This window comes from Vibrio sp. H11, from assembly GCF_004804295.1.
Taxonomy (GTDB): Bacteria; Pseudomonadota; Gammaproteobacteria; order Enterobacterales; family Vibrionaceae; genus Vibrio; species Vibrio ostreae.
In genome coordinates, this window is sequence record NZ_SSHN01000003.1 from 1 (window position 1) to 230686 (window position 230686).

Annotated in this window: 196 protein-coding genes and 1 riboswitch (1 of these 197 cut by a window edge); of the genes, 100 read left to right on the forward strand and 96 right to left on the reverse strand. The window is 50.1% G+C overall.

Features of this window, described 5'->3' with window-relative positions; all coding sequences use genetic code 11:
• Nucleotides 1-494: 494 nt before the first annotated feature.
• Both E6C74_RS05015 and E6C74_RS05020 read right to left on the reverse strand, forming a co-directional pair.
• Nucleotides 495-2468, reverse strand: coding sequence for an AIPR family protein (locus tag E6C74_RS05015; RefSeq protein WP_136483606.1), 1974 nt, complete (start codon nt 2466-2468; stop codon nt 495-497).
• Between the two features lie 616 nt (nt 2469-3084).
• Nucleotides 3085-3720, reverse strand: a complete 636-nt coding sequence (locus tag E6C74_RS05020; protein ID WP_136483607.1) for an NAD(P)-dependent oxidoreductase — start codon at nt 3718-3720, stop codon at nt 3085-3087.
• A 129-nt stretch (nt 3721-3849) separates the two neighbouring features.
• Between E6C74_RS05020 and E6C74_RS05025 the strand changes: the two genes are divergently transcribed.
• Nucleotides 3850-4743, forward strand: coding sequence for a LysR family transcriptional regulator (locus E6C74_RS05025; RefSeq protein ID WP_136483608.1), 894 nt, complete (start codon nt 3850-3852; stop codon nt 4741-4743).
• A 77-nt stretch (nt 4744-4820) separates the two neighbouring features.
• Here E6C74_RS05025 and solA read toward each other — a convergent pair whose 3' ends face one another.
• Together solA and E6C74_RS05035 are read right to left on the reverse strand one after the other, a co-directional pair.
• Nucleotides 4821-5945: an N-methyl-L-tryptophan oxidase gene (solA, locus tag E6C74_RS05030; protein ID WP_136483609.1), complete on the reverse strand. Its 1125-nt coding sequence runs from the start codon at nt 5943-5945 to the stop codon at nt 4821-4823.
• Nucleotides 5946-6157: 212 nt separating this feature from the next.
• The gene (locus E6C74_RS05035) at nt 6158-6949 is read right to left on the reverse strand and encodes a DeoR/GlpR family DNA-binding transcription regulator (protein WP_136483610.1); all 792 of its coding nucleotides are present in this window, start codon (nt 6947-6949) and stop codon (nt 6158-6160) included.
• A gap of 265 nt (nt 6950-7214) precedes the next feature.
• On the opposite strand from E6C74_RS05035, the gene ltnD reads away from it, so the two are divergent.
• The 5 genes from ltnD (at nt 7215) to E6C74_RS05060 (ending at nt 12330) form a co-directional block, all read left to right on the forward strand.
• Nucleotides 7215-8120 (forward strand): L-threonate dehydrogenase, encoded by a 906-nt coding sequence (gene ltnD / locus E6C74_RS05040; RefSeq protein ID WP_136483611.1) that lies wholly within the window; start codon nt 7215-7217, stop codon nt 8118-8120.
• Between the two features lie 2 nt (nt 8121-8122).
• On the forward strand, nt 8123-9379 hold the full coding sequence (gene otnK / locus E6C74_RS05045; RefSeq protein WP_136483986.1) for a 3-oxo-tetronate kinase: 1257 nt from the start codon (nt 8123-8125) through the stop codon (nt 9377-9379).
• Nucleotides 9376-10008 carry an aldolase gene (locus tag E6C74_RS05050; protein ID WP_136483612.1) on the forward strand — a complete coding sequence of 211 codons (633 nt, stop codon included), beginning with the start codon at nt 9376-9378 and terminating at the stop codon, nt 10006-10008. Before otnK ends, E6C74_RS05050 begins: the two co-directional genes overlap by 4 nt.
• Entirely contained in the window at nt 10008-10784 is a 777-nt protein-coding gene (gene otnI, locus E6C74_RS05055) for a 2-oxo-tetronate isomerase (RefSeq protein ID WP_136483613.1), read from the forward strand. Before E6C74_RS05050 ends, otnI begins: the two co-directional genes overlap by 1 nt.
• Nucleotides 10785-10878: 94 nt before the next feature.
• The gene (locus E6C74_RS05060) at nt 10879-12330 is read left to right on the forward strand and encodes an SLC13 family permease (protein WP_136483614.1); all 1452 of its coding nucleotides are present in this window, start codon (nt 10879-10881) and stop codon (nt 12328-12330) included.
• A gap of 29 nt (nt 12331-12359) precedes the next feature.
• Here E6C74_RS05060 and E6C74_RS05065 read toward each other — a convergent pair whose 3' ends face one another.
• Nucleotides 12360-12836, reverse strand: a complete 477-nt coding sequence (locus E6C74_RS05065) for an Lrp/AsnC family transcriptional regulator (RefSeq protein WP_136483615.1) — start codon at nt 12834-12836, stop codon at nt 12360-12362.
• 175 nt (nt 12837-13011) lie between these two features.
• On the opposite strand from E6C74_RS05065, the gene E6C74_RS05070 reads away from it, so the two are divergent.
• Together E6C74_RS05070 and E6C74_RS05075 are read left to right on the forward strand one after the other, a co-directional pair.
• Entirely contained in the window at nt 13012-14253 is a 1242-nt protein-coding gene (locus tag E6C74_RS05070; protein WP_136483616.1) for an aminotransferase class V-fold PLP-dependent enzyme, read from the forward strand.
• Between the two features lie 156 nt (nt 14254-14409).
• Nucleotides 14410-14649, forward strand: coding sequence for an RNA-binding protein (locus tag E6C74_RS05075; RefSeq protein WP_136483617.1), 240 nt, complete (start codon nt 14410-14412; stop codon nt 14647-14649).
• 46 nt (nt 14650-14695) lie between these two features.
• Here E6C74_RS05075 and E6C74_RS05080 read toward each other — a convergent pair whose 3' ends face one another.
• Both E6C74_RS05080 and E6C74_RS05085 read right to left on the reverse strand, forming a co-directional pair.
• Nucleotides 14696-14944, reverse strand: coding sequence for a hypothetical protein (locus E6C74_RS05080; protein WP_136483618.1), 249 nt, complete (start codon nt 14942-14944; stop codon nt 14696-14698).
• Between the two features lie 393 nt (nt 14945-15337).
• A complete protein-coding gene (locus tag E6C74_RS05085) occupies nt 15338-16531 on the reverse strand; it encodes a DEAD/DEAH box helicase (RefSeq protein WP_136483619.1) in 1194 nt (397 codons plus the stop codon).
• Between the two features lie 330 nt (nt 16532-16861).
• On the opposite strand from E6C74_RS05085, the gene E6C74_RS05090 reads away from it, so the two are divergent.
• Together E6C74_RS05090 and E6C74_RS05095 are read left to right on the forward strand one after the other, a co-directional pair.
• Nucleotides 16862-17395 carry a YbhB/YbcL family Raf kinase inhibitor-like protein gene (locus tag E6C74_RS05090; RefSeq protein WP_136483620.1) on the forward strand — a complete coding sequence of 178 codons (534 nt, stop codon included), beginning with the start codon at nt 16862-16864 and terminating at the stop codon, nt 17393-17395.
• A 56-nt stretch (nt 17396-17451) separates the two neighbouring features.
• Nucleotides 17452-18237 carry a helix-turn-helix transcriptional regulator gene (locus E6C74_RS05095; protein WP_136483621.1) on the forward strand — a complete coding sequence of 262 codons (786 nt, stop codon included), beginning with the start codon at nt 17452-17454 and terminating at the stop codon, nt 18235-18237.
• A 149-nt stretch (nt 18238-18386) separates the two neighbouring features.
• On the opposite strand, the gene E6C74_RS05100 is transcribed toward E6C74_RS05095, so the two are convergent.
• The 5 genes from E6C74_RS05100 to E6C74_RS05125 form a co-directional block, all read right to left on the reverse strand.
• The gene (locus tag E6C74_RS05100; RefSeq protein ID WP_136483622.1) at nt 18387-18695 is read right to left on the reverse strand and encodes a hypothetical protein; all 309 of its coding nucleotides are present in this window, start codon (nt 18693-18695) and stop codon (nt 18387-18389) included.
• A gap of 685 nt (nt 18696-19380) precedes the next feature.
• Nucleotides 19381-20052: a GAD-like domain-containing protein gene (locus E6C74_RS05110; RefSeq protein WP_136483623.1), complete on the reverse strand. Its 672-nt coding sequence runs from the start codon at nt 20050-20052 to the stop codon at nt 19381-19383.
• Between the two features lie 541 nt (nt 20053-20593).
• On the reverse strand, nt 20594-21181 hold the full coding sequence (locus E6C74_RS05115; protein WP_136483624.1) for a hypothetical protein: 588 nt from the start codon (nt 21179-21181) through the stop codon (nt 20594-20596).
• A 5-nt stretch (nt 21182-21186) separates the two neighbouring features.
• A complete protein-coding gene (locus E6C74_RS05120) occupies nt 21187-22140 on the reverse strand; it encodes a hypothetical protein (protein ID WP_136483625.1) in 954 nt (317 codons plus the stop codon).
• Nucleotides 22133-23701 carry a vWA domain-containing protein gene (locus tag E6C74_RS05125; protein WP_168796963.1) on the reverse strand — a complete coding sequence of 523 codons (1569 nt, stop codon included), beginning with the start codon at nt 23699-23701 and terminating at the stop codon, nt 22133-22135. Before E6C74_RS05125 ends, E6C74_RS05120 begins: the two co-directional genes overlap by 8 nt.
• Before the next feature lie 368 nt (nt 23702-24069).
• On the opposite strand from E6C74_RS05125, the gene E6C74_RS20970 reads away from it, so the two are divergent.
• Nucleotides 24070-24222, forward strand: coding sequence for a hypothetical protein (locus E6C74_RS20970; RefSeq protein WP_168796964.1), 153 nt, complete (start codon nt 24070-24072; stop codon nt 24220-24222).
• Nucleotides 24223-24255: 33 nt separating this feature from the next.
• Entirely contained in the window at nt 24256-25413 is a 1158-nt protein-coding gene (locus E6C74_RS05130; protein WP_136483627.1) for a hypothetical protein, read from the forward strand.
• A gap of 64 nt (nt 25414-25477) precedes the next feature.
• Here the strand turns inward: E6C74_RS05130 and E6C74_RS05135 are convergent, their stop codons facing one another.
• On the reverse strand, nt 25478-26347 hold the full coding sequence (locus E6C74_RS05135; RefSeq protein WP_136483628.1) for a LysR family transcriptional regulator: 870 nt from the start codon (nt 26345-26347) through the stop codon (nt 25478-25480).
• Between the two features lie 100 nt (nt 26348-26447).
• Between E6C74_RS05135 and E6C74_RS05140 the strand changes: the two genes are divergently transcribed.
• Together E6C74_RS05140 and E6C74_RS05145 are read left to right on the forward strand one after the other, a co-directional pair.
• Nucleotides 26448-27059 carry a LysE family translocator gene (locus E6C74_RS05140; RefSeq protein ID WP_136483629.1) on the forward strand — a complete coding sequence of 204 codons (612 nt, stop codon included), beginning with the start codon at nt 26448-26450 and terminating at the stop codon, nt 27057-27059.
• A gap of 239 nt (nt 27060-27298) precedes the next feature.
• Entirely contained in the window at nt 27299-27670 is a 372-nt protein-coding gene (locus E6C74_RS05145; protein WP_136483630.1) for a glutathione S-transferase N-terminal domain-containing protein, read from the forward strand.
• Between the two features lie 225 nt (nt 27671-27895).
• On the opposite strand, the gene ribB is transcribed toward E6C74_RS05145, so the two are convergent.
• From ribB to E6C74_RS05180, 7 genes are all read right to left on the reverse strand, one after another.
• Nucleotides 27896-28552: a 3,4-dihydroxy-2-butanone-4-phosphate synthase gene (gene ribB, locus E6C74_RS05150; RefSeq protein ID WP_136483631.1), complete on the reverse strand. Its 657-nt coding sequence runs from the start codon at nt 28550-28552 to the stop codon at nt 27896-27898.
• A 113-nt stretch (nt 28553-28665) separates the two neighbouring features.
• Nucleotides 28666-28805: riboswitch (FMN riboswitch) on the reverse strand.
• A gap of 297 nt (nt 28806-29102) precedes the next feature.
• Entirely contained in the window at nt 29103-30992 is a 1890-nt protein-coding gene (locus E6C74_RS05155; protein WP_136483632.1) for a methyl-accepting chemotaxis protein, read from the reverse strand.
• 200 nt (nt 30993-31192) lie between these two features.
• Nucleotides 31193-31420 carry a hypothetical protein gene (locus E6C74_RS21110; RefSeq protein WP_136483633.1) on the reverse strand — a complete coding sequence of 76 codons (228 nt, stop codon included), beginning with the start codon at nt 31418-31420 and terminating at the stop codon, nt 31193-31195.
• 216 nt (nt 31421-31636) lie between these two features.
• Complete coding sequence (putP, locus tag E6C74_RS05165) at nt 31637-33127, reverse strand: sodium/proline symporter PutP (RefSeq protein ID WP_136483634.1); 1491 nt, start codon at nt 33125-33127, stop codon at nt 31637-31639.
• 70 nt (nt 33128-33197) lie between these two features.
• Complete coding sequence (locus tag E6C74_RS05170) at nt 33198-33896, reverse strand: aldehyde dehydrogenase family protein (protein WP_136483635.1); 699 nt, start codon at nt 33894-33896, stop codon at nt 33198-33200.
• 24 nt (nt 33897-33920) lie between these two features.
• Nucleotides 33921-37040 carry a bifunctional proline dehydrogenase/L-glutamate gamma-semialdehyde dehydrogenase PutA gene (gene putA / locus E6C74_RS05175; RefSeq protein WP_136483636.1) on the reverse strand — a complete coding sequence of 1040 codons (3120 nt, stop codon included), beginning with the start codon at nt 37038-37040 and terminating at the stop codon, nt 33921-33923.
• Between the two features lie 272 nt (nt 37041-37312).
• Entirely contained in the window at nt 37313-38137 is an 825-nt protein-coding gene (locus E6C74_RS05180) for an AraC family transcriptional regulator (protein WP_136483637.1), read from the reverse strand.
• Nucleotides 38138-38573: 436 nt separating this feature from the next.
• Here E6C74_RS05180 and E6C74_RS05185 point away from each other — a divergent pair, with 436 nt between their 5' ends.
• From E6C74_RS05185 to E6C74_RS05195, 3 genes are all read left to right on the forward strand, one after another.
• Nucleotides 38574-39677, forward strand: coding sequence for a PEGA domain-containing protein (locus E6C74_RS05185; RefSeq protein WP_168796965.1), 1104 nt, complete (start codon nt 38574-38576; stop codon nt 39675-39677).
• Between the two features lie 152 nt (nt 39678-39829).
• A complete protein-coding gene (locus E6C74_RS05190) occupies nt 39830-41722 on the forward strand; it encodes a formylglycine-generating enzyme family protein (RefSeq protein ID WP_136483639.1) in 1893 nt (630 codons plus the stop codon).
• A 318-nt stretch (nt 41723-42040) separates the two neighbouring features.
• Nucleotides 42041-42757: a helix-turn-helix transcriptional regulator gene (locus E6C74_RS05195; protein ID WP_136483640.1), complete on the forward strand. Its 717-nt coding sequence runs from the start codon at nt 42041-42043 to the stop codon at nt 42755-42757.
• A gap of 41 nt (nt 42758-42798) precedes the next feature.
• Here E6C74_RS05195 and pdxH read toward each other — a convergent pair whose 3' ends face one another.
• On the reverse strand, nt 42799-43434 hold the full coding sequence (pdxH, locus tag E6C74_RS05200) for a pyridoxamine 5'-phosphate oxidase (protein ID WP_136483641.1): 636 nt from the start codon (nt 43432-43434) through the stop codon (nt 42799-42801).
• Nucleotides 43435-43738: 304 nt separating this feature from the next.
• Between pdxH and E6C74_RS05205 the strand changes: the two genes are divergently transcribed.
• Nucleotides 43739-44116: an EAL domain-containing protein gene (locus tag E6C74_RS05205; RefSeq protein WP_136483642.1), complete on the forward strand. Its 378-nt coding sequence runs from the start codon at nt 43739-43741 to the stop codon at nt 44114-44116.
• Between the two features lie 101 nt (nt 44117-44217).
• On the opposite strand, the gene E6C74_RS05210 is transcribed toward E6C74_RS05205, so the two are convergent.
• The 14 genes from E6C74_RS05210 to E6C74_RS05275 form a co-directional block, all read right to left on the reverse strand.
• A complete protein-coding gene (locus E6C74_RS05210; RefSeq protein ID WP_136483643.1) occupies nt 44218-45891 on the reverse strand; it encodes a FapA family protein in 1674 nt (557 codons plus the stop codon).
• Between the two features lie 315 nt (nt 45892-46206).
• The gene (locus E6C74_RS05215; RefSeq protein ID WP_136483644.1) at nt 46207-47907 is read right to left on the reverse strand and encodes a fused response regulator/phosphatase; all 1701 of its coding nucleotides are present in this window, start codon (nt 47905-47907) and stop codon (nt 46207-46209) included.
• 39 nt (nt 47908-47946) lie between these two features.
• Nucleotides 47947-48246, reverse strand: coding sequence for an STAS domain-containing protein (locus E6C74_RS05220; protein WP_136483645.1), 300 nt, complete (start codon nt 48244-48246; stop codon nt 47947-47949).
• Between the two features lie 39 nt (nt 48247-48285).
• Entirely contained in the window at nt 48286-49497 is a 1212-nt protein-coding gene (locus E6C74_RS05225) for a methyl-accepting chemotaxis protein (protein ID WP_136483646.1), read from the reverse strand.
• A gap of 18 nt (nt 49498-49515) precedes the next feature.
• Entirely contained in the window at nt 49516-50568 is a 1053-nt protein-coding gene (locus E6C74_RS05230) for a chemotaxis response regulator protein-glutamate methylesterase (protein WP_136483647.1), read from the reverse strand.
• Nucleotides 50565-51209, reverse strand: coding sequence for a chemotaxis protein CheD (locus E6C74_RS05235; protein WP_136483648.1), 645 nt, complete (start codon nt 51207-51209; stop codon nt 50565-50567). The genes E6C74_RS05230 and E6C74_RS05235 overlap by 4 nt, the downstream gene beginning before the upstream one ends.
• An 8-nt stretch (nt 51210-51217) precedes the next feature.
• On the reverse strand, nt 51218-52048 hold the full coding sequence (locus E6C74_RS05240) for a protein-glutamate O-methyltransferase CheR (RefSeq protein WP_136483649.1): 831 nt from the start codon (nt 52046-52048) through the stop codon (nt 51218-51220).
• A 15-nt stretch (nt 52049-52063) separates the two neighbouring features.
• Nucleotides 52064-54478, reverse strand: coding sequence for an aerotaxis transducer Aer2 (gene aer2 / locus E6C74_RS05245; RefSeq protein WP_136483650.1), 2415 nt, complete (start codon nt 54476-54478; stop codon nt 52064-52066).
• A gap of 10 nt (nt 54479-54488) precedes the next feature.
• A complete protein-coding gene (locus E6C74_RS05250; protein WP_136483651.1) occupies nt 54489-54953 on the reverse strand; it encodes a chemotaxis protein CheW in 465 nt (154 codons plus the stop codon).
• The gene (locus tag E6C74_RS05255) at nt 54953-55432 is read right to left on the reverse strand and encodes a chemotaxis protein CheW (RefSeq protein WP_240798142.1); all 480 of its coding nucleotides are present in this window, start codon (nt 55430-55432) and stop codon (nt 54953-54955) included. The genes E6C74_RS05250 and E6C74_RS05255 overlap by 1 nt, the downstream gene beginning before the upstream one ends.
• A 75-nt stretch (nt 55433-55507) precedes the next feature.
• On the reverse strand, nt 55508-57691 hold the full coding sequence (locus E6C74_RS05260) for a chemotaxis protein CheA (RefSeq protein WP_136483653.1): 2184 nt from the start codon (nt 57689-57691) through the stop codon (nt 55508-55510).
• Nucleotides 57692-57838: 147 nt separating this feature from the next.
• A complete protein-coding gene (locus tag E6C74_RS05265; protein WP_136483654.1) occupies nt 57839-58198 on the reverse strand; it encodes a response regulator in 360 nt (119 codons plus the stop codon).
• Nucleotides 58199-58214: 16 nt separating this feature from the next.
• Nucleotides 58215-58487, reverse strand: a complete 273-nt coding sequence (locus tag E6C74_RS05270) for an STAS domain-containing protein (protein WP_136483655.1) — start codon at nt 58485-58487, stop codon at nt 58215-58217.
• 291 nt (nt 58488-58778) lie between these two features.
• A complete protein-coding gene (locus E6C74_RS05275) occupies nt 58779-60839 on the reverse strand; it encodes a GNAT family N-acetyltransferase (RefSeq protein WP_136483656.1) in 2061 nt (686 codons plus the stop codon).
• Nucleotides 60840-61046: 207 nt separating this feature from the next.
• Here E6C74_RS05275 and E6C74_RS05280 point away from each other — a divergent pair, with 207 nt between their 5' ends.
• Nucleotides 61047-62078: a spermidine/putrescine ABC transporter substrate-binding protein gene (locus E6C74_RS05280; RefSeq protein WP_136483657.1), complete on the forward strand. Its 1032-nt coding sequence runs from the start codon at nt 61047-61049 to the stop codon at nt 62076-62078.
• A 77-nt stretch (nt 62079-62155) separates the two neighbouring features.
• On the opposite strand, the gene E6C74_RS05285 is transcribed toward E6C74_RS05280, so the two are convergent.
• Together E6C74_RS05285 and E6C74_RS05290 are read right to left on the reverse strand one after the other, a co-directional pair.
• A complete protein-coding gene (locus tag E6C74_RS05285; protein ID WP_136483658.1) occupies nt 62156-63127 on the reverse strand; it encodes a ParB/RepB/Spo0J family partition protein in 972 nt (323 codons plus the stop codon).
• 7 nt (nt 63128-63134) lie between these two features.
• On the reverse strand, nt 63135-64352 hold the full coding sequence (locus tag E6C74_RS05290) for an AAA family ATPase (RefSeq protein ID WP_136483659.1): 1218 nt from the start codon (nt 64350-64352) through the stop codon (nt 63135-63137).
• A gap of 1273 nt (nt 64353-65625) precedes the next feature.
• Here E6C74_RS05290 and E6C74_RS05295 point away from each other — a divergent pair.
• From E6C74_RS05295 to E6C74_RS05315, 5 genes are all read left to right on the forward strand, one after another.
• The gene (locus E6C74_RS05295; RefSeq protein ID WP_136483660.1) at nt 65626-67602 is read left to right on the forward strand and encodes a replication initiator protein RctB domain-containing protein; all 1977 of its coding nucleotides are present in this window, start codon (nt 65626-65628) and stop codon (nt 67600-67602) included.
• Between the two features lie 865 nt (nt 67603-68467).
• Complete coding sequence (locus E6C74_RS05300; protein ID WP_136483661.1) at nt 68468-68665, forward strand: hypothetical protein; 198 nt, start codon at nt 68468-68470, stop codon at nt 68663-68665.
• 161 nt (nt 68666-68826) lie between these two features.
• Nucleotides 68827-69036: a DUF3283 family protein gene (locus tag E6C74_RS05305; protein ID WP_168796966.1), complete on the forward strand. Its 210-nt coding sequence runs from the start codon at nt 68827-68829 to the stop codon at nt 69034-69036.
• Nucleotides 69037-69112: 76 nt separating this feature from the next.
• A complete protein-coding gene (locus tag E6C74_RS05310; protein WP_136483663.1) occupies nt 69113-69829 on the forward strand; it encodes a YebC/PmpR family DNA-binding transcriptional regulator in 717 nt (238 codons plus the stop codon).
• Between the two features lie 92 nt (nt 69830-69921).
• On the forward strand, nt 69922-70803 hold the full coding sequence (locus E6C74_RS05315; RefSeq protein WP_136483664.1) for an NAD(P)-dependent oxidoreductase: 882 nt from the start codon (nt 69922-69924) through the stop codon (nt 70801-70803).
• Between the two features lie 166 nt (nt 70804-70969).
• Here E6C74_RS05315 and E6C74_RS05320 read toward each other — a convergent pair whose 3' ends face one another.
• Nucleotides 70970-71356: a DUF393 domain-containing protein gene (locus E6C74_RS05320; RefSeq protein WP_136483665.1), complete on the reverse strand. Its 387-nt coding sequence runs from the start codon at nt 71354-71356 to the stop codon at nt 70970-70972.
• 427 nt (nt 71357-71783) lie between these two features.
• On the opposite strand from E6C74_RS05320, the gene cyoA reads away from it, so the two are divergent.
• The 6 genes from cyoA to E6C74_RS05350 all read left to right on the forward strand — a co-directional run bounded on the left by cyoA (nt 71784) and on the right by E6C74_RS05350 (nt 76990).
• The gene (gene cyoA, locus E6C74_RS05325) at nt 71784-72698 is read left to right on the forward strand and encodes a ubiquinol oxidase subunit II (RefSeq protein WP_136483666.1); all 915 of its coding nucleotides are present in this window, start codon (nt 71784-71786) and stop codon (nt 72696-72698) included.
• A 6-nt stretch (nt 72699-72704) separates the two neighbouring features.
• Nucleotides 72705-74732, forward strand: coding sequence for a cytochrome o ubiquinol oxidase subunit I (gene cyoB, locus E6C74_RS05330; protein WP_136483667.1), 2028 nt, complete (start codon nt 72705-72707; stop codon nt 74730-74732).
• Nucleotides 74722-75324, forward strand: coding sequence for a cytochrome o ubiquinol oxidase subunit III (gene cyoC / locus E6C74_RS05335; RefSeq protein WP_136483668.1), 603 nt, complete (start codon nt 74722-74724; stop codon nt 75322-75324). Before cyoB ends, cyoC begins: the two co-directional genes overlap by 11 nt.
• Nucleotides 75324-75638, forward strand: coding sequence for a cytochrome o ubiquinol oxidase subunit IV (gene cyoD, locus E6C74_RS05340; protein ID WP_136483669.1), 315 nt, complete (start codon nt 75324-75326; stop codon nt 75636-75638). Before cyoC ends, cyoD begins: the two co-directional genes overlap by 1 nt.
• A gap of 7 nt (nt 75639-75645) precedes the next feature.
• Nucleotides 75646-76512, forward strand: coding sequence for a heme o synthase (gene cyoE / locus E6C74_RS05345; RefSeq protein ID WP_136483670.1), 867 nt, complete (start codon nt 75646-75648; stop codon nt 76510-76512).
• Nucleotides 76513-76633: 121 nt separating this feature from the next.
• Nucleotides 76634-76990 (forward strand): YibL family ribosome-associated protein, encoded by a 357-nt coding sequence (locus E6C74_RS05350; RefSeq protein WP_136483671.1) that lies wholly within the window; start codon nt 76634-76636, stop codon nt 76988-76990.
• 101 nt (nt 76991-77091) lie between these two features.
• On the opposite strand, the gene malT is transcribed toward E6C74_RS05350, so the two are convergent.
• On the reverse strand, nt 77092-79800 hold the full coding sequence (gene malT, locus E6C74_RS05355) for an HTH-type transcriptional regulator MalT (RefSeq protein ID WP_136483672.1): 2709 nt from the start codon (nt 79798-79800) through the stop codon (nt 77092-77094).
• A 528-nt stretch (nt 79801-80328) separates the two neighbouring features.
• On the opposite strand from malT, the gene E6C74_RS05360 reads away from it, so the two are divergent.
• The 10 genes from E6C74_RS05360 to E6C74_RS05405 all read left to right on the forward strand — a co-directional run bounded on the left by E6C74_RS05360 (nt 80329) and on the right by E6C74_RS05405 (nt 96334).
• A complete protein-coding gene (locus tag E6C74_RS05360) occupies nt 80329-82782 on the forward strand; it encodes a glycogen/starch/alpha-glucan phosphorylase (RefSeq protein ID WP_136483673.1) in 2454 nt (817 codons plus the stop codon).
• 109 nt (nt 82783-82891) lie between these two features.
• Nucleotides 82892-85072, forward strand: coding sequence for a 4-alpha-glucanotransferase (gene malQ, locus E6C74_RS05365; RefSeq protein WP_136483674.1), 2181 nt, complete (start codon nt 82892-82894; stop codon nt 85070-85072).
• Between the two features lie 163 nt (nt 85073-85235).
• A complete protein-coding gene (gene glgB / locus E6C74_RS05370; protein WP_136483675.1) occupies nt 85236-87425 on the forward strand; it encodes a 1,4-alpha-glucan branching protein GlgB in 2190 nt (729 codons plus the stop codon).
• A 299-nt stretch (nt 87426-87724) separates the two neighbouring features.
• A complete protein-coding gene (hcp-2, locus tag E6C74_RS05375) occupies nt 87725-88243 on the forward strand; it encodes a type VI secretion system effector Hcp-2 (protein ID WP_136483676.1) in 519 nt (172 codons plus the stop codon).
• 206 nt (nt 88244-88449) lie between these two features.
• Nucleotides 88450-90537, forward strand: a complete 2088-nt coding sequence (locus E6C74_RS05380; RefSeq protein ID WP_136483677.1) for a type VI secretion system tip protein VgrG — start codon at nt 88450-88452, stop codon at nt 90535-90537.
• Nucleotides 90534-91394 (forward strand): DUF4123 domain-containing protein, encoded by an 861-nt coding sequence (locus E6C74_RS05385; RefSeq protein WP_136483678.1) that lies wholly within the window; start codon nt 90534-90536, stop codon nt 91392-91394. The genes E6C74_RS05380 and E6C74_RS05385 overlap by 4 nt, the downstream gene beginning before the upstream one ends.
• Nucleotides 91391-94669, forward strand: a complete 3279-nt coding sequence (locus tag E6C74_RS05390; protein ID WP_136483679.1) for a T6SS effector BTH_I2691 family protein — start codon at nt 91391-91393, stop codon at nt 94667-94669. Before E6C74_RS05385 ends, E6C74_RS05390 begins: the two co-directional genes overlap by 4 nt.
• The gene (locus E6C74_RS05395) at nt 94659-95384 is read left to right on the forward strand and encodes a hypothetical protein (protein ID WP_136483680.1); all 726 of its coding nucleotides are present in this window, start codon (nt 94659-94661) and stop codon (nt 95382-95384) included. The genes E6C74_RS05390 and E6C74_RS05395 overlap by 11 nt, the downstream gene beginning before the upstream one ends.
• 279 nt (nt 95385-95663) lie before the next feature.
• Nucleotides 95664-95846: a hypothetical protein gene (locus tag E6C74_RS05400; RefSeq protein WP_136483681.1), complete on the forward strand. Its 183-nt coding sequence runs from the start codon at nt 95664-95666 to the stop codon at nt 95844-95846.
• A gap of 101 nt (nt 95847-95947) precedes the next feature.
• Nucleotides 95948-96334, forward strand: coding sequence for an MAPEG family protein (locus tag E6C74_RS05405; protein WP_136483682.1), 387 nt, complete (start codon nt 95948-95950; stop codon nt 96332-96334).
• Here E6C74_RS05405 and E6C74_RS05410 read toward each other — a convergent pair whose 3' ends face one another.
• Together E6C74_RS05410 and E6C74_RS05415 are read right to left on the reverse strand one after the other, a co-directional pair.
• Nucleotides 96335-96967, reverse strand: coding sequence for an START domain-containing protein (locus tag E6C74_RS05410; RefSeq protein WP_136483683.1), 633 nt, complete (start codon nt 96965-96967; stop codon nt 96335-96337).
• 105 nt (nt 96968-97072) lie between these two features.
• Nucleotides 97073-98029, reverse strand: coding sequence for an AEC family transporter (locus E6C74_RS05415; protein WP_136483684.1), 957 nt, complete (start codon nt 98027-98029; stop codon nt 97073-97075).
• 124 nt (nt 98030-98153) lie between these two features.
• Here E6C74_RS05415 and E6C74_RS05420 point away from each other — a divergent pair, with 124 nt between their 5' ends.
• From E6C74_RS05420 to E6C74_RS05430, 3 genes are all read left to right on the forward strand, one after another.
• Complete coding sequence (locus E6C74_RS05420; RefSeq protein WP_136483685.1) at nt 98154-98744, forward strand: TetR/AcrR family transcriptional regulator; 591 nt, start codon at nt 98154-98156, stop codon at nt 98742-98744.
• Between the two features lie 112 nt (nt 98745-98856).
• A complete protein-coding gene (locus E6C74_RS05425; RefSeq protein WP_136483686.1) occupies nt 98857-99714 on the forward strand; it encodes an alpha/beta fold hydrolase in 858 nt (285 codons plus the stop codon).
• A 197-nt stretch (nt 99715-99911) separates the two neighbouring features.
• A complete protein-coding gene (locus tag E6C74_RS05430) occupies nt 99912-101300 on the forward strand; it encodes a DASS family sodium-coupled anion symporter (RefSeq protein WP_136483687.1) in 1389 nt (462 codons plus the stop codon).
• 70 nt (nt 101301-101370) lie between these two features.
• Here E6C74_RS05430 and E6C74_RS05435 read toward each other — a convergent pair whose 3' ends face one another.
• The gene (locus tag E6C74_RS05435; RefSeq protein WP_136483688.1) at nt 101371-101907 is read right to left on the reverse strand and encodes a GNAT family N-acetyltransferase; all 537 of its coding nucleotides are present in this window, start codon (nt 101905-101907) and stop codon (nt 101371-101373) included.
• 211 nt (nt 101908-102118) lie between these two features.
• On the opposite strand from E6C74_RS05435, the gene E6C74_RS05440 reads away from it, so the two are divergent.
• On the forward strand, nt 102119-103399 hold the full coding sequence (locus E6C74_RS05440; protein WP_136483689.1) for an HD domain-containing phosphohydrolase: 1281 nt from the start codon (nt 102119-102121) through the stop codon (nt 103397-103399).
• 80 nt (nt 103400-103479) lie between these two features.
• On the opposite strand, the gene E6C74_RS05445 is transcribed toward E6C74_RS05440, so the two are convergent.
• Nucleotides 103480-104094 carry a DUF2057 family protein gene (locus E6C74_RS05445; RefSeq protein WP_206208386.1) on the reverse strand — a complete coding sequence of 205 codons (615 nt, stop codon included), beginning with the start codon at nt 104092-104094 and terminating at the stop codon, nt 103480-103482.
• Nucleotides 104095-104539: 445 nt separating this feature from the next.
• Here E6C74_RS05445 and E6C74_RS05450 point away from each other — a divergent pair, with 445 nt between their 5' ends.
• The 8 genes from E6C74_RS05450 (at nt 104540) to E6C74_RS05485 (ending at nt 115493) form a co-directional block, all read left to right on the forward strand.
• Nucleotides 104540-107086: a glycosyl hydrolase family 18 protein gene (locus tag E6C74_RS05450; RefSeq protein ID WP_240798126.1), complete on the forward strand. Its 2547-nt coding sequence runs from the start codon at nt 104540-104542 to the stop codon at nt 107084-107086.
• A gap of 137 nt (nt 107087-107223) precedes the next feature.
• On the forward strand, nt 107224-107595 hold the full coding sequence (locus E6C74_RS05455; protein ID WP_136483691.1) for a GntR family transcriptional regulator: 372 nt from the start codon (nt 107224-107226) through the stop codon (nt 107593-107595).
• On the forward strand, nt 107592-108455 hold the full coding sequence (locus E6C74_RS05460; RefSeq protein WP_136483692.1) for an ABC transporter ATP-binding protein: 864 nt from the start codon (nt 107592-107594) through the stop codon (nt 108453-108455). Before E6C74_RS05455 ends, E6C74_RS05460 begins: the two co-directional genes overlap by 4 nt.
• Nucleotides 108455-109309, forward strand: a complete 855-nt coding sequence (locus tag E6C74_RS05465; protein WP_136483693.1) for a hypothetical protein — start codon at nt 108455-108457, stop codon at nt 109307-109309. The genes E6C74_RS05460 and E6C74_RS05465 overlap by 1 nt, the downstream gene beginning before the upstream one ends.
• A 259-nt stretch (nt 109310-109568) precedes the next feature.
• Nucleotides 109569-111455, forward strand: coding sequence for a methyl-accepting chemotaxis protein (locus E6C74_RS05470; RefSeq protein ID WP_136483694.1), 1887 nt, complete (start codon nt 109569-109571; stop codon nt 111453-111455).
• 284 nt (nt 111456-111739) lie between these two features.
• Entirely contained in the window at nt 111740-112474 is a 735-nt protein-coding gene (locus E6C74_RS05475; protein WP_136483695.1) for an IclR family transcriptional regulator, read from the forward strand.
• 6 nt (nt 112475-112480) lie between these two features.
• Nucleotides 112481-113317 carry an arginase gene (locus E6C74_RS05480; RefSeq protein WP_136483696.1) on the forward strand — a complete coding sequence of 279 codons (837 nt, stop codon included), beginning with the start codon at nt 112481-112483 and terminating at the stop codon, nt 113315-113317.
• 298 nt (nt 113318-113615) lie between these two features.
• Nucleotides 113616-115493: a PhoX family phosphatase gene (locus E6C74_RS05485; protein ID WP_136483697.1), complete on the forward strand. Its 1878-nt coding sequence runs from the start codon at nt 113616-113618 to the stop codon at nt 115491-115493.
• Nucleotides 115494-115613: 120 nt separating this feature from the next.
• Here the strand turns inward: E6C74_RS05485 and E6C74_RS05490 are convergent, their stop codons facing one another.
• The 3 genes from E6C74_RS05490 to glgX form a co-directional block, all read right to left on the reverse strand.
• Complete coding sequence (locus E6C74_RS05490; RefSeq protein ID WP_136483698.1) at nt 115614-116318, reverse strand: DUF445 domain-containing protein; 705 nt, start codon at nt 116316-116318, stop codon at nt 115614-115616.
• Between the two features lie 119 nt (nt 116319-116437).
• Nucleotides 116438-118288 carry an ABC transporter ATP-binding protein gene (locus E6C74_RS05495; RefSeq protein WP_136483699.1) on the reverse strand — a complete coding sequence of 617 codons (1851 nt, stop codon included), beginning with the start codon at nt 118286-118288 and terminating at the stop codon, nt 116438-116440.
• Nucleotides 118289-118561: 273 nt separating this feature from the next.
• Nucleotides 118562-120562, reverse strand: coding sequence for a glycogen debranching protein GlgX (gene glgX, locus E6C74_RS05500; protein WP_136483988.1), 2001 nt, complete (start codon nt 120560-120562; stop codon nt 118562-118564).
• Between the two features lie 454 nt (nt 120563-121016).
• Here glgX and E6C74_RS05505 point away from each other — a divergent pair, with 454 nt between their 5' ends.
• From E6C74_RS05505 to E6C74_RS05515, 3 genes are all read left to right on the forward strand, one after another.
• Complete coding sequence (locus E6C74_RS05505; protein WP_136483989.1) at nt 121017-122327, forward strand: maltoporin; 1311 nt, start codon at nt 121017-121019, stop codon at nt 122325-122327.
• 98 nt (nt 122328-122425) lie between these two features.
• On the forward strand, nt 122426-123244 hold the full coding sequence (locus E6C74_RS05510) for a MalM family protein (RefSeq protein WP_136483700.1): 819 nt from the start codon (nt 122426-122428) through the stop codon (nt 123242-123244).
• A gap of 283 nt (nt 123245-123527) precedes the next feature.
• Nucleotides 123528-124694 (forward strand): tetratricopeptide repeat protein, encoded by a 1167-nt coding sequence (locus tag E6C74_RS05515; RefSeq protein WP_136483701.1) that lies wholly within the window; start codon nt 123528-123530, stop codon nt 124692-124694.
• Between the two features lie 264 nt (nt 124695-124958).
• Here E6C74_RS05515 and sstT read toward each other — a convergent pair whose 3' ends face one another.
• The 6 genes from sstT to E6C74_RS05545 all read right to left on the reverse strand — a co-directional run bounded on the left by sstT (nt 124959) and on the right by E6C74_RS05545 (nt 130383).
• Nucleotides 124959-126176: a serine/threonine transporter SstT gene (gene sstT, locus E6C74_RS05520; protein ID WP_136483702.1), complete on the reverse strand. Its 1218-nt coding sequence runs from the start codon at nt 126174-126176 to the stop codon at nt 124959-124961.
• A gap of 485 nt (nt 126177-126661) precedes the next feature.
• A complete protein-coding gene (locus E6C74_RS05525; RefSeq protein ID WP_136483990.1) occupies nt 126662-127102 on the reverse strand; it encodes a copper chaperone PCu(A)C in 441 nt (146 codons plus the stop codon).
• Nucleotides 127103-127106: 4 nt separating this feature from the next.
• Complete coding sequence (locus E6C74_RS05530; protein ID WP_136483703.1) at nt 127107-127739, reverse strand: SCO family protein; 633 nt, start codon at nt 127737-127739, stop codon at nt 127107-127109.
• A complete protein-coding gene (locus tag E6C74_RS05535; RefSeq protein WP_136483704.1) occupies nt 127736-128164 on the reverse strand; it encodes a hypothetical protein in 429 nt (142 codons plus the stop codon). The genes E6C74_RS05530 and E6C74_RS05535 overlap by 4 nt, the downstream gene beginning before the upstream one ends.
• A gap of 240 nt (nt 128165-128404) precedes the next feature.
• Nucleotides 128405-129325 carry a DUF368 domain-containing protein gene (locus E6C74_RS05540; RefSeq protein ID WP_136483705.1) on the reverse strand — a complete coding sequence of 307 codons (921 nt, stop codon included), beginning with the start codon at nt 129323-129325 and terminating at the stop codon, nt 128405-128407.
• A gap of 410 nt (nt 129326-129735) precedes the next feature.
• Nucleotides 129736-130383 carry a flagellar brake protein gene (locus E6C74_RS05545; protein ID WP_240798143.1) on the reverse strand — a complete coding sequence of 216 codons (648 nt, stop codon included), beginning with the start codon at nt 130381-130383 and terminating at the stop codon, nt 129736-129738.
• Between the two features lie 288 nt (nt 130384-130671).
• Here E6C74_RS05545 and E6C74_RS05550 point away from each other — a divergent pair, with 288 nt between their 5' ends.
• The gene (locus tag E6C74_RS05550) at nt 130672-130950 is read left to right on the forward strand and encodes a GNAT family N-acetyltransferase (RefSeq protein WP_240798144.1); all 279 of its coding nucleotides are present in this window, start codon (nt 130672-130674) and stop codon (nt 130948-130950) included.
• Between the two features lie 79 nt (nt 130951-131029).
• Here E6C74_RS05550 and E6C74_RS05555 read toward each other — a convergent pair whose 3' ends face one another.
• A complete protein-coding gene (locus E6C74_RS05555; RefSeq protein ID WP_136483707.1) occupies nt 131030-132010 on the reverse strand; it encodes an endonuclease/exonuclease/phosphatase family protein in 981 nt (326 codons plus the stop codon).
• Between the two features lie 140 nt (nt 132011-132150).
• Between E6C74_RS05555 and E6C74_RS05560 the strand changes: the two genes are divergently transcribed.
• The gene (locus E6C74_RS05560; protein ID WP_136483708.1) at nt 132151-133326 is read left to right on the forward strand and encodes an MFS transporter; all 1176 of its coding nucleotides are present in this window, start codon (nt 132151-132153) and stop codon (nt 133324-133326) included.
• Nucleotides 133327-133430: 104 nt separating this feature from the next.
• Here the strand turns inward: E6C74_RS05560 and E6C74_RS05565 are convergent, their stop codons facing one another.
• From E6C74_RS05565 to deoD, 4 genes are all read right to left on the reverse strand, one after another.
• Nucleotides 133431-135014, reverse strand: a complete 1584-nt coding sequence (locus tag E6C74_RS05565; protein ID WP_136483709.1) for a GGDEF domain-containing protein — start codon at nt 135012-135014, stop codon at nt 133431-133433.
• The gene (locus E6C74_RS05570; RefSeq protein WP_136483710.1) at nt 134995-136482 is read right to left on the reverse strand and encodes a hypothetical protein; all 1488 of its coding nucleotides are present in this window, start codon (nt 136480-136482) and stop codon (nt 134995-134997) included. The genes E6C74_RS05565 and E6C74_RS05570 overlap by 20 nt, the downstream gene beginning before the upstream one ends.
• Before the next feature lie 167 nt (nt 136483-136649).
• On the reverse strand, nt 136650-138119 hold the full coding sequence (locus E6C74_RS05575; RefSeq protein WP_136483711.1) for an IS1 family transposase: 1470 nt from the start codon (nt 138117-138119) through the stop codon (nt 136650-136652).
• Between the two features lie 69 nt (nt 138120-138188).
• A complete protein-coding gene (gene deoD, locus E6C74_RS05580) occupies nt 138189-138899 on the reverse strand; it encodes a purine-nucleoside phosphorylase (RefSeq protein ID WP_136483712.1) in 711 nt (236 codons plus the stop codon).
• Between the two features lie 437 nt (nt 138900-139336).
• Here deoD and E6C74_RS05585 point away from each other — a divergent pair, with 437 nt between their 5' ends.
• From E6C74_RS05585 to E6C74_RS05600, 4 genes are read left to right on the forward strand one after another with little or no spacing between them, the layout of a single operon-like run.
• Nucleotides 139337-140290, forward strand: a complete 954-nt coding sequence (locus E6C74_RS05585; RefSeq protein ID WP_136483713.1) for a DUF523 and DUF1722 domain-containing protein — start codon at nt 139337-139339, stop codon at nt 140288-140290.
• A complete protein-coding gene (locus E6C74_RS05590) occupies nt 140280-141080 on the forward strand; it encodes a MerR family transcriptional regulator (RefSeq protein ID WP_136483714.1) in 801 nt (266 codons plus the stop codon). The genes E6C74_RS05585 and E6C74_RS05590 overlap by 11 nt, the downstream gene beginning before the upstream one ends.
• 23 nt (nt 141081-141103) lie before the next feature.
• Complete coding sequence (phrB, locus tag E6C74_RS05595) at nt 141104-142531, forward strand: deoxyribodipyrimidine photo-lyase (RefSeq protein WP_136483715.1); 1428 nt, start codon at nt 141104-141106, stop codon at nt 142529-142531.
• Nucleotides 142521-143453: a L,D-transpeptidase family protein gene (locus E6C74_RS05600; protein WP_136483716.1), complete on the forward strand. Its 933-nt coding sequence runs from the start codon at nt 142521-142523 to the stop codon at nt 143451-143453. Before phrB ends, E6C74_RS05600 begins: the two co-directional genes overlap by 11 nt.
• A 155-nt stretch (nt 143454-143608) precedes the next feature.
• Here E6C74_RS05600 and E6C74_RS05605 read toward each other — a convergent pair whose 3' ends face one another.
• A complete protein-coding gene (locus E6C74_RS05605) occupies nt 143609-143878 on the reverse strand; it encodes an Lpp/OprI family alanine-zipper lipoprotein (RefSeq protein WP_136483717.1) in 270 nt (89 codons plus the stop codon).
• Between the two features lie 446 nt (nt 143879-144324).
• On the opposite strand from E6C74_RS05605, the gene E6C74_RS05610 reads away from it, so the two are divergent.
• Nucleotides 144325-145659 (forward strand): DEAD/DEAH box helicase, encoded by a 1335-nt coding sequence (locus E6C74_RS05610; protein ID WP_136483718.1) that lies wholly within the window; start codon nt 144325-144327, stop codon nt 145657-145659.
• A gap of 111 nt (nt 145660-145770) precedes the next feature.
• Here E6C74_RS05610 and E6C74_RS05615 read toward each other — a convergent pair whose 3' ends face one another.
• Nucleotides 145771-147411 (reverse strand): methyl-accepting chemotaxis protein, encoded by a 1641-nt coding sequence (locus E6C74_RS05615; RefSeq protein ID WP_136483719.1) that lies wholly within the window; start codon nt 147409-147411, stop codon nt 145771-145773.
• A 404-nt stretch (nt 147412-147815) separates the two neighbouring features.
• Here E6C74_RS05615 and E6C74_RS05620 point away from each other — a divergent pair, with 404 nt between their 5' ends.
• The 4 genes from E6C74_RS05620 (at nt 147816) to pstB (ending at nt 151336) form a co-directional block, all read left to right on the forward strand.
• A complete protein-coding gene (locus E6C74_RS05620) occupies nt 147816-148637 on the forward strand; it encodes a phosphate ABC transporter substrate-binding protein (RefSeq protein ID WP_136483720.1) in 822 nt (273 codons plus the stop codon).
• Between the two features lie 97 nt (nt 148638-148734).
• Nucleotides 148735-149667 (forward strand): phosphate ABC transporter permease subunit PstC, encoded by a 933-nt coding sequence (pstC, locus tag E6C74_RS05625; RefSeq protein ID WP_136483721.1) that lies wholly within the window; start codon nt 148735-148737, stop codon nt 149665-149667.
• A gap of 5 nt (nt 149668-149672) precedes the next feature.
• A complete protein-coding gene (pstA, locus tag E6C74_RS05630) occupies nt 149673-150536 on the forward strand; it encodes a phosphate ABC transporter permease PstA (protein ID WP_136483722.1) in 864 nt (287 codons plus the stop codon).
• A 50-nt stretch (nt 150537-150586) separates the two neighbouring features.
• Nucleotides 150587-151336, forward strand: a complete 750-nt coding sequence (gene pstB / locus E6C74_RS05635) for a phosphate ABC transporter ATP-binding protein PstB (RefSeq protein WP_136483723.1) — start codon at nt 150587-150589, stop codon at nt 151334-151336.
• A gap of 354 nt (nt 151337-151690) precedes the next feature.
• On the opposite strand, the gene E6C74_RS05640 is transcribed toward pstB, so the two are convergent.
• Both E6C74_RS05640 and E6C74_RS05645 read right to left on the reverse strand, forming a co-directional pair.
• On the reverse strand, nt 151691-153070 hold the full coding sequence (locus E6C74_RS05640; protein WP_136483724.1) for a YjiH family protein: 1380 nt from the start codon (nt 153068-153070) through the stop codon (nt 151691-151693).
• A gap of 378 nt (nt 153071-153448) precedes the next feature.
• Nucleotides 153449-155125: a SulP family inorganic anion transporter gene (locus E6C74_RS05645; RefSeq protein WP_136483725.1), complete on the reverse strand. Its 1677-nt coding sequence runs from the start codon at nt 155123-155125 to the stop codon at nt 153449-153451.
• Between the two features lie 177 nt (nt 155126-155302).
• On the opposite strand from E6C74_RS05645, the gene E6C74_RS05650 reads away from it, so the two are divergent.
• The 3 genes from E6C74_RS05650 to E6C74_RS05660 all read left to right on the forward strand — a co-directional run bounded on the left by E6C74_RS05650 (nt 155303) and on the right by E6C74_RS05660 (nt 158098).
• Nucleotides 155303-156004 carry a hypothetical protein gene (locus E6C74_RS05650; RefSeq protein ID WP_240798127.1) on the forward strand — a complete coding sequence of 234 codons (702 nt, stop codon included), beginning with the start codon at nt 155303-155305 and terminating at the stop codon, nt 156002-156004.
• Between the two features lie 227 nt (nt 156005-156231).
• Complete coding sequence (locus E6C74_RS05655; protein WP_136483726.1) at nt 156232-156531, forward strand: isoamylase early set domain-containing protein; 300 nt, start codon at nt 156232-156234, stop codon at nt 156529-156531.
• 214 nt (nt 156532-156745) lie between these two features.
• Complete coding sequence (locus E6C74_RS05660) at nt 156746-158098, forward strand: peptidoglycan DD-metalloendopeptidase family protein (protein ID WP_168796967.1); 1353 nt, start codon at nt 156746-156748, stop codon at nt 158096-158098.
• Nucleotides 158099-158249: 151 nt separating this feature from the next.
• Here E6C74_RS05660 and E6C74_RS05665 read toward each other — a convergent pair whose 3' ends face one another.
• Nucleotides 158250-160157 carry a GGDEF domain-containing phosphodiesterase gene (locus E6C74_RS05665; protein WP_136483728.1) on the reverse strand — a complete coding sequence of 636 codons (1908 nt, stop codon included), beginning with the start codon at nt 160155-160157 and terminating at the stop codon, nt 158250-158252.
• A 199-nt stretch (nt 160158-160356) separates the two neighbouring features.
• Nucleotides 160357-161259 (reverse strand): LysR family transcriptional regulator, encoded by a 903-nt coding sequence (locus tag E6C74_RS05670; RefSeq protein WP_136483729.1) that lies wholly within the window; start codon nt 161257-161259, stop codon nt 160357-160359.
• Nucleotides 161260-161448: 189 nt separating this feature from the next.
• On the opposite strand from E6C74_RS05670, the gene uraH reads away from it, so the two are divergent.
• The 3 genes from uraH (at nt 161449) to E6C74_RS21195 (ending at nt 162631) form a co-directional block, all read left to right on the forward strand.
• Nucleotides 161449-161856 (forward strand): hydroxyisourate hydrolase, encoded by a 408-nt coding sequence (gene uraH / locus E6C74_RS05675; protein WP_240798128.1) that lies wholly within the window; start codon nt 161449-161451, stop codon nt 161854-161856.
• A 159-nt stretch (nt 161857-162015) separates the two neighbouring features.
• Nucleotides 162016-162366, forward strand: coding sequence for a hypothetical protein (locus E6C74_RS05680; protein ID WP_136483730.1), 351 nt, complete (start codon nt 162016-162018; stop codon nt 162364-162366).
• A 130-nt stretch (nt 162367-162496) separates the two neighbouring features.
• Entirely contained in the window at nt 162497-162631 is a 135-nt protein-coding gene (locus E6C74_RS21195; RefSeq protein WP_256611436.1) for a hypothetical protein, read from the forward strand.
• A 150-nt stretch (nt 162632-162781) separates the two neighbouring features.
• Here E6C74_RS21195 and E6C74_RS05685 read toward each other — a convergent pair whose 3' ends face one another.
• From E6C74_RS05685 to E6C74_RS05700, 4 genes are all read right to left on the reverse strand, one after another.
• Nucleotides 162782-163393: a glutaredoxin gene (locus E6C74_RS05685; protein ID WP_136483731.1), complete on the reverse strand. Its 612-nt coding sequence runs from the start codon at nt 163391-163393 to the stop codon at nt 162782-162784.
• Nucleotides 163394-163869: 476 nt separating this feature from the next.
• The gene (locus E6C74_RS05690; RefSeq protein WP_136483732.1) at nt 163870-164079 is read right to left on the reverse strand and encodes a hypothetical protein; all 210 of its coding nucleotides are present in this window, start codon (nt 164077-164079) and stop codon (nt 163870-163872) included.
• 402 nt (nt 164080-164481) lie between these two features.
• Complete coding sequence (locus tag E6C74_RS05695; protein WP_136483733.1) at nt 164482-165471, reverse strand: porin; 990 nt, start codon at nt 165469-165471, stop codon at nt 164482-164484.
• 176 nt (nt 165472-165647) lie between these two features.
• Nucleotides 165648-166073, reverse strand: a complete 426-nt coding sequence (locus tag E6C74_RS05700) for an organic hydroperoxide resistance protein (RefSeq protein ID WP_136483734.1) — start codon at nt 166071-166073, stop codon at nt 165648-165650.
• A gap of 116 nt (nt 166074-166189) precedes the next feature.
• Between E6C74_RS05700 and E6C74_RS05705 the strand changes: the two genes are divergently transcribed.
• Both E6C74_RS05705 and E6C74_RS05710 read left to right on the forward strand, forming a co-directional pair.
• Nucleotides 166190-166660, forward strand: a complete 471-nt coding sequence (locus E6C74_RS05705) for a MarR family transcriptional regulator (RefSeq protein ID WP_136483735.1) — start codon at nt 166190-166192, stop codon at nt 166658-166660.
• Between the two features lie 105 nt (nt 166661-166765).
• The gene (locus tag E6C74_RS05710) at nt 166766-167380 is read left to right on the forward strand and encodes a fumarylacetoacetate hydrolase family protein (RefSeq protein ID WP_136483736.1); all 615 of its coding nucleotides are present in this window, start codon (nt 166766-166768) and stop codon (nt 167378-167380) included.
• A gap of 162 nt (nt 167381-167542) precedes the next feature.
• Here E6C74_RS05710 and E6C74_RS05715 read toward each other — a convergent pair whose 3' ends face one another.
• The 3 genes from E6C74_RS05715 to E6C74_RS05725 all read right to left on the reverse strand — a co-directional run bounded on the left by E6C74_RS05715 (nt 167543) and on the right by E6C74_RS05725 (nt 169556).
• Entirely contained in the window at nt 167543-167863 is a 321-nt protein-coding gene (locus tag E6C74_RS05715) for an AzlD domain-containing protein (RefSeq protein WP_136483737.1), read from the reverse strand.
• Nucleotides 167864-167876: 13 nt separating this feature from the next.
• Nucleotides 167877-168599 carry an AzlC family ABC transporter permease gene (locus E6C74_RS05720; protein WP_136483738.1) on the reverse strand — a complete coding sequence of 241 codons (723 nt, stop codon included), beginning with the start codon at nt 168597-168599 and terminating at the stop codon, nt 167877-167879.
• Between the two features lie 120 nt (nt 168600-168719).
• Nucleotides 168720-169556: an AraC family transcriptional regulator gene (locus E6C74_RS05725; RefSeq protein WP_136483739.1), complete on the reverse strand. Its 837-nt coding sequence runs from the start codon at nt 169554-169556 to the stop codon at nt 168720-168722.
• Nucleotides 169557-169745: 189 nt separating this feature from the next.
• Here E6C74_RS05725 and E6C74_RS05730 point away from each other — a divergent pair, with 189 nt between their 5' ends.
• Nucleotides 169746-170378, forward strand: a complete 633-nt coding sequence (locus E6C74_RS05730; RefSeq protein WP_136483740.1) for a LysE family translocator — start codon at nt 169746-169748, stop codon at nt 170376-170378.
• Nucleotides 170379-170453: 75 nt separating this feature from the next.
• On the opposite strand, the gene E6C74_RS05735 is transcribed toward E6C74_RS05730, so the two are convergent.
• Nucleotides 170454-171035, reverse strand: coding sequence for a TetR/AcrR family transcriptional regulator (locus tag E6C74_RS05735; RefSeq protein ID WP_206208380.1), 582 nt, complete (start codon nt 171033-171035; stop codon nt 170454-170456).
• Between the two features lie 163 nt (nt 171036-171198).
• On the opposite strand from E6C74_RS05735, the gene E6C74_RS05740 reads away from it, so the two are divergent.
• Nucleotides 171199-172242 carry an alkene reductase gene (locus E6C74_RS05740; protein ID WP_136483741.1) on the forward strand — a complete coding sequence of 348 codons (1044 nt, stop codon included), beginning with the start codon at nt 171199-171201 and terminating at the stop codon, nt 172240-172242.
• Nucleotides 172243-172307: 65 nt separating this feature from the next.
• Here the strand turns inward: E6C74_RS05740 and E6C74_RS05745 are convergent, their stop codons facing one another.
• A complete protein-coding gene (locus E6C74_RS05745; RefSeq protein WP_136483742.1) occupies nt 172308-174014 on the reverse strand; it encodes a phospho-sugar mutase in 1707 nt (568 codons plus the stop codon).
• 322 nt (nt 174015-174336) lie between these two features.
• Between E6C74_RS05745 and coxB the strand changes: the two genes are divergently transcribed.
• From coxB to E6C74_RS05765, 4 genes are read left to right on the forward strand one after another with little or no spacing between them, the layout of a single operon-like run.
• Nucleotides 174337-175506: a cytochrome c oxidase subunit II gene (gene coxB / locus E6C74_RS05750; RefSeq protein ID WP_168796968.1), complete on the forward strand. Its 1170-nt coding sequence runs from the start codon at nt 174337-174339 to the stop codon at nt 175504-175506.
• The gene (gene ctaD / locus E6C74_RS05755) at nt 175503-177146 is read left to right on the forward strand and encodes a cytochrome c oxidase subunit I (RefSeq protein WP_136483743.1); all 1644 of its coding nucleotides are present in this window, start codon (nt 175503-175505) and stop codon (nt 177144-177146) included. The genes coxB and ctaD overlap by 4 nt, the downstream gene beginning before the upstream one ends.
• An 11-nt stretch (nt 177147-177157) precedes the next feature.
• Nucleotides 177158-177757 (forward strand): cytochrome c oxidase assembly protein, encoded by a 600-nt coding sequence (locus tag E6C74_RS05760; protein ID WP_136483744.1) that lies wholly within the window; start codon nt 177158-177160, stop codon nt 177755-177757.
• Nucleotides 177750-178634: a cytochrome c oxidase subunit 3 gene (locus tag E6C74_RS05765; protein ID WP_136483745.1), complete on the forward strand. Its 885-nt coding sequence runs from the start codon at nt 177750-177752 to the stop codon at nt 178632-178634. The genes E6C74_RS05760 and E6C74_RS05765 overlap by 8 nt, the downstream gene beginning before the upstream one ends.
• 40 nt (nt 178635-178674) lie before the next feature.
• Here E6C74_RS05765 and E6C74_RS05770 read toward each other — a convergent pair whose 3' ends face one another.
• Nucleotides 178675-178902: a DUF2909 family protein gene (locus E6C74_RS05770; protein ID WP_136483746.1), complete on the reverse strand. Its 228-nt coding sequence runs from the start codon at nt 178900-178902 to the stop codon at nt 178675-178677.
• Between the two features lie 52 nt (nt 178903-178954).
• Here E6C74_RS05770 and E6C74_RS05775 point away from each other — a divergent pair, with 52 nt between their 5' ends.
• From E6C74_RS05775 to E6C74_RS05785, 3 genes are all read left to right on the forward strand, one after another.
• Nucleotides 178955-179704 carry an SURF1 family protein gene (locus tag E6C74_RS05775; protein ID WP_240798129.1) on the forward strand — a complete coding sequence of 250 codons (750 nt, stop codon included), beginning with the start codon at nt 178955-178957 and terminating at the stop codon, nt 179702-179704.
• A 64-nt stretch (nt 179705-179768) separates the two neighbouring features.
• Entirely contained in the window at nt 179769-180308 is a 540-nt protein-coding gene (locus E6C74_RS05780; RefSeq protein WP_136483747.1) for a hypothetical protein, read from the forward strand.
• Nucleotides 180309-180326: 18 nt separating this feature from the next.
• A complete protein-coding gene (locus tag E6C74_RS05785; protein ID WP_136483748.1) occupies nt 180327-181400 on the forward strand; it encodes a COX15/CtaA family protein in 1074 nt (357 codons plus the stop codon).
• Between the two features lie 47 nt (nt 181401-181447).
• Here the strand turns inward: E6C74_RS05785 and E6C74_RS05790 are convergent, their stop codons facing one another.
• Nucleotides 181448-182509, reverse strand: a complete 1062-nt coding sequence (locus E6C74_RS05790) for an MBL fold metallo-hydrolase (protein WP_136483749.1) — start codon at nt 182507-182509, stop codon at nt 181448-181450.
• 253 nt (nt 182510-182762) lie between these two features.
• Here E6C74_RS05790 and E6C74_RS05795 point away from each other — a divergent pair, with 253 nt between their 5' ends.
• A complete protein-coding gene (locus tag E6C74_RS05795; protein WP_240798130.1) occupies nt 182763-183407 on the forward strand; it encodes a TetR/AcrR family transcriptional regulator in 645 nt (214 codons plus the stop codon).
• 178 nt (nt 183408-183585) lie between these two features.
• Nucleotides 183586-184638, forward strand: coding sequence for a 3-deoxy-7-phosphoheptulonate synthase AroG (gene aroG / locus E6C74_RS05800; protein ID WP_136483750.1), 1053 nt, complete (start codon nt 183586-183588; stop codon nt 184636-184638).
• Nucleotides 184639-184733: 95 nt separating this feature from the next.
• Here the strand turns inward: aroG and E6C74_RS05805 are convergent, their stop codons facing one another.
• Complete coding sequence (locus tag E6C74_RS05805) at nt 184734-186071, reverse strand: MATE family efflux transporter (protein ID WP_136483751.1); 1338 nt, start codon at nt 186069-186071, stop codon at nt 184734-184736.
• A 408-nt stretch (nt 186072-186479) separates the two neighbouring features.
• Between E6C74_RS05805 and E6C74_RS05810 the strand changes: the two genes are divergently transcribed.
• On the forward strand, nt 186480-189311 hold the full coding sequence (locus E6C74_RS05810) for an alkaline phosphatase family protein (protein WP_240798131.1): 2832 nt from the start codon (nt 186480-186482) through the stop codon (nt 189309-189311).
• Here the strand turns inward: E6C74_RS05810 and E6C74_RS05815 are convergent.
• The gene (locus E6C74_RS05815) at nt 189299-190261 is read right to left on the reverse strand and encodes a DMT family transporter (RefSeq protein WP_240798132.1); all 963 of its coding nucleotides are present in this window, start codon (nt 190259-190261) and stop codon (nt 189299-189301) included. The genes E6C74_RS05810 and E6C74_RS05815 overlap by 13 nt on opposite strands.
• A gap of 115 nt (nt 190262-190376) precedes the next feature.
• Complete coding sequence (locus tag E6C74_RS05820; protein ID WP_136483753.1) at nt 190377-191099, reverse strand: helix-turn-helix domain-containing protein; 723 nt, start codon at nt 191097-191099, stop codon at nt 190377-190379.
• 420 nt (nt 191100-191519) lie between these two features.
• On the opposite strand from E6C74_RS05820, the gene E6C74_RS05825 reads away from it, so the two are divergent.
• Genes E6C74_RS05825 through E6C74_RS05835 form a run of 3 tightly spaced genes read left to right on the forward strand, consistent with a single transcriptional unit; the run spans nt 191520 to nt 195400 of the window.
• Complete coding sequence (locus E6C74_RS05825; RefSeq protein WP_136483754.1) at nt 191520-192278, forward strand: gluconate 2-dehydrogenase subunit 3 family protein; 759 nt, start codon at nt 191520-191522, stop codon at nt 192276-192278.
• Nucleotides 192279-192281: 3 nt separating this feature from the next.
• On the forward strand, nt 192282-194066 hold the full coding sequence (locus E6C74_RS05830; RefSeq protein ID WP_136483755.1) for a GMC family oxidoreductase: 1785 nt from the start codon (nt 192282-192284) through the stop codon (nt 194064-194066).
• A gap of 8 nt (nt 194067-194074) precedes the next feature.
• Nucleotides 194075-195400 (forward strand): cytochrome c, encoded by a 1326-nt coding sequence (locus tag E6C74_RS05835; protein WP_206208381.1) that lies wholly within the window; start codon nt 194075-194077, stop codon nt 195398-195400.
• A gap of 199 nt (nt 195401-195599) precedes the next feature.
• Here the strand turns inward: E6C74_RS05835 and E6C74_RS05840 are convergent, their stop codons facing one another.
• From E6C74_RS05840 to E6C74_RS05855, 4 genes are all read right to left on the reverse strand, one after another.
• The gene (locus E6C74_RS05840) at nt 195600-196394 is read right to left on the reverse strand and encodes a PhzF family phenazine biosynthesis protein (RefSeq protein ID WP_136483756.1); all 795 of its coding nucleotides are present in this window, start codon (nt 196392-196394) and stop codon (nt 195600-195602) included.
• A 308-nt stretch (nt 196395-196702) separates the two neighbouring features.
• Complete coding sequence (locus tag E6C74_RS05845; protein ID WP_136483757.1) at nt 196703-197662, reverse strand: transposase; 960 nt, start codon at nt 197660-197662, stop codon at nt 196703-196705.
• 293 nt (nt 197663-197955) lie between these two features.
• Nucleotides 197956-199185: an aldose 1-epimerase family protein gene (locus E6C74_RS05850; protein ID WP_136483758.1), complete on the reverse strand. Its 1230-nt coding sequence runs from the start codon at nt 199183-199185 to the stop codon at nt 197956-197958.
• A 251-nt stretch (nt 199186-199436) separates the two neighbouring features.
• Entirely contained in the window at nt 199437-200810 is a 1374-nt protein-coding gene (locus E6C74_RS05855; protein WP_136483759.1) for a PLP-dependent aminotransferase family protein, read from the reverse strand.
• Nucleotides 200811-200918: 108 nt separating this feature from the next.
• Between E6C74_RS05855 and E6C74_RS05860 the strand changes: the two genes are divergently transcribed.
• The gene (locus tag E6C74_RS05860) at nt 200919-201821 is read left to right on the forward strand and encodes an EamA family transporter (protein WP_136483760.1); all 903 of its coding nucleotides are present in this window, start codon (nt 200919-200921) and stop codon (nt 201819-201821) included.
• Nucleotides 201822-202110: 289 nt separating this feature from the next.
• On the opposite strand, the gene rarD is transcribed toward E6C74_RS05860, so the two are convergent.
• Nucleotides 202111-203031, reverse strand: coding sequence for an EamA family transporter RarD (gene rarD / locus E6C74_RS05865; protein WP_136483761.1), 921 nt, complete (start codon nt 203029-203031; stop codon nt 202111-202113).
• 112 nt (nt 203032-203143) lie between these two features.
• Between rarD and E6C74_RS05870 the strand changes: the two genes are divergently transcribed.
• A complete protein-coding gene (locus E6C74_RS05870; RefSeq protein WP_136483762.1) occupies nt 203144-203611 on the forward strand; it encodes an Lrp/AsnC family transcriptional regulator in 468 nt (155 codons plus the stop codon).
• A gap of 158 nt (nt 203612-203769) precedes the next feature.
• On the opposite strand, the gene mqo is transcribed toward E6C74_RS05870, so the two are convergent.
• Together mqo and E6C74_RS05880 are read right to left on the reverse strand one after the other, a co-directional pair.
• Nucleotides 203770-205374: a malate dehydrogenase (quinone) gene (gene mqo, locus E6C74_RS05875; RefSeq protein WP_136483763.1), complete on the reverse strand. Its 1605-nt coding sequence runs from the start codon at nt 205372-205374 to the stop codon at nt 203770-203772.
• 672 nt (nt 205375-206046) lie between these two features.
• Nucleotides 206047-207078: an AraC family transcriptional regulator gene (locus E6C74_RS05880; RefSeq protein WP_136483764.1), complete on the reverse strand. Its 1032-nt coding sequence runs from the start codon at nt 207076-207078 to the stop codon at nt 206047-206049.
• A gap of 223 nt (nt 207079-207301) precedes the next feature.
• Between E6C74_RS05880 and E6C74_RS05885 the strand changes: the two genes are divergently transcribed.
• Both E6C74_RS05885 and E6C74_RS05890 read left to right on the forward strand, forming a co-directional pair.
• Nucleotides 207302-207658, forward strand: coding sequence for a DUF805 domain-containing protein (locus tag E6C74_RS05885; protein WP_136483765.1), 357 nt, complete (start codon nt 207302-207304; stop codon nt 207656-207658).
• A complete protein-coding gene (locus E6C74_RS05890; protein ID WP_136483766.1) occupies nt 207655-208200 on the forward strand; it encodes a hypothetical protein in 546 nt (181 codons plus the stop codon). The genes E6C74_RS05885 and E6C74_RS05890 overlap by 4 nt, the downstream gene beginning before the upstream one ends.
• Nucleotides 208201-208296: 96 nt before the next feature.
• On the opposite strand, the gene E6C74_RS20975 is transcribed toward E6C74_RS05890, so the two are convergent.
• From E6C74_RS20975 to ppsA, 3 genes are all read right to left on the reverse strand, one after another.
• Entirely contained in the window at nt 208297-208464 is a 168-nt protein-coding gene (locus tag E6C74_RS20975; RefSeq protein WP_168796969.1) for a hypothetical protein, read from the reverse strand.
• 44 nt (nt 208465-208508) lie between these two features.
• Nucleotides 208509-208631, reverse strand: a complete 123-nt coding sequence (locus E6C74_RS21200) for a hypothetical protein (protein WP_276605441.1) — start codon at nt 208629-208631, stop codon at nt 208509-208511.
• A gap of 173 nt (nt 208632-208804) precedes the next feature.
• Nucleotides 208805-211177, reverse strand: a complete 2373-nt coding sequence (gene ppsA, locus E6C74_RS05895; RefSeq protein ID WP_136483767.1) for a phosphoenolpyruvate synthase — start codon at nt 211175-211177, stop codon at nt 208805-208807.
• Between the two features lie 171 nt (nt 211178-211348).
• On the opposite strand from ppsA, the gene E6C74_RS05900 reads away from it, so the two are divergent.
• A complete protein-coding gene (locus E6C74_RS05900; RefSeq protein ID WP_136483768.1) occupies nt 211349-212182 on the forward strand; it encodes a pyruvate, water dikinase regulatory protein in 834 nt (277 codons plus the stop codon).
• Between the two features lie 92 nt (nt 212183-212274).
• Here E6C74_RS05900 and E6C74_RS05905 read toward each other — a convergent pair whose 3' ends face one another.
• The 3 genes from E6C74_RS05905 to E6C74_RS05915 all read right to left on the reverse strand — a co-directional run bounded on the left by E6C74_RS05905 (nt 212275) and on the right by E6C74_RS05915 (nt 218165).
• Nucleotides 212275-215118 (reverse strand): FAD-binding and (Fe-S)-binding domain-containing protein, encoded by a 2844-nt coding sequence (locus E6C74_RS05905; protein ID WP_136483769.1) that lies wholly within the window; start codon nt 215116-215118, stop codon nt 212275-212277.
• A gap of 110 nt (nt 215119-215228) precedes the next feature.
• Complete coding sequence (gene lldD, locus E6C74_RS05910) at nt 215229-216368, reverse strand: FMN-dependent L-lactate dehydrogenase LldD (RefSeq protein WP_136483770.1); 1140 nt, start codon at nt 216366-216368, stop codon at nt 215229-215231.
• Between the two features lie 102 nt (nt 216369-216470).
• Nucleotides 216471-218165, reverse strand: coding sequence for an L-lactate permease (locus E6C74_RS05915; RefSeq protein WP_136483771.1), 1695 nt, complete (start codon nt 218163-218165; stop codon nt 216471-216473).
• A gap of 271 nt (nt 218166-218436) precedes the next feature.
• Between E6C74_RS05915 and E6C74_RS05920 the strand changes: the two genes are divergently transcribed.
• On the forward strand, nt 218437-219336 hold the full coding sequence (locus E6C74_RS05920; RefSeq protein WP_136483772.1) for a LysR family transcriptional regulator: 900 nt from the start codon (nt 218437-218439) through the stop codon (nt 219334-219336).
• 51 nt (nt 219337-219387) lie between these two features.
• Here E6C74_RS05920 and E6C74_RS05925 read toward each other — a convergent pair whose 3' ends face one another.
• The gene (locus tag E6C74_RS05925; RefSeq protein WP_136484000.1) at nt 219388-219882 is read right to left on the reverse strand and encodes a hypothetical protein; all 495 of its coding nucleotides are present in this window, start codon (nt 219880-219882) and stop codon (nt 219388-219390) included.
• 204 nt (nt 219883-220086) lie between these two features.
• Between E6C74_RS05925 and E6C74_RS05930 the strand changes: the two genes are divergently transcribed.
• Entirely contained in the window at nt 220087-222447 is a 2361-nt protein-coding gene (locus E6C74_RS05930; RefSeq protein ID WP_136483773.1) for an ATP-binding protein, read from the forward strand.
• 82 nt (nt 222448-222529) lie between these two features.
• Here E6C74_RS05930 and E6C74_RS05935 read toward each other — a convergent pair whose 3' ends face one another.
• The gene (locus E6C74_RS05935; RefSeq protein WP_136483774.1) at nt 222530-223648 is read right to left on the reverse strand and encodes a mechanosensitive ion channel family protein; all 1119 of its coding nucleotides are present in this window, start codon (nt 223646-223648) and stop codon (nt 222530-222532) included.
• 219 nt (nt 223649-223867) lie between these two features.
• Here E6C74_RS05935 and E6C74_RS05940 point away from each other — a divergent pair, with 219 nt between their 5' ends.
• Nucleotides 223868-224530 (forward strand): TrkA family potassium uptake protein, encoded by a 663-nt coding sequence (locus E6C74_RS05940; protein WP_136483775.1) that lies wholly within the window; start codon nt 223868-223870, stop codon nt 224528-224530.
• Nucleotides 224527-225894: a TrkH family potassium uptake protein gene (locus tag E6C74_RS05945; RefSeq protein ID WP_136483776.1), complete on the forward strand. Its 1368-nt coding sequence runs from the start codon at nt 224527-224529 to the stop codon at nt 225892-225894. The genes E6C74_RS05940 and E6C74_RS05945 overlap by 4 nt, the downstream gene beginning before the upstream one ends.
• Before the next feature lie 39 nt (nt 225895-225933).
• Here the strand turns inward: E6C74_RS05945 and E6C74_RS05950 are convergent, their stop codons facing one another.
• On the reverse strand, nt 225934-226320 hold the full coding sequence (locus E6C74_RS05950) for a DUF2850 domain-containing protein (protein WP_136484001.1): 387 nt from the start codon (nt 226318-226320) through the stop codon (nt 225934-225936).
• Nucleotides 226321-226756: 436 nt separating this feature from the next.
• Between E6C74_RS05950 and E6C74_RS05955 the strand changes: the two genes are divergently transcribed.
• The gene (locus tag E6C74_RS05955; protein WP_136483777.1) at nt 226757-227038 is read left to right on the forward strand and encodes a pyrimidine/purine nucleoside phosphorylase; all 282 of its coding nucleotides are present in this window, start codon (nt 226757-226759) and stop codon (nt 227036-227038) included.
• A 288-nt stretch (nt 227039-227326) separates the two neighbouring features.
• On the opposite strand, the gene E6C74_RS05960 is transcribed toward E6C74_RS05955, so the two are convergent.
• Nucleotides 227327-228175: a pirin family protein gene (locus E6C74_RS05960; protein WP_136483778.1), complete on the reverse strand. Its 849-nt coding sequence runs from the start codon at nt 228173-228175 to the stop codon at nt 227327-227329.
• 382 nt (nt 228176-228557) lie between these two features.
• On the opposite strand from E6C74_RS05960, the gene E6C74_RS05965 reads away from it, so the two are divergent.
• Nucleotides 228558-228851, forward strand: a complete 294-nt coding sequence (locus tag E6C74_RS05965; RefSeq protein ID WP_136483779.1) for a hypothetical protein — start codon at nt 228558-228560, stop codon at nt 228849-228851.
• Here E6C74_RS05965 and E6C74_RS05970 read toward each other — a convergent pair.
• The gene (locus tag E6C74_RS05970) at nt 228817-229971 is read right to left on the reverse strand and encodes a GGDEF domain-containing protein (RefSeq protein ID WP_168796970.1); all 1155 of its coding nucleotides are present in this window, start codon (nt 229969-229971) and stop codon (nt 228817-228819) included. The two genes, E6C74_RS05965 and E6C74_RS05970, sit on opposite strands and share 35 nt — an antisense overlap.
• A gap of 251 nt (nt 229972-230222) precedes the next feature.
• A protein-coding gene (locus E6C74_RS05975; RefSeq protein ID WP_136483781.1) for a LysR substrate-binding domain-containing protein crosses the window boundary here: on the reverse strand, nt 230223-230686 show its 3' portion. It continues 433 nt past the right edge of the window; the window shows 464 of its 897 coding nt (coding positions 434-897); its start codon lies off the right edge, out of view — the gene reads right to left on this strand; its stop codon occupies nt 230223-230225.

Below are 230686 nucleotides of genomic sequence, written 5' to 3' on the forward strand. Positions count from 1 at the left end.
TTTATTTGATTACTTTAAAAGGTACGCTAATGAGTCCCGTCAATTTCCCTCGGTAGTTATTGTAATGACAAAGTCGCTTGGTAATTAAGGTACGACAGAATCGCTTGGTGATCACACACAGGCCTCAGAAAGATCTGAAATATTGGTGGACATAAACGATTTAGAGTCTAAGCACTAAGCTGCGTAGTTCGGATTAGCTAGGCTTGGGAAAAGAGTAGACTAAAGCAAGTAGTCGTCGATAATCTATAGCCCTTTGAATGACGAGACGGCAACGCTATAAGCCACCTATTGCTACTACAGTGTTTCTATTGTTTGTGTCGTGCTTCAACAAGAAGTAACGGACGCAAACTATCAAAAAACATCCCTTCAAATATTTCTACGCCTATAAATACATGTAGCTCACTCAGATTTAATTATACCTACCACTCGTCTCAGGTGCGCCCAAGACGTCACCTGAAACCATTTTAAGCGTACAGAAAAAATGAGAACGCCTCCTATTCAACCTGAAGGCGAACTTCTGATGCTTGCATACCTTTTCTTCCATCTAAAACTGAATATTCCACAGGTGTTCCTTTTATTCTCTTGCTCCAAGGTACTTCTAAAAGACCTGTAGCATGGACAAATATATCTCCACCAACGTCCCGATCAATAAAACCATATCCTTTGACATCATCAAACCAACGTAGTTTACCTTTCTCTACATTACCAACAATTAGTTCAGGTTCTTTCTCTACGTGATTTCCAGCGCTATTGTTGGGTCTCTTAAGTAAAACTTCAGTGAAAGATTTAAGTCGGTCAGGGGTATTTCCATCCACAGACGCTCCCGAAATTTTCAAGCTATCTCTAAGATCGTTAACAATTTTCTCACAAGCTTTTGTTAGTTGCTTTTCATCTCTTATTTTTTCGATTAAATCTTCGCAATAGCTTGAGATCTTATGGCTATTCATTTTTGGGAAAGAATCTCCTACGAGGTGAATTCTTAATAACATAAGTATATGGTAAGTGTACTTTCTCATATCCCTAGGAATTATATTTTGATTCATCATTCTATGAACTAAAACAAAGGCTAAACCTGAGGCAAAATATGGTGCTGGCTTGTGGTCAGCCACAAAAAGTTTACTCTCATATGCTTTGAGAAGCTCTCCATAGTAACGAGGGTGACTATGTGGTTCATTTAAAAACATCGCGACAAATGCTTTAGTTTGAGTTGTTAGCGAGACTATATTATTCGCTGGTATAGGGTCAAAATAATACTGCTTTGATCTTCTTTCATAATAGACCCTATCCTCTCTTGGTCTCGAAGATTCATGAGAATTATAAAAATCCTCAATATCTTTATGAAATGGTGATAATGACTCTAAAGCTTCGGGCATAACTGCTGTTTGCCAGTTGGTTGCTTTAATAACTTCAGTTATTATTTCACTATCATTTGTTGCAACCAGCTTTATTGGGATAAATGTTTCTGAAGTTATTGACTCTTTATGTTCGAAGAGAACATGTGTTGTTTGACAACCGTTTACAATCTGAAAGTCGGAGATCCTAAAATTGTCTCCAGTGCGTACTATGTTTCTTGCTACGATTGTAACCCCGTTGTTAAGCAGTGGAAACCTACTAATATTTCCCCCACCAAGCGTTGTAGCAATATCTCTATTTACAGGGTTATTCCCTTGAAAATCCCTTACGTTATCGTAAAATAAAGTTCGATTCAAACTACCATCGTCGGTTGATATTAAATTTATATACTCATGACCGCTAAGCAATCCGAGATATGCCTCATCTACTCCACCTATTGATGGAAATGTGGCGGTCTTATCTAGTCTTACTTCTCTAGTCACTCCACGCTCTAATTCTCTATATATCTCTTTAAGTATTTTTGCATCGATAGGTTGGGCTGAAACATGGGAAAAAAGATTCGATTTTTCAAGATCTCCTACACCATAAGATAATCGCGCTGATGGTTCAGGATCGTTATTCCAAACACCCGCAGTTGAATAATATGCGTAGCATCTTGGATTTTCATCCATATGGATACTTAAATCATATACTTTGTTTTTAAGACTTCTTATTATTTCAATATCATCATTAAATCGTATCTCTGGTTCATCGGCAAAAAATTGAGATACACCATAGAGGAATGTTCCAATTCCACCTGCATCAAATGCGGCAGAAGTCTTTGCTTGAATAAATACAAATTCAAAATTCAAACGTCTTAAACGACTATGGAAAAAGTCTAAGTCTTCCTCACTTCTCACTGGGCGGCCATTTACAAGAATAGCGATTCCATCAATACCACCATCTATTCCACCACCTGTTTTGAACTCCTCAATATTTGAAATTTCACAAGCATGATATTTTTTTAGGATAACTGACGATGAAAATGCTTCAAATGCATCAGAACTATTTCCACTTGGTATACCAGCAGATTCTGCGAAACTTTTCACAAATCCATTAAGGACTAAATCTTTCATTTAACATATTCCTTTGTCAACTAGCTTGCTTTGGTTTGTTGGCCGAAGACATAGAATGCGAACTGCCATTACCATAAATACATGTTTTAAATAGACTATCATCAACATCACAATGGCATAAAGTGGGACGAATCGACAAAATTTGTTATTTCTACATACCTCACAACTTTCCATTAGAAAGCCTATTGATAACTGTACAAGAAAGGCTAATAAGATTTGTTTTCACAAACTTGAAATGGGGCAATTTCGATTTAGGAATGGTAGCGTATCGACTGTGAACGCTGCCATTTTAGTATGAGACTTTATTACTCTCTCACACCACCAGTGGAATTATCGCCCCCTGCTCTATCTTCCGTTTATGGCAAACGTGATGGCAGCCCTATCTGACACACGACGCCAGATTTTAAGGCGCGGACAAAAAGTAAGCACTTACTTCTTTGATTGCAACTCAAGTTGAGCAGATACGAAAAAGCCAGCCTTGCGGCTGGCTGCGTCTCACCCGGTTGGCAAATCGGGTTACCAAACAGGCGGACGAACCTGTGGTGACGAACTCTTTGCGTTCGACGTAGCTTACGATCGACGTGACTTGCTAACCAATTATTAAGCAACACCAATCCTAGTAAGCAAAACCAATCCGCTGACGAGGATGGTCGCCACTGTCGAGTTCATCCACCAGCGCCGCCGCGTAATCTGCAACAGAAATGCGGCTATTGCCTTCTGCGTCCGTCATAAACTGATCGACAGTCACGCGGTAAGCGCCTTGTTTATCGCCAGGGAAGATCTCTGCAGCCGGACAGATGAACGTCCATTGCACGGCACTGTCGCTGTTTTTGAATACTTGCAAAGCGTCACCCTGAGCCAGAGATTCAGGCTTATATTCAGCCGGGAAGTCAGGTACGGTGAACAGTTGTACACCTGGTGCCACTTCCAGTGAACCGGCGCCGCCAACCCAAAGCAGACGCTCAATACCGGCTGCAGGCAGTTGCTCAAGCATGTTCTTGGCTGTGTTGGCAACGATTTCGTGGTTACCCGCCGCTCGGCCGCCGATAGAAGCAATCACCGCATCCACGCCTTCCAGCACCGAAGCCAGTTTCGCATCACCGCTCAAATCAAATTGGCATACTTCGACGCCTTCAGCGGTCACTTTAGACGGGTCACGGGCAATGGCGACCACGTCATGACCATGTGCTTTCACTTCTTCAACGATGTGGCTGCCAATCCAACCTGTTGCACCGAATACTGCTACTTTCATCTTGATACTCCTCAATGGAATCGAATTAGATTTAATCAACGCAAACCAGTATAGTCGCTCGAGATCTGGTGATAAATACGCATAAATGATGTAGATTGTATCTATCTAAGTTACTAATCAGGCACCACTATGGATCGACTGACCGCGATGCGCAGCTTTGTTGAAGTGGCCAATACCAACAGTTTCACCAAAGCCGCCGATAATCTGAATTTGAGCCGTTTACAGGTCTCACGCCATGTACAGGAAGTGGAAGACTGGCTGCAACAACGCCTTTTACATCGCACCACACGTAAGGTCAGCCTGACCGCTGCTGGTGAAGAAGCATTGAGACACTGTGAACAGATCCTCGACCAGACAGCAGAACTGGAGATTCGCGCGCTGGAACAGGCGCAGTCACTGAACGGCAGCATCCGCATCTCAGCGCCGATAGGTCTCGCCCAGCACCTGCTGCTCGAAACCGTGCAGGCATTTACCGAACTGCACCCTCAGGTAAGGATTGATATTCTGGCCTCAGATCGCCTGTCACAACTGGTCGATGACCGGATCGATGTTGCGCTGCGCTTTACCCAGCAACCGGATGCCAGCCTGATTGCCCGCCGCTTAATCATCGTTGATACCGTGGTCTGTGCCAGTCCGCAATATCTCGCAAGCCATAATCCAATTGTTGAGCCGAGCGATCTGGCGCGGCATAACTGCTTCGTCCATCTCACCGGGCATGAATGGGATTTTGTCAGGGATAACCAACATTTTTCCGTCAAAGTGAGCGGAACGATCAGTGCCAACGATATGGCGATTTTGCGCCGCGCCGCACTCAGCCACAACGGCATTGTCTGGTTACCCTGTGATTTGGCTAACCCCTATCTGGAAAGCGGCGAACTGATGCGGGTGCTGCCTGAGTTTCATTCCCCGAGCAGCGGCTTATGGGCAGTGTATCTGTCACGCAGTTATCAGACTCCGCTGGTGCGTCAGTTTATCGATTTTCTCGCCCAGAGCTGGCAGCACGATATAAAAGTCGCCGGATAACACACAGTCAGAGATGAAAAAAGGAAGCGCTCGCTTCCTTTCTACACAATTCCTGCGCTGTCGTATGTCATTCAGCCTCAGCGAAAACGCTGCAATGAAAACAGCGAGATATCGTGCTCGGTTGCCCCTTTGGCAGCCAAGTCACTCAAAATCTCACCAATCACGCTGGCAAACTTGAAACCGTGACCAGAGAAACCAGCCGCAATAATCACATTGTCATGTTGCGGGTGGGTATCAATAATGAAGTGTTCATCGGCCGTCATGCTGTACATACAAGTTTTGCCATACATCAGACCCTGCGTTTGCGGCATTACAGTCGCTAAAAATCGTTCCAAATCCACACTGTCAGTCAACGTATCATACTCGGCAATCTCCTGATCCGGATCCTGACGTTCACCACCGTCATGACGCCCCATCTTCAGCCCCGCGCCGTCAATGCTCGGAAAGCCGTAGTAGATCCCTTGTGGGGAATCGAACGAGAAAGCAGGAAATACAGTTTGTCCGTAAATCTCTTCATCGGCTTCAAACCAGGCAAACGTTTTGCGGTTGGGTTGCATCGGCAGGGCAAAATCAAGCTTGGACATCAGTTTGGTCGCCCAGGCCCCGGCTGAAATAATCACTTTATCGGCGCGAATGATTTTATCTTCGCTGTATAAGGTTACGCCTTGGTCATCGGCTTTAATATCCTGCAGCGGATGATAAGTCAGCAGCTCTGCACCGTGCGCCAGAGCGAGATCGCGATAGGCGGCGATGCAATCTTCGCAGCGCAACACACCCGATGTCGATTCAAAACAGCCGATGTAGTTTTCTGGTAACGTAATGCCCGGAAAACGCGCATGCACTTGTTCGGCATTGAGAATTTCCAGCGGCAGTTGGTATTTTTCAGCGCTGGCAATCAGAGTCTGAATGAAGCGCGAGCTCTCTTCGCCCATATTGAGCACACCGGTCTGCAGGAACAGCGATTGGCCACTGTGCAGTTCCAGTTCTTCCCATAACGCCTTTGCCCGCAATGCCAGCGGAACATATTCTTTGCCTTCGCCGTAAGCGTAACGAATGATGCGGGTTTCACCATGGTGACTGGCATGATGGTGAGGCGGATCAAACGCATCCATCAGCAGTACTTTTTTACCTTGTCTGGCCAGGAAATAACCTGCTGCCATTCCCATCGAACCGGCCCCGACTACCACGACATCGTATTTCAAATCCCTCTCCTTTGACGCTGAGACAATAAAGCGACAACCAGTATGCCGCCAGTCCTTATACTTTATCGTGCAGAGAGGAAGATGAATAATGAAAATTATACTGCATGCGTTATATATCAGCGAAAAACCGCAAGTTGTGCATAACTTAAACGATTTACCGCAACACTGTTTATCCGCTCACTGGCCTCAAGTGGCTTGTCATCGGTTGCTTCTCACGCAGAACGGATCTGAGGCACGTCGTCCCCCGTAGTCATCAGAACCTGAATGCCTTTCTCTTCGAGATCTTGACGAACACTGTCCGGGAATGCGCTATCGGTAATAATGGCATCGAAAGTTTGAATATCGAGTGCATGGAACGTGGCTACTTTGCCATATTTAGAAGAGTCAGACACCAGAATCACTTTTTGCCCCGCAGCCGCCACGGATTTTTTCACAATCACTTTCGGCTCACTCGGAGTGGAAATACCGCGCAGGTTCCAGGAAGAAGTCGAGACAAACGACACATCCACATTCATACCGGCCAGAAAATCCGCCACTTTGCTTCCCACACAGGATTGGTTCTCGCGGTCGATTCGTCCGCCAGTGTGATACAGATCGCTGTCGCTGTTATGCATTAAATAAGCTGCAATCACAAAATCGTTGGTGATGAACAGCAGATCATCCCGCGCCGCTAAATGATGTGCGATCTCCAGCGTCGTGGTACCGGCATCTAAATAGACGGTCGCATTGCGTGGCACCAGCCGACTGGCTATCTGGCCAATCTGGGCTTTTTCATCGGCGTGCTGGGTCGCCTTAGCATCATGGGAAGGTTCGTGATGTAACACACTACTCAGTTGCACTCCTCCCGACACAGACAGCACCTTGCCCTGCTTTTCCAGCTTGGCGATATCACGCCGAATCGTCATGTGTGATACAGCCAACTGCTCAACCAGCTCATTGATGCTGATGACTTCTTGCTGTGAAAGGAGGGACAAAATGGTTTTGTGGCGTTCTGCTGGAATCATAGTGGCTTACGTGACAAGTAATGATAACCCCATCTTATCAGCCAAGCTGACATCTGTGAAGTTGTGTTAACTATTGTGAAACAGTCCCTCAAAACATGCTCTACTCTGCTCATATCACTGTGATTCAGGGGCTATTTTTCACATTATTGTTACTGGATGGTAATTTTTGTGAGTAACACCACAGGAAAACGCGCACAAATTCACATATAATCACACCAAAGAACACAAATTAACATCTTTAACACGATTAGAGCGAGATATTCACATGGATAATCAAACAGTTAAATCAGTTGCTGTTATCGGCTTAGGCTCGATGGGAATGGGTGCAGCGAAATCCTGTGTGCGCGCCGGACTCGATGTATACGGTATCGACCTCAACCCGACCGCACTGGAAACGTTAGGTAACTACGGCGCTAAAGCGGTCGCCAATGATGCCAAGCCGTTCGCTCAGGCATTAGATGCGGTACTGCTGCTGGTCATCAACGCCAAACAGGTCAAAGCGGTGCTGTTTGATTCCGGCCTGGCGGCCAGCCTGAAACCGAAAACTGCGGTGATGGTATCAGCGACCATCTCAGCCCAGGATGCAAAAGAGATTGAAGCCGGCCTGAATGCCTATGATCTGTTGATGCTGGATGCGCCGGTATCCGGCGGTGCGGTCAAGGCCGAAGCCGGTGACATGACCATCATGGCGTCAGGCTCAGAGCAGGCGTTTGCCAAACTGGCACCGGTACTGGAAGCCACCGCGGGCAAAGTTTACAACATCGGCACTGAAATAGGCCTGGGTGCCACCGTGAAGATCATTCATCAACTGCTGGCGGGCGTGCACATTGCCGCCGGTGCTGAAGCGATGGCACTGGCCGCACGTGCCAATATTCCACTCGATCTGATGTACGACGTGGTAACCAATGCCGCCGGTAACTCCTGGATGTTTGAGAACCGCATGAAACACGTCGTCGACGGCGACTACTCACCAAAATCCATGGTCGATATTTTCGTCAAAGATCTCAACCTGGTTGCCGACACGGCGCAAGATCTGCGCTTTCCTCTACCGCTGGCCAGTACCGCACTCAACATGTTTACTTCGGCCAGCAACGCAGGTTACGGCCAGCAAGATGACAGTGCCGTGATCAAAATCTTTGATGGTATCAACCTACCTGGCACGGAGAAATAATGATGTTACTCGGAGTCATCGCAGACGATTTTACCGGCGCTACTGATATCGCAGGCTTTCTGGTTGAAAACGGTATGCGCACCGTACAGCTGAATGGCGTGCCGGACGCACAAACTCAAGTGGATGCTGACGCAGTCGTGATCAGCCTTAAATCACGCTCATGCCCGGCCGAACAGGCGGTCAGCCAGTCACTGGCGGCATTGCACTGGCTCAAAGATCAGGGCTGCCAGCAGTTCTATTTCAAGTATTGTTCGACGTTCGACAGCACCGAGCAAGGCAACATTGGTCCTGTGACCGATGCCCTGCTCGACGCCCTCAATGAATCTTTCACCATTGTGTGCCCTGCTCTGCCGGTCAATGGCCGCACGGTATTTAATGGTCATCTGTTTGTCTTGGGCGAACCACTCAATGAATCCGGCATGCGTCATCATCCGGTGACCCCAATGACTGATTCCAGTGTGATTCGCCTGATGAATCGCCAGTCCAAAGGTGAAACCGGTCTGGTCAACTATCAAGTGATCGAGCAAGGCGCGCAGGAGGTAGTCGAACAGTTCGCAACGCTGCAGCAAAGCGGTAAGCGCTACGCGGTGGTGGATGCTTTCAACAGTGCACACCTGACCACTCTGGGTCAGGCAGCCAAATCACTCAAACTGATTACCGGAGGCTCTGGCCTCGCGGCAGGCATTGCTCACAACTGGGCGCAGCATCTGGCCGATCAGAGCGATGCCAAAGCGGCAGGCCTGCCACAGGCCGCATCCAGTGTCGTGCTGTCCGGCTCCTGCTCACTGATGACCAACAAGCAGGTCAAGCATTACCAAGCATTAGCCCCATCACTCGCGGTTGACGTCGAGGCTTGTCTGAACGATGACAATTACGTTCAGCACGTGTTTGAGTGGGTTACCGCCAACCTGAACAACGCTCGCGCTCCTATGGTGTACGCCACTGCAGACGCAGACAAACTGCAACAAATTCAGTCTCGTTATGGTTCAGCCGTATCCAGCCAAGCGGTTGAGCTGTTCTTCAGCCGTCTGGCTCATCAGCTGCAGGAATTCGGCGTACGCAATTTTATTGTCGCGGGCGGAGAAACCTCCGGCACCGTCACCCAAAGCCTGGGTGTCAAAGGTTTCCATATCGGGCCGCAAATCGCCCCGGGCGTGCCTTGGGTGAAATCTATCGATGGCTCACTGTCTCTGGCACTGAAGTCAGGCAATTTTGGCGATGAGCCGTTCTTTACCACTGCGCAGGATTTTTATTCATGACCGAACAACAACTGAGAGAACAAATGGTGCGTCTTGCGCGTTCTATGTTTGAACGCGGCTACGCAACCGGCGGGGCGGGAAACCTGTCTCTGAAACTACCGGATGGCAATTTTCTTGCGACACCAACCGGCTCATCGTTTGGCCGTCTGGTGGCTGAAGAGCTGTCGGTGGTCGATATTGAAGGCAATCTGATATCCGGCAGACGCGCATCGAAAGAGGTCGCGTTTCACCTGGCAATTTACCGCAATAATCCGAACTGCAATGCGATTGTGCACCTGCATTCTACTTATCTGACCGCACTGTCGTGCCTCGATAACCTGGATTCAGATAATGCTATTCGTCCGTTCACCCCGTACTACGTGATGCGCATCGGTCAGCTGCCGGTGATCCCTTATCTGCGTCCCGGCGAACCACGCATCGCCGAGGAACTGGCTAAACGCGCCGCCGATTACCGTGCGTTTCTGCTCGCCAACCACGGACCGGTGGTAACTGGCTCCGACCTGGAAGATGCGGTCGATAACGCCGAAGAACTGGAAGAGACCGCACGTCTGATGTTCCTGCTTGATAAACATCCGATCCGCTACCTGACTGACGCAGAAGTGGAAGACCTGAAAGGGAGAGGCAAATAATGGCTAAATTTGCAGCAAACCTCACCATGCTATTTACCGAAGTTCCGTTCCTGGAGCGTTTTGCCAAAGCGCATCAGGCTGGCTTCAAAGCGGTTGAATTTCTGTTTCCGTATGCGTTTGAGCCACAAGTGCTGGCCGATGAACTGGCTAAATATGGTTTCGAACAAGCGCTGTTTAACATGCCCCCGGGTGACTGGGATAACGGCGAGAAAGGTCTGGCTGTCCTGCCTGGCCGCGAAGAGGAATTTAAGCAAAGCGTAGCCACGGCGGTTATGTACGCCAAAGCGCTGCGGTGTAAGAAAGTGCATGCCATGTCCGGCATCATTGATCCGGCCTACAGCCGGCAGCAACATGTCGAGACCTTTATCGCCAACATCCGCTATGCCGCTGACATCTTAGCCGAACATGGTATTGAACTGATGATAGAACCACTCAACAGCCGTGATGTGCCGAACTATTTCGTTGCCCATCAGCGCGAGGCGGTGGAACTCATCAAGCAGGTTGACCGCGCAAACGTCAAACTGCAACTGGATCTCTACCATGCCCAGATCATGGACGGGGACTTAGACATCTTGATCCGCGATTTGGCACCGTTTACCGGTCATATCCAGATTGCTTCCGTGCCACACCGCAATGAACCGTGTGATGGCGAAACCAATTACCCATACCTGTTCGGTGTGCTCGACGACTCCGGCTACGACGGCTGGATCGGTTGTGAGTACAAACCGAAAACCACCACAGAGCAAGGTTTGGATTGGGTTAAACCTTACCTGTAACTCATGAGCAACTCCCCTGCGAATGCCTGCCCTGGCGGCATTCGCAGGGCCCTATACAACCGTAAGACGGACAAATTATAAAAAGGACAGAAAGATGGACGCTGCTTTAATTGGTATTATCCTTGGGATCCTGGCCATGATGGTTATGATCATCAAGACTCGTATCCCGGTAGCACTGGCAATGATCATCGCCAGTATTATCATGGGCTTATTTGCTGGCATGGCGCCGACTGATTTGGTGAATGCGATCAAATCCGGCTTCGGAGGAGTGCTCGGTGGTATTGGTCTGATCATTGCCTTTGGGGTGATCATGGGCGCCTGTTTTGAACGCTCCGGCGCGGCGGTACGCATGGCCAAAACCTTTGTGAAACTGTGCGGTAAAGGACGTGAGGACGTTGCTCTCGGGTTTACCGGCGTGCTGGTTGCTATACCGGTTTTCTGTGACTCTGCCTACATCATTCTTCATTCCCTTGTTCGCGCTATTTCGCGCAATACAGGCAAGTCTGCCGTTGGCCTTGGTGTAACACTGGCTCTGGGCCTGCTGATCACCCATGCTATGGTCCCGCCAACTCCGGGCCCGGTCGCTGTTGCGGGTATCCTTAATGTGGATCTGGGTGTGTACATGCTGTGGGGCCTGATTGTGTCAGTACCTATGATGCTGTTGTCCCTAATCTACATCCGTAAAGTAGGCAAAGAATACTACCGTGTCCCGAATGGTGAAAACTGGATTACCAGCCAGGCCGACTGGGCGAACCTGGAAAAAGTTCAGGAAACCGACGACCGTCATCTGCCAGGTAATTTCCTGTCATTTGGCCCGATTCTGCTGCCTATCGTTCTGATTTTGGTAAATACACTGGTAACTAAAGATGATTCACTGTTCTATGCCATAATCTCTTTGTTGGGTAACCCGGTCGTTGCGGTCGGTATTGGTGTACTGCTTGCTCTGTATGGCCTCACCCGCAATATCGATCGCAAAGATATGGTCGGTTCGATGGACGATGCTTTGTCGACCACAGGCCTGATTCTGGTCGTGACCGGCTGTGGCGGCGCGATGGGCGCGGTACTGAAAGCGTCTGGTGCCGGCCCTCAGGTTGCAGAGGCGATTGCCAGCAGTGGTATTCCGCCCCTGTTAGTACCGCTGGCGATTGCATCCATGCTGCGCCTTATCCAGGGGTCTGCAACCGCCTCTATGATGGTCGCCGCCACTATGACGCTGCCACTGGTGGAAACATTAGGTTTGGATCCGGTCTTTGTCGCTCTGGCATGTGCGGTAGGTCCGGTAGGTTTTTCTCACCTTAATGACTCCTACTTCCACATTATCAGCCGTACGCTGGGGATTACCGAGCTGTCGGATCAACTGAAAATCTGGTCGGTATCCTCAACCATTGCCTGGGCAATTGGTGCCAGCATCGTGATGATCCTGAACCTGATCTTCGGTAAACAGGGCACACTGCTCGATCCTGTCGTGCCATTTGTGGTACTCGCTGCTCTGATGTTGTGGATGAAAAGCAAAGAGCCGAAAAAAATACTAAAAGAAGCTCGTTAATCAACACGCTGAAGCCCCGCAAGGGGCTTTTATTTTGTCACTGTTTGCGGCAACGCCACCTGATGCTTAAAGCACTCCAGTAGCATGTAAGAGTGCATGCCGGAAATAAAACGGGTTTGCAGAGTTTCATTAATCAGGCGGTTAAATTCGCTCATGGTAGTGCAACTGACCTTGAGGGCAAAATCGTTGTCGCCGGTGATGGAATAGCACTCATGAATGATCGGCGTCTGCGCTATTAAATCGAGTAACTGCCGGCGCGCATCCGGTTCAGATTTACGATACTGCACCATCACCAGTGCGTTGATATCAAAGCCCGCTTTAGCACTGTTCAACACCACGGAATAGCGTTCAATAATCCCCGATTCTTCCAGCCGTTTCAGACGGCGAAAGCACTGCGATGCCGAAAGGTTAACCGCTTCCGCCAGTTCAAGCCGCGCAATACGGCTGTCCTGCAACAACAATTCCAGAATGCGAACATCCTGGCGGTCTAGTGCGATAGATTGCACGATATTTCCCTTTAAAGTCCGTTTTATGACTGATTTATCGCATTCAGCCTTGTATTTCAAGTTCAGGTTGCCAAGAAAGCGGCATATATCAAAGCGTATACTGAAAGCTAAGTTACCGCTTGCTCTCATGACCACCAGCAAGCCTTTCACCCTTTCAGCTCCAAGGATAGAAACCATGACTACACTCGATATGGATTTTGTACGCCAGCAATTTCCGGCGTTTGCCGAACCTTCTCTGCACGATAAAGCCTTCTTTGAAAACGCCGGCGGCTCTTATTTATGCCGTCAGGTACTGGAGAAATTTGACCAATACTTCCACCAGCTCAAAGTGCAGCCTTATTACCCCAACCCGGTTTCGGCTAAGGCAGGTGAATGGATGGATGCCAGCTACCAGGCGCTTGCACCGTGGTTAAACTCAGCGCCAGACGAGATCTATTTTGGCCCGTCAACCTCGCAAAACACGTATGTACTGGCCAATGCGGTCATGGGATGGCTGCAACCCGGCGATGAAATCGTAGTCACTAACCAAGATCACGAGGCCAACAGCGGCGTTTGGCGCCGACTGGCAGAGCGCGGTATTGTGGTCAAAGAGTGGAACGTCAATCCTGTGAATGGCATGCTTGAGCTAGACACCTTGCAGCCCTTGTTGACTAAAGCAACTAAGTTACTCACATTTCCGCACTGCTCCAATATCCTGGGTCATATCAATCCGGTCGCGGATATCTGCGCGCTGGCCCGTCGACATGATGTGCGCACGATAGTGGATGGCGTCTCTTTTGCAGGACATGGTCTGCCGGATGTCAAAGCACTGGGCTGCGACATCTATCTGTTTTCCCTTTACAAGGTATTCGGCCCCCATCTGGGCGTGATGGTCATTCAGTCAGACATGGCGTCCAAGCTGGCTAATCAGGGCCACTATTTCAATGGTGAATTTCGTGAAAAACGTCTTTATCCGGCCGGACCAGATCACGCGCAAGTGGCAGCCGCCAAAGGGGTCGCCGATTATTTTGCCGCTATTTACCAACATCACTTTCCCGACCAGCCAGAGGCCAGTGCCACGCAAAAAGCTGAGGCGGTACGCGAGCTGCTGCATCAGGCCGAACTGACCACTCTGCAGCCGCTGCTTGAGTTTCTCAATCAGCATCCGGCTATCCGTATTATCGGCCCGGCCTCTGCAGCGCAGCGTGCCCCAACAGTATCCATCACGGTTAATGGCGTACTGCCGGCTGACCTGGCTAAACAGTTGGGTGAAGAAGGCCTCTTGTGCGGTGCCGGCCACTTTTACTCCTGCCGCCTGCTCGAGGCGATGGATATCAATCCGGCAGTCGGTGTCGTACGCTTTTCTATGGTTCACAACAGTTCGCCAGCCGAAGTCGAGCGCCTGATCGCGACATTAGCGCGTCTGTTACCAGCGTAATCAGCGCTGCAGAGCAAGGTCAGCTTATGGTTCCTTGCTCTGCGTAGCCGCCGGTTATTACGCATGATTATTTTCACTGAAATGACAACATTCACTTGGTCCGTCGGGCGATTACTGCGACAATGGAGGCCGTTTTTACCCAATTAATGGTTCAACATGAAACTTCTAGTCCGCAACCTGGCTCGCACCACAACCGAGCACGAAATTCGTCAGCTTTTCTCTGTTCACGGTACTGTAAAAGAATGCACTCTGGTGCTTGATCAGGAAACGGGTCAGTCGAAGGGCTTTGCGTTCGTTGAAATGCCTGAACTGGCAGAAGCCAAAGCAGCAATCGCCGCACTGAATATGACCAGTGTTGCCAAGAGCACCATTCGCGTCAAAGCAGCACAAAACTGATTCAGAAGCCAGCCCTGAACGCTGGCTTTTTTGTTTCTCCACCACCTCACGGCTCGCCTTCTTGCGCTTCCAATGCGCGCAGGATTTTTCTCACATTCACATCCTGCCCCACCTCACAATGATAATCAGGCAAAACTTTCTGCAGCAGATCTTTTTCGATGTAACCCGCCGAGATCTGAGCGCGTAACCGCCTGATCAATACTTCACGCGACGAGCGTGAGGAGTGCAAAACATTCTGTGATGGTTTCACATGCTTTGTAAACAGATACTCAAAAATGCGTTGTTGCCAGTCCATGCGATGAGTCCTCGCAGTTTATTGTCTTAATCCTGCTGCCGGCGCAGCGTATCAACCTCGGGCATGTGTATAAACGGGTACAGTCAACGTTTAATCACGATTTACGACTATTTCGCCTCTTTTAGAGTAAAGTTACCAATTTTTTACGGCGAAATTCCTGCAAGTATTGAACATGAACAGCAGAGAATCAAACCGGTTAATTCAATCCATTCGCCAATTATTACCTTGCCAACGGACTGCTTTGAGTACTCGGTAATACAGGATCCTATCGCCAGCTCCCTGAACAGATGATTAAGCAGATCCTGATAAAATATTGAAACAAAAAGGGCCGCGCAAGTTTTGCCTGCGCGGCCCGATGTAAACCGTTACTAGCTGGTCAGCAGCGAAAGCCGCTTATGCCTTCGGCTCTCGTTTACTTTTTGGAACATAATTGAGAATGGAAATCGGCACCGGCTTTTTCGGTTCAAAGCCTTCCACGACTCTGCGCTCGATCAAATGACCAAGACGGCTTTCAATCATGCACAGATTTTTAAAATTGTCTTTGGAGACAAACGAGATCGCTTCACCACTGGCATTCGCCCGTCCGGTACGACCAATACGGTGCACGTATTCATCGGCCGGGAATGGCAAATCGTAGTTCACCACGCGCGACAATTCGTGGATGTCGATACCGCGCGCACCAACGCCGGTTGCGATCATATATTTAATCTTGCCGGCTTTAAAATCTTCCAGTAACTGAACACGCACCGCCTGGCTGCGGCCGCTGTGAAACGCTTCAGCATGAATACCACGTTTTTCCAGCTGCGATGCCAACTTGGCTGCACCATGCTTGGTTTCAATAAAGATCAGCGCCTGATCCCAGTCGTTTTCCTGAATCAGATGGCTCAGCAGAGCGGATTTCTTGTCTTTATCCACCGTGACCAGCCACTGTTCAATATTCGCTTTAGACGCCTGATTAGCAGCAATACTAATCTCATACGGATCATTCACAGCCGTCTTAGCCAGATCACGCACTTTGTGCGACAAAGTGGCCGAAAATAGCAGGAACTGTACCTCAGTTGGCAGACGATCGATGATTTTATTGATCGGCTCAATAAACCCCATGTCCAGCATGCGGTCGGCTTCATCCAGCACCACCATTTCGATCTCTTCAAAATAGACCGCACGCTGACCATACATATCCAGCAGACGACCCGGCGTCGCCACCAGCACATCCACCCCTTCAATCAGGCGTTGTTTTTGCGCTTTTTCATCCACGCCACCAAACATCGCCATCGACGTTAAACCGGTGTGTTGGCCGTATTGGGCTACTTTTTCCGCCACCTGAATCGCCAGTTCCCGAGTCGGAACCAGAATTAAAGCGCGTACGCGTTTCTTGCGCTCAGTCTGACGGCCCTGCAGTTTGTGCAGGATCGGCAAAACAAAGCCTGCGGTTTTACCAGTACCGGTCTGCGCCGCCGCGATCAGATCCTGACCTTGCAGAATGACCGGAATGGCTTTGGTTTGAATGGTGGTAGGTTTTTGATAACCAAGTGCTGCCACAGCTTGTGTCAGGGCATCACTTAACCCCAGTTTGGAAAATGACATGGACGAACTCTGAATTAGTAACCGAAATTGTAGAGCCAAGCTCTACCTTAGCGTGCGATTCTAACATGAAGGCGGCGATTTCCTGAATGATTTACCAAAACAGAATCAGCATTAGAGCCTAAAGAGGACACGCTTTCATCTGGCTGGTGCATTAAAACGGGACACACATCAGAGTCAGCAGCTCAACGTTGCGCGCCATCCATTTTCTTTCGTTACTCTAAATCCAGTAAGTATCAAACTGAATCTGAAATACATTAAATATGATACTTTAAGAGATGAAGAGCATTCACTTCGCCCCTAAACTGATCCCAAATCAAAAGGAGCATTATCATGAATTCATTCGCTACATCCATTTTCGTTGCAGGCCTGATGGCAACCGCTTCCGCTCAGGCGTTGCAAATCACCAGTCAGGATATTAAAGAAGGTCATCCGATGGCCAAAACATTTGAATTCTCAGGCTGGGGCTGCGACGGTGATAATCTGTCACCGCAATTAAGCTGGACAAACGTTCCTGCCGGCACTAAAAGTTTTGCTATCACGGCTTATGACCCCGATGCGCCTACCGGCAGCGGTTTCTGGCACTGGATAGCTTATGACCTGAACGCCTCTGTCACCTCGCTGCCACGCGGCGTCGATATTGCCAAATTAGGTGGTCAGGAAGCCCGAGTTGATTATGGGAAAGCAGGCTTTGGCGGCGCATGCCCACCAGCCGGTGATGGCATGCACCGTTACCAATTCACCGTCTGGGCCCTGCCAACAGATAAACTGGACGTGACCACCACCACGCCGCCAGCAGCGATTGGTTTCACGCTCAATAAAATCGCGCTGGACAAGGCAACACTCACCGCGACGTACACTAAATAGCTGCCAGTCCCAACACAAGACGTTTACGGCAGGCAACATTCCTTGCAGGGGGATCGATGAATCATCATTATCAAGTGACGCCGTTTAGCGCCCGGCAATCACAAAAACTGCGTAATGTGCGTATTCACTCTCCCTGCCTGGTGCAGATCCTGACCGGTAGCAAGCGGCTTTACTGGCGTGAAACGGCGGTTGAGTTGTCAGCGGCGCAGTTATTGATTTGTGAGCCGGGAGCATCGCTGAGTTTTGAAAACCTGCCGCACAAAGGCGCGTTTTCATCACGCATGTTCAGTTTTCACTGCCTGCCTGAGCGCAGTATGCTGGAACTGAGCAGACAGCGAGCTGACACCGGGCGTTCAGAGGTTGTCGGGTTAGATAGCGCACTACGGGAGACCTTGCACGCTCTGGCCGGGTTTAATCTGGACGAGATGAGCCTCGCAACCCAGACCTATTGGTTGATGGGGCTCTATCAGCAACTGGCGGAAAGAGGAGCGCTACATCGTCTGATCCCAGATTCTGAGTTGTCATTCAGCCAGAAGTTAAGTCGATATCTGGCTCTGACGCCAAGTCAGGATCATCCACTGGAAAATGTGGCCGAGCGGTTTGCTGTCAGCCGGGCGACCCTGATACGCAAACTAAAGCAGGAAGGTACACAGTATCGGGAAATTCTGGCTGAAGTGCGCCTTAATCATGCGCTGGGGTTAATGCAGAAAGGGGATCACAACGTGGCCCTGCTGGCGCAGTTATGCGGTTATCAATCGGAGGGACGCTTCAGTCAGCGCTTTAAAGCCAAATTTGGTTTAACGCCGCGCGAATATATTAAAACACTGCACTGCGCGAATTAGTTAGCAGATACAAAAAACGGACGCTTCAGAAGAAGGGTCCGTTATTACCATGCGACAGAATAAGGTAGCCGCGATACATCCCGGGCGGCTACCCAAACGCTTCCATCTTGTTCAACTTCATTGAATATCATCCTGATAAAGCACGCAGATTAGTTATCAGTAGTCAGATAACGACGATGCTCAATCAGATTACCTTGTGAGTCTTTGGCGACGAATTTATACACGTGTGGCACGCTGTCATGGTTAACGATACTCACGGTACCATTCTCAGAAGTGAGGTACTGCTGACCTTGAATAACAACCGGATAATTTGCCACACCCTGGCCGTTCGAAGTCAATGTGACTGTGGCTTCGTTGTCCAGAGTGAAGATATTCATATCCAGATCAGCAGCCATAGCACCAGCGGCGAAAGTAGTAGAAAGGGTTGTGGCAATCAGTGCAGAAACGAACTTAGTCATGCTATTTTCCTCTTAGTTTTGTTTATCGATGCGCCTTAGCGCTTGAGATAAATATTACGACTAGATCACATTTTGTTCGATAGGATAGATTTGATTGGATTGTTCATTAATTTTGAACAAATAAATAGCAGTTATGCATTTTATTGCCAATAATTCACCACTACTAAGACATACATCGGCAACTAATACCAATTAACGTTCTTAAACCGGTTGTGTAGTTGCCCCCACTAAAACGGCCAGCGGGAAGACAACGCGGGACACCAGGCAAGTCGAAGTCATTATTGATACCGCCTAAATATTCAATCAATTGCAATAATCACCTAGATAAACTTTTTTAGCTTGAATACGACCACAGGGGCAATTACGCCTCAGACCGCATCCGCAGCGATCTTTCCTATCACTTCTCCGCCTGCGCAAAAGAGACGGTTAAGACGTTGAAATGTAAATAAATACCGGAGCAGATTTTGTCAGTGTTCAGCCTGAACATTGACAAACTTCTTCCCACGTCATCATGCGAAAAATCAGCGCAACCAGAAACAAAAACGCCTGAAAACCCTGTAATCACGGGGCTTCAGGCGTTTTATGGCAAAAGGAAATTTTCATCTATTTGGGCGAAATCAGCCGAAATCGGTGACAAAGTTTTTATGCCGATTTTTCCAGGTGCCCGTCACCGTCAGTCACTGTATTACTCTCCGAAATGCTTGACCGTGTTACTGACCATTGATGCCATATCGATGACTTCATCCCCGCCCAGGTCCGCGATGATCTGCAGGAAAGAATGCAGGTTTTCTTTGCTCATCTTATCAGCAGATTTTTCGCCCCCCATAAACAGGTACGGAGTAAACACCATGACTTCATCTTGGTTAACTGGCCCATGTTTTTTCACAACGGACGGGAAATAGGGTTTTGAATTAGCTTCAATATCGACATTCTTCGGCTCCCGGAAACCGAAGAATCTTTGCATGGAAATATTAGCTTCCCCTTTGGAAATTCTTGCCTCATCCCCTTTGACTGTCACAATCCAATTCAGGTGCGGCATGATCTCGAGTGAATATCCTGTCCGTTCGCCCCATAAGTAAAGCCCGCCATAAACGTTACGCGCAATAACATGATAATTATCGTATGCCGCGAAGTCTGTTTCACCGAGAAAACTGTCAAGCACATCATCAAAATCGGCAGGATTGGTGATCCAAAAAAGTCCGTTCTGAAAGCCGGAAAATCCTACAGCCTTCCAGTACTCCAACAGCTGATCTGGCAGTATCCCACGATAAGCTTCTACTTGTTTCTCTGTCGCCTGAATGGATTCAGTGGGCAGACCAAACTCATCCAAAAACATTTCAAAATATTCATCAATCATCGTTTATTTCTTTCCGTTTAACGGGCAACGCTCCAATGCAACATTCATCTTCACATCAGGTCCGAGAGTATCCAGGGCAGCTTGTGCGTGCATTTGGGCGCTTCAGGAATATCTATTTGCCGGGCTACGGGGACAGAGGTGCCTCCATGCCCATGTTGTGTGCTTATTCAGTATTAAGTGCCGCTCTCGATTTTGCCCAGTCTCCGGCCATATGACAGTTGGAGCACCTGCATGTTTCAGGGTTCGGATTGGAGAACGGGCATCGATGAGGCTTGCTCTCATCAAATACGTCATAAAGCATTCAATTGTTCCGTTTGATTAAGAATAAACAGGAGAATACCTCAATAAAATCAGGGGCCAAAACCTGCCCGTGCCGGGCAGGTTTTCGTCTACTCTCAGGAAAAAAATGGCCTGAATTCCTTTTGGATAGCCAAACTGTATTACAAACAGATATAACAAAGCGGCCAGCAAAAGCTGGCCGTTACCTAGGTAGCTAAACGAAGGCATGTATACCCTCTTTCTCTCCCGCCTGAGACTTCGGCTAAGGAAGTTTGACGTCAGCGATATCGAAATCAGCCGGTAACTGGTTATTCTCAAAGCGCCAGACGCCAGGTTCAACAAAGCGACCACTTAACGGTTTATTTTTGTAAGTCACTGTCGGGCCAACAGATTGCTGCAAACGATAATAATGTGCGTACTGACCGGTCGCGTAACTGCGGCTCCATGATGGATACGGATCAGTATCTATCACCTGAGACCAGCAGGAAGTATTCGACGTCCCGAACTGTGCGGTCCACATTAATGTGTCAATGGCCCACAGTAAGCCAAACGTGCTGACCGTAAACAGGATACAGTCGTCCGGATTACTGCCACTGTAGCTATAATTCATCACACCTTGTTGTTCCATGACTTTGGCAGAGACACTCTCGGCGATCCCCAGATGAGAGTAGTACCGGCCCTGCTGACGAAATACGATTTCCCATCCCTGCTTATTGACATGATACTGATCCAGTGACTGCTGGAACTTCCCTTCAACCGGTTCCTCTACACGACGATACTGACTACTACAACCAACAACGCTGGCCAGTGTCAGACTGATCACTGACGTTTTAATAACGGATGTTTTCATACTGCTTAGCCCTGGTTACAGTTATCACGGATGGTGGTACGTAAACGAGTCGTCCCGTTCGCATCGTCAATGCCATATTGCTCAAATGCCTTCAATTGGGACTTGGCGCTAAAGCACGCCATTTTGCTCCGCAGGCTGCGAGCCTCCTGCTGAGCCGCTTTATCAATATCGGCCTTTTGAGTGAAAGCACGTTTGGTTTCAGCACCGAGCTGCTGTTTTTCCACAGAATAAAGAGCGTCAAAACGCTCAAAATCCAGCGCGCGGAACCAGCGCTGCAATTTATCCAACTGCGCGCGATGAGCATCAATAGTGGTTTGCTCAATCAGATTAAAGCGCAACAACTGGGTCACGCTGGCCAGGTCATGCTCCAGCCGGTACAAGTTCTCTGAACGCGAGATCAGAGCACCGGAATAGCGTTCCAGCCGGGCTTTGCCCTCTTGTGCCCGCGCCTGCGCGGCATCAAACTGCTGGCTTTTGATCATCTGCTGCATGACCGTACTTTGCTGCGCCGCCCATGCCGACACCTCTTGGTTAGTCAGGCGTTGCTTTTTCTCGTGTTTAAGCCAGTCACTGCGACTGGATTCAAATTTTTCCAGCGCGGCTTTGGCTGCTTTCGAGACCTGAGGCTCTAACTTCTGATGCAATTCGAGGGCTTTTTGATAGTAAGCACCGCTGCGCCCGGTCAATGCGAGGTAACGGTTTATCTCGCTCCAGGCCTTGCTGTACTGATTGCTGTGATAACCCGACATGGCATAAAAGAAGTGAAAACTGTCGTCCAGAGCCAAACCGACCTGTTCAACTGTGGCAAATTCCTCAAAGGCTTTACCATAACGCCCGTCTTTATAAAAGGTCTGAGCCGCCAGTAAAGACTGATCAACCTGCTGCTCTTTGGTTAATGCCCATGCACTACTGCCGGAGCAAAGCATTGCCACCAGCAGCCAAGTTCTGATTTTATTCACCAAATCCATCCCATATTGTGTGTTGCAAATTCGAGCTCGCCGACGGAGCGGACGGCGTTGCATCATACGAACCGATTAACGACAGAATGCCCATCGCGATCGCCGCGTTTTCAAAAGTCTGTGACAGTTGGCTGGCCTTCGCTGCCGCTGCGTAATCACCGCCACTTTGCTCTGCCAACTGTTTGAGGTCACGCGCCGCGCCGGAGCCACTGTTCAGCTCCAACCCAACCGTCTGATGACGAAACAAAATGCCGCGGCTTTTCAGCTCATCCACCACAGGAGACAAGATCTTGCAGCCATCATCACCATCGGCGAGCAACAGAATCATTTCGCTGCCCGATTGCCGGCTGCGGTTATTGGCCAGATAAACATTGGCATATTCCACCGCAGCGCTCATCGGTGTGCCCCCGTCCGCCTGCAGACTGGCGACAAAAGTGCTGAGTGACGCGCTGTCCACACTAAACGGGTGATGGTTGGTTATTGGTGCATCACAGGTGCCGCTGAATGCCAGAACAGAGACTTCGGTATTACTGCGCACTGACTTTTTAATTAATTCGATGGCGGCGTGTTTAGCCTCTTTCAGTCTCGTACCACCCATGCTGCCAGAAGTATCTATCAGCAGTAACATGCTGGCAGCCGCTTGCGCGCTGCTTGGCTCTGACGGAACAGACGCACCACTGATAGTGGCCTGATGGGTTACACGCCCGGGTGAAGCAGAAGAGAACGGGTTGAAAGCAGAAGATTGCGATGCATTATTGCCTGCACTAGAAGAGTGAGAGCTCACTTTATCAGAGCCGGATGCAGGCTGACTTTGCCTCTTCTCGCTGCCTGGCACGGCCGCTTGCAATGTTGGCATGCTTGGCGATTTGGATTGCTTTTTCTCAGCCCGCTGTTTAGCTCCGGCCAGAAACCAGCGTTTGATTCCGCTGATATCCAGCTGTGCATCGACCAGCTTAACGTCCCAAAACGTCAGGTTTCTGCTCTGCCCCATCAGGCTCTTAAATAACGGTTTGGCCTGCGATTCGTCCAGATAGCTGCGACCATCACGCTGCTCGGTGCCAATCAGTGCAGAGGAAAGAAAAAACTGGTTCCAATTCGGTGAACCCGGGCTATTAAAGCTCGCTGGAGCCGGGATTATTTCTGTACCTAACAGACCGCGTAGGCCAGGTTTGCCTACTGCACCGCCATCACAACGCACCTTATTAACGCTATCGATACTGACCTCAATATCACGAAAATGCAGGCGAACTTTCATCAGCACATCGCGCGGCGGGGCAACGGTTTCAATCTGCTTAGTATACGGATTATACAAGTTGAAACGTGCAGACTCGCTCAGAGACCATTTCAAAATGCAATGCTCGACCGGCTCCCCCATCAATGACCAGGCTTTATAAGCATACTGCAGCCAGATACGGCTTGAATCTGCGTCGCTGTACAAAATGTCTTTGTGCCATTCGCCTGTAGCCCGGAAACTGCGCTCCTGCTTGCTTGGCTCATCGGCATACCCCACAGCATGTAACGCCAGCAATAAAGACAACAAACCAAAGCGAATGCTTTTCAAACCGCGCACCATACCCAGATAAATGACATAATTATTAATAAATAGGCGGCGATATTATTTACCTGGTGAATAATTGTCAATTATTGAGCTGTCACGTTAATAAGAATATCCGAGAGTTAAGCGCGCATAACTGTTAACGGTCAGCCGAATTTATTTGCGACACACGCCTAAAAATGTGACTGACATAAACGTGTGTCCCGCTCAGCCATTACGCTGAAACACAGACAAGCGTCGAAAATCCCATCGATACATCAAAAATATGATAAATGGATGATCAATCATCTCAAAAATGAGAGACTCGCAGACTCAGAAATGAATCAAATAATAATGACTATCCCGATAAACTTAACAATAATAGAGCTATTCATATGAAGTTATTCAAAACAGCAGCAGTGGCTGGCGTGATTGTTTCAGCGCTGACAGGCTGTCAAAGCACAGGTAATACGCAGAATTCGGCGCCGGATACGACGAACCCTCAGCAAGTTGCCACTCAAACCGATGCGTTCACGCTGTTCGAGTAAATCAAAGCCGAACAAAGTCAGTGGCACGAGACTATGGCCGACCTAGAGTCATTTAAGCTTTACTCACCTGGAAAAGTTCGTGATCTGCAGGATGCCTGGGAAGAGACCACTGAGGTTTACAACGATATTGTTGAGGATCCGAGTGAAACCACCGAAGACTATTCCATCTTCAGTTCTGCGACTTATGCTGAAAAGTACATGGAGCTGTTAGGGGAAACGAAAGCTCTGTACCAGCAATTAACTCAGCTGAAAGCACAAGCCGATGAGTTACTTGCCGATTCCATCTCGCAAATGGATTATCTCGACCAGTTGGATACCAAAACAGCGTACGCCTCAGATTACAGCCAAATCCACGCCAGCTACCTGAAACTATTCAGATATATCGACAAAAATGAGCTCAACGACGCTCAGTTTGCTCAGGTGAAATTTCTGGATAAGGCCAAGCAGCTGGAAATCAAAGTCGTCCTGAAAAAATACGTCACCCCGTTAAAAGCAAAGCTGCTGGAGTTTCGCACCACTAAGCTGAATTTCCAGGCGCCGCTGACCTATCAACAGGCAGAAGCGGAAGTCGCCAAAGTTGAATTGGCCATTAAAACCGATTCGCGTGATTTCAAAGCCATCGAACAAGCAGTGAAAACAGCAGAATTCGAATTGAATCATACGGTGAACGTGGCGAACGAAGTCACTAAACTTTCTCTGGTAAAAAACCGTAATTTTGAACCGGTCGTGCTGAACTATGAGAAGTCTTTACTGGAGATTTCCCAGCAAATCGACGGAGCAGACTACCGCGACCAGTCATTCGGCAAGCAAGCAAAAGCGATCCTCGCTTCACTGCAGGCAAATAACAGTGAGGTTTCCGGCCAAAACGATGAATTGGCACAGCAACTGAGCAGTCGTACTCAAGAGCTCAATGTGGTCCAAGCGAAACTGCAAGCAACGCAAGCCGAACTGGCGGCCAGCCAAACCGCACTGCAGCATGAAAAAGCACTGAGCGAGCGCTTGTCGAAACTGCTGGAGTCATACAGCAAAACGGTACAAACCGTGATTACCGCAAACTCTGCGCCACCAAAGCCAACAGCGACTGGTGAGGCCGGTAATACCGCACCCGCCACGCTCCGTGAGGCCGTTTCGCCAACGACCGGCAGCATTGAGCCACAGTCATTGAATCCGGTGCCAACCACCACAAACTAACCTCAGACAGTTAGCTTAATTCCAGATAGTGCGCGCAGTCGGGCGTACTATCTGGTCAGCGTCCCTAGACGACGCGGTCTGGCTGACACATCACCATTTTCTTTTGCAGCCACTGCAAAAATTGCTGCTGGCTCTGAGTGAGCAGCATGGAACTGCTGAGCAGGATATAGCGATGTCCTGAAGGGCTAAATCCCCAAGGCGCCACCAAACGGCCACTGTGTAAATCATCAGCCACCAGCGGGTATGATCCTATCGCCGCACCTAATCCATCAGCGGCAGCTTGTAAGCAGAAATAAAAGTGACCGAAGGATTTAGCATTGCGCAGTGAAATCGCCTGCGCACGTCCCTTCAGCCATTCTTCCCAGGCTGCAGGCCGGGTTTCACTATGCAACAACACCATATCGTCCAGATTATGTCGCACTCGATTCCAGTATTGAGGTGAAAAAACCGGCCCAACCCACTCGGGTACTAAATCATGAATGCCATTATCACCATCGATGGCAAAATCATCACGCTGAATCGCCAGATCAAGGCCGGACTGTTCAAGATTCACCGGCCCGCCGGCAGTAGACAGCCGCACATCAATGCCAGAATGCTGATAAAAGTCCGCCAGTCTGGGCATCAACCAACGCATGGTCAGAGTCGGCTCACAGGAAACTTCCAGTGAACGATGACTCGCGCGAGCCAGTTTTTTCACTCCGGTATCCAGTGCACTAAAGGCAGTATCTGTATACTGCTTAAGTAGTTTGCCTTCCGTACTAAGGCGCATGCCGCGCCCCTGCTTATAGAACAGCATGTGACCTAAGTGGTTTTCCAACAGCTTAATCTGCTTGCTCACCGCACCGTGGGTAATGTGCAGTTTTTCCGCGGCCTGGCTGTGATTCGCTGACTCCGCAGCAACATGAAAAACATAGAAAGCTTTCAGATGTCTCATGTGTGAATTTTCCTCACATATTAGCAGCGTTTAATTCGATTATAACCTGACGCCAAACCGATACAATTCATCCGTCTGATTTAATCGTTAAGGAGAAAACATGGAATGGTTCAGTCTTGCCATTTTCGGGCTATTAATCGTTATCAGCCCTGGTGCTGACTTTATTTTGGTGTTTAAGAACAGTAGCCGCTATGGCAGGAAAGCAGGCCTACTCACCGCATTGGGCATCGGATTAGGGGTATGTATTCATGTCACCTATTCGGTGATAGGTATCAGTCACTTGGTCTCACAGAATGAGTGGCTGCTCAACATAGTAAGATACACAGGCGCAGCCTACCTGATTTACCTTGGTGTCAGCAGTTTGCTCAGTGCAAAATTCAGCCTACCTGGCGGGCAAGAACCGGGCTCGCAAAGTCGAACTGGCGGCTGTTTGTTACAAGGCTTGCTGTGTAATACTCTGAATCCCAAAACCATGCTGTTCTTCCTTAGTGTATTTAGCCAGCTCATTTCTACCGCCCCAGACACCCCGTCCATGGCGGTGGTTTACGGCGCATACCTGGCTCTGCTACATATAATTTGGTTCGGTTTAATGACTTACCTCATCACCTCTGCCCGTATTCTTGTCTGGCTGCAACACTTTGGCCACCGGATTAATCAGGCCTGCGGGTTTGGCTTGATAACGTTTGGCATAGTCCTGTCCACATCCGTCTGATGTGCAGAGAGAATAAAGGCGTACAGATAACGCTGTACGCCTTTATTTCCTCTCGCTGCCGCTGAGACGCACCTAACAGCAGCTTAGCTTAAGCGCCGATGGACGTTACAACGCCAGTATCAATGATGGGCTTGCGGATTATTCATATCTGATAACGTCGTGCCTCTTATAACTCAGCAGTTTTGCCGATAGAATAACGCCGAGTTTATCCACGCATTCAAGCACGAGAGTACCCCTCAATGAAAATTTTAGTTAGTTTAATCCGCAACCTACTCGGTGGCATCATCATCGCTGGTGACTTGCTGACTCGTGGCAGTAAGAAAAAACGTCCTGCCCAGCAGCAGCAAGAAGTAAATCAGCAAACACAGAACCTCAGTTTATACCAATTTACGGCATGTCCTTTTTGCACCAAGACTCGCAGAGCTATGTATAAATTAAATTTACCGATTGAGAAACGTAATGCGTCTCAGGGTTCGAAGCACCGTCAGGAACTGCTCGAAGGTGGTGGCAAAGTCAAAGTGCCTTGCCTGCGCATTGAACAAGATGGCAAAGTGGAATGGATGTACGAGTCTTCTGAAATCATACGCTACCTGGAAACGCGATTTGCGTAACTTAGATAAAACGGTGCTTTAGGTACCGTTTTTACTTCTGTCCCGGGTTGCTGAGCATTTTTCAGTTCAGAGTGTATGCCCTCACTAATTCCTCAGATCTGCTGTGGGAGTCCCGTAAACGGGGGACTGATTGACAGGACTGTCCTGATTATAATCCTGTGTGTCCCCGAAACAGCGGGATCAAAAAGAGCGCGTCGATGCGCGCTCTTTACAGTGTAAAACGACTTAAGCCAGCTTAAGGTCGTATTGCATGCGGTACATGACCATGTCTTCGATGGTCAGCACCGGCATGTTGTGCAGTTTACCAAATGCAACGATCTCCGGCGTTTTAGCCATAGTGCCGTCCGGGTTAGTCACTTCACACAGCACACCTGATGGCAGCAAACCAGCCATTTGCATTAGATCCACCGTGCCTTCGGTATGACCACGACGAGCCAGAACACCGCCTTTACGTGCGCGCAGCGGGAACACGTGACCAGGACGGGCCAAATCTTCCGGCTGGGCAGTCGGGTTGGCCGCCGTTTTGACTGTGGTCACGCGGTCTTTGGCAGACACACCTGTTGTCACGCCGTGACGTGCTTCAATCGAAACGGTAAACGCGGTCTGGTTTTTGCTATCGTTGACACTGACCATAGGTGGCAGCTGGAGTTTATCCGCTTGCTCATCAGTCAGACACAAACACACAATACCGCTGCCTTCGCGAATCATCAGCGCCATTTGCTCTGTCGTCAGAGTTTCTGCTGCGCAGATGATGTCACCTTCGTTCTCGCGATCTTCATCATCAAGCAACAGGACACCGCGTCCTTCACGTAAAGCTTGCAGCGCATTTTCAACACGGGTAATTGGGTCGCCGAATTCGGCAAGTAGAGATAGCTGATTCATGGTTACTCCTAAATAATGACCAGAATCAGGGCTGTTTATGAGGGATCAAAAGGCAAAAACTAAGTCACCAAATCCAAGGCGCAGGAATCCCGACGCAGGATGGCTGGTGTATTTGTCATTCTCTCTCATCCGGACTATGACCGTCGGCTCTGGCGTCTCACCAGATCTGCTGACCTCGATTGCTCGAGCGCTCGTGGGCTCACCCTTAGGGTATACCACCGGTGGGGAATTTCGCCCCGCCCTGAGAATAATATTCAAATTAAACTGTGTACAACTTCAGCCGAGTATTTCAACCTGAAGCTGACGGCTATGGTAGTGCTTTCATAGCCGATTGAAAAGTAGTGCAGCAGTGAAATTTAGCAAAAAGTAATAGAAGCTATTACTGGCTACCATTATTGCCACAACTTGATATTGGCCAAGTTAATCAGTGCGACTTATTTTGATATTTTCGCGACCTTTGCTTTTAATCACACCACTGTGAACGATTACTCACGACGAAAAAAGGGCACCGATAGTGCCCTGATTCGTCCATGGTGGTGAAGACTTCGCGTTAAAGTCGGAAACGGGAAATCTCCTGATCCAGCTCCTGAGCCAAATTGTGCAGCGATTTGGCCTGCTGCACCGCATCGGTTGCTTCACTGGCCAGTTGGTCACTCACTTCACGAACAGATTCGGTATTGCCGTTGATATCTGCAGTAACCAGAGATTGCTCTTCTGCAGCTGAAGCTATCTGCGTGGCCATATCGCTGATCAGTTGAATCGCTTCACTGATCGCCTGCAGGCTGTCGCCCGTCAGATTGACGTCCTCCACACTGGTTTCGACCAGACGATGACTGTCCGTCATCACACTTACAGCCTTGGCGGTCGCTTTTTGCAGCCCTTCAATCTTGGTCTGAATTTCTTCCGTCGACGAGTGGGTGCGCTGTGATAACACCCGTACTTCGTCGGCAACCACAGCGAAACCACGGCCCTGATCGCCAGCCCGGGCCGCTTCGATTGCCGCGTTCAGCGCCAGCAGGTTGGTCTGCTCAGCAATAGAACGAATCGTCGACAAGATGGTGGAGATCTCATTCGCCTGCGCTTCCAGGTCGCCGATAATATTGACCGCACCATTAAGCTCTTGCGCTAGCTGATCGATAGACTGTTTGCTTTGCTGCATCTGTTGGTAACCACGCGCACCAAGATCGACCGATTCATTGGCCTGCTTAGCGGTATTGTCAGCATTACCGGCAATTTCTGCTGTGGCAGAGGCCATCTCAGTCACCGCGGTCGCCACCATGGTAATTTCATCCTGCTGGGTGCGGATGCGCTCTCCGCGCTGCCCTGCCGAACGCGCTGCATGATTGGCACCCTCATTCAGAGCCACGGAAACAGAGTGAACGTTTTTCACCATCACGTGCAGACGGTCAACAAACTTGTTGAACTTGTCAGCCAGAATACCAACTTCGTCTTCGCTTTTAACGTCGAGGCGACGAGTCAGATCACCGTCGCCCTCGGCAATATCGCTCAATGCCGCCGTAATATTACCGAGTTCATTCAACTGGCGCGCTACAAACCAGGAAGTAATTAGCGCCATCACCAGCAAAATGCCCAGCCCAATCAGCAACTGAGTCGTCAGCAAGCTATTCAGCGGCTGCGCCAACACAGCTTTATCCATCACCATGACCAGGGTCCAGTCGGTATTATCAATACTCTGGGCCATCAGCAGCTTCTCACGGCCATCAATGGTCAGATCGAGGGGAGTGTTTTGCTTAGCGGCCTCGTTCAATGCCGACGCACTAAATCCCGTCGCCATATCCTGAGTGGGTTTAAGGATCAGCTCTTTATTCGGGTGCGCGACGATATTACCTTTCTGATTGACCAGAATGGCATAACCTTTACCCGGAACCGGAATGGCCAACACGTCCTCAATCAGTTTGTTCAAGGCGAGGTTGGATGCCGCAACACCGGCGAACTGACCATTAATGCGCACAGGATCAGCCAGAGTCACAACCAGGGTCTGCATGGTGACACTGACATAAGGATCGGTAGTAATAGGCTGGCCGGCTTGTTTGGCTTGTTGGTACCAGCCGCGCTCACGGGGATCGTAACCGGCTTTGTTGAGTGACGGGTCCTGGCGATACATTTCGCCCTGTTCATTGCCGTAATAGCTCAGACCAAATGAACCGGACTGCAAAGTCTGGCGTAAATGCGGAACCAGATCGAGTTGCGGATTAGCTTCAATTTCCTCACGCAAGCCTTGCAATGCGTGTTGCTTATCAGCAAACCAATCGCCGATACCTTTAGCGTGGGCACGCAGGGTGTTGCGACTTTCACTTTCAATCGCACGCCAACTGTCCTGCTGAAACATATGATAACTGGCGATCACCAGAGCGATTGCCGTCAAGCCAATCGCAACCACCACAGAGAAAACCATTTTTCTCTTCAAACTTAACCGCATTGCTCTACCTCTATTTGTTATTTCACTGCGTGAATAACATACAGATTAGCGGAAAGGCCCGGGTTTACGTAGCGAAACATGCGGCCAGAGCAGGCAGGACACGCACCGGTATTCAATAAGGTGATCCTGCTCGAAGTATCAACAGATAAATTAACAGAACGCAGTTAATTGACCGCAATAGCCGTCAATTTTTCACATTGTCAAATAACCCGTGCGCGGGAAAAATCCGCTTCGGACAGCTCAGACGGTTGATTACACACTCGGCAGAAACCGCGTTTCTCCATCTTGTAATAATGCTCACCATTAACGAGCGCAGACATGAATTGCTGGAACCCCTGCCATCCTGACGACACTTCCGTCTGACAACGCCTCATTACAACTTTGTGCGGTGTGGTTTTTCGACAACAGCTGCAATACGCTTCTGGCATGGGAATTCCTCCTGTTAATTTACTCAATTAATTACAATTGACGCAGTTTGAATCGATTGGTTCCATTGTCCCAAACTTTCCTTTTTAAATTGTGAGCCAAGTACAAAAATTAACGCCCCAAGTACGAACTGTTTCTGCTATGACCGCTCGCTGACACAGGTACAAAAAAGCCTCACATCGGTGAGGCTTTGTTCAGTCATGTCAACTTAAGGTTGCTTAGTCGAGCTCAATCAAGTGCTTTTTGAATGTCTTGTGCTGCTCTTGAACCGTGACTTCCGGCTCACCAGTTGTCAGGCTGACAACCACAATGGCAAGCACAGAGAAGATGATTCCCGGAACGATTTCGTACACATCAAACCAACCGCCCGAAAGCTGCTTCCAAACCACGATAGTGATACCACCCACCAGAATACCGGCCAATGCACCGTTACGGTTCATACGAGACCAGTAAAGGCTCAGTACCAGTGCCGGGCCAAACGCGGCACCGAAACCTGCCCAGGCGTAAGAAACCAGACCCAGTACCGAACTGTCCGGCGTCATCGCCAGAACCAGAGCAATCACAGAAATCAGGATAACTGCCAGGCGACCAACACGAACAATCTCTTCTGATGTCGCATCTGTTTTGAATACTTGCTTGTAGAAGTCTTCTGCCAGTGCTGATGATGACACCAGCAGTTGTGAGTCCGCTGTACTCATGATTGCCGCCAGAATCGCCGCCAGCAGGATACCCGCAACAACCGGATGGAATATCGCGTTCACCAGCAGCATGAAGATTTTTTCGCCGTCATCCAGTTGCAGACCACCAGTATTAGTGACGTAAATCAGACCAACCAGACCCACCAGCATAGCGCCAACCATTGACAGGCCCGTCCACAGAACCGCAATACGGCGCGCTGTGGTCAGATCTTTGTTGGAACGGGTGGCTTTAAAACGTGCCAGAATGTGTGGCTGACCGAAATAGCCAAGACCCCAGGCAACCAGAGAAATAATGGCGATACCGCTCAGTGGTTCGCCTTTTACGTCGTTCCACATGGTCAGCAGTTGCGGGTTGATTGCCACAAGATCGTGGTCAAGTTTCATCAGACCGCCATCCATCGCCGCAATCGGCACGATCAGCAGTGCGGCAGACATCAGCAGACCTTGTACCAGGTCAGTCCAGGATACCGCCAGGAAACCACCGAACAGCGTATAAGACACCACACAGATGGTACCAATGATGACCGCTGTGGTGTAATCCAGACCGAATACCGTTTCAAACAGTTTGCCGCCTGCAACCAGGCCTGAACTGGTGTAGAAAAGGAAAAACAAAAGGATGAAAAACGCTGAAATAGTTTGAATCAGTTTCGATTTGTCATTAAAACGACGTGACAGAAACTCTGGCAAAGTAAGGGCATCGGTGGTGATACTGTAAGTACGCAGACGCTTCGCCGTCACCAGCCAGTTCAACCAGGTACCGGCCAGCAGACCACCCGCTAGCCAGAAGGCTTCAATACCCGCCGCGTAAGCATAACCCGGCAGACCCAGCAGCAACCAGCCACTCATATCAGATGCACCCGCTGAAAGTGCAGCAGGCCACGGACCTAAAGAGCGGCCACCCAAAAAGTAATCAGACGAGTTTTTCGTTCGCTGATACGCATATACCCCAATCGCCAACATCAAAATGAGGTAGACGATAAAGGTGCTCGTAATGGCAAAACCATTTTCCATTGATATGTCCTCTTGTATAAGATCGCCTTCCATGTCCCCCACCAAGAGTGGGGGAGTACTTCAGAAAGGTTTAGTGGGCCTCGTTTCCAAGCTCGAGCAAGGTCGCGTTACCACCCACTGCTGTTATATTTATTGTGCGCGTGCGTTCGGTAATAAAACGCAGCACTAAATGTGGATCGTTCGCCACCGGCAGGTGGGCCAAATCCGTTTCAGACACCAGGCTGACAATCGCCCCCTGGCGTTTGGCTAACTGACGGTTGAGGTTACGCTCAACCGACGTTGTTCCGACATAGCCCATGCAACGGATATCTGAATCCATCAATTGCTGATAAGCATCCAGAGTAGCAAATTGCAGCAGGTTGGCCGGAATTGTTGACTGCTGGTAAGCAGCCTTCAATGCGGCTGTCAGCTCAGTGTCGTCACTGCAAAGCACGACGCTGTTGCCTGCGATTAACGCAGCACATAACTGGGCAGCGACAGCCAGTCTTGCTTCATTACTGCTGTCGTCGTGAACGACCAGGGCAACACCGCGCCCTGCAGTATAAAGTTCGTTGGTTTCTCCGGTCGGACCATTAAGCAGATGCGGTTGCGCCAGCATAGTGGCCGCCTGACGAAGATGAAAAGCAAACACACCCGCCACTGCCGGCATCGTGCGTTGCAAATTATTTTTCAATGACTGCAATGACTCATTTTTTGAGTCAAAACCGGTCAGATTCCAGTTTTCCCAAGCCGAAAAAGCGTCAGAAAAACGAGTTACTTGATGCACCATGGTCTATCTCCTTCGCTGATTCGATTAGCTGTACTGAACTTGAGTAAAACGGAACAGGTAGTGCGGGCCACCTGCTTTTGGTCCGGTGCCGGACAAACCCTGGCCACCAAACGGCTGTACGCCAACCACAGCCCCCACCTGGTCGCGGTTGATGTAGCAGTTACCCACGCGAGCATGTTTTTCAATCCAGCGATAGGTGGTTTCATTACGGCTATGGATACCCATAGTCAAACCAAAACCGGTATCGTTGATTTGTTGTACCACCTGCGTCAGCTCATTCGCTTTAAAGCGAACAATGTGCAGGACAGGGCCAAACTGCTCTTCAGTCAGACAATCAATCCCTGAGATCTCAAACGCGCTTGGCGCAACAAAATCACCATGGGCACAAGCCTCACCCAGCTCAAGCTGAGCCACTTTTTTCTGGCTCTGACTCATACGTTCAATGTGTGCCAGCAACCCTTGTTTCGCTTTGCCGTCAATCACAGGGCCCACATCCGTGCTGTGCAGGTAAGGAGTGCCCACAGACAGCTCCTGCATCGCCCCTTTAATCAGACCGATGATACGGTCAGCCACGTCCTGCTGAACAAACAGCACACGCAGCGCCGAACAGCGCTGACCGGCAGAGGCAAAGGCAGAGCGCAGCACATCACGCACCACTTGCTCCGGCAAGGCGGTACTGTCGACAATCATCGCGTTCTGGCCACCGGTTTCGGCGATAAACGGCACCGGATCCGCATCACGTTCCGCCAGAGTCTGGTTGATCCTCTGCGCTGTCGCAGTTGAGCCGGTAAAGGCCACGCCAGCGATCGCGCTGTGCGAGGTCAGCGCACCACCGATAGCAGCGCCACGTCCCGTCAGCAGTTGAATCACCCCGCCCGGGAAACCGGCTTCCAGCATCAGTTCAACCGCGCGAGCCGCAATCAGACTGGTTTGCTCGGCAGGTTTCGCCACCACCGTATTACCCGCGACCAAAGCGGCAGTGATCTGGCCAAGGAAAATGGCCAGCGGGAAGTTCCACGGACTGATACAGACAAACACGCCGCGCCCTGCACGGGTCACCTGGCGGCTCTGGCCGTCGAATCCTTGCAGCGTAAACGCCGCCAGATCATCAATTCGTTGGGCATAGTAACGGCAGAAATCCACCGCTTCACGCACTTCATCAATCCCGTCATGAACGGTTTTACCGGCTTCCTGATGACACAGTGCCACCAGCTCGGCCAGATTGGCTTCCAGCAGATCCGCCAGTTTGTCCAGTTTCTCGGCGCGCTGACTAGTCGGAGCTTGACTCCATTGCGCAAACGCGGCCTGAGCAATCTCGATCGCTTCGGAAACATGATCAAGGTTGGCATGCATTACCTGACCCACGTCGATCCGGCGATCATACGGTGCCGTCACGATCTCGGGCTGCTCTTCAGCCTTGATCATGCTTTCGAACTGAGACTGACCATTAATGATCGGCGCCGCCTGCCACTGCTTGCTCAAAAACGCATTGACCTGATCTTCGAACGGCTTAGCTTCACTTTCAATATCAATATTGACGCCGTAAGAGTTCGCTCGCTGGTTAAAGATTTGCGGCGGTAACGGGATCTGGCGGTTATCCAATGACTCATACTCAAGCAACATATCAACCGGGTGCTGAGTCAAGGTGTTGATCGGGCAACGAGCATCAACCAGACGATGAACGAATGAGCTGTTGGCACCGTTTTCCAACAGACGGCGCACCAGATACGGCAGCAGATCTTTGTGACTGCCCACCGGCGCATAGATACGGACCGATTGCTTGTAGGTCGCCATGACATGGTTATACAAAGCATCACCCATGCCGTGCAGACGCTGGAACTCAAAATCTTTATGCTGAGCCATCACTGCAATCGCGGTAACGGTCTGCGCGTTATGACTAGCAAACTGCGGAAACAGATTACCGCGCACCTGCTCGCTGAGCAAAAAACGCGCACAAGCCAGATAAGAGACATCGGTCGCTTCTTTACGGGTATAAACCGGATAACCGGTATAGCCGCTCTGCTGTGACCATTTGATCTCGCTATCCCAGTATGCTCCTTTCACCAGACGCACCGGGATAAGATCGCCCTGCTCTTTTGCCAGTGCAGTCAGCCACACCAGTACAGGCAACGCACGTTTGGAATACGCTTGTACCACCAGGCCAAACTTACCCCAACCCTTAACTTTGTCGCTGCGATACACTTTCTCAAACAGTTCCAGTGACAACTCAAGACGATCTGCTTCTTCGGCATCAATGGTGATCGCCACATCCAGTTCAATCGCTTTGTCCAGCAGCTGGATCAAGGTGTTATACAACTCACTCATCACCCGGCTGTGGTTTGCCACTTCATAACGCGGGTGCAGAGCAGAAAGTTTGATCGATACCGATGGCGCCGGGCTGGTCTCCAGTCCGTACTTGTCGCGGCCCACCGCTTCAATCGCCATCAGGTAATCCTGAAAATATTTATCCGCATCCGCCGTCGTCAGCGCCGCTTCACCCAGCATATCAAATGAGTAGGTGAAACCTTTATCACGCATCACGCGGCCGTTTTTCTGCGCTTCTTTGATGTTACGCCCCAGAACAAACTGATGGCCCATCACCTTCATCGCCTGATGCATCGCTTTGCGGATCACCGGCTCACTGAGTTTATTGACCAGGCGATTCACTGCCTGAACCGGGCTGGTGCTCTGGCTATCAGACAGGCCGACCACTTTCCCGGTCAGCATCAGCCCCCAGGTTGATGCGTTGACAAACACAGAATCAGAATTCTTCAAATGAGATTTCCAGTCCGCCACACCCAGACGATCTTTGATGAACGCGTCCGCGGTCTCAGTATCCGGAATGCGCATCAGCGCTTCCGCCAGACACATCAGCAGAATACCTTCCTGGGTATCCAGGCTATATTCCAGCAGCAACGCATCAATCATCTGAATCGCTTTTTTGTCTTTACGAATCGCTTCGATCAATTGCGTCGTTTTGACCGCCATCGAGGTTTTTTCGTCCTCACTTGGCGTCGCCAAAGGCAGAAGCTGTTTGAGCCATTGGGTTTCGTCCACCATGTAAAGTGGCGAGATCTGTGACCAAAGTTGGTTAAGCGGCTGCTCAACAAACTCAGCGTTCAACACATCAGTTGCAGTAAACATGCGTTTTCCTCAATCTCATACCCGATATCCGTTGAGTCGGGTTTTCCTACAATGGCTCGCAGTGTATTTTGAGCGCGTCGAGAATACTTGTCAAAAACTCCGAGCTTTTTGCCAAAAACTTGGCTTTTTAACAAAACAAAAACAGAATCACAGCATTATTTATAAAATAAAATGCTGCTCATTTAGCTTATTACGCAAATAAATAACCCGGCGTTGATGGATTCACGCCGGGTTATAGAATAATTCTCATTAAAACTGGAGTTTTGTAGTGATTAGTTGCGGCACGTCTTCTTGTAGCGCGACGGAGAAATGCCCTGCAGACGGGAAAAAGTATGGGTAAAGGTGCTCTGGTTGGAAAAACCGCTTAACTCAGCAACCTGACCAAGTGTTAAATTTCCATTTTCTATCAATGACTTGGCCATATCCACGCGTTTTCCGAGCACATACTGATGCGGCGTGATGCCCATCTGTTCTTTAAACAGCATATGAAACTGACTTTCGCCGAGAAACACGCTGCCAGCCAGTTGCGCCACCGAAATGCGTCGGCTGATATGCTGTTCGATGTAGCGATCGATGGCATCAAGATCAAAGCGCGACTCTTTCCGCTGGGCATCAAATGCCGAAATATGGCGCTGCAGAAGTGCCAGCACCGTATCACTGCATGCCCGGCTGAGCAGCATATCATCTGGACTGCTTTGCATTTCCTGCACCAGCATCTGAACCAGTTTCTGAATCTGGTTATCGAGCTTAAAATAGGTATCCTTACCTGTCAGCTCATTGAGCTTGTGCAATGTGAGCGGATCATCGTCGCACGGCTGAGGCATATTGAGCACCAGAATGTCGGATTGCCCGACTATGCCACCAAACGCATGGCCGGTGCCAGAAGTCACCACACAGCCCTGACCAGGATTAACAATATTCCCCATCCCGCCGACTTCGAATTCGGCCTGGCCTTTAAGGCCGATGACTATCTGGGTGTAGCTGTGATCATGACAGTGCATGTAAGAAGGCAAAGTGATCAATTGCGCCGGACGCGGCGACAAAAGTTTGGCTCTTTGCTCGCTGATGAGCGAATTGGCTGAAGATAACGTACTCATGATCATTCTACCCGACGAAACAGACATGCATTTTATTACAATTTTATCATAAGCGACAATCAGTGCTGCGTCAGCACACTTATAAGCAATCTGGCGCACATTTAAATTTTGCCGTAAAGCCGGCGTGGGTTTTGTCGCACAACCGGAACAATGATCAAGTGCACATAAATTACGGTCAATGTGTGTTCAATCAGGAAAACGGTAAACCAGATCGGAAATCGGTGCTTGCATATTTCGATAATCTGCTCAAAATGGAGTTTGCAGAGTTATAAGATTCACAAAATCAGCGACCTAATGTCAGATGAATGTGACTTTTCCGCCAGAGAGCTGGCAATTTGCATGGCCAGAGCCAGGGTATTAAGCCATTTAATACCGCTGTCAAAAGTTTGTCTTTCCCACTGCTTGCAGTGGATTCATATAAATGTTGCAGGGACCTATGATCAAACATCGCCTCCCAGCGCTACTGCTTGCGCTAAGCCCAGTTTGGGTATCTGCATCGGTGTACGCGGATGAAGTTACACAGGTCGATCCTGTGACCGCCATCGATGAAAAAATCAGTACAAAACAGAGCGAAATTGATGCTATCGCATCTGAGTTCGACACTGAAAGTTCAATGCTTCAACAGCTTAAAAACGACCAGGCTCGCCTGAAGCGTAATGGCGACGAGCTGGATGCCAAGCGTAACCGCGCGAAGTCGGCTCTGGATAAACAGTACAGCCGCTTGCTGGAAGACCCGGAGACCGATCTGATTACTTTCCAGAAGCAGTATCAGGAGGCCTGGGCAGCAGTCAAACAGAATCAGTCAGAACAGCTGTCTAACCAGCAGGCCATCGCCGAAAGTGAAATGCGCCTCTCTCAGCTTAAGCAGAAACAAGCGCGCCTGAAAACCGAATACACCAACCTCGAAGAGAGCAAGATCGAGGCACGGGTAAAACGCCTTGAAGCCGAACTGCGCGAAAGTGCTGTCGTGGAAACCAGCTATAAAACCACCTGTTCCACCACGATGACACTGGGTGAATGTTCCAGCCAGGGCCTGCACCTGACCAAACAAAAAGCGGTCAAAACCTTCCGTGCCCAGTTGCTCGACAGTCTGAGTGAGTCAGTGATCGCTAAGCAAAATCTCAGTGGTGTCGAGCTTAACATTCACGTTCAGGACAGCCAGATTCAGCGGGCCGGATTTGAAGGCAACAGCGAGTACTTTACTCAGATGCAGGCACAGTTGCAGGCCAAACCGGAAGCAGTCGCAGCGTGTAAAATGCTTAATGTTTCCAGCCGTTACTGTCTGCAGGGCGCCGCTGAAAGCAAAAGCAGCAAGCAGAGCAAGGCGTGGGCCAACGTCACGGTACGCTCAGATCAATACAATGATTCCGTCACCATCAATGGCATCAACTATGGCAGCACGCCGGTTGAAATCGTTCTGCCGGCAGGTCGCCACCAGGTGACCGTAGCCAAAGACGGTTTCGAAAGTTACAACCGCGTGATCACCGTCAACGGTAATGACACGGTGTGGGTTAAACTCAGACCCAATAAAGACAGCTGATAAAACGGACTGACTGCCTTGGCTGCGCCATTACCGCCTGTCGCGATAACGCCATTTTGTCATCAGGTTACTGAAAGCTAATTGATGACAAGATGGCGTTTACATTTAGAATAGCGTCAGGATTTGTTCAATTTTAACTGAAGTAGACACTCATGCGACAAGGTTTACCCGCTCTGTTATTTGCACTTTCGCCATACATGCTCGCAACACCTTTGATGGCAGAACAAGCTTCGGCATCCGACGTTGTCAATGTATCCAACGTGGCCAATAGTTCCAACGTGGCCAACAGTTCCAACGTGGCGAGTAGCTCCGGCGTAGTCGCCATCGACGATGCGCTGTTCAGCCAGCACAGCGCATTGCGTGAGGCCCAAAAGAGCACTCAGGCTCAGCAAACGGCTGCAGACAATCAGCTCAGTGAGGTCAACCGCCTGACGCAGCAGGCTGCCAAGCTCGACAAAGCGCTGCAGCAGGCCAAAGCCACTCTGGCGAAGCAGTATCAGGCGATGATCAATGAGCCGGATCTGGATATCTCTGCGGCTCAGAATGCCTATCAGGAAGCCTGGGCTGAGGTGAAACAGAATCAACAGGCACGTCTGCAAGCAGAGCAGCAACTTCAGGAACAGCAATCCGCGCTGAGCGAGGCCAAAGCCGCACAGCAATTAATTGAGCAGAAAATCGCCCGGCTTGCTGAAGACAAAGTACGCGCCCGGGTTGAACAGCTGAGAAACGAACTGAAACGTGAAGGCAAGCAGACGGTCAGTTTCACCAACGCCTGCCAGGCCGACATGACCCTGGCCCAGTGTGCCCAACAGACCACGGATCTGGCGCTGCAAAAAGCAGTCACCCAGTATCAAAGCTGGCTGCTCGATCAAACCACAGAATCCAAACAGGTCAAACAGCATCTGGGGGATGTCGCGCTCAATATTCACGTGCTGAGCCATAAAGTCAGCGATGCCGGTTTCTTTGACGGCAGTCGATTCAGAACCGTGATCGCCGCGCAGCTGAATGCCCGTCCGGCGGAAAATACCCCATGTAAACTGCTGGACGTCGAATCACAGTACTGTTTTGCACCCGGAGATAGCGCACAGCCCCAACCACAACAAGAAGTCGCCTGGGTCAATTTGCTGATACGCTCGAACCAGTACCAGGATTCCGTTTCAGTGGATGGCGTCAGCTACGGCAGCACACCCGTCGATATTATGCTGCCGGTCGGCAGTCACATGATTACGGTGGCCAAAGAGGGCTACCGTGCCTTCCATCAGGAACTGAGTATCAACTCGGACCATACGCTGCGTGCTGTGCTGCGCGAGCAGGCTAACCCGCTTAAAGCGGGACATACTTTTGCCGACTTGCTGAAAGGCGATGTCAAAGCGCCGCAAATGGTCACATTACTGAGCGGCGAATACCTGCTGGGTGAGAATGCATCGCGTCAGGTTCACCTTGATCATGCTTTCGCAGTCAGCGCCACACCGGTAACCGTGGCTCAGTTTGAAACCTTCGTTAACCAGACCGGCTATCAGACCGATGCCGAATTGCAAAAACTCTGCATTACGGTCGATAAGGCGGAAGTCGCACCGATGCCGGGCAGTTACTGGCGCAATCCGGGCTTTAAGCAGTCAGGGCAATCCCCGGTGGTATGTATCAGCCAGAACGATGCCAAGGCTTATACTCAATGGCTGTCACAACAAACCGGCTTCCATTATCGCCTGCCAAGTGAAGATGAATGGGAAGCAGCTGCCCGCGCTGGCAGTAAAACAGCGTACTGGTGGGGTGAGCGTTTTGGCAGCGGAAAAGCCAATACTGGCTGGGGCGGTACACCGTGGTCAAACAAGAGCACTTCTCCGGTCGGCGCTTTTGCTGCTAACCCACTGGGGCTCTATGATGTCGTCGGTAACGTCTGGCAATGGACCACAGATACACGTGGCCTGGCGAAAGGCGGCGCCTGGAGCTTCTCTCCGGAGATGGCTAAAGCGGACAGTCAGCTGTTTATTGCCCCTTCCGCGGCCGCTAATTACGTTGGCTTCCGGGTTTTACGTGAACTGTAACGCAACTATTTGCGCAAAATAGCCAAAAGGGGGGGATTTCCCCCCTTTTGCGTTGCTGGCAGCTTTAATATAGTTGTCGCCAGGCGTTAAGGGTCCCTTGACGCCGGGTATCTTATTGATGCCTCTGTGTTTTCGGCAGACCCTCGCTGAATTCATGGAACCTCTTCTACACGTCGACAAGATATGTTTCTTGTATTTGTGCCAGCCCGTCTTCAGGCTGGCTTTTTTTATGTTTTCGTCCCGTAAACCCGCACTGAGTACTTACTTTAACCCACCACCTTGGTATCATAATCCGGTTGCATACAAGGGAATTATGTTGTGTCAAATCCACTCACCGCAGAACAGTTATCACTGTTTCAACAGTTACCCGGTTACTGGGGCTGTAAAGATCTGAACTCTGTTTTTGTTTATGCCAATGAGGCCTATTCTGCGCTGATCGGTGTGGAGAGCATGCAGCACTGTGTTGGTCTGACCGATTTTGATATGCCAAGTCCGACCGTGGCCTGCGCCGCTGATTTTCAGGAGCAGGATCGCTACGTGATCAAAACCGGCCGTTCACTGAAAGTGCTCGACATCCACCCATACCCGGATGGTCGCTGGCATGCTCACATCTTTACCAAAAGCCCATGGCGCGATGCACAGGGTCAAGTCCGCGGCACCATTTTTTACGGCCAGGAGCTGACAGATACCGCTATTCTTGAAGTCGGACACTGGGTATGTCGCGTAACAGGTTTAAGCTCAGCGCTCAAAAGTGCCAATCATGATGACTTGCAACTGCCCAAGCTCACAACCCGTGAATCGGAAACTCTGTTTCTGTTGCTATACGGCAAAAAACCGCAACACATCGCGCGCGTGATGGGAATTTCAATCAAAACCGTGGAAGGCTACGAGGCACGCCTGCGCACCAAATTCGGTGTCCCCAGTAAAGAGAGCCTGCTCGACCGGGCTCTGGACCTCGGTTTTGGCTCGGTGATCCCGCAAACCCTACTTAAAACCCAGCTTTCCGTGGTGCTGAACAACGAACACGCCGCATAAAGCGGCGTGTGAAAACGGTATGACCAAGCAAAGCGTGTCGGCTACGGTGCGAGACGATCCACGTCCCAACCGTTCTCCTGGCGGGTGTAAATGAAACGGTCGTGCAGGCGATGTTCGCCACCCTGCCAGAACTCAATGCTGTGCGGACGAATCCGGAAGCCGCCCCAGAAACTCGGTACCGGGATCTCACCTTTAGCAAACTTCTGTTTCAGCTCAAGGTACTTGCCTTCCAATACGCCACGGGCAGAAATACGGCTGCTCTGATGGCTGGCGATCGCCGCAATCTGGCTCTCTTTCGGACGTGAGGTAAAATACTTGATATTTTCCAGCGCGCTGAGTTTTTCTGCCCTACCCGTAATATGGACCTGGCGCTCAAGCGGGTGCCACGGGAAATGCAGGCTGATTTTGTTATTGTGCTGGATATGTTGCGCTTTGCGGCTGGCCAGGTTGGTATAAAACACGAAACCGTCAGTTTCGACATTTTTCAGCAGCACAATACGTTGAAATGGCTGACCCTGTTCATCCACTGTGGCAACTGTCATCGCGGTCGGATCGGTTAACTTCGCGTCGATCGCCTGCTGCAGCCATAAATTAAACTGTTGCACCGGATCGGCCAGCAAATCTTTGCGGCGCAAACCGCCTTGAATGTATTCACGGCGAATGTCTGAAAGTTCCATTTCTACTCCTCGTTATTTTTTGCCGATTGTGCGCCTATACGACGTATAACTCAAGCCACGACAAGTGAAAGCCTGTATCGATCACTTCACACTCTGTGACAGTTGCACGGCTCTTAACGTATTCCCCGCTTAAACGACAAGAAACGGTCGAAACTTTAACCACGCGCAATAATCTTGAGCAGCAGCGCTCCGAAGTCAGCAATAGCATCAATACGATCGGACTGGCATTGGCTCCTTATCTGGAAAATAAAGATAGCGTAGCCGCTGAATCGGTGATCCGCTACCACGCCCGGACAAGACCGCAGTGGCCGCCTCTAACGCCAACCCTGAACTTGATTATGGTTTTATCGCCAGCTCCGATAATCAGTTAGTGCTGGGTAAGCAACAGTGGAAAGCTTTGGTCGAAGAAGCTATTCAGCACGACTGGTTTACGTTCCGTTTCCAGGCCGCCAACGACGAATCACAACACACGTTTCACCGTGAAGTGTTTTCTGCGCTTGAAAAAGATCATGTCCGATACAGCGCGAACCAGTATCTTTTCGCGCTGGAGCAACTGCACGCCACTCACCTGTTTGATGAATATGTGTTGCAGACCATGGTCGATAAACTGCAATCCGCTGAGCGGCTCTTTCATACACCTGCCTACAGCAACTCAGGCCCGAAAATGATTGGGGGAAAATGACAAAAGGGAGCCGGGCTCCCTTTTATGCAGTCAGATGGGTTGGAGGTCATGACCGATTTCTCTGCTCATAAGCACCGAGTTCTGCGTTGCTCCAGTTGCGACTAAACCCCGATATCTTCCTCATCGAGTTTAGACGACAGCTGAATTTCATATTGATTGTAGCTGAAAATGGAAGGCCCATGGACCCGCTTTGTCGTCACTCGTTCATCGCCAAATTGTACGGTAACATGGGTAAATACCTTACCCTTCACGTCAACCACGTTATTTTCCAGTGCGATTTGAAATTCATCGTTAAGAACATCCAGCGCCGATTTGACTTTTTCCAGCCTGGCGTTGGCTTGATCCTTGGCATTATCAATCTCAAGTTCTTCTTCATCACTACGTTCAGCTTTAGGGCGTTTTTTGAATTCCAGCTCGCGACGAATAATGTCCATGGTCTCTTCCTGAGCCAGTTTGTACTGCTCCTTGTGCTTAACCATCCGGTCTTTGTACCAGGCAAAGCGTGCAAACGCTTCAACGTTCATCGCGGTATCTCCCTCAACGCCTAAGTTAAGGCAGGTCACTTTACCCCCCACTTTAGTCACACCACCGCTTAACGTGCCCTGCTTTTCTCCATCGTCCAGGACCAGCAAATCTCCCCCACAGCGCACATCCGCGCCCATACAGTGGACAGCGATCTGAATATTTTCCGCCGCCTGCAATTCACAGAACTGAGCGTAGTTTGCTTTAATACTGACACCGGATTTCACCACACAGCTTTTCTCTTCACCTTCGGAGACGGTATGACCTATGATGCCTTTGCCAACTTCGATGTCTCCCTGAGCTTGCACATCAGCCGATTCAATAAACCCGCCAACGGTGACTGAACCTGTGGCTCGGACGACCATGCCCGGCTCAACATCACCGGCTATAACCACATTGCCTTTGAATTTTACGTGCCCAGTCGCGATGCTGACGTTATTGAGACACAGCGCGTTATCGACATCAATCGTTTTGCCTTTAATGATGGGCAGGCCAGACTGACTCGCCAGTAAAAGGTTGGGATCCTCAGGAGAAATGTGCGTACCACGGCCTGGCAACAGCTCACTATTGATACCGGGTCTCGGCGCAATCACTTTGCCCTGCACCGTGTACCCGGCTTCCCCCTCGGTCGCAGGCTGACGTCGCATGACCGGCTCGTTTTCGCTAACGGTCACCGTCTCACCGAGGTTGCGCATATCAATTTTATCGTCACTTTTACGCTCTTGCGGCGCCAGAATGCGTTTGCTGACATCCTCCACCAGCGCAATAAACTGGCTGTCCTGCCCCTGTATCGCTTCTTTGCCACGCGCGACAGGCTGAGTGAAGGTTTCTCCGGGCTTGAGTGTGTTACTCATCAGCAGGACTTTCTTCAGGGCTAATTTATTTATCCCTTTCACTACCTGAGCATCCGCTAACGCCTGCACCAGTTCACTGCCATACAAACCTCGGCCGCCATACGCGCCGGTGACCAGCATACTGGCCAACATATCCTGCTCGGTCAGTACGACTTCCACCTGAGCATTGCGCTGCAGCGCCACGACTATCCCGTCGTAGGCTTCACTTTTCATTTCCTTGGCACAATGAATAAAACGTTTCACTGAATCCTGGTCAACAAAATATTTTCTTGCCCCGATCTGACCCAAAGCATCGCTCAATCCCTGATCAGATAACTCCTTGGCGATGGTTTTGTCGCCATTCAGTTTTGCAATCACCTGGGTTTTGTCCTCGGAGAGAACAATCAATTCATTCCACATCCTGAATAACCTTCACGGCATACCTGTCGTTTTGAAATACAGTGTATAGAAATTGAGACAAGGTCGGAATAAAACGAGTAGCAAAGTCAGGCTTACGTCACTTCTTAACCGCAGTGTATCTTGCAGAGAGAGTCAAACCGCAGCCTGTCACCAGGTTTACAGTGTAAATGTGTCAGCCTCCCCCCGATGCGCAGCGCGCTCTTGCTGTCGTTAAATCACCATCAAAAATAGTTAAGTCACTATGAAAAATGGTTAAGTCATCAGGAATAATAGTTAAATTATCAAAAAGGACAGTGAAGTAATCAAAAGGAAGAGTTAAGTAATCAGGTTAGGGAACGGTTGCTCCTCGTTAAACAGGTACACGGCATGCACACATTTACCTTCATTGAAATAATGCAGTGATTCACACAGTGTCGAGGCCAACAGGATGCCACGCCCATAAGATACATCGGGGTTTTCAGCCCGATTTTGCTGATAATCAAAACCCACGCCACTGTGCTCAAGCATGAATTCAATCCGCGACCGCTGCGGCTGAAAATCGATGTCGAGCCGAATCGAGTGCGATTCATCCAGTTGCTGCAAACGTTCTTCTCTTTGTTGGTAATAGAGTAAGAAACCGTCCGGATCATCTTTCATCTCAGAATTAAGGCCAAGCAAGCCATGATCGATAGCATTGTTGAACAGCTCTGAAAGCAGCGAACACAGTAAGTCGAGATGTTCACCACCCAGCACGATCCCTTTCAGATAAGTGCGTATTTCATTCATTACTGCGATGCGTTTCAGCACCAAAGCGGGAAAGCTAAGTGAGGTTTTCAGGGGAACGTTGCCCAGCATCAACGGCTGATTCACCTGGCCTTGATTCACATTCACCAAGGGAAACGTCATGGTTAATACCGATAGATCATCGGCTTTGCCCGGTTTAGCAAAACGCTGCACTTCTTCGTACAAGGTAGGGATCAAGGCACCTTGCGACACCTTACTCAACAAGGCCTCCAATCTTTGCTCACCGAACCGTTCCCCGACGTCATTTTGCGCTTCGGTAATACCGTCTGTATAACAGACAATGCGCTGGTCCGGATCGAGTTTAAAGTGCATCACATCACTTTCAAACTCATCCGGTTTAAGTACGCCCATTGGCATGTGAGACGAAATCAAACGCTTAGCCACACTGCCGTCGCTGTCGAGAATATAGCCATCCGGCAATCCGCCTCCCCACCAGGAGACTTCAAAACCATTGGCCCTGATTTCAAATACGCTGGCGGCCAGCATCATCCCAGTTGGCAGAAAACTTTCCAGAGAGCGATTAAGTTCTGAAACCATCTCTCCTAAGGACAAACCTTTCGCTGCCGTTGAGAAAAAAGTCCGAGTGGCGGGCAGAGTTGAAATCGCAGCCGGAAGTCCATTACCGGTTGCATCCGCGATCATCACATAGATACCACCGTAAGGCCGGCTGGCAATCACTATCAGATCGCCGTTAAAAATAGTCGATGGAGTCGAGATGTATTCAATACCGAAAATGTGTTCGATCTGCTCGCCCATCTCCTCCATCAGATTGGAAAAAATGGACTCAGAAATAGCGAAGTCATATTGCACCTTATCACGAAATCGTTGCAGCTGGTCACGTTGTTCCATCACCTCTTTGTGCATTTTTACCACCCGGTAATGTGCCTGAACCTTAGCAATCAATACACTGCGCTCAACCGGTTTGAGAATAAAATCATCGCCAAGCGATAAACAGCGCTCAAACGAGTCATGATCATCCAGTACCGTGAGGAAAATGATGGGAATGTAGTGGTTGGGAAACGACTCTCTTATCTCCTGCGCGGTAACAAAGCCATCCTTTACCGGCATCATCACATCCAGCAAAATCAGATCCGGCAGCATTTCCATCTGCTGCATGGCAGCCACCACACCTTCCCCGTTCTCAAAGACATCAATATGCTCCGCGACGTTCTCGAGCATAAAACGGCACAACTGACGGTTGGTTGCATGGTCATCCACAACAATTACGCGCATAGGTATGTGACTCTCCCTGCTTATTCGATAGTCAGGCGTCTATTCGATGGTAAATTTCTTATCAAAACGCGAAATCATCAATACTTTGCGCACCTGAGGGAGCGTATTGACGATGCGAATCATGCCATCGGGCTGCTCAAGATAGTTCTTCATATTCAACAACATTCCCAAAGCGGTACTGTCGATATAATCAACTTTACGCATATCAACCGTAAACTCATGATCAAACCGTTTAGCATAACTACTACGAAAATCCTGCACCAGGTTGAAACAAAAGGTCCCTTCCACCGCAATGGTGACATGCTTGTTATCGTTATCTATCCTAGTTTCAATGGCCATATCTCGTCCTTAAAACGCTCATTTTTAATACGTCCGTCCTTAAAACAGTTCAACTTCCCCCTCATCCATACTGCTTTGACTGGCCGCCGGTGCACTGCGATTAGAAGTTTTCTGTTCCAGTTGTTCGAGGTGTGCACTCTCCACGCCACCGTGGTGAAGCTTATCGAGTAACTGCAACGCCTCTTCCAGATAATGCAAAGAATCCTGCGCATAATCGCCTTGCTGCATCACGATGTCGGCAAATTGCAGACAACGTACTCCATCGCCCACATGCTGCACCAGAATCTGACCTAGCTCCTGTATTTTCTGCACTTCACGTTCGATTTCAGTATTGACTTGCTGAACCCCCTGCAGCATGTCATCGACCGACTGCTTAGACGCTTCGATATGAGACATATCGATGGTCGCCATCTCACCCACGGTTTGATTGGCCGCTTTTACGGTCTGCTGCGCAATCTGAATTTCTTTTTCAATCTGGTTATTGAGCGCTTCCGCTTTAACTGACAAATTGCGTACCTCCTGCGCGACCACAGCAAAGCCTCGGCCGGCTTCACCGGCGCGGGCCGCTTCGATTGCCGCGTTCAGCGCCAGAAGATTGGTCTGCTCAGATAATCCACGAACTTCGTTGAGCAGCTTAAACACCACATCCAGCTTGTCCGACATATCATGAATACTGCTCACGGCTGACGTGCTTTTTTGCGACACATTGTGCAGGGTCGCAATAAACTCATTAATGATGGCTTCGGTGCGTGGCAGGACCGTTTTCAAGTTGTACTGACTGTTCTGATTGGCGAGCAGATTGTTCACTAAGGTGCTGGATATTTCCGACTGCTGCTCACTGACCATCTGCAAACCAAAAAAGCTTTCATTTAAAGTTTCGGCCGACTCATCCACTATATTGTGCTGTTTGATCAAAGGCTCTTTGATACGCTCGATATTCTGATTAATCACGGCCTGCAAGCGTTTCACCTGAGCGGCATCACCTCGCCCAGACTGGGAAGACAAAGCGACAGCAGATTGGGGGTTATGTTTGTCGCTGGATTTGGGCTGTGCCGAATCCGCCGTTGAAGCAGCGCGGCTTGCATAAGCCGAGGAAGGCGACGAGCCTGTCAGCAACCAGGGTAAAAGCGCAATCAGCACAATCGCACTCCCGAGCCCCGCTGACACATCCTGCGTCAGGATGCCAGCCAATAGCCCCAGCTGTAACAACGCGACGCCGCCTGTTTTGATAAAGTTTTTACTTTTCCGCATACTGACTCCTGCTGGCCGCTATCGGTTAATTTTATTTAGGTGAATATGTTCACCAATCCATTGCGGCATCGCGCTGAGTGCCCGCACATCCTTGGCTGCCCCCAGTTCAATGGCCACTCTGGGCATTCCCCACACCACACAACTACGTTCATCCTGGGCGACGGTTGCCGCGCCCTTCTGGCGCATTTTAAGCATCCCCTTAGCGCCATCTTGTCCCATTCCGGTCAGTAACATCGCCAACGCCTTATCTGCGAGCACTTCTGCCACCGAATCAAACATCACATCCACTGAGGGTTTATGACGATTGACCGGATCGCGGTCATCCAGCAACGCGTACAACTCGGCACCGCGGCGAGTGACCACCATATGTTGATCTCCGGGCGCAAGATAGGCGTGACCACTTTGCAGCAATACCTGACGCTGTTTGACCTCCTCCACTTCAACCGCGCTATTGGCATTAAGCCTTTTAGCCAATGAAGGGGTAAACTGGGCACTGATATGCTGGGTGATCACGATGGGCGGTAAACCTGCCGGTAATGCAGATAAAACGCTGTTCAGCGCCTCCGTACCGCCGGTTGAAGCACCAATGGCCAACAATTGGATCCGGGTTGGGCAAGGCGTTATTGTCACAGGAGCTTTTGCTGACGGCTTCGGGCTGCTGGCCACATTCGCCCCGGCCGCCATTTTGAGTTTGTCATTCACCAGCGTTTTGTAATTCACCATATCCGCCGTGTTATCGACTGAAGGCTTGGGAAAATAATCCACTGCACCGGCTTCAAGTGCCGCGAGTGTTGCATCAGCACCATGCTGGGTCAGGGTAGAGATCATCACCACCGGCATCGGACGCAGACGCATCAGATTACGCAGAAACTGTACGCCATTCATTTTGGGCATCTCGATATCCAGCGTCAGCACATCCGGATTGAGGCGCTTGATCATATCACGCGCCTGATAGGGATCCTCCGCGCTGCCGACAACTTCAAGATCCGGATCGGATGCGATCAGCTGGGTCAATAGCGCTCTGAATACCGGAGAATCATCCACGACCAACACTTTGATCATTTTGCTCATTCGAATAACTCCACATTCTTGCCCGTATCAGGCATTTGCTGCGCCACCTGGCTGGAGTAACACTCTTCCCTGCGGCGAATCTGCATCACTTCCGCACAAGGAATACGTTTCAGCCAGGCTCGGCCCGACTTCGGGTCAAACAGTACGCGGCGCGGGTCGACTCCGCCCAGATCTTTAGCGACCACATTGAGGCCTTCACGCTGTACATAACCGAGAACAAACTCCACATTCTTAATTCCAATCAGTGATTTGAACCCCAGCAATTGCGCGCCACCAAACAGTTTCACATTCAGGCGACCGCGTTGCGCACCAATGTTAAGCAATTGATTAATAATATTTTCCATTGCATAACACCCGTAGCGGGAGGCATTCGATAACAGTTCATCGGCTTTCCAATGATGCAGTTCGGCGGTGGTATCAAACGGCAACAGAAAATGGTTCATCCCACCAACACCTGCGCTGGGATCCCAAATGCAGGCGGACACACAAGAGCCAAGTCCTGTGGTTATGATTTCATGATTCCCGGTCACGTATACCTGACCGGGCGCAACCTTAACCCACGGCAGGTCGGACCTATTGTGCGGGAAACGCTCAAAAGATGTCTGCGATGACGGTGTATGGGTTACGACTTCACTTACCATGGTTTGTCCTACATTTTGACGTAAATTGTCTGGCCGAGATGATGGAACAACGAACTGCACCCTCCCAATCCTTCAGAATGGCCGAGGAACAATACACCGCCAGGCTTGAGGCGAGCATGAAAACGCCTGAGTATCTGCTCCTGAGTAGGTTTATCGAAATAGATCATCACGTTACGGCAAGCGATCAGATCAAATTGCTCCGGCAGCGACCAGGGTTCGATCAAGTTGATCGGCTGAAACTGAATAAACTGCTGCAACCGGTTAGCCACTTTGATCTTCCCACTCTGCGCCTCTTTACCACGCATAAAACATTGCCTGAGGTACTGTTTCGGTATCGTCGCCAACGCCTCCTCCGGGTAGACGCCGCGTTTGGCATGCTCAAGTACCTGAGTATCGAGATCCGTGGCAAAGATTTGCACTGACTTAGCAAACTCAAAAGCACCGGCATGCCACAGGGTCGCGGCTATGCTGTATGGCTCCTCACCGGTTGAACAGCCGGCAGACCAGATCTTAATCTCGGTATTACCTAAACTGCGCCAACCTTCCACCACCACTTTTTCAAGAAACTCAAAATGATGAATTTCACGGAAAAACTGGGTTTTATTGGTCGTCAGTGTGTTGATGAAATGCACACATTCCTGCTCATCATTCTCTATCAGTGCCCGATACTCTTTAAAACGGGTTAATCCACGCCGCCTCAGCTGGCGGCTGACTCTGCCATACACCATGGCACGCTTGGTGTCCGCCAAATAGATGCCGACCCGCTTATGCATGAACCATTGGATGAACTTAAAATCCTTATCCGTCAGTTCAAATTCTTGTTCACTCACCGCCAACATAGCCTGAACCCTTTATTAGAACTCTTCCCATTCATCACCATCGTCACTGAGATTCATCTTGGCGTTGGCAACTTTTCCACTGGCACGTAAATCCCTGACATTGCCACGCTTGCCGGTTGGCTTGGCTGCGATTGGAGATCGTTTGGTCTCAAAGGTCGTAATGTTGCTGTCGGTGGCAAAGAAGTTCATCAGATTAAGCAGCTCTTTACCTTCGTCTTTCAGCGACTGGCTCGCCGCCGAAATTTCCTCAACCAGCGAGGCATTTTGCTGCGTCATCTCATCCATGGCGGTTACCGCGCGATTGATCTCATCAATACCGGTCGACTGCTCTATACTCGATGACGTGATCTGGCTAATCAGTACCGAAACTTTCTGCACCGCTTCAACTAACTCATCCAGCGTAGCACCGGATTCATTCACCAGACGTGAACCTTCATCCACTTTCTCGACACTGTCTTTAATTAAGCCTTTAATCTCTTTCGCTGCCGCGGCACTGCGCTGTGCCAGGTTACGTACTTCACCCGCCACAACCGCAAATCCACGCCCTTGTTCACCGGCCCGCGCCGCTTCGACAGCGGCGTTCAGCGCCAGCAGATTGGTCTGGAATGCAATCTCATCAATCACACCGATGATGTCAGCAATCTTCTTGCTCGCGGTGTTGATTTCGCTCATCGCGTTAATAGCCTGCCCGACCACCTGGCCGCCCTGACTGGCTTTTTTCGCCGCATCGTTTGACACGGTATTGGCATCTTTAGCGTTATCAGCATTCTGGCGCACTGTCGCGGTCATTTGTTCCATACTGGCTGCCGTTTGCTCCAGATTTGACGCCTGGGCTTCAACGCGCTGACTGAGGTCATTATTCCCGTCGGCAATTTCGGTCGAGGCAGTCGCCACCCGTGCCGAGGATTTCGTGATCTTATCGACCATATTGCGCAAGTTGATGATCGAAGTATTGACCGCTTCAGCCAGTCGCCCAAATTCACCCTGATGATCAGACGGCATCTGATTATTCAGGTTGCCTTCAGCCACCTCACTCATCACGTCAATACACTGGCCAAGCGGTTCAACCAGAGTATCAAGCAGATTATTAATACCATCGCCCAGCTCCCGCATAAATCCACTGTAAGCGGCCGTGTTGATGCGTTCATGCAACTGACCATCAATCGCTTTCTGAATCAGACTTTCCACCTGACGCTGGCCATCCTGTTGCTCGGTGATATCCACCCATTGCAGTGCCGGACCAATGTAGTTGCCTTTGCTGTCATGCATCGCAATACAGGTCAGATTGAACTCCAGCGCTCCGACCGCAATATTGGAACTGAATGGCAGGCGATCAGGATTATTAATGATATTACGCTGATGGCCTGGGTTTTTATGGAAAACATCAATGTTGCGTCCGACCAGATGATCAACATCAAAACCTGGAAATGCTTGCTGCAGCTCCCGTTGTCGGCTGCGCAGTAATTCCGTCAGCGACGGATTGAGATAACGTATGATGCCTTCAGGGTCAGCCATCATCAGGTTGGTGGTCATGCCCTCAACGGCAGAAGCAAGACGACCGATTTGCATGTCCATCGCACGCTCTTCGGTCACATCACGCCATTCCAGCGTGTTGCCAATATAGGCACCACCCTTATCGAAAATTGCCGCAACATTGAGTTCTATTTTGATATCGCTGATGGCGATATCAGTACTGTATGGCAGATTACCCGGGTCGCTGAGCATCTTGCGCTGGTGGGCCGGATTGCGGTGGAACTCATCAATACAACGCCCCATCAGCCAGTCTGACGAAGCGGTAAAACCAGACCAGACAGTGCGTAGTTTCGCTTCATGCTTACCAAACAGATTCAGCGTTTCCTGGTTGATGTAAGTGATATTGAAATCACGATCAATCATGACCATCGCGGTTTGGGCCTGATCGATGGCCGCGCGCAGGCGTGCCACTTCATTTTCCTGCTGCCGTTCTGCCGTGACATCACGCCACTCCAGGGTGTTACCGACATACTGTCCGTCATGATCGAGTATCGCGCCGACGTTAAGTTCGATCTTAACGCCGCGAATGTCTATGGTCGTGATATAGGGCAGACGAGCCGGTGTCGATAACATCTGACGCTGGTGGGCCGGATTAGCATGAAACAGATCGATACAATAGCCGAGTAAAAAGTCTTCCTCAGCACGAAAGTTAGGCCATACCGATTTGAACAGGCTCTCATGCTGTTTGAGTAACAGCATCGATTGTTTGTTGACATAAGTGATTTTGAAATCACGGTCGATCATCATTAATGCCGTTTGTGCAGCATTTAACGCCGACAGCAGATGTTGATTGGAAATACCAAAACTCGCCTTGGCCGGAGTCTCATCTTGCACCACGTGACTGACTGGCGCGCTATCGTGTTTTTGTTGTTGGGGTTTGCGGTTCCAGAATGGCATGAGTATTCCCTCACATGATTGCAGCTTCGACGGAATGGTGTTGCAGCTTGCTCACATCAAACAGAGCTTCAACATCAATCAAAATTAGGTGGCCACTTTTGACCGAGGCGATGCCTTTAATAAAAGGCTGCGGCTGTGAACAAGATAAACCGGGCGCAGGTTTTATCTGCTGTTGCGACAGTTCGTACACTTCAGCGACACCATCCACGATAAGTCCGAGCGGCTGTTTGGCACTGTCATTAAGGACAATCACCACGGTGGTGGCACTAATGCAAGCCGGTTCCAGATTGAAACGACGCCGTAAATCAACTATCGGCACATATTCACCACGAATATCCAGAACGCCGAGTAAGTAATCCGGACCGTTGGGGACGGAACGTACCTCGCTCCAGCCACGCACTTCACGTACATCTAAAATGGGTACGCCATATTCATCTTGTGCCAGAATGAAGCTTAAAAATTCCTGACTGTGCATCACGCCTCCTCGCCCAGTAAACGCTGGATATCCAGCAGGGCTTCGGTATCCAGCAGCGACATCACCTCTTCACCGACATTGAGCAGGCCTTGCAGATACGGAGCAATTGACGTCTCGCCGATAGCGGGAAACAACTCGTTGTCACCCTGGCCGATGACGTCACTGACCGCATCCACTACCAGGCCCATCAGACGAGTTTGTTCACCGAACTCACTGCGCACCACTAACACCACGGTAGTCGGCAGATAATCGTTAGAGCCGATGCCGAAACGCAGACGCAGACGCAAATCCATGATAGGAACTATCATACCGCGCAGATTAATCACTCCTTTGACGAAATGAGGCGCGCGAGGAATCGGCGTAGGATGCTCCCAGACGCGGATTTCTTCAATGTCGCAAATCGCCACGCCATACAATTCACTGGCCAGACGAAAACTGAGAAAGTCGGCATTCATTGCCGAAGCATCATGACTGGCCATCAACGCAGCATGAACCACGGATTCATGTTGCAGCGGATGCGCATGTTCGATATCCATTCCTAACTCTCCTTGTTATCAGGCAGCAATCACTTTCTGGGTCTGACTGCGACGTTTCAGATAATTGGTAATCAGCCCCTGAATATCCAGGATCAAAGACACCGAGCCATCTCCAAGAATGGTTGCTCCCGAGATACCGGCCACCTTGGCATAATTGGACTCCAGGCTCTTGATCACCACCTGTTGCTGATCAAGTAACTCATCAACCAGCAAACCGACCCGGTTGCCCGCCGCTTCAACAAAACAGAGCAAGCGCTTATCCAGCGGGCCGCTGGCACCCATTTCCAGTTCATCCTGCAGGCGCAGTATCGGAATATTGTCTTCCCGCAAGCGATACAGTTCGACACCGCCGGAAGCCAGTTTGACGCAGGCGGGGTTAATCTGGATCGATTCGATGATAGTCAGCAGAGGAATGATGTAGACCTCCTGACCAACCTTAACCAGTTGGCCGTCGAGGATAGCCAGGGTCAGCGGCAGATTGATAGTAAAATGGCTGCCGCGTCCCAGTTCAGAATCCAGCTCAATATGCCCGCCAAGCTCTTCAATGTTGCGTTTCACCACATCCATGCCCACCCCGCGGCCGGAAATATCAGACACCTGTTCTGCGGTGGAAAATCCCGGAGCGAAAATCAGGCTCATCACCTGTTTATCACTGATATCTTCGCGTCGGCTGTCTGCGGGTAACACACCTTTCTCCACCGCCTTGCGCCAGATTCGCTCACAATCAATCCCGGCACCATCGTCTTTGACTTCAATAACAATTGAGCCCCCCTGATGGTAGGCTTTCAGTTCCACACAACCGGTTTCTGATTTACCGGCCTGCAGCCGCTGGTGTGGCTGCTCTATACCGTGGTCAATGCCGTTACGTACCAGGTGAACCAGCGGGTCCACAATACGCTCCAGCACGGTTTTATCGAGTTCGGTATTTTCGCCTTCAATTTTAAGCTCTACCTTTTTCTCCAGCCGGCCACACAAATCACGTACCAAGCGGGGAAAGCGACTAAACGCAAAACTCATTGGCAACATGCGAATATTGAGTACGTTTTCCTGTAGATCTTTACTATTTTGCAGTAGTTGCGCCAAGCCGGATTTGAGTTTTTCCAGCTTATCCATCGAAAAGTCGTTGCCAATTTCGGTTAACATGGATTGGGTAATCACCAGTTCGCCGACCAGATTAATCAGGCTGTCAACTTTATCGATATCCACCCTGATAGAAGTGACGCTGGACTCAGATTTGGCTGGTTTCACTGCCGCTTTGACTGCTGGCTCAGCCGCTAGAATAGGCGCCGCACTCACCTTAGCTGCAGCACTCACATCAGGTGTGGCGACCTTCGCTCCTTCCTCAACCTGCCCAACACGCGTTAAGTCACCAGCGGTATTGACTGCCGGGGTTGATGACCAAGCTGCACCTTGCGCATCATTGTCACCGGCAGCCATGTCCTCGCTGCCCGGCAGCTCAGACGCTATTCGATTAAGATGCAGGTCACATTCATCTTCAACCCATTCAAATATCTCCCGAATTTCACTCTCTTCGAGCGCTGCACTGAGCCGGATCCGCCACGCCAGATAACACAGCTCAGGCTCGAGTTCGAGCAATTCAGGTAAAGCACGGCTATCGACGTCGAGCTGGCATTGCGGGTCAAGCTGTTGCAACTCACGCAAAATACGTAGCGGATCATTACCACTGAAGAACAACTCGCGATGAGGTACAAACTGTAATTGCCATTCTCCGGGCGCGGAGTGGGCAGAGGAATCACTGCCGGAACGAAGTGGCGTTGCGGCTTGTTGACCACTTTGTCCCGTTTGATGTTCCGTGCCTTTGAGCAAGGCGCTCAATTCGAGCCCGACTTGATGTGTCATTGCCGTGTCACACGGAGAGCCCTGTTCATGACCATGAAGTAACTCGCGTATCATGTCGCAACTTTTCAATAGTACATCGACGCTGTTACTGCTGAGTTGCGTCTGATGGTTGCGAACCAGGTCAAGATAAGCCTCAACGGAATGGGTAAACTCGCTGATATCGAGTAAATTGAATGTCGCGGCACCGCCTTTGATAGAATGGGCGGCCCGAAAAATAGTATTAATGGTTTCATCATCGGCCTGTTGCGGGTCGAGATGTAGTAACACATTTTCCAGCACTTCAAGATTTTCACGACATTCCTCGTAAAACATCTTGCGCAGTTGCTCCATATCTAAAGCCATACCCTGCCCTACCAATTAACGTTATTCGTGACGCCCAAATCGCTTATCTTTTCTAGTACTGCTTATCTGATGTTGAGCTCTGGGTTGTTAACCAGATTTTGATTTAACAATTTATCCTTACCCGTAGAATCTGCGTTTACCCAGTGGTTACAGGACTCGTTGCAGCGTTTTGAGCAGCGTGTCCGGATTAAACGGTTTGACTATCCAACCGGTCGCACCGGCCTGTTTGCCTTGCTGTTTTTTCTCGGTACTGGTTTCAGTGGTTAACATCAGAATAGGAATAAACTTGTACTGTGGATTACCCCGAATCGCTTTAACCAATTCGAAGCCGCCCATGTTAGGCATGTTGACATCGGAAATAATCACATCAAATTTAGTACGCTGCGCCTTGATTAGCGCATCCTGGCCATCATTGGCCGTTTCTACTTCAAAGCCAGCGTCTTTAAGAGTATGACTGACCATCTGGCGAATAGAGATCGAATCATCGACGGCGAGAATTTTAGTCATCACGTTTTCCTTCTCATTACTGAGCACCCATAAGTATGCTGTCCAGTCCCAAGACTTTAAGGCCTTCCTCAAGCGTCTCAGATACGTTTTGAAACTGTAAATCTTTTCCGGCCACCCGAGCAGAATGATGAAATGAAACCAGCAGCTGCAATCCAGCCGCATCAACACGATTCACGCAGGCAGCATCAAGCACAATGACATCATCACTGTGCTGTTGAAGCCACTGGGTATATTGAACCTTGCAATCAACGACATTGCTGATATCCAGACTTTCATTGAGAGAAAACATGAAGTTTCACCTTACTGACGTGCGTGGATGCGAATTTTGGTCTTATGAAATGAGTGTAGAAACTAATGCTTAATTAGCAAATTCTCCACAACGTTTATACGGGATGCAGCAACCGGTGCTTTTAAACAAGATGCGTTATAAGCGATTAAATTAGAAAGGAAATTTTCATCTGATTAGCAAATCAAAAAGTCCTACCGGTTCAATGAGACCAATAGGACTTTTTTGTTATGTCGGGTTGTTCACACCCATTTACAGTGTAAATCGGGTAACGCGATTTACACTCGAATAACTTCAGGCTGTCAGTTTACAGTGTAAATTACTCAGTAACTTAGCCAACTCCGTACGGATGTCCTGTTCGGCCTGTTTACGACCAGTGTAATGATAACGTCTGGCACATTCTTGCCATGACCGTTGCTGGACCACTTTCGCAATCATCAGCTCAGATAGCTCCAGCCACTGCTGCGGCGCTAAAGCCAGTAAAAGTTGCTCAATCCAAACGGCAACACTTTCGTAGTTCGCGCCACCGTGGGCATAGCCGGACAATAAGTGATAGGGGACGGTCTGGTCAGAACTTGCTGACTGGCGTGCCGCCATCAACGCTTGCACCAGCCCCGTATCCAATCCCTGCAAACTATCTTTTAATTCATAACACAGATGCTGATAAAACTGCTGCTCAGCTGATGACATCCAATCACCACCAGACGCCCGGACCATTAACAGTGAATAACAGCCACTGGCTTGATCGCGCTGCGAGCCGAGCTTGACCGCTCGAAATTGGTTGCTGAGCCAAAAGCGAATCAGATGCTTGGTCGCGCCAAAGCTCGTCGCGTAATAGTCCGCCGGATTGTGCGCAATAAAGTGCTGCAGTAATTGAGACCCAAGCCCGAGTTGCTGGCACTGTGGGTGCACAGCAATCCGCATTACCCGCCAACAGGCTTGCTGCGCAGCCTCAGTCAGCCCGAGTTGATTGGCTAACGTCACTGGCGCTAACTGACCTCTCGGGCGCCGGGCGCCGAGCTGAATCTGAGTAATCAGCTCAGCATTCAGGCCACCTTCGCGCACCGCAAGAATGCAGCCCACGATCTGTTGTCCAAATTTAGCCTCCTGTTGCCCAGATTTAGCAACATACACCGACATGGCCTCATCACCCAGCAGATGCAGCAGGTCGTTAGGTGATGTTTGATAATGAGCATTGACCAATAAAGAGAAGATCTCAGACAGCAGTTGTGGCTGCTGCAACAGTTGCTGTTTACTCACCTGCTGATAACCAACCGCAGCGATGGAGAAATCTGCAGCCAAAGCTGGAAATTCATAATCAAGTAAAAACGCGCGTCGATGCCATGCTTCCAGCGGATCACCCAGGCTCCAGCGAATCGGTTGGTCAATATGCTGACTGCGAAATTGCGGACGCTCTTGCTGTAGCCAGTGAAGGAATTTGAGCGTAAAGCCACGCCCGCATCCTTCATAACCATGAATCGTGGTAGAAAACACCGCGCGATGATAACGGTCCACCAACGCAATTAACCAAGGCAGTGGCAGCGCCGCCGCCTCGTCGACCAACAACAGATCGCAATCCGGCGTCTGACTGATTAACTCATCCGGTGCAACAAAACGCAAACTCGACTGTCCGAATCCAATCTCCCCTCTTTTTATCACCGCGTCTTGTAAACCGAGCTCGGCATGTCGAAAAAGCGGAGCCACACTGGCTAAAGACGGCGCCGTAACCAGGATGTGCAAATTACGGCTTTGCATTAAACGCGCCGCCGCCATGCCCAGTGCACTGCTTTTCCCGCGTCCGCGATCGGCGGTTAACACCAGTGGCCGCTTACGGTGCCCGCTGACTACCCGTTCGACATTATCGATTGCGTCATTCTGCTGAGAAAAATCGATATCGCCGAATGGCTGTTGCCGGGCAGGCATTAGCGGTAATTGTCGCGGCGTAATCACTGGCAGTTCATCCAGACAGCGATTCAGCCACTGCGTGGCGGGACTGTTTTTTTGCGGCAGCTCCCCTAGCACAATCAATAGCCCGCCGCCGACTAAAGTCCCTAACGCCGCACTGAAACTATTTGCGTCCAGACCCGCCGAGACATCACAAATCAGCAACTGGCATTCACGTCCGAGAAACTGCTGGCCTTTGTTAAAGGCAACATGTTCAGCATGCGTCACATGCTCACCGCCCAACTGAAAGACAGTTGCAACCGAAGATTTGTCACTCAGACAATCTGCTAATATGGAGTCATGCCATGGCACTGTGGCAGCAATACGCACCCCAAAGCGGCAATGCTGCTGTTTGGCTTGTTGTGATAATTGCAAAAGAAAGTGAGAAATGTCTGCACTGGAAATTGTCATAAACTTTGCTCTGAATAACCCTGGCTCCATGTTAGCACACGCATCAGCAGCGATAAGAGCGCTATCGTTGCGTAGCAACAGAATCGCGCTCCACAGTGAAAATTTTTTGCCAAAACGACAAATTATATTTGCTTTATTAAGAACCTGATTTCACTAATGATGCAACAGAAATCCAGTATGGTGCTGGGCCAGAGGAAAGCAAATGCAATGAAACATTTCATCAAAGGATTGGTATTGGCTGCGGCCGTCGCGGCGTCGCAAGTCAACGCAGAAACACAAAGCCTGAACGTGTATGCCTGGGGCGGTTACCTGCCTGAAGCATCGTTGAAAAAGTTTGAACAGCAAGAAGGTGTCACCATCAACTATTCTACTTTCGAGAATAATGAGTCGATGTATACCAAGCTCAAACTTCTCAAAGGCAGTGGTTATGATGTGGTGTTCGCCTCCGCCTATTTTATCGAAAAAATGGGCCGTGAAGGTTTGTTGAGCGAACTCGACCACAACCAAATCCCGAACATGAAGGATACGGTGCCTGCCCTGCTTGGTCAGGCTCATGATCCACAAAACAAGTATTCATTGCCGTACATCTGGGGGGTGACCGGATTAAGTTACAACGAAACAGCCATCCCGCAAGGCATCACTAAATGGCAAGATTTATGGGACAGCCAATACCGCCAGCAAGTCATGCTGATCGACGACATCCGTGATGTGTTTGGTATGGCGCTTAAAATGAATGGTTACAGCATCAATACCAAAAACGAGCAAGAAATTGAAAAAGCGTACCAATCTCTCGCAGCGCTGAAAGATAACGTTTTGCTGTATAACTCAGACGCGCCGCATGTACCTTACGTATCAGGAGAAGCGACCTTAGGTATGCAATGGAACGGCAACGCCTATCAGGGACAACAAGATATGCCGGAACTGAAGTTTGTTATGCCGGAAGAAGGGGCGGTATTATGGATGGACAACTTCACCATCCCGTCCGGTAGCCAACAAAAAGCCCTGGCACATAAGTTTATCAACTTTATGTACCAGCCTGAAAACCAGGCCGAAATCGTCAACAGCCTGGGTTATGCCTCAGCAACCAAAGGCGGACGAGCCTTGCTGCCGGAAGCGCTGCGTAACAACACCACTATCTTCCCTTCTGATGAAGATATGGCGAAAGGCGAATTCATCAATGATGTCGGCCCGCAAGCGCTGGCTATCTACGAAAAATACTGGCAGCGCCTGAGAAACTAAAGCTCTGGCCGTAACCTACACCTATCAAAAAGCCCGCTTCATAAGCGGGCTTTTGCACAGGCGAGAGCCAGGTTGTATCAACTCAGTTTCTGCTCAACAAATTCCAGAATCTCTTTCATCAACGCATCGTCGACTTTTTTCAGATTCAGCGCCAGATTAGAGCCTTTGCGCGCGTAACTTGCACGACCTTTGATAAGATCAACCTTGTTGCTCACGGCACGCTTGGGGGGGACCAGTTCCTGAATCCAGGCTTCCAGCGTCTCAGTTACTTCTTTGGTGATACGGGCAACACCCTGAGCATCACAACGCTGCCAGACGAAACCATCACTCTGATGACACTTAGCCAACAGCTCGCGCTGCTGGGCTTCACTCAGGTCATTAAACTGCTTATGCAGCTTGACGATGGTCGGCCGACCCAGTTCTACCACATTAGGATAAGCCTGCAGCAACTCAAGTGGCAGTGCCGCGGCTTTCAGCGCGCCGCTGACCAGAGCTTCACTGCACTGGAATATCTTAGCCAGCGCTTTCTGATCTTCTGCTTCACCGCTGTCGAGTTTGGCCTGCATTTCACGCCCTTTCTCATACAGCGACAGAGGTTTATGCGCATTTGCTACGTCAGACAGGAACTTGGCGTGTTCGCCATTAATGTGCTCACCAACGTAAATCAAGAACTCTTGGCCGGCCAAAATACAAGACATACGACGACGGCTGCCATCGAGAACCTCAATACGGCCATCCTCACAACGGCGTCCGACCGCCGGATACTGTTGCCCACGTTCACGTAAGGTGGTCAGGACATCCGACAGGGCATGCTCGTTAAGAAAAGCCTGTTCACGGGCGTTTTCGGCAAATACCCGGGTCTGACTCTCTACTTCGTCAGCAGGTATACGTACCAGTTCGAAAGTCACCAGCTCTTCACCGGCCACAGACAGTTCAATCACCTGCGCCTGCTCTTTGGCTGCAGCCTGAGCTTCCGCGGGTGTTGACGCACGACGTTTATTGGCCTTGCCAAACAGTTTTGCATTCAGATCAGACGTTTTAATTGCCATGTGTTACTTACCCCTGGTTAAGTGAAGTCCAATTTGAGTGAAGCACGCGTTCCAGTTCCAGCGCACTCTTTTGCACTGCATCCTGAGCCGTGGCCAGCGTTTTCTTACCGCCTTCAAAGTCACCCGTGGTGAGATCGAATACAGTGCTGTAAGTATCGGCACAAGTTTCAAAAGCACGGCTACGCGGAATGGTTGCCATCATGACCTGATCACCGAGCAGGTAGTTCATTTCGGTCAGGACTGACACTTGTTTCTTGTTGTCATCTTCAAACATGGTCGGCATCAAACGAACAAATTCCAGCCCTTTCCAATCATCCGGAAACATTTCATACACGGTCGGTAAATGCTGAAAGAAGTTCACGGTCGATGCCCAGTCGAGACGCTTCGCGGCACATGGAATCAATAACGCATTCGAAGCATACATCGCATTCCACACCAGCGGGTCGACGTGCGGGCCAGTATCAATCATGATGACATCGAACTCGTCAGCAATCTTGTCAATCAGCTTTTCTTTTAGCAAACGCACAATATCCAGCGACTGATTCTGAGACAGGTATTGCCACGCTTCCGCGTTAAACATCGCATCTTCCGGAAACGCAGAAATGGTTTTCAGATTTGGATACTGAGTCGAAAGCATCACATTTTTTTGCAGGAATGCTTTGTCAACCTCAACTTCTTCCGGCACATTGTCGAGCATAATGTCGACCGCTGAATAGATGTTGTTGTGCTCTGCCAGGCTGATCTGCGGGTTAAGGAACAAACGCAGTGAGCCTTGGGGATCCAAGTCAATCAGACAAATGCGATAACGTTTATCGAGGTTGAGTGCCAGACACGCCGCCAGATGGACCGCTGTCATCGACTTACCGGTACCACCCTTCTGGTTCTGAACGTTAATAATCCACGGTTTATTATCCGTATTTTTCTTACGTTGGTGGAATTTGGGGATACCCGCCGCATCCATCAGCATATGTGCTTCAGAGAGAGAAATGGAGTAGTGGTTGGCGTTGTTTTTTGTAAACTGATGCCCGGCCTCTTCCATTTTTGCTATTGCCTCATCCAGTTTACGACGTGTCAAACCTGAACGGGTTTCCATTAGCGCCTTGGACATCGGAGGAAAGTGTTCGTCACGACGTTCCTCCAACACAATCTCAATTCGGTCAGATTGGACTTGCTGTGTCTGTTCCGCTAGCTGGTAGAGATTGTCTATCGTTTGTTCTCTTTTCATAGCCAAATTCCGTGATTAGTGCTTTAAGTCGAATTGTACAGCAATATTAACCATATACAATAAAAAGGTGAACAATCACTTTTAGATAACAATCACATTAAATAGATTTTTAACACAACTTTTATCGAATAAGACTTAAAGGCTGAAAAATCATCGTTTAAAACTAGCGTAATAAGATAATCAAACCCGCAAACTTTTAAAAAGTCACAGCGTCACTTATTTACAATGTAAAACCATTACAAAGTACATCAATTCGCCCACTGCGTCTCTCTGGTGATGCACTCGCCTAATTTTACCGGAACGATTATCTGTGCGGCTTAAATTACGGAGCCTGTCATTTCAATTTCAATCATTCACCTACCAGAACAAAATCCGAGCATAAGGTGCGTATCTTGATCATTAGACCGAATTGAGCGCACTCAGCAAGGTAGCAATGAAAGCATGATCAAGGCTACAATGATGATCATGCTTCCGGTCACTATGGCTGCTACAGGAAACATGATCAAGGTTATTTTTGATCATCTCGCAGCGCCAATTCATCCCCGCCAAGTTGATCCTGGATCGGATCAATGATCAAGAGCAATGCATTTACGGAAGCATGAAAAATTCCGGCAGAACTACGGACAACGTCAATTACAATCAGGGTTAGCGACGAATACGGCCATTCAAAGCCCGGTGATGAATCCTATTCAAGTAACAGCGTTGACAGTATACAGGCCATGATCATGCTTTCGATGCAGTTTCACACCACAATAAGCAAGCGCTGATAAGTACGAGCCTGTCGATGGATTCAGAAAATGGCGATTTTAGCCGCACACTGACCCGGATTGATGAAACTCTTGATCATGCTTCCGTTAAGATCACGAACAGAAAATGAGAAACAGCTCAGGTTTAACATACTGTTATTTCTCAGCTTGTGGATAAAGTGTGTATCGGCCTTGATCATCGTTTGCAGAATGCGTTGATCATTGATTCATGCTGTTCATGATCATGGTTTCAGAGAAGTTTGATCATGCTTTCAATAAGTTAATGATCATCGTTTCGAAATTACTATGATCATGCTTTCGAGAGGTGTAAAAAAAAGACAAGTTAAAACAATGCATTAGAGATGACTTTGGACTCAGATCATATGATCACTCTAATCATCTTATATCAATATAATCAGAAAGATCAGTTATTTAAAACCAACAATTTTTTCTTTATTTATGATCTCTTTTTCTTTATTCTCTTGGAACTATAGCGATATTACGGCTAGTGTGATACGGATCGAATAATGGCATCAGAAAATAAATTGCTGATAAAGGCACCCAGAAGCCACAAAGATGGACATCTCTTTGAGGTTTCTGAAACAGCAGTAGACTGGATTGAACAATATCAGCATTTTAAAGGTGTAACTAAGAGTATTGTTGAACTCCTGAACTTGATCTCACTACGAGGCTTTCGTAGTAGGGACGGCTTAGTTTCAACCACTGAATTGATCGATGCCACTGATGGTCAGCTGACACGTGCTGCGATCCAGCAACGCCTGCGCGCTGCAGTGTCGATCGGTCTGTTTAAACAGGTCCCGGTGCGTTTCGAAGAGGGCCTGGCGGGGAAAACCATGCTGCACCGGTTTGTTAACCCCAATCAGTTGATCTCAGTATTAGGATCAACCAGCCTGATGACAGAATCCGTTAAGCAGACCGAAAAACGCAAACGCTCCAAAGCGCTGGCCCAAACTCAGGTAAATCAACGTTTACTCACGGAACACGGCTTGAATACGCCACCAGCAATGAAAGATGAAGCAGATCAGTTCGTTGTTTCTCCAACGAATTGGGCGGGTATTATCGATCAGGCGCTGGCTCCGCCACGAACGCGTAAAAGTTACCAAAAATCCATGGTGTCGATCTCCGGTACCCGAGCTGTGATCGAAACACGATCGTCAAAGAATATCATGACGGTTGACGATCTGATGACTCTGTTTGCTCTGTTTACCCTGACCGTTCAGTATCATGATCATCATCATGAAGACTATCAACTTAATGCCAGCCACGTACCGAATAAAACACCGCTCTATATCACCGATATTCTCTCATTGCGCGGTAAAAAAGACAGTGGCCCGGCGCGCGATTCTATTCGTGACAGTATTGATCGAATTGAATTTACCGACTTTCAATTGCACGAACTGACCGGACGCTGGCTGAGTGAAAACATGCCGGAAGGCTTCAAAAGTGATCGTTTTCGTTTTCTGGCCCGCACCATTACCGCATCCGAAGAAGCACCGACGGAAGGGAGTGATGGTGAAATTAAGATCAAACCGAATTTGTATATTCTGGTATGGGAACCTTCATTCTTCGAAGAGCTGATGACCCGGGACTACTTCTTCTTGTTCCCGCCGGAGATCCTGAAGCAACACACTCTGGTATTCCAGCTCTACTCTTATTTTCGTAGCCGTATGTCACGTCGCCACACGGATGTGATGCTGCTGAGCGAACTTAACCAGAAGCTGGCGCGTAATATTGAATGGCGGCGCTTTTCAATGGATCTGATCCGCGAACTCAAGCGCTTGTCAGACGGTAAAGGGACCGACGATCTGTTTGTGGTGAATTTGTGGGGTTACCATTTGACGATCACCACTTCGATCGACAAAGGTAAAGTGATCGATTATCAGGTTGATATCAAATGTGATGTCGAAGAAGTACTGCGTTACTCACGAGCCAAAACCACCAATGCCGGCAAACGTAATATGGCGCCAACCCTTCCGAATCCGCTGCGACATGAAATGGTGTCACGTCAGAAACTGGATGAACTGTCAGAAATCATCGATGGCGAATTTGAACCTATTCAGCGTAAAGCGCCTTCTCCGCGCGGTAAACTAGGGCGTCGGGTTAAGCAACGTAAACACCTGGTAGAGATCAACGCGGACGAGATTACCATAACCTTATCCAAATATACCTCTCCAGAGGCTCTGGAACGCAGTATAACGGCTTTAGCCGCTATGACAGGGCATTCCCCTTCCTCTATCCGGGAAGAGTGTGTGGAGCTGATAGATAAGCTGGATTGGCTGCGTGTGGATGACAACGTTATTCCGTACGAGACACTGAGTAAGGTGATTGAGTTGTATAACACCCAAAATCAGAACAAGCATCTGTCGGTCGAGCGGTTGATTTCTGGCCTGGCAGTGCGACGCAAAGTGTGTAAGCAGGTGTTTGAAGGCCATCTGGATGACATGGTATTCCGCGCCTTGGATGAGGTCGCAATCGGAGTGTGAAAACCTCAACCAACACTGAACACAACCCTGACAAAGGCCTGACAAAAGCGGTGACAGGTTTGCGTATCGTTATTAGCGAATAGACAACCTTTTGCCCTATCTGATGAATTAATAGATTGGCTCATATTGTTAGATTCATTCTGAATTATTTTGCGAGTTCTCCCTAAGAACTCGCTTTTTTTTGTCTTAAATTCAATCACATCACTTTAATCCGTTTTACCTTCCTGGAGCGATTTCCTTGATCATGTGTCCGTGAATTGCTGATCGTTGCGCTATATCGCGCAATCTTTGAGCACCAAAAATCGATCCCGCAACAGGCAACTGTCCCGGCTGAATGAAGGGATCGGGGTGAACAGACCGGGCATTGCTCTTGATCATTATCGCCTTGATCATTGTTCCGTCTAGCGAGTTTCGGGTCGTTAACGCTGAATCTTATCGCAGGGGAGGGCGATTGATCTGCTGTTTCTGCCACTCCTTGATCATGCTTTCGTACGTTCAGGAACTGTGGTGTGTAAGAGCAGTAAAACAGCAGTTGGTTATGCAGGACCAAATATGCTCAGGACACGGATGATAGTGGCACTGGAAAAAGTTTAGGAGTCTTGTTGTATAACGGCTGACACGGTGTTTTGCTGCGCTGGTGAGCAATCAACGGGATGAGAAATGAGAACTGGATCGGCTTTATTTTCAGGCGACGATTTTTAAATGTACTTCGAGTTTTGCGGGTCGGCAAAAGATAAATGCAGGCGGACAAATTTAGATTTCTGAACTATCGTTTGAATCACATTCTGGTCTAAATCTGCTTAACAACGATTTACCCGTTTGCTACAGATTAGCTGTCCCTGGCATGGTTTGTTCGGAGGTTAGAATGTCCATCAATTCAATTGACCATGATGAAATGACACATATTGCAAGTAGTTGGGATCTCGCTGAAGAAGTCGAGACTCAACGTCCGGTGAAGAATCTGAAATCAGCGGAAGCGCGCCGTCGTATCGAAACACTGCGCGAGATCCGGGAAAGCGGATTATCCATCGAGGAAGCCAAGGAATTAGGTCTGTTGCATTAACACAACCTGATCGGCATGTTGACAAGGGTGGCGTAAGCCACCCTTTGTATTTTTAGCGCTTTTATTGATGAAAGCCGCTTAAAGCGACATTTTGACTCTTAATTTTTACCATTCCTATGCTATATTTCGCCCCACCTTATCTATCTACTGTGGGCTTACTAATGTCTTTCAACCTTGCGCTGCTGGATGCTGCAGAGAAAAACAAAATTGAACTCGATAAACAGGCTTCTTTTTTAGTTTGGAAGATGAAGCAGGCAAAAGGCGGACCGGAAGAGATCACTAAGCAACTAGCCAAGCTCAGCTCCGAGGCGGAGAAAGCGTGGTTTCAACAGTCGGTTGATAAGTACAAACGAGTGATGGGCGTAATGTAACGCTTGGCCCTCTGCAGAAATTTGATTTTCTGCTAAAATCCGTCGCATTAAATTTTGAACTAGAGAGAACATCCCGATGGGAAGAAGTTTTGAAGTGCGCAAAGCCTCAATGGCGAAAACTCAAGGCGCAAAAATTAAAGTTTATTCCAAATACGGTAAAGAAATTTACGTGTGTGCTAAGAACGGTGGTTCAGACCCTGAGATGAATCTGTCTCTGCGTCACCTGATCACTAAGGCGAAAAAAGACCAGGTACCAGCACACGTTATCGAAAAGGCGATTGATAAAGCCAGTGGCGGCGGTGGTGAAGATTACCAACCAGCACGTTACGAAGGTTTTGGCCCTGGCGGTATCAGCGTGATCGTTGACTGTCTGACTGACAACGGTAACCGTACTTTCCAGGATGTTCGCCAGTGTTTCGTTAAGACCGGCGCTAAGATTGGTACGCCAGGTGTGGTTTCACACATGTTTGATCACCAGGCTGTATTCCAGTTCCAGGGCGACGATGAAGAAGCCGTACTGGAAGCGTTGATGATGGAAGATGCTGACGTGACCGATATCCAGCTGGAAGATGGTGTGATCACTGTCTTTGCTCCAAACACGGAATTCTTCAAAGTGAAAACTGCTCTGGGTACCGCATTCCCGGATCTAACTATCGACGTTGAAGAAGTCACGTTCGTTCCTCAGAACCGCACTGCGATTGCCGGTGAAGATGCTGAGAAATTCCAGAAGTTCCTGGATATGCTGGATGATTGTGACGATGTTCAGCAGGTTTACCACAACGCTGAAATCTAATCATTGAAGAGCCGGGCTGAGCCCGGCTTTTTTGTGTCTGCAATTTGTGATGGCAGCGCGGTGAAAAGGGCAGCCTCAATAAGGAGTCAATTATGAATGTCAGTTTTATTGGTTTAGGTGTGATGGGCTATCCGATGGCCGGTCATCTTGTCAAAGCTGGTTTTACCGTGACGGTTTACAACCGCACCGAAGCGAAAGCCAAAGCGTGGGCTGAGCAGTTTGGTGGCCACTATGCAGCGACGGTTGAAGAGTGTGTGCGCCAGGCCGAGGTAGTATTGACCTGCGTTGGGAATGACGATGACGTGCGCTGCATGACCACCAGCGCCAGCGGTGCTTTAGCATTTATGCAGCCAGGTGCAATTTTGGTCGACCATACGACTACCTCTGCATTGTTGGCTGAAGAACTCGCCGCAGCGGCGCAATACGTTGGTGTGCGTTTTATGGACGCGCCGGTTTCCGGTGGCCAGGCCGGGGCTGAGAATGGGGTACTGACCATTATGTGTGGCGGTGAAAAAGCGCTGTTTGATCAATTGCAGCCGGTGTTTGATGCTTATGGTCGCTCGTCGGTGCTGATGGGCGCGGTAGGGCAGGGGCAACGTGCCAAAATGGTCAATCAGATCTGTATTGCCGGAGTGCTGAACGGGTTGTCGGAGGGGCTGATTCTGGCTGAAAATGCCGGGTTGGATATTGCTACTCTGGTCGCTTGCCTGAAAAATGGTGCTGCCGGCTCGTGGCAGATGGAAAATCGGGCGCAAACCATGGCCGAGAATCAGTTTGATTTCGGTTTTGCGATTGACTGGATGATTAAAGATCTCGGTTTCTGTCTCGATGAAGCTGAGCGGCAGGGAATCCGTTTGCCGATGACCGAAAAAACCGCCCAGGCGTACCGGGCATTGTCAGCGCAAGGCGATGGCAGAATGGACACATCGGTATTGATTAAGGCCGTTAAAAACGATAGCCAAAAAACAGCGTAATTAACAGATTGATGTTACACGAGAATAGTTATTAACTATTTGATAACAAAGAGATCTTGTTCAAAGTTTTAATGTTCCAGAAGCGACGGTTTACAGTGTAAAACCGTCGCTTTTTTAAGCGCTGTTGTTGGCCAATAAGACAGGCACAAATATTAAAATATGGCGTCTATCGACCACATTGGTTGTTGTCGCAGCGGCTTTGACCTATCAGCCAGCGTGATATGGTGTAACGATGCTTAGCAAACAGAAGATAACACTGGTCGGCTAACGTCTTAATAAGCGGCCAACGTGTCGGTGCATAAATCCAGCCTTTTCCGACCAGTCTCCAAGCCTGGTGTAATACATCCAAACCGCGAATCAATTGGTTACGGTTATTGTAAGCAAGAATGATTCGCTGTGCCTCGGCCGGATCGATGTCGGGATAGTCCGCCATCTGGTCGCTGTTGATATCGATGAGCGCAATCAGATTGTGATCGTCGTAGCGTTTTAAGGCACGCATTTCGCGTACACAAAGCGGACATTGGCCGTCAAAAAAAATCGTAATTTGTGACATGTTTTAAGAATATTTATTTTCCTTTTCTTTGACAAAATGATGACAGTTATTGACTGAGGTCAAAGAAAGTTTATTTAAATAACAGGAAGTTGACGTCCTTAACCATGGTTTGATAAAGGTTTATATTTGCTTATGATTCCATTTTTGCAAGATTAGATTGCAATTTCGTCTACTGTGATCGACAAACAATGACCGCATAATGCGTCGGATGTAACAATTTGTATGCGGCTGTGGCATTTGGGTATATGCGCGAATGGCAGAGAAAATGACGAATGTCGGAATTCTGAGTGGCGTATACATAAATGTTACATGAAGTAAACATTTGTGCAAGCTCAATTACACATAAAAACTCATAAACATCAACCGCGGGTTCTTAAAAGTGCCAACTTTTGTCTCTGGAATCCCGCAAATACAGTCGAGAAAGTCAATGGAAGCCTCAAGATATAAAAACATCTTGTCGAGAGCCGGATTGTTCATTGCAATTTTGCTCCTCTCGGGATGTCAATCTGCTTTGCTTGATCCAAAGGGCATGGTAGGGGTACGTGAAAAGGAGTTGATCATCACAGCTCTTGTTCTGATGTTGATTGTCGTGATCCCTGTGATTTTGATGACAATCTACTTTGCCTATAAATACCGTGCGAGCAACACTGACGTAGAGTACACACCAGATTGGTCACACTCGACCAAGATCGAAGTGGTGGTTTGGACGATTCCAATCATCATCATCGCGATTTTGGGCGTGATTACCTGGCGTTCTACCCATGAGCTCGAGCCATCTGTTCCTCTGAAAAGCGACGTCGATCATATGACAATCGAAGTTGTGTCACTGGATTGGAAATGGCTGTTTATCTACCCTGAGCAGAATATTGCCACAGTCAACTATGTCGCGTTCCCTAAAGATGTGCCGGTGGAGTTCAAAATCACCTCTGACAACATCATGAACTCATTCTTCATCCCTCGATTAGGTAGTCAAATTTACGCTATGCCAGGCATGGTGACCCGTTTGCATCTGATTGCTAATCATGAAGGTGAGTACAAAGGTATTTCTTCCAGCTACAGCGGCGAAGGTTTCTCTCACATGAAATTCACGGCCAGTGCCCTGCCTGATCAAGCAAGCTTTGATGAGTGGGTACAAAACGTGAAAGCTCAGCCTAAGAAGCTGAACGATTTCAGTGATTACCAAACGCTGGCGAAGCCGAGCGAAGACGTTCCTGTGACTTACTTCTCTGAAGTTCCTCAAGACCTGTTCTCATCTGTTGTGATGCAGTTTATGGGTTCTCTCAATGATGATGAGAAAAAGGAAGTTCACGGTCATATGAACATGGCAGAACACAAAGGGTAACAAACAATGTTTGGAAGACTTACATTAGATTCCATTCCATACCACGAGCCTATCATCGTAATTACTATGGCTGTAATTGCGCTTGTTGGTCTCGCGCTAGTGGCTACCATTACTCGTATGGGTAAATGGCAGTACCTATGGAATGAATGGTTTACGTCAGTAGACCACAAAAAACTAGGCTTTATGTATATCGCCGTTGCAATGATCATGTTGATTCGTGGTTTTGCCGATGCGGTGATGATGCGTAGCCAGCAATTGCTGTCGTCAGCGGGTGAAGCAGGTTACCTGCCTCAGCACCACTACGATCAAATCTTTACCGCGCACGGCGTGATCATGATTTTCTTCGTGGCGATGCCGCTGGTTATCGGTCTGATGAACATCGTCATTCCGCTGCAAATCGGTGCTCGTGACGTTGCATTCCCATACCTGAACAACCTGAGCTTCTGGCTGTTTGTGGTCGGTGTTATCCTGACCAACATGTCGCTGGCTGTGGGTGAGTTCGGCCGTACTGGTTGGCTTGCGTATCCGCCACTGTCTGGCATTGATGCCAGTCCGGGGGTCGGGGTTGACTACTGGATATGGGCGCTGCAGATATCCGGTGTAGGTACCACACTGACTGGTGTGAACTTCTTCGTGACAATTCTGCGTATGCGTACGCCGTCTATGCCACTGATGAAGATGCCGGTATTCACCTGGGCATCATTCTGTGCCAACATCCTGATCATCATTTCGTTCCCAATCCTGACTGTAACCATCGCGCTACTGACTCTGGACCGTTACTTGGGCATGCACTTCTTTACCAATGACATGGGCGGCAACATGATGATGTATGTCAACCTGATTTGGGCATGGGGTCACCCTGAAGTATACATCCTGGTTCTGCCGGTGTTTGGTGTGTTCTCAGAAGTAACAGCAACCTTCTCGCGTAAGAAGCTGTTCGGTTACACCTCTCTGGTTTGGGCGACAATCGTTATCACCATTCTGGCCTTCGTTGTATGGCTGCACCACTTCTTCACCATGGGTGGCGGTGCAAACGTGAACGCGTTCTTCGGTATTGCAACCATGATCATCTCTATCCCGACCGGGGTTAAGATCTTCAACTGGCTGTTCACTATGTACCGTGGTCGTATCAAGTTCACTACCCCTATGATGTGGACCATCGGCTTCCTGATTTCGTTCTCTATCGGCGGTATGACCGGCGTACTGATGGCGGTTCCTGGTGCTGACTTTGTCCTGCACAACTCAGTGTTCCTGATTGCGCACTTCCACAACGTTATCATTGGTGGTGTGGTATTCGGCTGTTTCGCAGCGATTACTTACTGGTTCCCGAAAGCAACAGGTTTCATGCTGAACGAAGCATGGGGCAAACGTGCGTTCTACTGCTGGATCACTGGTTTCATCCTGGCATTCCTGCCGCTATACGCGCTGGGCTTCATGGGTATGACTCGTCGTATCAGCCAGAACATTGACCCAGAGTTCTTCCCTCTGCTGGCGGTTGCTGCCTTTGGTACTGCTATCGTTGCACTGGGCGTACTGTGTCAGTTCATCCAGATTTACGTAAGTGTCCGTGACCGTAAAGAGAACCTGGACGTGACCGGTGACCCATGGGGTGGCCGTACTCTGGAATGGTCAACCTCTTCACCACCGCCGTTCTACAACTTCGCTAAATTGCCGAAAGGCGATGAACTGGATGCCTTCTGGTACCAGAAAGAGCGTGGTGAGCACGACCTGAACAAAGAAGTGGAATACGAGCCAATCCACATGCCGAAGAACACCCCAACGGGTATGTACGTATCGGCTTGGTCTCTGGTCTTCGGTTTCGCGATGATCTGGTACATCTGGTGGCTGGCCGCGATTGGCTTCATCGGTGTGGTTGTGACTTGTATCAAGCACAGCTTCAACGAAGACGTGGACTACTATGTTCAGGTTGATGAAATCAAAGCAATTGAAGAAGCGCACCGTAAGCGTGTGGCTGAAGCTAACAACACCGCAGGTCAGAAAGACGACGATATGGAGGTGACCTATGCACGCTAATGCTCATGATGCGCACGCGCATGATCATCACCACGATACCGGTAGCAACAAGCTGTTCGGCTTCTGGGTTTACCTGATGAGTGACTGTGTACTGTTCGCAACTCTGTTTGCAACGTACGCAGTACTGGCGAACGCAACTGCGGGTGGCCCAACCGGTAAAGACCTGTTTGAACTGCCGTTCGTATTTGTTGAAACCATGCTGCTGCTGTTTAGTAGTATCACGTTCGGTTTCGGCATGATTGCGATGAAACGTCAGGACTTGGCTGGTCTGAAACGTTGGCTGGCTGTGACCTTCCTGCTGGGCGCTGGCTTTATCGCGATGGAAATCTACGAATTCCATCACCTGATCGCCCATGGCGCGGGTCCTGACACCAGTGCATTCCTGTCAGCGTTCTTCACGCTGGTGGGTACGCACGGTCTGCACGTAAGCTTTGGTCTGATCTGGCTGGCAGTGTGCTACTGGCAGCTGTCGACTAAAGGTCTGAACGACATGATGCAAACGCGTCTGAACTGCCTGAGCTTGTTCTGGCACTTCCTGGACATCGTTTGGATCTGTGTATTCACCATCGTCTACCTAGTGGGAGTAATGTAATGAGCAACCAACATGTAGATACTGGTAAAAAGGATTACGTTAAAGGTTTTATCTTGTCACTGATCCTGACCGCCATTCCGTTCTATTTCGTTGCAGCACAAACTCTGCCTGCAGCGGCGACTTACGCGGTAATGTTCGGTTGTGCACTTGTTCAGGTGTTTGTCCATTTTGCATACTTCCTGCACATGGAAACCCGCACTGAAGAAGGGCGCTGGAACTTCGTGTCGCTGATGTTTACTGCAATTGTGGTACTGATCCTGATTGGTGGTTCAATCTGGATTATGTGGAACCTCAACGTCAATATGAAGATGTAGGCGTTTCATGATTAAAGGTTACGTTTCTATCACTAAGCCAGGCATCATCATCGGTAACCTTATCTCTGTGGCTGCGGGGTTCTTCCTCGCAGCTAAATCAGAGACGGCCGATGTGGCGCTGCTGGCCTACACCCTGGCAGGGGTGGCAATGGTGATTGCATCAGGTTGTGTGGTAAACAACATTTTCGATCGTGATATCGATTCGCGAATGGATCGCACCAAAAGCCGATTACTGGTGAAAGGCGAGATCAATGCTGACCATGCGTTTGTGTTTGCCATTGTGTTGCTGTTAGCAGGCACAGCTGAGCTGTACCTGCTGGCCAATCCGCTGTCGACAGTGGTGGTGTTGCTGGGATACGTGTTTTACGTGTTCTTCTACACCATGTGGTACAAACGTACCTCGGTGTACGGTACGTTAGTCGGCAGTGTGTCGGGAGCAGTTCCGCCCCTGGTCGGCTACCTTGCGGTGACCAACTACATCAGCCTGGAAGCTGTGTTGCTGTTCGCGTTGTTTGGTCTGTGGCAGATGCCACACTCTTACGCAATCGCGATGTTTCGTATGCAGGACTACAAATCGGCGGGCATCCCTGTGTTGCCTGTTGTGTCCGGCATCGAGAAAGCGCGCAAGCATATGATGGCTTACGTTGTGGCGTTTAACGTTGTGGCGTTTGCTCTGTTCCTGGCCGGTGAAGGCGGTTACGAGTATCTGGCCGTTGCGTCAGCCGTATGCTTCATGTGGACCCGAGTGACATTCCGCCCGGTGACCGAAGACAATTATGTCCAGTGGTCAAAATCGGTGTTCAAAGTGTCATTGTTGGTCGTGATGGGGATCAGTTCGGTTCTCGGACTGGAACTTATTCCTATCTCTATCTAACGGTCCCGCCATTTAAAGCGTCCAAAGGCACCCAATCGGGTGCCTTTTCTTTTTTACAAATACCACTCTGAGCGGACCTTTGTGCTATACTCCGTGCCCGTTTCACGAAGAGAGTTTTCCCATGAGTCTGAAAAACGACATTCAACAACTGAACAACCGCCTGGATACTTGCCGTCGCAAGTTGGATGCCGCTAAGACTCGCGGCGACAGCGCGATGATCAGCAAATTCACTGATGACCTGGATCAGCTGAGCAAAAAGCTCAATGGCCTCAAAGGCAAAGAAGATTACGAACTGAATAAAGAACGCAAGCAACTGGCGGATATGCCGTTCTCGCGTGAGCTGACCAAAGCTGAACAGTCTGATTTGGGTAAGCTGAAAAAATCAGTGAAAGGTCTGGTGGTGGTACACCCGATGACTAAAATCGGTAAAGCCCTGCGTCTGCAGGCGATGACAGGTTTCGCGCCGAAGTCGTTTTAATCGACCAATGCGTCCTGAGGGCCTGTTAACGGGCCGGAATAAAAAGAGCCAGCAGATTGCTGGCTCTTTGCGTTTTAGCGGCTCTGATGGCACCTCGGGGCTTAATATCCCATCAGCTGCAACAGATTCTCCGCGGTACGCACCGCTTCTTTACGATTGGCGATATTGAGTTTCTGGTACAGATTACGGATGTGGGTTTTGATCGTGGTACCGGCCACATCGAGTTCCTGCGCAATCTGCTCGTTACTCAGCCCGGAGTAGATAAGACCAAGCACCTGCCACTCACGCTGTGTAAGCGGGCTGGTGCGCACCAGCTCAGGAATGTTCGGGTGATTGATCAGATTCTCAACAAACTCCTCGTCAAAGTGCACGGAGCGGCTGCGCTGAGTGGTGGAAATCTCTTTCATCAGTTGCTGAGCGCGGTGACGTTCCAGATCGCCCAAATCAACCCGGTGGGAGAGTTTTTCCAGCAGATGACCTATCTTGTTCCCGTCGATGAGGAAATTACCGATCATGCCAGTCTGGTTGGTCAGGCGCAGTGCGGCTTTAAGTTTGTCGCGTGCCACGTCATCCTGCGCGCAGGAAGTGGCCAGACACGCTTCGACGATCAGGTTACGGTTGGTATCGGTCACCAACTGGTACTGCTCCGCTTCACTTTGCATAAACGCCAGAGTCTCGCGTGCTTCATCATATTGACCTTGGTTTATCTGCGCGCGGGCTATGTTGCGCCACTGCATCTGCTGGAAGTGGTTGCGGGCATGCTGCGGACGAATACTGCCTTGCAGCCATTCTGCAATCGCGGTTTGATCGTCGCGTGCCTGCCAGTACAGGAGCAGGGATAGTGACGCATTGGCGGTCCAGTCGACATGGTAATTGGACTGCTTGAGCAGATGCTGAATCTGTTCGATAAAGCGGCCGGCCTTATCGAGTTCACCCCGGCCTATCGCAATGCGCGCCAACATGGAGTAACTGTGCAGGTGTTGGCTGGGTGACTGTTTACCCAATACATCCAGCCCTTTATAAGCGCACTCTTCTGCTTCATCAAGGCGGTTCCAGCACCACAGGATCTGAGCGCGGATACGCAGCAGGAATTCATGCAGCGGCAACTGGTGCAAATGCTGATCTTCCACCAGTTTAAATGCGTTATCCTGCACTTCAAAGGCAGCCTGAACATAACCCTGGGCAATCAGAATTTCACTCTGCTGCAGCAGTGCCCATAGCGCCTGATGGTAGACCTGATACTGGCGCGCCAGCTTTTCCGTCTGTTGCATCATAGACAGAGCACGGCTGAGATTGCCGAGCACATGGTTGACTTCGCCGACCACCGACGTGGCGACAATGCGGCTGCGGTAGATGGTGTTATCGAGTTGGCCCAGTGCCTGCTCCGCTAGCTCAAGTGCTTTCTCCGGTTCATTCTGGTTGATGGCGACCTGGGCACGCAGAGCGCAGAACTCACCCTGCTCTTTACTGCTGGGCTTGATATTCAGGGCGCTCATCTCCTGATCCGCACGTGCCAGCAGATCGCCGACGGCATTGTAGCGGTGCTGACTTTGTGCCAGCCAGGCTTGCAGCAGGCACAGTTTCGGCTGGCTGTAGAGCTGGGTCGGGCTGAGCAGATTAATCGCTTCTTCGAGAATTTCCAGTTCACCTTCGTTAAACATTTTCCAGCCATGTTCAACCAGAATTCGTGCCAGCAAATCTGAATCCTGGGCTAAGCGGGCATGGAGCAGGGCCTGATGCGCCGTATTGGCTTCCAGCCAGGCAAGCGCGGCAGCCCGATGCAACTCCTGCTCCTGCTGCGGAATATTAGCCAGGCGCTGGTGGGCCAGAAATTCGGCAAACAGGTTATGAAAGCGATACCAGTTATGTTCGCCTTCCAGCGGATAGATAAACAGACCATAACGGTTGAGCTGCTCTATCATGTTGAGTGCGTCATCACGTTTGGTTAACGCGGCGACCAGCGCATCGTTAAAGTGATCGAGGACCGAGCACTGCATCAGGAAGTGGCGGGTCTCTTTGTCGAGCAGATCAAACACCTCCTCGACCAGGTAGTCCCACAAGTGGGCGTGATTAAACTGAGAGACAGATTCGGCCGACTGGGCCAGGGTGCGTCTCTGGTGCTGAGCCTGCAACGCGATCAGCTGCAGTGCGGACGGCCAGCCTTCGACATAATTTCGCAGGCTGACTGCGGTGCTGTCATCAATGCCTTCGGCAACACGCTGATTGAAAAAGCGTGTGGTCTCCTCATTATCAAACGCCAGCAGATCGTTGCCGATTTCGATCATCAGATCGCGTACCCGCAGGTTGGCCGTACCCAGCGGTGGGATCATACGGCTGGTGACTACCAGGGTCAGGTTATCCGGCATATGCTTGAGGAAGAAGCGCATTACTTCATGGATATCTTCGTCACTGATCAGGTGATAGTCGTCTAAGACCAGATAGCACTCTTGCTGGAACTCGGACATTTCTGCAAACAGTTCGCTCAGCAGCGAGTGCAGGGTAGAGAACTGACGTCGCTCGGCCAGTTTCTGCGCATTCGGGCAGCTTTGATGAGTGGCTTTATTGAGCGCCTGCAGCATGTAATTCATAAAGCGAAACGGATCGTTATCACTTTCATCGATGCTGTACCAGCCGACGTTGGGCTTATCGGCCAGCCACTGCGCTGCCATGGTGGTTTTGCCGTAGCCGGCCGGAGAGCGGAACAACACCAGTTTGTAGTAGGGCGCCTGCTGGAGCAGTTCCAGAACACGTGGCCGGACGATGGCATTATGCAACCGCCCGGGACGCGTGAGTTTAGAAGGTATCCACATGTTAATACGTTCCGTTCTGTCATTTTTGTTATATGAAGTGAGTCAGCTCACGTCTTGATGTAAGAATGTTACTTGATGTCATTGCCTACGTTTATTGATCCGCGGCGAGATTTAAGCAGGATTCACACTTCTTACCGAACTACGCCCTGTAAGTGTGAGTCTGATCACCAATTTGATGCAGTTGTGCACCGTTATGGCGGTGGTCTTCCACCAAATCGCGCGCCATTAGCGGTTTCTGCTCTGTTTGAAATGTGAGCAATGTTGCATTTTGAGCAACGGGTCCATCCATCAATCACCTTGCTTTCATAAAATCTCCGTACGCTTTAAAGGCAGTTTGCTGTGATCCTGGTCACTCAGAAATTCTTACTGGCTGGTTTCTGTGAGAGATGGATCACTCAAACCCGGGAGCTCCTCCTCTACGCCCTTACTCCTACTCCCGTGGGAGCGGTGTTGTGGGAGGATGTTTTGCTGGCGCGCTAGATGCAGGATATGTCCCAGCTGGATTAGAACCATAAGTGAGATTTCTCCATGAAACCTACGCAACAAAAAACATTTGATAAAGCTTTATTCCAAGACAACGTGAAACGCCATCTGACTGCCACCTACGCGAGTACCGTTGAACATGCCAACAGCCGTTTGTGGTACCTAGCGATGGGACGTGCCCTGGCTGAGCTGACCACCTTTGACCTGCTGGAAACTGAGCAGGATGAGCGCATTGTTAATGCTAAGAGCCTCAACTATCTGTCTCTGGAATTCCTGATTGGCCGCCTGACCGGTAACAACCTGATCAGCATGGGTCTGTATGAACAGATCGCTGAAGCTATGGCGGAGCTGGGCCTGAGCCTGACCGATATCCTGGAAGAAGAGCGTGACCCTTCACTCGGTAACGGCGGCCTGGGACGTCTGGCGGCGTGTTACATGGATTCTTGTGCTGCGCAGGAGTACCCGACCGTCGGTTACGGTTTGCATTATGAATACGGCCTGTTCAAGCAGTCATTTGAAGATGGCCACCAGAAAGAAGCGCCGGATGCGTGGGGCGGGGTGGAAGGCTACCCATGGGAAGTGGCCCGTCCGGAACTGAAACAGGAAATCGGTTTTTACGGCCATGTCGAAGTCACCCAGGAAAACGGAGTCGAGAAACGACGCTGGGTGCCGGGCATGCTGGTGCAGGCGATGCCGTGGGATTTGCCGATTGTCGGCTATCAGAGTGAAACCGTTTATCCGCTGCGTTTGTGGGAGTGCCGCGCGATTGCGCCGTTCTCACTGGAGAGCTTTAACAACGGTAACTACTTTGAAGCGCAGCACGCGCTGATCGATGCGGGTAACATTACTAAAGTGCTGTACCCGAACGATAACCATGAAAAAGGCAAAACTTTGCGTCTGATGCAGCAGTACTTCCACAGTGCGGCATCAGTGCGCGACATTCTGCGTCGTCACGAAGCGGCCGGTTTTGCTCTGGCTGATTTGCCTAAGCAGGAAACCATTCAGCTCAATGATACCCACCCGACCATCGCCATTCCGGAACTGATGCGTATTCTGATCGATGAGCGTGAGTTGTCATGGGATGAGGCGTGGGCTATCTGTTCGCATACGTTTGCTTACACCAACCACACCCTGCTACCGGAAGCGCTGGAAACCTGGAGCGAATCTTTGATCCAGCGTTTGCTGCCGCGCCATATGGAAATCATTTACCAGATCAACCACTTGTTCCTGCAAGAAGTCCGCGCTAAATGGCCGGGCGATGTGTCTAAACAGCAAAAACTGTCGGTTATCGAGGAAGGTTTCCACCGTATGGTGCGTATGGCCAACCTGTGCGTTATCGGTTCGTACGCGGTCAACGGGGTGGCAGCACTGCACTCTGAGTTAGTCAAACGCGATCTGTTCCCTGAGTTTAATGAACTCTATCCTGGCCGTCTGCAAAACGTCACTAACGGTATTACCCCGCGTCGCTGGCTGAAATTCTGTAACCCGGGCCTGTCAGCCCTGATCAGCGCTAAGATCGGTGACGAGTGGCCGGCGCATCTCGACCAGTTGGAGGCCATTTCGCAGTACGCGGATGACAAGACATTCCAGCAGCAGTTTATGGCGGTCAAGAAAGAGAACAAACAGCGTCTGGCGGATTGGGTCAAAGAGCACATGGACATTGAGCTCGATACCAATGCGATTTTTGATGTTCAGATCAAACGTCTGCATGAATACAAACGCCAGCATCTCAATATGCTGCACATTCTGTCGCTTTACCATCGCCTGGTGAACGACGCCAGTTTCGATATGCACCCCCGGGTGTTCTTCTTCGCAGCGAAAGCGGCGCCGGGTTACCACCTGGCGAAAGAGATCATCTACGCGATTAACAAGATTGCCGAGAAGGTCAACAATGACCCGCGTGTCAGTGACAAGCTGAAAGTGGTGTTCATTCCGGATTACCGGGTCAGCATGGCGGAAATCATTATCCCGGCCGCTGATGTGTCCGAGCAGATCTCGACCGCCGGTAAAGAAGCTTCCGGTACCGGCAACATGAAGATGGCACTCAACGGTGCGCTGACCATCGGCACCATGGATGGCGCGAACGTTGAAATTCGTGAAGAGGTCGGTGATGACAACATTTACATCTTCGGTCTGGAAGTGGACGGTGTGGAAGCGTTGCGGGCGCAGGGTTACAACCCGTACGACTTCTATCATGCCGATCCGCTGCTGAAAGCATCACTGGACTTGCTGCTCGGTGACGAGTTTACCCCGGGTATGCCGGGTAAACTGCGCACCACGTATGACAGCCTGCTGGATGGTGGTGACCCGTATCTGGTGCTGGCTGATTTCGCTTCTTACGGTGCGGCGCATCAGGCAATTGATGAGCAGTACCGCGATCAGGCCGGTTGGGCTAAGAAAGCGATTCTCAATACGGCGCTGGTGGGTAAATTCAGTTCCGACCGCAGTATTCGTGATTACGTGAATAACATCTGGAAACTGGAAGCGATCAAACGCTGAGCCTGATTCCAAACCAGTCCGGGCCAACGTCCCGGGCTGTGCCTTCATCATATTAATTACAATAAACCCTACATGATTTGAAGGGTGGCAATTCCCTTCGGAGAGAGCGATGAAAGACAATAATGCGTTAATGCAGGTCGCTGAAATGGCGAATATATCCAACCGCTATATCAGTGCCTGGGGCGACGAAGCGCACGTACAGGATGAGACGATTCGCCATTTACTCGGTTGCCTGGGTTATGACACCAGTAGTGACGACGCACTACTCAAATCGGCGGAGAAAAAGCACAAGAAAGATGTGCTCGATCCTGTGCTGGTGATCCGCGACGGTGAAGCGGTGGAAGTGCCGTTATACCTTGGCGTTAGTGCGCGTGAAAGTGAATTTAACTGGCGCCTGGAAACCGAGCAGGGAGAAGTACTTGAAGGCTATCTTCAGTCGCAGATCGTTCGGGACGAGCGTGCCGAGGGTGGCCCTCTGGTATTTGCTTTGCCCAGTAATTTGGCCTGGGGATATCACACCCTGTTGATCACCCGCAAGCGTCGTAAAGCGCCCTATAGCATGACGCTGATTATTACTCCGTCAGCCTGTTACAAGCAGCCGGCTCTTGAGCAACACAAAAAACTGTGGGGCCCGAGTGTGCAGCTCTATACCCTGCGTACCCAGCACAACTGGGGTATGGGCGATTTTGGCGACCTTAAACAGCTGGTAGCGGACATTGCTTCACGTGGCGGTGATTTCGTCGGTCTCAACCCGATTCATTCGCTGTTTCCGGCTAACCCGGAAGGGGCCAGTCCGTATAGCCCGTCATCGCGTCGCTGGCTCAATATCCTCTACATCGATGTCAGCTCGGTACCGGAATTTGCGCTGAGTGCTGAGGCGCAGCAAAAAGTCGGCAGTCCGGATTTCCAGCAGCGTCTACAAAAAGTGCGTGAAGAGCATTGGGTCAACTACAGCGAAGTCGCAGCGATGAAGATGAGCGTGCTGCCTTTGTTGTTTGCAGAGTTTAAAACTCGTCATCTGGATAAAAATAGTGACCGCGCTGCCGCGTTTCTGAGCTTTGTTGAGCAGGGCGGTGACAGTTTGTTGCATCAGGCCGCGTTTGATGCGCTGCACGCCCAGTTGCATGCCGAAGACAGCAACGTCTGGGGCTGGCCGGTGTTCCCGGAAAAATATCGCCGCTTTGATCTGGCGGCGGTACAGAAATTTATCGAAGACAACCAGGACAGCGTGCATCTCTATATGTACCTGCAGTGGATTGCCGATACTCAGATCAGTGAAGTGCAGACTCTGGCTGAAGAGAAAGGCATGGCGGTCGGCCTGTACCGTGACCTGGCGGTCGGTGTGTCTGATGCCGGTTCGGAAACCTGGGCGGATGAGGGGATTCTGGTGCAGGATGCCAGTATTGGTGCACCGCCGGATATTCTTGGTCCTCTGGGGCAGAACTGGGGCCTGCCACCACTCAATCCGCAGGTGCTGGAGCAAACCGCGTATCGCGCTTATATCAATCTGCTGCGCTCTAATATGAAGCATTGTGGCTCGCTACGCATTGACCATGTGCTTGGCCTGCTGCGTCTGTGGTGGATCCCGAAAGGTGAAAATGCCAGTAAAGGTGCTTATGTCTACTATCCGGTACGTGACATGCTGGCGATTCTGGCGCTGGAATCGCATCGTCACCAATGCAGTGTGATTGGCGAAGATCTCGGCACCGTGCCGGATGAAATCGTGGAGTTACTGCGCGATGCCGGTGTGCACTCCTACAAGGTGTTCTTCTTTGAAACCTCCAAAGAAGACGGCGGCTTTATCTCGCCGGCTCATTATGCGGATCAATCCATGGCAGCGCTGTGTACCCACGATATGCCTACCCTGCGTGGCTTCTGGCACTGTGATGACCTGAAAATGGGGCGTGAGATCGGCCTGTATCCGGACGAAGAGCAGCTTGAAACCCTGTTTGCTGACCGCCTCAAATGCAAGCAGGGCATTCTTGATTCGGTGGCCTGGCATGGATTTCTGCCAGCAGGTGTCGGGCGTGATGCCAGCCTGGTACCGATGGACTCTTATCTGAGTGAAGCGCTGCAACTGCATGTGGCAGCGGGTTCCTCGGCGCTGCTGAGTGTGCAGCTTGAGGACTGGCTGGAGATGGATAAGCCGGTCAATATTCCTGGCACGGTAAATGAATATCCTAACTGGCGGCGTAAATTGTCGATGAATCTGGATGAGATTTTTACTCGCGAGGATGTAAACCGCATTGCCTCTAAACTGAGTGAAGTCCGAGCCACAGCGAGCAAGTAAATGATTGTGGAGTGATTTATGATTTCTCACTACTTACGCTGAGAAGTTTAGCCTGGGTCACTCCACGACCAGGATGAGTTCGATAAGATGGTTTTATGCTAGCAGCCCGCTTCTTAGCGGGCCTTTTTTTCCTTAGGTAAGTTCAGGTTTAGGAGTAGGAATATTGAAACCGACCAAAAAGAAGCCGTCCAAGCTGCAATTGGCTTATCAGCAACTTTCCGGCGCTGCCTTTGCTGATCCCTTCGCATTTCTCGGTCCTTTTATTCCCGCACAGCAGGGAGCACTGCGGGTATGGATGCCCGGAGCCAGTAAAGTAGAACTTCTGATTGAGGGTGAAGCGAGAATTGAGCTGCAACGTGAACTGGATTCCGGCTTTGTGCTCAACGCAGAACGTGATTTACGCTTTACCCATTATCAACTGGCGATTGACTGGGATGGGGTCGAGCAGATCATCGATGATCCGTATCAGTATCACGGGATTTACGCCGAGTATGATGATCTGCATACGCCCAAAGCCATGTATCACCATATGGGCTCACAGTTTGTCACTGTGGAGCGTGACGGCAACCAGATTTCCGGGGTACGTTTTTTAGTCTACGCGCCGCATGCATCCGCCTGCAGTCTGGTTGGATCATTTAACCAGTGGGATGGTCGCCGCCATCCGATGCAGCGTCTCGATTACGGCATCTGGGGCCTGTTCATTCCTGGCTTGCAAGCCGGTGTACAATACAAGTTTGAACTCAAGGGCCCGCATGGAGAAGGTTTGCCACACAAAGCCGATCCGTGGGGCAGTTATGCCGAGCAGTATCCGTCGTTTGCCTCCGTGGTTTATGATCATCAGGGCTATCAGTGGCAGGATGAGGCGTGGCAGACGCGCGCGGTAACCGAAAAACGTAAAGAAGCATTGTCGTTTTACGAGCTGCATGCCGGCTCCTGGAAACGCGGTGAAGATGGCCGCTTCCTTAATTACCGCGAGTTGGCCGATCAACTGGTGCCTTACTTGGTTGATATGGGCTATACCCATGTCGAGCTGATGCCGGTCTCGGAGCATCCGTTTTACGGCTCGTGGGGCTATCAGCCAGTCGGACTGTTTGCGCCAACCAGCCGTTTTGGCAGCCCGGATGACTTTAAATACTTTGTCGATGTCTGTCACCAGGCCGGCTTAGGCGTGGTGCTCGACTGGGTACCGGCGCATTTCCCGTCTGACGATCATGGTCTGGCTAATTTTGACGGCACGCCGCTGTATCACGATCCGGATCCGCGCCGCGGCTGGCACCAGGACTGGAACTCGTTTATCTACGATATGGGGCGCGAGCATGTACGTCGTTTCTTAGTCTCGAACGCCTTGTACTGGTTTGAGATGTTCCACATCGATGGCATTCGTGTCGATGCGGTGGCCTCTATGCTATATCTCGATTACTCGCGCAGCCACGATCAGTGGATACCCAATATTGACGGCGGGCGGGAAAACTACGATGCGATCGCCACGCTGAAATGGATGAATGAGGAAGTGTACAAATACTTCCCGAATGCAATGACCATTGCCGAAGAGTCGACCGCCTTTCCTGGCGTGTCCGCGCCAACCTTTATGGGCGGGCTTGGTTTCGGCTTTAAGTGGAATATGGGCTGGATGCACGACAGTTTGTCGTACATTAAAGAAGATCCGGTGCACCGCAAGTACCACCACAATACGCTGACCTTTCCGCTGATCTACGCGTTCAGTGAGAACTATGTGTTGTCCTTGTCTCATGACGAAGTGGTGTACGGTAAGCGTTCGCTGATCTACAAAATGCCCGGTGACGAGTGGCAGCAAACGGCCAACATGCGCGCTTATATGGGCTATATGTATGGTCAGCCGGGTAAAAAACTTAACTTTATGGGCGCTGAATTCGGCCAGACTGCAGAGTGGAATCATGACGACCAGCTGCAGTGGTTCCTGCTGGATTTCCCGCGTCATAAAGGCGTGCAGAGTCTGGTACGTGACCTCAACCATCTGTATCGCAGTGAAGCGGCGTTGCATGAACTAGACTGCGAACCGAAAGGCTTCGAATGGCGTCTGCAGGACTCGGCTGACGCCAGCGTGATTGCCCATGAACGTTTCAGTGCGGACGGCGAGCGGATTCTGATTATTACGAACTTCACTCCGGTGCCGCATGACGCATTCCGACTCGGTGTACCGGTAACAGGACGTTATCAGTTGCTGCTCAACACCGATGCAAGCAAGTATGACGGCAGCGATTTTGAAGTCAAAGATCTGGTCGCGACCGAAACAGTTGCGAGCGAGGATTTGCCGCAGTCGCTTGAACTGCGCGTACCGCCGCTGGCGACACTGATGTATAAATTTATAGCTTGATTCTCAGGCGCAATAGATTGTCCATCGCCTGAATGACCGGCCCGATTTATAGTGTAAATCGGGCTTTTTCATATCTGTCTCAATCCATCAGCGCAGGAAGAAGTTTACCCGCCAAGCAAAATGTTGCTCACCCGGAGGCAGTTTGTTGCTCTAACAATAGTTAATTCAATATAACTAACTGATTTTTAATAGTTGTGTTTTTGGCATTGACCTTGCTCCCTTATGACTGAATTCGCGCCCGGCGCATATTTCAATCATCGTCGCATTAAACGACATCATCAGTTAGAAAGGAATTAGCAATGCCAACTCCATGTTATATCTCTATCGAAGGTCAAACTCAGGGTCTTATCACTGCAGGCGCTTGTACTGCGGATTCTATCGGCGATTCATTCGTTGAAGGTCACGAAGATCAAATGCTGGTTCAGCAGTTCGATCACAACGTGACTGTGCCAACTGACCCACAATCTGGTCAGCCTTCTGGTCAGCGTGTACACAAGCCGTTTAAATTCACTGTGTCTCTGAACAAAGCGGTTCCTCTGCTGTACAACGCACTGGCGTCTGGTGAGAAGATGACCAACGTTGAACTGAAATGGTACCGTACCTCTATTGAAGGCAAACAAGAGAACTTCTTCACCACTAAGCTGGAGAACGCCTCTATCGTGGATATTCACTGCGAAATGCCACACTGTCAGGATCCGGCGAAATCTGATTTCACTCAGAACCTGACTGTGTCTATGTCTTACCGCAAAATCACCTGGGATCACGTTAACGCGGGTACTTCAGGTTCTGATGACTGGCGTAAGCCTGTCGAAGGGTAAGTCACGCTCGAACTCAGTTGCCCGCCGCTGGCGGGCAACTTTGTCAGCCTTAAACCCAAAGTATCTGACCCGCGCCATTCTGTATCAGCATGGTCACGGGTGTTTTGCGTTTAGGGGTGAGCAAAAATTTGTCCGGCTGAGCGCACAGCGTCAACCGGTTTAACTCAGCAGTTACCCATCTTTACCGAGTAGCAAGGAATGGCAGCATGGCGACGTTAAGTTATCAAATTCAGGTCGAAGGGCTGGAAGACGACACCCTGGTGGTGCATGCGTTTAACGGGCAGGAAACCTTGTCCAGTGAGTGGCAGGGTAGTGCGCCTTGTCATGGTTTCCGCTATCAGATTGAACTGGCCAGCCGGCAACCGAACCTGAGCGCTGACGCCATCGTCGACAAAACCGCAGAGCTGACGTTTTATCGCGACAATGTGCTGGTCCAGCGCGTCAACGGCATTGTGCGCCGCTTCAGCCGCGGCGATACCGGTCATCACCATACCTTCTACTCACTGACATTGGTGCCGGCGCTGGAGCGTTTGTCACTGCGTCACAACAGCCGGATTTTCCAGCTTAAAACCGTGCCGGAGATCATCGCTGTGCTGCTGCAGGAGATGGGCATTAATGAGTATGCCTTTTCCCTGACCCGCGATTGCGCGCAGCGTGAGTTTTGTGTCCAGTACCGCGAATCTGACCTCGATTTCGTTCATCGTCTGGCCGCCGAAGAAGGGCTGGTGTACAGCTTTGTGCATCAAGAAGGCAAGCACACCTTGTTATTCAGTGATGCGTCAGATTCTCTGCCGTCACTCGGCGTGCCGGTGCCGTACAACACGTTAGCCGGCGGCGTGATGGATACGCCTTACATCTCCGCACTCAGCAGCAATACCCAGGCGGAAGTCAGCCACACAGCGCTGCGTGACTACAGTTTTAAAAAGCCGGCTTACTCGTTTGCCCAAAGCGCGACCGGCACCGAGATGGCCTATCAGCAGGACGGTTACCAACACTTTGATGCGCCGGGGCGCTATAAAGATGATGCCAACGGCAAAGCGTACAGCCAGATCCGCCTCGACTATCTGCGCCGTGACGCCCACAGCGCCAGCGGGCGCAGTAATCAGCCGCTGCTGCGCGCCGGGGTTAAGTTTGCTCTGACTGAGCACAGCGATGACAGTCTCAACCGCGAGTGGCTGGTGGTCAGTATTGCGCATCAGGGCAGGCAGCCACAGGCACTGGAAGAGGCGGGCGGCAGTGGTGCCACGACTTATGCCAACCAGTTTAAGCTCATTCCGGGTAATATGAACTGGCGCGCCACGCCGCAAACCAAACCTCAGGTAGACGGCCCGATGATAGCCACTGTGGTCGGCCCGCAGGGTGAAGAGATTTTCTGTGACGAGCATGGCCGGGTCAAACTGCATTTCCCCTGGGATCGCGATTCCAACCGCGACGAGCACAGCTCATGCTGGGTGCGGGTTGCTCAGGACTGGGCCGGCAGCCAATACGGTATGTTGGCTATCCCGCGTATCGGCCATGAAGTGATCGTGTCGTTCTTAAACGGCGACCCGGATCAGCCGATTGTCACCGGACGAACCTACCACGCGACGAATGTGGCGCCGTACCCCTTGCCGGACAATAAAACCAAAACTGTGTTGCGCACCCAGACCCATCAGGGCGAAGGCTACAACGAACTGAGCCTGGAAGACCAGGCTGGTAGTGAGCAGATCTATCTGCACGCGCAGAAAGATCTCGAGCGCCTGATTGAAAACGACCAGACCTACCGCATCAAGCACGATAAACATCAGACCATCACCAATGACAGTTTTACTCAGGTGCACAACAACCAGCACCTCACCATCGGCGGCGAAAGCCGGACCAATATTGCCCTTGATAACAGCGTCGACATTGGCGGCGGACTGCAGCAGAAAGTCGGCGCCAAATCCATCTTTGAAGCCGGCAGCGAAGTTCACCTTAAAGCGGGCAACAAACTGGTACTGGACGCAGGAAGCGAGATCACCATTCAGGGCGGCGGCAGCTTCATCAAAATTGACCCGGCTGGCGTACACGCGGTCGGCTCAGCCATCAACCTCAACTCCGGCGGCAGTGCCAGCTCAGGCTCTGGCTACGGCGGCCTGACGGCTGTATTGCCAGGGGGGATAGAGGCGGTGGCTGCGCCGCAAGCCGCTGAAGCGCAGAGCATCACCGCCAGTCAGCAATCGATGTCGCCGCTGCTGAAAAGCCGGCAGATTGAAGCGCTGAAAGGTAAAGACCCGGTTTGTGAAGTGTGTGAAGAGGCAAAAGAGCAGGCATGAAAGCAAACTTAGTGACCACAGTTCCAGATATGACTATCGATTCACATGAGGTGCTTTACCTTTTGGTCGATGGTGCGCAGATTGAACATCTTGCGGTTAAGCTGTATGGCCTCAAAGGTGAGCTGGATCTGGAGCCGATTTATCTCGATGCTCCGTATCAGGAATTGCTGCCGGTTTCGCCGTATGTCATCAGAGCGACACAATCGGTAACAGATTGGTTTTTAGAGTTAAATGAAGCGATGGCGGGGTATTTCTTTTCCTCATCACTGCCACTCAATCAGGTCGCGGATGGGTTACGAAGTCTGATTCAGGTCGAATCCCCCTATGGCTCTTCAGTATTTGCCAAAATGGCGAACACAGAATGTGGATACATATTGCTCAGTACCGGAGTGGCCAATTTATGGCAGGTGATGAATCAGGCCTGGCTACCCACCCGAAAAGGATGGCAGCACTTGGTAAAGCCTGACGCGCTGCTTGCGGTAGAGCAAGGTACCTACAAGCTTTCTGATGAGCAGTGGCGCTTATTGGGTCAGGTAACCTGGTGTAATACCCTGGAAAGTATCGAAAATCATATGCTGCGCTGGTTTCCGGAAACACTGGCTCAACATGCCTCTCAGCCTGGCTGGCTGGCACGGCAGGCCGAAAATGCCTATCAGCAAGGCTTTAGCTCTGAGCGTGACCTGTTGATGTTTTTTAATGTCATCGGCTTTGTCGGCCTGCAAGCCGTTCAAGAGCCGGTTTATGCAGATATTTATCAGTTGATTCATCAACCTTCGCAACAAACCCCATCACAACGTATTGAAGCAGCAGCAAACCTGGCATACCAGTATTCACAATCGCAGGAGAGACAAGCATGAGTGGCGCAATGAATTCAGCCAAATCCGGCCAGACAAAAGATTCTCAGGATCCGGCCGGTACTTGTCCGCTTAAGCTGTCTATGTTGGGTATTATTCCGGTCCGATATGCGTTTGATGATAATGATGAACATGGTGATCAACTGCATCCGTTCCCCGACGATGGCAAGCGATGGCAAGGACGGTTCAAGTCTGACGAGCGCCACTATACTTTGAGGCAATTGCGTGATGGCTGGATTTACGTGTTTGATCAAACAGCCAATACTTTTCATGAATATCAGGTGCTTGGCTGTAAGTTTATCAAGATTGACTGGTCATCAGATGAAGCGACAAAACCCGCTGCTGGGCGGGGAAGTAAAGGTGAGACAAAAAGCTGCCTGTTTTATCCCTCAACACATACGCTGTTTATTGGTTACGCTCATCAGCGCTGGACATGGCGGGTTTGCGAGCATATGCGCTCTGACTCAGGTAGTCGCAATGCTTTAATGCGCAAGTTAAGCTTAAATCAGTGTGATGAAAATTCAGCGCTTCCTCATGCTCAATTCGCCCGCTATTTAGGTGATTATGTCGCTGATATCGATGTTTCAGATCAGAATGAACTGTTTGAACATACGTGTACTCCGCTATCCGCTTCTGAGCAACAAGACGATACTCCGAGCGAGAGTGAGTTTAATTTGGTCGCAGTTAAACCTGCTGCAGCGAGTAGTGAATATCTTAGCGATCTGCCAGAGCAAACCAGTGCGGTTTTTGTGGCCTTGGATGATCCATTGGCAGACACCTCAGATCTCTTTATTCAATTTGCTAAACAAGTTGGGAGTCGTAGTCAATTGATGGGGGATGAAGATAAACAGCATAAGCTGCAAATGGCGGCGTTAACGCGTTCTCTGGGGCGAGTGACTGTTGAAGAGAAAGACCTGCCTGAATACATAAAGCAAGATCCGATTCGTCTCTTAGAGTTTGAAAAAGCGCTGACCGAGTATGTTGCTACCGCTGAGTTAGCTGAAATAGAATTTACCGATGCCGCCAGTCAGGGGGTAGTGCCTATCTTTGACTCTCCCATACAAAAAGAGGCTGATCAGCAGTTGGCGGAACTGAAGAGAATGTACAATTTCTCGCCTAGCAGCCAACAAATGCGTGACTGGAAGACAAAAAACAATGTGTTCCATGATGAAGTCCGGTGGGATGACCTGGATAATTTTCTTATTGAGCATTACACCCAATTAGAAGGATTGGATGAACAAATACAAGCCCATTATGCCAAATTTATGACTGCGTTTAATCAGCTTGGCACAGATCCTGTTTCTCTGGGAATAGATAATCAGGATGCGTATCAGCAAGCCTATTTAATGGATTTGGTGAGTCAATTTTTAGCAGTGGTAACCCAAGCCAACAGCAGTGAGAAGGGGCTGGCAAGGCTTAAGAAAGAGTTATCTTTCGATTCGCCGAAAAATTTGATGGCACTAGCCTCTGCTGGCTTTTCTGTTGAAGCCAATAAAGCAATTAATGAGCATGTCAAAGATTTTAGTACTTCGTTTCTCTCCCTCTCGACGCCGAGTGATATGGTGGCGCTATCCACTGCGATTGCGAACTGGGATACTTTCACCGGCGATAGCCGTATTCAGGAGAAGGCTTGGTTTAAGTCCTTAATTGATCCGATTCAACTTAGTTTTTCTGCGATGCAAAGCGCCATTGCTAACCAGGCAAAAGACAGCTGGGGAGCGTTGCAGGAACTGCTGTTCCCGTATCAATATGCACGCAAACCGGGTACACAGAGCTTGCTCTCAAACATCAGGCTGATTTTAGTAGAAAACATCGTTAATGAAGATGCGGTTCTTAAGTCTAACCCCAACTATGCAAAAGAATTGGGAAATTTTGGAGTTAAACTGAACAATATACTCAAAGAGATCGATGGGGCGATTAATCTCAAACCGGGAAAAATAAGTCCCAAAAATCATCAGGTTGGTATGGCTAACGCAGCCAGGCGTAAGCTTGAAAATTTGTATAGTAAAGAGTTACCTATGATGGTCACGCTCAAAGAACAAGCGGCGATGAAGACTTTCCAGCAGTCCGTAAATGAAAAGCTTGAAGCTGTGTGGCAAAAAACAAAAGTGAACAGCACATCTGTCAGTAACTCTTTAGGAGGCCTGGGGGGATTGGTGTTTGCCCTTAACTTATGGAACACCATGGCGGTGCTGGAGGCTTTACCTCAAAAACTTGCCGACAATTCGAGTTTAAGTCCGCTAGACAATCCCGCTGTAGGAGAAGCTTTATATGCAACAGGATACACTCTGGCAGCAGCTGGAGCGATAAGTGTAGCTAAATCGTGGGAGATAATCGCTACAAGAAAAAGTCTTCTACGACTATCTTTAAATATGGCTATAAACAACAATCCTGGCTCCGTAGCCGGTAGTGCGCTGAAAACTTTTTCTAAGTCGATGGCTTTAGTTTCAACTGTTGGCATGCTTGCCAGTGCGCTAGAGACTTGGGAGAGCTGGGGAAGATTAAACGATAGTTCCAAGCCTGATATGGAGAGGATTGGTTACGGTATTAAAATGGTAGCGACAGCTGCGCAGGGAGCAGTTTTTTCAGTGCAACTGATAACATTTTTTGCTAGTCGTCTCGGATTATTTTCAATCACTGTTGGAGCCATTTATGCAGGGTGGATGCTAGCTGCTTTATCAATTATTGGTTTCCTGTATCTGCTAGCGGTAATAATGACCAACGTATTTAAACGATCCGATATGGAGCAATGGCTCATAAATTCGACATGGGGGACAGAGACCGAATCTTGGCCACCGACGCAAGAATTAATCAATCTTGAGTTATTGATTCATCGCCCGGTTATTCGTTTGAAGTCTGTACTGAAAGAGCTTCCTGATAATCAACGTTATAATTTTAAAATGCAGTGGCAGCTTGAAATAGAAGTACCGTCATATCTTGAAAATAGAACTATTGGTTTACAAATTACACGCTTGCCTAAACAGTCTCCATCTTCATATCATATAACGGATGAAAAATCGCTTGTATTGATTAATGAGCAGTTAGGAAAATGGGAGTCAGACGATGAAAAGCTTTTATATCGCTTAAATCTAGGAGGAAGTGATCACGATATCGTAAGTGTTTGCCTTGCTCTGCCATTTAATTGGATAAATCAGAAAAATAAAGCGATACAGTTTTGTGCAAAAGGACAAAGTAATGGCGAGTTAGCTTTACATCCTATCGAAGATGAAGACTTCGGAAAAAGAAATTTATTAGTAGGAAATCCAGATGATAAATGAAGAATATATTCAAGAATTACACGATCAACTTTATAAAAGTCTAACTATTTATGAGTGGGATTTTTCAGGTTTCGCTGGTCGCAATGCACCACTTATCCGTTGGATAGTAGCAGTTATTATTGCTGGTATTATACCTGTTAGTTTCTTTATAGCATCCGATGTTTCAGTATTGAGTTTAGGTTTTTGTTTTTTGTGTATTATATTTTGTTTGGTTATGTTTACAATAAGATATTTACTTTGGCCTGATCGACATTATCATTATCATTTGACTCATGTAGGGATCCATTATCAAGAGCAGGTTGTGGTTCCTGAAACTGCTTATACAGTTGTACGAGGTATTGCATGGGTGGGAATTTTGGTATGCCTTGTTGCTTTAGTGATAGTGGGGCCTTTAGCTTTCGTTGGAGTTGGGGGGTTTGCTCTGCTATCTTTTGGTATGATAAACTTTAATCATAAAGTTGATAAATTAGAAATCATATTCACCAAACAATTAACTTTATTTGATCTAACAAGCGATACTGTTGTTGATATAAACACGGAGACTACCTTAGAACCAGAATTTATAGGAAGGGTGTTTTTTAGAACATTTCAAGATAAAAATGATTTTATTGATATTATTAAAAAAAATCACAACAATGTTAATCATATTAAAATAAAGAAATTAAATGATCAATTTAAGCATCCTATATATAATGGTAATCTTTCAGGTGAATAGATGATTTATTGTAATTATTATATTTTAGAGTGTTTAGTTTGATAGATTAGAGTTGGAATTAAAGTGAAATCCTCTGCATTCCCTTTCTCTGCTGTCAACGAACAGATCAGCCGTTCTAGCCTGCTGCCGATATGACCCGTTCTATCAAAAGCAAGACGATGTGACCGACTTATTCACAAGACATACCGCTATATTGGTGTTTGTGGTGGTACATCAACGGCACGATGCTGGGTATCTGGCGCACGAACTACGAAATGAGCAGATTAAAACGCCGCACGGATGATTTTCCTGAGGTGGTGGAGTAAGCCGCTGCCAGAAGAACAATGGCAAAAGCCAAGTGCAGAGCTCAATTACGTCAATGACATGCTGGCTCGCAACGAATATGCCCAAGGCCATACCATTTTTAGTATTGGTGATGCGTGCAGCCGCTATATGCAGGCCTGGCAAGAAAAACAGGCCTGATATTGATGCTATCTACACTCATACTCAAAGCGTTGCCGAGCAGCGCTTTTTGCGTTCTTTTCATCTACACTTATCTCCTCAATTGATACTAAGGAAATCTTATGGTTACAGCGTTGTATGCCGTCATTTTGGCTGGGTTGATGATTTGGTTGGCGGTGCAGGTCATCAAGCAACGTCGGCGCCATCGAGTGAAGTATAGGGACGGTGGTGTGAATGCGTTGACTCTGGCGTGTAGTGCGCAGGGCAATGCGACTGAGTATGTACCGATCACTTTGATTTTGATGGGGCTGGCCGAAACGAATGGTGCCGCCGTATGGTGGATCCATCTGTGCGGGATTGCTTTTATGGTCGGTCGCGTGCTGCATGCTAAAGCAATATTAAATGATCAGCTCAAAGGCCGCGTGATCGGCATGAAGCTGACGTTTGGGGTGATGACGCTGTTGATGGTGCTGAATCTGATTTATCTGCCTTATGCCAAGCTGTGGTAATTACTCACTGACTTGAGAATGCTGGCGCTGCTGGTATTTGGGCAATTGCTGTCTGAGGCCCTGAAAGGTATTAAAGGCGCTGGAGACGGATAGCTTGTTGGCCATCCAGTCTGGCAGGTTGCCGCCCGGATCGGCGAAGGCAATGTAGTCAATATGAGTCAGACCGTTGGTGAGTTTTTCCAGTGTCCAGGTCGCTTTGACCCCTTTAATGCGAATATAGTCCGGCTGTGGCGGGTAGCGGTTTGAAGCATCTTCGATGGTGAGAATAAAAGCGCCGTTCGGTTGTTCAAAGCGGGAATAAGTTACCATATCGCGATTGCGCGCCGGCCAAGGGGCGCTGAAGCGGGTATAAACAATATTCTCATTGGGTGAGAGCTGTTTGAGTACACGGCTGGAAGAGACGTTATCTATCCAGTTCGGGAGATTGGCGCTGTCTTCCAGCAGCGCCAGAAAAGCCGCATAGCTGGTTTGCTCAAACATCTGGGCGCGGATTTCGACCAGACCATCCTGATGATGGCGGGTGTGAATGGTAATACCATCCTCGTTTTTGGCTATTTCCCATCGTTGTGGACTGTCAGCCTGTGCTGTACAGACTGACAGCAGCCATAGCAAACATAACCAGCGGATTCGCATTGTTGCTCCCTTACGCTCTGGGCGGGTTAAACTTGTATTTGTAAAGCTTAGGGGCTACAGCGCTGCTGTGCCGTTTTTATCTGGCTGGTTTCATCAGGCAGCGCCTTACAGCAACTGGAAGGTCGACAGCAGAAATATTCCCAGGGTACAGGTCACTAGTGAAAAGACCGTGGTCATGGCGATAATATTGGCCGCCAGTGCCGCGTTGCCGCCCATCGCGCGCGCCATGACGTAACTGGCGGCGGCGCTTGGGGACGCGCTCATCAGGAAAATCAGGCCCAGTTCCATATCGCGGAAGCCGTAAATCATCGCGGCGACAGTGATCATCAGCGGTGCCAGTACCAGTTTGTAAGCCGTGGAAATCCATGCCGCGACTTTATCATCCCGAAGAGAGCGAATATCGAGCGAGCCGCCGGTGCACAGCAGCGCCAGTGGCAGTGTCATGTTGGCAAAGTAGTGGCCGGCTTTTTCAACCACCTGCGGGATTGGCACGGCGAGAAAGTAGCAAATCATGCCGAGCACAATCGAAATGATGAGCGGGTTTTTGGTCAGGGTTTTGACCATCAGTTTCGCCGCCTGCAGGCCGCTGGTACTGCCTTTTGGCGTCAGGGTGATCACGGCCTGAATGTTGTACAGCATGGTCATTGAGGCCACGTAAATCGCCGCCAGCGCTACGCCGCTGTTACCGTAAGTGTTGGCCATGTAAGCCAGACCGATAATCGCGGTGTTGGCGCGAAAACCACCCTGAATCACCACGCCCTGATCTTTCGGGTTCGGTACGGTGCGTTTGGTGGTCCAGGTGGTGAAAAGGAAGAAGGCAAAATTGGCAATCAGACCAAACAGGATCAGCGGCATACTGGATGAGAAGTCATGCTTAGAGCCGACTATGCTCAAAAACAGCAGGGCAGGCAGGGTAACCTGGAACACCATGCGTGATGCGACGTCGATAAAATTCTCATTGATTAAGTTCATCCGTTTGAAGATGACACCGAGCGCCAGCATTAAACAGATTGGTCCGGTGATAGAAGCAGAAAATTGCAGTTGTTCGAGAATGCCTTGCATATCCTTCCTTAAACGCGGGTGAAGTTTGTTCATTGTTTCATAGTTTCAACAGGGCGAGAAATGCTATTTGCAAAATAGAACGAACGTGCTAAAAATGGAGGGATATTCGATAATAGTGGTCAATATGAGCAAAGGTAGAATCACCCGCGATAATATTCTCGCTACGGCTTTTGAGCTGGCGAGCGCCAATGGTCTGGAGAGCCTGACGATTGGCGAGTTAGCCAAGCAGTGCGGGATGTCCAAAAGTGGCTTGTTTGCGCATTTTAACGCCAAAGAGAATTTGCAGCTGGCGGTGCTTGACTATGCCAATCAGACCTTCGTGGCGCGGGTGATCGCCCCGGCGCGTGAATTGGATGACGGCAATATGCAGGGTAAACTGCGCCATATCCTGGCCAACTGGCTCAACTGGAATCAGTCTTTTCAGGGCAGTTGTATGTTTCTTGATGCGTGGCGTGAGGCGGGACACAGCGAATGTGCCCTGCAGCGAGCACTGAAAGCGACCATTGCCAGCTGGATAGAGTACCTGAGAATCCAGATTGGCAAAGGCGTGATCAGCGGTGAGTTTAAGCGTGATCTCGCGATTGAGCAGGCCAGTTACGAATTGTATGGCTTGTATCTCAGCGCGCATCTGTTTTACTCCCTGTATGGCCAGGAACGCAGTGAGCAGCATTTCTGGCAAGGGGTGGATAGGCTGTTTGCCAGTTGGTTAGGTTAGGCACGGGCCGGAGTCGTCTGGTGGCCTGATTTCATTCTTCGCCTGAGGCGAAAAAATTTAGGATTAAAAAGCACGAGCGTTCTTTTATTGAGCCCTCGTCAAGGACAACATAATGAGTGACAAGATTTACTTTAATACTTCCCGTGGTCTGCATCTGCGCCGCCGGATGATCAACTGGACCACCCGTCTGCACCACACGCTGGCCCCGGCCCATGCCCGTAAAACCGCGCGCAAGCTGCTGCTGACACCGGCACGCATGACGGGCAAAAATGCGCTGCCGCAACGGCTGATCAAATCACAGGTCGATTCTTCGGAGGGCAAACTGACGACTTACCGTCTTGGTCAGGGCCCGGTATGGATTCTGACCCATGGCTGGTCCGGATCATCTAGCCAGTTCTTCCCTTTGATGGAACACATTGCGGCGCAGGGCTTTACAGCTTTGGCTTACGATCACCCGGCGCATGGTGAAAGTGAAGGTATGTTTGGTCATATTCCTGCGTTCGTCCGTGGTCTGGAGAGTATTCTCGACAGTGAAGATAACGTGGCTGGCCTTATCGGACACAGTATGGGTAACGTCACCGCGCTGGAGTGCCGTCATGCCAAGCTGGCCCAGTGTCCACTGCTGCTGATTGCACCAGTGCTGGACTATCTCGATAACCTATTTGGTACTGTGGCCCGTTCTGGCTATTCGATGCGTCTGTTTGAAGAAGTCGTGAATCAGGTACAGGATGAGTATCATTATCCTATTCATTCTATTCAGCCGTTGGAGAAGCTCAGACAGCGCCAGGGAATGACGATTATTGTTCATGATGAAAATGATAAATTTGCCCGTTACGCCGAATCGGAAAAAGCGGCGCGTGAAATAGAACATGTCATGCTGATTACCACGCAGAATCAGGGGCACGGGCGTATCATGAAAGGAAATGAAGTGCTAAATGCATTTGACAATATTGTTAAATTCATTGATTAGATAAATATTTTTAAATGAAACGGGTATTTTTCATTTTTGTTAAATTTTGGATCTTTATTAATTCTATTTATTTCATGATGTTAAATTGGGTGTAAGAGTTTTGATTGGCTTAACAATTTGGCAATAATAATTGCCCCGGAGCTGGCAAACTATGTGAACATAGAACTGCCGTATGGCCTCCACAAGGAAGCATAATAATGAATAGAAATGATAGTGTCCCTTTACCTAACAATACCCGAGAATGGTTTTTTAACCGTAATAGTCTGATCGTGCTGGCGGATGTCGCCCTGTTTGCCATCCTGTTTAATACTCTGCCATTTGAAGCCAATGTCGTGCTGGGTATCAGTATGCTGGCGTTTATTGCCGTACTTTGGCTGACCGAAGCACTGCATGTCACGGTAACCGCGATCCTGGTACCGGTGATGGCGGTGCTGTTTGGCGTATTTGACACCCAGGCTGCACTGAACAACTTTGCCAACTCAATTATTTTCCTGTTTCTGGGCGGGTTTGCATTGGCGGCGGCCATGCATCGTCAGGGGCTGGATAAAGTCATCGCCGATAAAGTGCTGATCATGGCGCGCGGTAAGATGAGCGTAGCGGTATTTATGCTGTTTGGTGTCACCGGCATACTGTCGATGTGGATCAGTAATACCGCGACCGCGGCGATGATGCTGCCGCTGGTACTGGGTGTACTGAGCAAGGTCGATGATGACCGTGGTCACAGCACTTACGTGTTTGTCCTGCTGGGTATTGCCTACAGCGCCAGTATTGGCGGGATCGCGACCGTGGTGGGCAGTCCGCCTAATGCCATCGCAGCCGCGGAAGTGGGGCTTTCGTTTACCGATTGGATGGAATTTGGTCTGCCGACAGCCATTGTCATGCTGCCTATGGCGATTACTCTGCTGTACTTTTTGCTTAAACCGGATTTGAGCGGCCATTTTGAGCTTAACCATGACCCGGTCCAGTGGGACAAAGGTAAAGTGGTGACGCTGGCGATTTTTGCCCTGATTGTCTTTTTGTGGATCTTCAGTAAGCCGGTGAATGCGATGCTGGGTGGCTTCAAGAGCTTTGATACCATCATTGCACTGGGTGCGATTATTCTGGTCAGCTTCGCGCGCGTTGTGCACTGGAAAGACATTGAGAAAACCGCTGACTGGGGGGTATTGCTGCTGTTTGGTGGTGGTATCTGTCTGAGTAATGTACTGAAGCAGACCGGAACCAGTGTTTTCCTGGCCAATGAGCTGAGTTCGATGATTGCTGATCTGGGTCTGTTCGTGATTGTATTGGTGATCGCTGCGTTTGTGGTCTTCCTGACCGAGTTTGCCAGTAACACCGCCAGTGCGGCGCTGCTTATCCCGGTGTTTGCCAGCGTGGCAGAAGCCTTTGGTATCTCGCCTGTACTGCTGTCGGTACTGATCGCGGTTTCCGCGTCGTGCGCCTTTATGCTGCCGGTTGCGACGCCGCCGAATGCGATTGTGTTTGCGACCGGACACATCAAACAAAGTGAGATGATGCGGGTGGGTATGTTCCTGAATATCGCCTGTATCGCGCTACTGACTGCGATTGCGATGTTCTTCTGGCAGTAAAGTCGTCAAGATTCCCCCGCTACAAGAACGGAGCAAGATGCTCCGTTTTTTTAGCGATGAAATAAAGGTCTTACCTGGAAGTGCGCGACAGACCATAAATCACATGGTCAACAATTCGCCCGTTGAGATTCTCCGCACGGGTGATGATGCCTTCCTGACGGAATCCAAGCCGTTTTGCCACTTGTTGACTAGGCTGATTACCGTTTGCGATAGCCAGCTCTGCTTTTTCCAGTTGATAGCGGGTAAATGCCACGTCAATTAGCTTTGCCACACAGCGGGTGATGATGCCCTTGCCCTGTTGGTTCTCGGCCAGCCAATAGCCCAGCCGGGCTTTTTGCAGATCGGGGTTGATCTCTTGCAGGCTGCAGTTGCCGACCAGTTCATCGCGGTAAAAGATGGCGCATGTCATCGATTTACCATCGGCATAATCGTGCAGCATCGTTTGGGCGAACAGGCGGAAGTCCTGCTCTGAATGGCAGTAAGCCGGCCAGGCAAGCCATTGACATAGATAGTCCCGATGCGCAGCAACCAAGTGGGCGTAAAGGGGGGCAAAGGTTTCTTCAATCAGAGCCAGCTGCAGATTTTTATCGACCGTTAACGTAAACATGACGGGATCCATGGTGGGTGAAAAGTGTGCAAACTGTAGCATTAACAAGGAGCTGCTCAAACTTTATTAGAATGCTGTTCCAACAAGTTCTCAGTAGCACACAATTACCGTCACAGAATACATCAAAACCTTAATAAAACTAGGGACGGATAACTCAGTTTGTATTAGTCTTTGCTGACATTATTATATAAAAAAGTAGTCAGTTAGCTTTATGGAAACTTGTGAGGAAAAAGTCAGCATTGATCTGCGCCGGGTCTTGCTGAGTATTGCACAGGCTCTGGATGACGTCGGATTTGATACGCTCCATCACAGTCATCGGGTCGGGTATATGGCTTACCGGTGCGCATTACGAATGGGCTGGGATCAAGAGCTGGCTCAGCTCTCTTTTGCTGCCGGTTTGGTTCATGATTGCGGTTCTACTCAGCATTCCGCATTGATGACTTTTGCGGCCACTCGGCGGCCTGGTAGTTTTGCCCGCCACTGTGAAAAAGGATTTAATCTGCTGAGTGCATGTGGGCCGCTATCCCGTTTTGCTTTGCCGATACTTTACCATCATACGGCCTGGCATGAATTGCAAACGCTGGCAATGGATTCGCACGACAAACAAATTGCCGGGTTGATTTATCTCGCCAACCGGGTTGATCATCTCTATTTTCATCAGCATAAAGACCTATTTGGCAACCTTTCTGCCGCCGGCAAACGCCAAATCATCGAACAATTGCAGGCTCATTCGGGCACTCTGTTTGCGGCTGATATGGTTGAGGTTATGGCCGATCTGGTGGGCAATGATGATTTTTGGTTTTCAATGCATCCCCAGCACATTGAGGCCGTTCTGTTACGACTCGAAGCCGCACCTCTGTTCTCCCGTAATCTGAATCTCAATGAACGGATTGAAATTGCCGAGCTGTTTTCTAAGATCGTCGACGCCAAAAGTCCGTTTACTTTCCAACACTCTTTGAAGGTCGCCTTGTTATCACAATTTCTGGCTAAGAAAATGGGCTATTCTGCCAAAATGCAGAAACTGCTCTACCTGGCGGGATTGCTGCATGACATCGGCAAGCTGAGAACGCCAGATTTCGTGCTGCATAAAGAGGGAACACTGACGGCTGAAGAGTATACCTGCATCAAGCGGCATGCGACCGATACGCGATTTATTCTGCAGAACATTCATACCTCATCACTGGTGTGCGATTGGGCATCGAATCATCATGAAAGACTGGATGGCTCCGGTTATCCGCTCGGAAAAACCGCGCAGGAGCTGGATGGCCCGAGCCGTATTGTTGCGGTGGCTGATGTGTTTCAGGCGCTGACCCAGTCACGGCCTTACCGGCAAGGCATGTCGCTCGAGCAGTCATTAAACATTATTGCTGAGCAGGTTGCGAATCATCAGCTTGATGGTGATGTGTTCGCCTGTCTGCAGCATAACGCCCAGCACTGCTACTGGTTATCGGCTGATGAGAATGAAGTTGGGTTGCAGTCGGCGGTAGGCTGAAAAACACGGTGTCGGGCTTAAAAACAGAGATAATAAACGGGCGCTGAACAGCCCGTTTATTTTTTAAATCACGTAGAGGCTTACTTGTTGACGTAAGCTTTAAAGCGCGCTTTGGTTGCCGCATCGGCTTTGTTGTACCAGAAATGCAGCATTTCTTCGGCTGTCGTATCGTTGGCCGCGCCATTGCTCGATTTACCGGTTTTGATGAAGGCGGTGCCGACAGCGGCTTCACCGCCACTCAGGTTGTACTCAAACGTTTCTTGTTTGTAGTCACGACCAATCTGCATGCCTTCTTTAATCAGGCGGTCTTGTGTGACCTGCAGCGCCTGTCCCTTATCATCACGCAGTGACCACTGCATAGATTTGATGTTTTCTTCTGCTTCGGTCGCGTTGCGGTATGTCGGCATGTCGAAGCTCAGAGATTGGTCTGCTGCATCAAATTTGGCAATGACAACATCGCCTTCCACACCAATTCTTTCACTACCCTGGCTGTAATATGGGTGATAGCGGAACACGATTTGTTGTTCGCCGTCTTTCAGTTCCACTGAGGTCACCGATGAAAAAATGCTGCCTGACGTTTCTGGTTTTTGGCCGTTCACGACCAGCATTTCTATCGTATCAGGGATCGCCAGCGTGACTTTTGCCGCTGCTGTTGCACTGAAAGCGATAGCTATAATGCATGTTAAGGGTTTGATTATATTCATGAGTTTTATCCTTTAAACCGCTTTCGCGTAATCAGCGAAAAGGGTGCCGATTGTAGCGAAGAAAAGCAAGTTTTCGGCGCGACTCCAGGCCAGATTTCATCAAAACTTAACCTAACCTCAGATTTATCGGGCTCGTCAGCGCTCACGTTCTGTTATCGCTGAATCATCAGTTTTCTGTCCGGTTTCTTTATTGTCAATAAAAATAAACTCGTTTTTTCGAGGTGATGTTTTTTGGAATTAGGACGTTATTTTGATGATTTATGATTAATAAATTTATCATTTGGTCATTATTTACTGTGATTCCGACTCCGTTTTTATGATGTTTTTTTCTATTGGAAATAAACACTCCCTATAGTTAATAGAACGTCATTCTGTTAATCGTTTATACAGAGTATGGCGCAGGTTAAGCTTCTATTAACAAAGGAATTTAAAAACAATGATAAATCGTGTCTCATGGGGCGTCATGTGTGTGGCAATATCGATCAGCGGAGCGGCAGTCGCGCTCCCTTCGACACCGAGTATTGACGTTTATGGCTCAAATAATCTGCAGTTTTCCAAAATTGAGCTGGATATGGGGGCGACCGCAGGCTATTCGCAGATGGTACATTATCAGGATGAAGCGCCGATCAGCATCCTTTTCAACCAATGGGGCGCTGAAACCGGCGACCACTATAAAATTTACTTTGATGGTCAGGAAGTCGCGACCGGCCCGATTACCTCGAGTCAGACCACGGCCAGTTTTGGTTACAGTGAGGGGGGTAAGTATCAACTTGAAGTTGCAGCTTGTGATGACAGCGGGTGTAGCGTCAGTGCTCCGACTCAGTTGCTCATTGCCGACACCGATGGTGCTCATTTGGAACCGCTGCCGATGAACATCAATCCCAACAATAAAACTTATGCGGAAAAAGCGGATGGCGTCGTAGCCAGTTATTTCGTCGAGTGGGGGATTTATGGTCGTGACTACAGCGTGGATAACATTCCGGCTCAGAACCTGACCCATATTCTGTACGGATTTATTCCGATTTGCGGTCCGAATGAATCCGTAAAATCGGTCGGCGGCAACAGCTATAACGCTTTGATGACCGCGTGTCAGGGAGTGCCGGACTATGAAGTGGTCATTCATGATCCTTGGGCTGCCTATCAGAAAAGCTTTCCGCAGGCTGGCCATGAGTTCAGTTCACCGATAAAAGGGAATTATGGGATGCTGATGGCGCTCAAACAGCGTTACCCGGATTTGAAAATCATTCCATCGATTGGTGGCTGGACTTTGTCCGACCCTTTTTTTGATTTCACCAGTCAGACCAACCGCGATGTCTTTGTGGCTTCAGTGAAGCGCTTTTTACAAACCTGGAAGTTTTTCGATGGCGTGGATATTGACTGGGAATTCCCCGGCGGGGACGGTGCTTCAGCAACCTTGGGTGATCCGGTAAACGATGGTCCGGCTTACGTTGCGCTGATGCGTGAGTTACGCGCTATGCTAGATGAACTCGAAGCCGACACCGGGCGCTCTTATGAGCTGACGTCGGCTATCGGATCCGGTTATGACAAGATTGAAGACGTGAACTACGCTGAGGCCGCGCAATATATGGATTACATCTTTGCGATGACCTACGATTTCTACGGCGGCTGGAATAATGTTCCTGGTCATCAGGCGGCATTGTACTGCGGAAGCTTTATGCGCCCGGGCCAGTGCCAAGGTGATGGCACCGATGCCAGCGGTGTGGCATACGCAGGGCCGGCTTATACCGCAGACAACGCGATAAAGCTTTTACTCGCACAAGGGGTGCCGGCGGGTAAATTGGTACTCGGTACCGCGATGTATGGGCGTGGCTGGGACGGCGTTATGCCATCGAGTCTGAGCGAACCGTCCGACCCGATGACCGGAAGTGGACAAGGTAAACTGACCGGCACCACTGCTCAGGGTGTATGGGAAGCGGGCGTGATCGATTACAAAGGTATTAAAGCCAATATGTTGGGCAGCGACAATCAGGGGATCAATGGCTTTGAATATGGTTATGATCAACAGGCGGAAGCTGCCTGGGTCTGGAACCGTGAGACCGGACAACTGATTTCATTTGATGATGCACGCTCAGTAAAAGCCAAAGCGGATTATGCCCGTAGTTTAGGGCTGGCGGGTCTGTTCTCGTGGGAAATTGACGGTGACAACGGCGATATTCTCAACGCGATGCATGAGGGACTATCCGGCTCCGGGCTGCCAGTGACCAATCGTGTGCCGTCTGCTGACGCCGGTCAGGATCAGGTGGTGACCGGTCCGGCCGTGGTGGTGCTGGATGGGTCCGCTTCAACGGACAGTGATGGTACTATTACACACTACACTTGGCAGCAGACCTCCGGTCCTGTGGTGGCGCTGAGTGATGCCTCCGGTGCTGGGCTAAGTTTTACTGTCGATGAGGTGCAACAGGAGCAGACACTGGTTTTTCAGCTGACAGTGACAGATAACGATGGCGCAACCGCGTCAGACAGTATCACCGTGAGTGTGCAGCCTGCCGCTACAGAAACTGAAAACGATGCACCGGTGGTAACGCTGACTGCCCCGGCTGAGGCTGAGGCCGGAGACCGTGTTGTGGTCGATGCTTCAGCATCCAGTGATGCCGATGGTGATGCCCTGACTTTCAACTGGCAGATTCCGGAAGGGATTGAGGCGAGTGTCAACGGTGGCCGTGTTTCGTTTATCGCTCCTGCGTACAACCAAAACACCACGCTAACCTTCACAGTGATGGTCAGCGATGGTCAGAGCACTAGCGAAGCAACCATTCGGATCATTGTACATGAATCGGCACCCGTCAGCGGAGAGTGCGATAACCTGTGGCAAGCCGGTGCGGTGTATGTTGGCGGTGACCAGGTGAACTGGGCAGGCAGTGTGTGGCAGGCCAAGTGGTGGACCCAGGGTAATGATCCTACGTTGTCCGGCCAGTGGGATGTGTGGCAGCGGATTGGTAGTTCGGACTGTACCGTCAACTGACCACTGAATATTGATTGATACAAAGCTCTGCCTCGGCAGAGCTTTTTGATTTCTGCGTCGCGAAAGACTAGGGTTGCGTATCTGCCAGATTCGATATAGTGTTATATCTATGTATAACACTATATCGGTGTATGATAGTGACTGAGTGGCACGATAGCCAGCCGATTTTTCGCCAACTGGCGGATAAACTCATCGCGCAGATTGCGCAGGGTCTGTGGCCGGAAGGTGAGGCTTTACCTTCGGTGCGTACAATTGCATCGGATTTGAAAATTAATCATTTAACTGTGATGAAAGGTTATCAGTTGCTGGTGGATGAAGGACTGGTCGAAAAACGTCGCGGGCAGGGTATGTTTGTTGCCGAAGGCGCCGTATCGGCACTGCGCTGTCAGCAACGTGCGCAGTTTCTGCAGCAGCAAATTCCGCACATCGCCGCAACGCTGGCCCAAATCGATATGTCGCTGGATGAATTCGTTGAGCAGCTTAAACAACACGTCAAGGGTGAATCATGAATCCATATGTTGAAGTGAAACATGTGTCTAAACAGTATGCCGGTGCTGACACGGCTGCGGCCCTGCAGGAGGTGAATTTTACTCTTAACCCCGGACAGGTGCTGGGCTTGCTGGGGCATAACGGTGCTGGTAAATCGACACTGATTAAAGCTCTGCTTGGGGCTCATCGTTTTCAGGGAGAGATCGCCATTCTCGGCCTGGACCCGATTCAACAGCGTGACAAAGTGATGGAGAACCTGGCGTATATTTCAGATGTCAACGTGCTGCCACAGTGGATGACGGTGCAGCAATTGCTGCGTTATACCGCCGGGGTGCATCCGAAATTTAATCTGGAAAAAGCCAACGCGGTGTTGAGTAAAACCAATATTCAGGCACGCAGCAAGATTCAGTCACTGTCGAAAGGGATGCAGGTTCAGCTTCATCTTGCCCTGGTCATCGCGACGGATACTAAGGTGCTGATTCTGGATGAGCCTACATTGGGGCTGGATCTGATTTATCGTGATACGTTTTACCGTCACCTGCTGGAGTGGTTTCATGACGGGCAGCGTTGCCTGATCATTGCCAGTCACGAAGTGGCCGAGATCGAACACCTGCTGACGGATGTATTGATTCTCAAACAGGGCAAGGTTGTATTGCAACAGAGCATGGCCGATGTGGAGCAGGGGTATTTTGTGCTGGAGGCGCCATCGACGCTGGCGGATCAGATTGCTCCTTATCAGCCTTTGGCCTCTGAGCCAGGTTTAGGTACTACGCGTTGGCTGCTGGCTGCGCAATGTTTGCCTCAGGTGGAAACGCTGGGGCGTATTTACACTGTAAAACTGGCCGACCTGTTTCTGGCGCTGCAAAAGGAGAACAACTGATGCATCCTGCGTTTTATATGCTAGAAAAAGAGTGGCTGGAGCACAAATCTGTCACCCGAATCCCGCTGTTTGTCTTGATTTGCGTGTTGGTTTTGTTCGCCGGACTGCTCAGTAATGGGGGATTATCGGCTAATTTCAGTTTTCAAATCAGCAGCAGTGGCTTTGAAGATTTTGATCTGCAGTTTGTTGATGAGTTCAGCTCGTTGCTGATGGCTGGCGTGGGTTTATTGTCGGTAATGCTCAGTACGCTCTATTTCCCGAAAACACTGCGTAAAGAGCGTCAGGAAGGCAGTTTTATGTTCTGGCGCAGTATGCCGGTCAGTAACTTACGTATTCACTTGGTTAAACTCGGCTTTGGACTTTTGGTGATCCCGCTGATTTGCTCGCTGTTAGTGGTGACGGTTGATAGCCTGTTGTGGGTGGTGAATGTGATGACAGACGATGCGATCACGCTATTTTACAATCAGCGTGATGTGCTGTTCATCCCTGTTCATTGGCTGCTGTTTCTGTTGCGGATGGTGTTAGTGGCGCTGGCACTGTTGCCACTGGCCTGTTTTACGCTGCTGCTTTCTCAGCTGGTCAGTGCGCCGATTATGGTGATGTTTGTCGGCGTGTATGCGCTGCAATGGGTGACGTTTGGCCTGACGGGCAGTGACTGGTTTGAACGTTTCTTTGACCAAATTTTCGCTTTGCCGCTGCATTTGCTGACCGACAGCGATATGGCAGAATTAATGACACAAATCAGTATGCTCAATTTGCTGATTTATTTTGCGGTCGGAGCGCTGAGCTTTATCGCCAGCCTACGGCTTTATCAAACCGATGAGACCAGTTGGCGGGCACTATTGAAGCGCTAAGCGCAGGTTTAATTTTTCAAAGGGAGCTTTTGCTCCCTTTTTTCTAATCTCACTTTCGGGGGGAGATATTTTAGCGTAGTAATATCGGCTGATTTTTTACAGAATGAAATGCAGATTAGATTTTAGGTCTGGCAACGTAAAGTAATTGCCCGATTCGTAAGCCAGATCTAATTGGCATCAATTCCAAAAAACTATAATTTTATTTGTTATTAGAGCGACTTTGTTGATCAGGTTAAACAGGATGCAAACGGGATAGTCTATGTTCAAAAATCTTTCTTTAAAAAATAAACTGGCCATTTCGGCCAGTGCTGCGATTGTCATCGGCAGTGTTCTGGTGGAAACGTTATCGTTTAACGCTTCACTTCAGCGACTCGATGTTGAAATGGAGCAGCGTTTACAAAGCACCACGGCGTCTTACAACCAGTATGTGACCGACTGGCTGGAATCCAAGCAGTTGGCTTTGACGTCGTTGTCTGAGGAGATGCAATCGGATGCGATAGTGACACACTTGAAGCAGCTCAGGCATGCTGCCGGGTTTGACAATGTCTTTCTCGCCTATCCTGATGGTTCGCAGCAAAATGCCAATGGTGTGACCTTACCGCCAGATAATAACGACCCGCGTAAATGGGGTTGGTATATCAATGCGAAGGCCAATCCGCAGCAGGTGTATATGGACAATCCTACGGTAGCGGCTGCAACCGGAGCCAATGTGGTTTCTTTAGGGAAAGCCATGCAGCTGCATGGCCAGTCGCTGGTGTTGGGAGCTGATGTGGAGATTACTGATATTCTCAACAGCATGCAGCAGGTTATTTTACCGGGCTCAGGCTATATGTTTATTGCCAATCAGCAGGGTAATATTTTTACTCATTCTGATCCTAGCCTGCTCAATCGCAGTGTTGCTGAGCTTGGTCTCTCTTTTGCCGATATTCAGCGTGCGCAGAACTCAGGGGAAGATATTCAGGTTGAGATCAACGGCGAAACCTATGTTCTGTATGCCAAGGCGATTGCCGGCAGTCAGCTCAGTACGGTGATTGTGATTAATTACCACTCACTGGTTTCCCCTCTGTTTGATGCATTGTGGGGCCAGCTACTGGCGACACTTATCGTGGTGGTGGTTTGTATTGTACTGTTTAACCTGCTGTGTAATGTCTTGTTCCGGCCACTTAAGAATGTCGCCCAGGCACTGGAGCAAATTGCCAACGGTAGCGGTGACCTGACCCAGCGGATTGAGGTCGAAAATAACGATGAGGTTGGCAGGCTGGCTTATAGTTTTAATACCTTTGTGGCCAGTTTACAGCAGTTGATCGGTCATATTCGCCATCAGTCACAGCAGTTAAGTGGCCAGGCTGAACACAGCGCTCAGCGCGCCAATCAGTCCGCTGCGGAGCTTGGCACCCAGCAGCAGGAAATTACTATGGTGGCCACTGCAGTGACGGAGATGTCGTCGGCTACTCAGGAGATCGCCTCTCACGCAGAGCAGACTGCGCACGCGGCGCAGAATTCCTCTACCAGTACCAGTAATGGCCGCACTCTGGTGCAAAATACCCGCGCGTCGATCAGTAATCTGGCACAGGAAGTGGGTCAGGCTGGAGAGGTGATTGTCGCTCTCAATCAGCATGCTCAGGATATTTCTGCTGTGCTGGCGACGATTCAGGGTATCGCCGAGCAAACTAATCTGCTGGCACTCAACGCTGCCATCGAGGCAGCTCGTGCCGGAGAGCAGGGGCGAGGATTTGCTGTGGTCGCTGATGAAGTACGGGTGTTGTCGCAACGCACCCATACTTCGACCGAAGAGATTAAGTCGACAATAGATACGCTTCAGGCGACGACCGGACGTGCGGTGACCATGATGCAAAGCAGTTCTGACCTGGCGGTCAGTTCAGTCGAGGATGCCGATAAAGCTGCGCATGCGCTGGAAGAGATCAACGCCGCGGTCGCGTTAATCAGCGATATGGCAACGCAAATTGCCACCGCTGCAGAAGAGCAGACTCATGTCACCAGCGAAATTACTCAGAATATTACCGCGATTAAGGATGTGACTGAGCAGTTAGCTGAAGGCGCCAGCGATAGCTTGAATCAGTCAAATGATCTGCGTCATCAGGCGGCAGAACTGAGCGCGAAAGTGGCGACGTTTAAGTTGGCCTGATTAGCAGTTCCTTCTGTGCAACGGATACCGCCTGGCGTGACCCGTTCAAAAAGCGATGCATTAGCGTCGCTTTTTTTATCGCTGCAAAACGCGGATGTGCTGTCACTTTACACCGATATTGCATGCTTGTTGTTCGTTTGAATCTGGCGCAGACTCGGCAAAAAACAATCCAATTTTATGGCTATTCCCACCAGGTGAGAATGCAATGCTTTAATTAAAATTAAATTCTCGCTATATAGGAATTCAGGTTTGAGCTTATCAAGGATAAAGGCTAAAACATCGTTATGAAAGAAACAAAGCTCACTGCGAATCAGGTTAACGAAAAATCACTGCAGCTGCTGATGCAGGTTGCGGTAAATGATGAACCGGTATCAGCCAAAGTATTAAGCGAGCAACTCCAGGTTCCTTTGAGCAGCCTCTATCGGCATCTCAAATTGCTTAAAGAGTGGAATCTCATTGAGGAAAGCCCGCATGACAAGACACTGATTATTGGTCCTGCCGCGTTATTACTGATGCGCAGTTACGAAACCAGTCAGCATAATTTAGATGCGGTTGATGCGGTTTTAAGCCGGCTGCAGAAGCAGACGGGAGAAATGGCAGCCTACATGGTTCCGGTCGGTTACCGGGCTTTGTGTGTCAGCCAGAAAGAAAGTATGCAGGCGCTTCGATGCAGCTTCGTCCAGGGTCAAAGTCAACCCCTGCTTCGTGGCGCCTCATCCAAAGTAATGTTGGCGTATATGCCGGCGCAGCGTTGTGAAAAGATCCTGCGCTATTTCGGCGAAGAGCACCAGATGGAAAAGTGGCAAGCCGAACTGGAAAAAATACGCCGCCATGGTTATGCCGTGAGTGAGTCTGAAATTGATACCGGGGTATCAGGTATCAGCGCTCCGGTGATGAAAGGGAGTAAATTGATTGGTGCGATCTCTGTGATGGCTCCGGTACACCGGGTTGAGACTCACAAGCAACGGATCATTTTACATGTGTTGCAGGCCGCGAGAGCGTTGCCACCGGAAAGGTAATTCATCATGTTAAGCTTATTCAAACGTTACCGATTGAGCCGCAGTGCGGTTCCACACATTTCGGCGTTTACCTTTATGACCGTATGTGAACGCGTGAAACCCATGTCTCGCGTTGAGTTTGAATTTGCCCAGCATAGCCTTGAGTTATCATCAGAGTGGCTTTATCAGCAGCAGAGCACCCCTAACTATGCCGATGCAGGTCACATAGTGATTGAAGACAAAGCGGATTTCCGCTTTGAGGATCTGATAAGCCGCAATCTGGCACTGAGTTCGGTGCCTGTAGTACTGGCCAACTGCCATGAAGTGCTGCTGAAAGCCTTACCTGTGATTGTGCTGGATAATGATGAAGTTGGTATTATTCATATTGGTCACGAGCTTGCCTTAAAACAGAGCCTGGAACCTCAGGTTGGATCAGTGTTTCACTTTGCTCTGTCGCGTTTTGCCAATGTACGTCTGTTTTACATGGGGATAGACCCCGAGCGTGTATCTGGTCCGATGCTGGAATATGCCGAAGATCTGGGTTGTAACTGGGTGACGCATCAGGAGTCTCAGTTCCGTCATCGCAGTCAGCTCAAAACCCAGCTCAACCATTATATGCAGCACTGTGACCAACTGGTGCTCAATATTGATTTGGCTTCTCTGGTGCCGGGACGCAGTCTGGATGACCATGCGGTGTTGGACCTGCAAATGGTATTACGGGTGGTTCGACACGCAGTATTATCCGGTAAGGTGCGTATGATCCAACTGGTCGGGGCCAAAGATAAGCTTATCTACTCCAAACAGACCAAAGCAATTGTCGATGAGTTGTGTGCTCTGTCGGCGGAAGTTACTGTCAGCGAATAACACCACCTATCCAACGCCACCCCAGGGTGGCGTTTTTACTTCATCTCTTTTTGCTTTAAGAGAAAGTCCCTGTTTATTAAGAAAAATATCTATAAGGTCGCATGGCCCGTCTCGCTATCGCTGCGAATTTTTTCACCCTGGCTTGTCATTATTTAGCAATATATCTTTCACTTAAGCGTCATTTATTCCCGCTAAGCTCCTGCCATCATCAAATTGCATTGATGCAACATAAGACTAATTTGCGCAAACAAACATAACGACTGCGCAACTATAAATCACGAAAGTAAGGAGCAACCCTATGTGGAACCGTGATGAGCAAGATTCACAGTTTAGCGCAATGATTGACGCGCGTTTATCACGCCGTCGTTTTCTGACTGGTACTGCCGCCGCTGGTGCGGGCGCTTTTTTGTCTCTGAACCCGGTTGCTAAAGCGATGGCTGCCCAGCCTCAGTCTTCATTACTCAACTTCGAGCCGGTACCCGCATCCACGTCTGATACCCTGGTGGTACCAAAAGGCTATAAAGCGACACCACTGATGTCGTGGGGTGATCCTATCTTCGCTAATGCACCAGAATTTGATCCAAGCGGTAAACAGGACTCCCGTGCCCAGGCGCAGCAGTTTGGTGATAACACCGATGGTATGAGCCTGTTCCCAATCAGCGACGACCGCGCGGTACTGGCCATCAATAACGAATACACCAACTACGAGTACCTGTTCGCTCATCAGGGTAAGGCGATGAGCGCCGATGATGTTCGCAAAGCCCAGGCAGCAGTGGGTATCACCATCGTGGAGATCGTACGTAGCAACGGTCAATGGAGCATTGACCGCTCAGGCAAGCGTAACCGCCGTATCACCGCCAATACGCCGATGCAGCTAACGGGGCCGGCTGCCGGACATGACATGCTGAAAACCCAAGCGGATCCTAAAGGTGTCCTGGCTTTAGGAACGTTTAACAACTGTTCAAATGGTCAGACGCCTTGGGGCACTTACCTGACCTGTGAAGAGAACTTTGATGATTTCTTTGGCGCCAGTCAGGAAGCATCCGTCACGGCGGATCAGAAGCGCTACGGCATTGAAGCCAAACCAAACGACTATCAGTGGTATGTCCACGATGAACGTTTTGATATTACCAAGAACCCGAATGAAGCTAACCGCTTTGGCTGGATTGTAGAAATCGACCCGCATAACCCGGATTCCACGCCAATGAAGCGTACGGCGTTGGGCCGGTTCAAGCATGAAAACGCCGCGTTCACCCTCAACAGCGATGGTCATGCTGTCGTTTATTTGGGCGATGATGAACGTGGTGAGCACCTGTACCGCTTTGTGTCTAAAAATCGTTATCAGGAAGGTAATGATGCGGCTAACCGCGCTCTGCTGGAAGAAGGCACGCTGTATGTCGCCAAATTTGAGATGGATGACAAGGAGCTCAAAGGCCAGGGCCACTGGATTGAGCTGACCTTTGGCAAAAATGGCCTGACGGCAGAAAATGGTTTTAACAACCAGGCTGAAGTGTTGATTTTTGCCCGCCGCGCCGCGACTCAGGTGGGTGCGACGACCATGGACCGTCCTGAGTGGGTGGCGATTCACCCGGACAACAAGCATGTATTCTGTACCCTGACCAACAACAAAAACCGTGGTGTGAAAGATGGCCAGCCAGTTGGCGGACCGAACCCGCGTGCTGAGAACCATTACGGTCAGATCCTACGCTGGATGCCGGTCAATGGCGACCATACGGCCGATATGTTTGCCTGGGATCTGTATCTGATTGCCGGTAACCCGACGGTTCATCATAGCGATTTGTATGCAGGTAGTGCCAATATCAGCGCTGAAAACATGTTTAACAGCCCGGATGGTATTGGTTTCGATCAATCAGGTCGCTTGTGGATTCAAACCGATGGTAACTACTCCAACAAGGGTGACTTTGCGGGGCAGGGTAACAACCAGATGTTATGCGGTGACCCGATCACGGGTGAAGTACAGCGTTTTCTGACCGGTCCGATTGCGTGCGAAATTACCGGCCTGACGTTCTCTCCGGATTACAAAACCATGTTTATTGGTGTGCAGCACCCGGGCGAAGACAATGCTCCGTCGCATTTCCCGGCTGGTGGGAATAGCAAACCCCGTTCTACGGTGATGATGATTACCCGCGAAGATGGCGGCGTGATTGGTGCATAACGGTGTGCCGGCGTAATCCGCTATCAAGCGTAACCTGAAGATGACAAAACAGAAATCCCGGCTCTGGCCGGGATTTCTGTTTACGCTCTGTTGATTTTCAGACTACTTTTATTGCGCAGATCAAGCAACAAAAGTGGACAAGATACCAATCACACCGCCAAAAATACCCCCCCAAACGACCAGCCAGCCCAGATGCTCTTTGATCATAGTCTGTACCATTTCTTTGACCAACTGCGGGGTTAACTCGCTCAGGCGCTGATCAATGATGTTCTCGATGTTGGTTTTAATTTCATTCAGCATCGCCGGTGATTCAAGATGCTCTTTGAGCGCGTTTTTCACCGTATCACTCTGGCTGATATCAACCACGGCATCCTGCATTTTTTCGACAAACGGCTGTTTGAGCGGTTGCAGCGCTTCACGGCCGCCAAACATCGCCAGCATGGCGCCAAAGGAAGAGTTTTCAATCACTTCAACCAGAGAATCAAAGGTCGGGTTAAAGTCGATCTTAGCGATGACAGGTTCAAGATCGAGCGCTTTGTCGCCCGCCATTTCCTGATTGAGGAAACGGTCGATGTTGGCGTCACTGAAAAACTGCGTCATCATCAGCTGTTTAATCGCTGCTTTAAAGGCTTCGAAGCGGGCCGGAATCACCCCTGAGCCGTACAATCCGGGCACTTTTTCAAACAGCATATGAATGGCGAGCCAGTTAGTGATGGCACCGGAGAAGGCAAACAGACCGGCATACAGGGCCAGTCGATTGTCGAGAGCGTAGCCGCTCACCAGCAAGACCAGCGCGACAAAATTGGTAATAAAGCTTTTATTCATAACAACGCATTCAGAGTGAAAAGAAAGAGAACTGAATTTTAAGAGAAAATGTCTGGCGGGAAAAGGGTCAGCGCATACACGCTGACCCGGGTTCTGGGTGAATTGCTGGCTGGCAGCGGTTAAGCGACTTCGCCTTCGGTCTCATCGCAGCCGATAAAGCCACCGGTCTGATGCGCCCATAATTGGGCGTAGATTCCATTTTGTTCAATCAACTGCTGGTGGGATCCCTGCTCAACGATGCGGCCCTGATCCAGGACAATCAAGCGATCCATGGCCGCGATGGTGGACAGGCGGTGGGCGATAGCAATCACGGTTTTGCCCTTCATCAGCTGATTGAGGCTTTCCTGTATCGCCGCTTCGACTTCAGAGTCAAGCGCTGAAGTGGCTTCATCCATGACCAGCAGCGGTGCATCTTTGAGCAACACCCGCGAAATGGCAATACGCTGACGTTGCCCGCCTGACAGTTTAACGCCACGCTCGCCGACTTGCGCATCATACCCAACATTACCGTAGGGGTCGGTCAGGGTCTCAATAAATTCGTGCGCATGTGCTTGTTTGGTGGCGCGCAGCAGGTCTGCCTCGCTGGCATCCGGATGGCTGTAGAGAATGTTGTCACGGATTGAGCGGTGCAGCAGAGAGGTATCCTGCGTCACCATACCTATCTGACGGCGCAGCGAATCCTGAGTAACGCCTGCAATGTTCTGACCATCAATGCGTATTTCACCACTTTCCACATCGTGGAAACGCAGCAGCAGATTAACCAGGGTCGACTTTCCAGCTCCGGAGCGGCCAACCAGGCCGACTTTTTCCCCGGGTTTGATGTGCAGGTTAAGGTGGTTGATAACCCCTTTGTTTTCGCCGTAATGGAAGCTGACGTCGTTAAACTCGATGCCGCCCTTTGGTACATTCAATTCGCGTGCGCCGGGCTTGTCTTCGATACTGATTGGCTGGGACAGTGTTTTCATGCCATCGACCACGGTACCCATATTTTCAAACAGACCGCCCACTTCCCACATGATCCACTTCGACATACCGTTGATACGCAGTGCCAGACTGATGGCAATGGCAATCGCACCTACGCTGATGGCGCTGTGCATCCACAGATAAATCGAAATCGCAGCGATGGAAAATACCAGCATATAGTTGGCGATTTCCACCCAGATATTAAAGCCGGTCACCAGACGCATCTGGCGGTATACCGTATCGAGAAAACCCTCCATGCCTTCTTCGGCATACTGGGTTTCTCGCCGGCTGTGTGAAAACAGTTTTACGGTCGCAATATTGGTGTAGCTATCGACAATGCGTCCTGTCATGGTTGAGCGGGCGTCTGCCTGTTCAGCTGAGATTTTTTTCAATTTAGGCACAAAACGAACCTGAATGGCAATGTAGGCCACCAGCCACAATAGCATCGGCATCATCAGGCGCCAGTCTGCCTGAGCCAGCATGACCAGCATGGCGGTAAAGTAGACCGCGACATAGACAAACACATCCAGCGTTTTCATCACAGTTTCGCGCACTGCCAGCGCGGTTTGCATCACTTTGGTGGCGATGCGTCCGGCAAATTCATCCTGATAGAACGACAGGCTCTGTTTGAGCAGATAGCGGTGTGCCAGCCAGCGGATCGACATCGGATAGTTGCCGAGCATGGTCTGGTGAATCAGCATGGAATAAACCGAGACCAGTATCGGCATGCCAACCAACAGCAGGAGTGACAGTCCAATCAGGGTATTGCGATTATCCTGGAAAAAGGTTTCCGGATTGCTCGATGAAAGCCAGTCGACCAATTGACCCATAAAACCAAACAGCGACACTTCGATGATCGCTATGGTGGTGCTCATCAGCGCCATGACCAAGAGTGGCTTTTCGTAGCCTCGGGTGTAGTGGCGGCAGAATGCCCACAACGTATCCGGTGGACGTTGGGGCTCTTTTTTCGGGAAAGCCTGAGTAAAGCTTTCAAACAATTTATACATGAAACATCCTTCTGATTGTCCCGCAACGCGCTTCTGCTTGCCGGACAAGAATGGGCTCACAGTGACGGGGCAAGGGTTTGACGACCCGATGGCTTCGGCTGCCAGTATTATGCAACTGATTGTTTTTTGAGTCGTTACCAGTATAACCTGAATCCGTAGTTACGGGCAGAATTTAAGCGCATAGGCCGGGCTGATAACGGGCGATTTTGTCGCAGAGAATGACAACGCCCGGCTGGCGGGCGTTGTGCAAGGGGGGCAGATAATGGGCCGGCCTCAGGCTTTTTTAGCACCAGAGGCTGGTTTTTTCTTAGCGTGCGTCTTGGGCTGATAATGTAAAATAGCCATTGATATCGGCAACTGCAGTACTTCACCTTCGGCATGCCCCGGCTGAACCTGACGCATGTTGGTATCGCAGATGATTTTCCAGTCCTGCTTACGATCATTGGGCAGGACAAATCGGGCCGGAGCGTTGGTCTGGTTAATCAAATACAGCAGTTCTTGGCCTTCTTCACCAATGCCGATGTGCAGTGCCACGCAGCTCAGCCGGTTCCAGTCGTCATGTTCCATCAATTGACCGTCGACACGACGCCAGAATATACGGTTAAAATTGCGCTCCTCACCACTGAAAGCGCGAATGAAAGGCACCATGTAAGTCTGACGGGCTGCGACCATCTCAGCCAGCCAGTTCTTGAAATAAGACTTACGCTCTGATGGTGTCCAGTCGAGCCAACTGATCTCGTTATCCTGACAATAGGCGTTGTTATTGCCCTTCTGGCTGTGGGACAGTACATCTGCGGTTAGAATATGTGGGATACCGAACGCAAACAGCAGGCTGGCCATAAAGTTGCGCTTTTGCCGCTCGCGGATAGTGCGGATAACCATGTTGTCGGTTTCACCTTCGACCCCATAATTATCTGAGCGGTTATCACCGTGACCGTCCCGGTTTTGCTCGCCGTTGGCTTCATTATGCTTGAGCTTGTATGACACCAAATCCTGCAGGGTAAAACCGTCATGATAAGTAATGTAGTTAACGGTCAGTTTATACGGCCAGTTGGCGGCACTGTATAAATCGCGCGATCCCATTAATCGGGTGGCGAACTCTTTCAGGTAGCCCTGATCACCACGCCAGAAACTGCGAGTAATATCGCGTAGTTTGTCGTTTGTCTCGTTCCAGCCAAATGGAAAGTTACCGACCTGATAGCCGTTGGGGCCGATATCCCAGGGTTCAGCGATGAGCTTGACCTGACGCAGTACCGGATCTTGAGCCACCGCTTTAAAGAAAGCGGCGTCACGACTGAAATCATCGCCGATACGGCCAAGAGTCGCCGCCAGATCAAAGCGAAAGCCGTCAACATGAAATTCACTAACCCAGTAGCGCAGCGTATCCATCACCAGGTTGAGTGATGCCTGATAAGAGAGATCTAAGGTATTACCGCAGCCGGTAAAATTAGCGTAATGCTTGCCATGTTTGAGGTAGTAGCTGGGATCAAGCGCTTTAAGGTTAAACACCGGGCCATCTTGACCACCTTCTGCAGTGTGGTTATAGACCACATCCAGAATGACCTCGATACCTTGCCTATGCAGCTCCCGGATGGTGGTTTTAAGTTCGGTGACGGCATCCTGACTGGCATAGCGCGGATCCGGCGCCATAAACAGATACGGGTTATAACCCCAGTAGTTAACCGTCTCCATCTCAAGTAAATGTGGCTCATGCATACATGCGGCAATCGGTAGCAGTTGCAGGGTATTGATCTGCTGCTGACGATAAAACTCCAGCATAGGTTCGCTGACAAGGCCAAGATAAGTGCCGCGCAGCGCACTATTGACTTGCGGGTGAAGTTTGGTCGCGCCTTTGACATGGGTTTCGAACAGGACCATTTCGTCGCGCGGACGATTGGGTTTCGCGACATCCTGCCAGTCAAAGTGACTATCCGTGACCACGCATTTGGCCAGAGAAAAACTATCGCGCAGTTGAAACGGAACTTTGTAAGTCAGGTTTTTGTCCAATGCTTTCGCATAGGGGTCGGAAATATAGAAAAGTTCTTCATCACTCTGGATTAAAAAGCCGTACCGTTGACCAGCCTGAATACCTTCGAGGTAAATGTGCTGAATCCCGGCGTATTGGTCTGCAAAGGGATGAGTTTGGTAACTGCCGTCAGAGTTGAACAACGCCAGTAACAGGTTTTTGTTAGCCGGTGCATACACAGCAAAATTGCATCCATCTGGATCAAGTGTTGCACCTAAAGGGTAAGGGCGAGAACGAGTCGTTTTCATCATATCCAGTCGTTGTTGTTATTGGCGTAATATTAACCATCATTTTTTAAGTAAAAGGCTTTGGCCGTTCAAGGTCAAGAGCCTGGTCACATATTTTATAATGTAATTTTATTTCAGAAGTGCATGGCTAATACGTTGAAATTGTGATCAAATATGCATTTTGTATTCCAGGATCCTGGAAGTTAATGATCTCCTCCGCCCCGAAATTCGTGATCAGCCCTAAAGAAAGACCATACCTGTAATTTTCTACGCCTTTCTACTCCCCCTTAATAATCTCAAGGGGTGGAGGAAGTGTGCCTGTCGGCCGTCAAGTAATCTGAGTTGCAGTTGAAACAAACGGGGTTTACCCCATCACCCTCTGACGTTAAACCCATCTTTTCTGCCTTTTAGAGACGTTTAACCCGCCAGAGAGTGACGAAAATTCCGATAAAAACGACCCTAAATGGAGTTAATGATGAAAAAAGTAAGTGTAATCGCTGCCGCAGTGGCTGCTTCTCTGGCAGCAGGTTCCGCATTCGCAGTGGATTTTCATGGCTACATGCGTGCTGGTGTCGGTGTCAGCGCCGACGGTGGTCAACAAGTAACTTATGAGAAGAATAAAGTTGGTCGTCTGGGCAACGAAGGTGATATCTACGGCGAAGTTCAGCTGGGTCAGGAAGTCTACAACAACAACGGCAAAACGTTTTATGTTGACTCTATGGTTGCGATGACCTCTAACGGCTCGAATGACTGGGAAGGTACTGGTACTAACTGTGGTTTGAATGACGCAGGTGATGGTGTGGATTGTGTTGATGATGCTGAATTTGCGCTGCGTCAGTTCAACGTTCAGGCGAAAGGGGTGCTGGGCTTTGCACCGGAAGCCACACTGTGGGCCGGTAAACGCTTCTACCAACGTCACGACATCCACATCAGTGACTTCTACTACTGGAACATTTCCGGTGCCGGTGCAGGTATTGAAGGTATCGAAACCGGTCCGGGTAAATTATCTCTGGCTTGGGTGCGTAGTGATCGCAACGACAATTTTAGTTTAGGTTCAAATAACCCAGGTGATACTCCGGATAGCGGCAACAGTGGCGGCGCTGTGAACGTGAATACGCTGGACGCGCGTTATGCAGGTATCCCTTTGTGGGACAACGGCTCACTGGAAGTCGGTGTGGATTACGCGATCGTAAATGAAACGGACAGCGCTTCTCAGGCTGCAAAAGATGCGAAAAACGGCGTGATGCTGACTGCTGAGCTGACTCAGGGGCTGGCGAACGGTTTCAATAAAACGGTCGTCCAATACGGTACCGAAGGTTATTCTAAAACCATGGCCTTCTATGGTGACGGCAGCTGGTACGGTGCAGAAGCTAAGAGTGGCGCTGATGGTTACCGTTTGATCAACATGGGTGTGGTTGGCCTGGGTGACAGCTGGGAACTGGGTCACCAACTTGTGTATGGTGTTGGCCAGGACATGTGGGATGGTCAGGACAAATACGAAGCGATGTCCGTTGTGGTTCGTCCTGTTTACAAATGGGATGAGTACAATAAGACTATCTTTGAGGCAGGCTACGCAGTTGATGACAACGACGGAGACAAAAATAAATTTGGTAAGCTGACAGTGGCGCAAGCCTGGTCTGCCGGTTCAAGTTTCTGGGCTCGTCCTGAAATCCGTCTGTACGCGTCTTACCTGACTAACGATAACGATGGCGATTCCAACGTGTTCGATAATGGTACTTCTGATAATTCATTCCAGTTTGGTGTACAAGCCGAAGCTTGGTGGTAATTGTCTCATTTTTTTAAAACTAATAAACTGTCCTAAACTAATACAGCCAGATAGACTCTGGCTGTATTTCTTTCAAGCAGATATTGAGGTAAACGTTAATGAGAAAATGGCTTACTCCCATATTGTTAGGGATGGTGGTGACCGGTTGTACATCCGTAGATCCTGTTGAGATGGATTCGCAGGGGGCGCAGCAAGTCATTACTCAGGCAGAACAGATCAGCTGGACTCCGCTCGCGGTGCCGGTGACGACTGAGTTTGCGCTCACCGAGAAAAGCCAGATTTTGCTGGATGGTCACAGTGCCGGCGCGATTGCGGGCTTTAAGATCCCGGGCAACCGCGGTAGCCTGGATATGCAGATCGAAACGTTTGTCAGCCAGGATATGCAGTTCTATGCACCAAATGTCGAGGTGCTGAACAGCAAGGGTGAGTCGATTTATCATGCAGATTTTGCCCAGTTTAAATATGTTCCGGCCAAGCTGCTCGACAACGACAAATTTGTTCTAGATTTCAACGTGATTCCTGACATGAGTGGTCAGGACCTGCACGTGCTGATTTACACCACTGCTGAGGATATCAAAGGCAGCAGTACCATCATGCATCCGGCCAAAGCGTTCGCGATTGCGCGTCATACTCAGCCGCCTGATATCGCCGACCCGCAAGCCAAGCACAGCTCATTAGGCCAATTTCGTTTGTCTGTGTCAGCCAACGATATCATCAACCGCAAGATTGTTAACCAGAACGACAATATACCACAGGGTACTGAGCTGACCGGGTATTACCACACCGCGATTGAGCGTTCGGTCGAAGCCAACGATATTCCAAAAGCATTGAGCTTACTCGATGAAGCCAAAGCACTGGGTATCCAGGGGGCGCAGGAAGTGTTTGTTAAAGCGGTGAATCGTAAATCGGCTCAGTGATTTTTCTCTGTCCACAGTGGGTGAACAGTCAATTGCGGTTCACCCTTAATTTGTTTGTCACTAGCCAGACACGTTGCGAGCCCCATGTGTCTGCGCTCAAATCCTATCTTCAATAAGATTGTCAGTACCGCGCTCTAATGGAGTGCGGTACTATGGTCATCTATCCTGCTGGGATGATATTACGCAGGCCTTCATTTATTCAGCACTGTTAGCGCATATCAGACTCAATCTTTTGGCGTTTCAGCCGATACAGTGCACAAAGTACAGATAAAGAATTAATTGTATGAATACCATAGGGATCGCGATTGGCGCGACAGGCTTATCACTGATACTGATTTTTGTCTGGATGATTTCACTTTCGGTACGTAAAAAGCGCCTGGAAGCTGAGAAAAAAGCGCGTGAAGAAGCGTATCGTAAAGCGCTGGAGCGTCAGCGAGATCTGGAGCGTAAAGAGCGCCTGCAAAAAGCAGAGTCCGGCCATGTACCGACCATGCTGTTTCTGGCCAAAGAAGCGGAACGCAGCAATTTGCGCGAAGCTCTGTTCTGGTATGAAAAAGCAGCCCAGAGCGACAACATTCCCGGCATGTATGGCATCGTAAGATTATGCCAACGGATGCGTGACGATGTGATTTTAAAAGAAAAAGCCAAGTTCTGGCAGAATTACCTCCGTGGTGTGGAAGGTGACAATGCCGCAAAGTATGAGGCAGGACGTGCACTGTTTCATGGTCGCGGTGTGGAGACAGATGTCACCAAAGGTATCGCTATCATTCAGGAAGCGGCTGAACAACACTATATCGACGCCATGTTGTTTATGGGCGAGTGGTGCGTGTCACACGATAATATAGCGCCAGCTCCGGGTGACTCGACTTACTGGTATTCCAAGGCAGCCAGCCTACATAGCCTGGAAGGCATGATGAAACTGGGGATGAATTATATCAAAGGCGTCGGGGTAAGCAGTGATTTTGCCAAAGGTATTTACTGGCTTGAGCGGGCCTGTGAAAAAGGTCATGCTGAAGCCATGTATCATTGTGGTCAGGCTTGGATCGAACGTGGTGCTCACGGTAAAGCGAATGCCTACATCTGGTTGTTTCTGTCGGTATTATTCGGTTACGAACCTGCCAAGGCTCTGCGCGATCAGGTAGGCAGTCAGATAGGTGTGGATTCAGTGGTTGGTCTGCAGTCGCTGGCTAAGCCTTTGCAGAAGAAAATTGCCTCCGGTACGGTACGGAAACATTCCATTATCCGTGCGCTGAATAAACTGTATAAACGCGGTGTGCCGATATCCGATGTGGCGGATCCCAGTGAGGATACGCAAGAGCCCGGGCTGCACCGTGATGAGTTTGGCGTTGATGGCGAACTGCTCCAACCGACGCAGTTACCCGCGGATCAGACGGAAACGAAGCCGTCACCAGCAGTGAATTTTTCGCACACTCCGATGGACCGTTATTAGCACCTGAGAGTGCTTCCGGCTTATCGCCGACAGTAACTCTCTTTCAACAGTAACTGTCTTTCAACAATGACTCAGTTTCAACAATGACTCAGGCTAATTGTCGCCTGAGGTCATGACACCGTACCCTGTTTCATTCAGACGCCGATTACTGACCGTTGACCTTGATCAACGGTCAGTAGTGAGTACAAGCAGTGAGTACATAAGACAGATCAAAAATGCCCCGACACAGCGGGGCATTTTCATGTCTAACGAGTAGCTTAGTGATTAAGCAGCCGGTTTATGTTCTGAGTGACATACTGCTGCGGTAAACACAACGTCCGTCGAACTGTTTAGTGCAGTCTCTGCTGAGTCCTGAATCACGCCGATAATGAAACCGACACCGACAACCTGCATCGCAACTTCATTCGGGATACCAAACAGACCACAAGCCAGTGGGATCAGCAGCAGTGAACCACCTGCAACACCTGATGCGCCGCAGGCAGAAATTGCCGCAACCACGCTTAGCAGCAACGCTGTCATCAGGTCGATTTGAATACCCAGAGTATGCACTGCAGCCAGAGTCAGAACGGTAATCGTGATCGCTGCGCCGCCCATGTTGATGGTTGCACCCAGAGGAATCGATACAGAGTAGGTGTCTTCGTCCAGTTTCAGGCGTTCACACAGCGCCATGTTGACCGGAATGTTGGCTGCACTTGAACGGGTGAAGAACGCAGTTACACCGCTCTCACGCAGACACTGCAGAACCAACGGGTATGGATTGGTGCCTGTTTTGATGTAAACAATCAGCGGGTTTACGAGCAGGGCAATGATCAGCATTGCGCCAAGCAGAACCGCCAGCAGTTGCGCGTAGCCAGCCAGCGCGCTGAAACCTGTGGTCGCGAAGGTCGAAGAAACCAGGCCAAAAATACCAAATGGCGCGAGACGAATAATGAAACGCACGATTTGAGAGACGCCGTGGCTCAGATCTTCAAATACCGCTTTGGTGGTTGCAGAAGCATGGTGCAGCGCCAGACCAAGGCCGATAGCCCAGGCCAGAATACCGATGTAGTTAGCAGACATCAGGGCATTTACCGGGTTGTCGACCAGTTTGAATAGCAGAGTATGCAAAACTTCAGCAATGCCTTGTGGTGGCGTTGCCCCTTCAGCACCAGCAACCAGCGTCAAAGTGGTCGGGAACAGGAAGCTTAGTAATACAGCGGTCAGCGCTGCGGCAAAGGTTCCCAAAAGGTATAGAATGACGATCGGGCGCATAAAGGTATGCTGGTTTTTCTTTTGGTTGGCGATAGACGCGGCAACCAGAATAAACACCAGAATTGGTGCAACGGCTTTGAGTGCACCTACAAAAAGGCTTCCGAGTAAACCCGCGTTTTGTGCAGATTCCGGTGCGACGAGTGCCAGCAGGATACCAAGGATGATACCTGCCAGGATTTGCAGCACCAGGTTACCGCGCGCAAAACGGGCAAAAATATTGTTGCTTTGCATTAGTTATCCCTGAGATGAAAATAAAGTTCAGTTTGTAGTTATTTCAGTGAATATCACTGAAGGTAGCCAATATTAACGTCACGGGATAATGTGTCTAGGATTAATTGTTCGTTAGAACAAAAAATTACCGCTTATGTTGAATTGCAACACATTTTAGGATTTTTGTTAAATATTTGTAGTTGACTTGGTTGTGAGCGGATTGGTCAGGTATTTGGTGTGTTGAATTATTTTCAGACTATTGTACCGCTCTCAGAAAAGAGCGCAGTCCCTTGTTCTGACTGCTATGCGTCTGGTTTGGTATTGAGTGCGCAAAGCCAGCACCGAATGACCGTTTGGTTCCAAAAGCGAGTGGAATAAGGTGTCATTAACGTTCTGGTTACATTTTCTGGGTGGTGGCGGGGGCAGCAGATATCCGTGGCGTGATGAAGAAAAAGAGCGGGAAGTAAAAGTGCCGGCAGTTCAAGCGCGCGGCACTGAACGCCATATTAATGCTGATGCATTCCTGCCATCACCTTTTTTACCGGGGCATCAAAACGGTAGTGGTCGCCATTTTCTAATTGCAGTTCGACCTCAATGTTCATACCTGCCATCAGGGGCTGGGGTAAATCAAACAACATAATATGAAAACTGCCGGGTTTGAGTTGCAGCGAGCCGCCGGCCGGTAGTTTAAAAGAAGTGACCTGACGCATTTTCATCATGTCACCCTCGGTGATCACGTCATGCAGTTCTGCTTTGCCCGCTGCCGGTGTCAGCGCTGCCACTATGGAATGGTCCTGGTTGTCATGGTTGCTGATAGTGGCGAATACGGCACTGGTGACCGCATTGGGCGGGGTCGCGCGGGCATACGCCTGGCTCACTTCCAGGGTGGTGGCTGATAGTGTCATCGGACTTAGCAGGACGGCCGCTAATAAGCACATTTTGGTCATCACTTTACTCTCCTTGTGATGGGGGGATATTCGACGTTGCAGACAGAACTTGCTGAATTGCGGCGATGATCGGCGCCGGGTTCTGGGTGTGAGGCACCTTAGTGATCAGGCTGCCATCCGGACGAATAAAGTAGAAATAGGAGCTGTGGTCCAGGGTATATTGCAGCTTGGAGTCAGGTAATTCAGTCTTGCGGAAGATCACGCCATATTGATGAGCCAGAGCCGTCGTCACCGCGAGCGGGGCAGACAAACCTTCCAGCATCGGATGGAAGTAATGGGCATATTTGGCCGAGTCGGCGGCGTTATCTCTTTCCGGATCAAGAGAGATGAACATCGGGCGTAATTGATGCAGAGCTGTATCATCCAACTGATTCAGCGCTCCGGCTAACATCGCCAGTGAGGTAGGACACACGTCCGGGCAACGGGTGAAGCCAAAATAGAGAATGCGGATACGGTTGTCGTTTCGGTCAAACACCTCGACCGCTTTATTATTTTCACCATATAACACCACCGACTTAAGCTGTGTTGCGTTCTGTGGCGGTTGCATCGGCTGCTGTTGATGTGTGTCGAGATAGTTTTTTAGCGCGAAGCCAAGCGCAAAAGCCACCACCAGGATCAGAGACCAGTTTTTACTCATCGTTGCATCCTTATTGCCGGATAGACAGTTTGTCTGCCATCGGTCAGAGTACCAAGCCAGGTCATATCGCCTGCGGTACAGACTGGCAGGACGATATCAGCAGTAAAGATCCCCTGCTGATTGCGCTGCAACTTAAAGCGCACTTCTCCCATCTCCATTTCCAGACCTTGCATGGAGAGCAGCAGAGTCTCTGCAGCGGTGTCCGGCCAGTCTATGTGAATGAGGGTTGCAACCAGTGGCTGCACATGGTCGTCGGCCATTGTCATGGTGACGTTGTGTTGCTGGCAACTGATGGTGGACAGGGTGCAGTAATCGCCCAAGTCAGCCGGGCGATGTCCCTGCTGAGAAAAACCGGTCATCTGGGCGGCAAAAAAGCCGCCGGTCAGCGCTAAAAGGATGCAGCCAATGTGAAGTGTTCTTTGCATTCGGACGGCTCAGATCATCGAAGGCTACAGCGACGTTGTCTGCTATTGCCAGGTTTAACATCACAACACAGTTACGCCAGTCACGGGAATGACGTAATTAAGGCAAGACTAGCACATTGCATAATAAGTGGCTGTGAGCAAAGGGGAAAATTGTGATAGTGCGGTAGAAATCTGGGCCTGGCGCAGGGGCGATATGAATAACAAAGGTGGCTGCAGCCACCTTTTGTGTTGGTCAGTTGGTCACATGTCGTGACGGCTGGCATATTTCTCCAGGCCTAATACCAGAGCAATCGCACATACCATGAACAGGATAGCGATACCTAGTTGAGCTGGCTGGGATGTTACGGATTCAAATTCAAAAGGACTGAGATTATGTTGCAGCAGCGGTACTTGTTCACCGTGTGAATTGGTGCGCCAACTGAGAGTCTCTTTCCAGGGCCAGATTTTCGGTAGAGTCCCCAGCATCAGGCCGGTGAGAAAAGACAGCGTGACGTCACGATAGTGGTTCAGCAGCCATGACAGCAGGTGAGAGAAGCAGAGCAAGCCTGCCACACAACCGAGCACAAACAATCCCAGCACACTGCCTTGCAACGATTTCACCGCATCAATAATCGGCGTATACATACCGATCAGCAGCAGGATAAAGCTACCGGATATACCGGGTAGAATCATCGCACAGATGGCAATGCTGCCTGCCAGCAGAATATTGAGGCTGGTAAAATCCATACTAAGAGGCTTGATTACGGTAATCGAATAGGCGAACGCCACCCCGAGTGCCAGACAGCACCAGCGGGACACACTTTTTTGCTGAACCTGACGCAGAATATGGTACACAGAGACCAAAATTAAACCGAAGAAGAAAGACCAGGTCGGGATGGGATGGGTTTCCAGCAGCCAGGAGATGAGTTTCGCCAGGCTGACGATGCTGGTGATGATGCCGCCGAACAATGCGATCAGAAATCCGCCGTTGATATGACGAAAAGCGGCAGCAAAACCTTCTCGTCTCCATAAGCCGAGTAAATGTGGGTTAATGCGGCGAATACTTTCTAACAGGGTATCGTATACGCCGGTAATAAAAGCAATAGTCCCCCCTGACACGCCGGGTACAACATCCGCAGCGCCCATGGCGATACCTTTTAAAAATGTAGTGATGTAATTCATTACTAACCTTATTAGACCAACTGATGACGGCAGTATACCCAAAAAGGCGAGTCAAATCCGACCGATAAATTGAAATTATCGTTAAACAATGTCAGCGTAGATTAAGTGATGAGTTGCGTATCAAAATGCGTGTTTTTGCATTTTGCAATTTTTAAAATGCAAAAACATGCTGAAGATTGAGGTGAATGTGCGCAGAACAGGCCGAAAAAGCGCTTTTCAAGTTGGCACGCTTAATGCATAATATGTGTCGACCCTTATTAAGCCGAGGGTCACCTAGCCAACTGACGTTGTTAGTGAATCGATATTTGTTCACATCATATATAAGCCAATCGCACCATTTGCGGTTGGCTCTTTTTTTATCTGTCGTTGGTCAATCCTGCCTGCAACTCCAAGTCGTTTGGGGCTAGTCTTTATTCCACGTTCAAGGTTAATTTCGTACCGTTGAATTTGAGTCGTGCCAGCAAATTTTTAGCGTTGGTCTTACCCTGATCGTTAAATTCCAAGCCGTAACGGGCATAATGCATTGAGCGCTGTAAGTTACAGATTTTACCAGTCAGCGGCGCAAACACTTTACTGCTTCTGCGGTCTGCAAACAGCTCGACGGAGACCAGATCTCCCACCTGATAGGTACGGCCAACCGGAGCGGTAATGAAACGACAGCCACTTTTAGACAGATCCCGGACTTCGCATTCCGCTTTTTGTTCACCCAGGTAAACCTTGCCGGACAAGTTGACCTCGTAACGCGGTTCTTTACGTAGCTGGGTGACTTGCATGGTGTTGGGAATGGACAGCATCGCCAGCGCTATCGGCTCTTGCATAATGTGCAGTAGCTGGCTGCGAAAATGCAGCATAGCGCCTTCCCCACGTGGGGAAATGGCTCGGACGTTGATCCAGAATCCTTCCTGAAAGAAAAAGTTGAGATCTTCTGCTGAGACCTGTGGAATCTCTATCAACAGATAAGTATCAGAATGCGTGCCAATAAAAGGGGTTTTACAACTGAATTTAGTTCCGACCGGAGTAGTGATGCTTAAAGTCAGCTCACTGCCGTGTTCCACCATCGCCAACGCATCTGTGCTGTTGAGAGTCGACACATTTTTTTGTCGGGCGCTGGACTTCGAGCTTCCATGCTCTTGTGGTGTTGCCACTGACTGTGCGCGCATTATGGTCTCCGTATTATTGACTGCTTTTATGCTTTTTTTCTGCAGTTAAGCACATTTTATGATTAGATAATTTGAGATTCAATGTGATGAGGCGACAATTTCTTTGAGTTATTTATCAAAATTGGAGCAAAAGTGAAGCGGAACAGCTCGCATACGGCGTCGGATGAGGCTGGCAATTACCATGAAGTGGTGTTTGATCAACAACAGCAGCAGATTCGGGTGCATCTGGAGGGCGACGACTGGGCCCGGATGGACTATTACCTGGAGGGGAGAGTGATGACAATAACCTCAACCCGAATTCCCGAATCACTGCGTGGCAAGGGATACGGACAAGTCATGATGGAGTGCATTCTACCGTTGCTGGAAGCGAGACAATGGCAGCTGATTCCGCGTTGTAGTTACGTTGCACACTATCTGCAGCGCCATTCCCGATGGCAGCACTTGATCAAGACGGCGGGATTATGATCTGCCTGAGGCAAGGATCAATGCTGTCCGCCTTGCGATGCTTTAAGGTGAACCGGGCAGTGATAGCGCTCATTATTATTTAAAGCGGCAACTCGCTATTCCCGGCTATGGTTTTAGCGCACTGCAAGGTCACGGCAACCAGGGCGTGATCGCTGGCAAAGCGGTCGGCTTCTGAGTGCGGATTGACCAGATGGTGATCTTCCACATGATAATCGACCACGGTTGCCACCGGATGGTCGGCGTCCTGGGTAAAGTCGCTGCTGAGCAGGATATAGTCGAGCACCTGACCACTGGCGCCACTGTAATGGGTCGGTTTCCGTGTTCCTGCGTGACTATGGCTAAAGAGCTCCCAACTGTCGTGCAGATGATAGGGCAGTAAAGGTGCAAAAGTATCAGGCTGGCGGAAACGATGAGTCGCGCGCAGCGCATTGAATTCCATGCTGCTTAGCACCTGGTTGAAATCGCCCATCAGTACCATGGGATGGCCATACTGGCGTTTGCGCTGCACCATGGCCTGATGAAGCAGGTGCGCCTCTTGTCCTCGTTGCATCGCGGATTGCCAGCGTCCGTAGAGCTCTGTTTGCCAGGCATCAACCAACCTGGCGTCTTCCTCGCTTTCCAGCATTGAACGCTGGGATTTAAAATGCACCACATACACATCCACCAGGCCGAGCGCCGGATGGATGAGGGTTGCACGTAGCGGCTGACGTTGAAAACTGAACCCCTCCACCGTCACATCGATCTGCTTGACCTCGATCAGTTCGAAACGCGAGGCAATCGCGACGACAGGCGATGAATAAATGTAGCCATCGCTGATTTTGGGTTGATCGACCACCGCGAAATAAGGGTACCCCAACTCCGTCACTTGCTGTTGCAGAGCCTCTGGCGTGAATACTTCCTGGAAACCAATCACATCGGCATTCAGCGCGGCGAGTTTACGATTTAGCCAGGCTTGTTTCTGCTGCCACTGGCCAGCTTCGTAAATATTGTTAAAGTCATAAAACGCATTCGGCGGCGCCAGATAATTGAGCAGATTGGCAGTAGCAAATCGGATATGCATAGCAGTCCTCGGCAGTCAGGTATGATGTCAGCGTTCGTTCAACAGGTATTGGTGTTAATGTTGTGCTACAGAAAGGTTACAGTGCACAGAAGTTTAGGTAAACTGGCCGCCTGTTAAACGCTAGGATGATAATAATACCCATGGAAGCTAAAAATTGGCGAACTCCTGAAAATTTTCTGCTGATAATTTCGATTATCGTGCCGATTGCATTTTCCAGCTGGATGGCCCTGCTCAACAATTTTGCGGTTGAGCAAGCGCAGTTTAATGGTGCAGACATCGGCTTGCTGCAAAGTGTGCGTGAAATTCCGGGCTTTCTCGCCTTCACCGCCATCTTTGTTCTGCTGTTCATTCGTGAACAGCGTTTTATGATCATCGCGCTGGCGATGCTCACTTTCGGAGTGACCATGACCGGATGGTTCCCGACTCTGACCGGTCTGTTGTTTACCACTTTGATCATGTCGATCGGATTCCACTATTTTGAAACATTAAAACAGTCCCTCTCGCTGCAATGGCTGACTAAAGAAGAAGCGCCGGAAATGCTGGGTAAATTTATCTCGGTTGGCGCGTTGGCTTCCCTCATCACCTATGGCGTTGTCTGGGTGATGCTGGAGCAATTACAGCTCAGTTACAAATGGGTATATGGCATCACAGGAGGGACCGGTTTGGTGTTGGTGATTGCCATCGCATTACTGTTTCCTGAATTTCAGGCTAAGACACCGCAGAACAAGAAACTGGTGCTGCGTAAACGCTACTGGCTTTACTATGCGCTGACTTTTATGAGTGGCGCACGGCGTCAGATATTTACCGTGTTTGCCGGTTTTCTGATGGTGGAAAAATTTGGCTATTCGGCGGCTGATATTACCCTGCTATTTTTGATCAACTATGTGTTCAACTTCCTGTTTGCTAAGCGTATTGGTCGTTTTATTGGCATTGTTGGCGAACGCAAAGCACTAATGTTTGAGTACCTTGGGCTGATTTGTGTGTTTGTTAGCTATGCTTTCGTGACTGATGCTCATTGGGCTGCGGGCCTGTACGTGGTTGACCATCTGTTTTTTGCGCTGGCGCTGGCGGTGAAAACCTATTTCCAGAAAATTGCTGATCCGGCTGATATGGCCTCTACTGCGGGTGTGTCGTTTACGATTAACCACATCGCAGCGGTCGTGATTCCGGTGACCTTCGGTCTGCTGTGGCTGGTTTCGCCAGCCGCGGTATTTCTGATCGGGGCTGCGATGGCCGGAGTTTCTTTCCTGCTCTCTCTCAATATTCCTGGTCAGCCGCAGGAAGGCAACGAAGTGCGCATCCTGCGCTGGAGCTGATAGCGGCTCAAATTGATTGCATAAAAGGACTTTGGGGAATAAGGGCGCCGGGTGCAATCAGTCCAGGCTAAGAGGTTGGCGAGCGTTGCGCTCGCCGGGAGGATTCAGTTCTCCGTACAGACCTGATTACGGCCGTTGGCTTTGGCGCGATACAGCGCTTTGTCGGCACGATAGAAAGTGCGTTGGGTGTTTTCACCCTCTCGATGCAGAGTGACGCCGATACTGACGGTCAGGCGGCGCTCACCAAGAATACTTTCCCAATCAAACTGGTTAATGCGTTCGCGAAACATTTCCGCATGGCCATGGGCTTGTTCGAGAGTCGCATTTTCGATAATCACCAGGAACTCTTCGCCACCAAAACGAACACATGACGCATTACGAAAACGGAAATAGCGCGCCAGTTCGGATGAGACACTGACAATAGCACTATCCCCGACCAGATGGCTGAGTTCATCATTAATCGATTTAAAATGGTCGATATCGACGACCAGAAAGGCGAATGGTGTTGCGTTGAGCAGCAGATCTTTGAGTTTGCTATCCAGCCAGCGCCGATTGTGCAGCTTGGTCATCGGATCGGTGTAGACGTCTTGCTGCAATTGCGCCACGGCATGTTTCTGATTCTCTGTGGTTTCTTTGAGCTCGCGGTTTTCCAGTTCAGATAAGATGAGTTTCAGTTGCAGTTCAAAGCGAGATAAGCGGCGCAGTTGCGGCGAGCCCAGTTCGCCGATCGGGATCTGTTTCATCAGATCGGATTCTATGCGAAAGCCTTTCTTCTCATAAGCCAGTGCCGTTTTAAACTGTCCCTGCTGCTCGCTGATTTGGCTGAATGCACGATAAAGGCGTTGTTCAAGCACCGAGGTGATCTTGGTTGGCAGGCGTTTTTCCGTTGCCTGCAGTACCAAAGTGGCGTACTGATACTTATCTAACTGCAGCAAGCAGTAGGCTTTTTCGATTCTCAGCATGACGGAAAGCCACAATGAATGCACCTGGCCGACCTGGTTCGCGACGCTGCCCAGAGTCGCTATCGCCAGTTCCAGTTTATTCTGCTGGCGATATAACGTAGCCCGATAAAGCAGGATTTGTCCGGCGAGATTTTTGTCGTTGACCAGAATACTCAGCTCTTCGCACTCTTTAATCAAATCGTTGGCGGCGGTGTAGCGATGCAGATGCAGATAGCAGCCCAACATATTCAGCTTGTACCTCAGCCGTAAAGAGCGGCTGGAGATGGCATGATCAATCCCGTCTATTTTCTGGTAGTAGCGCAGTGCCCGGGTATGATCGCCATAGTCATCGCATAAGCTACCCATGCCCAGCACGGCCAGCACGTAGTCGTCAATCAGGCTGTGTTCCACCGCCAGGCCCGACGCAGAAATATACTCTGTCAGTGCCGCGGAGTAGTCGCCAAGTTCAATCAAACGTTCACTGAGGCTGTTTTTCAGTGACAGGATAAGTTCATAGTCATGACTGGCTGCTAATAGTTTCAGTGCCGAACGCAACTCCTCGCTGCTTTGGGCTAACTGATTGAGTTCAGCGCGGCATTCTGCACTGAATATCAGACACAGGGCTTTTTCTTCCGGTGTGGTCGCAATATGCTGACGTACATGATTCCAGAAAATGATCGCACCTTCGCCCGTGACCGACGTGGCGTCCAGTCCCGCGTCCTGAATTTTATTGAGTAGGACTTCCATACGACTTTTCCTGTGTTTGTATCTGTTCTAACTGCTCTAGGGTAAATGGAAAACTGAGAATATCGTACAGCTGAATATCCGGCATCTCGTGATGCAGCCCTTTACGCTGCCAGGGATAGATGTCGATCATCTGTTGCAAGGTCTGATAGAGCTTCTCTGCGGCGCGGTCTTTTTCTTTTACCAGCAGTCCCAGCCGATGAGTGCTCAGTCTTGACAACAAGTCCTGTGAAGCACACAAGGTGTGTACCAGCTCGGTACAAATGTCGAGAAAGTAGGGATCCGGATGCAAAATGGTAATCACCGAGTGATTGGCATGGTTCAGCTCCGCTTTGAACTGAACTAATTGTTCCCACCAGTAGGTTTCTGACACCATATTGGACAGATGCTTTTCCGGGTCGTATTCGAACTGGGTGCGGATGCGGTTAATCAGCTTTCTGGCGCGCTGCTCAAGCTGATCTTTGGACATACGAGCTTTATCGAGCCCGATTTGTACCGTCTGCTCCCGTAGCATGCGGGTCGAGTGGAGACGATAATGACGAAATGCCCGCAAGGCGCTTTGGTAGTCACCGCGTTCTTCGGCGATTAAAGATTGTTGATAACAGATTTGTGCCAACAATTCCCGGTTATCGGCATCGTCGGCTGAGCGTTCGGCGGCATGCAGCAGCCGAGTCGCCTCGTCCAGATTATGGCGTAGCATCTCCAGTCGTGCACGGCTGATGTAGGAGTGAGCGGTCATCCAGACTAAATCGTGTTTGACCGCCAGATCATGCGCGCGTTGGGTGGCTTCATCGGCATCACTGAGCCTTTCCAGCCCGAGTAAAGCTAATGCTCTGAAATCCCACACTTCAGCCTGCCAGGTGCGGTCCTGATGACCTTGCAGTGCTTCTTCAGCACCATCAAGTACAGTTAGCATGTCGACAAACTGATTGAGCAGGTAGAGATCCCAGGCCCATAAAATGCGGGCTTTGCCTTCCAGCCAGTGAATGCGCGTGTTGTTGGCGACCTTGACGGCCAGCTCATGGGTTGAAGCGGCCAGTTTATGCTCGCCGGTCGTTCGCCAGACATTACCCAAACCGATCAGACACTCGATCATAATGCCATGTTCATCGACCAGTGCGGCCTGCTCAAGGGCATTGATCCAAAACTGTTGTGCAGTGTAGAACTTTGCTTGTCCCCAGAAATGTAAGGCGTGGATATGCAATATTTCGGGAACATAATCATCGGTGTCCAGGCTGTTCTGGTAACTGAGCGCCTGTTTGATGGTTTTCAGCCCCTGGCCGTGATTGTGCTCAAGCCAGTGGCAACGGGAGAGAATAATCAGTGCCTGGATAATACCATCGGAGTAATCGAGTTGTTTTGAACGCACCAGACACTGCTCAGCCACCAGCAGTGTCTGCTGGGGTTCTGATTCAAATTTATTGCGCAATTGGTCGAGTTCAAGATCGATTAGGTAGTGGTTTTTATCCAAACTGATGAGATCCTTGGCGTTGTGGTCAGCAGTTGGCCGAATTTCTCCGGGTAAAATGCCGACATGACTTCAAACGTATTAGTGCAACAATTTTAGTTATTTTACAATGAGTCACTGTATTTATTGACCATAGTTCACAAATTTACGTTTGGGAATTCGCCGAAAGTTTAGGACAAAAGTTCTTTTAATGTAAGGGGGTGTTGTGTTACGCCCAGGTTTTGAGCCGCGGTAAAGCCGTGTTTATCCTGATAACAGAGGTTATGCCAGGCACGGAAAATGTCCAGTAACGGCAGCAGCCCGCCCGGTCTGAGTTTGCGTCTTGGCTCGTTGATAAAGCCATCGAACAGCAGTTGGAAGCGCTGCTGATAAAATTCAATCTGGCGGATTGAGGCTTGCTCCAGCCAGTACGTTGGCTCTGGGTTATCGCCGGCCAGATAACAGATGCCTTTGCTGCCTGATTGCTGATGAGTGATTGCCCAGCGGTCACGCCACCATCCCATAAGTACGATGTCGACTTTTTCAAACGTGTGGCCGCTGATCCACTGGCTGTCTTCCTCCACATACATCAGATCCACACGGTTGGTTCTGATTCGTGGTAGACAAACGCTGAGTGCTGCCGAGCGCAGCAGAGGATCCTGCGGCATATAGAGAGTTATCCGCTTGTTCTCATTACACATATCCAACAAATGCAGATAGTGCGCGTAGGCAGTATACGGCGGGTGAATCAAAGCACCTTTGGATGGATACTGAAAACGGGTCAGATTGCCCATCGGATCTTCCACATTGGTGCGGGCTAGAATGGTTTGGTATTTCTGATCGATACGTTGACGCAGATGCGGAGAAGGCGGCTCACTCTCCAGACTGGCTTCAGCGGACTGCTGACGGGACACAAACCGGGCCGGAAAGGCATACGGGTCGTGATCCACCGGGCCTTGTGGCTCTTCATCGGCGGAGTAATTGACATGTTGGCACAAAATGTAGCCGCTACGAGCGTCACCGGTCGTTATCCACAGCGCGCCATTATTACTGTGCGGTTGCAGCGGCATAAAGCGTGACGCAAATTGATAGCTGTCGGTGTGATTAATCCAGCGTGCATCCATGACGGCCAGTTTGCGCCGGCAACGACTGGCGATGTGGTCGACATGGTCATAGAAGGTTTTAGGATTAATGTTTAATTTACGGCAGATTTCGCGCACTGAGTAGCCAGTAAACAGCAGGCCGAGCAGGGTTTCCTGCACCTGGAGTTTGTGATTGGCTCCCGACCATTTATCGACAAACGTCGACTGGCAGGTTTTGCAGCGGTAACGCTGACGATCACCACTGTAACCAAAAGCGTGATACAAGTGCTTATGGGTATGAACCGACAGGCCGAAATTAGCGCACTCAGACTGGCGACACGCGGGCAGGCCGTCACTGTGCAACTGGCGCAGACGGTGCAGCTCGTTGAGTACTTCGCGATTGTTAAGTAAGGGGGGGAAGGCGCCACATTCACGACAAACCATGGTAGGACGCTTGGGGTTTGCGCGTTGCAGAATATAACGTTCAGCATCACTTAATCCAAAGTTGTCACACGCCAATGTTTTACAAAAGTTAAGTTGCAGACCATCCGCATCCACCGGTAATTGGTCGTAAGACACGATCGCCCCCTCGGAGTTTGTCAGCCGCCACTGTTAATTACAGTGGCGGTGAGATAAGTTGAATTTACCTTAGATGTTGATCGCCGTTTCCAGTGCGACCTGCATCATGTCATGGAAAGATTTCTGACGATCCTCTGCGCTGAGTTTTTCACCGCGCAGGATATGATCGGATACAGTCAGAATAGTCAGTGCACGTGCGCCCAGTTCGGCGGCCACACCGTAGATGCCGGCCGCTTCCATATCTACACCCAGGATGCCCAGTTTCTTCATCTTTTCAAAGATTTCAGGTTCCGGGGTATAGAACAGGTCGGCGGAAAAGACGTTCCCTACTTTAATCGCAACATTCTGAGCTCGCGCCTGATTAACCGCCGTTTCCAGTAAGTCGTAGTCGGCGATTGCGGCAAAATCATGACCGCTGAAACGAATGCGGTTTACTTTGGAATCGGTCGACGCGCCCATGCCAATGACCACATCCATCAGTTTGACATCATCACGCACCGCGCCACAGCTACCAATACGAATGATGTTTTTCACGCCGAATTCTGCGATCAGTTCATGCACGTAAATGCTGCAGGACGGAATGCCCATACCATGTCCCATTACCGACACTTTCTTACCTTTGTAAGTGCCTGTGTAACCAAACATATTACGTACATCGCAGACCTTCTTTACGTCATCGAGATAGGTTTGCGCGATGAATTCTGCACGCAGGGGATCACCTGGCATCAGCACGGTTTCTGCAAAATCACCGGTTTCGGCATTAATGTGTGGGGTGGCCATTGTTGTTCTCCAAAGTTGGACAGTCTTTCGTCAACTGAGATTAATTCACTGACATGAAGGTGTGGTTACCGATCGTGAAAGTGTAATTACCTATATTGTTGACTCATGAATGATTTGTTGTGGCAATACTAATCAGTAATAGCAAGGATCCTTGCGATGTTGGTCACAAAATGGTGTTGGTAATCGAGAATGAATTACTTTGATAACTATTTATGTTGAAAGTGCTAACGTAATCGATTTGCTGCCTATCGATTGGCTCTATATCGAAGGATTCAACCGCGATATTTGCAAACTGGCAACCCGCGCTGTCTGGATGGAAACGGGGATGATGCAAACACATCAGACCGAATTTTTGTACAAGAAATTTGTTTGTATAACCTTTAGCAGTTATGCTATATCTTATACAAAGTTTTTAATTGTACAATTTGGAGGCCAGTATGGAATCGCAAGGTATTCGAGTCGGAATCAGCTCCTGTGTGCTGGGGGAGCGGGTGCGTTTTGACTCTGGGCATAAAAAGAGCCGGTTTGTGACCGACGAGCTTGCTCCGTACTTTGAGTTTGTTGCGGTTTGTCCGGAGGTAGGCATGGGATTACCTGTTCCCCGCCCGACTATCCGGCTGATTTCGGATCAAGAGCGTATCGCTCTGGTTGAGACCAAAGACCCGAGTCGTGATCACACGGCTGGCCTGCTGGCCTATTCTGAGCAGAAAATTGCTGAGCTGCAGCACGAGCAGCTACGGGGATACATTGTCTGCGCCAAGTCGCCTACCTGCGGGATGGAGAAAGTTAAAGTGTATAAAGAGCATGGCGCGGAAAAAGAGGGCGTCGGACTTTACACTCAGAAATTGAAAGAGGCGATGCCTTGGCTGCCGATTGAAGAAGATGGCCGGCTCAATGATCCTGTATTGCGCGAAAACTTTATTACCCGGGTGTTCTGCCTGCATGATTTCTATCAGAGCATGGGTGATAAGCCGAGCGCAGGCAAAGTGGTCGACTTCCACTCTCGCTATAAATTGTCGCTTATGGCTCATCATCCGCTCTCTTACCGGGCGTTGGGCAGGCTGGTGGCCAATGTCAGTCATCATGATCCGCAAGAGTTTGTGCGTGAATACCGCTTGGGCCTTATGCAGGCGCTGTCACATCGTGCCAGCCGCAAAAACCATACGAATGTACTGATGCATCTGCAAGGCTACTTCAAGCGCTCTCTGAATGCCGAGCAGAAATCAGAACTGGCGGGTCTGATCCATGATTATCGTCTCGGCACCTTGCCGCTGCTGGCACCCCTGACGCTGATTAAACACTATTTATCCATGTATCCGGATGCGTACCTGAGTAAACAGCGTTATCTGGATCCTCATCCTCAGGAGTTGAAATTACGTTATGGCTTATGAAGAGAAGTTGTACGCGATTCGCGAAGTCTCAGAAATTACCGGGGTTAAACCGGTCACGCTCAGAGCTTGGCAACGTCGTTACAACCTGGTGCAACCCCAGCGCACGGAGAAAGGACACCGTTTGTACACCGACCTGGATATTCAGACGATACGTCAAATTCAAAACTGGCTGCTTAAAGGTGTCTCAATCGGAAAGGTCAGCCAGTTGTTGCAGGGAGCGCTGCTTGAACCGGGTGAGCTGACAGCGGCTCAAACGGAACTGGAAGAGTGTGAAGCCCTGTTGAGTGCACTGGCGCAGCTCAATCGTGGTAAGGCTGAAAGTGTGATTTCGACCGTGATGAAAGAGTATCCGCTTGATATCGTCGAGCGTCAGTTCTTGTTGCCGGTGATTGACGCGGTCGACAAGGTAAAAGGTCCGCTGCGCTCGCTGCAAAAAGGTCTTTTGCAATCGATTATGCTGACCAAATTGTCGGGCATCATGGAATCGGAAAATAAAGCAGCGCATAAAGGGCGCTGCCTGGTGGTGAGTTTCGACCCTGTGGGCAGTGTGCTGGCGTGGCTTTGGGCGCTGACCTGGGCCGAACAAGGCTATAACGTCACCTTCCTGGATGGTGTTGAGGACATGACGGGGCTGCAGGAGCATGAGTTCCTGGCGCAATATAGCGCTGTGGCGCTGTTCTCTCATCGCAGTCTGGCTGAGAACCAGGTTCAGACGCTGCATCAACTGGTCAGCCGGTTTGGCGAGCAGTTATTTCTGTCAGATGTGTTACAAACCCTGACTCAACAGTAAGCCTGTTTTGAAGAGGAACCGATATGAAGCTGGTGTGGTTACGTCGCGATTTACGCTCGGTAGATAACGGCGCGCTTAATCAAGCGATCAGCAGTGGTGAAGCGGTATGTGCACTGTTTGTTGCGACGCCTGCCCAGTGGCAGCAACATGATTTGGCGCCGATTCAGGCCGATCTCATTTACCGCCGCTTGTTCGCGTTGCAGCGCGAGTTGCAGGCGCTGAACATTCCGCTGCTGTATAAAGAAGTCGATGACTTTAACCAGGCTGCTGAGTGTGTTGCCGACATAGCGCAGCAACTCGATGCGGGCCAGGTGCTGGTGAATCGAGATTATGAGCTCAATGAACAGCAGCGTGATGCTCTGGCTGCTGAATTGCTGACGGCGAAAGGAATTGACTGGCACTCGGAACACGATAAATGCGTTCTGGCGCCCGGCAGCGTGCTCAATAAGCAGGGGGCTTATTTCAAAGTGTTCACGCCGTTTAAGCGTGCCTGGCTAACACGTTTCTCTCCGCCTAGAATTGAGTCACCGGTTAAAGCCGCGTGTTGGGAGCTGGATGCCTATCTTAGCGCGTTGGTATGGGATGACACGCAGCCTTTTTCTCACCCGCGAGTGGACAGCAGCGACTGGCCGGTTGAATTTGATGATTTGCGTCAACGCCTGCGCGCGTTTTGTCAGGAGCAGGTGACGGATTACAAGCAATTGAGGGATTTTCCTGCTCGCGCGGCCACCAGTACGCTTTCCCCTTATCTGGCGATCGGCGCCCTGTCGGCTCGTCAGTGTATTGCTCGTCTGTATGCAGAATCTGATATGGGCGCGTTGTCGGAAGGGGCGCAGACCTGGCTCAGTGAACTGATTTGGCGTGAGTTTTACCAGCACTTATTGGTGTTTGAACCACGTCTGTCGAAGAGCAAAGATTTTCTCGATTGGGGCGCCCGCCTGGAATGGTGGCAGGATGAGGAGAAATTCCGCCGTTGGTGTGAAGGCAAAACCGGCTATCCGATTGTTGATGCTGCGATGCGTCAGCTCAACCAGACTGGTTGGATGCATAATCGGCTGCGCATGATTGTCGCCAGTTTTCTGACCAAAGATCTACACATCGACTGGCGCTGGGGTGAGCGCTACTTTATGCAACAGCTTATTGATGGTGATTATGCAGCCAATAATGGTGGCTGGCAGTGGTGTGCTTCTACCGGTTGCGATGGACAGCCCTACTTTCGTATCTTCAACCCTGTGACCCAGAGTGAAAAGTTTGATCCGCAAGGACGCTTTATTCGCCAGTGGGTCGAAGAGCTCAATCAGGTGCCGGAAAAGTATATTCACGCGCCATGGCTCTGGTCCGGTGTTAACTCTCTGTTATATCCGCAGCCAATAGTTGATCACAAAGCGGAAAGAGAAGTAACCTTACGCATATATAAAGAAGCGAAGGATAATAGCGATCATGTTACGTAAGTTATTGCTGTGGGGAGCATTGACCACCAGTTTTGCAACCAGTGCGTGGGCTGCGACTTACGATTTGCCCCATGAAGGCAGCAGCATGGTCGGCCATACTCAATACCATGTGATTGAGAAAGGGGAGACACTGGCCAATATTGCCAAGCACTATGATGTGGGTTTCCTGGCTCTGATGGCCGCCAACAAAGGGGTTGACCCGTTTTTGCCGCAGGAAGGCTATGTCCTGACCATTCCCTCCCAGGTGATTTTACCGGATGTTCCTTACGAAGGCATTGTGGTTAATCTGGCCGAATTGCGTTTGTACTATTTCGAGCCTGACTCAGGCAAAGTCCATATTTTCCCGGTCGGTATTGGCCGGATCGGGCGTGACACGCCAGAAATGCAAACTGTGATCAGTCAGAAACGTCCGGCTCCGACCTGGACGCCAACTGAAAATATTCGCCAGGAATACCGTAAGAAAGGGATCGAACTGCCCGCAGTCGTGCCGGCCGGCCCGGATAACCCATTGGGTGAATACGCCTTGCGTCTTGGTTATGGGCATGGTGAATATCTGATCCATGGTACTAACAAAGATTTTGGCATTGGATTGCGCGTCAGCTCAGGCTGTATTCGTATGGAGCCGAAAGACATTGAATGGTTATTCCAGCAGGTTGATCGCGGCGAAAAAGTACGTGTCATCGACGAGCCGGTCAAAGTGGCACTGGAACCGGATCGCAGCGTGTTTGTCGAAGCGCATGAACCACTGACCCGCAGCGACGGCAGTAAGAAATCTCTGGCGATGCCAATGGAGCTGAAATGGTGGATGGATGAATTCAATAAATCTGACACAAAAGCGCGCGCAGTGATTCTGGCTCAAAACGGGGTACCGGTTGAAGTGGTCGCACCGGACCTGAAGACGGAAACTGCCGAGGTCAACTGAGCACTGTTTTTCTGCCGTTGAACACGTTTATCATTTGTCGCCGTGTTGCCGCTGGCCATTTAGTCAGATGTTTTGTCACAGTCAACAAGTTAGCGCTGAATGCAGACATAAAAAAAGAGCCTCATCAGAGGCTCTTTTTTCAATTCTACAAAGGCTTACTTGGTGTAAGACTGTGCGATATTGTCAATGCGCTCGTTTGCACGTGCAGCTTCTTCCTGAGCTGACATCGCAGCATCAGAAGTTGCATTCAGCTTAGACATCATTTGAGATTGGCTGTTTTGCAGAGAAGATACTTGATTGCTCAGATCGCTTACTTGGTTGCTAAGTTGATCCAGTTTAGAAGAGGTTGCTTCGTCTGGACCTGATGCACAGCCAGCCAGTACTAGTACAGATGACGCTGCAGCTGCGATTAACATTTTGTTCATGCTGAACTCCTTGTTTACATTTATCAAAAACGCCCTATACATTTTTGCCCATATAGTGACGAATTAAAGTGTAGACACTATTTTAGCCTTCGACTACCGGGAAAAAGTCAAAATAATCCAAATTTTTACCAATTAATCAAATAATTGACCTTCATCTCAAGCTGAGTCTTGCTTTGCTTCATTATCTAAAGGCCGATTTTGGGCTAAATTAAGTATAGATGGGAATCACACAAGCCTTAACGTATAAGGCTTTGAGAGCTTTATCCTTGTTTTGATGAAGGTTTATGGGGGCTCTAATGAAGGCAGGAGAGGCTTAACCGTAATGAAAACCAGATTATTTTGTGTGATCTCTATCTATTGATGTTCTATTCGCGTTATCATACCGCGTTTTTAATTTTGACCCCTGCCTTGCGGCGCAAGGCTTGATAACGATATTGGAGAATCCTTTGCAGTTCAAAGACTTAGGTTTAGATAATCGCTTACTGAAAACACTGGCACATTATGATTTCAAGCAGGCGACCCAAATCCAACAGCAGGCTATTCCTGTTGCTATAGCCGGAAAAGATCTTCTGGCTTCATCCAAAACGGGTTCGGGTAAAACGCTAGCCTTTTTGTTGCCGATGCTGCATAAAGCATTAAAAACCAAGGCATTGTCTGCTCGCGATCCGCGTGGTTTGATTCTGGTACCTACCCGTGAACTTGCCAAGCAAGTGTACAGTGAACTGCGTTCAGTGCTGTCGGGACTGAGCTATACCGCGACCCTTATTACCGGTGGTGAAAACTTCAATGACCAGGTTAAGGCACTGCGCCGTGGCCCGAAATTCATCGTAGCGACTCCCGGACGTCTCGCTGACCACCTTGAGCATCGTTCACTGTTTCTGGAAGGTCTGGACACCCTGATCCTCGATGAAGCGGACCGCATGCTGGATCTGGGGTTTGCTCCTCAGTTGCGTCATATCCACAACGTGGCAAAGCACCGTCGCCGCCAGACCCTGATGTTCTCTGCGACGTTGGATCATGCTCAGGTGAATGACATTGCGTATGAAATGCTGAATGAGCCGAAGCGCATTGCCATTGGTGGTGCCAACGAACAGCACAAAGATATTACCCAACGTTTTTATCTGTGTGATCATCTTGATCACAAAGAGGCGTTACTGGAACGTGTGCTCAGTGATGCCGATTATCGTCAGGTCATTATTTTTACTGCGACCCGTAACGATACCGAGCGCCTGACGGCCAAGTTGAATGAGCAAAAACTCAAAGCGGTGGCACTGAGCGGTAACCTGAATCAGACGCAGCGCAATACCATCATGAGTCAGTTTGAGCGTGCGGTATTTAAGATTCTGGTGACCACCGATGTTGCTTCGCGCGGTCTGGATATCGCGAACGTCACCCACGTGATTAACTTTGATATGCCTAAACATACGGAAGAGTATGTACACAGGGTTGGTCGTACCGGTCGTGCCGGCAATAAAGGCGATGCAGTTTCTCTGGTCGGGCCGAAAGACTGGGACAGCTTTAAGCGGGTTGAGGCCTTTTTGCAACAGGATCTTCAGTTTGATGTGCTGGAAGGCCTGCAAGGTAAGTTTAAAGGGTTGAAACCGCGTCAGGCACAGAATGACAAGGTTACGGCACGCAACGCGAAAGCGAAACCTCAGGCGAAGAAAGTCGCGAAGAAACCGGTCAAACGCGATAAAGGTTTCTATGATCATGTGGCAGTCGGTGATTCGGTCTTTATTCCGAAAAAGAAAGTTGCCCCTAAGGTTGATGACGGCGAGTAATGACTGTTCAGTCAAGCCGGTTGGTTTAACAATTAGTCAGTGTTATCGGTAAATAATCAGGCCGCCCTTTGCAGGGGCGGCCTGATTATTTTTGAGTGAAAGCGGGTATTTCTATACCTTAAAATAATCCAACTGCTGTTTCTGCTGTTCGGCCAGGGCGGATAGTTCCTGGCTGGCGGTGGCTGATTGGGTAATGCCGGTGACATTCTGGCTCACCAGGTCATAAATATTGCCCAGGTTACGGTTAATATCTGAGGTAACCTGATTTTGCTCTTCAGACGCTGATGCAACCTGGGTATTGAGCGCACTCAGTTCTGCGATTGCCTGGTTAATCGCTTGCAGTGCACCGCTGACCTGTGCTGACAGAGATTGGTTCTCTTCCAGCATTTTCAGGCTGGAGTTCATGCTGTCGTTGGCGATACCGGATTGATCCTGCAGGTCTTCAATAATGGCCTGGATTTCTTTCGTCGAATCCTGGGTTCGAGCTGCCAGCATACGCACTTCGTCGGCAACCACGGCAAAGCCGCGTCCGCTTTCGCCGGCACGCGCAGCCTCGATGGCTGCATTCAGCGCCAGTAGGTTAGTCTGTTCAGATATGCCCTGAATCACTTCAATCACTTTGCCGATTTTTTCGGACTGCTCTTTCAGGTTGTTCACCACGTTGGCTGCATCACCCAGTTTGTCAGCCATCAGCGCGTTAGCACGGTTGCTCTGTTCAAACATGGCCATACTGCTTTGTGCCTGCTGGTTGGCACTCTTAGCGGCCTGATCGGCCTGAGTCGCATTATCGGTCACGGTGCTGGCGGCAATCTCCATCTGGTTTACCGCTGAAGCAACTTGCTCGACTTCCTGTTTTTCCTGATCGGAGTTCACGCTGGACTGCGTCATTACCGCAGCCAGTTCCGTTGCCGAAGAGGCCACGTCATCACTGATGCGTACCAGTGCGCCGACCGTGCTGCGCAACTGAGTCACGGTACTGTTGATATCGCGTGCCAGCAGCGTCACTTCGTTATCACCGTCTTCGTCTGCGTTTACTAACAGGTTGCCTTGTGCAACTTCACGCACCACACTCTGCAGCTTTTGAATCGGGGTGACGATAACGCCGGCCAGATACCATGCGAACGCCGCGGCAAACAGCAGAACAAAAATCAGGCCGGTTATCGACATGTTCATCACACTGTGATTGTGTTCCTCGCTCAGATGGACTTTTTCGAGCGCTAAACGATTAAGCTCTTTTGACAGGGCATCAATGGCTTTGATCATGACAGCACCTTGATCACGATACACATCCATCGCCCGCGTATATTCGGCGTCAAATGCGGCTGAAGACTGCTGGCGATGTTTGACGTTAAGCAGGGGAATCATGGTTTTAATTGAGTAATCCACATACTCCTGCATCGCGTTTTTCAGCTGTTGCACTTCTTCGTTCAGTTCAGGAATAGTGCCAATCGACTGCAGGTGAGCCAGGTTGTCACTCTGACGCTGTTTTAATACGGATGACAGGACTTTGACTTCTTCCGGCTTGAATAAGCTATAGATAGCACTGATGCGCATTGCATATGTATTGTCTATGATTTTAGTCACTTCGTCTTTGTGATTGATCAGCGCTTCGGTTGATTGGGTCATGTCACGAAACGCATCTTTAAGGGTGGATGTGCTGTATATAATGCCGGAGATGAGTAACAGCATTGTCATAAATACCGGTACCACCACCTGCAGTTTAATCGACAAACCGCTGAGTAGCTGGCGCATTGAAATTCCTCTTCTGAAATATGAGATAAAAATGAATTAACACTTAACTAGGATGTTATTTTGATTATTAAAATAATTCGCTGATGATATCGGCTAACTACAAGATATCAATAGGGATTTAATAGAAAAGTCATCTGACTTATTCCTTTTGGTCTTAGTTTCAACAGCGGAATGTTGTTGATTTTGTCACAAGATCAATAAAAGCGGGCTGCATCAGAATTCACTTATTAAGTGATTGGTTTTGCTAACGAAGTTAACTGTGGTGCTGAATTACCTTGGTTGCCGGTATGACACTCTGTCATGCACTGTTCAATTTATTGAAACATAATTGTCATATTCGCGGCCTAAAGTGACACTCGTTCAAGTGACACACAACGGCAATAAAGCCACTAAAGGAAATTGTGATGAAAAAGACAGTAATCGGTGCAATCGCTCTGCTAGGTGCTCTGGCAGTAAATCCAGTTTCAGCAAAAGAGACCATCTCTGCAGTTGGCTCGAGCAGCGTAACACCACTGATGGAAGTTTTCTCTGAAACATACATGAAAAAGAATTCAGACGTGTTTATTGAAGTACAAGGCCCGGGTTCTTCAGCGGGTATTAAAGCTGCGAAGAACGGCAGCGCAGATATCGGCATGTCTTCTCGTAACCTGAAAGATTCTGAAAAAGAATCAAACCTGGTTGAAGAAGTCATTGCTCGCGATGGTATCGCGGTTGTGGTTAACCCAAGCAACAAAGTGAAAGGCCTGACCGCTGAACAAGTTTCAGCTATTTATAAAGGTGAAGTCTCTAACTGGAAAGAAGTGGGTGGCGAAGACAAACCAATCGTTGCTATCACTCGTGACACAGCATCAGGTACTCGCGGCGCATTTGAAGAAATCATGGAACTGAAAATGAAAGTTTCTGGTAAAACTGTGTCTGCGATTTCTCAGCGAGCTCAGGTTGCAAACGGTAACGGTGGCCTGAAAACTATGGTTGCTTCTAACCCATACGCAATCGGCTACATCTCTCTGGGTACGGTTGACAACTCAGTACACGCTCTGGCAATCGACGGTGTGAATGCCAGTGTTGACAATGTGAAGAGCGGTTCTTACAAAGTAGCTCGTCCATTCCTGGTTCTGTACAAGAAAGGCCAGCCTTCAGCAGAGACTCAGAAATTCCTGGATTGGATGCTGACTGATGAAGCACAGGAAATCGTAGGTTCTCACCACTACATCTCTGTGAAGTAAGATATTCCGTTACAACCAATCAGTAGTTTGCTCAGCCCGCTTGCTTAGGGCTGAGCGTTTTCAATCCACATCGACTCGCTCGACAAGTGAGATGAATATGACCATCGCGACAAATAGTGATCAGCTTATGAACAGTGAATCGACACAGCTATCCAAACGCACTTTGCGTGAGAAAAAGCGTATCGACTGGAGAGAGCGCATTTTCCACGGTTTGTTCTTAACCAGTGCCGTCATCGGTATCGTCTCTCTGGCGATTATTGCTTATTTTATCATCCGGGAAAGTATTCCCGCATTTCAGGAAGCCGGTGTATCCGGTATCGTTCTGGGCCAAAACTGGCTGCCACCGGCACTGTACGGCGTGGCGACCATGATTGTCGCCTCCGTTGTCTCTACCTTTGGTGCCGTGATTGTCGGGGTGCCAATTGGTGTCCTGACCGCTATTTTTATCGCTGAGATTGCTCCTAAACGTGTCGCGGACATCATTCGCCCGGCGGTAGAGCTGCTGGCAGGTATTCCTTCGGTGGTTTACGGCTTCTTTGGTCTGGTTATCATTGTTCCTCTGATTCAGAACATCTTCCAGGTCCCTGCCGGTAACACCATTCTGGCCGGTATTATTGTGCTGGGTGTGATGATCCTGCCAACCGTGATTACCGTTTCTGAAACATCCATTCGTGCCGTGCCGAAAACTTATAAAGAAGGTTCTCTGGCGCTGGGCGCATCGAATATCTACACCATTTTTAAGTTGCTTGTGCCTGCTGCTCGTTCAGGGATTATGACCGGCGTGATTCTGGGCATTGGTCGTGCTCTGGGTGAAACCATGGCGATCATCATGGTGATGGGGAATGCGCCGGCGATGCCGCAGGGCATCCTTGATTCTGCGCGTACCCTGACCGCGAACATTGCGATCGAAATGTCATACGCGAGCGGTGTTCACGCCAATGCGCTGTATGCCACCGGCGTGGTATTGCTGGTGTTTATCATGATGCTCAATGCGGCATTGCTGTACCTGAACCGCGAGAAAGCGAGGTAATCCCCATGGATCGTGTAAAACTGAAACAAGCGCGTGAATTTAAAGATAACGTACTGCGCAGCTTGATCTGGATTGCGGCGGCACTGACCGTTGGTTTTCTGTTCTGGATCATCTGGTACATTCTGTCTAACGGCCTGCAGCACGTGGACTGGAATTTCATCAGCGACAATTACACTCGTACCGGGGAAGAGCATGGTATCTTCCCGATGATCGTCTCAACCATTTATATGGTAGTGGCCTCTATCGCTGTGGCCGCTCCGCTCGGTATTATGACGGCTATTTACCTGACCGAATATGCCAAAGTCGGCAGTCGCCTGGTTAAGGTGATTCGTTTCTGTACTGAATCTCTGGCCGGTATCCCATCGATTATTTTCGGTCTGTTTGGTATGACTTTCTTCGTTGCGATTCTGGGGCTGGGCTTTTCAATTCTGTCGGGCGCGCTGACGCTGAGTATTCTGATTCTGCCCGTCATTATCCGTACCACAGAAGAAGCGTTGATGTCTGTACCGCAAACCTATCGTGAAGGCTCCTACGGCCTTGGTGCTTCTAAAATCTATACTATCTGGCGTTTGATTTTGCCAAGCGCAATGCCAGGTATTCTGACTTCAGTCATTCTGAGTATCGGTCGGGTGATCGGTGAATCGGCTCCGGTCTTTCTGACCGCAGGCATGGTGGCACGTATTCCGGATTCATTAATGGATTCCGGGCGTACCCTGACGGTTCACCTTTACAAGCTGACTACCGAGCTGTTCACTGTTGAAGAGTGGAACCAGGCTTACGGTACAGCAACGGTCCTGATTGTCGTCGTGTTGCTCATCAACATGATTACCAAATTGATCGCCAAGCGATTCAATACGGCGACTTACTAATCCGTAATTTACTCGTGTACTACGACTGACAGAATTGAAGAGATAACACAATGAACAAATTCAACATTGAAAACCTGAACCTGTTTTACGGTGAAAACCAGGCACTGAAATCGATCAACCTGCCAATCCCGACTCGTCAGGTAACGGCGCTGATCGGCCCGTCCGGCTGTGGTAAATCGACGCTACTGCGTTGTCTTAACCGCATGAATGACCTGATTGAAGGGGTTAAAATTACCGGTAAGCTGACCATGGACGGCGACGACGTGTATGGCAATATCGATGTCGCGGATTTACGCATTCGCGTTGGTATGGTGTTCCAAAAGCCAAACCCATTCCCGATGAGCATTTATGAAAACGTTGCTTACGGCCTGCGTGCGCAGGGTATCAAAGATAAAAAACACATTGATGAAGTGGTTGAAAGCTCGCTACGCGGTGCGGCGCTGTGGGATGAAGTAAAAGATCGTCTTAAGTCGCATGCGTTTGGTCTGTCTGGTGGGCAGCAGCAACGTTTGTGTATTGCTCGTACTATCGCGATGCAGCCTGACGTGATCCTGATGGATGAACCGACGTCCGCGCTGGACCCGATTGCGACCCACAAAATTGAAGAGCTGATGGAAGAGCTGAAGAAGAACTACACCATCGTCATTGTGACGCACTCCATGCAGCAGGCTCGTCGTATTTCCGATCGCACGGCCTTCTTCCTGATGGGAGAGCTGGTGGAACACGATGAAACTCAGAATATCTTTAATGAGCCGAGAGACGATCGCACTCGCGGCTATGTGAATGGGGACTTTGGCTAAGCCCCCTCGCTATTGAACGGATTATAACTATAAAGCGATGGTAACCTTGCCCCTCATCTTGAGGGGTTTTTTTTGTTTGCTTATCGGGCGTTATCGGATCATCAGCCTGTTGTATACAGCTCTTTATGCTTGAACGCATTCATCTGTTCACCGATAGCACAAACCAACGTTTGTTTACCATCCCCGCATGTGGGCTGTTTTAACGATTGGCGGAGTATAATGGCCAAAGCACAGGATATAGGGCGGTTTTCGCTAGGCGCTTTGTTGATAGGAGTGAATGGAAAGTAAGCCGGTGATAAACCAAAACAGCCTCACACAGTGAGGCTGTTTTGCATCGTTTTGTTACAACCGGAATCAAAAAATCAGGTGGGCAACACCAGCGATCACAGGCAGTGTGATCAGGGTGCGCAGGATGAAAATCACGAACAGCTCGACAATGTTGACCGGAATACGGCTGCCCAGTAGCAAAGCACCCACTTCGGATAAGTAGATCAGCTGTGTTACCGACATGGCGGCAATCACAAAACGGGTCATTTCGTTATCGATTGAAGCGGCCAGAATTGCCGGAATGAACATGTCGGCAAACCCCACAACCATGGTCTGTGATGCCTGAACTGCTTCCGGAATGCCCAACAGTTCTAGGTAAGGCACAAACGGCTGACCCAGAATCGAGAACACAGAGGTATATTCAGCGATAACCAGCGCAATCGTACCCAGACCCATCACCACAGGCAGTACCCCGAATACCATATCAACAGCGTTGCGTACGCCTTCAGCCAATACGTGTTTCAGCGAACCAACTTGTCCAGCTTTAGCCAGCGCCAGATTCATGCCCCATGAAAACGCAGTATGCCCTTGTGGTACCGCATCTTGATCTGCTTGCGGCTTACTGCCATCGATGTAGGTGTCTTTCTTCAGGCTAAGTGGTGGCAGACGAGGGATGATCACTGCAGCAACCAAACCAGCCAGACAGATAGCGGCATAGAATGGCAAGAACAGATGCTCCAGGCCTACCTGTGCAATGACGATCAGGCTGAAAGTAATCGATACTGCAGAAAAGGTGGTGCCAACGACCGCAGCTTCACGTTGAGTATAAAATTTACCTTCGTACTGTTTACTGGTCAGCAGAATACCGACACTGCCGTCACCCAGCCAAGAAGCCACACAGTCAATCGCACTGCGTCCTGGCAGGTTAAACAGCGGACGCATGATCTTGCTCAGCAATGCACCCATCAGTTCCAGCAAACCAAAGTTCAACAGCAGCGGCAGCAACAGGCCAGCGAAAATAAATACTGAGAACAAGGTCGGTAGCAGGCCTTCCAGCACCAGACCACCGGTGTTTTCTTCCCAAACCGCTTTAGGACCAATTTGGAAAAAGGTCATGATCACTGCCGCGCCGCCAATGATACGTACCACGAGCCAGATCCAGTTCGGATTGAACAGGCCATTCAGAAACGGACGTTGAGTGATCCAGGTCGGCTGGAAAAGTTTGGTCAACACGGAAGCAACCGACATAAAAGCGATGATGATGGTCACGATAGCAACCAGGCTGTCACCCAGTACCGCTTGAATCGATTTGGCCAGAATAGCGACAGGAATCGTCAGAGAGTCCTGATAGCTGATCGGTGCCATAAACAGGAAAAGCCCGATCAGAGAAGGGATCAGGAACATCCAGAAGCTGCCGGAAGAAGTGTTTTCTGCCGGTGATTTAATAGTTTGAGCGTTATCTTGCATTGCGTCTCTCGTGATACCACTGGTTCAAGTAATACCCACTCCCTGGCATAGTCATTCACTCAATATCCCTATTTACTCATGCACGCAAGAATATCTAGTTTTTATGTTTTGAGCAATACTATTCATTAAATATCGTTAAATATTCACTTTATTTCACTATGGAGTGGCTGCAATATAGTTAATTGTTTTGTTATTGTTACATTGGTGAATGGAATGTTTAAAATGGTTTGTGCTTTTTATGTGACCATGAACACAGTCCCATAGCGCGTTATGGTGAAAGAACACAAAAGAGGTTAATAACTCAGCATTGCGGTCAAAAAAACACCCCTGATTTGTAAATTCAGGGGTGAAGAGGACAAAATGGGTAATTAGTAATGTTCAGTTGAAGGATGGATTCTTGTCTGTGGCCGCTTCTGTCATGGCCAGCGCAGCGCCCAGGGCATGATGAAAATCCGGCTGGATATTCTGCTCACCCAGCAAGGCGACAATTCCTGCCCGACGCAGCTTGTGTGCCACTCTGGGATTGGCACCGGAGAGCAAGACATTAACCTGCTGGTGTTGGAAGCGGCTCACCATCTCTTCCAGTGTCTGCAAGCCGGTAATATCCATAAAAGGCACCCACTTCAGACGAATGATCAAAATACGGGGCGGCTGGGCGATACTGGTCATGACTCGCTCAAAGCTCTCTGCGGCGGCAAAAAAGAAGGGGCCGTCCAGAGCGTAGACCGCGATGTCGCGAGGTAATACGGTCAGGTTGTACTCGCGAAGTTCCTGGCTGAGATCCTGACTGGTATTGGCGGTGACCTCAACACTGGCTGCCATGCGTTTGACAAAATGCAGAATAGCAAGAATAACCCCGATATTGACGGCGACGACCAGATCGGCAAACACGGTCAACAAGAAAGTTATCAGCAGGATCACCACATCGGCGCGTGGCGCCCGGCGGACAAGTTTCACGAAGTGGCCTGCCTCACTCATATTCCACGCCACCACAAACAATATCGCGCTCAGTGTAGCAAGCGGGATGTTAACGGCCAGCGGCGCCAGGGCCAGAATAATCACCACCAGAGTCAGGGCATGCACCACGCCGGCAATCGGGCTGTTGCCCCCATTACGGATATTGGTTGCAGTGCGTGCGATTGCTCCGGTCGCGGCGATGCCGCCAAACAGGGGAGTAATCATATTCGCGATGCCTTGGCCAACCAGTTCCTGATTGGAGTTGTGTTTGGTGCCTGCCATGCCATCAGCGACGACCGCAGACAGCAAAGATTCAATCGCACCCAACATGGCGATGGCAAAGGCCGGTCCAATCAGACTGAGAACTTGCGCTAGGCTGACATCGGGGACGGACAAATCGGGCAGGCCCTGGGGAATACCGCCAAATGCAGACCCTATGGTTCGAACCCCCTCGAACTGGAGGCAATATTGCAGCACGGTGACCACAACCAGAGCGACTAAAGGGCCGGGAATTTTATTCAAGCGCGGAATTTTAGGCGTGAGCAGCACCAAGGCCAGAGATAACAGCGCCAGCAGCGTAGTGGTGAGATCCAGATGCGGCAACGCTTGCAGCAGAGCCAGCAGTTTCTGATGAAAATGTTCGGCGTGAATTGCGGGCAGACCAAAAAATTCGCGCCACTGACCAACCCAGATGATGACACCGATGCCGCTGGTAAATCCGACGATAACCGGATCGGGAATGAAACGGATGATACTGCCGAGCTTACTGATGCCGAGCAGCAGTAAAATGGCTCCGGCCATCATGGTGGCGATTTGTAGCCCCACGATGCCGTGTTCAGAGACTATTCCCGCCAGAATGACAATAAATGCGCCGGTGGGGCCTGCTATCTGAACCCGGGATCCACCGCATAACGACACTATGATACCGGCAAAAATGGCAGTATAAATGCCTTGCTCGGGTTTGACTCCGGACGCAATCGCAAATGCCATGGCCAGTGGCAGCGCCACGACACCGACGATCAGACCGGCAACGAGATTACGTGTCCAGTGGCCGGATTTAAGTAAGCCGGCCTGATAGGACTCATAGATGGCAAACATAAGAAAAAACCTTACAAAAGTAATGGTGATGAGCGAGTGGATTCTACGCTCATTGCTAACGCTGTAAAGTGAAACCCGGGGCGCTGCACATTTTGCTTGTGCTCCGGTAAACCGGGGTCAAGATTGAGGTATAGTGCCCGCTAATCGTGGTGTATTGGGGTGGTTAGCGAGGCCAGAATGATGAAGAGCCCGCTTTTTGCAGGCAACCGCCTGGAGGCGAATCGCTTGGAAGATAAACGCTTGGGAGAAAAAACAATGAGAAAACGCGGGCTGCCGATTCCTTTAATATTACTGACGCCACTGTTGTTGTTGGTGTTGGTCGTAGCCGCAGGGGTGTATCGGTTCTCTTTGTCGGATGATGACATTCTGGCCAAATTTCCTTCCCGTCCGGCCAGCAGCGATGAGATTGTCGAACAATTATTTGATGTTAAGGTTAGTGCACCTTTAACGATTGGCGTGCCTGGCTCTTTTGCTTTTGCCTTGATCAATCGTCGCGATGATGTCCGGGGATTGCTATTGGGTTCTTACGATTCAGGTCAGCAACGTGGCGAGGTGGCGCTCGATGCCAGGACTGTGCTCAAACTGGCGCAATACTCTCAGCGGTATGGCTATGCCGGTATTATCCGGGTATCTGATCAGAGCCGTGCTCTGATGTACTATCTCGCCTTGTTTGAGTTTGATGCCCAGCGGCAACGCATGGTGATGACTGACAGTCTTTGGTTAGGCGATCGTATTGTGGTGCAGGCATTAGAACAAAAGGATGACCAACTTAACGTTTCTCTGCTGACTCATGATGAGAATCAGGCTGTGAGTGAGGTCCCGACAAAGTTTAAGTCTATACTGGTGGGTATATCGCAGAAATATCAGTTAATTCAATAACAATGAACAGCCAGTGTCACTGCAGGCGTTGTGCCCGGACTGTGCAATATCTGCCGGGTGTCCAAAGCCGCTGATGCGTACTGAACATCTGTGGCTGGTTCGTTTCACGTATGACTGACGACTTTATACAGAGCTGATTTTCTTATCTGCAGATGATGCTTTTTTCTACAGCAGGTTAGTTTTATAGTCAGCGAGCGGAGTGATTTTTTCAAAAATGGAGTTTTGACATGATTAATAAGCGTTTCTTTAAAACCAAAGATGAAGTGGAAGTGACGTTTGAGCTGGACGTTCCGTCACAAGCCTCAACGGTCGAAATTGTGGCTGATTTTCTTGGTTGGCAGCCTGAACCCATGAAAAAAGTGGCCAAAACCGGCACCTTTAAATACAAAACGCGTTTACCTAAAGATGGTGAGTATCAGTTCCGCTATCTGCTCGATACTGAGCAGTGGGTCAATGATGCTGAGGCCGATCAATACATCCCGAACGGTTTTGGCGAAGATAACTGCCTGGTGAAAACGTATCAGTAGCCAATTTATCCGTTGCTGCGATGTCGCCCCCCGCTTAGTGAGCCATTCTATCCGGGTGGGCGAGCATAATATCAGCGAAATCTAACATAAATCTTACAAGGCACTGCGGTGCCTTTTTAATCTGCGATTGACACTGTATGACACTCTACAGGTGACTTTTAGCCAAAAAAAACTTACTCTTTGTGCTCTTTTAACATTATCCACGGGTTAGATTGTGCTACCGAAGTCTTTAATATTACGATTTTCTGAGCTTTCTAAACGCAAGAAAGCATCAGTTGTAGGATTACCCCTACTGGCAGTGGCAGCCATCTCATCTTCGCTTAACAGTCCTTCGTATCCACGAACTATCGAATTGTCGATTCCAGAATCGCAAATCGTGGAGTCGATTCTGTCTGATTCGGCAGACTCACAGCGGGTCTATCCGGATTATGAATATGAGATTCAATCTGGTGATAATCTGAGCTCTATCTTCACGCAACTGGGATTTACCTACCAGGAAATGATGAAGGTAATGGAAACCGATTTAAACTACCTCGCACTGGATACGCTGAAACCGGGCAATATTTTGCGCTTCTGGAAAGGTCAGGATGGTAAGAGCCTGGTCAAAATGGAGCTGGAATTCAGCATGGTCGAGCGCGCGGTGTATTCTCGAACACCGGATGGTGGCTACGAGTTCAAGGACGTTAAAATTCCGGGCAAATGGAAAGAGTTTGCGTTGATTGGTGAAATTCAGGGCAGTTTCTCGCAGTCGGCAAATCAGTTGGGTCTGGGAAGCTCAGATATCGATCAGATAGTGACGTTGCTGAAAGATAAAATTAATTTTGGGCGTGATTTGCGTGCCGGTGACCGGTTCGAAGTTGTGCTATCGCGTCAATACGTTGGCGATAAACTGACGGGCAACCGTGAGATTCAGGCGATTAAGATTTTGGGTCGCAGTAATGAAGTCACCGCGTATCTTTACAAAGATGGTCAGTATTACGATAAAAATGGTGAGAGCCTGCAACGCGCTTTCCAGCGCTATCCAAGTGCTCACAAGTGGCGTATGTCTTCACCGTTTGATCCGCAGCGTCGTCATCCGGTGACTGGTCGCATCGCGCCGCATAACGGCACTGACTTTGCTGCGCCGACCGGCACACCGGTCTTAGCAACCGGTGATGGTGTAGTCGTGATGACCCGCAACCATCCTTACGCCGGTAAGTACGTGGTGATTAACCATGGCAGTACCTATACCACGCGTTATCTGCACCTGAGTAAAATTCTGGTTCACAAAGGCCAGAAGATTACCCGTGGTCAACGTATTGCTTTGTCTGGTGCTACCGGTCGAGTTACCGGGCCGCATATCCATTATGAGTTGATTGTACGCGGACATCCGGTCAATCCGATGACGGCGAAAATTCCAATGGCAAATTCAGTGCCGAAAAAGGATATGGCGAATTTTATCGCGCGCCGTGATCAGCTCGACACCATGCTGGAACAGCAGGAAGGTTTACTGGCCGCAAACCAGGCCGAGACATCGTCCGCCAATGAAGTTTCAGCCAGTGAAGCAACACCGGAATCAGGCTCTTAATGAGCAGTGTGCCGGGTCAATAGGTTGCCGGGTATCACCAGCGTTGTAAGACAAAGGCCCTGTATTACAGGGCCTTTTTTCATGCGTTCGCCCGGCCAAACCACGTTGACCACCACCAACCTCGCCGCCGTGTTAACCGCGATGATGAGGGTTAATCGCGATAATTGTTTTGATCGGGATGATTACTTTGATCGGGACGACTGGTCTGTTCGGCGTTTTCTGAACGGGTACCGGCCAGCTTAGCGCGGTTTTCACGCCACAGCTGAGCAATGTGGGCCGGCCTGTCCGGTTTTGAGAAAAAGTAGCCCTGAATTTGCTCACAGCCCATCGAATAGAGCTTGTCTAACTCATCCTGGCTTTCCACGCCTTCGGCGACCAAGTCGACCTGTAACTGTTTGGCGAGCTGGATAATCAGCCAGACGACCCGCTCCGAGTTTTCATTGCACAACATGTTGCGAATAAAGCTAGCGTCTATCTTGATGCAGTCGATCGGATAACTATGGATGTAATTGAGACTGGAATAGCCGGTGCCAAAATCATCCAGTGCGACGGTAAAACCGAGTTCTCTTAGTCGGTCGAGAATATACTTCACCTCATTGGTTTGTGATAATAGCACCGTCTCGGTCAGCTCAATGGTGAACTCATGAGGAGCGAACTGATAACGGTTGAGTGTGTGCATTAAGTGATTGAGATAACGGGTCGAATTGGTTAATTCATACGCAGAGCAGTTGAGGCCTAACTTAACTTTGTAACCCAGTTCCGCCTCTAACGCGGCCTTGGCTTCACAGGCCAGTTCGACAATACGCTCCCCAAGTTCAATGATCAGCCCGGACTGCTCGGCCGCTTCGATAAACTCAACCGGAGAAATGAAGCCCATGCTGTGATGATTCCAGCGCGCCAGGACTTCATAATAGTTCCAATCGCTCTGGCCACGCTGCACGATGGGCTGTACGACTATAAAAATTTCCGCCTCGGTGACACTGGTTTTATCCAGTTCACTGCGCAGAGCGTCAATGATTTGAGTGCGGCGGTGATACTGACTGCTCAGGTGAGTGTCATAGCAGCGAATCTGGCTGCTGCGGCTCTGTTTACAATCTTTCAGCGCCAGGCTGGCATTGAGTATCAGCTGGTCAGCGCTAATCGCTTCCGGTCCTTTTTTCGCAATACCGATACTGAGGCTGACTTTGATGCGATGGGACGGATCGAAGTAGCCTTGTTCGAGTTTATCGAGAATGGAGCGGCAAATTTTGAGTGGGTCTGATGAGTAGGTGATAAATGCGAACTCATCGCCGGCAATCCGAAATGTCAGGTTCTCCTCACGCACGCATTGCAAGATCGAATTAGCGACAAACCGAATGATCTGGTCGCCAATATAGTGTCCATACAGGTCATTGATGGCCTTAAAATTGTCAATATCAAGGTAGGCGAGCGTAAACGGCTCACTGCTGGTCTCGACCAGACGCTCTAATTTATCTGACAGATAATTGCGGTTCATCAGGTTGGTCAGATTGTCATGCGACACTTCATAACTCAGCTGATTGACCAGGCTGTCAGAGCGCTCAGATAACCATTTGTTACGCAGCGAATGGACGATGATGCGCGCAATAATACGATGGTATTCCACCATGCTCCCTTCATCGTGCATGGTTTCGGTAAAGGTTGAAATCAATATCCCCAGCACTTCGCCATTGTTGGTGCGCAAAGGTACGCCGATATACGACTCAATCTGATTGTCTGCCAGAAAATCATCAAACGGAAAAATCTTACTGACCTGAGAGGGAAACAGGCAAAACTCCTGTTTAGATTTTGCCACCTGCTCACTAGGGGTGCCTTTCAACTGGTAGCACGGGCTGACTTTTAGTTCCTTGCCGGCCGCATAGGAGAGAGGATGGGCCTTGTAATGAGATTTATCGAGTTCGACAATGCAGGTACAAAACGTGCTGAAATGCGAATGCAGCACTCTGGCCGCTCTGTCCAGTAATGCGTGCTCTTCCAGCAGAAGCAATTCGTTTATGGTTTCCAGACTAACGGCGTTTCTAGCCAGTGACGTTGTAGTCATAATTCGCACTCACGTTGTCTCAGACAGACTGATGGGAATTAAGTAACTGATATCATATTATGCTCTTGGTTACTATGGCTGAAATTATCACAATTTTCCACTATCTGCGCGGCTCTGCGCAGATAAGTAGTATTAGTTATCGCAAATCAACATGTTACTTAGTTTTACCTGAATGAATGCTTTTTTTCGGTTTGCGACATTATCCAAAGGTGAGCATTTTGTCCTGTGACTGAGCCAGTTTCTGTTTGAGGAAATTGAGAAACAACTGGGTGCGCGTGTGCTGATAATCCAGTTTCGGGTAGTAGGCATAGACCGTGGCCTGATCGATAGTAATGTCAGGTAAAATACGCACCAATGCTCCCTGTCTGAGTTCTTCTTTCAGCATGACATGGTTGGAGACCACAATACCCATGCCACATTTACCGGCATAAAACAGGGCTTCAGGGTTGGTCGTAGCAAAGTTACCCGATACCGTGATACGTTGATTATTACTGGTTTTCATCTCGCGCCGGGTCTGCTCACCCCAGCATAAGACATTGTGGTTATTAAGATCTTGTAGCCGGGTTGGCATGCCGTTCCGCTGCAGATATTGCGGAGAGGCGTAAAAGCCGGCGTGATGCTCAAATAGGGCTGTCGCTTTAAAGCTGAGGGAATTGAGCTGCTCGATTTCACGGCTGATAAACAGGTCAAGATGCAGTTCAGGTAACTGGCCTGGCGTTGTGGTCGTCAACTGGATACGAATATCGGGATAAAGATGAAGAAACTCGTCGACATATTGCATCAGGAATTTTGAACCTACCGCCAAAGTGGCACCGATTTTTAGCAGTCCGGCCGGGCTTTGGTTGAGCGAGCGGGTTTCATCGACGACAGATTGCCAGCTTTCCAGCTGTGACTTGGCTCGCTGATAAAAAAGTGCACCAGCTTCGGTCTGGGTGACCGAGCGGGTAGTTCGCTTGAGCAGTTGAACGCCAATGCGCTCCTCTAGCCAATGGATACGTTTGCTGACCGCTGAGCTGGTGGTATTGAGCTTGCGTGCCGCACCATTAAAGCTGCCTTCCTCAACCACGCGGGTATAAGTGGTAACACTTTGCAGCCAATCCATAACATATTCCTATCGAGCGCTCTTTTCGGTGGGGAAAACTGAGCCAATGGTTAAAGAGCACCACTATAAACACTTTTCTCCGGGAATAAACCCTTAGCCGTACGGAAAAATTTTGCATCAGTTGAAATATTTATCGCAGTCTCCGGGTCTTGTGATGGGCATATTCATTACAAACAGAGGTAACTATAAATGGTTAAGCAAACACCTATGACCCGGTTTATTCAACGTAGCCTAGCGGCTGCTGCTTTATTGATTAGTGTGCCGGCTTTGGCTGATGTCAGCGTGCATGTGCTGGATACCAATCAGGGTTTACCAGGGCAAGGCGTCGATGTGCGTTTCTATCAGCAGTTGAACGGTGAATGGCAGTTACTGTCCGAGCAAACCACTAATGCTCAGGGACGCATCAACAGTTTTGCTTTAGGCGACGGAGATCACTACCGGGTGGTTTTTGATGTTGCTCCATTCTTTGACAAGCAACATATCGACAGTTTCTACAGTGAAATTCCGGTTGAATTCAATGTGACGGATAAAGACGCACATTATCACATTCCTCTGCTATTGAGCCCTTACGCTTATTCTACTTACCGCGGCAATTAAGTTAAGCTTGAGCGATAACGCGTGGGTGGCTTTGGCCACCCATTTTTAATGCCCGGCGGTTCGCCCAGCGCAAAGATAATTACCGGGGATGTAGTATTGCTGATGCAGGCCGGGCACCTTATCGTTATAATCCGGCACTGCAATCAAAGAGGAAGCAAGATGCAACAGAATGAGTTTGAAGCGCTGGTAAAAGAACTATGTGCGAAAGAATCACTGCCACAAGCGCTCGAATTGCTGAAGCAATCGGATGACGCGGATATCGCGCAAGCGGCACACTCTCTGAGTGGTCAGTTTGCTCTGGCTGATATTGAAGGTGAACAACGTATCTATCATGTGTTTGTGCAGACTGATGAACAGGGCGTAGAGCAGGAATACGTTGAGCACATCATGAACGAAGGTGAAGATGTGATTAAGTTTGTAGCCTGGTTCTTTGAGGCGCTGTTTGATGTCAAAGTGAAGGACACTTATCAGGCGGCGGGTAAGACCTATAAACAGCCTAAACGCAGCTAATTTGTTGTGTAATTACTGCTTTTCGTTGTTTAATTACTATAAAGTGTGACCTATGTCTTGTTTTATCCCATTTTGATGCTATATTAACTTCAATATGTAGTTAAATTACATCTTAGTGTGGGGGGAAATCATGGGTAATGATTTAGGTGCACTGTACATGAGTCAAGTGATCGGTCAGCAGCTGATGCATGCAGAGCTGTACGGCAAAATTAAGCCGAAGAAAAAGTCTTTCATCAAAACATTGTGGAAGAAGATCAGCCGCTAACGCGAGCCATCAATATTATCGAAGCCCTGGTTGTCACAACCGGGGCTTTTCGTTTTTATCCGGGGTTGAAACTATATGGCATCGAAACTATATGGAATCGAAACTATCTGAGATCGAAACATGGGATGGTAACTCCAGAGCAATGCTGTGCTATTCACCACTGACCGGGCTTGAGAAGTGGATAACATTGTTGCTGTCCGTATGGCTTTTGAGCCAATGTTCAAGCGCATCACAACCGCCAATGTAGTCACCGTTAAGCCAGATCTGCGGTACGGTGACCGGAGTTTTACCACCGATATGCGCTTTGACTTCCGGGATCATACGATACAGGGCGGCACTCTCTTTCACAACATCATGATACTGATAGCGAATACCAGCGGTATCGAGCAGCTTCTTGGCTTTTTGACAATATGGGCAGTTGTATTTACCAAAGACAATATTGCCCTGTAATCTGTCGCGCTTGACCCATTCGCTGATCACAGCCTGAATAAACGCTCCCCGGTTGAGGGCTTCTCCCTGGCTGACGACCCGATTTTCCACCGTCACAATAGGTGCGTGCCATGCGCCGAAGCGCAGTGGCTGCCACCAGTTGCTGAGCCAGTCTTTGATTTCCAGATCGACCGGTACATCCAGTAGTTCATTGCGTAAACTATCTTCCAGGATATCTTTGCTTAATGTGCATTCACCGCATGGTATTTTGACTTTAAACGGGCCAAACTGCCCAGCCCACCGATAAAGTGTCACTTTAATTGGCTTGGTCATCCTCATTCCTCTGAATCTTGATTTGAGCCCGATTAATCATCAGCATAAGCATTCGCTGTCAGCTGTGCAATCGGGTGAGTTAAAGGTTAAGACAGAGATTTTGGTGTTTTTCTTTCAGTTTATTTTTAACGCAGGATTGGTTGACAGAGACAGGTTGCCGCAAACACAGCTCGCTATCGGTGCTAAACGGGATTTATATTATGCAATTGGTTTTGTATTGGTCTGATCTGCGCCACATTTGTCGATGCCATTTGTGTTTCAGGAGGCGTAGATTTTGAAAATATTGATGCCGCTCAAATAACGAGCAAGCTAAAGCGACTAGTATCCTTTCGGTGTCAGATACATGACACGCAAAAAAAACCTCCCAGAGGGAGGTAAAGAACATGAAGTGATCAGTGATTTCTGCCATATCACTGTAAAGAAGCACAAACGCTGCCTGCATTTGTAATGATAGCAATGCATTCTCTATGCCAATTTTATAAAGCCAATAAAATCAGATGATTGAGGTTTTTATCGCTGAGGTAGAACCAATTTTGCTGCTTGGTTTTAGGGCATGAGAGTAAACTTGGTGCAAAAAAAAGACCTCCCAGAGGGAGGTCAAAGAACATGAAGTGATCAGTGATTTCTGCCTTACCACTGAAAAGAAGCACAAACGCTGCCTGCATTTGTACTAAATAATAAAGCATTTAGTGTGCCATGTTTAAATTTTAATTAATATCAAGTGGTTAGAATTACTCTTATCGCAATGGTACACAGATGATTGCTTTGTTTTTGGGCAAGGTGATGAATTTGGTGCAAAAAAAAGACCTCCCAGAAGGAGGTCAAAGAACATGAAGTGATCAGTGATTTCTGCCTTATCACTGAAAAGAAGCACAAACGCTGCCTGCATTTGTACTAACTACTAAGCATTCCTCATGCCAACTTTGAAAAGCCAATAATATCCGTTGATTAACCTGACGTGGTGAATCTTGATTCAGCGGCTGAGCATTTTCTCAGCACTGTTTCGGCTCATACTGCACTCACGAAGTGCAAAAAAGGCCAAGCGAAGCTTGGCCAATGGACAGTATCCCACAAGATTAAGGGAGGGATCAGAAGTCGTAGCGCAGACCCAGGCGAACGGTGTCGTTTACATCGTAACCAGTGTCTTCTTCATCCAGGTTGTTTAGCATGTAAGACAGGTAACCACGGAAGTTTTTATTGAAGTCGTAGCGACCAGTCAGTTCGAAAAAGTCAGCTGTGTCTTCATCAACACCGTTGGTCTCTTCAGTTTGTTTCTGGTACGCCGCAATCATGCGGAATTCTTTGGTCAGTTTGTACTGAGCAACCAGTTCCACACCATCAAACTCCTGGTTCGCATCGTCGTCCAGGTCACCCGTGGTGTAGGTTGCTGCCAGGTACAGTTGATCAATGGTGTAGCCCAGGCCCGCGATAACTTGGTCAGCAGAACCGTTACCTTCACCATTGTCATTGAATGAGTAGCCCAGACCGATATCCAGACCAAATGGGGTGTTGTAGATTGCAGAGATACCAAAACCATCAGTATCTTTTTCTTCGCCGGCAATGTAGCTTGCTTTCAGGCTGACAGCGTCGAACTCGTAGCCATAAGCAATCGTGTTGTTGATTTGCTCGTTACCTGAGTTGATGAATGCCTTTTGGTCGCCAGTAAAGGTAGCAATATCTGACATGTTAGAGATTTGCACGCCAGCACTGTCCTGACGGCCGAATGAGACTGCGCCGAAGTGGCCTTTCAGACCCACGTACATATAGCGTTGGTCAAAATCAGATTCTTCGTCGTTATCAGCAGATGAGTTAACACCTTGCTCTGCTTCCCAAACTGCAAAGCCTTTCATCTCGTTAGCCAGTTCCGTTTCGCCTTTCACGTTCAGACGCATACGGCTTTTGTTTTTCATTGTGCCTTCGATTTCTTCGCCTTTGGTGGTGCCGTTGAAGTCACCACGGAACTCCATACGACCGCCAACTTTCAGTTCGGTACCATCGGCTTTGTAAACGGTTGCTGCCATTGCTGAGCCTGATGCCAGGGCTGCGAAAACGGCGATTGCCACTGCTGCTTGTTTCATTGTTATTACCTTATTCATAGTTCACGAGCTTCGGTGCTCTTTCGTTTGGATGTGAGTAAGGTAGGATTTTTAAATGACGGTTTGATTTCTGCTTTGTGACGTTTAGGTTTTGTTTTTATTGAAGAAAAATGAATAAAGCCGCCAGGTGGCGGCTTTTTGTGCAATTTTGCTCCCAATTAGGCAATTTTGATACCGTTGGCAGTGACGCCGACGGCAATGTTGCCGCGGGTTGCATTGGAGTAAGGGCAAACCTGGTGTGATTTAGTTACCAGTTCGACTGCCTGTTGCTCCGGCAGTTCCAATGTTGCCGCTAAATTTACCGTCAAAGCGAAACCGCCGTTCTCGTTCTGGATAATACCGACTTCCGCACTGACCGGGGCCGACTTGAGGCTGATTTTGGCTTCTCTTGCGACGTGTAAAATCGCGTTCGAAAAACAGGCTGCATAACCTGCGGCAAATAATTGCTCCGGATTGGTTGCGGCTCCGGTGCCACCCATCTCTTTCGGGTAGCTTAAGTCCAGGGTCAGTAATCCGTCATCAGTACTGACTTTGCCGTTACGACCTGCTGATGCGGTGGCTTTGGTTGTGTATAGAGCACTCATCTTTCTTCTCCTATAGGGTAATTTAAGTTGTACGCAATTTAATTGTAAGCAATATTAGATCGATCTTTGCTCATAAGGCAAGTATATTGTGCGCAATTTAATTGCGAGTGATAAAAATGAGTGATTGCCGTTCCTCTCAAACTGATTTACCTGCCAGTAGCGATGACATGTTGTTGCTGGATAACCAGCTCTGTTTCCCTCTTTATAGCGCGGCTAATGCGGTAGTGAGGGCTTACCGACCACTGCTCGACGCCCTGGATCTGACGTATGTTCAGTATCTGGTGATGATGGTGCTGTGGCAGCAAAATGCGATCAGCGTAAAAACGCTGGGCGAAAAACTTTATCTCGATTCGGGGACCTTAACGCCGCTGCTGAAACGCCTGGAAGGGAAAGGTCTACTCGAGCGCCGTCGCAGTGCGATTGACGAACGGGCGCGTGAGTTGTGCCTGACCGAAAAGGGACAAAGCCTGCGTGAGCGGGCACTGACGGTGCCGGCTGCGATGATGTGCAAATTTGATCTGGAGGTTGCAGAACTGGTTCAGCTCAAGCAGTTATGTGAAAAAGTCATCGGCAAGATTGCGAATTAAGAGTGGGCGGCAGATCTTAATTTTGGCATCGCATCGACAGAATTTGATGGGAGTGCCTGTCGGATCCGGTACACTTTTCCTTTCACCATAGTTCAAGGAAGAGAGATGAATTCGGTTCGTGTTGATGAGAGGTTGGTCTACCCGTCAAAAGTGGTTTGTGTCGGGCGTAATTATGTTGAGCATGTGAAAGAGCTCAACAATGTCATTCCGGACCAGATGGTGGTGTTTAATAAGCCCAATAGCAGTATTTCCAGCACTCTGCACGCGTTTCATCAGGAAGCTCTCCATTATGAAACTGAGATCTGTTTTGTGGTCGAAAATGGCCGTTTTAGCGCTGTCGGTCTGGGTTTAGATCTGACCAAACGTGAACTTCAGTCACAGCTGAAAGGCAAGCAACTGTCGTGGGAAAGAGCCAAAGCATTTGATGGTTCTGCGGTTCTGAGCCGTTTTATCTCTTTACAAGGCCTGGACATCGGACAGCTCTCACTGGAGTTGTATATTAACTGTGTACGAGTTCAGTGCGGTGGTGTGAGTCAGATGATGTTCAAACCCGACGTGATTCTGGATGATCTGCAATCCTATACGACGTTAGCCGATGGAGACATCGTGATGACGGGCACTCCGTCCGGAGTTGGTGTGGTGCATCAAGATGACCTGTTTCTGGCGCGCCTGAAATGCGCTGATAAAACCCTGATGGAAATTGAATGGGTTGCTGAGTAGCAACGGAGCTGAATAACGTGTTATTTTCGTGAATAACGGTTTATTTTAGTGAATCGCTTTCTATGTCATTGAATGGCATTAGAAGATATCAGTGTTGATTGAAACCACCGCTTCGCGGTGGTTTTTTGTTTTTGGCAGCCACTGATTTGCGTCCGTTGCTGGTTAAGCGGCAAAGGTAACTAGATTAAGGAACAGAAAGACAGCCATACTCAGTACGGTGGTGAGCAGAACATTTTTCGTTTTCCAGGCCAGCAGAGCAGCCAGTGCCGCAGCCCACAGATACGGGTTGTTTTGGCCAAGCCACAGTGTGTGCTCATGAGTAAAAACGATAGGAGCCCAAATTGCCGTCAGAACCGCCGGGCCCGAGTAGCTGAGCAGACGCTGCAGACGCGGGCTGAGGCGCAGCGGCAGTCTGGGTTCGAGAAAAACGTAGCGGCTGACAAACACCAGAGCAGTCATGGCGAGGATTGAAAGCAGGATCATGCGCGGCCTCCCATTAGTTGTTTAGTGGCAAAAGTTGTTCAGTGGCAAAACCGGCCAGCATGGCCCCGATACTGGCAATCATCAGGCTACCGTCTATCTGTAATACATTAAGTGTTACCGACAGCACCAGGGCGACTATCACAGACACCAAAACCGGCACACTTTTGATATTGGGCACGACAATCGCGATAAAAGTGGCTGCGACCGCAAACTCCAGACCAAGATCAGTCAGCGCCGGGATGTAACTGCCGGCAACGATACCTGCCAGTGTGGCCAGATTCCAGCACAGATAGAAGCTCAGACCTGCACCGAGTGCATACCAGCGATTAAATTGCTGTTCATTTTGTTGTCCGCACAAAGCAAATAATTCGTCCGTGAGCAGAAAGCCCAGAATTAAGCGCCATCGGGTCGGTAACGGACTGATTTTACTGCGCATTGAAATGCTGTACAGCAAGTGACGTGAGGTGATAAACAGGGTGGTGATCAGCATGGTCAGCAGACCTGCGCCCGCTTTAAACATGCCAGTGGCCACCAACTGCGCCGAACCTGCAAACAGGATCGCTGACAAGGCCTGGCTTTCGAGTGGATTGAGACCCGCATCGATGGCGAACGAACCGGCTAACAGTCCCCAGGGCAATACCGCCACACTGAGCGGAAGCATGGCAACAGTGCCCTGCCAGAACAGGCGGGCGCGAGAAGGATTGGGGTTGGCATGTGACAAAACGGTACTACTCATAAATCATCCTGATTGTGAAGGCGACATTATACTAATTTGGCTGCGTAATGCAGCGTAACCGGTGGTGTTTATTGTTCCGAGTTAGCCACATGGAACAGAGAAAAACTTGGATGAAATTGCTCAGCTTTGCAGATATTGGCGCGGAGTGATGCCCATGGCTCGTTTAAAATGGCGGTGCAGGTGGCTTTGGTCGTGAAAACCACACTGCTGAGCGGTATCGGCAATCGAATGACCTGCACGCAGCAGGGTTTTGGCGTAGCGTAAACGCAACTGAATCTGATAAGCGTGTGGCGGCAGGCCAAACATTTTCTGAAATGCTCGGACTAAATGAAACGCGCTGATACCAGCCAGCTGTGCTAATTCATCCAAGGATACACCGGCTTGCGGAAAGTCATCCAAAAATTCTTTTACCACTTTAAGCGGTTGCTGCAGTTTGCCTGTGTCACGCGCCTGAGGTGTGTGTTTACCATGCCGGGTCATCAGTTTTACCAGGCTGGCGTAGATCAGCGTTTCGCGCAACAGGCGGTTATCTGAATGCTGTAGAGTATCAAACACCAGACGAAACTGATTTGCGAGGTCGGCATCGTTGACCACGGCACTGGGGAAATAGGGTGAGCCGTAGCGGGTGGCGCCCATTTCACGGGCTATAGTGGCAAACTGTTGTGGCAGAGGGTACATCGCCCGATAAGCCCAGCCACCTTCCACGGCTGAATGGCCGGTATGCACTTCATCGGCGTTAACCAGAATAATGCTGTCCTGAGGTGCGACGTGTTCTCCGCCGGTACGATAAAAACGCTGAGCCCCACGTTCAATGACGCCCACCGTGAACCCTTCGTGACTGTGACGGGAGAAGTTCTGCTTATGATATTCAGCATCAAGTAGCTCGATACCGCCCAGCTCATCTGCGATCTGAAAGCGGGCGCTTTCTTTGCTGCGTTCGTCGTGTGGCTTATTCATCGTGGCCTCGTAATGGCAGGATTCACCAGTCTACTGCATCAGCGGGCAGAATTTTTGTACAAAATTGCTCTCAATCGTTCATATGAAACTATAGTCTTTTTAATTGAATTTTTTCAGTTAATGGTGTTGTTATTACGTCTCTTATTAATATAAGATCCGCCACCTTTTGATTTTGACAACATGATAACTATGATTGATCCGACTGTGCTGCCGGTGTATCTGACCGCTGTGATTGCGCTGTTACTGCTGCCCGGGCCTGACATGCTGCTGATTGCCAGTTCCAGCCTCAGCTATGGAAAAAAAATCGGCGTATTTGCCAGCCTGGGTAATGCCACCTCAGGCATTATTCTGACTTTGCTGGCCGCGTTAGGCGTGTCGGCACTGATTGCCGTCAGCCCGTTAGCGCTAAGCGTACTGCATCTGTTGGGGGGCGCGTATTTACTCAAGTTGAGTGTGGATTGTCTCAGCGCCCGGGCCGAACACGCTCCGCAACTGGACGATAAACATCAGTTGGCGACCACGTTTTATCAGCGAGCCTTGGTCAGTAACCTGCTCAACCCGAAGGCGTTGTTGTTTTTTGTGATGTTTTTACCTCAGTTTGTGTCAGCCAATATTGCCGCCAGTTCTGCCCAGCAGATGCTGAGTCTTGGTCTGCTGCTTAACTGTCTGGGATTGGTATTTAATCTGCTGTTGGTTGCTGCCGTCGGGGTATTTGGTCGTCCGCTGCTGGACAATCGTCGCTTTCGCACTTATCAGCATAAAGTAATGGGCGTTATCTTTTTACTGCTGGCGGGCTGGATGCTGAGTGACGGCTTGTTTTAAACCAATAAGTTCAACCAACCATGGATAATCCGGCACAGGATGTGCCTTAGCTATACGGCTATATTAGTGGTTCATTTACTGGGTTTTGATGGTTGCCAGCAGCTGTTCAGCCATCTTACACAACAATTCTTTTCTCGGTTTAGCATGTGCAAAGGTGCGTAATCCATAGATGCCCATCACCAGATAATCAGCCAGAAAATCGCAATCCGATTCCGGGCTGATTTCGCCCCGCTGACGAGCAAGTTGCAACTGATCACGCAGACCCTGTTTCCAGATATTGAGCGTGTCACGAATCACAGATTCCACTTCATCATCCTGCTGCGATAACTCACTTTGCGCTTTTTGCAGCAGACAATCTTTGACCGTGTCCTGGGCACATTCGTCGATGACCATACAGAAATAGCTGTTCAACCCGTCCATGACACTTGGCTGCGCGGCAAAGATGGCGTTGAATTCCGCTTCACGTTCACTGGCGTAATGTTCAAGAGCGGCGAGCAGTAAGCCACGTTTATTTTCGAAAGCGCAATAGATCGACCCCGGATGCAGGCCGGTGGCTTTTTTTAGATCTTGCATGCTGGTTTTATTAAAGCCCTTCGACATAAATTCATACATCGCAGAACGCAATACCTGCTCTCGGTTAAATTCGGCTACGCGCACAACGTTTCTCTGTTGGAATGGATAGGCTGATTCTACTCTGAATTTGTCAGGCTGACAAAGTATCTTGAACGGTCATTCAAAATATATCTTGAATGATCATTCAAAATTGATCTAGCATAGTGGCACGCAAGTAAAGTAAGCATTCAAATACCAGGATAGTTCTATGACCGATTTATTGTTTCAACCTTATGCTCTTAATGAGCAGATCACCTTAAGCAACCGCATTGTGATGGCGCCGCTGACGCGTTGTATGGCCGCTGCTGGTCTGATACCCACTGACGAAATGGCGGCCTATTACGCGCGCCGCGCTGACGCGGGTTTGATTATTTCTGAGGCCACTATTATCCGCCCCGATGGTCAGGGATATCCGGATACCCCGGGACTGTTCAGCGATGAGCAGATCGCAGGATGGACTAAAGTGACTCAGGCGGTGCATGAGCGTGGCGGCAAGATTTTCGCCCAGTTATGGCACACCGGCCGTGTGGCTCATCCGGAGTTTTTTGGTGGTGGTGAGGTGATTGGCCCGTCTGCGCTTGCCTTTGATGGCAGTGTCCCGCGTCGTCGTGACCTGACTTATGTGGTGCCGAAAGCCGCCAGTAAAGAAGAGATTGAGCAACTGATCGAAGATTATGTGACGGCTGCGGAAAACGCACTTGTGGCAGGTTTTGATGGGGTGGAAATTCACGGCGCTAACGGCTATCTCCTTGACCAGTTCCTGCACTTTGATACCAACCAGCGTGAGGATGAATTTGGTCAAACGCCGGAGAATATGGCGCGTTTTCCTCTGGCGGTTATTGATGCGATCATCGCTCGTATCGGTGGTGAGCGCACTGGCCTGCGTTTGTCACCGGGTGCGTATACCCATATCAACCCGGATGCCCGTGATCGTGCGGTGTTCGATTACCTGCTGGCTGAGCTTGGCAAACGTGAACTGGCTTACCTGCACGAAGGCATGTTTGATGACAGCATGGAATTTGACTATCTGGATGGTAAAGTGTCGGAGTATATGCGCAAACACTATTCAGGTACGCTGATGGCATCAGGCGGCTTTACGGCACAAAGCAGTGCACAAGCGATAGAACAGGGCAAATTCGAGTTAGTGGCGATTGGTCGTCCGTTTATTGCTAACCCGAACTATGTGGAATTGGTTCGTGACGCCCAGCCGCTGCAAGAGTACGATGCTAGCATGTTGGATGTTTTGGTATAACTGACGGCTGGTCTGATACCAAGAGCAAAGCCCTGCCTATCTGGCAGGGCTTTGTCGTTGATGGCTCAGGTCAGGCTGTGCTGATGTTCACTCATGAGCAGCGAGAGTAGTTCATCAGCCCGTTCCTGGGCACTGGCATAGCTCTCGTTGTGAGAGAAGCTGCCCACCACCTCGTAGTAACATTTTAGTTTCGGTTCAGTACCGGACGGTCTGACGATGACACGCGCCCCCCCTTCAAGATGGTAAATCAGCACATCACTGGCAGGCAGGTCGATTTTTTCTGTGCTGCCATCAGCCAGATAGCGTATTGATGATTTCAGATCTTCCATCACAGTGACTACCCGGCCGGCAATCTCGTGCGGAGGCTCGGCACGCAGTCTGTCACCGACCGCTGGCTGAGTTGGATCGAGCGCAATACTGCACTGAGCGGTGACGTACAGGCCGTGCTGACGATAGATGGCTTCGAGCTGATCCCAGATGGTTTTACCTTGACTGTAAAGCTCGGCGGCAAGCTGGGCAAATCCAACCAGCGCAGAGAGGCCGTCTTTGTCCCATACGGTTTGCCCCAGGGTATAACCCAGCGCTTCTTCATAAGCGAACAGGAACTGATGCTGCGGGCTTTGTTGCTGCATCGCGACATTGGTCAGCCATTTGAAGCCAGTCAGGGTCTGGTAATATTGTGCGCCGTGTGCCGCTGCAATTTTGCCCAGCAGGCTGGAAGAGACGATGGTATTGCCGACCAGCTGCTTGCTGGCATCGGTGTGACTGAGCAGGTATTCGGCGAACAGCGTTCCGACCTGATCGCCGGTCAGCATCTGATACTCGCCATCGCTGCGGCGCACTGCGACGGCAAAGCGGTCAGCATCGGGATCGTTGGCGCAGGCCAGCTCGGCCTCAACAGAATCGGCCAGGGCGATCACCATATCCATCGCGCCGGCTTCTTCGGGGTTGGGGAAATTGACGGTCGGGAAGCGGCCGTCCGGCTCACGTTGCTCAGCGACGCTCAGGACATTTTTAAATCCGGCATCACGCAACAGACTTTCTGCCATGTCCGCGCCGACACCGTGCATGGCGGTATAAGCCAGGGTAATACTTTGCGGATTCGTATGATTGTTGAGTAACTTACTGCTTTCCAGAGTGCGGCGATAGGTCTGGTAATACGCATCATCTAACCACTCCAGCAGGCCTATCTGATGGGCATCATCCAGTGCCATCAGGGGGACGGCACGGGTTGCAGCCAGCTCTATTTCAGCGGCTATACCACCATCATGAGGCGGTATGATTTGCGCGCCATTCTCCCAGTAAACCTTGAAGCCATTATACTCTGGCGGGTTATGACTGGCGGTAACAACTACGGCAGCGGCCGCTTTGAAATGTTTGATCCCGAAGGCAACAACAGGCGTCGGCGCGACTTTATGGGTCAGATACACTTTGATGCCAAGGGCAGTCAGCACCGCAGCGGTATCATGGGCAAATTGCTTTGAATCAGGGCGTCCGTCGTAACCGACGACTACACCTCGCATCTTGGCATTATCGACGTGTTTGATGAGGTATTCACCCAGTCCGGTGGCTGTTTCCTGAATCACCAGACGATTCATCCGGTTTGGTCCGCAACCGACTTTGCCGCGCAGGCCAGCTGTACCGAATTCGAGGCGCGCTTGAAAGCGTGATGCCAGTTCCTCTGTGGCCTGAGTATCAATCAGGCGTTGCAGTTCTTGGCGCGTTTTCAGGTCGGGGTCTTTTGCTAACCATTGCGTGACTTGTTGCATCATGGCGATCACCTTGTTGAATGTATTGTAGGTTTTAGTCTAAGTGATATTGATTCTCGGTTATGAGGGCGCAATCGCTAAACCGACTGCAAGCGAATGGAGTAGCCGCCTGCCAGTATTGTCATCCTAACCTATAGCAATCTTAGGACAAATTTTCAGTTACTTATCTGGCCGCAAGACTTTCCGTGCGACGTGCTTGAACAAAATTGAAACACTTACTAGTCTTTGGTTAACATAAATATAACAAGTCGTGTTGAGTTCGATGTTCACACGGAGTGGATCCTGAAACGCGCAGTTTACTCTGGCTTAGCGAAGGAGAGATCTCTTGAGAAGGTTCGTCATCAACCTGTGGCTGCTGACTGATGTATTGCTGATTAGTTTTGCTGCTCCTGCTATTTCTGCTGAACATTCGCTGAATATGACACAAGGTGTAACCGAGATCAGTGGCAAGGTTTACCATTTGCACATGCTGATTTTTTATATCTGTGTCGTCATTGCTTTAGTGGTGTTTGGCGCTATGTTCTATGCCATTTTCAAACATCGCAAGTCCAGAGGCGCAGTCGCGGCTGATTTCCACGAAAGTACTAAAGTCGAAATTATCTGGACCATCATCCCTGTATTTATCCTGATTGGCATGGCGATTCCTGCCTCCACCACACTCATTGCGATGGAAGATACCTCACAGTCGGATTTGACCATTAAAGTGACCGGCTCCCAGTGGAAGTGGCACTACAGCTACTTCGATCAGGATGTTGAGTTTTACAGTCTGTTAGCCACTTCTCAGCAACAGATCGAGGGCAATGAAGAGAAAGGCGCGCATTATTTGTTGGAAGTGGATCAGCCACTGGTGCTGCCCATCAACCGCAAAGTCCGTTTTCTGCTCACCTCAGATGATGTGATCCATTCCTGGTGGGTGCCTGATTTTGCCGTTAAAAAAGACACCATCCCCGGTTTTATCAATGAAGCCTGGACCCGAATCGACAAGCCCGGCGTGTACCGTGGTCAGTGTGCAGAACTGTGCGGGCGCGCCCATGGTTTTATGCCCATTGTGGTACATGCCATGACGGAACAGAATTACGAAGCGTGGTTGGCGGATAAAAAAGTGCAGATTGCTGCCGCCCGGGCAGAGGCACAGCAAGCGCTACAAAGCTCCGTTTCTCTGGAAGAGTCGATGGCCCTGGGAGAAAAAATTTATCTTGAGCGTTGTTCGGTGTGCCATCAACCGACCGGTATGGGGGTTCCCGGCGCTTTCCCTGCCATTAAAGGCAGCCCGGTTGCGACAGGCCCGCTGGAACAGCATCTTGGTGTTGTGGTAAACGGCCGTTCCGGCACGGCAATGCAGGCCTTTGGTAACCAGCTCAGCGATAAAGAACTGGCCGCGGTGATCACCTATCAGCGTAACGCTTGGGGCAATAATACCGGAGATACGGTGCAGGCTTCGGATATCAACGCGTTTAAAACTCAGGGACAAGCCACTGGCGAGGAGGCGCAATGAAACCGTCGACCGAACAGCACGCAAAATCGGCACCCGCTGCCGATGCAGATATAAACCGTTCCCACAGTAGCGCGGTGCTGGAGGGGCATGCTCATCACGCGGCGCCTTCGGGTCTGGCGCGCTGGATTTATTCCACCAATCATAAAGACATCGGTACGCTTTATCTTTGGTTCAGCTTTATCATGTTCCTGACCGGCGGTGCGATGGCGATGGTGATCCGGGCAGAATTGTTTCAGCCCGGTCTGCAGTTGGTCGAGCCAGAATTCTTTAATCAGATGACCACAGTCCATGGCTTGATTATGGTGTTCGGTGCGGTGATGCCTGCCTTTACCGGCCTCGCCAACTGGATGATCCCGCTGATGATCGGCGCGCCGGATATGGCTCTGCCACGCATGAATAACCTCAGTTTCTGGATATTGCCATTTGCATTTTTGATCCTGCTTGCGTCGTTATTTACTGAGGGCGGCGGACCCAATTTCGGCTGGACTTTCTATGCGCCGCTTTCGACTACCTATGGGCCGGACAGCACGGCACTGTTCGTCTTTTCGGTGCATATTATGGGTATCAGCTCCATTATGGGCGCGATCAACGTTATTGTGACCATAGTCAATATGCGTGCGCCGGGCATGACCTGGTTCAAACTACCGATGTTTGTCTGGACCTGGCTGATCACAGCGTTTCTGCTGATTGCGGTGATGCCAGTGCTGGCGGGGGCGGTGACCATGGTGCTGACCGATAAATACTTCGGAACCAGCTTCTTTGACGCGGCTGGTGGTGGCGATCCGGTGATGTTCCAACACATTTTCTGGTTCTTTGGCCACCCTGAAGTATACATTATGATTTTGCCGTCATTTGGTATAATTTCGGCGATAATTCCCGCATTTAGCGGCAAGAAGCTCTTTGGCTACCACTCAATGGTCTATGCGACCAGCAGTATTGCACTGCTGTCATTTCTGGTCTGGGCACACCATATGTTCACTACCGGCATGCCGGTCTTCGCTGAGCTGTTCTTTATGTATTGCACCATGCTGATTGCAGTGCCGACCGGTGTCAAAGTCTTTAACTGGGTGGCGACCATGTGGCGCGGCTCGCTCACGTTTGAAACGCCGATGCTGTTTGCGATTGCGTTCATCGTGTTGTTCACCATCGGCGGATTTTCAGGGCTGATGCTAGCGATTGTCCCAGCTGATTTCCAGTATCACGATACCTATTTTGTCGTGGCACACTTTCATTACGTGTTGGTATCGGGAGCGGTATTTTCGATTATGGCGGCGGCTTATTACTGGTTGCCAAAGTGGACCGGACACATGTATGACGAGCGCCTGAGCCGCTGGCATTTTTGGTGCTCGGTGATTTCGGTCAATGTACTGTTTTTCCCGATGCACTTTCTGGGACTGGCCGGCATGCCGCGCCGGATCCCGGATTATGCGATTCAGTTTGCTGATGTGAATCAGATAGTTTCTATCGGTGGGTTTGCATTTGGTTTGTCGCAACTGATCTTTTTGTGGCTGGTGCTCAAGTGCATTCGTGGTGGTAAGCCCGCTGAGGCAAAACCGTGGCAACGGGCAGAAGGCCTGGAATGGACAGTTCCGAGTCCGGCCCCACACCATACGTTTGCAACTCCGCCGAAAGTGGATTAGGGGAGCAGAGTATGAACACGCCTTGCTCTGAGACCCGCAATCGCAAGCTGACCGTCAAATTGCTGCTGGCGGTGTGCCTGATGTTCGGATTCGGTTTTGCGTTGGTGCCGTTGTACGACATTATGTGCGAGCAACTGGGCATCAACGGTAAAACCAGCAACCAGGCCAGCATTCAGCCGCAAGGAATGCAAATTGACGAGTCGCGTACCATTCGGGTTGAGTTTATGGCTCACGTCACCCACGACATGCCGTGGACATTTACCCCGCAAGTTACCCATATGGATGTGCATCCGGGCGAAGTAATACAGACCGCCTATCGTGCCCACAATGTATCAGGATCTGCAATCGTCGGACAGGCCGTGCCTTCGGTATCACCAGGGCTGGGTGCGGGGTACTTTAATAAAATCGAGTGTTTTTGTTTCAATCAGCAGCCGCTGGCAGCACAAGGTGAAGCCGAGATGGCGCTGATTTTTTACCTTGAACCGGACTTACCGGCTTCGATTCACACCCTGACCCTCTCTTATACGCTGTATAACATTACTGCCAAAGCTGATCCACAGTCACTGGCCCGTTTGGGGCAAGCGGTGACTCAAGGAGCAAATCATGAGTAATAAAAGCCCTGCTTATTATGTTCCGGCCCAGAGTCACTGGCCGATTGTGGGGGCCGTCGCCCTGTTTTTGCTGGCGCTTGGAGCGGGTATCACGGTGCAGCATGCCGGTAGTGACAGCGCCGGTGGCGTGGTCGGCAAAATTATTCTGTTTGGCGGCTTTTTTGTGTTGCTGTTTATGCTGGCTGGCTGGTTTCGTAGTGTGATTATGGAGTCGATGTCTGGGCTTTACTCGGCGCAGATAGCGCGCTCCTTTCGTCAGGGGATGAGTTGGTTCATTTTTTCGGAAGTGATGTTCTTTGGTGCATTTTTTGGTGCGCTTTTCTACGCCCGTATGATAGCGGTACCCTGGTTGGGCGGAGCCAGTAACAATGCGATGACCCATGAAGTCTTGTGGCCTGGTTTTGAGGCCATCTGGCCACTACTGAGCACACCAGATGGCACAACCACTCAGGCAATGCCATGGCAAGGTATTCCGCTGAAAAACACCATTATTCTGCTGGCGTCATCGGTGACGTTACATATGGCCCATCTCAGTCTGGAGCGTAACCGGCGTATGGCCTTAATTGTATGGCTGGAAATTACCATAGTGCTGGCCGGGTTTTTCCTCTACTTCCAGGGTGTTGAGTATGCCCATGCTTACCATGAGATGGGGCTCACCCTGCAATCCGGTGTGTACGGTAACACTTTCTTTTTACTGACCGGTTTTCACGGCATGCACGTTTGTCTGGGCACGCTGTTTCTCATCGTTTTGCTGGGTCGTATTGCCAAGGATCATTTTACGCCCGGAGACCATTTTGCCTTTCAGGCCGGGAGCTGGTACTGGCACTTCGTGGATGTGGTGTGGCTGTGTCTGTTTGTCTTTGTTTACGTGCTTTAAAGCGGCGGCCGCAGAAAAAGAGGACCAGGCGCGGAGGGCGTCAGTAAGGGCTGGCATTAGGATGCAACCAGCCACTTAACAAAGCGAGGACCAGCAGCAATACCACGCAGGCGGACAGGAGCAGGCGCCGTCCGAGATAGTGACTCATCGGACGTTGGTTCTCTCCCTCATCCGGTTCTCTGACCATCTGGATCAAGGCTCGTGCGAGATTAACGATGATGAACAGCAAGAGTAAGACCAAAACGATTTTCACAGCCAGTGGCAGCATGGTGCCTCCTTTGCGCGGGTGGGGAAAATTGTGGTTGGGGATAGCATTAACTGTGGCTGTATTTATCTTGTTGGTCAAATTGGGACTATGGCAATGGGCTCGTGGCGAGGAAAAACAGCTGTTGGAATCGCGCCTGGCCGACTATCAGCAGATGGCCCCAGTGAGTCTTAAGCAGGCGTTGGCAACGTATGCCCCGGAGCAGATAACCGGCGTGAGGGTAAAAGTCATTTTCGAACCTGATACAACCCGGACCTTTTTACTTGATAACCAGACAATGGACGGACAGGTGGGGTATCTGGCCTATCAGTTGGGACGCACGGTAGATGGTGATTGGTTGCTGGTCGAACTTGGTTTTGTCGCGGCCGGATTGCAGCGCAGTATGCTGCCGCAAGTCGAATGGCTGCATCAAGTACAGAGTTTAACCGGCCGGCTGTACACCCGTTCATCCAATCCGCTTAGTTCGAAGCTACTCATTGAGGCTGACACTCCGCACCGGATTCAGAATCTCAATCTGACCGAATTGTCGCGCTGGCTTGGAGAGCCGGTGGTTGCAGCGGTGCTGCAACCTCAGCAGTCTGCCTGGCCCTATGCTCAGCCCTGGCAGCCTCTGGCGATGAGTTCGCACAAGCATTTTGGCTACGCACTGCAGTGGTTCACTATGGCGGCCGTACTGGCAATGATTTCGCTGATGCTGTTGAAAAAGTATCGGCGGCGAGCCCGCGATATGCGTTTGTCCAGTGCGGACAAGACAAAACAAAGTCCGGACGCGAAGCATCAAACCAAACAGCCAAACTCGCAGTGAGCCGGTGCGGGCCGGATTTGAAACAGCTAAGCCACACGAAGCCAAGCGAAGTAAGGAGGCATATATGCAAGCAAAAACCAAAGGCCGAGTAATTCTTATCGCCATCGTGCTGTTTTTCGCGCTTCCGGCGTTGGTTGCGAAAGCGGTGCTCTCCAACCACTGGTATCAGAGCGGTATCACCAATAAAGGCACTTTAATTGAACCGCGTGTCACGCTGAGCCAGCTTGGGATAGACAATCCCCTGCAGCACAGTCGCTGGCAGATGGCTTATCTGGTTCCCGATCAATGTGATGATGCTTGCCGCCAGCAACTTCATCTGCTGACCCAAAGCCATACCGCATTAGGTAAAGAGCAGGGCCGGGTTAGCCCGGTACTTTTGCTCAGTGCAGGCAGTGATTTGAACGCTATTCGTGACCTGACTCTGCCCCGCATAACGGTTAATCAACGCTTTATACAAACGGTCGGCGCTGTGCAACTGGTGATCATTGATCCGCTTGGTCAGTTAGTTATGGGCTATACCGCATCGGCGGAGCAGCAGGTAGCGCTCAGTCGCAGTGTGCTGGCTGATATGCGCAAGCTACTTAAGTTATCCCGCGTGGGTTAACCAGGACAGGGGAAGGTTATGCTGACTCATCCAACAGACAAACACAGGTTATCTGCCATCTCTCATAGGCAGACCGCCCGTTCAACTATTTTGCTCTCTCTGGTGCGTTTCAGCCTGCTACTGACGTTGATGGTGATCATTCTCGGAGCCTATACCCGTTTATCCGATGCCGGACTCGGTTGTCCGGACTGGCCCGGATGCTATGGCCATTTTACGGTTCCCCTGTCAGATCAGGCCCTGAAGAAGGCTGAGTTTCTCTATCCGCATCTGGAGGTGGAGCCAGCTAAAGCCTGGGCCGAAATGATTCACCGGTACTTCGCAGCAACGCTGGGCCTGGTGGTGTTTGCCATTACAACCCTGTGTATCCGTTATCGGCCGGTAGCGGTCGGGCTACCGATTCTGATTACTGGCATCGTTATTTTTCAGGCGGTGCTCGGCATGTGGACGGTGACACTCAAGCTGCTGCCTCTGGTGGTCATGGGGCATCTGTTGGGAGGGTTGAGCCTGTTGTGTGCCTTGTTTCTGCTTTACTGGCAATTATCACCGGGTTTGAATTCTCAGCCAATGCGAGCGCAGAGTGGTACGTTGCGTGCCCTGGCTGGTGCTGCACTTGTGGTGGTAGTGGGGCAGATCATGTTAGGAGGATGGACGTCTTCCAATTATGCCGCGTTGATGTGCAGCAGTTTACCGATATGCGAAGGTAACTGGACTCAGCATCTCGATTTCAAAACGGCCTTTACTCCGATTCACTATGGTCATGACAGCTATGAATTTGGTGTGCTGGATTATGGACCGCGGCTGACCATTCATGTTGCTCACCGATTTGGTGCCATACTGACTATCCTGGTCGTTGGTATACTGGTGATGACACTGCGGGCAGCAGAGGAAAATAAACTGGCCGGTCATGTGCTGGGCGTCCTGATGCTGCAAGTGCTGCTCGGCATGGCCAATGTCGTGATGAGCTTGCCGCTTTGGGCGGCAGTGTTACATAACCTGTGCGCGGCATTTTTGCTGCTGGCGGTGGTAAAGTGCAATTATCGGCTCTGGGCATCGTCACCCTGCCGGACTGTGCTGACCCGGGTGTCGCGCTAATCCATCGTATCTACTAGGACCGTCGTGGGTATTGTCATTTATGGGGATTAGGTCGCGTCATACACCTGTTGTGGCGCGACATCGGCGACAGGTGTGGTTACGCTGCTGCGCCACCATTTTTCCAGTGGTTTAGGCTGGGACAGCACCATGCGCTCGCCTATCATGGGAGTCGTGACCTGAACATTCAGGTTGTGCGCCAGTGCGGCGACTTGTTCCAGCGGTTCGTACCAGCGGTGCAGGGACAAATCAAATGTGCTGTTATGAATCGGCAACATCACTTTACCGCGTAAATCGATATGCGCTTGCAGGCTTTGGTTGGGGAACATGTGAACTTCCGACCACAGCGAGCTGTACGCCCCGGTTTCAACCAGGGTTAAATCAAACGGGCCAAAACGTTCGCCGATCTGTTTAAAGCCGCTGAAATAGCCGGAATCACCGCTGAAAAATACCGACTTCTGTGTGCCTTTCATGACCCAACTGCCCCATAAAGTGTTGTTTCGATCATTGATTCCGCGACCAGAGAAATGCTGGGTCGGGGTAAAGGCAAATTCAATTGAGCCTAGCTGAGCGCTTTGCCACCAGGAAAACTCGTGAATTTTGTCTGCCGGTAAGCCCCATTTGATCAGCAGTTTACCCAGTTCAAGCGGAACCAGAAAACAGCCGACTTTATCAGCCAGGACTTTGACCGCAGCTTTGTCGAGATGATCATAGTGGTCATGACTGATCAGCACCACATCGATGTACGGCAAATTTTCTAAGGCAATCGGTGGCTGGTGAAAACGCTTAGGGCCCATCCACTGCACCGGTGATGCCCGGTCACTGAACACGGGATCGGTCAGGATCCACTGGTTGTCCAGTCTCAGTAAAACGGTGGAATGGCCGAGACGGTAAACCACATCTTGGCTTTCTTCATTCAGCTGTTCAGCAGTGATCTCCTGAACAGGCATTGGCTTTTTTGGTGTGTTCTCCTCACGCTCAGAGGTCAGATAGGCCCAAGAGATCGAGAGAAAATCACGCAGTGTGTTTTTATTGACGACTTCGCTGTTGGCAAATTTGCCGTTGCGCATCGGGAGCTCTTGGGAAGTTTCGTATGTAGATTCGATATTCATAGGCGTCCTTTTTGTTGTCGCAATCACACAAATGGTTCAGGCATAGTGTTCACCAAAAAAATGAAACGTTTGTGACGATTGCAATAAGATTCTAAGTAAACTAGTCGGTGTAGTTTACATATCTCAATCCAAAAAGTAAACTATCTAGTGTAATAAAGTAAACCATGCAGTTTAATAAAGTACACCGAGAAGTTTAGTAAAGTACACTACATAGTGTAACTCACTCGGTTAGTGTATTATTGAGAAAACGAACATGAACACCCAGGTAATTGAAATGAACCAGGTAGTCGAAATGAAAAAGACCCGTAGTGAATTGAAGCGCGAAGCGATACTTCAAGCCGCAATGGATGCTTTTCGCGAATTTGGTGCGCAGAACACCAGTATGGACAAAATCGCCGCGATGGCGCAGGTGTCTAAGCGTACCGTCTACAATCACTTTGCTTCAAAAGAGGCGCTGGTGATGACCTTACTGGCCAATCTGTGGCAGGCAACAGCTAATCTTATTGATTCAGACCAACTTGCGTCACTGCCGTTGCAGCAACAACTAGAGCAGTTGCTGCTAAGTGAAATTGATATTCTGAGTTCGGGTGAATACCTTGACCTGGCACGTGTGGTGCTGGGGCACTATCTGTATCGACCGCAGGAACTGGCTCAGCATTCAGAGCAAATGGCCAGTAAGGAAACTCAGCTGGCGCGCTGGCTGAAACATCAGGCGGACAAAGGGCAACTCAATATTGCTGACGTTGAGTTTGCCAATGTGCAGTTGCACAGCCTGATTAAAGGTGGTTGTTTCTGGCCGCAACTGATGGGGCTGAAACCAGTACTTAATATTGATGAAAAACAAAAGCTTGCATTAGAAACAAGTCGTTTTTTCCTCAGCTGTTATGGCTGTAAATAAATAATTACACCCAATGTAAAGTGTAAATAATTTACATATATTGCTTTTGGTGGGAAATAATGCTTGCTCTTGATGGTCGAAGTGGATAAGTTACGAGGGTAGCAAGTCGACCCTGCTCTGGGAGAGACTATTTCCGTTCGAATAGTCAGCAGCAAGACGTAACAGGAAGAAGTAAGCAATGTACCAAACCGATGATGTAAATATTAAACAAATTAAAGAGTTATTACCGCCAGTTGCTGTTCTGGAGAAGTTTCCGGCGACTGAAGTTGCTTCTTCTACCACTTTTCAGGCTCGAAGCGCGATTCATAACATCATGCAGGATAAAGACGATCGCCTGCTGGTGATTGTCGGTCCATGTTCGATTCACGATCCACAGGCAGCGCTGGAATACGGCAAACGCCTGAAAGCACTGCGTGAGGAGTTAAGCGGTCAACTGGAAGTGGTGATGCGTGTTTACTTCGAAAAACCGCGTACCACTGTTGGTTGGAAAGGCCTTATCAACGACCCGTACCTGAACGATACCTACGAGATCAACGATGGTTTACGTATTGGGCGTAAACTGCTGCTTGATCTGACTGATATGGGTATGCCGACGGCAAGCGAATTCCTGGATATGATCACCCCGCAATATGTGGCCGATCTGATCAGCTGGGGTGCGATTGGTGCGCGTACCACTGAATCTCAGGTTCACCGTGAGTTGGCTTCTGGCCTGTCTTGCCCGGTTGGTTTCAAAAACGGTACTGATGGCAACATCAAGATCGCTGCGGACGCAATCCGCTCAGCCAGTGCATCACACAACTTCCTGTCAGTGACTAAGTACGGTCATTCTGCGATTGTGGAAACTGCGGGTAACCCTGACTGTCACATCATTCTGCGTGGTGGTAAAGAGCCGAACTACAGTGAAGCACACGTCAGTGAAGTGAAACATAAACTCGAGGGTGCAGGTCTGTCTCAGAAAGTGATGATAGACTTCAGCCACGCTAACAGCTCGAAACAGTACCAGCGCCAGATGGTGGTGGGTGAAGACGTTGCGGGTCAGATTGCAAACGGCGAAAATGCTATTTTCGGAGTGATGGTTGAATCTCACCTGGTCGAAGGTCGTCAGGATCTAGTGGATGGTGAAGCGCCGGTTTACGGTCAGTCGATAACTGACGCGTGTATCGGCTGGGAAGATACCGAGACACTGCTGCGCCAACTGGCCAATGCAGTTGAAGCTCGTCGCAACCGCTAATCTAGCCGAAATCAATACAGTTAAGGCGCTCATCAGAGCGCCTTTTTTAATGGTCAGATTTAATAGTCAGAACCGTGTATTGGATCGCGGCCAGGTTAAGCGCGGGCTGCCTGATGTTCAATCCGGTATAAAGTGCGCTGGTAAAGGCTCCACGCCGAAGCCCCGGCCAGAATATTACCGATAAAAGCACCGATAAACAGACCTTTTAAGTCGCCGAGTTGTGCGCCCAGCCATAAACATGGCAGGAAGAAAGCGAACAGGCGCAGAGCGGAAATGGTCAGCGCGACATACGATTTACCCAGAGCGTTTGCGACGGACACCATCAGCATACAAATACCTAACGGGCCAAGGCTGAGCGGTACAATCATCAGATGCCAGTTCAGAATTGATTCAACGCTGCTTTCGCTGGTCATCAGGCTGGCCAGCGGTGTGGACAAAGCCAGGGTAACCAATGCAATAAACAGTTGGAAAATCAGGATAAAACGAATAGCGATGGCCACCAGTTTACGAATATCACCGACCTGATTCGAACCCAGCAAGCGACCCACCATCGGCGGAATGGACATAGTGAGCGCCAATACAGACACAATGGCAAAAAATTCATAACGCGATCCCAGCGCCCACGCGGCAACCGCCGCAGTGCCGAACCCGGCCAGTAATTTGGTCGCCAGCATCGAAGAGAGTGGCGGCAGCAACTGGCTCAGCATCGCCGGCCCCATGATGTGACCGATAGAGCGAATGCTTTGGGCGATATCGAGATCGCTCCAGTCAAACAGCATCCAGTGTTTCGAGGACACACGCGGCGCCACGATCACGATACCAATGCCAAAGGCCACAATGGTTGCCATGGCGGCGCCGTTAATGCCAAAGTCAAACACGAAAATAAACAGCGGGTCGAGTACCAGGTTGAGCACGCTGGTCAGCATCATGATGGTGCCCGGCAACATCGTATTACCGTTGGCACGGCATAGACTGTAGAGGAAATACAGCACTGCACCGGTCCAGGCGCTGATAACCCACCAAATCCAGTAGCTGTCGATAATACTGAAGATTGTTTGTGGTGCGCTGAGCAGCGTTAAAATCGGTTCACGCAGCCAGTAAAGCAGGATACCGAACACGGCCACGCCAATACTCCCTATGGCGACCACTAAACCGCCAAGCTGACGGGCGTACTTAGCCTGACCTGCACCCAAAGCGCGTGAAATCACCGCGGTCGTCGCGATACCCAGACCGACCTGAACCCCGATGATGATCATCTGAATCGGCATAGTAAAGCCTTGTGCCGCCAGAGGCAGAACGCCCAACTGGCCGATGAAGGCACTGTCAATCAACTGAAAGCTCATCAGGGATAAGACGCCAAACAGCATTGGCCAGGTCATTTTAAACAGTTGACGAGAGAGTGAAGGCGAAGTGGAGATTTCGGGGTTTTGCATGTGGTGTATTCTGCTTGTTGATAAGATAAAAAAGTGACTGCGGAAGGAGTAGTCTGCGCAGATAAACGTAATGCCCTGGTAACCGGGTCAACTTTAGGTGGAGTATGTTAACAGCGTAGTCCGTTCGTCGCTATGTCAAAACGAGAACTCTTTCTCCGCCACGGTTACCATGTTATCAGCCGCGCAGAATCTAATTTCTATAACCTTATGATCTTTATAATGAACTTAGCATCGCTATCTGGTTATAGAGCGCATTTCACAAATCTTGGTCATCAACATCGAAAATTTAGACGCCGGTGCTATGGTTAGGGCCAGATATGCAAAAGGATGAATTGGAAAGATCTGATGATCATAAAGAAAACAGTACAGCGTGCCTTGCGGCGGTCGCTATTGGCTGCTGCATGTAGCATGAGTCTTACGTCACCAGCGTATGCCGCACTGGGCGAAGTGCCGGTGATTGGCGGGGTATTCAATGCAGGTGAAATCCTCAAAAATCAGGTGGTCTCAACGCTGAGCTATTCCACTGTGGTGGCGCGTGATGCGACGCTGTTTACCATCGCCGGAGTGACACTGGACAGCTATATACTGACGCTGCCACTGGAGGCGGGCGTAAAAGCGCGGGTGATCAGCCAAATTTCCAATCCGGCTTATGCCATTCCGCTGGGCTACTTTTTATACCAGTACTATGACCGCTACAGCGGAATGGCGGCGGGCGATCAGTTCAAATCGTATTTGAGCGGCGTTTATGACGACAGAGCGTTAACCGGTTTTCAGCACAGCTTGTATCATCTTGGTGAGCAGGCACGATCTGCGCCGGCCACTCACAGCAAGGACCAGGCCCATCAGGAAGGGATTAAAGTTGATCGTGAGTTTATTGCGACCCTGGTGACCTTGTACGATGCGCTGGTGGATATTGGTGAGTGGCAGGATCTCGAGCAGCTGCCAGCGCACTACCAGTATCTGACTGATAACGAGCAGGACAGGGCATTAGTTGCCAAAATTGAGCCTATCGTTGTCGGCTTGCTTACAAGAGCAGCAGACGGAATGGACGAGGGCGACATCAAGCATGCCGTGCAGGCGGTGCTGGACGATGCCAAACCGGAAAATGCAAACAAAAACAACAACAAAGCTGAGGCCGTAACGGTTTCATTGATTGATTTTGTCCGCCTCAATGTGCTCAAAGGGTATCGACAGTACGTTTACCGGCAGGAACGCACTCAGCGCCTCAATGACTGGCTGGTGGATACACTGGATGAGTCTCCGGCTCAAGTGGCAGCGTTTTTACAAGGCCTGGAGCAGCGACGTTTTGCGGTTCAAGTGACGGTTGACGGTCTGCAGCAAGGGTTGATGCAGGGCCTGGTTCAGCCGGAGCTGCCTTTTCTCGGCCACGCCTATCAGCGACATCTGGCAGCGCCTGAGCTCAAATCGCCGCTCACTACGTCCAGTCCTGATCATCAGCAGCAGACTCGTTTTCTGCAGACGCTGGCTGAGCAGACTTACCGCGATCCCAATTATCTGCCGTTCTTTAAACGGCTGTACCACAGTCGGCATAGCGCGATCGCTGAAGTCGGGATTTCTTCAACGCCGACCATCAGTGTGCGTAATTTACCCCTGATAAAAACGGGTGCTAAAGTTTCCGGACCGGGCGGAACCGGGATTCCTAACTTCCATTTTGTCGACCGGCAGCAAGACAGGGCCTATTATTTTTACGGCAATGATGCATTGCAACTGGACAGACTGGCCGGTGAGCGCGGGATGCAAACCATGTTTGATCGTCTCGACTACCTCAAAACACTCAATTGTAATGCCCAGTATGATTGGAACGCCCATGTGACTTACGATAGCCTGATTAATCTTGGCGTCGGAGAAGCGCAGCGCGATTTTGGTGAAAAGCGCTGTCTGCGTGAACTGGCAGTCCGTGCCGGGGTGGAGCAAGAACTTAGTGCAATGCGCCGGGCGTTGATTGAACAAATTGAGGGTTACCAGCAGATCGGTAAATGGGATGTTCTGACCCGTTTGAGTCGTAAGTGGACATTGCAGCAGGCCTTGCGCGATTACGCCAGCAAGGACATTCAGGGTATGCCGGATTACACCTTGATCTATAATCCCTGGCCGGATCACTTCGCTCATTTTACCGGGCCGTTCAGCGATGAGATTCTGATGCCGACCGGCGAACTTAACCGGCTGGATTATTGGCTGGGACGACTTGAGGATGTGTATCGTCAGGCCGGGGTATACGACCGCACGTTGTGGGGGATGGCCGGTGACCATGGCCTGGCTCCGGTTTATTACACGCTTAATCCGGAGCAACAGATTTTCACAGCGCTGCAGGAGGATCTGGGCTACCGAATAGTGGTTGAGAAAATCTCTTCGGATGAAGGCGAAGGCCCCAAACTGACCAATGCGATTGATCCGCCGGCCTACCGCGGAGTGGATGTCGTGGTGGCATCGACAGCTGGCGGCAACTATATGCTCGACTTCTTTAATGCCCGTGCCGGATGGGAGGTTCAGCCGGTTTATCAGCAACTGACCCGCTGGCAGCCCGCGCAGGCAGACAAAGCGCTGGATATCATTAGTGAAAGTGTCCGGCGCTTGGGTGATACCCTCGATTATCTGGTGGTGCGTGAATCGGCTTGTGACAGCAAGCTGTGTAGTGTGCGTCTGGTTGGTGAACGTGACGGCCAGCGGCTCGATGAGATCATTCGCCGCCGCGGCGATCGACGGTATTACTCTGGTGTGGACAGTCAGGCTCGTTTACTGGATGTTCAGGTGCTCAATCCGTATTTGCCTGCACTGGATGACAAAGCGCTCGATCATTATAGCCAGTTGGTGGATAAATGCCTGTACCGCGCACGCGAAGGTGATGTCACCAGTTGGTGCACGTCTGCTGAGTGGCGTGATTTAACCCGTTTCAGTGCCCGCCCCGACTCGGTCAACCAGTTGGCCGCGATTTATGAAGAGGACAGGGCGGGCAGTGTGAACCTGTTTCCGCGCGAGGGGATAGGCTACAACACCAAGGTTCCGGGTCGTCATGCCGGTGAAAGTTACCTCGAAAAAGATGCTTTTCTCGGCTTCTGGGGGACGCCGATCGGCCCGAATGCCGGGCCGATTCATAGTCAGGCCAACGGGTCACTGGCGCCGACCATTTATGAGTACCTGACGGGGGAGCCCGTGCATGCGGGGCAGGATGGCTGGGGATTCCCCTCTCTGCTCTCCCGGCTGGATATTCAGCCCTTGTGATGCCCCGGAGCGTTAACCAGTTCGGTTTGGCCTGGTTGCCGAGCCGGACTCGCTTGCTGTAAGCGAGCCTGATACCGGGTATAGTGCCAGACACTGACCGCGACCAGCGCGAGACCTGAAAGTGACAGCAGTGATAAACGGGTATCGAACCAGATAAAATCAAACAGCATGGCCAGGGCAGGAATCGCGTAAAACAACACACTGACCTGGCTGGCAGAACGCTGTTTGAGCATCAGCATCAGTAGCAATAAAGCCCCGGTTGATACGATAACGCTCATCCACAGCAACGAAGCGATCAGTTCCTGATTCCAGACCATGTGCCAGGGCTGGAATAACTGAATCAGGCTAAACACGAGTAGTGCCAGGCTATTCTGATACCATATCGAATCCATGGTATCGAGCGTGATACGGCTTTGAAAAATCGTACCCCAGGTAATGGCCAGCAGCGCCAGAGCCGCGCAGATGATCCCTGTCCAGTTTAGTTCAGCACCAGAGGAAGAACCCGCGACAGCAAGACATAGTCCGAAAAAGCCACCCAAAAGGCACAATACGGCCAAGCCGCTCTGTTTTTGTCGGGTCAGCAATGGGGTGAGTAACGGCTGTAACCCGAGGATCACGGTTACAATACCCGGCGATAAACCGTGCTGCAGAGCCAGAAAATAACCACTCAGATAGCCAGCCTGCACCAGGAGGCCCGCGCCCAGCACATTGCAGACCGTTGACCAGTCGAGCGTCGGTAAACGAATAGATCGCCAGCCCCTGAACAGACCTAACAGCAGTAAAATCAGAAGCAAAGAAATGGCTGAACGGGCAATCAGGAAGCTCCATACGGAGGCGTGTTGCAACCCCACTTTGGCCATCACTGCTCCGCTGCTCCACATCAGTAAGAACAGCACCGGTGCCAGAGCGGTCAGTGTTTGCTGAGAATAGAGTGTGTGCTTGTTTCGCATAAACCGGCCTTATGAAATCAATATTGACCGGGAAATCGTATAGCAATCAAAAGAAAAAATTGTGCTGAAAAGACGTTTTGCTACGCTGAAACGATGGTGTTATGTCCGGCGGTGGTTAGCCTCTTCGGGCATTAAAGTATTTTGGCGGCTGGCCAAAATAACGGCTGAAACTACGGCTAAATGCTGAGGGGTCAACAAAACCGACTTGTTCGGCAATCAGAGCGATCGGCAGATCGGAGTGAGACAACAGAGCACGTGCCCGCTCCATACGTAGCTTGGTCAGGTACTGAAAAGTGGTCATGCCCATACTGGCTTTGAACAGAGTCTTGTATTGGGTACTGCTCAGGCAGGCGACACGGGCTAACTGATTTATGGTGAGTGGCATGGCCAGATTATCACGCATTACCTGCAGTGCCTTCTGAATCCGGTTGTCTAGCGGAGCGGCAAGGCGTTGACGGGCAAGCAGATCGAGAAAAAGATCCAGTATTTTATCTTCAATTCTATTGTCCACCTCGCTGCTTAACTGTGAATCGACAAACTGTGCAAAGGCCAGTGCCGGGGCGTCGAGTATGAAATCGGTGACCTCAGAATGAGCCAGGTTATCCGGTAGCTGAGAGAGGTCGGCGACCAAAAAGCGAAAAGCTGACGATGCCCGGAAATCGTGGCGCGTGGCTGCGCGGATCACCACACAATCCCCAATCCCCGCCCGCAGCGGTTTGGCACTGCCACCCAGTTCCATTTCAATAGACCCGGATAACGGGATCACAACCTGATGATAGTGATGCAGATGGCTGGTGGCGTGCGCACTGTAAGAGCGGATAGAGAGTCGGTCGCGCACGGATGAAGTCTCCTGAGATGAGTTGGCAGGACGGTGGTATGCCACGGACGCTGGTCACTGAGTACAAAGGATTTAAATCAGGAGGCAGAGCGATACGGCAAGGTGCATGTTAGCCAAAGAAGCCATAGACAACAATCTGAGCTGCGGTTGAGTTTGCGACTCTTGGGTGGGCGAGTTTTACGCGGACTCACCTCGGTTAACAACGAGTGCTAGCAATCTATGTTATCTGAAGAGTTAATTTATTTGATGTCTGTCATTCTTTTGGTGAATTTTATGTGACGGTTGTCATTGAAATTTTGTTCCAATTTCGTATTGACATTTTTTATATGAGATCTGATTCACAAAATAATTCCTGAAATAATTTATAACAAAAAAGAGATTTTAGTCACATTTTATTATAATTATTAATGGAACCTAGCAATGTCTAACAACAATGACACGCCGGATAGTGCGCTACGCCGCGATTTTCTGGCCAGGACCTTAGCCTTGATCCCCACAGTTGCCATTGGCAGTTCCCTTGGGGGATTGACCTCTTCATCAGTCGCTCGCGCGGCATCCCTTACTTCCGAAGCTGCAAGCGAGACAGATAATCAGCAAGCACGAGACTATTTCCCGACCTTTTTTAGCAGCGAAGAGTTTGCTTTTATTGAAGCGGCCGTCGCAGTGTTGATTCCCAATGACCAATATGGTCCGGGCGCTCTGGAAGCGGGCGTACCTGAGTTTATCGACCGTCAGATGAATACGCCTTATGGCAGCGGATCGAACTGGTATATGCAAGGGCCGTTTAACCCGGAGGCCGCTCCAGAGCTGGGCTATCAGCGCCCGCTGGTGCCACGTGATATCTATAAGCTTGGCATCGCAGAAGCCGAAAAGGTTGCGCAGCAGAAAATGGGTCAGCGTTTTACCAAGTTGAGTGTCAGCAAACAAACCCAATTGCTCAGCCAGATGGAAAATGATCAGGTGAATTTTGAGCTGCTGCCAGCCAGCCTGTTTTTTGCCACCTTACTGCAGAATACGCGGGAAGGTTTCTTCAGCGATCCGATTCATGGCGGCAACCAGAACATGGTCGGCTGGAATTTGATTGGGTTTCCCGGCGCGCGCGCTGATTTTATGGACTGGGTTGAGCGTGATGAGGCCTACCCATTCCCACCGGTTTCTATTACAGGTCAGCGAGGTTAAAGCATGGCAAAACAGATGAAAAAAGCCGATGCTGTGATTGTTGGCTTCGGCTGGGCTGGTTCTATTATGGCCAAAGAGCTGACAGAAGCCGGCTTGAATGTGGTGGCGCTAGAGCGCGGCCCGATGCGCGATACCTATCCCGATGGTGCGTATCCACAAACTATTGACGAGCTGACCTATAACACGCGGCGCAAACTGTTCCAAGATCTGTCCAAAAGTACAGTGACGTTTCGCCACAACGACGCGCAGACGGCGGTGCCTTACCGTCAGCTGGCGGTGTTTTTACCCGGCAACGGGACAGGCGGCGCAGGATTGCACTGGTCTGGCGTGCATTTTCGGGTCGACCCGGTCGAGCTGCGCCTGCGCAGCCATTATGAAGAGCGCTATGGCAAGCGCTTCATTCCGGAAGGGATGACGATTCAGGATTTCGGTGTCTCTTATCAGGAACTAGAGCCTTTCTTTGATAAAGCGGAGAAAGTGTTCGGCACCTCGGGCTCGGAGTGGTCGGTCAGGGGCCAGGTGATCGGTAAAGGCAAAGGCGGTAACCCGTATGCGCCGGATCGTTCCGATCGCTTTCCACTCCAAGCGCAAAAGCGCACCTATTCGGCCCAGCTGTTTGCCAAAGCGGCCGAATCAGTCGGTTATCATCCCTATGACCTGCCGTCAGCCAATACTTCCGGTCCTTACACGAACACCTATGGTGCCCAGATGGGGCCCTGTAATTTCTGCGGTTACTGCAGTGGTTACGCCTGTTACATGTATTCCAAAGCATCACCGAATGTGAATATCTGGCCAGCACTGAAGCAAGAGCCGAAATTTGAACTGCGCGCTAACTCTTATGTGCTGCGCGTGAATCTGACAGACGATAAAAAGAAAGCTACGGGAGTGACTTACATAGATGCACAAGGCCAAGAAGTCGAACAACCGGCGGACATCGTGGTTCTGGCGGCGTTCCAATTCCATAACGTTCATCTGATGCTGTTGTCCGGTATCGGCCAGCCCTATAACCCCATCACCAATGAAGGGGTGGTGGGACGTAATTTCGCCTATCAGAACCTGTCGACCATCAAGGCGTTTTTCGATCAAAATACCTACACCAATAGCTTCATTGGTGCCGGCGGTGCTGGGGTGGCGGTGGATGACTTCAACGCTGATAACTTCGATCACGGACCGCACGGCTTTGTGGGCGGCTCACCGTTCTGGGTTAACCAGGCGGGTACCAAGCCAATCTCCGGTTTGCCGACTGCACCGGGTGCTCCTGCCTGGGGTAGCGAGTGGAAAGGCGCGATTAAGCAGGCTTATAACCATCATGTGTCGATGGACGCGCACGGCGCGCACCAGTCTTACCGGGTCAATTACATGGATCTTGATCCTAACTATACCGATGTGCATGGTCAGCCTTTGCTGCGTATGACATTCGACTGGCAGGAGAACGACATCAAGATGTCGCAGTTTATGCACAACAAGATGGCTAACATTGCCAGGGCGATGAATCCGCAAGCGATGAGCGGCAGTGCCAAACAAGCCGGCGAGCATTTCGATGCCCGTAAGTATCAGACCACTCACCTTAATGGTGGCGCGGTGATGGGGGAAAACCCGAAAACCAGTGCAGTGAACCGCTATCTGCAAAGCTGGGATGTGCACAATGTGTTTGTGCCGGGCGCTTCTGCGTTCCCGCAGGGGCTGGGTTACAACCCGACCGGTATGGTTGCGGCACTGACCTACTGGTCCGCCAGAGCGATTCGCGAACAATACCTGAAAAATCCAGGTCCTTTGGTTCAGGCGTAAGGAGAGGCATGATGAAAAAATTGTTTGCTTGCCTGTTACTTGGCGGATTAAGCGCCGCTGCTATGGGACAGACGCCTGAGTCTGATTTGGTGGCTCGCGGCGAATATCTGGCCCGCGCCGGAGACTGTGTGGCTTGTCACACTGCACAAGGGGGCGCGCCGTTTGCCGGTGGTCTGTTGATGCCGACCCCGATTGGCAATATCTACAGTACCAATATCACCCCGGATAAAGAGACCGGAATTGGTGGCTACAGCTTTGAGGACTTTGACCAGGCAGTACGCCATGGGGTAAGAAAGGATGGTGACAGCCTGTATCCTGCGATGCCGTATCCTTCTTACGCCATTGTCAGTAAACAGGACATGCGTGCACTGTATGTTTACTTCATGCAAGGGGTTAAGCCGGTGAAGCAGGCTAACCATGCCGTGGATATTCCGTGGCCGCTGTCGATGCGCTGGCCGCTGAGCCTGTGGCGCGGTATGTTTGCGCCTGGGGTGCAGGACTTTAGCGCTGACAGCGATGCGGATGCGGCGACCGAGCGTGGCCGTTATCTGGTTCAGGGGCTGGGTCACTGCGGGGCTTGCCATACCCCACGTGCCATAACCATGCAGGAAAAAGCGCTGAGCGACGGCGAGGGAGCGGACTACTTATCCGGCGGTGACCCAATGGAAGGTTGGGTGGCGAAGAATTTGCGTGGCGATAATAAAGATGGCCTGGGGCAATGGAGTGAGCAGGAGCTGGTCACTTTCCTCAAAACCGGCCGTAACTCGCATACCGCCGTGTTTGGCGGGATGACGGATGTGGTTGAGCACAGCCTGCAATACCTGTCGCAGGAGGATCTGACTGCGATTGCCCGCTACCTGAAATCCTTGCCGGCAAAAGATCCGCAGCAAGCGTCGTTTAAACCCGATGGCAGTGTGGCCAACGCGTTGTGGCATGGCGATGACAGTAAACCAGGCGCTGCGGTGTATATCGATAGCTGTGCGGCTTGTCACAAGAGTGACGGCAGTGGTTACGACCACTTCTTCCCGGCCCTGCGCGGGAATTCCGTGGTGCAGACCGAAGATGCAACCTCGCTGATCCACGTTGTGTTGGCTGGTAGCACGCTGCCCGGCACACAGCAGGCACCGAGTGCGATCACCATGCCTCCGTTTGGCTGGCGTTTGAGCGACCAGGAAGTGGCTGAAGTAGTGAACTTTATCCGCTCCAGCTGGGGCAACCAGGCTAAAGCGGTGGATGCCGCACAAGTTAAAGCAATTCGTGCTGAGATTGAAGGCGCTAACCCTGCTCTGCTGGGTAACGTTAATCCGGATAAGTTATCGCAAGTGCAGCGCTAGTTTGGAGTAAATGTGCTTCCGGCCGAACAGGGTTAACAAGGACAGGCGTTAACAAGGACAGGCGCCAGTACATGCTGCCCTTCGCTGATGTTATTAAGCCTGCCCGTTCGGGGCAGGCTTGTTTTATAGGTGGACAGGCACCGTTCGCCTAATCTAAGCCTGCAACTTGAATAGAAAGAAACGTAAACAGGACAGACGCTTAGCTGACGTTTATCTTACCCTGCAAATATAAAACAGCATGCCCAGCCACTATCACTCTTTCTTCTTCTAAACGGCAATGCAAAATGCCGCCGCGTGCTGATGCCTGATAAGCGATCAATTCTGTTTTATTGAGTCTTTCCGACCAGAATGGTACCAAACCCGCGTGAATTGAACCTGTTACCGGATCCTCGTCACCGCCATTGGCCGGCCAAAAGTAGCGTGATATGAAATCATAGTTGGTCGAAAGTGCAGTGGCGACAACATCAAACGGCGCCAGTTGTTTGAGATTCTCATTATTACGCAGCACGTTAAGCACTGAGGCTTCATCATGATAAATTGCAAAATAGGCTTGTGGGCTGAGCCAGATTTCATCCGGTTTGATGGAAAGTCCTTCGAGCAGCGCTGCTGGGACTTGATTGATAGGGTGAGGCGCTCGATTAGGAAAACTCATCGAAATCAGTTTATCTTCAGCCTGAGTGACATTCAGGGTACCCACTGCAAGCGTATCAAATGTCAGTTTGTGCCCGGTGTTGAAATGGTTAAATAGCACATAAGCTGAAGCTAGAGTGGCGTGCCCACAAAAGTCGATTTCCGTAATCGGGGAGAACCAGCGAATCGCGTAGTGATCTTGTCCGAGACGTTTAACAAATGCAGTTTCGGACAGGTTGTTTTCTTGTGCGATAGAGAGCATGAGTTCATCACTCAGCCATTCGTTAATCGGTATAACCGCGGCTGAATTGCCACTAAACTGCTGCTGGGTGAATGCATCCACCACATAAAGATCCAGTTCCATCTATGTTTTCCGTCTGACTTTCTACTCATATTTAATGCCAAGTTACTTAATTTCATTGAATTATCAAGTAAGTTCTCACTGATGGGGTTATTGTTGGGACAGGCGTACCGGCAGGCTTGTGTGCTGAGATGACGTAAAGTGACGTAAAGGACAGGCATGTTTATTATGGCTTGCTAATTCTCAGGCTTGTGTGGCTAATATGAATTAATGCTGTTGTGAAACCGTGCTGTAGCCACTAGAGCGAGTGATATGTTTAGCGGAGATCAAAATAGTGAGTATTGAAGGCGAGAGAGCGGACGTTATTGGGGTTAAGAGATCACCAGGCCTACCATGCGGCGGCGATTTAACCGGTTTTTGGCACTCAGTAATTTTTGTGCGCCACCTATCCACAAGCGTGGTTTCGCTTCGAGTTGGGTGCAAAGATAGAGACAATCATGTGCTGACAACGCCAAACGGGTGAGGATATCCGGTTGTGCAGAAGAGATATGCCCGGCCTTATCCGGCTTGATGTGTCTGCCTAGCCAATCCACCAGATGCAGATAATCTTGGAAGGAAAAAGGAAGGCCTTTGGTTTGCAAAGAGCCATTAAAGCCAACAAAATTAAGTAATGGCGGCGATTGAGTTAGACCTTTTGCCGCTTTACTCAGTCTCAGTTTGAGTGAAGTGTATCTGGATTTTTCCGGCGTTGATGCTTCTTTGGCTCGTACCGGGTTCAGGTCAACGTAAGCCATTGCTGCCAGGAGTGCCTTTTCATCCAGTAGCGCCTGGGACTTGAACCGCCCTTCCCAAAAATGTCCGGTACATTCGTCTTCTTTGTTCGCTTGAAGAGCGATATCAAAATTGAGTTCTTTCATAAACCAACTGAGAGAAGACAATCTTTCCCGCCATGTCTCTATGATTTTCATGCACTTATCATTTTCTGGCTGGGTTGTCTGAGCGGATTTAAATCGCTGTATGATTGCCGGTAAGTGGTGATCGATACTCCAGCGTTCGATGACTTCAGCCGGGGATAATGCTAACGCAGACTCGTGGTCAATACGCACCACCAAGTGGTAGTGGTTGCTCATTACAGCATAGGCGCAGATATCGATGCAGTAGATAGCTGCGAGATGAAGGATTTTGTCTTCGACCCATTGGCGGCGATGCTCGTAGGAACGACCAGAGACGTGATCCTGGCCGCATAAGAATGAACGTCGGACACAGCGTGACACGCAATGATAATAGGGCGTTATTTGCGGACAAATAAGTTTGGCACGGGCTGTGGTCATGATGGTCGACTCTTTTGTACAGGCATGGACAGATTGTGGATCCAATCAGAGTTTTCGCAACCGGAGATAAAAGAACTGCGGGTCAGCTTGGAGAGTCGTGCAATTTGGCTGTGGTTCAAGTATGAGAAATGCAGTGTTAGGGCAGAGCGTCTGTCCAGCTCTATTGGTCTTGATTACGGTGTCTTTCCACTTAAAAATCAGCGTCTGTCCCAGTTAAAAACATCTGTCCCACATACAATTGGGGGGAGGGGGGACAACCGGCAGGGCGAATATTAACCCTGCCGGTTGTTCTATTAGTCTGCTTTGCTTAAATCAACCAGTGGTTGCGTAAGCTGTTTGAGTGGCGTCTGTCCCTGAATTTCCTTGACTTTGTTCACCGCCTGAGAGACTTCTTTGTTATTGCGCAGCACAGTGTATGTGACATCAAAGTGTTTGCTTTCGCCAGCCTTGATGGTCGGGACCAGCCCGAGCGGGCGCTGGTACTTGGTGTTATAGGCATAGCTTGTGCCCGGCTCAATGCCCGTCACATAGCCCTGTTGTTCGGTGTCGGTGTTTTTCCATAATGTCAGCACCGGTAACTGAGTGACGTTGTAGCCCAGCGCAACACCGCTAGAGCCGTTCTTGTTGTGTAAAACCGCCAGGCTGTTGCCGTCCGCATCACCGATTGGTTTGAGGTTAAATACCATCTCATCAAAGTTTTTTGTCGGGCCGAGGTAGGTTTGCCACTCTTTCAGGCCAGCCTTGGCGTAGTCATTGAAGGGAGAAATTTCACTCGCTGCGGCGATCACTTTCGCACCCTGTTCCAGGATGGGGCGGCCAAAGTTGGAGTGGTAGATGATCTGGTATTCATCGTCATAGTCTGCTTGGTTGGTCAGGGTGTCATGCAAGGAAAAGCGGTTAGAGCCCGGAGTCACCTCGAGTTTGGTCAGGGTAACCAACTCGGCTTTTTTGAAGGTACGTTCAGAGACTTCGCCTTCAACCGTTATTTTGTGCGGCGCAGCGTCATCAATAGTTACTTTGACGCTGGAAGCCGGTGTATTCTGCACACGACCATGCAGGCTCAGCAGTTGTCCGTTGTCATCCACGCCAGGGTGTCCGGTCCATTCATAACCACAGCGCACCAGCATTTCATTAAATCCGTCCAGCCATCCCAGACCGTTGCGGCTTTCCAAATCGATAAAGGCCGGGTTAACCACTTCTTTGACCGGGGAGTCCCAGCCCAGAATACGTTTGCCATCCCGTTCGACCTTGAGTATCCCCATGCCGCGGGTTGGAACAAGAGTGATCGTCAGTTCACCATTATTAACGATGAGTACGTCCACCCCCAGCTGCTTTCCGCCATGCAGGCGGCGTTTTTCTACTGAGAAAGGCGTGTTAGCCGATAAACCTAACGATTGGTTGCTGACTTGCCAGTTGCCGACATCTTCACCGCTGGCAGAATTGGTTAGCACAAACTCAACGGCCTGAGTATTCATTGCGGCTAAACTGAGCAGGATGGCAGCGTACGAAGTTTTGATTTTCATGTTCTTTCCTTATCTTTTGTTGTTATTTTTAATAACTGAATCGATTCAGCAAAAACATACGCCTGATAAAGGGGAAGCGGCAATGTGCAACTGATAGCAATGTGATCTTGCTGGCAGTGATACGCGAAGTGAAGCTAAATTTTGATTGCTGAATCAACTTCAGCAATTCCGGAGGGCGAGTTGTGTTCCTGTCGCACAATAATATAGAGGAAAAACAGGACGTGTATTGTTAATTTACTGATAAATAAGGTTTATTCTATATGGTATTCGATAAGGTTTATTAGCTGTTGTAGCTCTTGTTTAATATACTCATCGAGCGCAAAGCCGATATTAATGCGCAGGCAGTCTCGATAGCGGTCCGATTCGGTAAACCAAGGGCCGATGCGGATATCCAGCCCCGCTTGTTTCGCGGCCTGGCCCAGGGCTTCCGTGTTCAGGCCAGGGATCTGAATCCACAGCACTAAGCCTCCATCGGGTTGGGTCATTCGACTGTCTGATGGCAGATGCTGGCTCAAATAATTTTGATAGCTTATTTTGTGCTGGTTAAGTTGCTGGCGCGCCCGCTTGAGATGAGTTGCGTAAGCGCCGCTGGCGATAAAATCTGCCAGAGCATACTGAATCAGGGTTGGAACGCCAAGCGCTCGGCGGTTGTACGCTGGGAAAAAGCGCCCGGGGCGGCACCAGCCGAGCCGGTAACTGGGTGACAAAGTTTTTGAGACCGAGCCGCACCACAGCATGTACCCTCCGTCGTCATGGTAACAGGCTGGCAGTGACGCCTGGCTGGCATGCGGTAGTTCAAAATAAACATCATCCTCAATGACAGGTACCTGATACTGATTCGCCAACTGTGCCAGTCTCTGTTTCTGGACATTGGAGAGCGTAATTCCTTGCGGATTCATATGGGTCGTGCAGAACAAGCCGGCTTGCACTTCGTGCTGTTGCAGTTTGGCTTCAAACTGGTCTAAATCAATTCCATCGGGCAGCGAAGGAATTTCAAGTACGCGCAGAGACAACTGGGCGAGCAAATCCAGTAATCCATTGTAGCAAGGTGAGCTCACCGCAACGGTATCGCCGGGACGGGTGCATATTTGCAGCGCGTGGCTGACCGCATCCATACAGCCGTGGGTAATCACCAGCTCGTGCTCGCTGAGTGGAAATCCGCTAAGGGTAAAGTGCTCAGCCAGTGCTATGCGTAAAGCGGATTCGCCCTGAGGTTCGGGGTAAAAGGTGATCTGTTCCGCCGCTCGTTTTATCGCGCGCCGCAAGCTACGCTCTAAAGCTCGCTGTGTCTGAGAATCTAATTGCAAGCGCGATGTGCCTAGCGGGCCACAGGGAGAGAGCGTACGCTGTCTGCTCACTGTTGGGGTGATGGGTTGACTGCTAAAAGGCTGCCAGTCAGGTGGCAGGGTACGGTGGGTGTGTCGCGTGATAAAAAAGCCTGATTGAGGACGAGCGATCAGCCAACCTTGCGACTCAAGTTCTGCGTAGCAACTGACGGCAGTGGAAATACTGACGCTGTGTTGTCTGGCAAACTGGCGCAAAGACAGCATGCGGTCGCCCGGATTAAGTTTTCCGGCCTCGATGTCCTGAATGAATCTGGTGGCCAGCTGTTTGTATCGGCTCATGCGGTGACCATCTCCACTGTACTGGTTAAAATTACAAAAATTGTATCTGTACTGCTTTTATCTGGCAAGCGACACTGAAACCCAGGCAAACAATGCGGAAAGATAACCATGCAGGGACGAGATTTACTGCTCATCATGAGTGTAATGGCCATTTGGGGCTTCAACTTTTCTATGATTAAACTTGGCGTCAGCGCACTAGACCCGCTGCTCATCGCTGCGGCGCGTTTCGTTTGTGCCACGTTTCCAATCATCTTTTTCATCCGGCGGCCGAATGTTGGTTGGCGTTATTTGGTGAGTTACGGTTTAGTGTTTGGCACCGGGATTTGGGGTATGGCGTCTTGCGCCATCACATTTGGTTTGTCGTCGGGTATGGCATCAGTACTGCTGCAGACGGACGTTTTGACGACTGTCCTGGTCGGGGTCTTGGTGTACAAAGAGGTGATATCGCGCCGCATGGCTGCGGGTATTTTGCTGGCCTTAGCCGGGCTTGTGGTGTCAATTATTTACACCAACGGAAACGTGACCTGGAGCGGGGTGATGTTCATCATGATCTCGGCGGTGTGCTGGCCTTTGGCAGGAGTGATTGTGCGCCAGTCAGGTACCCGTCAGGCATTTGCTTTTAATATCTGGGGGATGTTGTTTGCTCCTGTGCCTTTAATTGTACTGAGTGTGGCATTCAATGGCTGGGACGGCGTTGTCGCAACCTATCAGCATTGGAGTATCAATGCCTGGATATCGGTTCTGTTCCAGGCGTACCCGACCACCTTATTTGGCTATTGGGTATGGAACAAAATGGTCCTTAAATATCCAATGAGTCAATTGGCACCCATGACACTCATGGTGACTGTATTTGCGTTGCTGAGTGGGTATCTTATTTACGGTGAACAGCTGTCGGCTGCACAGTGGGTCGCGTGCAGTGCGTTTCTGAGCGGTATCATATTGGTTCTCTACCCGCAGCGGGCAGTCTCCCGCTCGGCGCAATCAGAGCGCCTGCGTCCCACGGTACTATAGTGCCAGATTAAGCGGTGAAATCAGTGCGGATTTTCAGCCGATCGCTCGGTACCTTGTTGGGCGGAATGGTGTTGGGGACAGACGCCGTTGTTTTGGGGCAGACATCGTTTTAGGGACAGACGTTCATGTTTAGACGTTTATGTTCAACATAGACCTGGGCGCGGCCGGTCATGCCACACGATGGCAGTTCGTGCTTCTGCCACCAGAACACTACTCGACTGGGCGTGTGTCCCGTTTGTCTGTGGATGGTGGGTGTCTGTCCCGGTTGTCCGGGGGCAAATGCTATGGGTTACGAATGACGGCTTATTTTGAGTTGGGTGCGCGTGTTTTTTAGCCCGCGAATTCCTTCGATGACTAACGCCATAACCGCCAGCCAGATTGCGATGTAGGTCGGCCATTCTTTAGGGCTGATGGATTCACCCAGTAACAGCGCCACGAATAGCAGCATAACGGGTTCAACGTAAATCAATAAACCAAATAAGCTGAGATTGAGATGAGGCGCGGAAAGGGATTGAAACGCCAGCGCCATAGCGCTGATAATCCCAAGCCCGAATACCAGCCACAGCAGTTGGTAGCTGGTGGTCAAGGTTGAAAGTACATCGCCGCTGTGTATCAGACAATACAGGCTGAATGGTACGCTCAGCAGCATATCAAACCAGACGCCGCCGATACTGTTAGTATCGGTTTTCAGTCGCAGCCAGAAATAGACTGGGTAGCACAGGCAAATTGCCAGCGTAGGCCAGGCCAAGGTTTGAGAAATAATCAGTTGATTCAGAACCCCTATGACTGCGAAGCCGCATGCCAGTTGCTGTAAGCGTGACATTTTGTCGTTGAACGCAAACCTGCCGACCACAACCATGGTAATCGGCATCATAAAGTAGCCGAGTGAGACAGCCAGGCCGTAGCCGTTCACCGGAGCCCACATGAATAACCATAACTGTAGCCCGACCAGAAATGATGACAGGATGCGCGTTGCCCAGAAATAACGCTCATTGATGATGCGGTGCAATATGGTAGTCACTTGCGGCCAGTAACCGCGCATAACAATAAACAGAGTCAGCAGAGGCAGGGTTAACACAATACGCCAGCCATAAATTTCCGTGCCCTCGACGTCTTTCAGCAGAGCAGTATAAGCAAACATCAGGGCAAAGAAGCCTGATGCGATAACGTTAAGAGTGACACCCAGAGCGGTGTTCGTTTGAGTCTGCATGGTTCAGGTCTGTGATCATTTCGATAGAGAGATATTTTATTGCGTATTACTTGATAAAGGTGCTCTAAATACATAGTGTTTATGAGAAATTTTCTCATGGAGTGAGGCGGGAATGACATTAGATAAGTACGACTACTCAATACTGCAGCAGCTGCAGCACAATTGCCAAACTCCGTTACGTGAGTTGGCGGAGATGGTGCATTTGTCGACAGCTTCGGTACAGCGTCGTATCCAGAAACTTAAGGATAACGGCTATATCCAGGCTAGCGTTGCGTTGCTGGACCCGAATAAACTCAATCAGGTGATCACGATTCTGGTGGAAGTGCAGGCCGACAAAACCCACAGCACTGATCTGCAATTATTAAAACACAGTTTTTCCGGACCGGAAGTTCAGCAGTGTTATTACGTGACCGGAGAGGCCGACTTCATGTTGGTACTGCTGGTGCCCAACATGCAACGTTTTCAGCAAATCTGCGATAAATTGTTTCACTCGAATCCTAACGTGAAGTGGTTTCGCACCATAGTTGCACTGGATCGGGTTAAAGCCACCTTGTCCGTACCGATTGAGTCGATTGGATAAATCAGCACCCAGGTAAATACCAATGGTCATCGTATTTTCTTCGGTTCAGGGGCGTGATTTTTGCTGTGTGTCCCGTTTGTACTGGTGATTGACATCAGTCATGATGCGGGATCAAAAATGCCGCCCGGTTGGGCGGCATGGGTCGAATGAATAACAGTTTAAGCCTGAGTGGCAACAGCTTGCTGATTGTCCTGCACGCTCTGAGCTTTCGCGGCGCGAATCTCAAGCAGATCCTGCTCAAGCTGCAGTACCTGGCTGGTCTCAAGCAGAATTCTCTGGTTGAGCTCTGGATTATCTTGCAGTGACTGACCGTAAGAAGGGACCATGGCTTTGATCTTACTTTGCCATTTATCGGAAGCCATTTGGTCGGCAAAACAGCGCTCCAGCAGTTCCAGCATTACAGAGGCTGAAACAGAAGCGCCCGGGGATGCGCCAAGCAGCGCAGTCAGGCTGCCATCTTCGGCGTGTACCAGCTCTGAGCCCAGATGGAGTTCCCCACCTTTACCCGGGACATTCTTGATTATTTGCACGCGTTGGCCAGCCTGCCATAGAGTCCAGTCTTCAGCCTTGGCATTGGGGAAGAATTCACGTAATGCGTTAATACGATCTTCATTGCTTTGTACGAGCTGACCGACTAAATATTTGACCAGGTCAAAACTTTTCATGCCGACCTGAGTCATCGGCAATACATTTGACGGGCGTACGGAGCCAAACAGATCCAGTAACGAACCCTCCTTAAGGAATTTGCTCGAGAAGCTGGCAAATGGGCCAAACAACACCACTTTTTTCCCATCGATGATACGGGTGTCCATATGCGGTACTGACATCGGTGGCGCGCCGACGGCTGCTTTACCGTACACTTTGGCGCGGTGTTGGTTGACGATATCCGGATTGTCGGAAACGATAAACTGGCCGCCGACCGGGAAACCCGCATAGGCACGAGCCTCAGGAATCCCCGATTTTTGCAGCAGAGTCAGTGAAGCGCCGCCAGCACCAATAAACACATACTTGCTATGCACAGTACGCGTGGTATTGGTGGTCAGATCTTTCACTGTAACTTTCCAGGTCCCATCTTTTTGACGTTTAAGCGTGCGCACTTCATGCTGCATGCTGAGCGCAAAGTTTTCACTTTGCTGCAGAATATCGACCATATGGTGGGTCAGGGCACCGAAGTTAACATCGGTACCAAAGCGTGAGCGGGTCGCAGCAATCGGCTGATTTGGATCACGATTTTCCATCAGGAGCGGAGCCCAGGATTTGATCTGTTCACGGTCCTCAGAGAAAACCATGCCGTCAAACAGAGGACTCGTGCGCAGACGCTGATAACGCTTGCGCAAAAATTCTACGTTGTGCTCACCGGTCACAAAACTCATGTGAGGAACACTGTTGATGAAGGTAGCCGGGTCTTTAATCAAACCTTCCTGGACCAAATATGCCCAGAACTGGCGTGAAAGCTGGAATTGCTGGTAAATATTAGCCGCTTTGCCCATCTTGACTTCGCCGTCAGGCGTTTGAGGGGTGTAATTTGATTCCGCTAATGCTGAATGTCCGGTTCCAGCGTTATTCCAACCATTTGAGCTTTCCTGAGCGACTTCGTCCAGACGCTCAAACATTTCGATAGTCCAGCTTGGCTCAAGTTGCTGGATAAAGGTGCCGAGCGTTGCGCTCATAATACCGCCACCGATAAGAACCACATCGACCAGTTTTTCAGACGTAGCAGAGCCGAACTGGTTGAATCCTTTTTGACCAGATACCTTCTTCATGGGACTTAAATCTCTCTCAATTGCAGATAATAACTACTCCGTTATCCGCCCTGACCACTAGATAGCCGTCGTCCAATATTTTTTATTTGGTTTTTTATTGAACGGGGTGTTCTAGAACATCCTTTGGCTCCAGCGACAGACAACGTGTTTAGTTGATGAGTTTGGTAACTAAACAACCAAAACAGTATAAGTGTTACATATTTTTGATGATTTTTTTAGCAAAAAAAGCACAACTAATGCGATAAAGTTTGCGATATAACAATTATTTAACAACAAAGGTGCCACAACAGGACTAATGAATAGTTAGGGTGAATCATTAATAATTCAATCAATTGTATTAATAAATGATGTAAAAAACCTACGTAATATCGCTAGATTTTATTTGTGACAACTATGTTAAAACCAGTGTTTATTGATAGCGCTTTCACATACATTCGGCATGGTTATTTCAGCTGTTCTAAACAGGCAACAACAGAGGTGGAGCACAATGCGTCACGATCAGTTTAAGGGCGGTTGGCACCTGACTGTGGGTCAATCAGATTGCGGTCATTCCGCACTTTTTGAGGGTGTCTGTCCCACTTTTTGAGGACGTCTGTCCTGCTTGATGTTTGTGTGGACGGCGTCCGTTCCGGTTAATGGTTGCGGCCTGACAATCGTGGCTGGCGATAATACTTATTCGGCTTGCATGGTGCGACGATAAGCGCTGGGTGTCTGTCCTGTGACGCGGCTGAATTCGCGATTAAAGTTGGACTTGGTTTGAAAGCCGGATCTGAGGTAAACCTGGGTAATACTCTCATCACTGTTTACCAGATACTGTTTGGCGTGTTCAATCCGGTATTCGTTCAGCAGTTTGGAAATGTTACGGCCGTGGATCTGGTTGACTGCGGCCGAGATCTGTTTGGCCGGGATCGTCAGCTTTCTCGCCAGACGATCAAGTGTGAGATCCGGGTCGAGATAGGCTTGCTGGGTATGCATCAGATCGTCGAGTTTGAGCACGATAGCCTGCGCATCACTGGTAGCCATCGCTGAGGTTGTTTTTACTGTTGCTACTGGTGCTGTCTCTGCTTGGCTGCGGCTATTTAGCTCGTCAGACAAAGTACTGCGGCTGACCTGGATTACGCTGAGGGCCAGAAGCGGCAGCAACACGCTGTAGCCAATGGCGAGGATATACATGGCATATCGGCCAGAGTTGAAGCTGAAATCAATGCTCAGCGCACCGTCAATACAGGCTGAGAACAGCAGCATACAACCGGCCAACTGCTCGGCATAACGAACCTTGTCCAAATCAGATACGCGTACTTGCTGCGCTTCAGCGCGCGATGAGTAGAGCAGTCGTATGCCGTAGCCGATATAGAGCAGGGTTAACATTAAGTCGAGCGGTGCATGCCAGTATGGATAGCTGAATACCGCGAAAGTGATACACATCGGACCTGACCAGTGCAACAGTGACAGTCGTCCTGTTTGATGGGCACGCTGGAAACAGTACCAGGCGGTCATCGGCACCAGAGAGGCTAAGATCGGCTGCAATAAGCGCAACAGAGTTAAATCTAAACTCCAGCGCATTCCCACCACGGCGGTTGTTACCGCACATAACGCGCTAAAGCCGCTGGCCGGTTTGCTGTCATTCTCTGGTTTGCACCACAAGATGACGGCAAGCAGCATTAACAGCATAGAGACCACAAACGGCAATGGGATCGCGATCATCGGTTTTCCTTATCTTGGCATGATGGAATGTGTGCAATGGCAAAGTTTTACTTGCGCTAGCCTAACCATTACCTCGTCCGGAGTGAAGCTCAAATGGACTGAAACCAGATTCAGGCAGACCTAAAACCGGTTTGAGGACGCAAAGAAGCCTTTCTATCGCGATAGTGAGCTGACTGCGTGATGAATGCAGTTTGTCTGTTTAACCCGTGAAGGAGCTGAAACTATGAAATGGTATTGGTTGGCCTGGCAGCATGGACTGGATTTTTCCGGCCGTGTCCCGCGCCATGCTTATTGGGCCTTTTTTGCAGTCAACCTGGTGGTGAGTCTGCTGTTGATCGCGCTCGATATTCACCAAGCGTCAATATGGTCCGCGTGGCTCGAAATAGGTTACAGCGTCGCAAGCTTTTTACCACTGCTGGCACTGACGGTGCGTCGTCTGCATGACCTTGGCCACAGTGGTTGGTGGAGTCTGGTGTTTTTGGTGCCTGCGATTGGCGTGCTGATTTTACTGATACTGATGTTACTGCCAGGTGAGAAACAGGCCAATCAGTATGGTCTGGCAGGGGAGGAGAAGATATGAAGCGATGGACGGCGGTTTTGCTGGGCGGGTATTTAACGCTGATTAGTGCGAGCGTTTGGTCGGAGGGCAAATCGGAAGTGATTAATCACTTACCCGCTGGCTTAGAGGGGATGGTGATCATACCCAAGGCTGCGCATGGGCATTTATTGTACTTACATGGCCTGGCCGGAGAAGGACGCTATCTAAGCCGCAATGAGCACGGCGAGCTGTGTATATTGGCACCGCTGCCTATGATTGCCGGTAATATCCGCCTCGGGACGATTGGGATTGATGAAAGCGGCCCGGTCATTCTCAATATTTACAATCCGGTTCTGGCGCGCCAGATCAGACACGGGCAGCAGATCGAAAGCCGGCAATGGCGAGTTGCTTTGCCTCACGCAAAACAAACAGCTGATATCGAGATTGCCACTGGCCTGGATAGCGAGATGGATTTCATTATTAATCCGCGCCGACGCTGGACGTCGTGGCTGCGCGGTAGTGAACCTCAACCGAGTTGTAAGACAATCGCTAGCGGGCCGACTGACAGTACGCCGCTAAGATAAATACAGTCAGTGGATGAGCGCCAGTATCACCATGTGTGCTGTGATGCTGGCGCATTATATCGCTAAAGCTTAATGACGGCTGAACGTGGCTGACAGTTAGGTCAAGCGCGCGGTATCTTGTTTGATATTGACGATGCTGTTTTCAATGTCGGCGACACTGTGTTGTGACTGTTCGGTGGCCTGATGAATCGCCGCTATACTGTCGGTGTGAAGCTGACAGGTACTGGATAGCTCTTCCATTGCTGTGGCTATCTGTCCGGACATCTGGGTAATTTGCCCCAGCAGAGTGCCGATATTGAGTGTCGATTCTAGACTTTGAGTACTATGAGCAACGCAGGTAGTAACGCCATCCAGACACTGGCATAAATCGTCTGTGAGATCCCTTTCTGTTTATCGACCATGGTCTGGATTTTATTCAGAAAGCCGTTCATGGAATATGGGATAGAACCTGAATTTATTGCGTGATTCAAATTAATGTATAGGAATGGCTATTTGGCTGGAAATAGTATGATTTGTGGAAAAAGAAATATTCATTGTTTTTTGTTAACCAGGACACAAAAAACGCCGGCGATGACCGGCGTTTTTCTCATTTAAGCAGCGCTAATTATTTGTCTGCGACTTCACCCAGTTTAATCCAGGTGTCAATCACAGTATCTGGGTTCAATGATACTGAGCTGATGCCCTGTTCCATTAACCACTCAGCCAGATCTTCATGGTCAGAAGGTCCTTGACCACAAATACCGACGTATTTACCGGCTTTGGTTGCCGCATCGATCGCCATCTTCAGCATCACTTTGACTGCCGGGTTACGCTCGTCGAACAGATGAGCAACGTCGCCGGAGTCACGGTCAAGACCCAGAGTCAGCTGAGTCATGTCGTTGGAGCCGATAGAGAAACCGTCAAAGTACTTGAGGAACTCGTCAGCCAGTACGGCGTTCGATGGCAGTTCGCACATCATGATGACTTTGAGGCCCTGTTCGCCGCGGCGCAACCCAAACTTAGCCAGAATGTCGATCACCGAGGCCGCTTCGCTTGGAGTACGCACGAACGGGATCATGATCTCAACGTTTTTCAGGCCCATTTCGTTACGCACGCGTTTCACCGCCTGAGTTTCCAGCTCGAAACAGTCTTCGAATACCGGCGAGATGTAACGTGATGCACCACGGAAGCCCAGCATCGGGTTTTCTTCGTGCGGTTCGTAGTTTTTACCACCGACTAGGTTGCTGTATTCGTTTGACTTGAAGTCAGACATACGCACGATGACGCGTTTTGGCCAGAAAGCGGCCGCGATAGTCGCGATGCCTTCGGTCAGTTTGCTGACGTAGAAATCAATCGGATCTTTGTAACCGCGGATACGCTGGTTGATTTCTGCTTTCAGTTCGTCGGTTTGCGCGTCGAAGTTCAACAGTGCTTTCGGGTGAATACCAATCATCTTATTGATGATGAATTCGAGACGCGCCAGGCCAACGCCTTCGTTCGGGATCTGTGCGAAATCGAAAGCACGATCCGGGTTCCCCACGTTCATCATCACTTTGGTTGGCAGCAGTGGCAGTTCATCCACGGAAGAGCGGCGGATTTCAAAGTCCAGCAGGCCGTTGTAGACGTAGCCGGTTTCACCTTCTGCACAAGAGACAGTCACAGTCGCGCCGTCGGTTAGCGTGCTGGTGGCGTTACCACAACCTACGATCGCCGGAATACCCAGTTCACGAGCGATGATGGCAGCGTGACAGGTACGGCCGCCGCGGTTGGTGACAATCGCGGAAGCTTTCTTCATTACCGGTTCCCAGTCAGGGTCGGTCATGTCAGTCACCAGAATGTCACCGGTTTGCACCAGAGACATCTGATCCAGCGAATCAACCAGACGCACAGTACCGCTACCGATACGCTGGCCGATAGCACGGCCTTCGATAAGCACGTCAGCTTTGTTGTTCAGTTCGTAACGTTCAATCACGTTCTGCTCGCTCTGGGAGCAGACGGTTTCCGGACGGGCCTGTACGATGTACAGCTTGCCATCGATACCATCTTTCGCCCATTCAATGTCCATCGGACGCTGGTAGTGTTTCTCGATGATCAACGCCTGTTTAGCCAGTTCTTTGATTTCGTCGTCGGTCAGAGAGAATTCGTTGCGCTCTTGTTCAGAGGTATCGACGATTTCCACCTGTTTGCCGATTTCCTGGCTGTTTGCGTAGATCATTTTGATCTGTTTCGATCCGAAGGTTTTCTTCACGATCGGTGCCTGACCCGCTTCAAGCAGCGGTTTGTGCACGTAGAACTCATCCGGGTTAACCGCACCCTGAACCACCATTTCGCCCAGACCCCAGGCTGAGGTGATGAATACTACCTGGTCGAAGCCAGATTCCGTATCCAGAGTGAACATGACACCGGAAGATGCTTTGTCTGAACGTACCATGCGCTGAATACCGGCAGACAGTGAAATACCGCGATGGTCAAAACCCTGGTGTACACGGTAAGAGATGGCACGGTCGTTAAACAGCGATGCGTAAACGTGTTTGGTGGCTTCCAGAACGGCATCAATGCCTTTCACATTGAGGAAAGTTTCCTGCTGGCCGGCAAATGAGGCATCTGGCAGGTCTTCTGCAGTGGCGGATGAACGCACTGCCACAGAGAGATCCTGGTTACCTTCGATCAATGTTTCATAGTTGTCGCGAATGTCGCGCTCCAGATCGGCAGGGAAGGGGGCATCCAGTACCCATTGACGAATCGTGGCGCCGGTTTTACGCAGCGCGTCAACATCTTCGACGTCCAGAGCGTCCAGTAATTCGTGAATGCGATCATCCAGGCCTTCAAAATCAAGGAACTGGTTGAATGCGTAAGAGGTGGTTGCAAAACCATTAGGAACCGAAACACCGGCGTTGGCTAGGTTAGATACCATTTCGCCGAGTGATGCATTTTTACCGCCGACTTTGTCGACATCTTCCATGGACAGGCCATTATACCAGAGGGTGTTGTTTTGCATGTCTTTCTCCAGAACATTGCAGCTTTGTAGGGTGGCAATCGATTACGCATCAGCTTTAAAAAAATCCACAGGAAATTTTTAAAGCTGTGGGGGGCGTAATGGTATGCCGGGTTTTATTATCGGTATTATGTGTAACATCCTAATCAAGTTATTTTTAAGTTTTAAACAAAAATGCATACAGAAAGTCAAAGTCGTGATGTATTCTACGTTTCCGATGGAACGGCCATCACTTGTGAAACCGTTGGTCACGTGGTTCTGGGACAATTCCCGTTTCCGGCCAACGAACAAACCTTCCCGTTTATCGAATCCAGCGACAAGCTCAGCGAGCTGATCAAACAGATTGAGCTCTCTTACACCCGCAATGGTGTGCGTCCGCTGGTGTTCTTTTCTATGGTCGTTCCCGAACTGCGCGAGCGCCTGCTGAATGCGCCAGCTTATTGCTATGATGTGCTGGACAGCATAGTGCAGCGTGTCAGAGACGATATTCAGATGGAGCCGGTGCCGAAGTTGCAGCGCTCGCGTAGTGTCGGTAAAGACACCAATACCTATTTTGACCGTATTGCGGCGATAGAATACACCCTGGCGCACGACGACGGTGTGTCACTCAAGGGGCTCGAGCAGGCGGATATTATCCTGCTCGGCGTATCGCGCAGCGGCAAAACGCCAACCAGTCTTTACATGGCGATGCAGTTTGGCCTGCGTGTCGTCAATTACCCGTTTATTGCCGATGACATCCGCGCGCTGCGCCTGTTGCCTGAGTTTGAGATGCATCGCCACAAGTTGTTCGGTCTCACTATTGACGCCGAGCGTCTGACCGAAATTCGTGAAAACCGTCTCGCCGGCTCCAATTACGCCAGCACTCAACAGTGTCAGACTGAACTGGCAACTGTTGAGGGATTGTTCCGGCGCGAAGCGATTCCTTACATCAATACCTCGTCGTTATCGGTGGAAGAGATTTCGACCCGCATTCTGGAGAAATCCGGCCTCAAACGCCGTCTGTTCTGAGCATCGTCCGCTGGCTCTTAGCTTTATCACAAGGCGCTCCGGGGAGCGCCTTGCTGATTGTGGCCTTTTACCTCTGTTGTGCCTGATTAGTGTCAGTTGACCAGCGGGCGGGCCACTTCATCCACCAGATACAAGATGGATTGATAAGGGATGCCGCTATGATGCGACAAACCGATTTCACAGGTACGGCTGTTACTGAACCCGCGCGTGCACTGCTCTGGTACCTGCTCTCTGAGCGGCTTAACCGCTGCTGCATTGAGCTCTGGCGTGGTAAAACCTTTATCACCGGCCCAGCCGCAGCACTGAATATGTTCAGGTACCACGACTTCTGACGCGCAGGCTCTGGCCAAAGCCAGCATGGCGTTTTCCAGCCCCAGGCGGCGTGCACTGCAGGTAATGTGCAGCATCACTGTTTCATCTTTCGGCGTGATCGCCAGATGATCGAGCAGGTATTTACTGACAAATCCAGCCGGTTCAAGCACCTCGAGCGGTTGAGTAAACTGCTCAATGCTGCGTTTGGCACACGGACTGGTGTCCATCAGCACCGGATATTCCCCCTGCCTGCTGGCCTGCCAGATGGCTTGTTCCAGCTGCTGCGCCTTACTGCTGGCCAGTTCACTCATCCCTTTGCTGTCATAGGGCATACCGCAGCACAGCTCACTGAGCGCATCCGGCAGTATCACTTCATAACCGGCTTTGTTGAGCAGCGACAAGATTACTTCTGTCAGCGGACGTTGATCCTGCGCATCTTGTTGCTGGCCCATATTGCGGCTGGCACAAGAAGGTACGTAGACCACTTTCTTTTCTCGTTGCGGAAGATTGTATGCCGCCCGCTCAAGTGGGTGCGTGTTTGCCTGCGGCATTTCCGGTATCCAGAGCGGCGTTTTGCCTTTGGTCAGGCGACGCAATCCGTTGCTCAGGCCGGCGACGGTTTTTGCGCCCAGAGTATTGGTCGCCAGTTGATTGGCTTTGAGGCCGGTTCTGGCCAGCGCGGTGGTGGTGGCAAAGTGCTCGGCGGTCCAGCGCGCGATTGGGGTAAATTTTTCGTATTTGGCGCTGCGCAGTTTTTTGACCAGATCGCCAGTGTTGATGCCGACCGGACAACGCTCGGCACATAAGCCGGTTGCCGCACAGGTATCCATACCCTGGTACTCGAAGACTTTGGCCAGTTCACTCGCTTCGACCTCTTCTCCGGCTGCCCGGCGACGCTGCAGTTCGCGATACAACACGATACGCTGGCGCGGTGACAGGGTCAGTGTGCGTGACGGGCAGACCGGTTCACAAAATCCGCACTCAATACAGCGGTTAACCAGATCGTCAGCGGCAGGCATAGGTTTGAGATGACTGATATGGGAGTGAGGATCGTCATTGATAATGACGCCGGGATTGAGCAGTCCGTGCGGGTCAAATAAGGCTTTGATTTTCTGCATTAGCGCATAACCGTCTTTGCCCCATTCCAGCTCAACATAGGGAGCCATGTTGCGTCCGGTGCCGTGTTCGGCCTTAAGTGAGCCCTGATATTTCACCGCGACCAGATCAGCGACCTCATCCATAAAGGCGCCGTAGCGATCGATTTCCTGCTGACTTTCAAACCCCTGGGTAAAGACAAAATGCAGGTTGCCTTCCAGCGCATGGCCAAAAATGATCGCTTCACTATAGTGGTATTTATCAAACAGCGTCTGCAGATCGCGCACACCCGATGCCAGATATTCGACCGGGAAAGCGACATCTTCAATAATCACGGTCGTACCGACTTCACGCACTGCGCCCACCGCGGGGAACATGCCTTTACGTATCCCCCACAGGGTCGCGACCATGCGGTTATCGGACGTAAACGGCACGGACTCCAGAATCTGATAATCACTCAGGGCGGCAAGAATCTGGTCGCATTGTGCCTGCAGGGTTGCATCATCACTGGCATGAGTTTCAATCAGTAGAGAAGCGGCTTCCAGATCCAGGTTGGCAATAAAGGCTGGCATGCCTTTTTGGTCTGCGACCGAACGCATGGCGCGCCCGTCCATCATCTCCACGGCAGCGACGGGTGTGAGAGAGAGCTTCGTCACGGCCTGGCTGGCCTGCTCAATATCGGCAAACACCAGCAGAGCTGACGCTTTGTGGCTATGCTCAATGACGGTGTTATAGGTAATTTCCGCGATGAATCCCAATGTACCCTCGGAACCTATCATCAGGTGTTCCAGAACTTCAATCGGGTCGCTGAAATCGACCAGCGCATTCAGCGCGTAGCCGGTCGTATTTTTTAAGCGATATTTGTGACGAATACGTTCGCTCAGTTCCGTATTGGCCAAGGTTTCGGCGCACAGTGCCTGCAGCCCTGCGACTAACTGCGGTTTGTGCTGTTTAAAGCGTGCGACACTGGCCTCATCACGGGTATCGAGCACAAAACCATCGGCAAAGACCACTTTCATACTGTCCACGGTGCGGTATGAGTTTTGTGCGGTACCGCAGCACATGCCGCTCGAGTTGTTGGCGGCGATACCACCGATTTTGCAACTATTGATCGAGGCAGGATCCGGGCCGATTTTACGTTGGTAGGGGGCAAGATATTTATTGGCATCTGAGCCGATGACGCCGGGCTGCAGGAGAATCTTGTGGCCATCATCGAGGATCTGGTGACCGCGCCAGTCGTCGGTCAGGGTGATCAGCACTGAGTCCGACACGGCCTGGCCCGACAAGCTGGTTCCCGCTGCACGGAAGGTAAAATGGATACCGAGCGCAGCGCAGCTCTCAATGGCAAAAATGACCTCCTGCAGGGAGTTGAGGCGCAGCACTATTTTCGGTACCAGACGATAAAAACTGGCATCGGTGCCGTAGGCCAGACGTTTGGCTTGCTGAGTAATGATGCGCTCGGCGTCAATTTGGCTACTGAGCCGTTGTTCAAGTTGCTGATATTGAGCTGCAGAAGGTGACTTGTTCATATGACTTCCTGTTTTTATTCAGGCTCTCAGTACCGGAGGCTGAAAGCCTGCTTTTTTGTCTGTTGATCTCAGAGTTACAGGGCCTGAGGTCCTGCAAACTCAGCGTTGAACTAGATTCCTCTGACCAGAGAGTCTTGGGACAGTTCATGGACAGTTTTTGCTCCGGTCAGCGTCATGGCAACCTGCATCTCTTTCTTAAACAGATCAAGCAGATTCTCCACGCCAGCCTGTCCGTGGGTCGCCAGTGCATAAACAAAAGCGCGTCCGAGTAAGGTGCAATCTGCGCCCAGCGCCAGCATACGAACCACATCCAGACCGGTACGGATGCCGGAGTCGACCAGAATTTTCAAATCGCCTTTCACCGCATCGGCAATATCCGGCAGCGCTCGGGCAGTGGAAAGCACACCATCCAACTGACGGCCGCCGTGGTTGGATACCACGATACCATCGGCACCAAAGCGCACCGCATCTTTGGCATCTTCGGTGTCGAGGATACCTTTAATCACCATAGGTCCATCCCAGAAATCTCGTATCCATTCAAGATCTTGCCAGGAAATCGACGGATCAAAGTTGGTACCGAGCCAGCCAATGTAATCCTCAAGTTTGGTCGGTGTACCGCGATATCTGGAGATGTTCCCCAGATCATGCGGTTTACCGTTCAGGCCGACATCCCAGGCCCAGGCCGGGTGAGTCATCGCCTGCATGACTCGGCGCACTGCTGCGTTCGGACCGCTCATACCGGAATGCATGTCGCGGTAACGGGCACCCGGTACTGGCATATCGACGGTAAATACTAAGGTCGTCACTCCGGCCGCTTTGGCACGTTCCAGCACGTTCTTCATGAATCCGCGATCTTTGAGTACATAAAGCTGGAACCACATTGGGCGCTCAATCGCCGGAGCGACCTCTTCAATCGGACAGACGGAAACGGTGGAAAGGGTAAACGGAATACCTTTGTTGCAGGCGGCGGTTGCAGCCTGAACTTCACCGCGCCGGGCGTACATACCGGTCAGGCCAACCGGTGCGAGGGCGATTGGCATTGCCAGTTGCTCGCCAAACAGTTCGGTCGACACATCGAGTTGTGACATGTCGTTCAGCACCCGCTGACGCAGGGCGATATCAGACAGATCGTCGGTATTGCGTCGCAAGGTATGCTCGCTGTATGAGCCACCATCGATGTAGTGAAACAAAAAGGGTGGCAACTTGGCTTTTGCTGCCGCGCGGTAGTCGGTAGAGGCTGAGATAATCATAAATACATTCCTAACGTTTCAGTCGGACAGGTCAGTCGCCTGTTTCATCATGGCAGGTTGGGGCGTTAAAAGACGGAGACCAGGCTGGTCTCCGCTACACAATTAAGCGGTCATCAGCACATCGGTGACGTGAAAGCCGTAAATCACGATCAGGCCAATAATTCCTGTTACTACAAGGTAGTAGAAAGTTGGAATCACCGTTTTGCGCAGTGTCGCACCTTCGCGACCCAGCAGGCCGACCGTTGCTGAAGCGGCCACGACATTATGGATGGCAATCATGTTGCCGGCCGCTGCACCGACCGCTTGCAGAGCAATCACAGTCACGCTTGAAATGGTCAGCGTGTGCGCCACTTCGAACTGGAACTGGCTGAACATCATGTTGGAAATCGTGTTGGAGCCGGCAATAAATGCGCCCAGAGCGCCAACGGTCGCGCTCAGCGCCGGAAAAGCGTCTCCGACCAGACCCGCGGCGAAATTCGCGGTGGTCACCGGCATACTGGCCAGGTCGGACATATTGACTCCGGAGTTAATGAAGATTCGCACCATAGGAATGGTGAACACCAGTACGAAACCGGCACCGACCAGGGTTTTGCTCGATTCACCCAGTGCCTGCGCCATAGGCTTCAGGCTGCGAGACTGGATAAGTACCGCCAGCAGGGCAGTGAACAGTAGGATGCCACCCGGCAGGTATAAAGGGGCAAAGGAAGCGCTGATACCATTCTCACCCAGAATATTATTGGCATTGATGCTAAAGCTGAGCAGCAGCTGTTTAAACTCCGGGCTGATGCGGCTTAAGACTAGGAGCGCAGCCAGCAGCAGATAAGGTGTCCAGGCCAGCATCAGGCCCATTGGTTTGCGTTTTACCTCGTCCAGATCCATTTTCAGCGAACCGAGCCATTCCACCGGCCACTCTTTCTCCGGCATGAAATCCCAGCTGGTTTTCGGCACCAGAAAGCCCTTTTTCGCCGCGGTAACGACGATAGTCAGACCGCAGAGCGCGCCGACCAAAGACGGAAATTCCGGACCGAGCAATACACCAGTTAATGCGTATGGAATGGTAAAGGACAACCCGGCAAACAGCGCAAACGGCAGAATGCTCAGACCCTCACGCCAGCTGCGGTTCTGGCCGAAGAATCGGGTCAGCATCATGGCCATTAACACCGGCATCAGGCTGCCGACACAGGCATGGATTAACGCTACGCTGGCCGTAATCTGCTGCAGGTAAGCCTCCCAGTTCGAGCCATTAGCCAGCAGTGCCTCGCTGATGTTATGGGTATCCAATCCTTTATTGACACCGACCAGAATCGGGGTGCCAACCGCGCCGAATGATACCGGGGTCGACTGAATCATCATTCCCATCAGTACTGCAGCCATGGCCGGAAAGCCGATGGCAACCAGTAGCGGAGCTGCGATGGCGGCCGGAGTACCAAAACCGGATGCCCCTTCAATAAATGAACCAAAGCACCAGGCGATGATGATGGCCTGCACCCGGCGATCCGGTGAGATGTCGGTAAAGCCGTTACGAATTGCGCTAATCGCGCCGGTGTGCTTGAGAGTGTTGAGCAAAAAGATAGCACCGAACACGATCCACAGTACGGTGACCGTGATGCCCAGCCCCTGAAGGACCGAGGCCAGCACGCGGTTGGTGGTCATATCCCAGAAAGTGAGGGCGATGATAATGGTCAGGGCGAAAGCCACAGGCATGGCTTTTTTGGCTGGCCAGTTGAGGCCGACCAGCAAAATGGCCGCCACCACTATCGGTGAAAAAGCCACTAAGGCTAGCAGAGTATCGTTCATGGAGTCCTTCCTTGTCCATGAGCTCCCACACTGGGTGGATTAACGCGTATTGTAGGATACCGGTTATTCCTGACGGACTGTTGATGAACACGGTGCTGATCGATTCAGTCTTCTCGCTTTCATCGGCTGGTCAGAAGTAAGACGTTAGAGCTCAGGTTGCTAATTTTTATATTTGTGATTGGTTTGTTAATACGGCGTGAATGTACTGCTTTATTTTTTTGCAATATAGAGAAATAATGAAAATGATTATTTCCAAAAGTTGATAAATAAAATGCGTGCGGATGATTTAATTTTGTTTGCCCAGGTAGTGGAATTGGGCAGTTTTAGCAAGGTTGCAGAACAAAATAACCTTACAAATTCAGTAGTTAGTAAAAGAATGGCGCGTCTGGAAGAGCAGTTGGGCGTGCAGTTATTATATCGAACAACGCGTAAATTAACCCTGACCGAAGCGGGTAAGGCGCTGCTGGCCAGTGCCAAAAATGTGAAGCAAGCCACCCAGGAAGCCAGTGATGCCGTGGCCGGATTTGGTGAAAACGTCAGCGGGCATATTAAAATGTCGGTGCCGAGTATTTCCGGCGATTTGATCCTGGCGGATGCGGTGGCGGAGTTTTGCAATCTTCATCCGGGGCTGACGGTGGATATGTCGCTCGATAACCGTTTTGTTGATTTGGTTGAAGGCGGCTTTGACCTGGTGATTCGCACCGGTTATCTGGAAGATTCCAGTCTGATTGCGCGTCATATCCTGGATTCACAGTGGGTGGTGTGCGCTTCTCCTTCCTACATTGCCCGCAACGGCAAACTGTACAAACCGGAAGATCTCGTTAATCACAACTGCCTGCAGTACGCCTATCAGACCACGGGAGCCAGTGAGTGGGAGTTCAAGAGCCCGAAAGGGACCTATATTGTGCGGGTGTCCGGAACCTTTTCCACCGATGATGCTCGTGCGCTGCGCAAAGCCGCTCTGGGCGGGCACGGGATTGCTTATGTCCCGCGTTGCCTGGTGTATCACGATTTTCGCAATGGCGAGCTGGTGGATATTTTTCCGCAGCAGGTGGGGAAAAAACTGGGTATTTATGCGGTTTACCCGTTTACCCGCCAGTTACCCAATAAAGTTCGCCTGCTGATTGAGCATATCCGGGCCAGATACCTGGCGATCTCACACTATTTCTGAGCGACTTTACGCTGACAGTGCGCGGCAGGGAGGCAGCCAGCGAGCGCCGATTTAGTTGATCATCACCGCCGAGCTGATGCGTTCGCGGTAGGCTTTGAGCTGAGTGAAATAGTGATGGGATTTGGTCAGATGTTCATGTTCCAGCTGCCAGGATGCCTGGCGTTGTGACAGGCAAAACTGCGTCATCTGGTTGAGTAACAGCTCGCTGGATTGATCCATTACAGCGGCGACCGATTGAATCAGATCGGATTCCTCAATTGAGGTGAATTGCAACAGGGCATAGCAGTTATTGAGCACAGCAAACGCACGTTGCGGATGGCCCATGCTGGTCAGAATCTCAGCCTGTTTGATTGCCGCATCGCGCATGACGCTGATAAGGCAGGCCATCTGGCACGGTTTGGTCGTGGTATTCTGCGCCGCATTTTGAATATGCTCAGGCAGATAATGCAGCACATCTTCAAACAGAAAACGTGCTTGCGCCCAGTGACCATGTTTGAGCAGATTTTCCGCCTGCTGATAGCTGGTCCAACACTGTTTTATTTCCATCATCACTCTCCGCTTAACTCAACAGTGAATATTTAAATGCAAATAATTATCAATTGCAAATAATTGTTATTATAATTGAGGTCATTATTTGGTTATTATTTGTCCATTCAGGCGTGAATATGGGGTAAGTCACTAAAAAGTCTATGCTTTGCCTCTAAACTTAGGCTACAAAAGAACAAGTATAAAAACCCAAGGAGCGGAGCGATGGCGATTCAAAAACTAGACGCAGCACAGCTTTACCACGTAGCAGAGCTTGAAAAACTGCCTTGTAAATCGACAAAAGAACTGGCTCCCATTGATGAGATTGTTGGTCAGGAACGAGCGCAGAAAGCGGTCGAATTTGCCATGTCTATTAAGGAAAAAGGCTACAACATTTACGCCATCGGGCGAAATGGCCTTGGCAAACGCACCATGATCCTGCGTTATCTGAAACGTCATAAGCACGATGTCGGCCATCTGTGTGACTGGTGCTATGTGGCTAACTTTGAGGATATCCGTACGCCGCGGGTGCTGAAGCTGCCGCGCGGTGTTGGTCAGGCGTTCCGTCAGGACATTGAAAAACTGATGGTCAAACTGATGAACGCGATTCCGCTGGCGTTCGATAATGAAATCTATTTCAGCCGCGCAGAGAAACTCAAGAATCAGCTGGCGCAAAAGCAGCAGACCGAACTGGAAGAGATTTCGCGCATTGCTACCGAGCAGGGCATCAGTCTGACGATTACCTCCCAGGGCGACTATCAGTTTGTCGCCATGAATGGTGATGAGCAGCATACCGAAGAAACCTTTGATGCGCTGAGTAAGAAAGAGCAGGAACAGTTTGGTCAGATCATTGACGAGCTGGAAGTGGCGTTGCGTAATATGGTGCGTCAATTGACCGAGTGGGAAGAGTCGTACAGCGAGAAAATCAAGAAACTTAACGACGATGTCACTCTGGATGTGATCAGCCACTTTATCAAGCAGCTCAAGCAGGATTACAGCCGTTATCCGGAAGTCAAAAGTTACCTGACTGAACTGCAAAAGGACATCGTCGACAACGTCGAGATCTTCCTGGATGAAAGCGGTGAGCAGAGTGAAATTGCCGGTGCGGCGCTGGATAAAAAACTGCCACGTCGTTACAAAGTCAACGTGCTGGTCAGTCGTCAGTCGGAAGAGTTTCCGATGGTGGTCGAGGAGAACCCCAACTATCACTCACTGTTCGGTTACGTTGAAACGGCGACCTATAAAGGTACCGTATTTACCGATTTCTCCTTGATCCGCGCGGGTAGCTTGCATAAAGCGAATGGCGGTGTATTGCTGATGGATGCGGTGAAGGTGCTTGAGCAGCCTTATGTGTGGGACGGCATTAAACGGGCGTTGCGCTCGCGTCAGCTTAGTTTTACATCGTTGGAGAAAGAGGTCACCCTGACGGGGACGGTTTCACTCGATCCAGAACCGATTCCGCTGGATGTCAAAATCATTCTGTTTGGTGATTACCGCACCTACGAACTGCTGACTCATTATGATCCTGAATTCAGCGAACTGTTCCGGGTAACGGCAGATTTTGAAGATGAGATGAAGCGCACTGCCGATAGCGAGCTCCATTACGCGCGTTTTATTTCCAGCATAGTGCATGACAACAATATGCTGCACTGTGACCGTAAAGCCATCGCGCGCATTATTGAGCACAGTTCACGCATTACCGGCGATCAAAATAAACTCTCTCTGCATTCGGCTCATATTGCCAATCTGCTGCGTGAGTCCAACTATGTGGCGCGTCAGGCGAATTCGAATATGATTCGCCAGAGCCATGTTGATGAGGCGCTGCATAATCAGCAATTGCGGGTTAACCGGATTCAGGAAGGGGTGATGGAGAGCTTCATCAACGGCACTACCCTGATCCAGACTGACGGTATGGCGGTCGGGCAGGTGAATGCGTTGTCGGTGCTGGCGACCAGCGACCATGCTTTTGGTGCGCCAAACCGGATTACCGCCACTACATCGTACGGCGACGGCGATATCATTGATATCGAGCGCAGTGTTGATCTGGGCGGCAGCATCCACTCTAAAGGCGTGATGATTTTGTCGGCTTACCTCAACTCGGTATTTGGCCGAACCGCCCGGGTACCACTCACGACCACGATTACGTTTGAGCAGTCCTACGGTGGTGTAGACGGAGACAGTGCCAGCATGGCTGAGTTTTGTGCCATCGTGTCGGCTTTTTCCAAACAACCTAACCGTCAGGAAATTGCGATTACCGGTTCGATGAATCAGTTTGGTGAGGCACAGCCGATTGGCGGAGTGAACGAGAAAATCGAAGGTTTCTTTGATGTGTGTGCAATCAAAGGTCATCATGCCGGGCAAGGGGTGATCATCCCGCGATCCAACATGCATAACCTGATGCTGCGTGCCGATATCGTCAAAGCTGTTGAGAAAGGTGAGTTCAATATTTGGGCGATTGAACACGTGACCGAAGCGATTGAGTTGTTTACCGGCAAACCTGCCGGGGTTGCAACCGAAGACGGCAGTTATCCGGTGGATACGATTTTTGGTCTGGCACAAGCTAAGTTGAATGCGTTACGTAAGTAATCACATTTTGATGTGATTGCCAAAATCGCCCCGGCTAGGGGCGATTTTGGCCTGCATACTGATAAGGCCGAAATGCTCCGGTTTAACGCGTTTCTGCTACCGAGCCCCGCAATACCTGGTCGGGTTGTGGCGACTGCCTGCCGGGATCAATCATCAGGGTACGGGTCGGGAAGGCCACATCGGCACCGTGCTTGCGTACAATCGCCATCACCTTCAACAGCACATCCTGCTTAACTTCATGGAAGCGAATCCAGTTGATGGTTTTGGTAAAGGTATAAATAAAGAAATCCAGCGAGGACGCCCCAAAGCTATTGAAATTGACGATCAGGGTTTGTTCTGCATCGATATCTGGGTGATTTTGCAGCATGTCACGAACATCGTTGATGACGCGTTCCATTTTGTCGGCATCCTGGTAACGCAGCCCTATGGTCTCATGAATACGGCGGTTGAGCATCCGGGACGGATTCTCGACCACAATGTTGCTGAACACCGAGTTGGGCACATATAAAGGACGCTTATCAAATGTGCGGATGATGGTCATGCGCCAGCCGATACGCTCCACGGTACCTTCAATCTGGCGATCCGGAGAACGAATCCAGTCGCCGACTTTAAACGGGCGATCAAAATAGATCATCAGTCCGCCAAAAAAGTTCGATAGCAGGTCTTTGGCCGCCAGACCCACCACCAGGCCGCCGACTCCGCCAAAGGTCAGCAGGCCTTTAAGGCTCAGTCCGAATGCCTGCATAATCGACAACAATCCCGTCATAATAAACAGTAATCGCACCACTTTGGATACCGCTTGTACCGTCGTTTCATCATGGACGCGTTGCACAAGCAGGTGACGTTCGACCTCACCGACCAGACGCAGCAGAATCCAGACAAAAATGGCAATCAGCATCAGTTTTTTGCTGTTTTGCAGCCAGTTGAATTTGGTCTGGAAGTGGTCATCCAGCAGCAACCCGAGTGAAATCGTGCCTGGCCAGCACCAGATCAGGGTACTGATGGGAGTTTTCAGGGAGTGCAGCAGCAGATCATCCCAGTGAATCCGGGTTTTCTCAGTCAGGTTAAACAGGTAGCGGTAAGCCAGGCGCCATATCCCCCAAGCCAGAAAGCTGGCTAGAGTGATCAGTAGTACGCTGTTGTCCCAGTCTTTCAGATAAGGGGATTGTTCAAAGCGCAGGATTAGTTCGTCAATGCTCATGAGAGTGCTTGTGTGAGTAAAATTGAAAGGAAAGTTTTGCCGCACAAACTACCAGAAAAGCTCGTCATTCTCTATACATGACATGCAGCGGACATTGTGGTTATGCTGAAGATTGGTATATAACTTTGGTATGTAAAATGAACAATTTAGCTTTTTAGCACTCTCTAGTTTTGGCAGAAAGAAAACTTTGCATGACGTCGATGGGCATAAGGGAGCAGAATGAAAATTCGTGATAAGCAGTTTGCAGTGATAGGACTGGGGCAATTCGGTCTGTCGGTGTGTGAGGAGTTGATGGAAGCGGGAGCTCAGGTACTGGCGGTGGATATTGATGAAGACAAAGTCAAAATGGCGCTCAATTTTGCCACGCAGGCCATTGTTGCCAACTGTACGATTGAAGAAACGGTGTTTGAACTCAAACTGAAAGAGTACGACATGGTGCTGATTGCGATTGGTGAAGACATCAACGCTTCCATTCTGACGACATTAGTGGTTAAGGAATCCGGCGCCAAATCGGTGTGGGTGAAGGCGAACGACAAGTATCATGTCAAAATACTGCACAAAGTCGGCGCCGATCACGTGATTATGCCTGAACGGGACATGGGCATCAGGGTTGCGCGTAAGATGCTGGATCGCCGGGTGCTGGAATTTATCGAACTCGGTAGCGGTCTTGCCCTGACCGAAGTGGTCATTGGATCTCAGATGATGGGTAAAAGCATCGGTGATATGCCGGTTTATCATCAAAAAGGCATTCAGGTGCTGGGATTTAAACGCGGACCGGAAGTGACTTGCTCTCCTTCACTGGATACTGTGCTGGAAATCGGCGATATGTTGATCGTAGTCGGCCCGCAGCAAACCCTGACTAAGCAGTTGCAGAACTTATGATACCGCACGAACGCAGCGGGATATTCTATACCCCGATTCAGGACAAAAAACGGCGCCAGGGCTCGGAGCCGAAAATCATTCTGCTCAGCTTTCTTTCGGTGTTACTGCCGGCGGCCGTGTTGCTGACGCTGCCGGTGTTTTCTAAAACTGGCCTTAGCTTTACCGATGCTCTGTTTACCGCGACTTCCGCGATCAGCGTGACCGGTCTTGGTGTGGTCGATACCGGCTCTCATTTTACGCTGGAAGGCAAGATTCTGCTGATGCTGCTGATGCAGATTGGCGGTTTGGGGCAGATGACATTGTCAGCCGTACTGCTTTATCTGTTTGGGGTGCGACTGAGTCTCAAGCAACAGGCGATTGCCAAAGAAGCGCTCGGGCAGGATCGCTCGGTTAACCTGCAGCATCTGGTTAGGCGAATTATTATTTTTGCGTTGATTGCCGAAAGTATCGGGTGGCTGCTGCTGTGCTGGTATTGGGTGCCGAAAATGGGCTGGGCAGAGGGCATGTTCTATGCGTTATTTCACGCGGTATCGGCGTTTAATAACGCCGGTTTCTCGCTGTTTTCAGACAGCATGAGTGCTTATTCCGGTGAGCCGATGCTGCTGCTGACACTGGCTGGACTGTTTATATTCGGCGGATTGGGATTCACTGTGGTCGGCGATTTGTGGATGCATCGCCGCAACGGCTGGCGTTACTTTAGCCTGCATACCCAGATTATGCTGGCGGCGACACTGCTACTGCTGGTCGCAGGTACCTTGTTGTTCTGGCTGCTGGAGCACAACAATCCGGCGACAATGCAAAGTTTGCCGGTCTGGCAACAGTGGCTCGCAGCCTTCTTTCAGTCCGCGACGGCGCGCACCGCCGGATTTAATAGTATCGATGTGGCGCAGCTCACTCAGCCGGCGATGCTGATTATGATCATGCTGATGTTGATTGGTGCCGGTTCAACGTCAACCGGCGGCGGGATTAAAGTCTCGACGTTTGCCGTTGCGGTGGCAGCGACCTGGGCATTCTTGCGCCAGAAGAAACACGTGGTGATGTTTCAGCGCAGCGTGAACTGGCCAACAGTGACTAAATCGCTCGCCATCATTGTGGTGAGCGGAGCCCTGCTGACCGTGGCGATGTTTTTACTCATGCTGACAGAGCAGGCCAGTTTTGAACAGGTGCTGTTTGAGACGATATCTGCCTTTGCGACAGTTGGGCTTAGCGCCGGATTGAGCGCTCATTTATCCGAACCGGGTAAGTACATCCTGATTGTGGTGATGATTATCGGCCGTATTGGTCCGCTGACGCTGGCTTATATGCTGGCCCGCCCGCAGGCAAGTCTGCTCAAGTATCCTGAAGACGACGTGCTGACCGGCTAAGCTCTGTTTACGCCGGGAGGTAGGAGCGCCTGCGCTGTTTCACTCTGCACTGAAATGCTCGGACAGTGCGGCGCGGCGCACCTGACCGCCGACCTGTTCATCGCTGACGGTGTGTTCATAGCCTTGTTTGATAAGGCGCTGGGCAGGCAGGTCGGGTTTGAGACGCTTGAGCTGAGGTGAGTTAGGGGTTCCAGCCATCTGATAAAGGCTGACACCACCGCCGGTTTTGATGGAGATGGTTTTACCATCAAATTCAAATTGGGTGCTGACCATACGGCCGTTACGAAATACGCCCTGATCGTTGAGGGTCAGAACTTCCGTCTGGTAGGGCGGCGTACCGATTTCGATCCAGGTGCCGTAAACGTGGCTCTGATCGACATAGTCACGGTAACTGACCAGGATCAGAGCGGCGAATCCACCCGCCATAGCACACAGCGTGAGCCAGAAAACTGCTTTGGTGGCTATACTGCCAAAGCGCGGCCCGGCAGGGCTGCTTTCCGCTCGATTTCCTTGATTACCTGCCGCCACGCTGTTTACTCCCGTGTTGACTCTGTTTGAAGAAATATCCTTAAATTCAATGTGAGATAGAGTGTCTGAGCGTCTGTTGCAGCGCAAATTCCTCACATCAAAGCTTGATCCTTATTCCAAATTGTCCGCTATGGTATGCCGTAACGGCTTAATACCTTGGGTTAACTTACCTGCACATCTTAGGTGACGTATCTGGCCTAGCCTGTTTTACGCTGTATTGATGGCAGCCGACTGTTATAAAGCATGGTTTACATCTTGTGTAATGGTCAAACTTAGGTTAAAAACAGTCAGCTAACACAGGTTAGTGATGAATACACTTTGACAAGGAAGAAAAATGATTAAGGAAAACACCTATTTCGACGGGAATGTAAAATCTCTGGCTTTTGAGCAGGAATCCAACACCATCAGTGTGGGTGTGATGTCTGTCGGTGAGTACACGTTCGGCACAGGTGCGCCGGAACGTATGACAGTTGTGAGCGGTGCGCTGACGATTAAACGTCCCACGGATGCAGACTGGCAGACCTTTAACGCAGGCGAGGCGTTCGATGTTGAAGGTGATTCATCGTTTGATGTAAAAGTGGCAACCACTACCGCTTACTTGTGTGAATACCTGTAATAAGTCGTTGGTGGGTAGCGCTTTGCGGATGCTGCCCGCTGGCCATCGATTGGCGTGTCCTGTTTATCGTGACGACCCCGTCAGGCACAGAAGTTAGCGCCAATAAAAATGCCACACTCGCAACGAGTGTGGCAAAAACAAAAAGGAATGGCAGTGGATATTCACTTTTTGTGTCGAGAGCTGAAACCTTACAGGCTCGGCAAAACAGTCAATCAGAACATCGTTTAATCACTTGCGCGGTGAATCACTTATTCGGTCAATCAACGTCCGGGTTGATTGATGCCCCGGTTAATACGTCTCAAAGATGCCGCTATTGTAATCGTTAATCGCTTGCTCAATTTCATCGATGCTGTTCATGACAAACGGACCGTAATGGACCACTGGCTCATGAATCGGCTCACCATAAAAAATCAGTGCGCCGCTGGCTTGCAGGGCTGCCAATTCTGCATGATTTCCATATGTTAATATCGCCATTTCACCTTGCTTGACCGGATGACCATCAATATTAATCACTCCTTGGTAGACATACACCATCATGTTGTAGGTCTCAATGGTACGCATGGTCAGTGTATGGCCTGTCCCAGCACGCCAATCTGCGACGGTTGCCGGTACACCGGTTTGTGTCAGTGGCCCCTGGAGTTGGTCACCATTAGCATTGATATCCCCGGCTAATACGCGTAGTACGCCAAGTGTCTCTGTACTATGTTCAGTGATGCTTTCCGGCTGAAAATCATGGTAGCGAGCCGGGATCATCTTGTCGCGAGCCGGCTGGTTAATCCAAATCTGGAAACCGTGCAGATCGCCGTTTTCCATAATCGGCATTTCGCTGTGAATCACACCGCGTCCAGCCGCCATCCATTGTGCGCCGCCGCTGCGAAGCTCGCCGACATTGCCCATATGGTCACGATGCTGAAAGTGGCCCTGCATCATATAAGTCAGGGTTTCGATACCACGATGCGGGTGTGGTGGAAAACCACCAACATAATCGGCGCGGTCATCGGATTTCAGTTCATCTACCATCAAAAATGGAGAGAAGCTCGCGTTGTTAAATCCTGCGACACGACGAATTTTGACGCCGTCACCGTCTGAGGTGGCTTGTGCAGGGATCAACTGTCGAATGGCTCTTGCTTTACTCATGGTTCTTCTCCGTTGGTAGAACATGGGGCAATTGTAGTGCAGTGCACTAGAAAGAGGAGTCTTCACAGTTGAGGCAGTCATTCAATATATTTGAACAACTTTGTGATTTGTACGGATTTCTGTCTCTCAACTATACTTAGAACAGCGGTTTTTTAAGCACAGAATAGGTTTTACGTACAAGAATAGGGTTTATTAACGTGGCTGTTTGGTGAAGCGCCAAGCCCTGAAAGCACGTGATACTTGTGGTTGATATTTTGCGTGTCATCACGCGTTGTCGCGCCGTTTTGATAGTCAAAGATTTGGACTTAGTTTGAAACAATATGCTGTAACAAAATCAGTGGATGGCGACTAACGAGAGAAAGATAATAGTGAGGAGGTCACTATGGCGGTACTTCCCAAACATACGGATCAGAATCCGCGTTACGACCCGGACAAAGACTTAACGCTGGATCAGCTACAGCGTTTTACCCGTGCGGCAAATCATGCGGAGCAAAAGCGTGAAGAACTGAGACAGATTGAAGAGCCCTCGATCGTGGAAGTGACCCGCAGAGCCAGACGGCTGGCTCTGCGCCCGTTGATCAAGCCCAAACCTGATAAACCTAATACGGCCCGTTATGCTATCTGGCTGGTGGTGTTCGCTATCACTGGCTTATGGTTGATGTATATGTCTGCCTGACCGCGTGCAGAGGTGTGGTCGTGATGTGAGCTGTCTTTTCTTCGAGAGGATGCGTTTCAGATAATGTATGGTAGTAGCAGTACTGATTCTTACCATGATGCTTGGCGGCGTACATTGCCTTGTCTGCGCAGCGGGTCAACTCTTCAAGGTTATTGGCGTCGTTCGGAAACAGAGCGGCACCGGCACTAACGGTGAGCTGTTTAAACAAGGTGCGGTTTTCTTCTTGTAGTTTGTCATGAAAAAGGTGACTAATACGTTCAAGGATATGGTCGAGATCGAGTTTATTCTTCACCCCATAGAGCAGGATGACAAACTCATCGCCGGCAAAGCGCGCAATCGAATAGTCGTCCTGATCTGTCCCCTGAGCGCGGTGTCGGACGTTATTTTTCAGGCGTTGAGCAAAGTGTTTCAGGACCTGGTCACCTATCTGATGACCATAATTGTCATTAATGATTTTGAAGTCATCGATATCAATAAATACCAGTGCAGTCAGTGACTCCCGATTTCTTTGCTGCTCCAGCTTGCCTTTGGCCCAGTTTTCAAAACTCCAGCGATTCGCCAGGCCGGTCAGGCGATCGGTGTAGGCCATATCTTCCAATCCTTCTTGATAAAGTGACTGAATATACTCTGCCGCCTGCGTGTATAAGTAGGTGCAAATATTACAGATAAGGCTTAGCACCAGCAGACTGATGATCAAGCGATCGGCAGCCATCGCTTCTCCGCCAAGGCTGGGGTGACGGCTATAGATGGTCAGAGCGCTTAACAGGCAAAATCCGCCACTGAGCAGCAGGCCGACAGGAAAGCGGTTGATAAAAATGATCGTTGCGATAATTGGATACAGCCAGAAAAGTCGGTTGGGGTGGAGTTCTCCCATCAAAAAAACAATCACCGCCTGCGCCAAAAGTACCCCAGTGAGGACATAGCCAGCCAGACTAAAAGTGTGTTTGAAAGAATAGAGCAGACTGCTACCCACAAGGAGTGAACAGACAATGTTAAAGCCCAGATACCACCAACTTGCATTTGCAGCGTCGAGCACCGTATACAGCACCAACACGATCACCGTAATCACAGCACTTAACAGCACAATTTGTTGTTTGCGTATCTGGCCCAGTTCTGCCATCTCTCTGAGTCGACTTCCGACCAGATTACCCATGGGTATCATATCCTTATATTGTAAAACCGCTCGATTAAAGTCTAGATTAGATTTTTTTGTCTGAAGCAAGGTATGAAAAAAAGGATGTGACTTAATTCAACCTTTGAACATTTAAGGATATTTACGTATAGCAATACAGATATTAAGGGGAGGGGATGTCCGGCGCTGATACCTGATGTGGCTGAAAACTCATTCTGCTGCAGTTTAATCAAATCATATTACGCCGATGAAAATTCCTGTGTCAGCCAGGTACGCAGCAACATGACGCTTTCAAGAGTGAGTTTGTCTTTCTGGCAGGCAAAATAAAACCCCTGCTTCGGATGTACAGTGACCTGGCCGATTTCGGTCAGCAAACCATGGTCGATCTCTTCGCGCACAAACTGGCGGTGGGTAACAAAAACGCCCAGTTTGCGTATCGTCGCCTGTACAGCCTGGGCCGAGGTGGTAAACGTCAGGTTTTTATGCTGTTTGGGCAGACAAACCTGATTGGCATTACACCATATTTTCCAGTCGTCCTGACGCCGGGTGTTGGCGGCAAAAATGGCCGGGTAATGTTGAATGACCGACTCTGTGCAGGTGTCGGTCAGTGCCTGAATTAACTCCGGATGTGCGACCAGGCTGAGCTCATCATCCGCCAGCTTTTCACAATAATAGTCTTGCCATTCCTCTTTGATACCGTGGA

Coding starts and splice junctions, on each gene's coding strand:
- E6C74_RS05855 (WP_136483759.1), bottom strand. CDS start 200,810: ATGAGCCGATACAAACAGCTGGCCACCAGATTCATTCAGGACATCGAG.
- cyoD (WP_136483669.1), top strand. CDS start 75,324: ATGAGCAACCAACATGTAGATACTGGTAAAAAGGATTACGTTAAAGGT.
- E6C74_RS05230 (WP_136483647.1), bottom strand. CDS start 50,568: ATGAGCAAAATGATCAAAGTGTTGGTCGTGGATGATTCTCCGGTATTC.
- E6C74_RS05090 (WP_136483620.1), top strand. CDS start 16,862: ATGAATTCATTCGCTACATCCATTTTCGTTGCAGGCCTGATGGCAACC.
- E6C74_RS05435 (WP_136483688.1), bottom strand. CDS start 101,907: ATGTTTACGTTAACGGTCGATAAAAATCTGCAGCTGGCTCTGATTGAA.
- E6C74_RS05680 (WP_136483730.1), top strand. CDS start 162,016: ATGCAACAGAATGAGTTTGAAGCGCTGGTAAAAGAACTATGTGCGAAA.
- cyoE (WP_136483670.1), top strand. CDS start 75,646: ATGATTAAAGGTTACGTTTCTATCACTAAGCCAGGCATCATCATCGGT.
- E6C74_RS05305 (WP_168796966.1), top strand. CDS start 68,827: ATGTCTTTCAACCTTGCGCTGCTGGATGCTGCAGAGAAAAACAAAATT.
- E6C74_RS05215 (WP_136483644.1), bottom strand. CDS start 47,907: ATGCGCGTAATTGTTGTGGATGACCATGCAACCAACCGTCAGTTGTGC.
- E6C74_RS05780 (WP_136483747.1), top strand. CDS start 179,769: ATGCAAGCAAAAACCAAAGGCCGAGTAATTCTTATCGCCATCGTGCTG.
- E6C74_RS05110 (WP_136483623.1), bottom strand. CDS start 20,052: ATGATTGATGAATATTTTGAAATGTTTTTGGATGAGTTTGGTCTGCCC.
- E6C74_RS05770 (WP_136483746.1), bottom strand. CDS start 178,902: ATGCTGCCACTGGCTGTGAAAATCGTTTTGGTCTTACTCTTGCTGTTC.
- E6C74_RS05135 (WP_136483628.1), bottom strand. CDS start 26,347: ATGAGACATCTGAAAGCTTTCTATGTTTTTCATGTTGCTGCGGAGTCA.
- E6C74_RS05155 (WP_136483632.1), bottom strand. CDS start 30,992: ATGCGGTTAAGTTTGAAGAGAAAAATGGTTTTCTCTGTGGTGGTTGCG.
- E6C74_RS05475 (WP_136483695.1), top strand. CDS start 111,740: ATGAAAGAAACAAAGCTCACTGCGAATCAGGTTAACGAAAAATCACTG.
- rarD (WP_136483761.1), bottom strand. CDS start 203,031: ATGCAGACTCAAACGAACACCGCTCTGGGTGTCACTCTTAACGTTATC.
- E6C74_RS05265 (WP_136483654.1), bottom strand. CDS start 58,198: ATGACTAAAATTCTCGCCGTCGATGATTCGATCTCTATTCGCCAGATG.
- E6C74_RS05935 (WP_136483774.1), bottom strand. CDS start 223,648: ATGAGCATTGACGAACTAATCCTGCGCTTTGAACAATCCCCTTATCTG.
- E6C74_RS05395 (WP_136483680.1), top strand. CDS start 94,659: ATGATAAATGAAGAATATATTCAAGAATTACACGATCAACTTTATAAA.
- E6C74_RS05880 (WP_136483764.1), bottom strand. CDS start 207,078: ATGATCGCGATCCCATTGCCGTTTGTGGTCTCTATGCTGTTAATGCTG.
- E6C74_RS05925 (WP_136484000.1), bottom strand. CDS start 219,882: ATGGAAATAAAACAGTGTTGGACCAGCTATCAGCAGGCGGAAAATCTG.
- E6C74_RS05315 (WP_136483664.1), top strand. CDS start 69,922: ATGAATGTCAGTTTTATTGGTTTAGGTGTGATGGGCTATCCGATGGCC.
- E6C74_RS05745 (WP_136483742.1), bottom strand. CDS start 174,014: ATGATGCAACAAGTCACGCAATGGTTAGCAAAAGACCCCGACCTGAAA.
- E6C74_RS05530 (WP_136483703.1), bottom strand. CDS start 127,739: ATGAGTAAAAACTGGTCTCTGATCCTGGTGGTGGCTTTTGCGCTTGGC.
- E6C74_RS05845 (WP_136483757.1), bottom strand. CDS start 197,662: ATGACCACAGCCCGTGCCAAACTTATTTGTCCGCAAATAACGCCCTAT.
- malQ (WP_136483674.1), top strand. CDS start 82,892: ATGAAAGACAATAATGCGTTAATGCAGGTCGCTGAAATGGCGAATATA.
- E6C74_RS05465 (WP_136483693.1), top strand. CDS start 108,455: ATGCATCCTGCGTTTTATATGCTAGAAAAAGAGTGGCTGGAGCACAAA.
- E6C74_RS05270 (WP_136483655.1), bottom strand. CDS start 58,487: ATGTTTTCTCTCAATGAAAGTCTGGATATCAGCAATGTCGTTGATTGC.
- E6C74_RS21200 (WP_276605441.1), bottom strand. CDS start 208,631: ATGAACGGCTTTCTGAATAAAATCCAGACCATGGTCGATAAACAGAAA.
- ctaD (WP_136483743.1), top strand. CDS start 175,503: ATGAAACCGTCGACCGAACAGCACGCAAAATCGGCACCCGCTGCCGAT.
- uraH (WP_240798128.1), top strand. CDS start 161,449: ATGGTTAAGCAAACACCTATGACCCGGTTTATTCAACGTAGCCTAGCG.
- E6C74_RS05020 (WP_136483607.1), bottom strand. CDS start 3,720: ATGAAAGTAGCAGTATTCGGTGCAACAGGTTGGATTGGCAGCCACATC.
- E6C74_RS05220 (WP_136483645.1), bottom strand. CDS start 48,246: ATGGCCATTGAAACTAGGATAGATAACGATAACAAGCATGTCACCATT.
- E6C74_RS05085 (WP_136483619.1), bottom strand. CDS start 16,531: ATGTCATTTTCCAAACTGGGGTTAAGTGATGCCCTGACACAAGCTGTG.
- E6C74_RS05560 (WP_136483708.1), top strand. CDS start 132,151: ATGGAAGCTAAAAATTGGCGAACTCCTGAAAATTTTCTGCTGATAATT.
- E6C74_RS05240 (WP_136483649.1), bottom strand. CDS start 52,048: ATGTTGGCGGTGAGTGAACAAGAATTTGAACTGACGGATAAGGATTTT.
- E6C74_RS05885 (WP_136483765.1), top strand. CDS start 207,302: ATGAAATGGTATTGGTTGGCCTGGCAGCATGGACTGGATTTTTCCGGC.
- E6C74_RS05510 (WP_136483700.1), top strand. CDS start 122,426: ATGAGAAAATGGCTTACTCCCATATTGTTAGGGATGGTGGTGACCGGT.
- ribB (WP_136483631.1), bottom strand. CDS start 28,552: ATGAATCAGCTATCTCTACTTGCCGAATTCGGCGACCCAATTACCCGT.
- pstB (WP_136483723.1), top strand. CDS start 150,587: ATGAACAAATTCAACATTGAAAACCTGAACCTGTTTTACGGTGAAAAC.
- E6C74_RS05710 (WP_136483736.1), top strand. CDS start 166,766: ATGAATTCGGTTCGTGTTGATGAGAGGTTGGTCTACCCGTCAAAAGTG.
- E6C74_RS05250 (WP_136483651.1), bottom strand. CDS start 54,953: ATGCACAGTCAGGAATTTTTAAGCTTCATTCTGGCACAAGATGAATAT.
- E6C74_RS05920 (WP_136483772.1), top strand. CDS start 218,437: ATGCGTGCGGATGATTTAATTTTGTTTGCCCAGGTAGTGGAATTGGGC.
- E6C74_RS21110 (WP_136483633.1), bottom strand. CDS start 31,420: ATGCCAGAAGCGTATTGCAGCTGTTGTCGAAAAACCACACCGCACAAA.
- E6C74_RS05210 (WP_136483643.1), bottom strand. CDS start 45,891: ATGTGGAATGAATTGATTGTTCTCTCCGAGGACAAAACCCAGGTGATT.
- E6C74_RS05795 (WP_240798130.1), top strand. CDS start 182,763: ATGAACACCCAGGTAATTGAAATGAACCAGGTAGTCGAAATGAAAAAG.
- cyoC (WP_136483668.1), top strand. CDS start 74,722: ATGCACGCTAATGCTCATGATGCGCACGCGCATGATCATCACCACGAT.
- E6C74_RS05535 (WP_136483704.1), bottom strand. CDS start 128,164: ATGCAAAGAACACTTCACATTGGCTGCATCCTTTTAGCGCTGACCGGC.
- E6C74_RS05830 (WP_136483755.1), top strand. CDS start 192,282: ATGGCAAAACAGATGAAAAAAGCCGATGCTGTGATTGTTGGCTTCGGC.
- E6C74_RS05945 (WP_136483776.1), top strand. CDS start 224,527: ATGATACCGCACGAACGCAGCGGGATATTCTATACCCCGATTCAGGAC.
- ppsA (WP_136483767.1), bottom strand. CDS start 211,177: ATGCAAAACAACACCCTCTGGTATAATGGCCTGTCCATGGAAGATGTC.
- E6C74_RS05565 (WP_136483709.1), bottom strand. CDS start 135,014: ATGGAAGTCCTACTCAATAAAATTCAGGACGCGGGACTGGACGCCACG.
- aer2 (WP_136483650.1), bottom strand. CDS start 54,478: ATGCCATTCTGGAACCGCAAACCCCAACAACAAAAACACGATAGCGCG.
- E6C74_RS05380 (WP_136483677.1), top strand. CDS start 88,450: ATGGCGACGTTAAGTTATCAAATTCAGGTCGAAGGGCTGGAAGACGAC.
- E6C74_RS05640 (WP_136483724.1), bottom strand. CDS start 153,070: ATGCAAGATAACGCTCAAACTATTAAATCACCGGCAGAAAACACTTCT.
- E6C74_RS05700 (WP_136483734.1), bottom strand. CDS start 166,073: ATGAGTGCTCTATACACAACCAAAGCCACCGCATCAGCAGGTCGTAAC.
- E6C74_RS05015 (WP_136483606.1), bottom strand. CDS start 2,468: ATGAAAGATTTAGTCCTTAATGGATTTGTGAAAAGTTTCGCAGAATCT.
- E6C74_RS05035 (WP_136483610.1), bottom strand. CDS start 6,949: ATGATTCCAGCAGAACGCCACAAAACCATTTTGTCCCTCCTTTCACAG.
- E6C74_RS05815 (WP_240798132.1), bottom strand. CDS start 190,261: ATGCGAAACAAGCACACACTCTATTCTCAGCAAACACTGACCGCTCTG.
- E6C74_RS05620 (WP_136483720.1), top strand. CDS start 147,816: ATGAAAAAGACAGTAATCGGTGCAATCGCTCTGCTAGGTGCTCTGGCA.
- E6C74_RS05350 (WP_136483671.1), top strand. CDS start 76,634: ATGAGTCTGAAAAACGACATTCAACAACTGAACAACCGCCTGGATACT.
- E6C74_RS05600 (WP_136483716.1), top strand. CDS start 142,521: ATGTTACGTAAGTTATTGCTGTGGGGAGCATTGACCACCAGTTTTGCA.
- ltnD (WP_136483611.1), top strand. CDS start 7,215: ATGGATAATCAAACAGTTAAATCAGTTGCTGTTATCGGCTTAGGCTCG.
- E6C74_RS05790 (WP_136483749.1), bottom strand. CDS start 182,509: ATGAATATCGAATCTACATACGAAACTTCCCAAGAGCTCCCGATGCGC.
- E6C74_RS05805 (WP_136483751.1), bottom strand. CDS start 186,071: ATGCAAAACCCCGAAATCTCCACTTCGCCTTCACTCTCTCGTCAACTG.
- E6C74_RS05545 (WP_240798143.1), bottom strand. CDS start 130,383: ATGGTGGAACACGGCAGTGAGCTGACTTTAAGCATCACTACTCCGGTC.
- E6C74_RS05615 (WP_136483719.1), bottom strand. CDS start 147,411: ATGCGCCAGCTACTCAGCGGTTTGTCGATTAAACTGCAGGTGGTGGTA.
- E6C74_RS05915 (WP_136483771.1), bottom strand. CDS start 218,165: ATGAACGATACTCTGCTAGCCTTAGTGGCTTTTTCACCGATAGTGGTG.
- E6C74_RS05025 (WP_136483608.1), top strand. CDS start 3,850: ATGGATCGACTGACCGCGATGCGCAGCTTTGTTGAAGTGGCCAATACC.
- E6C74_RS05075 (WP_136483617.1), top strand. CDS start 14,410: ATGAAACTTCTAGTCCGCAACCTGGCTCGCACCACAACCGAGCACGAA.
- E6C74_RS05495 (WP_136483699.1), bottom strand. CDS start 118,288: ATGTATAAATTGTTTGAAAGCTTTACTCAGGCTTTCCCGAAAAAAGAG.
- E6C74_RS05965 (WP_136483779.1), top strand. CDS start 228,558: ATGGCGGTACTTCCCAAACATACGGATCAGAATCCGCGTTACGACCCG.
- glgX (WP_136483988.1), bottom strand. CDS start 120,562: ATGAAAACGACTCGTTCTCGCCCTTACCCTTTAGGTGCAACACTTGAT.
- E6C74_RS05415 (WP_136483684.1), bottom strand. CDS start 98,029: ATGCAAGGCATTCTCGAACAACTGCAATTTTCTGCTTCTATCACCGGA.
- E6C74_RS05555 (WP_136483707.1), bottom strand. CDS start 132,010: ATGCATATCCGATTTGCTACTGCCAATCTGCTCAATTATCTGGCGCCG.
- E6C74_RS05440 (WP_136483689.1), top strand. CDS start 102,119: ATGGAAACTTGTGAGGAAAAAGTCAGCATTGATCTGCGCCGGGTCTTG.
- E6C74_RS05050 (WP_136483612.1), top strand. CDS start 9,376: ATGACCGAACAACAACTGAGAGAACAAATGGTGCGTCTTGCGCGTTCT.
- E6C74_RS05670 (WP_136483729.1), bottom strand. CDS start 161,259: ATGGATTGGCTGCAAAGTGTTACCACTTATACCCGCGTGGTTGAGGAA.
- E6C74_RS05070 (WP_136483616.1), top strand. CDS start 13,012: ATGACTACACTCGATATGGATTTTGTACGCCAGCAATTTCCGGCGTTT.
- otnK (WP_136483986.1), top strand. CDS start 8,123: ATGTTACTCGGAGTCATCGCAGACGATTTTACCGGCGCTACTGATATC.
- malT (WP_136483672.1), bottom strand. CDS start 79,800: ATGTGGATACCTTCTAAACTCACGCGTCCCGGGCGGTTGCATAATGCC.
- E6C74_RS05420 (WP_136483685.1), top strand. CDS start 98,154: ATGAGCAAAGGTAGAATCACCCGCGATAATATTCTCGCTACGGCTTTT.
- E6C74_RS05960 (WP_136483778.1), bottom strand. CDS start 228,175: ATGAGTAAAGCAAGAGCCATTCGACAGTTGATCCCTGCACAAGCCACC.
- otnI (WP_136483613.1), top strand. CDS start 10,008: ATGGCTAAATTTGCAGCAAACCTCACCATGCTATTTACCGAAGTTCCG.
- E6C74_RS05645 (WP_136483725.1), bottom strand. CDS start 155,125: ATGTTTGCCATCTATGAGTCCTATCAGGCCGGCTTACTTAAATCCGGC.
- E6C74_RS05320 (WP_136483665.1), bottom strand. CDS start 71,356: ATGTCACAAATTACGATTTTTTTTGACGGCCAATGTCCGCTTTGTGTA.
- E6C74_RS05470 (WP_136483694.1), top strand. CDS start 109,569: ATGTTCAAAAATCTTTCTTTAAAAAATAAACTGGCCATTTCGGCCAGT.
- E6C74_RS05725 (WP_136483739.1), bottom strand. CDS start 169,556: ATGAATAAGCCACACGACGAACGCAGCAAAGAAAGCGCCCGCTTTCAG.
- E6C74_RS05900 (WP_136483768.1), top strand. CDS start 211,349: ATGCATACAGAAAGTCAAAGTCGTGATGTATTCTACGTTTCCGATGGA.
- E6C74_RS05140 (WP_136483629.1), top strand. CDS start 26,448: ATGGAATGGTTCAGTCTTGCCATTTTCGGGCTATTAATCGTTATCAGC.
- E6C74_RS05180 (WP_136483637.1), bottom strand. CDS start 38,137: ATGAGTACGTTATCTTCAGCCAATTCGCTCATCAGCGAGCAAAGAGCC.
- E6C74_RS05665 (WP_136483728.1), bottom strand. CDS start 160,157: ATGACTACAACGTCACTGGCTAGAAACGCCGTTAGTCTGGAAACCATA.
- E6C74_RS05300 (WP_136483661.1), top strand. CDS start 68,468: ATGTCCATCAATTCAATTGACCATGATGAAATGACACATATTGCAAGT.
- putP (WP_136483634.1), bottom strand. CDS start 33,127: ATGGAAAATGGTTTTGCCATTACGAGCACCTTTATCGTCTACCTCATT.
- E6C74_RS05360 (WP_136483673.1), top strand. CDS start 80,329: ATGAAACCTACGCAACAAAAAACATTTGATAAAGCTTTATTCCAAGAC.
- E6C74_RS05950 (WP_136484001.1), bottom strand. CDS start 226,320: ATGGCGGGTGGATTCGCCGCTCTGATCCTGGTCAGTTACCGTGACTAT.
- E6C74_RS05275 (WP_136483656.1), bottom strand. CDS start 60,839: ATGACAATTTCCAGTGCAGACATTTCTCACTTTCTTTTGCAATTATCA.
- E6C74_RS05840 (WP_136483756.1), bottom strand. CDS start 196,394: ATGGAACTGGATCTTTATGTGGTGGATGCATTCACCCAGCAGCAGTTT.
- E6C74_RS05405 (WP_136483682.1), top strand. CDS start 95,948: ATGGTTACAGCGTTGTATGCCGTCATTTTGGCTGGGTTGATGATTTGG.
- E6C74_RS05930 (WP_136483773.1), top strand. CDS start 220,087: ATGGCGATTCAAAAACTAGACGCAGCACAGCTTTACCACGTAGCAGAG.
- E6C74_RS05785 (WP_136483748.1), top strand. CDS start 180,327: ATGCTGACTCATCCAACAGACAAACACAGGTTATCTGCCATCTCTCAT.
- E6C74_RS05760 (WP_136483744.1), top strand. CDS start 177,158: ATGAACACGCCTTGCTCTGAGACCCGCAATCGCAAGCTGACCGTCAAA.
- pstC (WP_136483721.1), top strand. CDS start 148,735: ATGACCATCGCGACAAATAGTGATCAGCTTATGAACAGTGAATCGACA.
- E6C74_RS05810 (WP_240798131.1), top strand. CDS start 186,480: ATGAGTCTTACGTCACCAGCGTATGCCGCACTGGGCGAAGTGCCGGTG.
- E6C74_RS05450 (WP_240798126.1), top strand. CDS start 104,540: ATGATAAATCGTGTCTCATGGGGCGTCATGTGTGTGGCAATATCGATC.
- E6C74_RS21195 (WP_256611436.1), top strand. CDS start 162,497: ATGGGTAATGATTTAGGTGCACTGTACATGAGTCAAGTGATCGGTCAG.
- E6C74_RS05285 (WP_136483658.1), bottom strand. CDS start 63,127: ATGGCAATTAAAACGTCTGATCTGAATGCAAAACTGTTTGGCAAGGCC.
- E6C74_RS05765 (WP_136483745.1), top strand. CDS start 177,750: ATGAGTAATAAAAGCCCTGCTTATTATGTTCCGGCCCAGAGTCACTGG.
- E6C74_RS05605 (WP_136483717.1), bottom strand. CDS start 143,878: ATGAACAAAATGTTAATCGCAGCTGCAGCGTCATCTGTACTAGTACTG.
- E6C74_RS20970 (WP_168796964.1), top strand. CDS start 24,070: ATGAAGTTATTCAAAACAGCAGCAGTGGCTGGCGTGATTGTTTCAGCG.
- cyoA (WP_136483666.1), top strand. CDS start 71,784: ATGGAAGCCTCAAGATATAAAAACATCTTGTCGAGAGCCGGATTGTTC.
- E6C74_RS05690 (WP_136483732.1), bottom strand. CDS start 164,079: ATGCTTTATTATTTAGTACAAATGCAGGCAGCGTTTGTGCTTCTTTTC.
- E6C74_RS05115 (WP_136483624.1), bottom strand. CDS start 21,181: ATGAAAACATCCGTTATTAAAACGTCAGTGATCAGTCTGACACTGGCC.
- E6C74_RS05260 (WP_136483653.1), bottom strand. CDS start 57,691: ATGGCTTTAGATATGGAGCAACTGCGCAAGATGTTTTACGAGGAATGT.
- E6C74_RS05130 (WP_136483627.1), top strand. CDS start 24,256: ATGGCCGACCTAGAGTCATTTAAGCTTTACTCACCTGGAAAAGTTCGT.
- aroG (WP_136483750.1), top strand. CDS start 183,586: ATGTACCAAACCGATGATGTAAATATTAAACAAATTAAAGAGTTATTA.
- E6C74_RS05225 (WP_136483646.1), bottom strand. CDS start 49,497: ATGCGGAAAAGTAAAAACTTTATCAAAACAGGCGGCGTCGCGTTGTTA.
- E6C74_RS05255 (WP_240798142.1), bottom strand. CDS start 55,432: ATGGCCAGTCATGATGCTTCGGCAATGAATGCCGACTTTCTCAGTTTT.
- E6C74_RS05145 (WP_136483630.1), top strand. CDS start 27,299: ATGAAAATTTTAGTTAGTTTAATCCGCAACCTACTCGGTGGCATCATC.
- E6C74_RS05100 (WP_136483622.1), bottom strand. CDS start 18,695: ATGACTAAGTTCGTTTCTGCACTGATTGCCACAACCCTTTCTACTACT.
- cyoB (WP_136483667.1), top strand. CDS start 72,705: ATGTTTGGAAGACTTACATTAGATTCCATTCCATACCACGAGCCTATC.
- E6C74_RS05170 (WP_136483635.1), bottom strand. CDS start 33,896: ATGGTGCATCAAGTAACTCGTTTTTCTGACGCTTTTTCGGCTTGGGAA.
- E6C74_RS05400 (WP_136483681.1), top strand. CDS start 95,664: ATGATTTTCCTGAGGTGGTGGAGTAAGCCGCTGCCAGAAGAACAATGG.
- E6C74_RS05385 (WP_136483678.1), top strand. CDS start 90,534: ATGAAAGCAAACTTAGTGACCACAGTTCCAGATATGACTATCGATTCA.
- E6C74_RS05095 (WP_136483621.1), top strand. CDS start 17,452: ATGAATCATCATTATCAAGTGACGCCGTTTAGCGCCCGGCAATCACAA.
- E6C74_RS05480 (WP_136483696.1), top strand. CDS start 112,481: ATGTTAAGCTTATTCAAACGTTACCGATTGAGCCGCAGTGCGGTTCCA.
- E6C74_RS05590 (WP_136483714.1), top strand. CDS start 140,280: ATGGCTTATGAAGAGAAGTTGTACGCGATTCGCGAAGTCTCAGAAATT.
- E6C74_RS05505 (WP_136483989.1), top strand. CDS start 121,017: ATGAAAAAAGTAAGTGTAATCGCTGCCGCAGTGGCTGCTTCTCTGGCA.
- E6C74_RS05850 (WP_136483758.1), bottom strand. CDS start 199,185: ATGAAAATCAAAACTTCGTACGCTGCCATCCTGCTCAGTTTAGCCGCA.
- E6C74_RS05515 (WP_136483701.1), top strand. CDS start 123,528: ATGAATACCATAGGGATCGCGATTGGCGCGACAGGCTTATCACTGATA.
- E6C74_RS05235 (WP_136483648.1), bottom strand. CDS start 51,209: ATGGTAAGTGAAGTCGTAACCCATACACCGTCATCGCAGACATCTTTT.
- E6C74_RS05655 (WP_136483726.1), top strand. CDS start 156,232: ATGATTAATAAGCGTTTCTTTAAAACCAAAGATGAAGTGGAAGTGACG.
- E6C74_RS05290 (WP_136483659.1), bottom strand. CDS start 64,352: ATGAAAAGAGAACAAACGATAGACAATCTCTACCAGCTAGCGGAACAG.
- E6C74_RS05460 (WP_136483692.1), top strand. CDS start 107,592: ATGAATCCATATGTTGAAGTGAAACATGTGTCTAAACAGTATGCCGGT.
- E6C74_RS05540 (WP_136483705.1), bottom strand. CDS start 129,325: ATGAATTACATCACTACATTTTTAAAAGGTATCGCCATGGGCGCTGCG.
- E6C74_RS05295 (WP_136483660.1), top strand. CDS start 65,626: ATGGCATCAGAAAATAAATTGCTGATAAAGGCACCCAGAAGCCACAAA.
- E6C74_RS05970 (WP_168796970.1), bottom strand. CDS start 229,971: ATGGCAGAACTGGGCCAGATACGCAAACAACAAATTGTGCTGTTAAGT.
- E6C74_RS05310 (WP_136483663.1), top strand. CDS start 69,113: ATGGGAAGAAGTTTTGAAGTGCGCAAAGCCTCAATGGCGAAAACTCAA.
- putA (WP_136483636.1), bottom strand. CDS start 37,040: ATGTTTACTGCAACTGATGTGTTGAACGCTGAGTTTGTTGAGCAGCCG.
- E6C74_RS05870 (WP_136483762.1), top strand. CDS start 203,144: ATGACATTAGATAAGTACGACTACTCAATACTGCAGCAGCTGCAGCAC.
- E6C74_RS05940 (WP_136483775.1), top strand. CDS start 223,868: ATGAAAATTCGTGATAAGCAGTTTGCAGTGATAGGACTGGGGCAATTC.
- E6C74_RS05730 (WP_136483740.1), top strand. CDS start 169,746: ATGATTGATCCGACTGTGCTGCCGGTGTATCTGACCGCTGTGATTGCG.
- E6C74_RS05585 (WP_136483713.1), top strand. CDS start 139,337: ATGGAATCGCAAGGTATTCGAGTCGGAATCAGCTCCTGTGTGCTGGGG.
- E6C74_RS05485 (WP_136483697.1), top strand. CDS start 113,616: ATGTGGAACCGTGATGAGCAAGATTCACAGTTTAGCGCAATGATTGAC.
- E6C74_RS05695 (WP_136483733.1), bottom strand. CDS start 165,471: ATGAAACAAGCAGCAGTGGCAATCGCCGTTTTCGCAGCCCTGGCATCA.
- E6C74_RS05650 (WP_240798127.1), top strand. CDS start 155,303: ATGATGAAGAGCCCGCTTTTTGCAGGCAACCGCCTGGAGGCGAATCGC.
- E6C74_RS05390 (WP_136483679.1), top strand. CDS start 91,391: ATGAGTGGCGCAATGAATTCAGCCAAATCCGGCCAGACAAAAGATTCT.
- E6C74_RS05525 (WP_136483990.1), bottom strand. CDS start 127,102: ATGACCAAAATGTGCTTATTAGCGGCCGTCCTGCTAAGTCCGATGACA.
- phrB (WP_136483715.1), top strand. CDS start 141,104: ATGAAGCTGGTGTGGTTACGTCGCGATTTACGCTCGGTAGATAACGGC.
- E6C74_RS05835 (WP_206208381.1), top strand. CDS start 194,075: ATGATGAAAAAATTGTTTGCTTGCCTGTTACTTGGCGGATTAAGCGCC.
- deoD (WP_136483712.1), bottom strand. CDS start 138,899: ATGGCCACCCCACACATTAATGCCGAAACCGGTGATTTTGCAGAAACC.
- E6C74_RS05890 (WP_136483766.1), top strand. CDS start 207,655: ATGAAGCGATGGACGGCGGTTTTGCTGGGCGGGTATTTAACGCTGATT.
- mqo (WP_136483763.1), bottom strand. CDS start 205,374: ATGAAGAAGGTATCTGGTCAAAAAGGATTCAACCAGTTCGGCTCTGCT.
- E6C74_RS05905 (WP_136483769.1), bottom strand. CDS start 215,118: ATGAACAAGTCACCTTCTGCAGCTCAATATCAGCAACTTGAACAACGG.
- lldD (WP_136483770.1), bottom strand. CDS start 216,368: ATGATTATCTCAGCCTCTACCGACTACCGCGCGGCAGCAAAAGCCAAG.
- E6C74_RS20975 (WP_168796969.1), bottom strand. CDS start 208,464: ATGTCCGGACAGATAGCCACAGCAATGGAAGAGCTATCCAGTACCTGT.
- E6C74_RS05740 (WP_136483741.1), top strand. CDS start 171,199: ATGACCGATTTATTGTTTCAACCTTATGCTCTTAATGAGCAGATCACC.
- hcp-2 (WP_136483676.1), top strand. CDS start 87,725: ATGCCAACTCCATGTTATATCTCTATCGAAGGTCAAACTCAGGGTCTT.
- E6C74_RS05080 (WP_136483618.1), bottom strand. CDS start 14,944: ATGGACTGGCAACAACGCATTTTTGAGTATCTGTTTACAAAGCATGTG.
- E6C74_RS05190 (WP_136483639.1), top strand. CDS start 39,830: ATGCGACAAGGTTTACCCGCTCTGTTATTTGCACTTTCGCCATACATG.
- E6C74_RS05410 (WP_136483683.1), bottom strand. CDS start 96,967: ATGCGAATCCGCTGGTTATGTTTGCTATGGCTGCTGTCAGTCTGTACA.
- E6C74_RS05185 (WP_168796965.1), top strand. CDS start 38,574: ATGATCAAACATCGCCTCCCAGCGCTACTGCTTGCGCTAAGCCCAGTT.
- E6C74_RS05715 (WP_136483737.1), bottom strand. CDS start 167,863: ATGATCCTGCTTTCAATCCTCGCCATGACTGCTCTGGTGTTTGTCAGC.
- E6C74_RS05430 (WP_136483687.1), top strand. CDS start 99,912: ATGAATAGAAATGATAGTGTCCCTTTACCTAACAATACCCGAGAATGG.
- sstT (WP_136483702.1), bottom strand. CDS start 126,176: ATGCAAAGCAACAATATTTTTGCCCGTTTTGCGCGCGGTAACCTGGTG.
- E6C74_RS05280 (WP_136483657.1), top strand. CDS start 61,047: ATGAAACATTTCATCAAAGGATTGGTATTGGCTGCGGCCGTCGCGGCG.
- E6C74_RS05860 (WP_136483760.1), top strand. CDS start 200,919: ATGCAGGGACGAGATTTACTGCTCATCATGAGTGTAATGGCCATTTGG.
- E6C74_RS05490 (WP_136483698.1), bottom strand. CDS start 116,318: ATGAATAAAAGCTTTATTACCAATTTTGTCGCGCTGGTCTTGCTGGTG.
- E6C74_RS05685 (WP_136483731.1), bottom strand. CDS start 163,393: ATGACCAAGCCAATTAAAGTGACACTTTATCGGTGGGCTGGGCAGTTT.
- E6C74_RS05060 (WP_136483614.1), top strand. CDS start 10,879: ATGGACGCTGCTTTAATTGGTATTATCCTTGGGATCCTGGCCATGATG.
- E6C74_RS05955 (WP_136483777.1), top strand. CDS start 226,757: ATGATTAAGGAAAACACCTATTTCGACGGGAATGTAAAATCTCTGGCT.
- E6C74_RS05720 (WP_136483738.1), bottom strand. CDS start 168,599: ATGAGTAGTACCGTTTTGTCACATGCCAACCCCAATCCTTCTCGCGCC.
- pstA (WP_136483722.1), top strand. CDS start 149,673: ATGGATCGTGTAAAACTGAAACAAGCGCGTGAATTTAAAGATAACGTA.
- pdxH (WP_136483641.1), bottom strand. CDS start 43,434: ATGGAACTTTCAGACATTCGCCGTGAATACATTCAAGGCGGTTTGCGC.
- E6C74_RS05825 (WP_136483754.1), top strand. CDS start 191,520: ATGTCTAACAACAATGACACGCCGGATAGTGCGCTACGCCGCGATTTT.
- E6C74_RS05705 (WP_136483735.1), top strand. CDS start 166,190: ATGAGTGATTGCCGTTCCTCTCAAACTGATTTACCTGCCAGTAGCGAT.
- E6C74_RS05425 (WP_136483686.1), top strand. CDS start 98,857: ATGAGTGACAAGATTTACTTTAATACTTCCCGTGGTCTGCATCTGCGC.